206 protein-coding genes, 3 tRNA genes, 1 pseudogene and 1 riboswitch (2 of these 211 cut by a window edge) are annotated in these 225,376 nt (G+C 66.5%); of the genes and pseudogenes, 116 read left to right on the forward strand and 94 right to left on the reverse strand.

Annotation, left to right across the window (positions count from 1 at the left end; translation table 11 throughout):
* The 7 genes from ACA097_RS15015 to ACA097_RS15045 form a co-directional block, all read left to right on the forward strand.
* Positions 1–402: the 3' portion of a lipopolysaccharide kinase InaA family protein gene (locus ACA097_RS15015; RefSeq protein ID WP_043255863.1), read on the forward strand. Its footprint begins 354 nt before the window's first position; only the last 402 of its 756 coding nucleotides appear in the window; its start codon lies off the left edge, out of view; the stop codon is at positions 400–402.
* A complete protein-coding gene (locus tag ACA097_RS15020) occupies positions 399–1,889 on the forward strand; it encodes a lipopolysaccharide kinase InaA family protein (protein ID WP_371364218.1) in 1,491 nt (496 codons plus the stop codon). Before ACA097_RS15015 ends, ACA097_RS15020 begins: the two co-directional genes overlap by 4 nt.
* 78 nt (positions 1,890–1,967) lie before the next feature.
* Positions 1,968–3,725, forward strand: coding sequence for a carbamoyltransferase (locus tag ACA097_RS15025; RefSeq protein WP_371364220.1), 1,758 nt, complete (start codon positions 1,968–1,970; stop codon positions 3,723–3,725).
* Positions 3,709–4,842 carry a glycosyltransferase gene (locus ACA097_RS15030; RefSeq protein WP_371364222.1) on the forward strand — a complete coding sequence of 378 codons (1,134 nt, stop codon included), beginning with the start codon at positions 3,709–3,711 and terminating at the stop codon, positions 4,840–4,842. Before ACA097_RS15025 ends, ACA097_RS15030 begins: the two co-directional genes overlap by 17 nt.
* Positions 4,843–5,064: 222 nt before the next feature.
* Positions 5,065–6,021: a glycosyltransferase gene (locus ACA097_RS15035; protein WP_371364224.1), complete on the forward strand. Its 957-nt coding sequence runs from the start codon at positions 5,065–5,067 to the stop codon at positions 6,019–6,021.
* A gap of 36 nt (positions 6,022–6,057) precedes the next feature.
* Positions 6,058–6,924: a glycosyltransferase family 2 protein gene (locus ACA097_RS15040; RefSeq protein WP_371364226.1), complete on the forward strand. Its 867-nt coding sequence runs from the start codon at positions 6,058–6,060 to the stop codon at positions 6,922–6,924.
* A gap of 11 nt (positions 6,925–6,935) precedes the next feature.
* Positions 6,936–8,147, forward strand: a complete 1,212-nt coding sequence (locus ACA097_RS15045) for an O-antigen ligase family protein (RefSeq protein ID WP_371370522.1) — start codon at positions 6,936–6,938, stop codon at positions 8,145–8,147.
* Here the strand turns inward: ACA097_RS15045 and ACA097_RS15050 are convergent.
* Positions 8,134–8,781, reverse strand: coding sequence for a lipopolysaccharide kinase InaA family protein (locus tag ACA097_RS15050; RefSeq protein ID WP_371364228.1), 648 nt, complete (start codon positions 8,779–8,781; stop codon positions 8,134–8,136). The genes ACA097_RS15045 and ACA097_RS15050 overlap by 14 nt on opposite strands.
* A gap of 111 nt (positions 8,782–8,892) precedes the next feature.
* Between ACA097_RS15050 and msbA the strand changes: the two genes are divergently transcribed.
* The 6 genes from msbA to ACA097_RS15080 all read left to right on the forward strand — a co-directional run bounded on the left by msbA (position 8,893) and on the right by ACA097_RS15080 (position 17,305).
* Complete coding sequence (msbA, locus tag ACA097_RS15055) at positions 8,893–10,728, forward strand: lipid A export permease/ATP-binding protein MsbA (protein ID WP_371364230.1); 1,836 nt, start codon at positions 8,893–8,895, stop codon at positions 10,726–10,728.
* Positions 10,729–10,730: 2 nt separating this feature from the next.
* Positions 10,731–11,633: a GNAT family N-acetyltransferase gene (locus ACA097_RS15060; RefSeq protein ID WP_371364232.1), complete on the forward strand. Its 903-nt coding sequence runs from the start codon at positions 10,731–10,733 to the stop codon at positions 11,631–11,633.
* A gap of 59 nt (positions 11,634–11,692) precedes the next feature.
* Positions 11,693–13,108: a PIG-L deacetylase family protein gene (locus tag ACA097_RS15065; RefSeq protein WP_371364234.1), complete on the forward strand. Its 1,416-nt coding sequence runs from the start codon at positions 11,693–11,695 to the stop codon at positions 13,106–13,108.
* Between the two features lie 75 nt (positions 13,109–13,183).
* Complete coding sequence (gene hldE / locus ACA097_RS15070; RefSeq protein WP_371364236.1) at positions 13,184–14,608, forward strand: bifunctional D-glycero-beta-D-manno-heptose-7-phosphate kinase/D-glycero-beta-D-manno-heptose 1-phosphate adenylyltransferase HldE; 1,425 nt, start codon at positions 13,184–13,186, stop codon at positions 14,606–14,608.
* 194 nt (positions 14,609–14,802) lie between these two features.
* Positions 14,803–16,086 carry an acyl-CoA dehydrogenase family protein gene (locus tag ACA097_RS15075; protein ID WP_371364238.1) on the forward strand — a complete coding sequence of 428 codons (1,284 nt, stop codon included), beginning with the start codon at positions 14,803–14,805 and terminating at the stop codon, positions 16,084–16,086.
* A 10-nt stretch (positions 16,087–16,096) separates the two neighbouring features.
* Positions 16,097–17,305, forward strand: coding sequence for an acyl-CoA dehydrogenase family protein (locus ACA097_RS15080; RefSeq protein ID WP_371364240.1), 1,209 nt, complete (start codon positions 16,097–16,099; stop codon positions 17,303–17,305).
* Positions 17,306–17,375: 70 nt separating this feature from the next.
* Here the strand turns inward: ACA097_RS15080 and ACA097_RS15085 are convergent, their stop codons facing one another.
* From ACA097_RS15085 to ACA097_RS15100, 4 genes are all read right to left on the reverse strand, one after another.
* On the reverse strand, positions 17,376–18,281 hold the full coding sequence (locus ACA097_RS15085) for a metal ABC transporter ATPase (RefSeq protein WP_160288589.1): 906 nt from the start codon (positions 18,279–18,281) through the stop codon (positions 17,376–17,378).
* Positions 18,282–18,587: 306 nt separating this feature from the next.
* Complete coding sequence (locus ACA097_RS15090) at positions 18,588–19,346, reverse strand: aldo/keto reductase (RefSeq protein WP_371370523.1); 759 nt, start codon at positions 19,344–19,346, stop codon at positions 18,588–18,590.
* A gap of 41 nt (positions 19,347–19,387) precedes the next feature.
* A complete protein-coding gene (locus ACA097_RS15095) occupies positions 19,388–20,563 on the reverse strand; it encodes an NAD(P)/FAD-dependent oxidoreductase (RefSeq protein WP_371364242.1) in 1,176 nt (391 codons plus the stop codon).
* Positions 20,564–20,609: 46 nt separating this feature from the next.
* A complete protein-coding gene (locus ACA097_RS15100) occupies positions 20,610–20,942 on the reverse strand; it encodes a multidrug efflux SMR transporter (protein WP_043255821.1) in 333 nt (110 codons plus the stop codon).
* 109 nt (positions 20,943–21,051) lie between these two features.
* On the opposite strand from ACA097_RS15100, the gene ACA097_RS15105 reads away from it, so the two are divergent.
* Entirely contained in the window at positions 21,052–21,930 is an 879-nt protein-coding gene (locus ACA097_RS15105; RefSeq protein WP_371364244.1) for a LysR family transcriptional regulator, read from the forward strand.
* Positions 21,931–22,003: 73 nt separating this feature from the next.
* The gene (gene waaA, locus ACA097_RS15110; protein ID WP_371370524.1) at positions 22,004–23,272 is read left to right on the forward strand and encodes a lipid IV(A) 3-deoxy-D-manno-octulosonic acid transferase; all 1,269 of its coding nucleotides are present in this window, start codon (positions 22,004–22,006) and stop codon (positions 23,270–23,272) included.
* A gap of 113 nt (positions 23,273–23,385) precedes the next feature.
* Here waaA and ACA097_RS15115 read toward each other — a convergent pair whose 3' ends face one another.
* The 3 genes from ACA097_RS15115 to ACA097_RS15125 form a co-directional block, all read right to left on the reverse strand.
* Complete coding sequence (locus ACA097_RS15115) at positions 23,386–23,979, reverse strand: helix-turn-helix domain-containing protein (RefSeq protein ID WP_371364246.1); 594 nt, start codon at positions 23,977–23,979, stop codon at positions 23,386–23,388.
* Positions 23,980–24,124: 145 nt separating this feature from the next.
* Positions 24,125–26,074 carry an FAD-dependent oxidoreductase gene (locus ACA097_RS15120; protein ID WP_371364248.1) on the reverse strand — a complete coding sequence of 650 codons (1,950 nt, stop codon included), beginning with the start codon at positions 26,072–26,074 and terminating at the stop codon, positions 24,125–24,127.
* Between the two features lie 54 nt (positions 26,075–26,128).
* Positions 26,129–26,479 carry a cupin domain-containing protein gene (locus ACA097_RS15125; protein ID WP_371364250.1) on the reverse strand — a complete coding sequence of 117 codons (351 nt, stop codon included), beginning with the start codon at positions 26,477–26,479 and terminating at the stop codon, positions 26,129–26,131.
* Positions 26,480–26,823: 344 nt separating this feature from the next.
* Here ACA097_RS15125 and ACA097_RS15130 point away from each other — a divergent pair, with 344 nt between their 5' ends.
* Positions 26,824–27,867, forward strand: a complete 1,044-nt coding sequence (locus ACA097_RS15130; protein ID WP_371364252.1) for an ABC transporter substrate-binding protein — start codon at positions 26,824–26,826, stop codon at positions 27,865–27,867.
* A 77-nt stretch (positions 27,868–27,944) separates the two neighbouring features.
* Positions 27,945–28,742 (forward strand): class II aldolase/adducin family protein, encoded by a 798-nt coding sequence (locus tag ACA097_RS15135; protein WP_371364254.1) that lies wholly within the window; start codon positions 27,945–27,947, stop codon positions 28,740–28,742.
* 168 nt (positions 28,743–28,910) lie between these two features.
* Here the strand turns inward: ACA097_RS15135 and ACA097_RS15140 are convergent, their stop codons facing one another.
* Positions 28,911–30,377: a TolC family outer membrane protein gene (locus ACA097_RS15140; RefSeq protein ID WP_371364256.1), complete on the reverse strand. Its 1,467-nt coding sequence runs from the start codon at positions 30,375–30,377 to the stop codon at positions 28,911–28,913.
* Positions 30,378–30,559: 182 nt separating this feature from the next.
* Positions 30,560–30,667: riboswitch (TPP riboswitch) on the forward strand.
* 107 nt (positions 30,668–30,774) lie between these two features.
* On the opposite strand from ACA097_RS15140, the gene thiC reads away from it, so the two are divergent.
* On the forward strand, positions 30,775–32,655 hold the full coding sequence (thiC, locus tag ACA097_RS15145; protein WP_371364258.1) for a phosphomethylpyrimidine synthase ThiC: 1,881 nt from the start codon (positions 30,775–30,777) through the stop codon (positions 32,653–32,655).
* A 118-nt stretch (positions 32,656–32,773) separates the two neighbouring features.
* Entirely contained in the window at positions 32,774–34,051 is a 1,278-nt protein-coding gene (gene cytX, locus ACA097_RS15150; RefSeq protein ID WP_043257816.1) for a putative hydroxymethylpyrimidine transporter CytX, read from the forward strand.
* Positions 34,052–34,137: 86 nt separating this feature from the next.
* On the opposite strand, the gene ACA097_RS15155 is transcribed toward cytX, so the two are convergent.
* A complete protein-coding gene (locus ACA097_RS15155) occupies positions 34,138–34,893 on the reverse strand; it encodes an RsiV family protein (protein ID WP_371364261.1) in 756 nt (251 codons plus the stop codon).
* A 197-nt stretch (positions 34,894–35,090) separates the two neighbouring features.
* On the opposite strand from ACA097_RS15155, the gene ACA097_RS15160 reads away from it, so the two are divergent.
* The 11 genes from ACA097_RS15160 (at position 35,091) to ACA097_RS15210 (ending at position 47,431) form a co-directional block, all read left to right on the forward strand.
* Positions 35,091–35,708 (forward strand): NUDIX domain-containing protein, encoded by a 618-nt coding sequence (locus ACA097_RS15160; protein ID WP_043255800.1) that lies wholly within the window; start codon positions 35,091–35,093, stop codon positions 35,706–35,708.
* Entirely contained in the window at positions 35,699–36,157 is a 459-nt protein-coding gene (locus tag ACA097_RS15165) for a DUF1249 domain-containing protein (RefSeq protein WP_371364264.1), read from the forward strand. Before ACA097_RS15160 ends, ACA097_RS15165 begins: the two co-directional genes overlap by 10 nt.
* A gap of 167 nt (positions 36,158–36,324) precedes the next feature.
* Positions 36,325–37,137: a 3',5'-cyclic-AMP phosphodiesterase gene (gene cpdA, locus ACA097_RS15170; RefSeq protein ID WP_371364266.1), complete on the forward strand. Its 813-nt coding sequence runs from the start codon at positions 36,325–36,327 to the stop codon at positions 37,135–37,137.
* Positions 37,138–37,207: 70 nt separating this feature from the next.
* The gene (locus tag ACA097_RS15175; protein WP_371364268.1) at positions 37,208–37,816 is read left to right on the forward strand and encodes a YqiA/YcfP family alpha/beta fold hydrolase; all 609 of its coding nucleotides are present in this window, start codon (positions 37,208–37,210) and stop codon (positions 37,814–37,816) included.
* A gap of 24 nt (positions 37,817–37,840) precedes the next feature.
* Positions 37,841–39,739, forward strand: a complete 1,899-nt coding sequence (gene parE / locus ACA097_RS15180; protein ID WP_371364270.1) for a DNA topoisomerase IV subunit B — start codon at positions 37,841–37,843, stop codon at positions 39,737–39,739.
* Positions 39,739–40,740: an esterase-like activity of phytase family protein gene (locus ACA097_RS15185; protein WP_371364272.1), complete on the forward strand. Its 1,002-nt coding sequence runs from the start codon at positions 39,739–39,741 to the stop codon at positions 40,738–40,740. The genes parE and ACA097_RS15185 overlap by 1 nt, the downstream gene beginning before the upstream one ends.
* The gene (locus tag ACA097_RS15190; protein ID WP_371364274.1) at positions 40,737–41,261 is read left to right on the forward strand and encodes a TIGR02281 family clan AA aspartic protease; all 525 of its coding nucleotides are present in this window, start codon (positions 40,737–40,739) and stop codon (positions 41,259–41,261) included. The genes ACA097_RS15185 and ACA097_RS15190 overlap by 4 nt, the downstream gene beginning before the upstream one ends.
* 7 nt (positions 41,262–41,268) lie before the next feature.
* Complete coding sequence (gene parC, locus ACA097_RS15195; protein WP_043255788.1) at positions 41,269–43,533, forward strand: DNA topoisomerase IV subunit A; 2,265 nt, start codon at positions 41,269–41,271, stop codon at positions 43,531–43,533.
* Positions 43,534–43,683: 150 nt separating this feature from the next.
* Positions 43,684–44,400 (forward strand): membrane integrity-associated transporter subunit PqiC, encoded by a 717-nt coding sequence (locus ACA097_RS15200; protein WP_043255786.1) that lies wholly within the window; start codon positions 43,684–43,686, stop codon positions 44,398–44,400.
* Positions 44,401–44,550: 150 nt separating this feature from the next.
* A complete protein-coding gene (locus ACA097_RS15205; protein WP_371364277.1) occupies positions 44,551–46,209 on the forward strand; it encodes an ArnT family glycosyltransferase in 1,659 nt (552 codons plus the stop codon).
* 10 nt (positions 46,210–46,219) lie between these two features.
* Positions 46,220–47,431, forward strand: coding sequence for a calcineurin (locus tag ACA097_RS15210; protein WP_043255785.1), 1,212 nt, complete (start codon positions 46,220–46,222; stop codon positions 47,429–47,431).
* A 67-nt stretch (positions 47,432–47,498) separates the two neighbouring features.
* Here ACA097_RS15210 and ACA097_RS15215 read toward each other — a convergent pair whose 3' ends face one another.
* Positions 47,499–49,061, reverse strand: coding sequence for an AhpA/YtjB family protein (locus tag ACA097_RS15215; RefSeq protein WP_371364280.1), 1,563 nt, complete (start codon positions 49,059–49,061; stop codon positions 47,499–47,501).
* A 203-nt stretch (positions 49,062–49,264) separates the two neighbouring features.
* On the opposite strand from ACA097_RS15215, the gene serB reads away from it, so the two are divergent.
* A complete protein-coding gene (gene serB / locus ACA097_RS15220; RefSeq protein ID WP_043255780.1) occupies positions 49,265–50,476 on the forward strand; it encodes a phosphoserine phosphatase SerB in 1,212 nt (403 codons plus the stop codon).
* Positions 50,477–50,542: 66 nt separating this feature from the next.
* Here serB and ACA097_RS15225 read toward each other — a convergent pair whose 3' ends face one another.
* From ACA097_RS15225 to ACA097_RS15245, 5 genes are all read right to left on the reverse strand, one after another.
* Entirely contained in the window at positions 50,543–52,615 is a 2,073-nt protein-coding gene (locus ACA097_RS15225) for an EAL domain-containing protein (protein WP_371364283.1), read from the reverse strand.
* A 61-nt stretch (positions 52,616–52,676) separates the two neighbouring features.
* Positions 52,677–54,485 (reverse strand): hypothetical protein, encoded by a 1,809-nt coding sequence (locus ACA097_RS15230; RefSeq protein ID WP_043255776.1) that lies wholly within the window; start codon positions 54,483–54,485, stop codon positions 52,677–52,679.
* Positions 54,486–54,657: 172 nt separating this feature from the next.
* Complete coding sequence (gene asd / locus ACA097_RS15235; protein WP_371364286.1) at positions 54,658–55,527, reverse strand: archaetidylserine decarboxylase; 870 nt, start codon at positions 55,525–55,527, stop codon at positions 54,658–54,660.
* Positions 55,528–55,530: 3 nt separating this feature from the next.
* Positions 55,531–56,346: a thiosulfate sulfurtransferase gene (rhdA, locus tag ACA097_RS15240; RefSeq protein WP_160288567.1), complete on the reverse strand. Its 816-nt coding sequence runs from the start codon at positions 56,344–56,346 to the stop codon at positions 55,531–55,533.
* Between the two features lie 120 nt (positions 56,347–56,466).
* Positions 56,467–57,996: an HDOD domain-containing protein gene (locus ACA097_RS15245; protein ID WP_371364288.1), complete on the reverse strand. Its 1,530-nt coding sequence runs from the start codon at positions 57,994–57,996 to the stop codon at positions 56,467–56,469.
* 120 nt (positions 57,997–58,116) lie between these two features.
* Here ACA097_RS15245 and motA point away from each other — a divergent pair, with 120 nt between their 5' ends.
* Entirely contained in the window at positions 58,117–58,968 is an 852-nt protein-coding gene (gene motA, locus ACA097_RS15250) for a flagellar motor stator protein MotA (RefSeq protein WP_043255770.1), read from the forward strand.
* Positions 58,969–58,971: 3 nt separating this feature from the next.
* A complete protein-coding gene (gene motB, locus ACA097_RS15255; RefSeq protein WP_371364290.1) occupies positions 58,972–60,018 on the forward strand; it encodes a flagellar motor protein MotB in 1,047 nt (348 codons plus the stop codon).
* 12 nt (positions 60,019–60,030) lie between these two features.
* Here motB and rsgA read toward each other — a convergent pair whose 3' ends face one another.
* A complete protein-coding gene (rsgA, locus tag ACA097_RS15260; protein ID WP_160288564.1) occupies positions 60,031–61,062 on the reverse strand; it encodes a small ribosomal subunit biogenesis GTPase RsgA in 1,032 nt (343 codons plus the stop codon).
* Positions 61,063–61,152: 90 nt separating this feature from the next.
* Here rsgA and orn point away from each other — a divergent pair, with 90 nt between their 5' ends.
* Entirely contained in the window at positions 61,153–61,695 is a 543-nt protein-coding gene (orn, locus tag ACA097_RS15265; protein WP_371364292.1) for an oligoribonuclease, read from the forward strand.
* A 74-nt stretch (positions 61,696–61,769) separates the two neighbouring features.
* Here the strand turns inward: orn and queG are convergent, their stop codons facing one another.
* Positions 61,770–62,837, reverse strand: coding sequence for a tRNA epoxyqueuosine(34) reductase QueG (gene queG / locus ACA097_RS15270; protein ID WP_371364294.1), 1,068 nt, complete (start codon positions 62,835–62,837; stop codon positions 61,770–61,772).
* An 82-nt stretch (positions 62,838–62,919) separates the two neighbouring features.
* On the opposite strand from queG, the gene ACA097_RS15275 reads away from it, so the two are divergent.
* From ACA097_RS15275 to ACA097_RS15340, 14 genes and pseudogenes are all read left to right on the forward strand, one after another.
* On the forward strand, positions 62,920–64,422 hold the full coding sequence (locus ACA097_RS15275) for a bifunctional ADP-dependent NAD(P)H-hydrate dehydratase/NAD(P)H-hydrate epimerase (RefSeq protein WP_043255760.1): 1,503 nt from the start codon (positions 62,920–62,922) through the stop codon (positions 64,420–64,422).
* A gap of 26 nt (positions 64,423–64,448) precedes the next feature.
* The gene (gene tsaE / locus ACA097_RS15280; RefSeq protein WP_371370525.1) at positions 64,449–64,877 is read left to right on the forward strand and encodes a tRNA (adenosine(37)-N6)-threonylcarbamoyltransferase complex ATPase subunit type 1 TsaE; all 429 of its coding nucleotides are present in this window, start codon (positions 64,449–64,451) and stop codon (positions 64,875–64,877) included.
* A gap of 8 nt (positions 64,878–64,885) precedes the next feature.
* Positions 64,886–66,322, forward strand: coding sequence for an N-acetylmuramoyl-L-alanine amidase AmiB (gene amiB, locus ACA097_RS15285; protein ID WP_043255756.1), 1,437 nt, complete (start codon positions 64,886–64,888; stop codon positions 66,320–66,322).
* Positions 66,319–68,232, forward strand: coding sequence for a DNA mismatch repair endonuclease MutL (mutL, locus tag ACA097_RS15290; protein WP_160288562.1), 1,914 nt, complete (start codon positions 66,319–66,321; stop codon positions 68,230–68,232). Before amiB ends, mutL begins: the two co-directional genes overlap by 4 nt.
* Before the next feature lie 93 nt (positions 68,233–68,325).
* Positions 68,326–69,291, forward strand: a complete 966-nt coding sequence (gene miaA, locus ACA097_RS15295) for a tRNA (adenosine(37)-N6)-dimethylallyltransferase MiaA (RefSeq protein WP_160288561.1) — start codon at positions 68,326–68,328, stop codon at positions 69,289–69,291.
* Between the two features lie 100 nt (positions 69,292–69,391).
* Positions 69,392–69,640 carry an RNA chaperone Hfq gene (gene hfq / locus ACA097_RS15300; protein WP_017520393.1) on the forward strand — a complete coding sequence of 83 codons (249 nt, stop codon included), beginning with the start codon at positions 69,392–69,394 and terminating at the stop codon, positions 69,638–69,640.
* A 12-nt stretch (positions 69,641–69,652) separates the two neighbouring features.
* A complete protein-coding gene (hflX, locus tag ACA097_RS15305; RefSeq protein WP_043255747.1) occupies positions 69,653–70,954 on the forward strand; it encodes a ribosome rescue GTPase HflX in 1,302 nt (433 codons plus the stop codon).
* Between the two features lie 94 nt (positions 70,955–71,048).
* Complete coding sequence (gene hflK / locus ACA097_RS15310; RefSeq protein ID WP_371364298.1) at positions 71,049–72,218, forward strand: FtsH protease activity modulator HflK; 1,170 nt, start codon at positions 71,049–71,051, stop codon at positions 72,216–72,218.
* Positions 72,218–73,087, forward strand: coding sequence for a protease modulator HflC (gene hflC / locus ACA097_RS15315; protein WP_043255745.1), 870 nt, complete (start codon positions 72,218–72,220; stop codon positions 73,085–73,087). Before hflK ends, hflC begins: the two co-directional genes overlap by 1 nt.
* Positions 73,088–73,180: 93 nt before the next feature.
* Entirely contained in the window at positions 73,181–73,366 is a 186-nt protein-coding gene (locus ACA097_RS15320; RefSeq protein ID WP_043257812.1) for a DUF2065 domain-containing protein, read from the forward strand.
* A 34-nt stretch (positions 73,367–73,400) separates the two neighbouring features.
* Positions 73,401–74,579 carry an ATP phosphoribosyltransferase regulatory subunit gene (locus ACA097_RS15325; RefSeq protein ID WP_043255744.1) on the forward strand — a complete coding sequence of 393 codons (1,179 nt, stop codon included), beginning with the start codon at positions 73,401–73,403 and terminating at the stop codon, positions 74,577–74,579.
* 72 nt (positions 74,580–74,651) lie between these two features.
* A complete protein-coding gene (locus ACA097_RS15330) occupies positions 74,652–75,947 on the forward strand; it encodes an adenylosuccinate synthase (RefSeq protein ID WP_043255743.1) in 1,296 nt (431 codons plus the stop codon).
* Positions 75,948–76,903: 956 nt separating this feature from the next.
* Positions 76,904–77,164 (forward strand): annotated as a pseudogene (locus ACA097_RS15335) (HAMP domain-containing protein); the annotation flags it as partial.
* The gene (locus ACA097_RS15340) at positions 77,147–78,022 is read left to right on the forward strand and encodes a methyl-accepting chemotaxis protein (RefSeq protein ID WP_371370526.1); all 876 of its coding nucleotides are present in this window, start codon (positions 77,147–77,149) and stop codon (positions 78,020–78,022) included. The pseudogene ACA097_RS15335 and the gene ACA097_RS15340, both read left to right, overlap by 18 nt.
* 110 nt (positions 78,023–78,132) lie before the next feature.
* On the opposite strand, the gene ACA097_RS15345 is transcribed toward ACA097_RS15340, so the two are convergent.
* Positions 78,133–78,219: transfer RNA gene (locus ACA097_RS15345), tRNA-Leu, on the reverse strand.
* Positions 78,220–78,364: 145 nt separating this feature from the next.
* A tRNA-Leu gene (locus ACA097_RS15350) sits at positions 78,365–78,451 on the reverse strand.
* A 204-nt stretch (positions 78,452–78,655) separates the two neighbouring features.
* Here ACA097_RS15350 and rnr point away from each other — a divergent pair.
* The 8 genes from rnr to alr all read left to right on the forward strand — a co-directional run bounded on the left by rnr (position 78,656) and on the right by alr (position 87,136).
* Complete coding sequence (rnr, locus tag ACA097_RS15355) at positions 78,656–81,376, forward strand: ribonuclease R (protein ID WP_371364301.1); 2,721 nt, start codon at positions 78,656–78,658, stop codon at positions 81,374–81,376.
* Positions 81,373–82,125, forward strand: coding sequence for a 23S rRNA (guanosine(2251)-2'-O)-methyltransferase RlmB (gene rlmB / locus ACA097_RS15360; protein ID WP_160288558.1), 753 nt, complete (start codon positions 81,373–81,375; stop codon positions 82,123–82,125). Before rnr ends, rlmB begins: the two co-directional genes overlap by 4 nt.
* Positions 82,126–82,326: 201 nt before the next feature.
* On the forward strand, positions 82,327–82,743 hold the full coding sequence (rpsF, locus tag ACA097_RS15365) for a 30S ribosomal protein S6 (protein ID WP_043255735.1): 417 nt from the start codon (positions 82,327–82,329) through the stop codon (positions 82,741–82,743).
* 29 nt (positions 82,744–82,772) lie between these two features.
* Entirely contained in the window at positions 82,773–83,003 is a 231-nt protein-coding gene (rpsR, locus tag ACA097_RS15370; protein ID WP_003095634.1) for a 30S ribosomal protein S18, read from the forward strand.
* Positions 83,004–83,038: 35 nt separating this feature from the next.
* Positions 83,039–83,908 (forward strand): hypothetical protein, encoded by an 870-nt coding sequence (locus ACA097_RS15375; protein WP_371364303.1) that lies wholly within the window; start codon positions 83,039–83,041, stop codon positions 83,906–83,908.
* Positions 83,909–83,929: 21 nt separating this feature from the next.
* Complete coding sequence (gene rplI / locus ACA097_RS15380; protein WP_043255731.1) at positions 83,930–84,376, forward strand: 50S ribosomal protein L9; 447 nt, start codon at positions 83,930–83,932, stop codon at positions 84,374–84,376.
* Between the two features lie 130 nt (positions 84,377–84,506).
* Positions 84,507–85,901 (forward strand): replicative DNA helicase, encoded by a 1,395-nt coding sequence (gene dnaB / locus ACA097_RS15385; RefSeq protein ID WP_043255729.1) that lies wholly within the window; start codon positions 84,507–84,509, stop codon positions 85,899–85,901.
* A 158-nt stretch (positions 85,902–86,059) separates the two neighbouring features.
* Positions 86,060–87,136 (forward strand): alanine racemase, encoded by a 1,077-nt coding sequence (gene alr, locus ACA097_RS15390; RefSeq protein ID WP_371364306.1) that lies wholly within the window; start codon positions 86,060–86,062, stop codon positions 87,134–87,136.
* A 6-nt stretch (positions 87,137–87,142) separates the two neighbouring features.
* Here the strand turns inward: alr and ACA097_RS15395 are convergent, their stop codons facing one another.
* A complete protein-coding gene (locus ACA097_RS15395; protein ID WP_371364308.1) occupies positions 87,143–89,032 on the reverse strand; it encodes a diguanylate cyclase domain-containing protein in 1,890 nt (629 codons plus the stop codon).
* A gap of 231 nt (positions 89,033–89,263) precedes the next feature.
* On the opposite strand from ACA097_RS15395, the gene ACA097_RS15400 reads away from it, so the two are divergent.
* From ACA097_RS15400 to ACA097_RS15455, 12 genes are all read left to right on the forward strand, one after another.
* Positions 89,264–91,528 (forward strand): YgiQ family radical SAM protein, encoded by a 2,265-nt coding sequence (locus ACA097_RS15400; protein ID WP_371364310.1) that lies wholly within the window; start codon positions 89,264–89,266, stop codon positions 91,526–91,528.
* Between the two features lie 227 nt (positions 91,529–91,755).
* A complete protein-coding gene (locus ACA097_RS15405; protein ID WP_371364312.1) occupies positions 91,756–93,003 on the forward strand; it encodes a parallel beta-helix domain-containing protein in 1,248 nt (415 codons plus the stop codon).
* Positions 93,000–94,127, forward strand: a complete 1,128-nt coding sequence (locus tag ACA097_RS15410) for an SO2930 family diheme c-type cytochrome (protein WP_371364314.1) — start codon at positions 93,000–93,002, stop codon at positions 94,125–94,127. Before ACA097_RS15405 ends, ACA097_RS15410 begins: the two co-directional genes overlap by 4 nt.
* 308 nt (positions 94,128–94,435) lie before the next feature.
* Positions 94,436–97,720: a DUF2126 domain-containing protein gene (locus tag ACA097_RS15415; RefSeq protein ID WP_371364316.1), complete on the forward strand. Its 3,285-nt coding sequence runs from the start codon at positions 94,436–94,438 to the stop codon at positions 97,718–97,720.
* A 50-nt stretch (positions 97,721–97,770) separates the two neighbouring features.
* Positions 97,771–100,269, forward strand: coding sequence for a circularly permuted type 2 ATP-grasp protein (locus tag ACA097_RS15420; protein WP_371364318.1), 2,499 nt, complete (start codon positions 97,771–97,773; stop codon positions 100,267–100,269).
* Positions 100,269–101,204 (forward strand): transglutaminase N-terminal domain-containing protein, encoded by a 936-nt coding sequence (locus ACA097_RS15425; RefSeq protein WP_371364320.1) that lies wholly within the window; start codon positions 100,269–100,271, stop codon positions 101,202–101,204. The genes ACA097_RS15420 and ACA097_RS15425 overlap by 1 nt, the downstream gene beginning before the upstream one ends.
* A gap of 95 nt (positions 101,205–101,299) precedes the next feature.
* Positions 101,300–102,151, forward strand: a complete 852-nt coding sequence (locus tag ACA097_RS15430; RefSeq protein WP_371364322.1) for a mechanosensitive ion channel family protein — start codon at positions 101,300–101,302, stop codon at positions 102,149–102,151.
* Positions 102,152–102,406: 255 nt separating this feature from the next.
* Positions 102,407–102,904, forward strand: coding sequence for a type IV pilus modification protein PilV (gene pilV / locus ACA097_RS15435; protein WP_371364324.1), 498 nt, complete (start codon positions 102,407–102,409; stop codon positions 102,902–102,904).
* A gap of 1 nt (position 102,905) precedes the next feature.
* Positions 102,906–103,652, forward strand: coding sequence for a PilW family protein (locus ACA097_RS15440; protein ID WP_371364326.1), 747 nt, complete (start codon positions 102,906–102,908; stop codon positions 103,650–103,652).
* Positions 103,649–104,215 carry a PilX N-terminal domain-containing pilus assembly protein gene (locus ACA097_RS15445; protein ID WP_371364328.1) on the forward strand — a complete coding sequence of 189 codons (567 nt, stop codon included), beginning with the start codon at positions 103,649–103,651 and terminating at the stop codon, positions 104,213–104,215. The genes ACA097_RS15440 and ACA097_RS15445 overlap by 4 nt, the downstream gene beginning before the upstream one ends.
* 9 nt (positions 104,216–104,224) lie before the next feature.
* Positions 104,225–106,180, forward strand: a complete 1,956-nt coding sequence (locus ACA097_RS15450; RefSeq protein WP_371364330.1) for a pilus assembly protein — start codon at positions 104,225–104,227, stop codon at positions 106,178–106,180.
* A 5-nt stretch (positions 106,181–106,185) separates the two neighbouring features.
* Positions 106,186–106,569, forward strand: coding sequence for a type IV pilin protein (locus ACA097_RS15455; RefSeq protein WP_236658336.1), 384 nt, complete (start codon positions 106,186–106,188; stop codon positions 106,567–106,569).
* Here the strand turns inward: ACA097_RS15455 and ACA097_RS15460 are convergent.
* The gene (locus ACA097_RS15460) at positions 106,566–107,153 is read right to left on the reverse strand and encodes a TIGR00730 family Rossman fold protein (RefSeq protein ID WP_043255708.1); all 588 of its coding nucleotides are present in this window, start codon (positions 107,151–107,153) and stop codon (positions 106,566–106,568) included. The genes ACA097_RS15455 and ACA097_RS15460 overlap by 4 nt on opposite strands.
* 367 nt (positions 107,154–107,520) lie before the next feature.
* Here ACA097_RS15460 and azu point away from each other — a divergent pair, with 367 nt between their 5' ends.
* Positions 107,521–107,967: an azurin gene (azu, locus tag ACA097_RS15465; protein WP_043255707.1), complete on the forward strand. Its 447-nt coding sequence runs from the start codon at positions 107,521–107,523 to the stop codon at positions 107,965–107,967.
* 102 nt (positions 107,968–108,069) lie between these two features.
* The gene (locus tag ACA097_RS15470) at positions 108,070–108,702 is read left to right on the forward strand and encodes a hemolysin III family protein (protein ID WP_371364333.1); all 633 of its coding nucleotides are present in this window, start codon (positions 108,070–108,072) and stop codon (positions 108,700–108,702) included.
* A gap of 111 nt (positions 108,703–108,813) precedes the next feature.
* Here ACA097_RS15470 and nadE read toward each other — a convergent pair whose 3' ends face one another.
* The gene (gene nadE, locus ACA097_RS15475; RefSeq protein ID WP_043255703.1) at positions 108,814–109,641 is read right to left on the reverse strand and encodes an ammonia-dependent NAD(+) synthetase; all 828 of its coding nucleotides are present in this window, start codon (positions 109,639–109,641) and stop codon (positions 108,814–108,816) included.
* 94 nt (positions 109,642–109,735) lie between these two features.
* Entirely contained in the window at positions 109,736–110,635 is a 900-nt protein-coding gene (locus ACA097_RS15480; RefSeq protein WP_160288542.1) for a LysR family transcriptional regulator, read from the reverse strand.
* Positions 110,636–110,803: 168 nt separating this feature from the next.
* On the opposite strand from ACA097_RS15480, the gene ACA097_RS15485 reads away from it, so the two are divergent.
* From ACA097_RS15485 to ACA097_RS15525, 9 genes are all read left to right on the forward strand, one after another.
* A complete protein-coding gene (locus ACA097_RS15485) occupies positions 110,804–112,294 on the forward strand; it encodes an aldehyde dehydrogenase family protein (protein ID WP_371370527.1) in 1,491 nt (496 codons plus the stop codon).
* 141 nt (positions 112,295–112,435) lie between these two features.
* Positions 112,436–113,719: an NAD(P)/FAD-dependent oxidoreductase gene (locus tag ACA097_RS15490; RefSeq protein ID WP_371364335.1), complete on the forward strand. Its 1,284-nt coding sequence runs from the start codon at positions 112,436–112,438 to the stop codon at positions 113,717–113,719.
* Positions 113,720–114,112: 393 nt separating this feature from the next.
* The gene (locus ACA097_RS15495) at positions 114,113–115,249 is read left to right on the forward strand and encodes a branched-chain amino acid ABC transporter substrate-binding protein (RefSeq protein WP_160288539.1); all 1,137 of its coding nucleotides are present in this window, start codon (positions 114,113–114,115) and stop codon (positions 115,247–115,249) included.
* A gap of 143 nt (positions 115,250–115,392) precedes the next feature.
* Positions 115,393–116,307 (forward strand): branched-chain amino acid ABC transporter permease, encoded by a 915-nt coding sequence (locus ACA097_RS15500; RefSeq protein WP_043255695.1) that lies wholly within the window; start codon positions 115,393–115,395, stop codon positions 116,305–116,307.
* Positions 116,308–116,309: 2 nt separating this feature from the next.
* Complete coding sequence (livM, locus tag ACA097_RS15505; protein ID WP_160288538.1) at positions 116,310–117,599, forward strand: high-affinity branched-chain amino acid ABC transporter permease LivM; 1,290 nt, start codon at positions 116,310–116,312, stop codon at positions 117,597–117,599.
* On the forward strand, positions 117,596–118,468 hold the full coding sequence (locus tag ACA097_RS15510; RefSeq protein WP_043255691.1) for an ATP-binding cassette domain-containing protein: 873 nt from the start codon (positions 117,596–117,598) through the stop codon (positions 118,466–118,468). Before livM ends, ACA097_RS15510 begins: the two co-directional genes overlap by 4 nt.
* The gene (locus ACA097_RS15515) at positions 118,465–119,181 is read left to right on the forward strand and encodes an ABC transporter ATP-binding protein (RefSeq protein WP_371364338.1); all 717 of its coding nucleotides are present in this window, start codon (positions 118,465–118,467) and stop codon (positions 119,179–119,181) included. The genes ACA097_RS15510 and ACA097_RS15515 overlap by 4 nt, the downstream gene beginning before the upstream one ends.
* 119 nt (positions 119,182–119,300) lie before the next feature.
* Complete coding sequence (locus ACA097_RS15520) at positions 119,301–120,233, forward strand: ornithine cyclodeaminase family protein (RefSeq protein WP_371364340.1); 933 nt, start codon at positions 119,301–119,303, stop codon at positions 120,231–120,233.
* 675 nt (positions 120,234–120,908) lie between these two features.
* Positions 120,909–121,670, forward strand: coding sequence for an SDR family oxidoreductase (locus ACA097_RS15525; protein WP_371364342.1), 762 nt, complete (start codon positions 120,909–120,911; stop codon positions 121,668–121,670).
* Between the two features lie 129 nt (positions 121,671–121,799).
* Here ACA097_RS15525 and ACA097_RS15530 read toward each other — a convergent pair whose 3' ends face one another.
* The 5 genes from ACA097_RS15530 to ACA097_RS15550 all read right to left on the reverse strand — a co-directional run bounded on the left by ACA097_RS15530 (position 121,800) and on the right by ACA097_RS15550 (position 125,237).
* On the reverse strand, positions 121,800–122,372 hold the full coding sequence (locus ACA097_RS15530) for a HupE/UreJ family protein (protein ID WP_371364344.1): 573 nt from the start codon (positions 122,370–122,372) through the stop codon (positions 121,800–121,802).
* Between the two features lie 110 nt (positions 122,373–122,482).
* On the reverse strand, positions 122,483–123,097 hold the full coding sequence (gene ureG, locus ACA097_RS15535; protein ID WP_043255684.1) for an urease accessory protein UreG: 615 nt from the start codon (positions 123,095–123,097) through the stop codon (positions 122,483–122,485).
* Positions 123,098–123,108: 11 nt separating this feature from the next.
* Positions 123,109–123,780: an urease accessory protein UreF gene (locus tag ACA097_RS15540; RefSeq protein WP_371370528.1), complete on the reverse strand. Its 672-nt coding sequence runs from the start codon at positions 123,778–123,780 to the stop codon at positions 123,109–123,111.
* Complete coding sequence (gene ureE / locus ACA097_RS15545; RefSeq protein WP_371364346.1) at positions 123,780–124,280, reverse strand: urease accessory protein UreE; 501 nt, start codon at positions 124,278–124,280, stop codon at positions 123,780–123,782. The genes ACA097_RS15540 and ureE overlap by 1 nt, the downstream gene beginning before the upstream one ends.
* A gap of 321 nt (positions 124,281–124,601) precedes the next feature.
* Complete coding sequence (locus ACA097_RS15550) at positions 124,602–125,237, reverse strand: TetR family transcriptional regulator (RefSeq protein ID WP_371364348.1); 636 nt, start codon at positions 125,235–125,237, stop codon at positions 124,602–124,604.
* A gap of 147 nt (positions 125,238–125,384) precedes the next feature.
* On the opposite strand from ACA097_RS15550, the gene ACA097_RS15555 reads away from it, so the two are divergent.
* The 5 genes from ACA097_RS15555 to ACA097_RS15575 all read left to right on the forward strand — a co-directional run bounded on the left by ACA097_RS15555 (position 125,385) and on the right by ACA097_RS15575 (position 130,011).
* Positions 125,385–126,482: a ferredoxin reductase gene (locus ACA097_RS15555; RefSeq protein WP_371364350.1), complete on the forward strand. Its 1,098-nt coding sequence runs from the start codon at positions 125,385–125,387 to the stop codon at positions 126,480–126,482.
* A 20-nt stretch (positions 126,483–126,502) separates the two neighbouring features.
* Positions 126,503–127,582, forward strand: a complete 1,080-nt coding sequence (locus tag ACA097_RS15560; protein WP_371364352.1) for a fatty acid desaturase — start codon at positions 126,503–126,505, stop codon at positions 127,580–127,582.
* Positions 127,583–127,708: 126 nt separating this feature from the next.
* A complete protein-coding gene (locus ACA097_RS15565) occupies positions 127,709–129,400 on the forward strand; it encodes a ShlB/FhaC/HecB family hemolysin secretion/activation protein (protein WP_371364354.1) in 1,692 nt (563 codons plus the stop codon).
* A 94-nt stretch (positions 129,401–129,494) separates the two neighbouring features.
* A complete protein-coding gene (locus ACA097_RS15570) occupies positions 129,495–129,773 on the forward strand; it encodes a BrnT family toxin (protein WP_043255675.1) in 279 nt (92 codons plus the stop codon).
* Positions 129,751–130,011 (forward strand): BrnA antitoxin family protein, encoded by a 261-nt coding sequence (locus ACA097_RS15575; protein WP_160288529.1) that lies wholly within the window; start codon positions 129,751–129,753, stop codon positions 130,009–130,011. The genes ACA097_RS15570 and ACA097_RS15575 overlap by 23 nt, the downstream gene beginning before the upstream one ends.
* A 69-nt stretch (positions 130,012–130,080) precedes the next feature.
* Here the strand turns inward: ACA097_RS15575 and ACA097_RS15580 are convergent, their stop codons facing one another.
* The 3 genes from ACA097_RS15580 to ACA097_RS15590 all read right to left on the reverse strand — a co-directional run bounded on the left by ACA097_RS15580 (position 130,081) and on the right by ACA097_RS15590 (position 132,824).
* Positions 130,081–131,466: an APC family permease gene (locus tag ACA097_RS15580; protein WP_371364357.1), complete on the reverse strand. Its 1,386-nt coding sequence runs from the start codon at positions 131,464–131,466 to the stop codon at positions 130,081–130,083.
* Positions 131,467–131,733: 267 nt separating this feature from the next.
* Positions 131,734–132,186 (reverse strand): Bro-N domain-containing protein, encoded by a 453-nt coding sequence (locus ACA097_RS15585; RefSeq protein WP_371364359.1) that lies wholly within the window; start codon positions 132,184–132,186, stop codon positions 131,734–131,736.
* A 392-nt stretch (positions 132,187–132,578) separates the two neighbouring features.
* Positions 132,579–132,824, reverse strand: a complete 246-nt coding sequence (locus ACA097_RS15590) for a DUF6868 family protein (protein ID WP_043257801.1) — start codon at positions 132,822–132,824, stop codon at positions 132,579–132,581.
* A gap of 205 nt (positions 132,825–133,029) precedes the next feature.
* Here ACA097_RS15590 and ACA097_RS15595 point away from each other — a divergent pair, with 205 nt between their 5' ends.
* Positions 133,030–134,331, forward strand: a complete 1,302-nt coding sequence (locus ACA097_RS15595; RefSeq protein ID WP_371364361.1) for an MFS transporter — start codon at positions 133,030–133,032, stop codon at positions 134,329–134,331.
* Between the two features lie 72 nt (positions 134,332–134,403).
* Here the strand turns inward: ACA097_RS15595 and ACA097_RS15600 are convergent, their stop codons facing one another.
* The 3 genes from ACA097_RS15600 to ACA097_RS15610 form a co-directional block, all read right to left on the reverse strand.
* A complete protein-coding gene (locus ACA097_RS15600; protein ID WP_371364363.1) occupies positions 134,404–134,934 on the reverse strand; it encodes a hypothetical protein in 531 nt (176 codons plus the stop codon).
* Between the two features lie 312 nt (positions 134,935–135,246).
* Positions 135,247–135,804, reverse strand: coding sequence for a hypothetical protein (locus ACA097_RS15605; protein WP_043255667.1), 558 nt, complete (start codon positions 135,802–135,804; stop codon positions 135,247–135,249).
* 320 nt (positions 135,805–136,124) lie between these two features.
* Positions 136,125–136,787, reverse strand: coding sequence for a hypothetical protein (locus ACA097_RS15610; protein ID WP_371364365.1), 663 nt, complete (start codon positions 136,785–136,787; stop codon positions 136,125–136,127).
* A gap of 470 nt (positions 136,788–137,257) precedes the next feature.
* Between ACA097_RS15610 and ACA097_RS15615 the strand changes: the two genes are divergently transcribed.
* Positions 137,258–139,315, forward strand: coding sequence for an AsmA family protein (locus ACA097_RS15615; protein WP_043255665.1), 2,058 nt, complete (start codon positions 137,258–137,260; stop codon positions 139,313–139,315).
* 3 nt (positions 139,316–139,318) lie between these two features.
* Here ACA097_RS15615 and ACA097_RS15620 read toward each other — a convergent pair whose 3' ends face one another.
* The 3 genes from ACA097_RS15620 to ACA097_RS15630 form a co-directional block, all read right to left on the reverse strand.
* Positions 139,319–139,768, reverse strand: a complete 450-nt coding sequence (locus ACA097_RS15620) for a GyrI-like domain-containing protein (protein WP_043255664.1) — start codon at positions 139,766–139,768, stop codon at positions 139,319–139,321.
* A 31-nt stretch (positions 139,769–139,799) separates the two neighbouring features.
* Positions 139,800–140,006, reverse strand: coding sequence for a hypothetical protein (locus ACA097_RS15625; RefSeq protein WP_043255662.1), 207 nt, complete (start codon positions 140,004–140,006; stop codon positions 139,800–139,802).
* Between the two features lie 211 nt (positions 140,007–140,217).
* Entirely contained in the window at positions 140,218–141,483 is a 1,266-nt protein-coding gene (locus tag ACA097_RS15630) for an Hsp70 family protein (protein ID WP_371364367.1), read from the reverse strand.
* Between the two features lie 217 nt (positions 141,484–141,700).
* Here ACA097_RS15630 and ACA097_RS15635 point away from each other — a divergent pair, with 217 nt between their 5' ends.
* Positions 141,701–142,564 (forward strand): oxaloacetate decarboxylase, encoded by an 864-nt coding sequence (locus tag ACA097_RS15635; protein ID WP_043255658.1) that lies wholly within the window; start codon positions 141,701–141,703, stop codon positions 142,562–142,564.
* A gap of 4 nt (positions 142,565–142,568) precedes the next feature.
* Here the strand turns inward: ACA097_RS15635 and ACA097_RS15640 are convergent, their stop codons facing one another.
* Together ACA097_RS15640 and ACA097_RS15645 are read right to left on the reverse strand one after the other, a co-directional pair.
* The gene (locus ACA097_RS15640) at positions 142,569–143,231 is read right to left on the reverse strand and encodes a hypothetical protein (protein ID WP_371364370.1); all 663 of its coding nucleotides are present in this window, start codon (positions 143,229–143,231) and stop codon (positions 142,569–142,571) included.
* Positions 143,232–143,516: 285 nt separating this feature from the next.
* A complete protein-coding gene (locus ACA097_RS15645; protein ID WP_371364372.1) occupies positions 143,517–144,185 on the reverse strand; it encodes a type III effector HrpK domain-containing protein in 669 nt (222 codons plus the stop codon).
* A 177-nt stretch (positions 144,186–144,362) separates the two neighbouring features.
* On the opposite strand from ACA097_RS15645, the gene ACA097_RS15650 reads away from it, so the two are divergent.
* Entirely contained in the window at positions 144,363–144,629 is a 267-nt protein-coding gene (locus ACA097_RS15650) for a DksA/TraR family C4-type zinc finger protein (RefSeq protein ID WP_043255653.1), read from the forward strand.
* A gap of 174 nt (positions 144,630–144,803) precedes the next feature.
* On the opposite strand, the gene ureC is transcribed toward ACA097_RS15650, so the two are convergent.
* From ureC to ACA097_RS15765, 23 genes are all read right to left on the reverse strand, one after another.
* A complete protein-coding gene (gene ureC / locus ACA097_RS15655; RefSeq protein WP_371364374.1) occupies positions 144,804–146,504 on the reverse strand; it encodes an urease subunit alpha in 1,701 nt (566 codons plus the stop codon).
* 34 nt (positions 146,505–146,538) lie between these two features.
* The gene (locus ACA097_RS15660) at positions 146,539–146,844 is read right to left on the reverse strand and encodes an urease subunit beta (protein WP_371364376.1); all 306 of its coding nucleotides are present in this window, start codon (positions 146,842–146,844) and stop codon (positions 146,539–146,541) included.
* Positions 146,841–147,347, reverse strand: a complete 507-nt coding sequence (locus tag ACA097_RS15665; protein WP_371364378.1) for an N-acetyltransferase family protein — start codon at positions 147,345–147,347, stop codon at positions 146,841–146,843. Before ACA097_RS15665 ends, ACA097_RS15660 begins: the two co-directional genes overlap by 4 nt.
* A 55-nt stretch (positions 147,348–147,402) precedes the next feature.
* Complete coding sequence (locus ACA097_RS15670) at positions 147,403–147,705, reverse strand: urease subunit gamma (RefSeq protein WP_043255646.1); 303 nt, start codon at positions 147,703–147,705, stop codon at positions 147,403–147,405.
* A 214-nt stretch (positions 147,706–147,919) separates the two neighbouring features.
* Complete coding sequence (locus tag ACA097_RS15675; RefSeq protein WP_371364380.1) at positions 147,920–148,753, reverse strand: urease accessory protein UreD; 834 nt, start codon at positions 148,751–148,753, stop codon at positions 147,920–147,922.
* 282 nt (positions 148,754–149,035) lie between these two features.
* The gene (gene urtE, locus ACA097_RS15680) at positions 149,036–149,734 is read right to left on the reverse strand and encodes an urea ABC transporter ATP-binding subunit UrtE (RefSeq protein ID WP_371364382.1); all 699 of its coding nucleotides are present in this window, start codon (positions 149,732–149,734) and stop codon (positions 149,036–149,038) included.
* A gap of 76 nt (positions 149,735–149,810) precedes the next feature.
* Complete coding sequence (gene urtD, locus ACA097_RS15685; RefSeq protein ID WP_160288512.1) at positions 149,811–150,656, reverse strand: urea ABC transporter ATP-binding protein UrtD; 846 nt, start codon at positions 150,654–150,656, stop codon at positions 149,811–149,813.
* Positions 150,653–151,732 (reverse strand): urea ABC transporter permease subunit UrtC, encoded by a 1,080-nt coding sequence (urtC, locus tag ACA097_RS15690; protein WP_371364384.1) that lies wholly within the window; start codon positions 151,730–151,732, stop codon positions 150,653–150,655. Before urtC ends, urtD begins: the two co-directional genes overlap by 4 nt.
* Positions 151,729–153,315 carry an urea ABC transporter permease subunit UrtB gene (urtB, locus tag ACA097_RS15695; RefSeq protein ID WP_371364386.1) on the reverse strand — a complete coding sequence of 529 codons (1,587 nt, stop codon included), beginning with the start codon at positions 153,313–153,315 and terminating at the stop codon, positions 151,729–151,731. The genes urtC and urtB overlap by 4 nt, the downstream gene beginning before the upstream one ends.
* A 75-nt stretch (positions 153,316–153,390) precedes the next feature.
* Entirely contained in the window at positions 153,391–154,659 is a 1,269-nt protein-coding gene (gene urtA / locus ACA097_RS15700; RefSeq protein ID WP_371364388.1) for an urea ABC transporter substrate-binding protein, read from the reverse strand.
* 254 nt (positions 154,660–154,913) lie between these two features.
* The gene (locus ACA097_RS15705; protein ID WP_371364390.1) at positions 154,914–155,510 is read right to left on the reverse strand and encodes a MarC family protein; all 597 of its coding nucleotides are present in this window, start codon (positions 155,508–155,510) and stop codon (positions 154,914–154,916) included.
* A 171-nt stretch (positions 155,511–155,681) separates the two neighbouring features.
* Positions 155,682–158,489, reverse strand: coding sequence for a hybrid sensor histidine kinase/response regulator (locus ACA097_RS15710; protein ID WP_160288508.1), 2,808 nt, complete (start codon positions 158,487–158,489; stop codon positions 155,682–155,684).
* Between the two features lie 150 nt (positions 158,490–158,639).
* Entirely contained in the window at positions 158,640–159,929 is a 1,290-nt protein-coding gene (purD, locus tag ACA097_RS15715; RefSeq protein ID WP_160288507.1) for a phosphoribosylamine--glycine ligase, read from the reverse strand.
* 236 nt (positions 159,930–160,165) lie between these two features.
* On the reverse strand, positions 160,166–161,773 hold the full coding sequence (gene purH / locus ACA097_RS15720) for a bifunctional phosphoribosylaminoimidazolecarboxamide formyltransferase/IMP cyclohydrolase (RefSeq protein ID WP_371364393.1): 1,608 nt from the start codon (positions 161,771–161,773) through the stop codon (positions 160,166–160,168).
* 112 nt (positions 161,774–161,885) lie between these two features.
* Entirely contained in the window at positions 161,886–162,206 is a 321-nt protein-coding gene (gene fis / locus ACA097_RS15725) for a DNA-binding transcriptional regulator Fis (protein ID WP_026078947.1), read from the reverse strand.
* Positions 162,203–163,201 (reverse strand): tRNA dihydrouridine synthase DusB, encoded by a 999-nt coding sequence (gene dusB, locus ACA097_RS15730; RefSeq protein ID WP_043255628.1) that lies wholly within the window; start codon positions 163,199–163,201, stop codon positions 162,203–162,205. Before dusB ends, fis begins: the two co-directional genes overlap by 4 nt.
* A 229-nt stretch (positions 163,202–163,430) precedes the next feature.
* A complete protein-coding gene (locus ACA097_RS15735; protein WP_371364395.1) occupies positions 163,431–164,903 on the reverse strand; it encodes a DUF3426 domain-containing protein in 1,473 nt (490 codons plus the stop codon).
* A 76-nt stretch (positions 164,904–164,979) separates the two neighbouring features.
* Entirely contained in the window at positions 164,980–165,858 is an 879-nt protein-coding gene (gene prmA, locus ACA097_RS15740; protein ID WP_043255625.1) for a 50S ribosomal protein L11 methyltransferase, read from the reverse strand.
* Between the two features lie 90 nt (positions 165,859–165,948).
* Entirely contained in the window at positions 165,949–167,298 is a 1,350-nt protein-coding gene (gene accC / locus ACA097_RS15745) for an acetyl-CoA carboxylase biotin carboxylase subunit (RefSeq protein ID WP_043255623.1), read from the reverse strand.
* An 18-nt stretch (positions 167,299–167,316) separates the two neighbouring features.
* Positions 167,317–167,784 (reverse strand): acetyl-CoA carboxylase biotin carboxyl carrier protein, encoded by a 468-nt coding sequence (gene accB / locus ACA097_RS15750; protein WP_043255622.1) that lies wholly within the window; start codon positions 167,782–167,784, stop codon positions 167,317–167,319.
* A 25-nt stretch (positions 167,785–167,809) separates the two neighbouring features.
* Positions 167,810–168,253 (reverse strand): type II 3-dehydroquinate dehydratase, encoded by a 444-nt coding sequence (gene aroQ, locus ACA097_RS15755; RefSeq protein ID WP_043255620.1) that lies wholly within the window; start codon positions 168,251–168,253, stop codon positions 167,810–167,812.
* Between the two features lie 142 nt (positions 168,254–168,395).
* Positions 168,396–170,258, reverse strand: coding sequence for a protein-disulfide reductase DsbD (dsbD, locus tag ACA097_RS15760; protein WP_371364399.1), 1,863 nt, complete (start codon positions 170,256–170,258; stop codon positions 168,396–168,398).
* A 141-nt stretch (positions 170,259–170,399) separates the two neighbouring features.
* Positions 170,400–171,314: a LysR family transcriptional regulator gene (locus ACA097_RS15765; RefSeq protein ID WP_371364401.1), complete on the reverse strand. Its 915-nt coding sequence runs from the start codon at positions 171,312–171,314 to the stop codon at positions 170,400–170,402.
* Positions 171,315–171,457: 143 nt separating this feature from the next.
* On the opposite strand from ACA097_RS15765, the gene speB reads away from it, so the two are divergent.
* A complete protein-coding gene (gene speB / locus ACA097_RS15770) occupies positions 171,458–172,423 on the forward strand; it encodes an agmatinase (RefSeq protein ID WP_371364404.1) in 966 nt (321 codons plus the stop codon).
* A 100-nt stretch (positions 172,424–172,523) separates the two neighbouring features.
* Here speB and ACA097_RS15775 read toward each other — a convergent pair whose 3' ends face one another.
* Positions 172,524–174,143, reverse strand: coding sequence for a diguanylate cyclase (locus ACA097_RS15775; RefSeq protein ID WP_371364406.1), 1,620 nt, complete (start codon positions 174,141–174,143; stop codon positions 172,524–172,526).
* 251 nt (positions 174,144–174,394) lie between these two features.
* Between ACA097_RS15775 and ACA097_RS15780 the strand changes: the two genes are divergently transcribed.
* From ACA097_RS15780 to speA, 4 genes are all read left to right on the forward strand, one after another.
* Positions 174,395–175,462 (forward strand): DUF2333 family protein, encoded by a 1,068-nt coding sequence (locus ACA097_RS15780; RefSeq protein WP_160288500.1) that lies wholly within the window; start codon positions 174,395–174,397, stop codon positions 175,460–175,462.
* On the forward strand, positions 175,462–176,001 hold the full coding sequence (locus tag ACA097_RS15785) for an NUDIX hydrolase (protein WP_371364408.1): 540 nt from the start codon (positions 175,462–175,464) through the stop codon (positions 175,999–176,001). The genes ACA097_RS15780 and ACA097_RS15785 overlap by 1 nt, the downstream gene beginning before the upstream one ends.
* A 242-nt stretch (positions 176,002–176,243) precedes the next feature.
* Positions 176,244–176,615 (forward strand): translation initiation factor Sui1, encoded by a 372-nt coding sequence (locus ACA097_RS15790; RefSeq protein WP_043255611.1) that lies wholly within the window; start codon positions 176,244–176,246, stop codon positions 176,613–176,615.
* Between the two features lie 231 nt (positions 176,616–176,846).
* The gene (speA, locus tag ACA097_RS15795; protein WP_043255609.1) at positions 176,847–178,760 is read left to right on the forward strand and encodes an arginine decarboxylase; all 1,914 of its coding nucleotides are present in this window, start codon (positions 176,847–176,849) and stop codon (positions 178,758–178,760) included.
* Positions 178,761–178,829: 69 nt separating this feature from the next.
* On the opposite strand, the gene ACA097_RS15800 is transcribed toward speA, so the two are convergent.
* A complete protein-coding gene (locus tag ACA097_RS15800) occupies positions 178,830–180,248 on the reverse strand; it encodes a PLP-dependent aminotransferase family protein (protein ID WP_371364410.1) in 1,419 nt (472 codons plus the stop codon).
* 122 nt (positions 180,249–180,370) lie between these two features.
* Here ACA097_RS15800 and cbpA point away from each other — a divergent pair, with 122 nt between their 5' ends.
* Both cbpA and ACA097_RS15810 read left to right on the forward strand, forming a co-directional pair.
* Positions 180,371–181,324, forward strand: coding sequence for a curved DNA-binding protein (gene cbpA / locus ACA097_RS15805; protein ID WP_371364412.1), 954 nt, complete (start codon positions 180,371–180,373; stop codon positions 181,322–181,324).
* The gene (locus ACA097_RS15810) at positions 181,321–181,623 is read left to right on the forward strand and encodes a chaperone modulator CbpM (RefSeq protein WP_371364414.1); all 303 of its coding nucleotides are present in this window, start codon (positions 181,321–181,323) and stop codon (positions 181,621–181,623) included. Before cbpA ends, ACA097_RS15810 begins: the two co-directional genes overlap by 4 nt.
* 102 nt (positions 181,624–181,725) lie before the next feature.
* Here the strand turns inward: ACA097_RS15810 and ACA097_RS15815 are convergent, their stop codons facing one another.
* Positions 181,726–182,286 carry an NADPH-dependent FMN reductase gene (locus ACA097_RS15815; protein ID WP_371364416.1) on the reverse strand — a complete coding sequence of 187 codons (561 nt, stop codon included), beginning with the start codon at positions 182,284–182,286 and terminating at the stop codon, positions 181,726–181,728.
* Positions 182,287–182,471: 185 nt separating this feature from the next.
* Here ACA097_RS15815 and ACA097_RS15820 point away from each other — a divergent pair, with 185 nt between their 5' ends.
* Genes ACA097_RS15820 through ACA097_RS15830 form a run of 3 tightly spaced genes read left to right on the forward strand, consistent with a single transcriptional unit; the run spans position 182,472 to position 184,543 of the window.
* Entirely contained in the window at positions 182,472–183,206 is a 735-nt protein-coding gene (locus ACA097_RS15820; RefSeq protein ID WP_371364418.1) for an NAD-dependent epimerase/dehydratase family protein, read from the forward strand.
* A gap of 3 nt (positions 183,207–183,209) precedes the next feature.
* Positions 183,210–183,689, forward strand: a complete 480-nt coding sequence (locus tag ACA097_RS15825) for a cupin domain-containing protein (protein WP_371364420.1) — start codon at positions 183,210–183,212, stop codon at positions 183,687–183,689.
* Positions 183,690–183,703: 14 nt separating this feature from the next.
* Complete coding sequence (locus ACA097_RS15830; RefSeq protein WP_371364422.1) at positions 183,704–184,543, forward strand: arylamine N-acetyltransferase; 840 nt, start codon at positions 183,704–183,706, stop codon at positions 184,541–184,543.
* Here the strand turns inward: ACA097_RS15830 and ACA097_RS15835 are convergent.
* The 5 genes from ACA097_RS15835 to ACA097_RS15855 form a co-directional block, all read right to left on the reverse strand.
* A complete protein-coding gene (locus tag ACA097_RS15835) occupies positions 184,540–184,998 on the reverse strand; it encodes a DUF2214 family protein (protein WP_371364424.1) in 459 nt (152 codons plus the stop codon). The two genes, ACA097_RS15830 and ACA097_RS15835, sit on opposite strands and share 4 nt — an antisense overlap.
* 34 nt (positions 184,999–185,032) lie before the next feature.
* Entirely contained in the window at positions 185,033–186,067 is a 1,035-nt protein-coding gene (locus ACA097_RS15840; protein ID WP_371364426.1) for a diguanylate cyclase, read from the reverse strand.
* A gap of 12 nt (positions 186,068–186,079) precedes the next feature.
* Complete coding sequence (locus ACA097_RS15845; RefSeq protein ID WP_371364428.1) at positions 186,080–187,429, reverse strand: MATE family efflux transporter; 1,350 nt, start codon at positions 187,427–187,429, stop codon at positions 186,080–186,082.
* A 121-nt stretch (positions 187,430–187,550) separates the two neighbouring features.
* Positions 187,551–187,952 carry a YkgJ family cysteine cluster protein gene (locus tag ACA097_RS15850; RefSeq protein ID WP_043255593.1) on the reverse strand — a complete coding sequence of 134 codons (402 nt, stop codon included), beginning with the start codon at positions 187,950–187,952 and terminating at the stop codon, positions 187,551–187,553.
* A gap of 85 nt (positions 187,953–188,037) precedes the next feature.
* Positions 188,038–189,039, reverse strand: a complete 1,002-nt coding sequence (locus tag ACA097_RS15855) for an NAD(P)-dependent alcohol dehydrogenase (RefSeq protein ID WP_371364430.1) — start codon at positions 189,037–189,039, stop codon at positions 188,038–188,040.
* 96 nt (positions 189,040–189,135) lie between these two features.
* Here ACA097_RS15855 and ACA097_RS15860 point away from each other — a divergent pair, with 96 nt between their 5' ends.
* Positions 189,136–190,062, forward strand: coding sequence for a LysR substrate-binding domain-containing protein (locus tag ACA097_RS15860; protein ID WP_371364432.1), 927 nt, complete (start codon positions 189,136–189,138; stop codon positions 190,060–190,062).
* 5 nt (positions 190,063–190,067) lie between these two features.
* On the opposite strand, the gene ACA097_RS15865 is transcribed toward ACA097_RS15860, so the two are convergent.
* The 4 genes from ACA097_RS15865 to ACA097_RS15880 form a co-directional block, all read right to left on the reverse strand.
* Complete coding sequence (locus ACA097_RS15865; RefSeq protein WP_371364434.1) at positions 190,068–190,517, reverse strand: DMT family transporter; 450 nt, start codon at positions 190,515–190,517, stop codon at positions 190,068–190,070.
* A 212-nt stretch (positions 190,518–190,729) separates the two neighbouring features.
* Positions 190,730–191,017: a HigA family addiction module antitoxin gene (locus ACA097_RS15870; protein ID WP_371364436.1), complete on the reverse strand. Its 288-nt coding sequence runs from the start codon at positions 191,015–191,017 to the stop codon at positions 190,730–190,732.
* 15 nt (positions 191,018–191,032) lie between these two features.
* Positions 191,033–191,311, reverse strand: a complete 279-nt coding sequence (locus ACA097_RS15875; RefSeq protein WP_371364438.1) for a type II toxin-antitoxin system RelE/ParE family toxin — start codon at positions 191,309–191,311, stop codon at positions 191,033–191,035.
* 156 nt (positions 191,312–191,467) lie between these two features.
* A complete protein-coding gene (locus tag ACA097_RS15880) occupies positions 191,468–193,495 on the reverse strand; it encodes an FAD-dependent oxidoreductase (RefSeq protein ID WP_371364440.1) in 2,028 nt (675 codons plus the stop codon).
* Positions 193,496–193,695: 200 nt separating this feature from the next.
* Between ACA097_RS15880 and ACA097_RS15885 the strand changes: the two genes are divergently transcribed.
* The 9 genes from ACA097_RS15885 to ACA097_RS15925 all read left to right on the forward strand — a co-directional run bounded on the left by ACA097_RS15885 (position 193,696) and on the right by ACA097_RS15925 (position 204,360).
* On the forward strand, positions 193,696–193,890 hold the full coding sequence (locus tag ACA097_RS15885; protein WP_043255581.1) for a hypothetical protein: 195 nt from the start codon (positions 193,696–193,698) through the stop codon (positions 193,888–193,890).
* 163 nt (positions 193,891–194,053) lie between these two features.
* Positions 194,054–197,143 (forward strand): formate dehydrogenase-N subunit alpha, encoded by a 3,090-nt coding sequence (gene fdnG / locus ACA097_RS15890; RefSeq protein ID WP_371364443.1) that lies wholly within the window; start codon positions 194,054–194,056, stop codon positions 197,141–197,143.
* On the forward strand, positions 197,140–198,072 hold the full coding sequence (gene fdxH, locus ACA097_RS15895; protein ID WP_043255576.1) for a formate dehydrogenase subunit beta: 933 nt from the start codon (positions 197,140–197,142) through the stop codon (positions 198,070–198,072). The genes fdnG and fdxH overlap by 4 nt, the downstream gene beginning before the upstream one ends.
* A gap of 15 nt (positions 198,073–198,087) precedes the next feature.
* Complete coding sequence (locus ACA097_RS15900; protein ID WP_371364445.1) at positions 198,088–198,714, forward strand: formate dehydrogenase subunit gamma; 627 nt, start codon at positions 198,088–198,090, stop codon at positions 198,712–198,714.
* A 143-nt stretch (positions 198,715–198,857) separates the two neighbouring features.
* The gene (gene fdhE / locus ACA097_RS15905; RefSeq protein WP_160288485.1) at positions 198,858–199,787 is read left to right on the forward strand and encodes a formate dehydrogenase accessory protein FdhE; all 930 of its coding nucleotides are present in this window, start codon (positions 198,858–198,860) and stop codon (positions 199,785–199,787) included.
* Positions 199,788–199,880: 93 nt separating this feature from the next.
* Complete coding sequence (gene selA, locus ACA097_RS15910; RefSeq protein WP_371364447.1) at positions 199,881–201,287, forward strand: L-seryl-tRNA(Sec) selenium transferase; 1,407 nt, start codon at positions 199,881–199,883, stop codon at positions 201,285–201,287.
* Positions 201,284–203,197: a selenocysteine-specific translation elongation factor gene (gene selB, locus ACA097_RS15915; protein WP_371364449.1), complete on the forward strand. Its 1,914-nt coding sequence runs from the start codon at positions 201,284–201,286 to the stop codon at positions 203,195–203,197. Before selA ends, selB begins: the two co-directional genes overlap by 4 nt.
* A 177-nt stretch (positions 203,198–203,374) precedes the next feature.
* Positions 203,375–204,073 (forward strand): two pore domain potassium channel family protein, encoded by a 699-nt coding sequence (locus ACA097_RS15920; RefSeq protein ID WP_160288482.1) that lies wholly within the window; start codon positions 203,375–203,377, stop codon positions 204,071–204,073.
* Between the two features lie 191 nt (positions 204,074–204,264).
* Positions 204,265–204,360 (forward strand) — tRNA-Sec (locus ACA097_RS15925).
* A gap of 18 nt (positions 204,361–204,378) precedes the next feature.
* On the opposite strand, the gene ACA097_RS15930 is transcribed toward ACA097_RS15925, so the two are convergent.
* On the reverse strand, positions 204,379–204,768 hold the full coding sequence (locus tag ACA097_RS15930) for a hypothetical protein (RefSeq protein ID WP_371364451.1): 390 nt from the start codon (positions 204,766–204,768) through the stop codon (positions 204,379–204,381).
* Here ACA097_RS15930 and ACA097_RS15935 point away from each other — a divergent pair.
* On the forward strand, positions 204,767–205,048 hold the full coding sequence (locus ACA097_RS15935) for a DNA-binding protein (protein ID WP_371364453.1): 282 nt from the start codon (positions 204,767–204,769) through the stop codon (positions 205,046–205,048). The two genes, ACA097_RS15930 and ACA097_RS15935, sit on opposite strands and share 2 nt — an antisense overlap.
* A 79-nt stretch (positions 205,049–205,127) precedes the next feature.
* Here ACA097_RS15935 and ACA097_RS15940 read toward each other — a convergent pair whose 3' ends face one another.
* From ACA097_RS15940 to ACA097_RS15950, 3 genes are all read right to left on the reverse strand, one after another.
* Complete coding sequence (locus tag ACA097_RS15940) at positions 205,128–205,451, reverse strand: type II toxin-antitoxin system RelE/ParE family toxin (RefSeq protein WP_043255563.1); 324 nt, start codon at positions 205,449–205,451, stop codon at positions 205,128–205,130.
* Entirely contained in the window at positions 205,448–205,684 is a 237-nt protein-coding gene (locus tag ACA097_RS15945; protein WP_043255560.1) for a type II toxin-antitoxin system ParD family antitoxin, read from the reverse strand. Before ACA097_RS15945 ends, ACA097_RS15940 begins: the two co-directional genes overlap by 4 nt.
* A gap of 93 nt (positions 205,685–205,777) precedes the next feature.
* Entirely contained in the window at positions 205,778–206,224 is a 447-nt protein-coding gene (locus ACA097_RS15950; RefSeq protein WP_371364456.1) for an anti-virulence regulator CigR family protein, read from the reverse strand.
* 172 nt (positions 206,225–206,396) lie between these two features.
* Between ACA097_RS15950 and ACA097_RS15955 the strand changes: the two genes are divergently transcribed.
* Positions 206,397–207,020, forward strand: coding sequence for a hypothetical protein (locus tag ACA097_RS15955; RefSeq protein ID WP_371364458.1), 624 nt, complete (start codon positions 206,397–206,399; stop codon positions 207,018–207,020).
* A 142-nt stretch (positions 207,021–207,162) separates the two neighbouring features.
* Here ACA097_RS15955 and ACA097_RS15960 read toward each other — a convergent pair whose 3' ends face one another.
* The 10 genes from ACA097_RS15960 to ACA097_RS16005 all read right to left on the reverse strand — a co-directional run bounded on the left by ACA097_RS15960 (position 207,163) and on the right by ACA097_RS16005 (position 212,827).
* The gene (locus ACA097_RS15960; RefSeq protein WP_371364460.1) at positions 207,163–207,846 is read right to left on the reverse strand and encodes a M15 family metallopeptidase; all 684 of its coding nucleotides are present in this window, start codon (positions 207,844–207,846) and stop codon (positions 207,163–207,165) included.
* A gap of 70 nt (positions 207,847–207,916) precedes the next feature.
* The gene (locus ACA097_RS15965; RefSeq protein WP_371364462.1) at positions 207,917–208,144 is read right to left on the reverse strand and encodes a hypothetical protein; all 228 of its coding nucleotides are present in this window, start codon (positions 208,142–208,144) and stop codon (positions 207,917–207,919) included.
* Positions 208,145–208,219: 75 nt separating this feature from the next.
* On the reverse strand, positions 208,220–208,684 hold the full coding sequence (locus tag ACA097_RS15970) for a glycine cleavage system protein H (RefSeq protein ID WP_043255555.1): 465 nt from the start codon (positions 208,682–208,684) through the stop codon (positions 208,220–208,222).
* The gene (locus ACA097_RS15975; RefSeq protein ID WP_371364465.1) at positions 208,681–209,055 is read right to left on the reverse strand and encodes a DsrE family protein; all 375 of its coding nucleotides are present in this window, start codon (positions 209,053–209,055) and stop codon (positions 208,681–208,683) included. The genes ACA097_RS15970 and ACA097_RS15975 overlap by 4 nt, the downstream gene beginning before the upstream one ends.
* The gene (locus ACA097_RS15980; RefSeq protein ID WP_371364467.1) at positions 209,042–209,521 is read right to left on the reverse strand and encodes an N-acetyltransferase family protein; all 480 of its coding nucleotides are present in this window, start codon (positions 209,519–209,521) and stop codon (positions 209,042–209,044) included. Before ACA097_RS15980 ends, ACA097_RS15975 begins: the two co-directional genes overlap by 14 nt.
* Positions 209,522–209,535: 14 nt before the next feature.
* Positions 209,536–210,096: a DUF4136 domain-containing protein gene (locus ACA097_RS15985; protein WP_371364469.1), complete on the reverse strand. Its 561-nt coding sequence runs from the start codon at positions 210,094–210,096 to the stop codon at positions 209,536–209,538.
* 123 nt (positions 210,097–210,219) lie between these two features.
* Positions 210,220–210,807 (reverse strand): DUF4136 domain-containing protein, encoded by a 588-nt coding sequence (locus ACA097_RS15990; RefSeq protein ID WP_371364472.1) that lies wholly within the window; start codon positions 210,805–210,807, stop codon positions 210,220–210,222.
* 60 nt (positions 210,808–210,867) lie between these two features.
* Positions 210,868–211,620: a methyltransferase domain-containing protein gene (locus ACA097_RS15995; RefSeq protein ID WP_043255542.1), complete on the reverse strand. Its 753-nt coding sequence runs from the start codon at positions 211,618–211,620 to the stop codon at positions 210,868–210,870.
* Positions 211,613–211,921, reverse strand: coding sequence for a MazG-like family protein (locus ACA097_RS16000; protein WP_043255540.1), 309 nt, complete (start codon positions 211,919–211,921; stop codon positions 211,613–211,615). The genes ACA097_RS15995 and ACA097_RS16000 overlap by 8 nt, the downstream gene beginning before the upstream one ends.
* 48 nt (positions 211,922–211,969) lie before the next feature.
* Entirely contained in the window at positions 211,970–212,827 is an 858-nt protein-coding gene (locus ACA097_RS16005) for a MaoC family dehydratase (protein ID WP_371364475.1), read from the reverse strand.
* Between the two features lie 213 nt (positions 212,828–213,040).
* On the opposite strand from ACA097_RS16005, the gene ACA097_RS16010 reads away from it, so the two are divergent.
* Entirely contained in the window at positions 213,041–214,033 is a 993-nt protein-coding gene (locus ACA097_RS16010) for an AraC family transcriptional regulator (RefSeq protein WP_160288477.1), read from the forward strand.
* A 358-nt stretch (positions 214,034–214,391) separates the two neighbouring features.
* Positions 214,392–214,802, forward strand: coding sequence for an EF-hand domain-containing protein (locus ACA097_RS16015; protein ID WP_043255535.1), 411 nt, complete (start codon positions 214,392–214,394; stop codon positions 214,800–214,802).
* Positions 214,803–214,865: 63 nt separating this feature from the next.
* On the opposite strand, the gene ACA097_RS16020 is transcribed toward ACA097_RS16015, so the two are convergent.
* A complete protein-coding gene (locus ACA097_RS16020) occupies positions 214,866–216,221 on the reverse strand; it encodes a 3-oxoacyl-ACP reductase (RefSeq protein WP_371364478.1) in 1,356 nt (451 codons plus the stop codon).
* 167 nt (positions 216,222–216,388) lie between these two features.
* Between ACA097_RS16020 and ACA097_RS16025 the strand changes: the two genes are divergently transcribed.
* Positions 216,389–217,669: an acetyl-CoA C-acetyltransferase gene (locus ACA097_RS16025; RefSeq protein WP_371364480.1), complete on the forward strand. Its 1,281-nt coding sequence runs from the start codon at positions 216,389–216,391 to the stop codon at positions 217,667–217,669.
* A 565-nt stretch (positions 217,670–218,234) separates the two neighbouring features.
* Here the strand turns inward: ACA097_RS16025 and ACA097_RS16030 are convergent.
* The gene (locus tag ACA097_RS16030) at positions 218,235–218,681 is read right to left on the reverse strand and encodes an Lrp/AsnC family transcriptional regulator (protein WP_371364482.1); all 447 of its coding nucleotides are present in this window, start codon (positions 218,679–218,681) and stop codon (positions 218,235–218,237) included.
* A 159-nt stretch (positions 218,682–218,840) separates the two neighbouring features.
* Between ACA097_RS16030 and yedA the strand changes: the two genes are divergently transcribed.
* Entirely contained in the window at positions 218,841–219,734 is an 894-nt protein-coding gene (gene yedA, locus ACA097_RS16035) for a drug/metabolite exporter YedA (protein WP_371370529.1), read from the forward strand.
* A gap of 9 nt (positions 219,735–219,743) precedes the next feature.
* On the opposite strand, the gene ACA097_RS16040 is transcribed toward yedA, so the two are convergent.
* Positions 219,744–219,995 carry a hypothetical protein gene (locus ACA097_RS16040; protein WP_371364484.1) on the reverse strand — a complete coding sequence of 84 codons (252 nt, stop codon included), beginning with the start codon at positions 219,993–219,995 and terminating at the stop codon, positions 219,744–219,746.
* A 198-nt stretch (positions 219,996–220,193) separates the two neighbouring features.
* Between ACA097_RS16040 and ACA097_RS16045 the strand changes: the two genes are divergently transcribed.
* On the forward strand, positions 220,194–222,218 hold the full coding sequence (locus ACA097_RS16045; protein ID WP_371364486.1) for an OPT family oligopeptide transporter: 2,025 nt from the start codon (positions 220,194–220,196) through the stop codon (positions 222,216–222,218).
* Positions 222,219–222,702: 484 nt separating this feature from the next.
* Here ACA097_RS16045 and ACA097_RS16050 read toward each other — a convergent pair whose 3' ends face one another.
* The gene (locus ACA097_RS16050; RefSeq protein ID WP_371364488.1) at positions 222,703–223,620 is read right to left on the reverse strand and encodes a sigma 54-interacting transcriptional regulator; all 918 of its coding nucleotides are present in this window, start codon (positions 223,618–223,620) and stop codon (positions 222,703–222,705) included.
* A 151-nt stretch (positions 223,621–223,771) separates the two neighbouring features.
* Positions 223,772–224,551, reverse strand: a complete 780-nt coding sequence (locus ACA097_RS16055) for a MetQ/NlpA family ABC transporter substrate-binding protein (protein ID WP_371364490.1) — start codon at positions 224,549–224,551, stop codon at positions 223,772–223,774.
* A gap of 441 nt (positions 224,552–224,992) precedes the next feature.
* Here ACA097_RS16055 and ACA097_RS16060 point away from each other — a divergent pair, with 441 nt between their 5' ends.
* A protein-coding gene (locus ACA097_RS16060; RefSeq protein ID WP_371364492.1) for a cytochrome ubiquinol oxidase subunit I crosses the window boundary here: on the forward strand, positions 224,993–225,376 show its beginning. The gene runs 1,053 nt beyond the window's last position; only the first 384 of its 1,437 coding nucleotides appear in the window; it begins with the start codon at positions 224,993–224,995; the stop codon falls past the right edge of the window.

Below are 225,376 nucleotides of genomic sequence, written 5' to 3' on the forward strand. Positions count from 1 at the left end.
GACGGCTGGCGAGACCTCGACGCCTGGCTCAAGGAATGGTCGAACCTGCCCGTCGAGCGCCGCCAGGCGATCCTGCACGCCTGCGGGATGCTCGCCCGCCGTCTGCACGAGGCCGGGCAGATGCACGGCTGCTTCTATCCCAAGCACATCTTCCTGAAGGCGGTCGACGACGAGTTCCAGGCTTGCCTGATCGACCTGGAGAAGACCCGTCCGCTGTGGTTTGGCACCCGTGATCGGGTCAAGGACCTCGAGCCCTTGTTGCGCCGGGCGCCGGACTGGAGCGAGGTCGACGTGCGCCAGCTGCTCGCGGCCTACCTGGGCAACTCGGCCAGTGGCGCGGAAGTCGATCATTGGTACAAGCGCCTCGGCTCGCGGCGGCGCAAGAAGGAGAAGCGCGGGTGAAACTCAGCGATCTGCGCGGCGCTGGCCGCCAGCCGGCTTTGCCGCTGCGTCTCGAACTGGCCAATGGCGCCGGCCCTGCCGAACTTCGCCTGGACAGCCTGCTGCGCGTACTGCCGGGCAAACGCTACGTCGGCGAAGGCAATTGGCGAGGCCGCCAGGTGCTGGCCAAGCTGCTGGTCGGCGGCAGCGCCGCACGGCATTTCCAGCGTGAGCGGGACGGTGTGCGCCTGCTCGCCGAACAGGGCCTGACCACGCCTGCGTTGCTGGCCGACGGCCTGCGCGAAGGCGAGGGCGGCTGGCTGCTCTTCGAGTTCCTCGACGGCGCCCAGAGCCTGGGTGACGCCTGGCGCGCGGTGGAGGCCGAGCCCGCGCTTTCCGACGCCCAGCAGGCCGTGCTTGGGGAAGCCCTGGCTGCCATCGCCGCGCTGCATGCGAAAGGGCTCTGGCAGGAAGACCTGCACCTGGACAACCTGCTGCGCCACGACGGCCGCCTGTACCTGATCGACGGCGCCGGCATCCGCGCCGAAACGCCCGGCCAGCCGCTGTCGCGCAAGCACGTGCTGGAAAATCTCGGGGTGTTCTTCGCCCAGCTGCCCCATGACCTCGACCCTTTCATCGAGGAGCTGCTGGTGCATTACCTGCTGGCCAACGGCGAGCACGCCCTGCCGCTGGAAGCGTTGCAGAAGGAAATCGCCCGTGTGCGCCGCTGGCGCGTGGCCGACCTGCTGAAGAAGATCGGCCGCGACTGCAGCCTGTTCAGCGTGCGCCGCGGGGCATTCGGCCTGCGTGCGGTGCGTCGCGAGGAAGAGAGCGGTCTAGAGCCGCTGCTGGCCAATCCCGACGCTTTCATTGACCGGGGACATGTCTATAAGACCGGCGGTGCGGCTACCGTGGCCAAGGTCGAACTGAACGGCCGGCCGCTGGTCGTGAAGCGCTACAACATCAAGAACCTGCTGCACTGGCTCAAGCGCTTCTGGCGGCCCAGTCGGGCCTGGTCTTCGTGGCGCGAGGGCAACCGCCTGGAATACCTCGGCATCGCCACCGCCAAACCCCTGGCTATGCTGGAGCGGCGCTGGCTGTGGCTGCGCGGTCCGGCGTTCCTGATTACCGATTACCTGGAAGGGCAGGATATAATCGCCCGTTTCAAACCCCATCTGGACGATCCGGAGGGGGCCGGCATACCGCCGGAGGCCGAGCTCAAGGCCCTGGACAACCTGTTCGCGGCGCTGCTGCGCGAGCGCATCAGCCACGGCGACCTCAAGGGCCACAACCTGTTCTGGCAGGGCGGCGCCACCGGGGGACGCTGGGCACTGATCGACCTCGACGCCATGCACAAGCACCACGGCCAGGCCAGCTTCGAGCGCGCCTACGCCCGCGACCGCGCACGTTTCCTGCGCAACTGGCCGCAGGACAGCGCCCTCCACCGGCTGCTGGACGAACGCATACCCAAGGATTGCAGCGCGGCGCAGGCCGACAGCAATCACTAAAGGCTCCGACGAGCCACCGAAGATCATCGCCGAGCTCCCATGGTGGGGGGCTCAAGGCTCTACCAAGAGGCAACACCTGTGGCATTGACCATCCTCGGCCTGTCCGGCGCCGTAAGCCATGACCCTTCCGCCGCCCTGTACATCGACGGCAAGCTGGTCGCGGCGGTCGAAGAAGAGCGCTTCGTCCGCGACAAGCACGCGAAGAACCGCATGCCCTACGAGTCGGCCAAGTTCTGCCTGGAGCAGGCCGGCATCAAGCCGTCCGACGTCGATGTGGTGGCCATTCCCTTCGCCCCCATCAGCATCCTGGAGAAGGCCCGCTGGCACTACGCCAAGCGCTACGCCTACGCGCCGGACCGCGCGCTGGACGCCATCCTGCTCGGCAACCGCCGCTACAAGCGCTACTACAAGCGCATCGAGTGGTGCCTGCAGCAGCTCGGCTTCGACCTGAAGAAAACCAAGATCCAGCCGGTCGAGCACCACCTGGCCCACGCTTCCAGCGCCTACCACTGCTCCGGCTTCAAGGAGAAGACCGCGATCCTCGGTATCGACGGCAAGGGCGAGTACGCCACGACCTTCTTCGGCTACGGCGAAAACGGCAAGATCCACAAGATCAAGGAGTTCTACGACCCGGATTCGCTCGGCGGCCTCTACGGCGCGCTGACCGAGTACCTCGGCTTCGACATGCTCGACGGCGAGTTCAAGGTCATGGGCATGGCGCCTTACGGCGATGCCAGCAAGTACGATTTCTCGCGCCTGGCCAAGTTCGAGAACGGCGAGCTGATCATCAACACCGACTACGTCAACGTCATCGGCTTCCGTCGCTACAAGGAAAAGGGCAAGGGCTACTACTTCTCGCCCAAGCTGATCGAGTGGCTCGGTCCGAAGCGCGAAGGCGACATCGCCGATGATCCGTACATCCACTACGCCGCCAGCATCCAGGCGCTGTTCGAGAAGCTGGCGCTGGAGATGATGGACTACTACCTGGGCGACATTCTCCGCGAGACCGGCAAGATCGCCTTCGCCGGCGGCTGCGCGCTGAACGTCAAGCTGAACCAGAAGATCATCTCGCGTCCGGAAGTGAAGGAGCTGTTCGTCCAGCCCGCCTCCAGCGACGCCGGCACCGCCGTTGGCGCCGCCGCCTACGTCTCGCACCAGCGCGGCGTGCCGGTGGAGAAGATGGAACACGTCTACCTCGGCCCGGAATACAGCAACGAGGACGTCATCGCCGCCTGCGCTCGCCACGAGTCCAGGCCGCAGTGGCGCAAGATCGACAACGTGCCGGAACTGATCGGCAAGGTGCTCGCCGACGGCAACCCGGTGGCCTGGTTCCAGGGCCGCATGGAGTTCGGCCCGCGCGCCCTCGGTGGTCGCTCCATCCTCGGCTGCCCGAGCGTGCCGGGTGTGGCCGACCGCATCAACGCGCAGATCAAGTTCCGCGAGCGCTGGAGACCCTTCTGCCCGTCGATGCTGGATACCGTCGGCCCGCAGATGTTCAAGATCGACCATCCGGCGCCCTTCATGACCTTCACCTTCGAGGTCAACGAGGAGTGGAAGACCCGTGTGCCGGAAGTGGTACACGAGGACGGTACCTCCCGCGCCCAGGTGCTCAAGCGCGAGTACAACCCGCGCTACTACGACCTCATGAAGGAGCTGGAGAAGCTCACCGGCAACGGCGTGGCGCTGAACACCTCGCTGAACCGCCGCGGTGAGCCGATGATCTGCTCGCCGACCGACGCCCTGAACATGTTCTACGGCTCGGACCTGCAGTACCTGATCATGCAGGACATCCTGGTCGTGAAAGAGGGCGCCGCGCCTTATGACTCGCTCGGCTGAACCGCGCGTCCTGCAGTTCTGCCACGGCTATGACGGGCCGTTCCTCGACTGTGCCCGTCAATACGCCAGCCTGTTCGCCGGCACCGGCTACCGGGTGACCACGGTGTTTCTCACCGGGGCGCCCGATCCGGAAGTCGCCGCCGCCTGCGCGAGCGACGAAGTGCTGTTCCTCGAATACAGCTCCAAGGACGTGCGCGGCCTCAAGCTGCGCGCAATCCGCGACCTGCGCGACATCGCCCGCTCGCGTGATTTCCGCTTCTGCATCGCCCATCGCTTCAAGCCGACCTGGGTCGCGATGCTCGCCACCAAACTGCCGGTGATCGGCGTGCACCATGGTTTCGGCGATTACCGCCGCATGGGTCGCAAGCTGTTCGGCAAGTTCTTCGCCAAGCGCCTGCGTCTGCTCGCCGTATCCAATGCGGTGCGTGACGAACTGCGTGCTTGCCTGCCCGCCTGGCCGGCGGATCACATCGAGACGCTGTACAACCGCATCGACGTCGATGCCCTCCAGGCCAGCCAGCTGGAGCGCTATCCGGCGCGCCTGCAACTGCGCCTGCCGGAGAATGCCTGGATCGTCGGCAACGTCGGTCGCCTGCATCCGGACAAGGACCAGGCCACGCTGCTGCGCGGCTTCGCCAAGGCCTTGCCGCACCTGCCGCGCGAAAGCCTGCTGGCGATCATGGGCAAGGGCCGCCTGGAGGAAGACCTCAAGGAACTCGCGCGCGAACTGGGCATCGCCGAACAGGTGCTGTTCCTCGGTCAGGTGGCGGAAGCAAAGCGCTACTTCAAGGCGTTCGACGTCTTCGCCCTGAGCTCCGACCACGAGCCCTTCGGCATGGTGCTGCTGGAGGCGATGGCCGCCGGCGTGCCGCTGATCTCTACCGCCGGTGGCGGTGCGGGTGAGGTGGTCGAAGGCCTGGGCATCCTCTTCCCGCTGCGCGATGACGCCGCGCTGGCCGAGGGGCTGGTGCACATGGCGGCGCTGGATCGCCAGCAGCGCGAAGCCTGCGTTCGTCTGATGGACGAGCGCCTTCGTACGCGCTTCTCTGACGAGGCGGTGCGCCGCGAGTTCTGGAACCTGCCGCTGGTGCGCAGCCTGATCGGACGCGACACCTAGTACCCGTCGGCAAGTCTGTCATTGGTCAGGTCGAGGGGCGTGCCCGCCTTGGGCCGAAGTATGCCCCGGCCGCCTGCCTTGACCGTCTCGCCGGCCGTCCCCTACTCTTCGCGGCTGGCCTACGTGCCATGGCTGAATGCCGGCATGGCAGGCGACAACCCGCATTGACCTGAGTCGGAAGCACAGTAGACTGCCCGCTGGCCGGGATGCGAAAGGTGAGTCTTGAAAGTCCTGTTTCTGGTTCAAAAAGAACAACGCGCCATCCTCGACCGTCTCTACGATGGCATCGCCGCGCATTGCGATTGCGATCTGCGCTGGCTGAGCAGCGACGAGCAGGCCAACCTGCGTCGCTATTTCCGCGAGCACGTGGACGTCACGCGTTACGACCGCATCCTGTTCTTCCTGCGCTTCAAGAAGGAGATCCGCCAGGTTTCCTTCATCCGCAGCGTGCCGAACCTGGTGATCCTCGAGCACGATGCCTACCAGAACTACATCCCCTGCAAGTACACCGGCAAGTTCAGCGCTTACTACCGGCGCCTGCCCTGGGCTCGGGTTATCAGCTCCGGCTACATGGTCAGCGAGCGCCTGCGCCAGGAAGGCTTCGATGCGGTCTTCGTGCCAAAGGGCTACGACCAGGACCTGCTGCATGACCTGGGCCGCGAGCGCGACATCGAGCTGGCCTTCGTCGGCAGTACCGGCAGCGTTGCCTACAGCGGCCGCAAGGCGCTGCTCGACGAGCTGGCGCAGGTGGAAAACCTGCTGGTCACCAAGACCAAGTCCGGCGAGGACTACCTGAACACGCTCAACCGCATCCGCTTCTTCGTCAGCGCGGACGTCGGCATGGGCGAGTACATGATCAAGAATTTCGAGGCCATGGCCTGCGGCTGCGTGCTCTTCGCCTTCGACCAGGGCGAAGCAGAGAACCGCGCGCTGGGCCTGGTGGATATGCAGACCGTAGTGCTCTACCGCGACATTCCGGAGCTTCGCCGCAAGCTGCAAGTACTCCGCGACGACCCGGCGCTGGCCTCGCGCATCGCCGAGCAAGGCCGTGCGCTGGCGCAGGGTGGCTTCGGTTTCGGCCAGATCGGCGCACGCATCGTCGAGACCATGCGGCCGCCGCTGCGGGAGCGCCCCGAGCCGGGCAGGTTCGAGCGCCTGCGCCAGGTGCTGGGCCTATGAGTGCCATGGCAACTGTCCTTGGCGCCGGAGGTGAGCGTGGGTAACCCGCTGGTTTCCGTGCTGGTACCTTGCTACAACCGCGAGCGCTATATCGAGGAGGCCCTGCTGAGCATCCTCGAGCAGGATTACCCGAATTTCGAGCTGATCGTGGTCGACGACGGCTCCCGGGACGCCAGCGTCGAGAAGATCGAAGCGTTGCGCCAGCGCTTCGACTTCCAGCTGATCCGCCAGCAGAACCAGGGTGTGAGCGCTGCGCTGAACACGGCGCTGAGCCATGCCCGCGGCACCTACATAGCCACGCCCGACTCCGACGATGTAATGCTGCCGGGGCGCCTGTCCTTGCAGGCCAGCTACCTGGATGCGCATCCGGAGGTGGGGTGTGTGGGCGCAAAAGTGGTTTATGTCGACGAGCAAGGCAATCGCTTGAAGGCGGAAAAATCCAATGGCATCCGTCGCTACGGCTTCGATGAATTGCTCGCCAGCGCCCACGCCATTGGCGCGCCGGTGGCGATGTACCGGCGCGAGGCGCTGGATCGCGTGGGTGGCTACGACCCGGCGATCCGCATCCAGGATTTCCAGATGACCCTGAAGGTTGCGCATCTGGGCTATTGCATGGACGTCCTGCCGGACCATGTGACCCTCTACCGGAGGCACACCAGCAACATGTCCAAGACCGCATACAAGCGGCAGCTCGACTACGACCTGATGGCCATCGCGCCATACCGGGAGCATCCGAGCTACGCGCAGGCGCTGACCTGCGTAATCAACAAGGCCCTCAAGCAGTCAGTGGTCTACGACAAGGGATACGCGCTGTCGCTGCTGCTGCGTCTGCCGCCCTCTCGCTGGAACTCTGTGACCTGGCGTCGCGTGCGCCATCTGCTGTTCAAGTTCCACGAGCAATGAGCGTGTCGCGTATGAAGGAGTTGTTCCAGGGCGCCTGGGAGCTGTGGCGTCCGGCGAAGGAATCGAACGGACTGGCGGTATCTCGCGGCAGCCGGGTGGCCGAGGCGATGCTCGGCATCGGCGTGTTCTGGACCATTGCCGGCGTGCTGCTGACGCCGACCATGAAGTTCTACTACAACATGGTCGTGCTGTTCGTATACCTGCCGGGGCTCTGGCTGACGATCGCTCGATGGTCCGAACTGGGCCGCTTGATCCGCGAACGCAAGGAGTTCGGGCTGTTCCTCCTGCTGTTCGCCTGGGCGAACCTGTCGCTTTTCTGGTCTTCGGGCGAGTTCGAGCGGATGTCGCGCTTCAAGCAGTCGAGCCTGTTCCTGCTGCTGGTCTTCGGCTGGTTGCTCTGGGCGCGCGCGAACGAGGCTCGGCTGCGCGGCACCTTGCTGGCGCTGGGGCTGGTCAACAGCTTCTACGCCATGGCCGCGCTGCTCTGGGCGCCGGCCTATGATCCGACCCGGCTGAACGGTTTCGGCGGGTTCCTCGACAACCCCAATGCCGCCGGCTACGCCTGCGCCTTCATCATGGTCATGGCGCTGCCGCTGATGCCGCGTGGCCGCTGGCCGCGGCTGACCTGGTCGCTGCTGCAGATTCCGCCGCTGATCTATGTGGCGTTGTGCGGCAGCCGCGGTGCGCTGCTGGCGCTCATGGCCACGGCGCTCTTCTGCCTGGTGCTGCTGCCCGGCTGGCGCGCGCGCCTGGTGGCGCTGCTGTTGCTGGTTGGCGGTTTCGTCCTGGTCCGGCTGGATCCGAATCTGGTGGCGCGCGGCGACTCGGAGCGCCTGGAGCTGCTGCGCAGTGCCGTACCGCTACTGCGGGAGCATTTCTGGATCGGCGTTGGCCTGGGCACTGATTATGCGGTCGAGGGCTGGTCCGGTCAGTTCCACGGCAGCACGCACAACTTCCTTCTGCACACTGCCATTCAGTACGGCATTCCGGCGCTGCTGGTGTGGATGCTGCTGTGGTGCATGCTCGGCTGGCGCGCCTGGCAGTGCCGCGCCAGCCAGCTCGGGCTGGCGGTGATGCTGCTGTGGGTGTTTTCCAGCGTGGCGCTGCAGTTCGATGTGTTCAGCCTGTGGGAGCGAACCCGCGCCATGTGGCTGATGCCCTGGGTGGTGTTCCTGCTCGGGCTGTGCCTGGAGCGCGAGACGCCGGCACTCAGCCAGCGTTGAGGATCTGCGCCAGCGCCTGCGCCTTCCAGCGCACTAGGCTGGTGCGCAGATAGGCTGCGGCGAGCGCGGCGCCCTGGTCGGCCAGCAGCCATTGGCGGTCGTCCGCATAACGCAGCATGTGGGCGAAATTGCGCTTGCGCTGCAGGCGGTTGAGCGGACGGCGACGGGCCTTCATATCGGCGATGTCGATCAGCCCCAGGCGGCCCTCCGGAGTCCGCACCACGTTGCCCAGGTGCAGTGAGCGGAAGTACACGCCCTTGTCGTGCAGGGTGGCGATCAGCTCGCCCAACTGCGCGCGCAGCTCATTGCCGTTGTCACCGGCAGCGATCAGCTGGCGCAGGGTGTCGCCCGGCAGCGGTTCATAGTGCACGGCGTCGCGGGCGATACCCGGAATGCGATAGACAGCGATGGTCTGCGGGCAAGGTATGCCCAGGCGTTGCAGCGCCTGCGCGTTGTCGGCGAAACGCTGGGCGTAGGGATATAGGGCGGCGGAGGAGATCAACCGCTTGCGGCGGAACAGCTTGAGGAAATTGCCATCGGCCAGGTGCAGCACCTTGTCGCCATAGCGGTCGGCCTCCAGTACCTCGGCGCCATCGCGCAAGGATTCGTAGGCGGAGAGTGCTAGCTGTTGCATACCGGCGTCCTGATCGGTGGCGCTGAAACGGGGCGGGTATAGTAGCCCAGCCACCGGGCAAACGAGAGGCCTGTGATATAATCGCCGCCCTTTTCACCTTGCGATCTCTCCATGGCCGGCAAAGAAACCACAGCGCCCTCTAGCATGCGGATCTACTTCCGCCTGCTGTCCTACGTGCGTCCTTACATCGGCATCTTCGCCCTGAGCATCCTTGGCTTCCTGATCTTCGCCGCGACCCAGCCGATGCTCGCCGGCATGCTCAAGTTCTTCGTCGATGGCCTGCACAATCCGGACGCACCGCTGTTCCCCTGGGCGCCCTGGGGCTGGCTGCGCGACCTGAAGATGCTCTATGCGGTGCCGCTGCTGATGGTGCTGATCGCCGCCTGGCAGGGTGTCGGTTCCTTCCTCGGCAACTACTACATCGCCAAGGTTTCGCTGAGCCTCGTGCACGACCTGCGCGTCGCGCTGTTCAACAACCTGCTGACCCTGCCCAACCGCTACTTCGACAGCCACAACTCCGGCCACCTGATCTCGCGCATCACCTTCAACGTGACCATGGTCACCGGCGCCGCCACCGACGCCATCAAGGTAGTGATCCGCGAGGGCATGACCGTGGTGTTCCTGTTCATCGCCCTGCTGTGGATGAACTGGAAGCTGACCCTGGTGATGGTCGCCATCCTGCCGGTCATCGCCCTGATGGTGACCAGCGCCAGCCGCAAGTTCCGCAAGCAGAGCAAGAAGATTCAGGTGGCCATGGGCGACGTCACCCACGTCTCCTCGGAAACCATCCAGGGCTTCCGCGTGGTGCGCAGCTTCGGTGGCGAGGCCTACGAGCGTGATCGCTTCTACGAGGTGAGCTCTTCCAACACCAAGAAGAATCTGACCATGAACAAGACCTCGGCGGTCTACACGCCGACCTTGCAACTGGTGATCTTCAGCGCCATGGCGGTGCTGCTGTACCTGGTCCTGCTGCTGCGCGGCGACGCCTCGGTCGGCGACCTGGTGGCCTACATCTCCATGGCGGCCTCGCTGCCCAAGCCGATCCGCCAGCTTTCCGAAGTCAGTTCGACCATCCAGAAGGGCGTGGCCGGCGCCGAGAGCATCTTCGAGCAGCTCGACGAGAAGCCCGAGGTCGACCTCGGCACCGTGGAGCGCGAGCGGGTCCAGGGCCGCCTGGAAGTGCAGAACCTCAGCTTCACCTACCCGGGCAGCGACAAGCGCGTGCTCAACGACCTCAGCTTCAGCGTCGAGCCGGGGCAGATGGTCGCCCTGGTCGGCCGCTCCGGCAGCGGCAAGTCGACCCTGGCCAACCTGATCCCGCGCTTCTACGACCACAGCGAGGGCAAGATCCTGCTCGATGGCGTCGACGTGCAGGACTACCGCCTGATCAACCTGCGCAAGCACATCTCGCTGGTGACGCAGCAGGTCAACCTGTTCAACGACAGCGTGCTGAACAACATCGCCTACGGCGACCTCGCCAGCAAACCGCGCGCCGCGGTGGAGAAGGCCGCCGATGACGCCTTCGCCCGCGAATTCATCGACCGCCTGCCGCACGGCTTCGAGACCGAGGTTGGCGAGAACGGCGTGATGCTCTCCGGCGGCCAGCGCCAGCGCCTGGCGATCGCCCGCGCGCTGCTCAAGGACGCCCCGGTGCTGATCCTCGACGAGGCCACCTCGGCCCTCGATACCGAGTCCGAGCGCCATATCCAGGGCGCCCTGGAGAAGGTCATGGAAGGTCGCACCACCCTGGTGATCGCCCACCGCCTGAGTACCATCGAGGCGGCGGACCTGATCCTGGTGATGGACCAGGGCCACATCGTCGAGCGCGGCAGCCACGAAGAGCTGATCGCCCTCAATGGCTACTACGCGCGGCTGCACGCCAAGCAGTTCGCCGACGACGAGCCGGCCGACCAGCCCGTCGAGGACGGTGTCGGCGAGTCCGCCTGACGATGGCGCTGCTCGACCGTATCCGCGCCGTCCGTGAGCGCGGCTGGACCCCGATTGACGCCTCGGCCTATGCCGAGGCCTGGCAGCGTTTCGGCGGCAGCGTGGCGACCCACCCGCAGGTGGTCGAGCGCCTCGCCGGCCTGGCTTGTATCCCGGTGCGCTACCTCGGCTGGATTGTCGACGGCCAGCTCAAGGCCGCAATTCCCACCTGGGGCCGGCACCTGGCGCTGTCCAAGGACGTGCTCAAGCGCGAAGGCAAGAAGGCGCTGTTCGACCTGGGCAATGCCGAGATCATCCTGCCGATCGCCGAGGACGCGCGCGTTTCCCTGCGTCACCGCGTGCGCTATCTCTCCGAACTGAACCGCGAGCAGATCCTCGACATTCGTCCGCAGGAAGAAGAGCTGGCGCTCAACCGCGCGCCAGCCGATTTCTCGAAGAAATTCCGCTACAACCAGCGTCGCGAACTGCGCCTGCTGGAAGAGGCGGGCGGCGTGCTGCAGCCGATGAGCGAGCTGAGCCCGGCCGAGCAGGCGCGCATCTATGCCGAGCTGTTCCAGCGCCGCTGGGAGTTCGAGGTGCCCGGCAAGGCGCGCCTGGCCGAAGTCTTCGAGCTGATGCGCGAATTCATGCGCGGCTCGCTTGTGCTGCTCGACGGCGAGCCGGTGGCGATCCAGATCCTCTACCGCGTCGAGTCGCCGAAGTGGGTCAGCGTCGAGTACATCAACGGCGGCGTGGCCCCGGAGAACCGCGAGTTCAGCCCCGGCAGCGTGCTCAGCTTCGTAAACACCCAGCAGGCCTGGGAAGAGGCCGAGGCGCTGGGCAAGCCGCTACGCTATTCCTTCGGCCGCGCCGACCGCGAATACAAGGACCGCTGGTGCCATCGGGTGCCCGTGTTCCAGGTGTGATGGCAGCAGGCATTTCCCTGTAGGAGCGGACCTTGTCCGCGATTGGCCTAGGAGAGCTCATGAGCGCACGCAAGCAGCAACTGCTCAAGGAACATCGGCGCAAGAAGCGCCTGGTGCTGCTGGCCGCGCTCGTCGCGCTGGTCCTGCTCGGCGTGCTCGCGCCCTGGTGGAGCATGCCGCTGGCGGTGCTTCTGGGCTGGGTCGCCCATGAAGCCTGGTTCGCCGATCACCTCTTCTACTCGCCGCGCGACGACTACCGATACGACTTCCCGGCCAGCCAGTTGAGCCTGCCGGCCTCCCTCGGCCCGCATGGCCTGCATATCGCCGCGGATGCCCTGCCCGAAGACTATGAAAGCCTGTTCCTGCAGGTGCGCATCAAGGCCGGTCTGCTCGGCCGTTGGCTCGATCCGCAGGTGCTGATCGAAGGCGCCGATGGCGTGGATCGCCAGGACTTCGAGCGCGGCGTCAATGGCGTGCGCTACCTCAACCTGTCCGGCCAGGGCGCAGCCCTGCGTGGCGGCCACCTGCGCATCCACGGTCGTCATTGCCGTCTGGATCACCAGGCCACGCTGCACGCCTTCCGCAACCCGGATTATGCCGAGCGACCGCTGATGGTCATCGCGCCGCACGCCGATGACGCCGAACTGGCCGCCTTCGGCCTGTACAGCCGTGCGCAGGACGTGAGCATCGTCACCCTGACCCAGGGCGAGATCGAGGCCGAGCACTACCAGGGCCTTGGCCTGGACGAGGCCGCCGCCGCGCGCCTGAAAGGCCGCCTGCGCGCCTGGGACAGCCTGGCCGTGCCGCTCTGGGGCGGGGTACCCGCCAGCCGCTGCGTGCAGCTGGGCTACTACTGCCTGCAGCTGCCGGCGATGTGCGGCGAACCGGGCAAGGGTTTCGGCTCGCGCGAATCCGGCGAAAGCGACATCCGCGAGATGCGCCTGCACAACCCGTTGCGCCTGCCGGCCGATGCCGACGGCGTGCCGAGCTGGAACAACCTGGTCGCCGACCTGGCCGCGCTACTAGAACACTTCCGCCCCGAGGTGCTGGTCACGCCGCACCCGCAGCTCGATCCACATGCCGACCACGTGCACGCCACCCGCGCGTTGCAGGAGGCCATCGAGCGCAGCGCGTGGAAGCCGCAGACGCTGCTGTTCTACGCCAACCACCTGCACGACAACGACCGCTGGCCAATGGGCCCGGCCGACGGTGGTATCGCGCTGCCGCCGTGCATCGAACCGCTGCCGGCCGATGTGCTGTGGAGCCCGACGCTGGATGCCGCCAAGCGCATCGACAAGGCCCAGGCCCTGGCCATGCAGCACGACCTGCTGGTGCCGCTGCCGGCCAAGAAGCGCTTGCGCCGGCTGATCCAGCGTGCGCTTGCCGGGCGCCGCTGGCCGGCCTCCGGCGAGGACGAATTCTTCCGCAAGGCAGTACGCCGCCACGAGCTGTTCTGGGTCCGCTCGCTGCGCTGAGCGGACGCCTCCCGGCGCGAGGCCGGATCGGCGGCTATGGTATTATCCGCGCCGATTTCGACCTGCGGAGTTCCCATGAAACTGACCATGCCCCGATTCGATCAGGCCCCCGTGCTGGTGGTTGGCGACGTTATGCTCGACCGCTACTGGCATGGCGCGACCTCGCGCATCTCGCCCGAGGCGCCGGTGCCGGTGGTGCGGGTCGAACAGCATGAGGACCGCCCGGGCGGCGCCGCCAACGTCGCGTTGAACCTGGCCGCGCTCGGTGCACCGGCGTACCTGGTCGGCGTAACCGGCGAGGACGAAGCTGCCGGCAGCCTGACCGATAGCCTCAATGCAGTCGGCGTTGCAACCCGCTTCCAGCGCATCGCCGGGCAGCCGACCATCGTCAAGCTGCGCGTCATGAGCCGCCACCAGCAACTGCTGCGAGTGGACTTCGAAGAACCCTTCCGTACCGACGCCGCGGCGCTGGCCGCCGACGTCGAGGCGCTGCTGGAGCAGGTCCGCGTGCTGGTGCTCTCCGACTACGGCAAGGGTGCCCTGCAGAACCACCAGGCGCTGATCCAGGCCGCGCGTAAGCGCGGCATCCCCGTGCTGGCCGATCCCAAGGGCAAGGACTTCTCCATCTACCGCGGCGCCAGCCTGATCACCCCGAACCTCTCCGAGTTCGAGGCCATCGTCGGCCGCTGCCAGGACGACAACGAACTGGTCGCCAAAGGTCTGGCCCTGCTCGCCGAGCTTGACCTCGGTGCGCTGCTGGTCACCCGCGGCGAACACGGCATGACCCTGCTGCGCCCCGGCCATCCGGCGCTGCACCTGCCGGCCCGTGCCCGCGAGGTGTTCGACGTCACCGGCGCCGGCGACACCGTGATTTCCACCCTGGCCGGCGCAATTGCCGCCGGCGAGGACCTGCCGCAAGCCGTGGCCCTGGCCAACCTGGCCGCCGGCATCGTCGTCGGCAAGCTGGGTACCGCCGCCATCAGCGCCCCGGAACTGCGCCGCGCCGTGCAGCGCGAGCAGGGCTCCGAGCGCGGCGTGCTGAGCCTGGAGCAACTGCTGCTGGCCATCGAGGACGCCCGCGCCCACGGCGAGAAGATCGTCTTCACCAACGGCTGCTTCGACATCCTCCATGCCGGCCACGTCAGCTACCTGGAACAGGCCCGCGCACAGGGCGACCGCCTGATCGTGGCGATCAACGGCGACGCCTCGGTGACCCGCCTCAAGGGCCCCGGCCGGCCGATCAACAGCGTCGATCGGCGCATGGCCGTGCTCGCCGGCCTTGGCGCGGTGGACTGGGTGACCAGCTTCAACGAAGACACCCCCGAGCGTCTGCTGGAACAACTGCGTCCGGACGTGCTGGTGAAAGGCGGCGACTACTCCGTGGAAGGGGTGGTCGGCGGCGACTTCGTCCGCTCCTATGGCGGCGAAGTCCGGGTGCTCGGCCTGGTGCCGAACAGCTCGACCACCGCCATCGTCGAGAAGATCCGCGAGAAGCGCTGAGTCAATCTGCTCTTCGTAGGAGCGAGCTTGCTCGCGAACGGCTTCGCAGCGGGGCTTGTTCGCGAGCAAGCTCGCTCCTGCAGACAATCTCAGTGACCGCTTTGCCAGCGCTTCCCGGCAAAGCGGTCATGGTCCCCCCGCCGATTCCCGGTGCATGATCCCAGGCATCCCATCCCCGCGTGGAGCGAGATGCCATGACCACCGACGTGCAGGGCCGTGCCCTGGCCGTGCTCAACCGGGTGGCCCAGGCCGACTGGCCGGACCGCCTGAAGCTGCGCAAGCCCTTCGAGAAGCTGCTCTACACTGGCAGCCGCACCGGCTTCCGCCTGGCCAGCCAGCGTGCCGGCAAGCAGGCCAAGGAGCCGCGCAAGGCCGATCCGGACGGGCTGTTCGACCTGTCCCTCTCCGACGAGCAACAGATGCTGGTGGAGATGCTGGAAGGCTTCGCCGCCGAGGTGTTGCGCCCGGCCGCGCATGATGCTGACACCAGCGCCGGCCTACCCGCCGAACTGCTCAAGCAGGCGCTCGAACTTGGCCTGACGCACTACGGCGTTAGCGAAATGCATGGCGGCATGGCCGGCGAACGCACCGTGGTGACCAATGCGCTGATCGCCGAAGCCCTGGCGCGCGGCGATCTCAGCCTCGCTGCCGCGCTGCTGGTGCCGCTGTCGGCGGCCAACTGCATCCGCCGCTGGGCCAGTCCCGAACAGCAGGCGCAGTGGCTGCCGGCGTTCGTCGCCGAAGAGGGCCCGCCGTTGATCGGTATCGCCGTGGGCGAGCCGCAACTTCTGGCCGATCCGGGCGAGCTAAAGACAGTCGCGCGCAAACGTGGCCGGCAGTACCTGCTCTCCGGCGAGAAATGCCTGGTGATCCGCGGTCGCGAGGCGAGCCAGCTGCTGGTCGCCGCGCAGGCGTCCGATGGCCCGGCGCTGTTCCTCGTCGATGCGACTGCCAAGGGCGTGGAACGTCGCGCCGAACCAGCGATGGGCCTCAAGGCGGCCGGCACCGCACGCATTCGCCTGAAAGGTGTGAAGGTCGATGCCAGCCGTCGCCTGGCAGCGGAAAAGTTCGACTACCAGGCCTTCCTCGACCTCAACGGCCTGGCCTGGTGCGCGCTGGCACTGGGCACCGCGCAAGCGGCGCTGGACTATGTGATCGGTTACTGCAATGAGCGCGAGGCCTTCGGCGAACCGATCAGCCATCGCCAGGGCGTGGCTTTCATGGTCGCCGACATCGCCATCGAACTGGATGCCATGCGCCTCATGGTCTGGCGCGCCTGCGCCCTGGCTGAGCGCGGCCAGCCGTTCCATCGCGAGGCCTACCTGGCGCGCCTGCTTTGTGCGGACAAGGCCATGAAGATCGGCACCGACGCCGTGCAACTGCTCGGCGGCCACGGCTTCACCCAGGAACATCCGGCCGAGCGCTGGTATCGCGACCTGCGCGCGGTAGCCATCCTCGCCGGCGGCCTGCACCTCTGAGGAATCCTCCATGTACCTGGAAACCCCGAAGAAATTCCGTGGCCTGGCCAACCAGGCGCATCAGGTGGCGGAGAACTACCTGCGGCCGATCTCGCGCAAGTACGACAAGGCCGAGCACGCCTATCCCAAGGAGCTCGACCTGCTCGCCGCGCTGCTCGACGGCATGAACGCCGGCTCGCCCGACGCCGTGGGCGCCACCTCGGCGAGCAAGCGCAAGGGCGCGGCGGTGGAGGAGGGCGTGAAGAACGGCGGCAACCTTTCGGCCTGCCTGGGCGTGATGGAAATGTGCTGGGGCGACGTCGGCCTGCTGCTGGCCATGCCGCGCCAAGGGTTGGGCAACGCTGCCATCGCGGCAGTGGCTAACGACGAACAGCTCAAGCGTTTCGGCGGCACCTGGGCGGCCATGGCGATCACCGAGCCGGGCTGTGGCTCGGACTCGGCGGCGATCCGCACCACCGCGACCCGCGACGGCGACCATTACGTGCTCAACGGCGAGAAGATCTTCGTCACCTCAGGAGCGCGCGCTGACGCGGTGGTGGTCTGGGCGACGCTGGATCGCGGCCTGGGCCGCGCGGCGATCAAGTCCTTCGTGGTCGAGAAGGGCACGCCGGGCATGACCGTCACCCGCCTGGAGAAGAAGCTTGGGATCAAGGCTTCGGACACCGCTTCCATCAGCTTCAGCGATTGCCGGGTACCCGCGGCGAACCTGCTGGGCAATGCCGAAATCGACGTGCAGAAGGGTTTTGCCGGGGTCATGGAAACCTTCGACAACACCCGCCCGCTGGTGGCGGCCATGGCCATCGGCGTGGCCAAGGCGTCGCTGGACCGCGCAGATGAACTGCTGAAAAAGGCCGGTTGCCGCTTTGACTACCGCAAGCCGCTGCTGAGCGTGACCCATGCCGAGGCGACGCTGTATCGCCTGGAGGCCGAGTGGGAAGCGGCGCGTCTGCTGACCCTCAAGGCCGCGTGGATGGCCGATAACCGCCTGCCCAACTCCAAGGAGGCGTCGATAGCCAAGGCCAAGGCCGGGCGGGTCGCCAACGAAGTCACCCTGAAGTGCGTGGAGCTGGCTGGCGCCCTGGGCTACGGCGAGGATGAGCTGTTGGAGAAATGGGCGCGCGACTCGAAGATCCTCGACATCTTCGAAGGCACCCAGCAGATCCAGCTGCTGATCGTGGCGCGCAGGCTGCTGGGCAAGAGTTCGAGTCAGCTGAAATAACGGCGCGACCTGTAGGAGCGCGCCACGCGCGCGAATCGCGGGCATGGCCCGCTCCTACATGGTTGGGGTGTCAGGCGGTGCGACGGCCCTTGTTGCCATTAGCCGGCGGCAGCTGGGCGACCCACTCGCGGAAGCGGATGCGCTCCTCGCGCACCAGCCAACCGCTTTGCGGGGCGAAGCTTTCCGAGAGCCAGACGCCGCGGGTCGGCGCCTTGAACAGCTCGCCCTTGAGCAGGGTGAAGAGCTCGCCGGTGGGCTCGCCCTGGTGCAGCGGCAGCAGGTAGAGGTCCGGGCGGCGGCGGTCCAGGCGGGCCACCAGCGGGCCGCTTTCCAGGCGCTCGTCGACGTGGAACAGGCTGACGTCGCGAATATCGCGCGGCAGCTCCATGCGCATGTCGTAGACCAGCTGCAACGAGGCGGTGGGCAGGTGCACATAGGCCTGCGGCCGCTCCAGCAGGCGCAGGGCGCCGGCCTGTACCGGACGTGCGGCGCCGGACAGCGGGGTCAGGGAAAAGTGGCTGGCCTCGCGGTAACGCAGGGTGCCCTGGTAGGGCGTCGGCAGCCAGGTGTCGCCGAAGCGCCCGCCGAGCCAGCCGTCGGCGGTTTCCACCAGGCATTCCTCGGCGACTTCCTGGATCGCGGTGAGCAGCGGCAGGTTCAGCTCGTGGGACGGCACGTAGCCGGAAATCAGCTTGAGCACGGTGTCGCCGCGGTCGGCGCGGCGCTGCCGCACCAGCACCCAGTAGTCGCGGCCTTGCCAGTTCAGGGTCAGGCGCACGGACACCCCGAGGTTGGCCAGTTCGGCGGTGAAGCGCTGTTCGTCGGCGACCTCGATCGGCCGGCGTCGCTCCAGCACCTGGGAGAAGTTCAGCGGACGGCCGAAGGGCTGGTAGACCAGGCTGTCGGCGCTGGCCTCGACCAGCAGCGGCAGGGTCTTGAACGTGGTCGGGTCCTTGCGGGCGAGCGTACGGGGCATGTGCGGTCCTCATCGTACAGGGCGCGTCGGACCGCCCGAGGGGCTGGGCGGTCTGGCCGATCGTTCCGGGGTGCCAGGCGCTACGGCGTCGACGGGGAGCCTTGAAAACCCTCGATTATTTCGAGACTAACCCTGAAAAGGATTTGGTTTCCGAGATTTATTCCTGTCGTAGAGCGACTGACGGCAATTTTGCGTGCCGCGGCTTTTCCGCCGCGGAGAATGAGCATGGCACAGGAAGGCGCCCCTTGTGTCAACCTTGGGTGACTGCCGATCAACGGTCACGCCGCGTGACGCAGCGTCGAAGCCTTAGCCGCCGAGGACTTCGGCGGCCAGCGCGACGTTGTGTCGCAGGTGCTGCGGATTGATGGTGCCGACGATGGCGGCAGCAACGCCCGGATGGCCAAACACCAGCTCGAAGCTGGCGCGCACCGGGTCCTGGCCGTCGGCGAGGCAGGCGTGGCCGCTGGCCAGGGCTTTCTTCACCAGGATGCCCCGGCCCATGGCCAGGGCCTGGTCGAGCACCGGCTTCTCGGTTTGCTCGTTGAGGTTGTAGGTGACCATCGCGCAGTCGCCGCGCTCCAGCGCCAGCAGGCCGCCCTCGACGGTCTTGCCGGAGAAGCCGAAGCCGCGGATCAGGCCTTCCTGCTTGAGCCGCTCAAGGGTCGCGTAGACCTCGGTGTGCTGCAGGATCTGCAGGTCATTGCCGTCGGAGTGCACCAGCACCAGGTCGATGTAGTCGGTTTCCAGGCGGCGCAGGCTGCGTTCGACTGACAGGCGGGTGTGCGCGGCGCTGAAGTCGAAGCGCGACTGACCGTCTTCGAACTCTTCGCCGGTCTTGCTGACTATCACCCAGTCCTGGCGCTGGCCGCGCAGCAGAGGGCCGAGGCGCTCTTCGCTGCGGCCGTAGGCCGGCGCGGTGTCGATCAGGTTGATGCCGAGCTCGCGGGCCAGTGCCAGCAGGTCGGCGGCTTCGCGGTCATCGGGGATGCGGAAGCCATTGGGGTACTTCACGCCCTGGTCGCGGCCGAGTTTCACGGTGCCCAGGCCCAGCGGCGAGACGTTCATGCCGGTGCTGCCCAGCGGGCGGTGCAGGGAGTGCAGGGTGCTCACGGCAGCAGCTCCTCCCACACCGGGCGAGCCATGGCGGGGCGCGGAAGGGCCGGCAGCGGCTCGTGCGGAATCGGCTGGATGCCGTCCTTCTGCAAGCTTTCCACCACTCGATCGGCGAAGTTCGGCGCAAGTGCCAGCTTGGTCGGCCAGCCGACCAGCAGGCGGCCCTGCTCGGCGAGGAAGGCGCTGTCCGGGCGCAGCAGGCCCGATTGCGCGGGCTCGGCGCGGTCCACGCGCAGGGTGGCCCAGCGCGCGGCGGAGAGATCGATCCAGGGCAGCAGCTTGTGCAGTTCGCGCTGCGCTTCGGCGATCTGCTCGGATTCGCTGCGTGCCACGCCGTCGGCTTCGGCGATGTCGCCGCCCAGGTACCAGACCCACTGGCCGTCGGCGGCCGGATGGGTGGTGACGGTGACACGCGGTTTCGGCCCGCCACCGACGCAGTGGGCGTACAGCGGCTTCAGGGTCGGTGCCTTGACCAGCACCATGTGCAGCGGGCGGCGTTGCATGGCCGGTTGTTCCAGGCCCAGTTCGCGCAGCAGCGCCTCGTTGCCGGCGCCGGCGGCGAGCACCACGCGCTGGGCGCGGATCTCGCGGCCGTCGACGCACAGGCCGACCAGTTCATCGCCCTCGCGCAATGGCTCGATACGTTCGCCGGCAAGCAGGCCGTCGCCGGCCAGCTCGGCCAGGCGGGCGACCAGGCTGGGCACGTCCAGCACGATTTCGGCGAGGCGGTAGGCCTTGCCCTTGAAGGCTTTGTCTTGCAGCGCAGGTGGCAGCTCGTTGCCCTTGGCCTGGGCGACGCGGCTGCGCACTGCCTTGCTGGCGAAGAAACTGGTGAGGTTGCCGGCCAGGCCGCCCGGCGACCACAGATAGTGGGCGTCGGAGAGCACGCGCACGCCGCGCAGGTCCAGCTCACCGGTTCCGGCCACGCACTCGCGCCACAGCGAGGGCATGTCGGCGATGGCCTCGGATGCGCCGGTCAGCGCGCCGTGCAGCGCGTACTTGGTGCCGCCATGGATGATTCCCTGCGAGCGCATGCTCTGCACACCACCGAGTGCCTTGTTCTCCACCAGCACCGTGGAATAACCGGCGCGGCGCAGACGGGCATTCAGCCAGAGGCCGGCGATGCCGCCGCCGACGACGAGGATGTCGGTGCTCAGGGATTGGGTCATGGAAGGGCGCGCCTCGCGGAAAAACGAAGCGCGCAGTATACCCGCGTCAGTGTCCGGCGGATTGCGAGAACAGCTGGATCACCACCACGCCGCTGACGATCATGCCCATGCCCAGCAGGGCCGGGGTGTCGAGCTTCTGTTGGTAGAGCACCAGCGCGGCGACGCTGACCAGGACGATGCCGAGCCCCGCCCAGATGGCGTAGGCGATGCCCACCGGAATGCTGCGCACCACCAGGGTCAGCATCCAGAAGGAGATCGCGTAGCCGACGATCACCAGCAGCAGGGGGAGGGGCGTGGACAGGCCTTTGACCGACTTCAGCGACGCGGTGGCGATGACTTCGGCGACGATGGCGATGGCGAGATAGAGATAGCCGGGCATGTTCTGTCCTCCCCTGGGCGAGCCGTGGTGGCCCTGTTGAAACTGGAGGCCATTCTAGTCGCCTGGATGATGGGATAAAGTCATTACCTATCTGATATGGAGATAGGCTATGCAGTGGAACCTCGACCAGTTGCGCCTGTTCGTCAGCGTCGCCGAGCAGTCGTCCTTCTCCGCCGCGGCGCGTCAGCTCAAGCGCGTGCAGTCGGCAGTGAGCTCGTCCATCGCGATGCTGGAGAGCGACCTGGGTGTCAGCCTGTTCGAACGCAGCAGCGGCCGCCAGCCAGTGTTGACCCAGGAGGGCAGGGCGCTGCTCGACGAAGCGCGCGAAGTGCTGCGCCAATGCGAGCGTCTCGAGAGCCGGGCCATGGCTCTGGTACGCGGGCAGGAGGCACGCCTGCGCCTAGCCCAGGACGAGGCCATGCCCTACCAGCCGGTGCTTTCCAGCCTGCAGGCGCTGGCGCAGGCGTTTCCCACCCTCGAGGTACAACTGGCCAGCGGTGCCCAGGGCGACGTGGCGCGCAAACTCCTCGAACGGCGCGCCGATCTTGGCCTGCTGTTCCACCATGAAGGCATGCCGAAGGAACTGGAACGCCAGCGCCTGGGCACCATCGAGATGGTCACCGTATGCGGCGCCGGCCATGCCCTGGCCAGCCTGGACTACGCCGACCGCCGCGAGCTGGCGCGGCACCGCCAGTTGCTGATGGCGCCGCAGGACAGCCATTACCCCGGCGGCGAGCAGATCAGCCCGCTGGTCTGGCGCGCCGACAGCTTCTACGCCATGGCCGAACTGCTGATGCGCGACCTCGGCTGGGCCTGGCTGCCGCGCCACGTGGCGCAGTACCCGGCCTACCAGTCGCTGCTGGTGGAGCTGGACAGCGACTGGACGCCGCCACCGCTGGTGGTGGAGCTGGTCTGCCGTCGCGACGAGCCGATGGGGCCGGCGGCGGAGTGGCTGGGCGAATGCTTCGCCGAGCATTTGAAGGAATGACGCAGTTGTAGGAGCGAGCATGCGTGGCACGCGTCCGCGAACGTCCGGGCGTTATTTGCTACTCTCCGCCGCCATGAACCGGACCCTCTATACCCTGCTGTTCCACCTGGGCCTGCCGCTGGTCGCGGTGCGCCTGTTCCTGCGTTCGCGCAAGGCGCCGGCCTATGCCAAGCGCATCCGTGAGCGTTTCTCCTTCGGCCTGCCGAAGATGCAGCCCGGCGGCATCTGGGTGCACGCGGTGTCGGTGGGCGAGAGCATCGCTGCTGCGCCGATGATTCGCGAGCTGCAGCAGCGTTATCCACAGCTGCCGATCACCGTCACCTGCATGACGCCGACCGGCTCCGAGCGCATCCGCGCGATGTTCGGCGACAGCGTGCAGCACTGCTACCTGCCCTACGACCTGCCCTGGGCGGCCGCGCGCTTCCTGCGCAAGGTGCAGCCGCGCCTGGCGGTGATCATGGAAACCGAACTCTGGCCGAATCACATTCACCAGTGCGCCCGCCGTGGCATTCCGGTGGCGCTGGCCAATGCGCGCCTCTCCGAGCGTTCGGCGCGCGGCTATGCACGCTTCGAGCGGCTGACCCGGCCGATGCTCGGCGAACTGAGTTGGCTCGCTGTGCAGACCGAGGCCGAGGCCGAACGCTTCCGCCGCCTGGGCGCGCGTCCGGAATGCGTGAGCGTGACCGGCTCGATCAAGTTCGACCTGAGCATCGACCCTGAGCTGCCGGTCCGCGCTGCCGCCCTGCGCGAAGAGTGGCAGGCCACGCAGCGGCCGGTGTGGATCGCCGCGAGCACCCATGCGGGTGAGGACGAGATCATCCTCGCCGCCCATCGTAAACTGCTGGAGCAGCACCCGGCCGCGCTGCTGATCCTGGTGCCGCGCCACCCGGAGCGCTTCAACGGTGTGTTCGAACTCTGCCGCAGTGCCGGTCTCGCCACCGTGCGCCGTTCCGCCGGCGAGCCTGTGTCTGCGCAGACCCAAGTGCTGCTCGGCGACACCATGGGCGAGCTGCTGTTCCTCTACGCCCTGGCTGACGTTGCCTTCGTCGGCGGCAGCCTGGTGCCCAACGGCGGGCACAACCTGCTGGAGCCAGCGGCGTTGGGCAAGCCGGTGCTGTCCGGTCCGCAGTTGTTCAACTTCCTCGAGATCGCCGCGCAACTGCGTGAGGTCGGCGCGCTGCGTGAAGTGCTGGATGCGCCGACCCTGGCGGTTGCCGTCGGCCAGCTCTGGGAGCAGCCGGAGATCGCTCGGGACATGGTCGACGCCGGCCTGGGTGTACTGCGCGCCAACCAGGGCGCACTGCAGCGCCTGCTCGACGGATTGGCCAAACAGATCGGCTAATCGCCGTTCCTTGTAGAAGCGGGCCATGCCCGCGATCGCGCACAAGGTGCGCTCCTACAGGGTGAGCGCGCAATCCTGTAGGAGCGGATCTTATCCGCGAAAAATGCGCCTGCTCAGAACGTCGGCGGGGTGATCACCCAGAGCACCACGGTATCCACGTCCCCCGGGTTGCCGTAGCGGTGTGGCTCCTGGCTGGAGTAGCTGAAGCTGTCGCCTTCGTTGAGTACGAAATGCCTGTCGCCGACCCAGAGCTCGAAGGTGCCGCTGAGGATGTGGCCGGCTTCTTCGCCGTCGTGGCTGTAGCTCTGCTGGCTGTAGGCGCCCGGCGGGAAACGCGAGTGGATCATCTCCAGCTGGCGGCTGGGCTGCGGGCTGAGCAGCTCGTCGACGATCCCATCTTCGTAATGCACGCTGGTGCGCGCATTGCGCCGCACCACGTAGCCGGCGTCGGCAGGGTCGACCTGCACTTCGCTGGCGAAGAACCACTGGATGGTCACGCCCAGGCTGCGGGCGATGTTGAACAGCGCCGGGATCGACGGATAAGCGAGGTTGCGTTCCAGTTGGCTGATGTAGCCGGCAGTGAGCTGGCTCTGTTCGGCCAGCTCGGCCAGGGTCATGCCGCGACGCTTGCGCAGGCCGCGGATGCGCGTGCCGAGGAACTGCGCTTCGGGGCTGGCGGGTGCTTCCTGCGGGGCTTTGCGGCTCATGCGGCGAGGGTCCTGGCGATTCGGTCGTCGGGCATTCTAAACAATGCGCTGTGCCTTGGGACGCTCACGCACCGATCCCGTAGGAGCGGGCCATGCCCGCGATCTCGCGCAGGGCGCGCTCCTACAGGGGAATGCCTTCCGTTCTTCAGATCGCCCAGCCGGCCCTGAGCCCTTCGTAGATGGCTTCCTCCACGGTGCGCGGCGCCAGGCAGTCGCCGATGCGGCGGAACTCCACCAGGCCCTCCAGTTGCTCGGCCAGCTCGTCCACTGGCTCGTGGCCCTGGCACAGCACCAGGGTGTCGATGTCCTCGACGATCATCGGCTCGCCGCTGGCGGTGTGCTGCAGGTAGACGCTGCTGTCGTCGCAGCCGTACAGCCGCGCATAAGTGGTGATCGGAATGCCCAGGCGGTGCAGCTCGCCGGCCATGTGGTCGCGCACGTAGAGCGGCAGGCTCTCGCCGGCGTGGGTGCCGTTGACCGCCAGTTGCACTTGGTGGCCGGCGCGTACCAGCTGTTCGGCGATGCCCGGGGCGATCCAGTCGGCGCGCCAGTCGGTGATCAGCACCGAACGGCCGACTTTCACTTCGCCGCGCAGCACCTGCCAGGCGTCCACCACCTGCAATTCGCCGCCGCGCTCGAAGGGCGGCCAGTAGGGCTTGGCGCCGGTCGCGACTATCACCACGTCCGGTTTTTCCGCCTCGACCAGGGCGCGGTCGACGCGGGTGTTGCGGCGGACTTCAACACCGGCCAGCTGCATCTCGCGCTGCAGGTTGGTTGAGGCGCCGCCGAATTCGGCGCGACGTGGCAGCAGTTGCGCCAGGTTGACCTGGCCGCCAAGTTGCGCGGAGGCCTCGCACAGTGTCACCTCATGGCCGCGCTGTGCAGCGACTGCCGCGGCTTTCATGCCGGCAGGACCGCCGCCGACCACCAGTACGCGCTTGCGCCGGGCTGCCGGTTCGATATGGCCGTACTGCAGCTCGCGGCCGGTCTCCGGGCGCTGGATGCAGGAAATCGGCAAGCCACGGTGGAAGTGGCCGATGCACGCCTGGTTGCAGGCGATGCAGGCGCGCACGTTCTCGACGTGGCCGGTTTTGGTCTTGTTCGGCATCTCCGGGTCGCAGATCAGCGCGCGGGTCATGCCGCAGACGTCGGCCTGGCCGCGGGCGATGATCAGCTCCGCTTCCTGCGGCTGGTTGATGCGCCCGGTGACGAACAGCGGGATGTCCAGGCGCGACTTGAAGGTCGCCGCCTCGTTCGCCAGGTAGGCGGCCTCGATGGCCATCGGCGGGACGATGTGGATGGCGCCGCCGAGGGAGGCCGAGGTGCCGGCGACTATGTGCACGTAGTCCAGTTCGCCCTGCAGGCGCATCACCGCTTGCAGCGATTCGTCCTCGGTCAGGCCTTCCGGATCGCGCTCGTCGGCGGAAATGCGCAGGCCGATGATGAAGTCTTCGCCGGTGGCGGCGCGCACGGCGGCCAGCACCTCGCGAAGGAAGCGCAGGCGGGCGTCGAGGTCGCCGTTGTAGCCGTCGGTGCGGCGGTTCACCCGCGGGTTGAGGAACTGCGCCGGCAGGTAGCCATGGCTGGCCACGACTTCCACTCCGTCCAGCCCGGCAGTGTACAGGCGGCGCGCGGCGGCCGCGTAGCCGGCGACGATCTCGTCGATCAGCTTCTGGCTCAGCTCGCGCGGCATCACGCGGAAGCGCTCGTTGGGCGAGGCGGAGGCGGAGTAGGCCACGGCCAGCAGGCCGTCGGCGGACTCCATGATTTCGCGCCCGGGGTGGAAGATCTGCGACAGCACCACCGTGCCTTCGGCATGGCAGGCCTCGGCGACGCGGCGGTAGCCGGGGATGCACTCGTCGTCGGTGGCCATCAGCACATGCGAGGTGTAGCGCGCGCTGTCGTGGACCCCGGCGACCTGCATGACGATCAGCCCGGCGCCGCCCTTGGCGCGCGCCTGGTGGTAGGCCACCAGTGGGTCGTTGACCAGGTTGTCGGTGGGCATCGAGGTGTCGTGGCCGGTGGACATGATGCGGTTCTTCAGGCGCTTGCCACGGATCTCGAGCGGGCTGAACAGGTGCGGGAAGGCATTCATCGCGGACGTCGTCCTTTCTTGTCGTTCTGTTGGACTGCTTGTTCGGGGGAGCGGTCAGGCGTTGCGGGTCTGCCAGTCGACCGGATAGAGCGCGTAGAACACCCGGGCCTTCTCGCCTTCATAGGCCAGCGGCGTGCGCTCCGGCACCCAGATCACGTCGCCCGGCCCGGCCTCGACGACGCGGTCGCCCAGGCGCAGGCGGAAGTGGCCTTCCAGCACCACGATCAGCTCGTCGTAGAGCACCGTCCACTCGATCGAGCAGCCGTCGAAGCAGGCGATGCCGGCGCCCATGGTCTGGCTGTCGGCCGCGCCGATCAGGCGGCACAGGGCGGCGCGTTCGATGGGCTGGCCGCCGTAGGGCTGGAACTGCAGGGCGGAGCGCTGGAAGTGGATGACTTCGGACACGGGGGACTCCTGGGCACGCAATGGCGATCTAACGTGCCCTCATGAAAATTTACCACCAGTAAAAAATCAACTTGTTTTTTTAAAAGTGACTGAGTAGTTTCCATTCCACGCCGACGTCATCGACGGCGGCGCAACTCGCGACGTGCTCCACAACAACTACAAGAGGAGATGCGCATGAACCGCTTTTCGCGGTGCTGCCGTTCGCCAGCGATTCCGCTTCGCTGCGAGCGCCTGGCGCCGACTGCCCGCGGCCTTCCTCCGAGTGTTGTACCGGTACGCCCGAACCACTCCTGCCGTGGTGCCGCATCGCCGGTCACGGCTCGCACTCGAAGAGGGTCCGCCCGATGATTTCGCGCAAGTTCGCTATGCAACCTTTGCTGCTGCTTCTGGGACTCGGCCTGGCCAGCGCCCAGGCGCAGGACAGCATGGTCGTGGTCGGTTACGGCGGTGCCGGGCAGAAAGCCCAGGACGCCGCGTTCTTCCAGCCTTTCGCCAAGGCCAGCGGAGCCAAGCTGACCCAGGCCGAGTACAACGGCGAGATGGCGCGCATCAAGGTGATGGTCGACACCGGCCATACCGACTGGGACGTGGTGCAGATCGAGGGACCGGACCTGGCGCGCAACTGCGACCTGGGCATGTTCGAGCCGCTGGACTGGAAGGCCGTCGGCGGCGCCGAGCAGCTGATTCCCAACTCGGCCAAGGAGTGCGGTTCGGCGGCATTGGTGTGGGGCGTGGCCATCGCCTACGACGCCGACAAGCTTAAGACCGCGCCGACCGGCTGGAACGATTTCTGGGACCTGCAGAAATTCCCCGGCAAGCGTGGCCTGCGCAAACGCGCCGAGTACAACCTGGAGTTCGCCCTGATGGCCGACGGGGTCAAGGCCGCCGACGTCTACCAGGTGCTTTCGACCAAGGCCGGGGTCGACCGCGCCTTCGCCAAGCTCGACCAGATCAAGCCGTCGATCCAGTGGTGGGAAGCCGGCGCGCAACCGCCGCAGTGGCTGGCCGCCGGCGACGTGACCATGACCACCGCCTACACCGGGCGCATCGCCGACGCGCACAAGGCCGGGCGCAACCTCGACCTGGTCTGGCCGGGCAGCCTCTACGGCATGGACTACTGGGCGATCATCAAGGGCTCGCAGCACGCCGACCTGGCCAAGCGCTTCATCGCCTTCGCCAACCAGGCCGATGCGCAGGTCGACTACGTGCGCAACATCCCCTATGGTCCGACCAACAAACAGGCCGCCGAGCGCTTGCCTGCAGACGTCGCCCACTGGGTGCCGACCGCGCCGGCCAACCTGGCGGTAGGCCTGGCGATGAACGATGAGTTCTGGGCCGACCATGGCGAGGAGCTGGAAGAGCGCTTCAACGCCTGGGCCGCGCAGTAATCGAGATCCCCGGTACAGGCCGGCGGCGCGCAAACGCGCCGCCGGCCTCGGTCATGTAGAGGCGAAGGAGAACAACAATGACAGCCATCGCGGCCAGCGTGCCGTCCCGTGAAACCTGCAGCCCTGAAGAGTGGAAACTGCGCGAGGAGCTGGCGGCCTGCTACCGGCTGATCGCGCATTTCCGCATGAGCGACCTGATCTTCACGCACATATCCGTGCGCCTGCCCGGGCCCGAGCACCATTTCCTGATCAACCCGTACGGCCTGATGTTCGACGAGATCACCGCGTCGAGCCTGGTGAAGATCGACCTGGCCGGTAATCCGGTCGAGCCGACGCGCTACGAGGTCAACCCGGCCGGTTTCGTCATCCACAGCGCCATCCACGCGGCGCGCGAGGATGCCCAGTGCGTGCTGCATACCCACACCCGCGCCGGTTGCGCGGTGGCGGCGCAAGCCGAAGGGCTGCTGCCGCTGAACCAGATGTCGATGGAGTTCTACGGCCGCCTCGGCTACCACGACTACGAAGGCATCGCCCTGTCGTTCGACGAGCAGCAGCGCCTGGTGCGCGACCTCGGCGATCACCTGGGGATGATCCTGCGCAGCCACGGCCTGCTGACCATCGGTGAGAGCGTGAAGCAGGCATTCCTGCGCATGTACTACCTGGAGAAGGCCTGCGACATCCAGATCGCCGCCCAGGCCGGCGGTGGCAAGCTGGTGATCCCGCCGGACGAGGTCTGCCGGCGCACCGAGCGGCAGTTCAACGAGCCACAACGACCACTGGCCGAGGGCGAGCTGAGCGACCCGGACGGCATCGATCTGGCCTGGGAAGCGCTGCTGCGCATGCTCGATCGCACCCAGCCGGATTATCGGGATTGAGGCTGCCGCTTGTGGTTATCCGGTTCCCCGCGTTCGCGGGGATGACGCGGGAAAAAATGCATCCCAATCACGTCACTCCCGCGAACGCGGGAGCCCAAAAGACAGGTGTTCCTACAGGGAAATCCCGCGTCTGAAACGAAGAAGCCCGGCATCTGCCGGGCTTCTTGTTTATTGCTGGGTCCGCGTCTTGCTGTTGCTTTCCAACTGCTTCTCGGCGGCCTTGGCCAGGTCCGGCGGGAGGAAGTCCTTGTCCGGGTTGTAGTCGGCCTTGAGGTAGCGGCTCAGCGCTTGCAGGTCGGCCGGGCTGAGGGTGCCGGCGGTCTGCTTCAGGCGCAGGTTGTCGAGGATGTAGTCGTAGCGGCTGTTGTTGTAGTCGCGCACCGCGCTGTACAGCTGGCGCTGGGCGTCGAGCACGTCGACGATGTTGCGGGTGCCGACCTGGTAGCCGATCTCGGTGGCTTCCAGCGAGCTCTGGTTGGAGATGATCGCCTGGCGCCGCGCTTTCACGGTTTCGACGTCGGTGTTCACCGCGCGGTGCTGGTTGCGAGCGTCCTGCACCACCTGGCGGCGCTGGCTTTCGCGCAGCTGCTCGCTCTGGCTCAGGCGCTGGTACGACTCGCGCACTTGCGAGCTGGTCAGGCCGCCGCTGTAGATCGGCACGTTCAACTGTACGCCGATGCTGGTCTGGTCGACCCACTTGCCATAGGTCGGCTGGCCCGGAATACCGGAGTTGGTAAAGCCCAGCGCGTCGTTGTCGCCCTTCTGGTACTGCACCACGGCGTCGACGGTCGGCAGGTGGCCGGCCTTGCGTTGGCGCAGGGTCTCTTCGGCGGCGTTGACCGCGTAGTTGCTGGCCTGCAGGGCGATGTTCTGCTGGACCGAGGTGTCCACCCAGGCCTTGGCGTCGTTCGGCGTCGGCACCACCACCGGCAGCGAGTGGAGGATGCCTTCGATGGAGCTGTATTCGCGGTTGGTCAGGGTCACCAGGGCCTGGAAGGCATCTTCCACGGCTTGCTCGGCGACGATGCGGTTGGCCCGCGCGGTGTCGTAGCCGGCCTGGGACTCGAGCACGTCGGTCTTGTCCGACAGGCCGACGTCGAAGCGCTCGTTGGCCTGGTCGAGCTGGCGCTTGAAGGCGGCTTCTTCTGCCTTGCTGGCGGCCAGGTTGTCTTCGGCACGGAGCACGCCGAAGTAGGTTTCGGCGGTCTGCAGGATCAGCCGTTGCTGGGTCGCGGAGAAGTCCAATTGGGCCTGTTCGCTGATGTTTTCCGCGGCTTTGAGCTGGAACCAGCGGTCCGCGCGGAACAGCGGCTGGCTGAGGGTCGCCTGGACCAGCTCGCTGTTGCGGTTGAGCGTGGCGTCCGGCTCGTCCAGCGAGGTGCGGGTATTGCCGACGCTGCCACCGGCATTGATCTGCGGCAGCAGGCCGGAACGCGCCTGCGGCACGACTTCCTTGCGCGCCAGGTAATCGGCCTGGGCGGCGGCGAGGTCGGCGTTGTTGTCGACGGCATCCTTGTAAACGCTGATCAGGTCCGTCTTGGTGGGCAGCGGAGCGGTATTCGACGCGGGCTGGGCTGCCCAGACGAAACCGGTAGTGGCGGCCACGGCGACAGCCAGGGAAAGTCTGCGCAGCATTCGTTCGTCCTAGAAAGTGTGCGGGTGGGGCAAGGCTAAGGGGGCCTCGAAAGTCGGTCAAGGCAATCAGTTCGAGGTTTTGGTTGCTGGAGTGTAGCTGTCCGAACGTGACCGCGAAGTCGTATCGAAGACATTTGGTCCGCCGCCATTGGCCAAGCGCCCGACTCTTGATTAGACTGCGCGGGTTCTTGTCGGGGTGCCCCATTGCGAGGGGCTGAGATCGGATAGTTCCGGATCCCGTTGAACCTGATCGGGTTAAGACCCGCGTAGGGAACAAGAAGTCCGCGTCCCCAGTGGCTTTCCGGCCGGCCCCCCGCTAACCGGACGCGTCCTTTGCGCTGTAATGGCGCCTCCTTGCTCCAGGTTCTCCTCCGACAATCACCCCAGGAGAGCCAGGATGAGCAAGTCGAACACCACCGTCACCCGCCTCGAGCAGCTCGACCGCCAGTCGACGCAGCCGTTTCCCAATTCGCGCAAGGTCTACCTGAGCGGTTCGCGCCCGGACATCCGCGTGCCGGTGCGGGAAATCTCGCTAGCCGACACCCCGACCGCATTCGGCGGCGAGAAGAACGCCCCGGTGTACGTCTACGACACCTCCGGCCCCTACACCGACCCGGATGTACGCATCGACCTGCGCAAGGGCCTGCCCGACGTGCGCTCGCGCTGGATCGACGAGCGCGGTGACACCGAAATCCTTCCCGGCCTGACCTCCGAATTCGGCCAGGCACGCCTGGCCGACGCCAGCCTCGACGCGCTGCGCTTCAACCACGTGCGCACCCCGCGCCGGGCCAAGTCCGGGCGCAACGTCACGCAGATGCACTACGCCAAGCAGGGCATCATCACGCCGGAGATGGAGTACATCGCCATCCGCGAGAACCTGAAGCTGCAGGAAGCCCGCGCCGCCGGCCTGCTCAAGGACCAGCATCCCGGCCACAGCTTCGGCGCCAGCATTCCGCAGGAGATCACCGCCGAGTTCGTCCGCGACGAGATCGCCCGCGGCCGCGCGATCATCCCGGCGAACATCAACCACACCGAGCTCGAGCCGATGATCATCGGCCGCAACTTCCTGGTGAAGATCAACGGCAACATCGGCAACAGCGCGCTGGGTTCGTCCATCGAGGAAGAGGTGGAGAAGCTCACCTGGGGCATCCGCTGGGGCGCCGACACCGTGATGGACCTGTCCACCGGCAAGCACATCCACGAGACCCGCGAGTGGATCCTGCGCAATAGCCCGGTGCCGATCGGCACGGTGCCGATCTACCAGGCGCTGGAGAAGGTCGGCGGCATCGCCGAGGACCTGACCTGGGAAATCTTCCGCGACACCCTGATCGAACAGGCCGAGCAGGGCGTCGACTACTTCACCATCCACGCTGGCGTGCTGCTTCGCTACGTGCCGCTGACCGCCAAGCGCGTCACCGGCATCGTCTCGCGCGGCGGGTCGATCATGGCCAAGTGGTGCCTGGCGCATCACCAGGAGAATTTCCTCTACACCCATTTCGAGGAAATCTGCGAAATCATGAAGGCCTACGACGTCAGCTTCTCGCTGGGCGACGGCCTGCGCCCGGGCTCGGTGGCCGACGCCAACGACGCCGCCCAGTTCGGCGAACTGGAAACCCTCGGCGAGCTGACCAAGATCGCCTGGAAGCACGACGTGCAGGTGATGATCGAAGGCCCCGGCCACGTGCCCATGCAACTCATCAAGGAGAACATGGACAAGCAACTGGAGTGCTGCGACGAGGCGCCGTTCTACACCCTCGGCCCGCTGACCACCGACATCGCCCCGGGCTACGACCACATCACCTCGGGCATCGGTGCCGCGATGATCGGCTGGTACGGCTGCGCCATGCTTTGCTACGTCACGCCCAAGGAGCACCTGGGCCTGCCGAACAAGGATGACGTGAAGACCGGGATCATCACCTACAAGATCGCCGCGCACGCCGCCGACCTCGCCAAGGGTCACCCGGGCGCGCAGATTCGCGACAACGCGCTGTCGAAGGCGCGCTTCGAGTTCCGCTGGGAAGACCAGTTCAACCTCGGCCTCGACCCGGACACGGCGCGTGCCTATCACGACGAGACACTGCCGAAGGATTCGGCCAAGGTCGCGCACTTCTGCTCCATGTGCGGGCCGAAGTTCTGCTCGATGAAGATCACCCAGGAAGTCCGCGACTACGCTCGCGAGAATGGCCTGGGCGATGAACAGCAGGCCATCGAAGCCGGCTTCCAGGAACAGGCCGCGCGCTTCAAGGACGAGGGATCGGTGATCTACAAGCAGGTCTGACCTGCCGTTCATTGGGTCCCCACGTTCGTGGGGAGGACGCATAAAACGTCATTCCCGCGAACGCGGGGACCCAGAAACAAAGCCAACAACGACAACCCACATTCGAGCCTTGCGCATCGTGACCACCACCACCGCAACCAACTATTCACCCGCCATCGCCGTCGGCGCGGCCCAGCGCGTACTCGGCCTGCGCGATCTGTTCTCCCTGTGGTTCTCCCTCGGCATCGGCCTGATGGTGCTGCAGACCGGCGCGCTGCTGGCGCCCGGTCTCGGCCTGGCCGGCTCGTTGCTGGCGATCTTCCTCGGCACCCTGGTCGGCGTGCTGCTGCTGGCTGCCGCCGGCGTGATCGGCAGCGACACCGGGCTGGCCGCCATGGCCTCGCTGAAGCTGTCCCTGGGTAGCCACGGCGCGGCGTTGCCGGCGATTCTCAATCTGCTGCAACTGATCGGCTGGGGCGCCTTCGAGGTGATCGTCATGCGCGACGCCGCGAGCCTGCTGGCGGCGCGCGCCTTCGGCGAGGGCAGCCTGTGGACCAGCCCGGCGCTCTGGACCTTGGTCTTCGGCGCGCTGGCGACCCTGCTTGCGGTCAGCGGCCCGCTGGCCTTCGTCCGCCGCGTGCTGCGCAAGTGGGGCATCTGGTTGCTGCTGGCGGCCTGCGTCTGGCTGACCATCGACCTGTTCAAGCGCGCCGACCTCGCCGCCATCTGGGCGCGCGCTGGCGACGGTTCGATGCCGCTGGCGGTGGGCTTCGACATCGCCATCGCCATGCCATTGTCCTGGCTGCCGCTGATCTCCGACTACTCGCGCTTCGGCAAGCACGCAGGACAGGTGTTCGGCGGAGCGGCGACCGGCTTCTTCATCGGCTGCTTCTGGCTGATGGGCCTGGGCGTGGCCTACACCCTGGCGTTCGCCCAGGGCAGCGACGCCAATGCGCTGCTGCTGGCGCTGGCCGGTGCCGGCATGGGCATTCCGCTGCTGCTGATCCTGCTCGACGAGTCGGAGAAGGCCTTCGCCGACATCCACTCGGCGGCGGTTTCCAGCGGCATCCTGGTGCCGCTCAAAGTCGAGCACCTGGCGCTGGTCATCGGTGTCGTCTGCACCCTGATCGCCTGGTTCGCGCCGCTGGCGCAGTACCAGAACTTCCTGTTGCTGATCGGCTCGGTGTTCGCCCCGCTGTTCGGCGTGGTGCTGGTCGACCACTTCCTGCTGCGCCGCCGTGCCAGCGCGCAGATTCAGCCGGGCCTGCGCTGGGGCTCGCTGCTGGCCTGGGCAGGCGGCGTGGTGGTCTATCACCTGCTGGCGAACTACGCGCCGAACCTTGGCGCGACCCTGCCGGCGCTGCTGGTATCGGGTGTGCTGCAAATGGCGCTGGGGCGCGTCGGCAGCAAGGTCTGATCGGCCTGTTGGCCGAATCGCGGGCATGGCCCGCTCCTACAGTTCCAGGAAGCACTAACGTAGGAGCGGGCCATGCCCGCGATCTCTTACTGCGCGCCGCGCCCCGGGAAGTAAAACGGCTTCACGATGCCGTTCAAACGCGGGTAGGGGATCTTCAATTCCGGATGCCCGACCGAGTGCGGCGCGATGCGGTCGATGTCGTACTTGAGCGTCAGCGCCCCGAAGGTCAGGGCGAAGTGCGGGGTCGGCTGGAACGGCCAGTCCTTGACGAAGTTCGGGTCCTGCTCGAGGAGCTTGTTCTGCACGATCCAGGCCTGGTGCGCCAGGCGCGCGGTGTCCCAGAAGGCCTTTTCCTGGCCGGGCAGCAGGATGTCCTGCAGTTCCAGCACCTTGTGCAGGCGGCGGTCATAATTGATGAAGGCACGTCCCGGCTGGCCGTATTCGCCGCCGGTGAAGACGTAGCTGGACAGCTCGACGATCACCAGGCCGTCATGCTGCTCGCGTACCTTGGCTTGCAGATAACTGCTCCAGCCGGGCTTGGCATCGGCGAGGAAACGCTTCTCGTAGAGTTCCAGCGAGGCCGGGCGCGCTTCGTCCGGCGTGGCGCGGGTGAGGTCGAGCAGTTGCGCGTCGATGGCGGCGTTCAGCGCGGGCTCGTCGGCGAAGCTCAGGGTGTCGAGATTGAACAGCGGGCACTGCTCTCCGGTACAGCCCGGTTGCTGGTGTTCGAAGGCTTTGCGTTCGGGTTGCAGTGGCTCGCCCAGGCCAGGCCCGAAAAGGCTCTGGCAGGCGCCGAGCATCAGGCAGAGGGCGCCCAGGGCGGCGATTTTCAGAAGGTGCATGGGAATCCTTGTCTCGTGGCCGGTGCCGCGCGCTGGCGGCGCGGCTTCGACCCTGTCGCGAGGGAGGGGTTCGCCGCGCCGCGCAGTTTAGCAGCGTCGCCGGTCTGCCCGCCGGGCGGTGGGTGAAAGAGGCTGCGTGGTGCGGTGCGGCGCGCTAGGATTGCGCGAATGTACAAGCCATCAGCGAGTTGAGTGGGATGTCGGAAATCTTCAAGGCCGGTCCGGACGACGTCGAGATCTCGGAGCGCGAGGAATGCTTCAGCGGCTTCTATCGCATCGAGCGGTTGCAGCTGCGCCATCGCCAGTTCGCCGGCGGCATGGGGCCGCTGATCAGCCGCGAGCTGTTCGTCCGCCACGACGCCGTTTGCGTGCTGCCCTACGACCCGCAGCGCGATGAAGTGGTGCTGGTCGAACAATTCCGCGTCGGCGCGCTGGAGGCAGGGGTCAACCCCTGGCTGCTGGAGCTGGTCGCCGGTTTGATCGACAAGGATGAAGAGCCCGAAGAAGTCGCCCGTCGCGAAGCGGTGGAAGAAGCGGGCATCACCCTGGGCGCGCTCTGGCCGATCGCGCAGTACCTGCCCTCGCCGGGTGGTAGCAATGAGCTGGTGTACCTGTTCGTCGGTCGCTGCGACAGCAGCCAGGCCGTTGGCATCCATGGCCTGGCCGAGGAGGGCGAGGATATTCGCGTGCATGTGCTGCCCTTCGAGGACGCGCTGCAGGCAGTTCGCGACGGACGCATCAACAACGCGGCGAGCATGCTCGCCCTGCAATGGCTGGCGCTCAACCGCGCCGAGGTTCGAGGCTTATGGGTGTGAACCTGCTGCGCGAGCGTTATCGCGTAGACCTGGTCGGATTGCAGGCCACCTGCGAGGCCAACTACCTGCGCCTGATGCGCCTGCTCCCGGACATGCGAGAAAATTGCACGGCCCGGCGCGTGGCGCTCAGCGAGGGCGAACGCCTGCTCGGCGTGCTGGCCCTGGAAGTGATCGAAGCCTGTCCGTATACCACCACCCTGCAGGTGCGCCAGGAGCTCGGGCTGCCGTGGCTGCCGGCGCCGCGCCTGGAAGTGCGGGTCTACCACGACGCGCGCATGGCCGAAGTCATAGGTGCCGAGCAGGCGCGCCGGCTGCTGGCCATCTACCCCTATCCGAACCAGGACATGCACCAGCCGGACGAGAAGAACCAGCTGAACCAGTTCCTCGGCGAATGGCTCAGCCACTGCCTGGCCTGCGGCCACGAGTTGGAGCCGGTGCTGCAACGCTGAGATTGGGTGATGGCGCAGTGCCATGATATGCTCGCGTTCGTCCGGTAATTGCCCGCCGGACGACGTCCGCAAGTGTGAACTGTGACTCTTTCCCGGTTTGCCCCATCCACGGGCTGTCACCATACTTCTTTCCAACGACGACGCCTCGCCTGACAGGAGAAGGCGCATTGCCTGCGAAATCCACTTCCGCCCAAGAGTCGCTGCTGCTGGTGCAGCTTTCCGATAGCCATCTCTTTGCCGAGGCCGACGGTCGTCTGCTGGGCATGGATACGGCCGACAGCCTGCGCCAGGTGGTCAGCCAGGTGCTCGGCGAGCAGGCGGAAATCGATCTGGTGCTCGCGACTGGCGACCTTTCGCAGGATGGCTCAGTCGAGTCCTACAGGAAGTTCCGGGAAATCTCCGGCGCGATTGCGGCGCCGACGCGCTGGTTCCCCGGCAATCACGACGAACTCGCGCCGATGCGCGAAGTCTGCGGTGACGCTGACCTGCTCGATGCTGTGGTCGACCTGGGCGCCTGGCGCATCATCCTGCTCGATTCCACCATTCCCGGCGCCGTGCCCGGGCAGATGACCGCGGAACAGCTGGCCCTGCTCGACGAGGCGCTGCACGCGGCGCGCGACCGCCATGTGCTGGTCACTTTCCACCATCACCCGGTGGCCATCGGCAGCCAATGGATGGATCGCATCGGTATTCGCAATCCCAACGACCTGTTCGCTGTGCTCGATCGCCATCCGCAAGTGCGCTGCCTGCTCTGGGGTCACGTGCACCAGGAGTTCGACCGGATGCGCGGCGACGTGCGGCTGTTGGCCTCACCCTCGACCTGCGTGCAGTTTGCGCCCGGCAGCGAAGATTTCTGCGTCGACAGCCTGGCCCCCGGCTACCGCTGGCTGCGGCTGTACCCCGATGGGCGGCTGGAGACCGGCGTGTCGCGGGTCACCGGCATCGATTTCCAGGTCGACTACAGCGTCAAGGGCTACTGAGACTTCCCTCGCATTCCCTTGACCGCGGACGCTTGCAGCCAGCCGCTCGCAGCTTGTAGCCTCCCGCCCCATGACCGACATCCTCTATATCCACGGCTTCAATAGCTCGCCGGCGTCGCACAAGGCTCGCCAGCTGCAGGCCGTCATGACCCGCCTTGGCCTGCAGGCGCACCTGCGCGTCCCCGAGCTGCACCATCACCCGAAACAGGCCATGGCCCAGCTCGAAGCCGCCATCGGCGAACTCGACCGGCCGCTGCTGGTCGGTAGCTCCCTGGGCGGCTACTATGCGACCCACCTCGCCGAGCGGCATGGCCTCAAGGCCCTGCTGATCAACCCGGCGGTGTTGCCCCATGGCCGCTTCGACGGCTACCTCGGCCCACAGAAGAACCATTACAGCGGCGAGGAGTGGGAGCTGACCCAGGATCACGTCGACGCCCTGGCGGCACTCGAAGTACCGGCGCCGACCGACGCGATGCGCTACCAGGTGTGGCTGCAGACTGGCGACGAGACCCTCGATTACAAGGTGGCCGCGGTGTTCTACCGGGCCTGCGCACTGCGCATCGAAGCCGGCGGCGACCACAGTTTCCAGGGCTTTGCCCGCCAGTTGCCGGCGCTTCTGGCCTTCGCCGGCGTGCCGGCAGGCCTCTGGCGCGACCTCGATTTCTCCATCTTTGACTGAATTTCCTGACTGAAAAGGGACCCCATGGCCCAGCAGAACGCCTATACCGCAGAAGCCATCGAAGTCCTCTCCGGCCTCGATCCGGTGCGCAAGCGCCCGGGCATGTACACCGACACCACGCGGCCCAACCACCTGGCCCAGGAAGTCATCGACAACTCGGTCGACGAAGCCCTCGCCGGTCACGCCAAGAGCGTGCAGGTCATCCTCCACGAGGACAACTCGCTGGAAGTGATCGACGACGGCCGCGGCATGCCGGTGGACATCCACCCGGAAGAGGGGGTGCCGGGGGTCGAGCTGATCCTCACCAAGCTGCACGCCGGCGGTAAGTTCTCCAACAAGAACTACCAGTTCTCCGGCGGTCTGCACGGCGTCGGTATCTCGGTGGTGAACGCGCTGTCGACCACCGTCGAAGTGCGCGTCAAGCGCGACGGCAACGAATACCGCATGACCTTCGCCGATGGCTTCAAGTCCAGCGACCTGGAGGTCGTCGGCACCGTCGGCAAGCGCAACACCGGCACCACCGTGCGCTTCTGGCCGGACGCCAAGTACTTCGACTCCGCGAAATTCTCCGTCAGCCGCCTCAAGCACGTGCTCAAGGCCAAGGCCGTACTTTGTCCGGGGCTGCTGGTCACTTTCGAAGACAAGAGCAGCGGCGAGCGCGTCGAGTGGCACTACGAGGACGGCCTGCGCTCCTACCTGGTCGACTCCGTCGCCGATCTGCCGCGCCTGCCGGAAGAGCCCTTCTGCGGCAGCCTGGCCGGCAGCAAGGAAGCCGTGGACTGGGCGCTGCTGTGGCTGCCCGAGGGCGGCGAGTCGCTGCAGGAAAGCTACGTCAACCTGATCCCCACCGCGCAGGGCGGCACCCACGTCAACGGCCTGCGCCAGGGCCTGCTGGACGCCATGCGCGAGTTCTGCGAGTTCCGCAACCTGCTGCCGCGCGGCGTGAAGCTGGCGCCGGAAGACGTCTGGGAGCGCATCGCCTTCGTCCTCTCGATGAAGCTGCAGGAGCCGCAGTTCTCCGGGCAGACCAAGGAACGCCTGTCCTCCCGCGAGGCAGCGGCCTTCGTTTCCGGTGTCGTGAAAGATGCCTTCAGCCTCTGGCTGAACGCCAACCCCGAACTGGGCCTGCAACTGGCCGAACTGGCCATCAGCAACGCTGGCCGCCGCCTGAAGGCGGGCAAGAAAGTCGAGCGCAAGAAGATTACCCAGGGCCCGGCTCTGCCCGGCAAGCTGGCCGACTGCGCCGGCCAGGACCCGATGCGCGCCGAGCTGTTCCTGGTGGAAGGTGATTCCGCCGGCGGCTCGGCCAAGCAGGCGCGGGACAAGGAATTCCAGGCGATCATGCCGCTGCGCGGGAAGATCCTGAACACCTGGGAAGTGGATGGCGGCGAAGTCCTGGCCAGCCAGGAAGTGCACGACATCGCCGTGGCCATCGGCGTCGATCCGGGCGCAGCGGACATGAGCCAGCTGCGCTACGGCAAGATCTGCATCCTCGCCGACGCCGACTCCGACGGCCTGCACATCGCCACCCTGCTGTGTGCGCTGTTCGTCCGTCACTTCCGCCCGCTGGTAGAAGCCGGGCACGTCTACGTTGCCATGCCGCCGCTGTACCGCATCGACCTGGGCAAGGAAGTCTTCTACGCCCTCGACGAGGCCGAGCGTGACGGCATCCTCGAACGCCTGCTGGCCGAAAAGCGCCGCGGCAAGCCGCAGGTCACCCGATTCAAGGGCCTGGGCGAGATGAACCCGCCGCAGCTGCGCGAAACCACCATGGACCCGAACACCCGGCGCCTGGTGCAGCTGACCCTGGAAGACGCCGAAGGCACCGTGGAGATCATGGACATGCTGCTGGCGAAGAAGCGCTCCGGCGACCGCAAGTCCTGGCTGGAGACCAAGGGCAACCTGGCCGAGGTCCTGGCCTGATGCGCTTGTGGCTGGCCGCCCTGGCGGCCGTCCTGGGCTGCGCGACTGCACTCGCTGACACGCCTGCACCCGCTGAGCTGGCGTTCGTCAGCGAGCACGCCGTCGAAGGCATGCGCGGCGGCAACCTGTCGGGGCTGGCGCTGTGCGATGGCGAGCTGTGGACCGTGTCCGACCGTGACGACGACCGCGCCTACAGCCTGCGGCCGGACGAGACGCCCGGCAGTGTCTGGCAGGCCAAGACGGAGCTGTTCAGTGCGCCCGGGCTACCGGACAGCGGCTTGTCCTGGGGCGAACGAGTGCGTACCTGGGGCATGAGCCTGCTGCGCGGAGGTGCCCTGGATCTCGAAGGCATCAGCTGCGATCGCGCGGGTAACCGCTATCTGGTGAGCGAGGCCTACGCTGGCGTGCTGCGCCTGCCGCAGACCGGCGAACCGGAATGGCTGCCGCTGCCCAAGTCGCTGCTGCGCCAGGCCCGTGCCAGCGGCTTGCTGATGGTCAACAACGCCTACTACGAAGGGATCGCCATCGATCCCGACGGCAAGCGCCTCTGGCTCGCCGCCGAGCGCCAACGCCGTGGCCTGCTGCGCCTGCGCAACGACAACGGCACCTGGAAGTGCGACGGCGCCTGCGTGATGTTCAACGAGGGCGGCACCGCCATGCCGCCGGCGGCCTTGAACAGCGACAAGCCCTGGCCGTTGGACTTCGCCGACCTCTCGCTGTACCAGGGCAAGCTGTTCACCCTGGAGCGCCTGCTGCACCAGATCTGCCGGCGCGACGCCGAAAGTGGCGCTGTCGAGCGCTGCTGGTCGTTCGCCGCCGGCGCGCTGACGCCTGAGCGGCGTTATCCGCTGCCTTACGGGGTGGCCGAGGCGCTGGTGATCGACGACAAGGGCGCCTGGATCGGCCTGGACAACGGCGACACACCGCGCGCCAATGGTGATTTGCGTCCCTACGTACTGCGCTTCGCCGCACCGGCGGAGGGCTGGCTGGGTGGCCAATGAGCGAAGCACAACCCGGAAGCCGTCTCGGCAAGGCCATGATGATGGGCGCCTGGCTGGCCGGCATCGGCCTTGCCACGCACTTCTTCGGTCTCTGGGAGCAGCGCCAGCACAACCCGAATGTGCAACCGCAGTCGCTGCACGGCGACGGCTTCGTCGAGCTGCGCTTGCTGAGCAATCGCCAGGGTCACTACGTGTTCGATGGACTGATCGACGGCACGCCGGCGACCTTTCTGCTCGACACTGGTGCCAGCGCCGTGGCGGTGCCGGAAACCCTTGCCCAGCGGCTGCAGCTCAAGCGTGGCGCGCCGGTCGACCTGGATACCGCCAACGGTCGCACCCAGGGCTGGCGTACGCGCCTGCAGCGCCTGGAACTCGGCGACATTCTGCTCCACGACGTGCCGGCGCTGATTGCGCCGGGCATGGACGGCAACGAGGTGCTGCTCGGCATGAGCGCCCTCAAACAACTCGAATTCTCCCAGCGCGACGGCACCCTGGTGCTGCGCCAGAACATTTCCCCGTGAGGCACGCATGAGCGAAACCCTCGATCTCAGCCTGGAAGGTGTGGAGCGTCGCTCCCTCGCCGACTTCACCGAGCAGGCTTATCTGAACTACTCCATGTACGTGATCATGGATCGCGCCTTGCCGCATATCGGCGATGGCCTGAAACCGGTGCAGCGCCGCATCGTCTACGCCATGAGCGAGCTGGGCCTGGACGCGGACGCCAAGCACAAGAAGTCGGCGCGTACCGTCGGTGACGTGCTGGGTAAGTACCACCCGCACGGCGACTCGGCGTGCTACGAGGCCATGGTGCTGATGGCGCAGCCGTTCTCCTACCGCTACCCGCTGGTGGATGGCCAGGGCAACTGGGGTGCGCCGGACGATCCCAAGTCCTTCGCCGCCATGCGTTACACCGAGGCGCGCCTGTCGCGCTACGCCGAGACCCTGCTTTCCGAGCTGGGCCAGGGCACCGCGGACTGGGTGCCGAACTTCGACGGCACCCTGGAAGAGCCGGCCGTGCTGCCGGCGCGCCTGCCCAACCTGCTGCTCAATGGCACCACCGGTATCGCCGTAGGTATGGCCACCGACATTCCGCCGCATAACCTGCGCGAAGTGGCTGCAGCCTGTATTCGTCTGCTGGACCAGCCCGACGCCACGGTCGGTGAGCTGATCGAGCACGTGCCGGGCCCGGATTTCCCCACCGAGGCGGAAATCATCACCCCGCGCGCCGACCTGCAGAAAATCTACGAAACCGGCCGCGGCTCGGTGCGCATGCGCGCCGTGTATCGCGTGGAAGACGGCGACATCGTGGTCACCGCGCTACCGCACCAGGTGTCCGGCGCCAAGGTGCTGGAGCAGATCGCCAGCCAGATGCAGGCCAAGAAGCTGCCGATGGTTGCCGACCTGCGCGACGAGTCGGACCACGAGAACCCGACCCGCATCGTCATCATCCCGCGTTCCAACCGCGTGGATGCCGAAGAGCTGATGACCCACCTGTTCGCCACCACGGACCTGGAAAGCTCCTACCGGGTGAACATGAACGTCATCGGCCTGGACGGCAAACCGCAGGTCAAGGACCTGCGCCAGGTGCTGAGCGAGTGGCTGACCTACCGCACCGACACCGTGCGCCGTCGCCTGCAGTTCCGCCTGGACAAGGTCGAGAAGCGCCTGCACCTGTTGGAAGGCTTGCTGGTCGCCTTCCTCAACCTCGACGAAGTCATCCACATCATCCGCACCGAAGACCAGCCCAAGCCAGTGCTGATGCAACGCTTCGAGTTGTCCGAGCTGCAAGCCGACTACATCCTCGACACCCGCCTGCGTCAGCTGGCGCGCCTGGAAGAGATGAAGATCCGCGGCGAGCAGGACGAACTGGCCAAGGAACGCGCCAAGCTGCTGGCGATCCTCGGTTCCAACGCCAAGCTGCGCAAACTGGTACGTGACGAGCTGCTGGCCGATGCCGAGACCTACGGCGACGACCGTCGCTCGCCAATCGTCGAGCGCGCCGAGGCGAAGGCGCTGTCGGAAACCGAACTGATGCCGACCGAGCCGGTCACCGTGGTGCTGTCCGAGAAGGGCTGGGTGCGCTGCGCCAAGGGCCACGACATCGATGCGACCGGGCTTTCCTACAAGGCCGGCGACGGCTTCAAGGCTGCCGCTCCAGGCCGTTCAAATCAGTACGCTGTGTTCATCGACTCCACCGGCCGCAGTTATTCGCTGGCGGCGCATAGCCTGCCGTCTGCGCGTGGACAGGGCGAGCCGCTCACTGGCCGCCTGACCCCGCCGCCGGGGGCGAGCTTCGAGCGCGTGCTCCTGCCGGAGGACAGCGCGCTCTACGTACTGGCTTCGGATGCGGGCTATGGCTTCGTGGTCAAGGGCGAGGACATGCAGGCCAAGAACAAGGCCGGCAAGGCGCTGCTCAGCCTGCCCAACGGCGCGCAGGTGATGGCGCCGCGTCCGGTTGCGGACGTCGAGCAGGACTGGCTGGCGGCGGTGACCACCGAAGGTCGCCTGCTGCTGTTCAAGGTCGCCGACCTGCCGCAGCTGGCCAAGGGCAAGGGCAACAAGATCATCGGCGTGCCGGGCGAGCGTGTTGCCAGTCGCGAGGAGTACCTCACGGACCTGGCGGTGCTACCGAATGGCGCAACCCTGGTGCTGCAGGCGGGCAAGCGCACCCTGTCGCTTAAAGGCGATGACCTGGAACATTACAAGGGTGAGCGTGGTCGGCGTGGCAACAAGCTACCGCGCGGTTTCCAGCGGGTCGATGCGCTGCTGGTCGAGCCCCTGTCTCAGGATTGAAACGCCCCGCGATACACTCTGCCTCTGGAGCTATGGCGCCGGTTAGGGGATGATAGGTCCCTTTGACAGGGGCGCCTTGGCGCCTTTGTCGTTAAATTCTTCGATTTGTAGCAAGTATCGCCGAACTTCGGCGAAACACGGTGATGCCCGATGAGCGCTCTGCGCATCCTCGCATGTCTTTCCCTCGTCAGCCTGCTCGGGCTGGCGGGATGTTCGGTGAATCGACCGGCCCAGCTATATCAGCTGGATACCGGTTCGAGTTCGGTGCCGACCCGCGACAACGGCGTGGCCGTTCTTCTCGGGCCGGTGCAACTGGCCGACTACCTGCAGCGCGAAACCATGGTTCAGCGCCAGGCCGATGGCATCCTCAATCTGTCCAGCGATGCGCGCTGGGCCGGTAGCCTGCAAACCAACGTGAGCCAGCAACTGCTGCGTCAGCTCTCCAGTCAACTGGACAGTACGCGCCTGGCGCTGTTCCCGGAAAAGCCCGGATTCGCTCCGCAGGTGCAAGTGATGCTCGACATCAGCCGCCTCGACTCTGGTCCGAAAGAGCCCGCCGTACTCGATGCGCGCTGGCGCCTGCTCGACCAGAAGGGTGCGCTGCGCGACAGCCGTGTCTTCCATCAGGAGGAGAAGCATGACGGCAGCATCAAGGATCAGGTCCGCGCGCAAAGCGACCTGTTGCGCCGCCTGGCTGAGCAGCTGGCCGGCGACGTACGCCCTGTGGCAGTAGCGATCGAGCAGCCGCCGGCGCCGCGCAAGCAGCCGACCGCAGTTGCCGAACAGGCGGCCAAGCCCAAGGAAGAAGGGCCGAAAATGCCGCTGGTTGTGCCCATCCGCACCGATGTAGAAGTCTTCCGCTTCTAATCGCCGCTCCTCTCGTGCCGCGCCCGAACCGCTCTCTGTCGGGCGTCGGCACTTAACAACTTCTTAACTGCGTCGGTGCTAATAAGGCTGCGAATCTGCCAATCGCGGTGACCGGAATCCCTTCGGTCATGGTCTGGCGGAGGAGCACCCGTGCTGCCGTCCATCTCCCCGTCCTCCCTGCCTTTCGGGCTGGCGCGCCTGAGCCCTGTCGCTCGCGCCTGCCTATTGGGGACGTTCGCCCTGCTGCTTTTCTGCGTCCAGGCCAAGGGCCGCGAAGTGATCGGCTTCGATTCGCGCTTCGTGCTCTTCGCCCAGGAGATGCTGCGCCACGGCCCCAGCTTCTTCCCCATGACCTATGGCGAGGCCTACCCGGACTATCCGGGCACCTCGACGCTGTTCATCTACTTGCTGTCGCTGCCGTTCGGGCGGGTGGACAGCCTGGCCGCCTGGTTGCCTTCGGCGCTCGCCTCGGCGGCGGTCGTCGCGCTGGTCTACCGCCTGCTGGAGCCGATCTCGGTGCGCTGGGCGTTGCTCAGCGTTGCGCTCCTGCTGCTGACAGCAACTTTCGTCAGCGAAACCCGCGCGGTCTCGCTTGACCAGATGATCTCTGCCCTGGCCTTGGGCGCCTTCTATCTCGCCTACCGCGACCGCGAGCGGCCGTTGCCACGGCTGCTGGGCTGGCTGGGCGTGCTGATGCTGGTCGGCTTCCTGATTCGTGGCCCGCTGGGCCTGGTGATACCCGCCGGCGTGGTCTGTGCCTGCTGGGTTGCGGCAGGGGAGTGGCGGCGTCTGCTGGCCTTTGCCCCGCTCGCCGCAGGATTGCTGCTGGTCTGTTGCCTGGTATTGCTCGCAGTGGCCGATCTGAGCGATGGCGCTGCCTTCGCCCACTCGGTCCTGCAGATGGAGGTGGTCGGTCGCCTGGACGGGAGCGCCGGCGCCAACTCGCCGCTCTATTACTTCCTCAGCGCGCCCGGCAACTATGCCATTGCCTTCCCGCTGGCGCTGCCGGCTCTGGCTCTGCTGTTCGGCAAGGGCGGGCGCACCGAGGAGCAGGGCACGCGCGTGCTGCTGCGTGCCTGTGCGCTGGCGGCGCTGGTGGTGATGATCGGCTTGTCGCTGCCGCAGGCCAAGAAGGCCCGCTACATCCTGGCGATGGCACCCTATGCGGCGATCATCGCGGCCTATCCGTTCCACGTCGTTGGAAGCCGTCTGGCCTCCATTCTGCGCATCGTGCTTCAGAGCCTGTGGTTTGCCTTGCCTGGTCTACTCAGCCTGGCGCTGCTGTTCGCTTGGCGGCATTCACCTCAGCTTGCCGACTATCACCACGCCATGCATCGCGCTCTGGCGCTGCTACTGCTGTTCCAGGGGCTGGCGCTGTGGGCGCTGGCGAAGCCGCGCCAGCGTGCCCTGGCGTTGGCCGGGTGCGCGGTGCTGTCGCTGTGGGCCGCCTACATCGTCGCTTTCGAGCCCATCGAGCGTGGCCTCTACGGCACCCGCGAATTCACTCTCGCAGCGGACGCCGCCATCAGCGCCAAGCCGGCGCCGGTGGCTTTCGTCGGGCTCGGCAAGGACGCCAAGGCGATCAAGTATCTGGTCAACCTCGATCACGACCTGCAGCCGCGCTTCGTCGATCAGGACAGCCAGTTGGCAGGTTTGCAGGGACCGCTCTACCTGGTGATGGATGCCGCTCATGAGCGTGCGCTTGCGGCGACGCCATTGGCCGGGCTGCGCCCGGTGGTGGCTGCCGATTTCGATCATGATCCCTATGTGCTGCTGTATCTCCCTGCACCCGACGGGGCCCGCGAGTGACCTTCAGCGCATGACACGTCTCCTCATCCTCGCTGCTTGCCTGCTGTCGTTGTGCGGTTGTGGCGCCAGCCCTGGCGAGCGCCGGCACATCGCCCGTGACCAGGCGTTCTTCCGCGAACACCCGCTGCCGCCGCTGGCGCTGGAGCCGCGCCCGGGGCACTTCGTGCTGGCGGTGCTGCCCGACACCCAGTACTACTCGGAGAACAATCACCAGGCGCGCTCGCTTTTCCGCACGACCCGTCGCTACGACAACCTGTCTTACGACCCGGTGATGGCCTTTTTCGCCCAGACTCACTGGCTGGCGCAGAACGCCACCGCGCTGCAGATTCCGCTGGTGGTGCACCTGGGGGACGTGGTGCAGAACGCCAGCAGCCTGACCCAGTGGCGAGTCGCCTCCAGCGCCATGCGCCTGCTCGAGGAAGGTGGCGTGCCCTACAGCATCATGACCGGTGCGCGGGATATCCAGGGCGAGCTGCCCGGCGACGACCATCGCTCGGTACGCGATCACTTCGATGAGTTCTTCGGGCCGCAACGGGCGACCTGGCAATCCACCTATGCCGGCAGCGATCCGCTGGGCTTGAGCCAGTACCACCGTTTCCGCGTCGGTGACCAGGACTTCCTGCTGCTGGCGCTGGACTGCAATCCGAGCGACGCGACCCTGGCCTGGGCCCAGCGCGTACTCGACGAGCATCCGAATACGCCGGTGATCCTGGCTTCCCATGGCATAACCCTGCCGCCCAACGGGGAGGCGCGCCTGTGGGACAAGCTGATCCGGCGCAATGATCAGATCTTCCTGACCCTCAGCAGCCAGCTGAACGGGTCGAGCCATCGTCGCCTGAGCAACGACCACGGGCTGAGCGTCGACATGCTGCAGTTCGACTACCAGATGCAGTACCTGGGCGGGAACGGCCTGCTGCGTTTGCTGGAGTTCGATTTGGCAGGCAACCGCATCGAGGCGCTCACGATGTCGCCCTGGGTGCTCTGGAAGAGCCGCTATCTGCCAGCTGCGACGCGCGCCTGCAGCGACGCCTCGAGTCTTTCCGACTGCGATCAGCTCGCCCCGCGGCCGGCGGAGCAGAAGGGTTGGGACAACCGCTACAGCATCGAAGTGGACTTCCGCCAACGCTTCTCGGCGTTCGCCGGCTATCGCCAGGTGGCGCAGGACGTCCCTGCGGAAGATGGCTTGCTGAGCCAGCTGCGGCGCTCGCTGAATATCGAGTGATTGGGGCGCTGGGCTTACTGGGAAGCTGACGCCAGCCTTGCCGGGCGGCAAGGCTGGGTTCGACTCGTCAGGAAGTGCGCAGGGCGCGCATGCGGGTGAGCTGGCGCTCGAGCATCGACGGGTAGGGTTCTTTCAGCCATTCGACGCAACTGGCTTCCGCCGGGTTGGCGATGGGGCGCACGCGGGCGCGCTGGCGCACTTGCTCGTCCTCGGCGATGGAGCGCTCGATCAAAAGCAGGTTGCGACTGTGCTGGCTGAGGTTCAGTGCGCTCTGTACGGCAGCTTCCTGCAGCAGCTCGGCCTGAGCCAGTGCGGCCAGCTCCTCGCCGTGGGTCATGCCCAGCTGCAGTTGCAGGGTGATGCCGCTATCGACTACTTCGATCTGCAGTGCGTGGCCCAGGGCGCGCATCAGTTCGCCGCAGCACAGGGCGTGGGTCAGGTAGTCGTCGTCGTCGCGAGCATGGAAGAGGATCAGGCTGCCGCCATCGCTGAGGGTGAACAGCTGGCCCTTGTACAGGCGCGCGGCCTGCTCCAGGCAATCGCGATAGCGCTCCAGCAGGTCCACCAGGCGGCTACGCGGCAGGCGGCGCAGTTGTTCCTGGTTGCCCAGCTGCACGGCGAGTACGGCGCACGGGTTGGGCAGTACCGGCTCAAGCTCCGCTTCTTCAGGCTCTTCTTCGATCAGCGGCTCGTCGAGCTCTTCCACGTCGCTGGCCTCGACATGCGGCAGTTCGCCGTCGTCGAAGATGTTCTCGTCGAATTCGTGCTCGTCCGCCGACAGTTCCAGCTTGGGCTCGATGTCATCGTCGAGCTCGATGTGCGGGTCCTGCACCGGCTTCGGCGCAGCCTCTGCAGCCTTGGCCGGTGCAGCGGCGCCTGGCTTGGGTGCGGTTTTGCGCGGCGCGGGCGGTGGCGCGGGCTCGGGCGCGGGCGGTTTCTCCGGCACCAGGCGGGCCTGGAGTTGGCGGGCGAGGTCGCCGATTTCGTTGTGCAGGCCGGCACCGGGGGCGGGGTCATCCGGATCGCGCAGCCAGACGCGCAGCTGCAGCAGCGGCGTGGAGATGTGGCGGCCCAGGCGCAGGCTGAGGGTCAGGGTGAGCAGCAGCAGGATCAGGCTGATCAGTCCCATGCTCTGCAGGCTGACCATCATCGGCTGCTGGAACTGTTCCATGTCCAGGCTGATGCGCAGCTGCCCGGCCATGACGTCCTGGAAGGTGATCTGCGTCGAGTACACGCCCTCGGTGTTGCCCAGCAGGCCTTGTTTCGGCCGGTTGCCAGACTCGGCCAGGGTGCGGCCGTCCGCGCTGTAGATGGCCGCGTGGGCCACCAGCGGGTTCTTGGTCAGGTTACCCAGCAGCACGTTGAGGCTGAGGATGTCGTTCGACACCAGCAGCTCGGTGGCCGAGGCGGCGGTCTGCGTGGTCAGGCTCTGGCCCACGGCATCGGCCTGCTGGTGCATGGCCTGCTTGAACTGCATGCCCATGACCCAGGCGTAGATGACCAGCGCGGCGGCGACCAGCACCAGGCTATGCATGGCGATGCGCAGGGCGATGGGCACCCGGCGCTGGCGCAGGGCGTGGTAGAGCAGCAGGAAGAAATTGTCGGGCTTGACGGAGGTGGGCCGGGTCACAGCGGGCTCGGTCTCTGTAGGAACAGTTGCCGGGCAGTATAACGGCGCCCCGGAAGCGGGCAAAGCGCCGCACCTCCTGCATTTCGGCGGGTCGCTCGATGCGACGCGGCAATCCGATCGGCGGTTGGCCGCATGCCGGGCGAGGCGCGGGCCGGGAAAGTCGGTAGAATGTGCGCCTTTTCTTCCATGGCGGAGACTGCGCCTTGCGCGAAATCGTCCTGATCAATATCACCGGGGAAGACCGCCCCGGCCTCACCGCCGCCATCACCGGCGTGCTGGCCCAGGGTGGGGTGAACATCCTCGACATCGGCCAAGCGGTGATCCACGACACCCTGTCCTTCGGCATCCTGGTCGAAATCCCGGATACCGAGCAGGCGTCCGCGGTGCTCAAGGAAGTGCTGTTCACGGCCTACAAGCTGGACCAGCAGGTGCGCTTCACGCCGGTCTCCGAAGCCGACTACCAGCAATGGGTTGGCGGCCAGGGCAAGCCGCGCCAGATCGTGACCCTGCTGACCCGCCGGGTGACCGCCGAGCAGCTGCATCGCGTCAGCTCGATCACGGCGAAATACGGCCTGAACATCGATCACATCGATCGCCTGTCCGGGCGCATGCCGCTGGACATGCCGGAAGAGCACGGCAAGGGCTGCATCGAGTTCTCCGTGCGCGGCGAGCCGATCGATTCGGGCGCACTGCGCGCCGAGTTCCTCAGCGTGGCCCAGGAGCTGAACGTCGACATCGCCTTCCAGCAGGACTCGCTGTTCCGTCGCAACCGTCGCCTGGCGGTTTTCGACATGGACTCGACGCTGATCGAGGCCGAGGTCATCGACGAGCTGGCCAAGGCCGCCGGCGTTGGCGAGCAGGTGTCCGAGATCACCGAGCGCGCCATGCGCGGCGAGCTCGACTTCCGCGCCAGCTTCAAGGAGCGCCTGGCGCTGCTCAAGGGACTCTCCGAAGACGTGCTGGAAGAGATCGGCGCCTCGCTGCGCCTGACCGAAGGGGCGGAAACCCTGTTCGCCGAACTCAAGCGCCTGGGCTACAAGACCGCGATCCTCTCCGGCGGCTTCACCTACTTCGCGCGCCAGCTGCAGGCCAAGCTGGGCATCGACTATGTGTTCGCCAACGAACTGCAGATCGTCGACGGCAAGGTCACCGGTGTAGCCGTCGAGCCGATCGTCGATGCTCAGCGCAAAGCGGACCTGCTGCGTGAGCTGGCAGCAAAGGAAGGTCTGCAACTGGAGCAGACCATTGCCGTGGGCGACGGTGCCAACGACCTGCCGATGCTGGGTCTTGCCGGGCTGGGCGTGGCCTTCCGCGCCAAGCCGCTGGTCAAGCAGTCGGCCAAGCAGGCGATCTCCACCCTCGGGCTGGATGGCATCCTCTACCTGCTGGGCTTCCGCGATCGCGACGGACGCTGAGGTCTCAACGCCAACGAAAAAGCCGCCCTTGGGCGGCTTTTTCGTTCTGGCTTGCACCTTGCGGGATCACTCCTCCGAGGAGAAGTCGTAGTCCATCGCCTGGCTCGGGCCCTGCAGGTAGCGGCCCTGGATGTAGTTGGCGCCGGCCTGCCACAGGGTCGCCAGGGCGCTGGCGCTCTCGACCATGGGCACGATGGTCAGCTTGGCCTGGGCGTGCAGGCTGGCCATCAGGGTCTTCAGGCTTTCCTGGTTTTCCGCCCGGCTGAGGTCCTGCACGTAGGAGCCGTCGACCTTCACGAAGTCGACGTTCATGTGCTTGAGCGTGTTGAACGGGTTCAGCGCGCAACCGAACTGGCCGAGGGCGACCTGGCAGTGCAGCTCGGCCAGGCCTTCGCAGAGCGCCTTGGCCTGTTTCAGGTGGGCGACAGCGTCGGTTTCGCTGATCTGGATGATCAGCGAGTCTGCCGGCAGGCGCGCGGCTTTCAGCGCCACGTTTAGCCACGGCAGCAGCCCCGCGTCCTGCAGGCTGGGCGCGGAGAGGTGCACGAAGAGCTTGGTTTCGTGACCTTTGGAACGGTGTTCGGCGAGCAGCTTGATGGAGTTGAGCAGCACCCAGCGGTCAATGCGCTCGGCCAGCCCGCCGGCCTTGGCGGCGTTGAGGAAGTCCGCTGCCGGCACTTCCTCGCCTTGCGGGTTGATCAGGCGCAGCAGCACTTCGTAGTGCTCGTGCCTGTCGCCGCGCAGGCTGATGATCGGCTGGAACAGCAGGCGGAAGCTGTTCTTCTCCAGGGCCTGCTGGACGATTGCCAACAGGTCGCCGCGGTTTGCGGCGGCGGCCAGCTCGTCGGCCGGATCGTAGAGTTTGACGCCGTTACCGCCCTTCTGCGCGACTTCGTCGGCACAGCGGTGCGCGCGTTCGATGACGTCCTGGGTCTGGCTGGTCTTCTCGTCGAGCCCGGCGCAGCCGATCGACAGGGTGACCTGGGCAGTGCGGCCGTGGATGTCGAACAGGTGGCCCTCGATCTTCTTCAGCAGACCGTCGAACAGCGCTTTGCTCTGTTCCGGGTTCTGCCCGCTGACCAGCACGCTGAAGGCATCGTCGCTGAAGCGGCCCAGTTGCACACCGGCCGGGAAATGTTCGCGCAGCAGGCGGGCGAGGTCGGCCAGCAGCAGATCGATGTTGGCGATGCCCAGGGTCAGCTGCAGGTTCTGTGCACGATCGAGTTGCAGGTACGCCAGGGTCGCCGATTGCCCGGCTGTGATCACTCGTTCCACCGCGGCATCGGTCAGGTCGAGGAAGTGCGCACGGTTGTAGAGGCCGGTGACCAGGTCCTGACAGCTGACTTCGCGGAGCTTTTCTTCCAGCTCGCTGTTGTCGCTGTCGGCGCGGATCACCACCTGGATGCAAGGTTCGCCGTCGTAGGTTGCCGGCGAGAAGGTCATGCGCGCCTTGAAGCTCGCGCCGTCGACCTTGATGCCGCCGCAACGCAGTTCAGCGTTGCCTTCGTTGTTCTGGTAGCCCTTGAGGAAGTCCTTGAAGGTGGCCTGATCGGTGGGCGCGATCAGGTCGATCATCGGCAAGCCTTCCAGCTCCTCGGCGTCTTCGTAGCCGAACAGGTCGACGTAGGCGCGGTTGGCATAGATGTGCATGCCATCGTGCACGTAGGTGATGGCGTCGACCGAGCTGTCGAGCAGCAGCTGGCAGCGCTTCTCCGCTTCGCGCAGCGCGACCTCGGCGGCACGGCGGGCGCGACGTTCCTCGAGGTTGCTCAGCTCGCGATTGGCGACCAGCACCAGGCGTTCGTCTTCGCCGTGCGGCACGGCGTCCTGGGCGCCCAGGGCGAGGGCTTCGGTGATGTCGTCGGTGTCGTTGCCGGCGATCAGCTGCAGGAAGGGGATGTCCTTGGCCTGCCGACGGATGCTCGCCAACGCCTCGCCCGGTGCCATCGCGCTGCTTTCCGCAGCGGCAATCAGTAGGTCCCAGCTTTGCTGGAGGGCTTCGTTGAGGTCGTCACTGGAAGTGATGCGGTGGACGCGGGTGGCGCGTCCGGCATTGCGAAAGAGGCTGACCAGCCGCTCGGCTTCGTTCTGGGAGTCTTCGAGAATCAGCAGGCGGATGGTTTTCTTTTCATTGGCCATGGGGGCTGCTTATACCGCGCCGGACGGCAGCAAAGTGGCGACGAATGGAGTCCGGGCGAATCTACAGAGACTTCCAGAGCGAGTCAAAGTCTTCCTCCCCCGGCGCCACCTTGCTGCTCGAGGCTGTGACAGGCTTATCGCCAGCATCCTTGGCAAGCTCCTGGATGCGGTACTCGAACTGGCTGAAACTGGCGGTCGCGGTGAGCTTGCGGACCAGGGTCGCGCGACGCTCGTCGCCATGCTGGTTGATCTGCACGCGGCTGCCCTCCTGGAAGGGCAGGCGCGGCGTGATCACGGTGGCCGGCCGCGAGATCGCGGCGATTTCCGGCAACAGCAGGGCGCGCAGGTATTGGCTGCCCTGCTCGGTCTTGCGCAGCAGTTGCAGGCCGCAGGGCTGTGCGAGCGGAGCGATCAGCTCGATGCCCATCTGCGTGCCGCCGCCACGGACTTGGCGAATCCAGCGCACGACAGCAATGCTCCAGCCCTGCTCGGGAGCGTCCTGGATGCCGAGGAGCTCGCCGGCTTGCAGCTGGCTGGGGATTTCCTTCGGCCAGGTCAGGCAGTAGCCGCCGGGGCTGTGGTTGACGATGGGCAAGGTGAATACCGGGTACTCGTCGCACAGCGTTTCGTCGGGCGTAACCGTGCGGTCGCCCTCGCCTGGCTTGAGCGGCTTGTATTCGATTTCCTCGAGCGGTGCGCCGGGCTCCCAGTCCTTGATCTTCTGCGCGTCGAAGGCGCTGGCCCAGGCGTCCTTGATCTCGCGCTTGAAGGTCGGCGCTTCCTGTGCCGGCAGCTTGAGCAGCTCGGCAAAGGATTGGCGCCCGGCGAGGAAGTAATGCAGCGCGCTCATGCCGATGCAGAGGGTCAGCTGGCCCTGGCCCAGAGTGCGCTGGAAGGTGCGCTCGGCGATGTCGCCCCAGGCGCTCGCCAGGTGCTGGAGCATGTCGATGCTGACGCCGTCGATGACTTTTAGTGGCAGTTGAGGGCGTTGTTCGGGCGTGGCCTGCAGGTATTCCTTGAGCGATGCGACCAGCTGCTGCGGGTCCATGCCCAACGCACCGGCCAGGTCGCTTTCCTTGAACAGCGAGCGGTAGCGCGGCGGGCCGTCTACCTGCGGGGCAATCACGAACAGGCTGGCCGGCGTGCTGGCTGGCTGCAGCTTGACCTGTTCGCTCCAGGATTCGAGGGCTTCGGCCAGGCGCGCGATGCTGTTCTGGCGCATCTGGTTGCAGCGCGCGCAGCCCAGCAGCAGGGCGACCAGGTAGGCGCGCTCGATGCTCATGGACTTGCCGTTGCGGACCAGGTCGTCGCGTACCGCGAGGCCCTGGACGCTGTGTTGGCGGGCCAGCTGGTAAAGCTGGTGGAGTTCCAGCCAGAGGCTTTCCGGAACCGGGCAGTAGAGTTGCGAGGCACGCACCAGCGGGCCGCACAGGCTGCGGATCGCGCGTTGCAGGGCCAGCACCAGGATCTGTGCGCGCTCGCGGCTGAAGCGCGGGGCTTCGCGGACGACCGCCAGCTTGTAACCGATCGCCAGGTGGTTCTGCAGGGCCTGGCAGAGATTGGCGACCTTGCGCGGACGTTCGTCGAGGACGATGGACTGGTTGAGGAAGTGGCGCTCCAGGTGCTGACAGACCGAGTGCACTTCCGGGCGGAACAGCTCCAGCAGCTGCAGGCGTGCCTCCACCGGGAGCTTGAGCTGGTTCAGCTCGATCAGCCCCTGGTAGAGCTGGCGCGCGGTCTCCCCGAGGTTGGCCTTGGGCAGGTGGTCGAGCCAGTCCTTCAAGTCACGCGGATTGGCGTTGCAGAAACTCAGGCTCTCGTGCGTCGGGGTAGGGACGCGTAGCAATTGATAAGGACTCGGATTGTCCATGGTCAGATGAGTTGCTCCACGATCTGTGCCTTGTGGCTGACCGGTCGGCTGGGTTCGGTGCCGGGTTTTTCCGAAACTCTAGCAGTATCCATCTTTCGTGACAGCCTACCCAGGGAATGGTGCCGCGCGGTCGTCGGGGCGCCGGCAATTCGCCATGCGCCCCGCACTGCAATCAGACCTGGCGGGCCTTGCCCAGCAGTTGGCCCATGCGCACCGGGCTGCCGGCGGCCAGTTGTTCAGCCCAGCCTACCTGCTCCGGTCCGAACAGGACGATGGCGGTGGAGCCGAGCTTGAAGCGGCCCAGCTCGGCGCCTTTCTCCAGGTGGATGGGCGCGCGTGCCGCTTCGTCGTAGGCGAAGGTCTTCAGCTCGCGCTTCGGCGGCGTGACCAGGCCGGCCCAGACGGTTTCGATCGAGGCGACGATCATGGCACCGACCAGCACCACGGCCATTGGACCACGTTCGGTATCGAACAGGCAGACGACGCGCTCGTTTCGAGCAAAAAGCTCGGGTACCTGCTCGGCGGTCAGCTGGTTCACCGAGAACAGCCGGCCGGGCACGTAGACCATCTCGCGCAGGGTGCCGGCCAGCGGCATGTGCACGCGGTGGTAGTCCTTCGGCGACAGGTAGACGGTGGCGAACTCGCCGCCCATGAAGGGCGCGGCGCGCTCGGCGTCGCCGCCCAGCAGTTCGGTCAGGCTGAAGCTGTGGCCCTTGGCCTGGAAGACGCGGCCGTGTTCGATCGGGCCGAGCTGGCTGATCGCGCCGTCGGCCGGGCAGAGCACGCCGGCCGGGGTTTCATCCAGCGGCCGCGCGCCGTCTTTCAGGGCGCGGGTGAAGAACGCATTGAAGTGCTCGTAGGCACGCAGGTCTTCGACTTGCGCTTCGCGCATGTCGACCTGGTAACGGCGAGCGAACCAGGGAATCAGGCGGTCCTTGAACCAGGCCGCGCGGCACTCGGCGGCGCAGCCGATCAGGCGCGACAGCAGGTGATGCGGCAGCAGGTACTGGGCCAGGATGAACAAACGGTCTTTGAACGACATTCCTCAAACCTCTACAGGGGTGTCGGGGTGGTTGCCCCATTCCGACCAGGACCCGGCATAGCCCTTGACCCGCGGATAGCCGAGGGCCTTGGCCACCAGGTAGGTGAAGCCGGAACGGTGGTGGGTCTGGCAGTGAGTGATCACTTCCTTGTCCGGGGTGATGCCCAGGCTCGTCAGGATCTCTTGCATGTCAGTGCGGATGCGCAGGGCGCGGGCCGGGTCCATGCCGGCGGTCCACTCGAAGTTGACCGCGCCGGGGATATGCCCGCCCTTGGCCGCCAGGACTTTCTGGCCGCTGTATTCGCTGGGGTTGCGCGCGTCCCAGATGGCCAGGTCGGCGGCGCCGATGCGGCCCTGGATGTATTCGCGGGTGGCGGTGGGTTCGTCGCGCAGGGTCAGCGGCAGCGGGCCGCCGGCGGGCGCGGGGACGTCGCGGCTCAGTTCGCGGCCATCGGCCAGCCAGGCGTGCAGGCCGCCGTCGAGGTAGTGGTAGGCCGAGTGGCCGATGACGTCGAGCAGCCAGATGAAGCGCCCGGCCCAGCCGCCGCCTTCGTCGTCGTAGACCACGTAGACGGCATCGGGGTTGTGCCCCAGTTCGCCGAACAGCGCCTCGAGGTCAGCCTTTGCCGGCAGTAGGCCCGGCGCCGGCGGCTGGCCCCACTGGGTGCGCTTGGGATCGACGAAGCGCGCACCGGGCAGGTGGCCTTCGGCATAGCGCGCCGGGCTGGTCAGGTCGACCAGGATGAGCTCGGGGGCGTTCAGGCGGGCAGCCAGTTCGGCCGGCTCGATCACCAGGGGCAGGGCGGAAAAGGCGGACATCTCGGCGTCTCCGTAATGGGCTGGCCGGTCGCGGCGGGGGAGGGGCCCGCTGCGGCCGGCGGAACGCCGCAGTTTAACGGAAAGCGCGTGGCGCGGGCGGTTTTCCCGTGCTTGGGCGCATCAGCCGCGATTGCCTATGAACTGCTGGAGGCTGCGCTCGATGCACTGGCAGGTCTTGTCGAAGGTCTGGGCCTGGGTGTCGCCGATGGGCTGGCCCTGGCGATCGGCAATTACCAGCATCAGCACGCGCTGAGGGGTGCCGAGCGAGCGCAGCAGCAGGTGTTCGCTGGGCAGCGCTTCCTTCAGTTTGCCGGGCAGCACGGCCGAGTAGTCGGCCATGTTGGCCGGCGTCAGTTGCAGGCGCGCTGGGCGCTCCAGCAGCTTGCGCAGCAGCTGGCTGCTGGTTGTCTGCAGTTGCAGGTTCTCGACCGCTGGGGCCAGGCCGAAACTGCGCCGTGCCTGCAGCACGCTCTGTTGGCGGTCGGCGAGCAGCAGTGCGCCTCGGTCGAACCCACACAGGCGCAGCGCTTCCGAAGCGGTGTCGAGCAGTTGCAGCAGGTTGCCGAAGGGCGATGGCGCGCGCAGCAGTTCGGCGCACAGGCGTTTCCACTGCTCGGCATTGCCAGGGCGCGTCGCGATCTGCGCAGGTGCAGGTTTGTGAACCCTCCAGCGCTGGCTGTCCCAGGGCCATAGCAGGGCCTGGGCCGGATGCCAGAAGCGTGGGTCGGCGTCGCGTCGGGCGCTTTGGGCGGCGAGTGAGTGGACCTGCTGCTGCAGGTCTTCCAGAGGGATCTGCAGGTAGAGGGCGGTCAGGCGCTCCCAGCGTTGCATGTGCGCATCGCCCCAGGACTGGTGGGCGGCCATGGCCAGGCTGTTGGCGAGGAGAATGGTATTGGCTGGGCGGGTCAGCCAGCGCGACAGTTCCGGGTCGGCATCCAGGCGCTGTTGCTGGGCCAGCGGCGTGCTTTCGGCATGCGCCAGGTGCAGGGCGCGGGCCAGCAGCTCATGGTCCTCGCCGAGCAGACGCAGCCCCTGGACGATCCAGTCCGGCAGGCGCCAGCGTTCGGCCAGTGCGCGACACAGCGGCAGCAGGCGCATGCCCAGCAGTTCCTGCTCCACTTCGGCGCTCGGCCGTCCCTCGACAAGCACCTGCTGCTGCCATTGCTCGACCAGATCCGGGCGCGCGACGCCCAGCGCCCACAGCGGGGAGAGGATGAACAGGCTGCCCCAATGGATTTCCTGCCAGAGCCGAGCCAAGCGGGCGGCGAACAGGCCGGCGGCCTGCTGCATGGCGTGGCGGCTGATCACCAGCAGTTGTCCGAGGACCGGCGGTATCTGCGCCTGGGGTACTTGCGGCAGGCGCTCCAGCAGCGCCTGGGTGTGGGTCAGGCCAAGGCGGCTAAGGGCGACTTCCAGGCTCTCGGCCGGATTGTCCTGGGCCATGCGGGCGCGGTTGGCCTCGCGCAGGATGGCCAGCGCGAGGGTTGGGCAGTCCTGCAGCTGATCGGCGATATCGCGCAGCGAGCGGCGGTTGTCGCCCAGCGCCCGGCGAATGCGTTCGTGCTGCTCGGCGGGAACCGGGAGCGGCAACTCTTCCAGTTGCTTGAGCCAGGTATCGAGGACGGCTGGATCGGGAGTCTGCAAGGACATGCGGAGGCGCCAAACTGGTTTTTAGTGTTGTCAGCCTATAGTCTTGCGCGGATTTTCCGATAACAACAGCGAGGCGTGCGAGAGCGCCTTCGTCCCGTTCACTGTTCCAGTCGGTCACCCATGGCAAAAATCATCGGCATCTTCGTTCTTCTGGGCAGCGTCCTCGGCGGGTACCTGCTTTCCGGCGGCAAGATCATGGCCATCGTGCAGCCCTTCGAGTTGCTGATCATCGGGGGCGCGGCGCTGGGTGCATTCCTGCAGGCGAACCCGGGCAGCACCTTCATGACGGTGCTGAAGAAGGCGCCGAAGATGTTCAGCAACCGCTTCACCCACACCTTCTACCTGGAAGTGCTGGGGATGCTCTACGAGATCCTCAACAAGAGCCGCCGCGAGGGCATGATGGCCATCGAGGCCGACCTCGAAGAGCCCGCCGCCAGCCCGATCTTCAGCAAGTACCCGGCCGTCCTGAAGGACGACCGCATGACGGCCTATGTCTGCGACTACCTGCGCATCATGTCCTCCGGCAACATGGCGCCGCACGAGCTGGAAGGCCTGTTCGACATGGAACTGGGCAGCCTGAAGGAAGAACTAGAGCACCCCTCCCATGCGGTGACCCGCGTTGCCGACGGCCTGCCCGGCTTCGGTATCGTCGCCGCGGTGCTCGGCATCGTGATCACCATGGCCCTGCTCGGCCAGGGCAGCCAGGCGGAGATCGGCCACCACGTCGCCGCTGCGCTGGTGGGTACTTTCCTCGGTATTCTCGCCGCCTACGGCTTCGTCGGCCCTCTGGCCAACGCCCTCGAGCACGATGCCAAGGAAGAGCTGAACCTCTACGAATCGATCAAGGCCTGCCTGGTGGCTTCGGCTTCCGGCATGCCGCCGTCGCTGGCCGTGGAATTCGGCCGCAAGGTGCTGCTGCCGGCGCACCGTCCGAGCTTCTCTGAACTGGAACAGGCCGTGCGCGGGCGCTAAGCGATGGATAACAACCAGCCGATCATCGTCAAGCGCATCAAGCGCTACGCCGCCGGCCACCACGGCGGCGGCTGGAAGATCGCCTTCGCCGACTTCGCGACGGCGATGATGGCGTTCTTCCTGGTGCTATGGCTGTTGTCCTCGGCGACGCCCGAACAGAAGAAGGCGATTTCCGGCTACTTCCAGGACCCGATCGGCTTCACCGAGAGCGCCAGCCCATACGTGATCGACCTGGGCGGCACGCCGACGCCGGCGCCGGACAAGACCCTCAATCCGCAGATCCAGGCGCAGCCGGAAGCGGACGAGACGCGCATCAGCCCGCAGGCGGAAAAGGAGATCAACCCTGCCGACGCCGAGCGCCAGGCCGAGCAGATCGAGCAGGAGCGCCTGGAACTGTTGCTCAAGGAGCTGCAGGACAAGGTCGATGCGAATCCTGAACTGAAGCCGTTCAAGGACCAGATCCTGTTCCAGATCACCCGCGACGGCCTGCGCATCCAGATCGTCGACGCCGCCAACCGACCGATGTTCGATCTCGGCAGCGCGCGTCTGCAGCCGTATTTCGAAGACATCCTGCTGGCCATGGCCGAGACCATCAAGCAGGTGCCGAACAAGATCAGCGTCAGCGGCCACACCGACGCCAAGCCCTACGCCGGCGACGAGTTCGGCAACTGGGAGCTATCGGCCAACCGCGCCAACGCGGCGCGTCGCGCGCTGGTTGCCGGCGGTTATCCGGATGGACAGATCGCCCGGGTGGTCGGCTACGCGTCTTCGCAGCTGTACGATCGCAAGGACCCGCTCAACCCGGTCAACCGGCGCATCGACATCATCGTCCTGACCAAGCGCGCGCAACGCGCCATCGAGGGGCAGGGCGGCGGCGATCAGCAGGCGCCGGAAGGTTCGGCGCCGAATGCCGCGCCCTCAGCAACGCCAGCGGCGCCGGCTCAGCCCGGGGCTGCAGCGGAACCGCTGCCGGATCAGCAGCTGCAGGAAAAGCTCAACCTGTTCGACGGCGGCGGCAAGCTCAAGCTCGAAGAGCTGAAGACGCAGTAAGCCGGGCCGACCTCAGTATTCGTCGGTCGGCAGGCTGGCGAGGATGTGCCGGTAGCTGGCCATGCGCTGTTCGCTGATCCGACCTTCCTCCAGCGCCTTGAGCAGCGCACAACCCGGCTCGCGATCATGCTTGCAGTCGCGGAAGCGGCAATGCCCGAGCAGGTCGTGGAACTCGATGAAGCCCGCCTCGACGTCGTCCCGGCTCACGTGAACCAGGCCGAATTCGCGGATACCGGGCGAGTCGATCAGGTCGCCGCCCGCGGGGAAGTGGAACAGCCGCGCCGTGGTGGTGGTGTGGGTGCCCTTGCCGGTGACCTCCGAAAGGTCGCCGACCCGCGTGTCGACGCCCGGCAGCAGCGCGTTGACCAGCGACGACTTGCCCACCCCGGATTGCCCGACGAACACGCTGACGTGCTCGTTCAGCGCGGCGCGCAGGGCGTCCATCGCCAAGCCGTTGAACGCCGATACTTCCAGCAGCGGATAGCCCAGGTCGCGATAGATGCTAAGCAGCGAGTCGATCTGTTCGGCGTTCTGCTCGTCGATCAGGTCGGCCTTGTTCAGCAGCAGCAGCGGCTTGATGCCGGCATGCTCGGCCGCCACCAGGTAGCGGTCGATCAGGTTGGCGTGGGGCTCGGGGCGCGGGGCGAAGACAATGACGATGCGATCGACATTGGAAGCCACCGGCTTGAGCACGCCGCGCATGTCCGGGCGGCACAGCTCGGAAGTACGCGGCAGCTGCGCAACGATCACGCCGATGCCCTGGTTGCCCGGGCGCCAGACCACGCGGTCGCCGGTCACCAGTGTCGGCAGGTTGGCGCGCAGGTGGCAGCGCAGCACTTCGCCGGCGTGCTCGCCTTCCAGTGCCTCGACCTCCACCTGGACACCGAAGTGGGCGATCACCAGACCGTTCTGCTCCGGGCCGAGGTCGCCACCTTCGAGCTCCTCGATGGCGCGCGACTCGCGCTTGGCGGCACGTGCGGCGCGCTCTTCCTGGATCTTTTCGATGCGCCAGCTCTGCCGGCGGGTGAGATGACGCTTGGCCATATTGAGTCCACGGGAAAAATCGCCGGCGAGTTTAGCATGCGTCCGAGCGCTTCCCGCTAAACTAGGGGGCTTGAGCCAAGGAGCCGCACCATGCAGAACGCACAGAACCTGATCTGGATCGACCTGGAGATGACCGGCCTTGACCCGGACCGGGACGTGATCATCGAAATGGCCACCATCGTCACCGACAGCGACCTCAACATCCTCGAGGAAGGTCCGGTGATCGCCGTCCACCAGAGCGAGGAAGTCCTCGCCGGCATGGACGAGTGGAACACTCGCCAGCATGGCCAGTCGGGCCTGACCCAGCGCGTGCGCGAAAGCACCATCAGCACCGCAGAAGCCGAAGCGCAGACCCTGGCGTTCCTGGAGAAGTGGGTGCCCAAGCGCTCCTCGCCGATCTGCGGCAACAGCATCTGCCAGGATCGCCGCTTCCTCTATCGCCACATGCCGAAACTGGAAGCCTACTTCCACTACCGCAACCTCGACGTCTCCACGCTCAAGGAACTGGCCGCGCGCTGGGCACCGCAGCTGCGTGACGGCTTCAAGAAGGGCAACACCCACCTGGCGCTGGACGACATCCGCGAGTCCATCGCCGAGCTGCGCTACTACCGCGAGACCTTCATCAAGGTCTGAACCGCTGTCATTCGTAGGAGCGAGCTTGCTCGCGAACAGCCACATCGCGGTGCCGTTCGCGAGCAAGGTCGCATCTACAGATCCACTCCATGTCGGCGAAGCGCCCACTCGACATGCTCGCGCACCAGTTCGGACGGGTATTCGCGGCGCGCTTTCAATGCCTCGATCACCGGAATGCTCGACGGCGCGTTCCCCAGCCCAACCGCCAGGTTGCGCAGCCAGCGCTCGTAGCCCGCGCGGCGCAGCGGCGAACCTTCGGTGCGAGAGAGGAACTCTTCCTCGCTCCACAGGAACAACTCGGCCAGCTCGGCGTTGTCGAGCCCGTGGCGCGGCTGGAAGTCGCCCTGTTCGGTGGGGCGAGCGAAGCGGTTCCATGGGCAGACCATCTGGCAGTCGTCGCAGCCGAACACCCGGTTGCCCATGCCGGCGCGCAGGTCCTCGGGGATCGGCCCCTTGAGCTCGATGGTCAGGTAGGAAATGCAGCGTCGCGCGTCCAGCACGTACGGGCCGATGAAGGCGTTGGTCGGGCAGATGTCCAGGCAGGCTGTGCAGCGTCCGCAATGCTCTGTGCCGTGGGCTTCGTCCACCGGCAGGGGGAGATCGGTGAAGAGCTCGCCGAGGAAGAAATAGCTGCCGGCCTTGCGGTTTAGCAGAAGGGTGTTCTTGCCGATCCAGCCAAGGCCAGCCTGCTCGCCGACGGCTTTCTCGAGCACCGGGGCGCTGTCGACGAATGCGCGGTAGCCGAAGGTGCCAACTTCCTGCTGGATGCGCTCGGCCAGTTGCTGCAGGCGCTTGCGGATCAGCTTGTGGTAATCACGGCCAAGGGCATAACGGGAGACGTAGGCCTTCTGCGGTTCGCCGAGAACCTTCGCCATCTGCGTGTCGCCGGGCAGGTAATCCATGCGCAGGGAGATAACCCGTAGGGTGCCAGGCACCAGCTCGTCCGGCCGCCAGCGCTTGCTGCCGTGGGCGCCCATGTAGTCCATCTCGCCGTGGTAGCCGGCCGCCAGCCAGCGCTGCAGGTGCTCGCCGTGGCTTTCCAGGTCCAGGCCGCTGATGCCCACCTGCTGGAAGCCGAGCTCGCGGCCCCAGGCCTTGATGCGTTCGGCAATGGCGCTGTAGTCAGGATTGGAATCGTGCATGCGGGGGCGGGAAAGCGGGAACGGGGTGCGTATAATTCTGCCAGACCTCGCCGACCGGCGCCCGATCCTCCGCGGATACCCGATGAACTCGCACCCTCACGACAATCTGCCGACCGCGCTTTACAGCGCCCAGCAGGTGCGCGACCTGGACGCGCGCCTGATCGCAGCCGGCACGCCCGGCTTCGAACTCATGCAGCGTGCCGCCCACGCCGCCTGGCGTGCCCTGCGCCGACGCTGGCCGGATGCCGCGCGGGCGACCGTGCTCGCCGGGCATGGCAACAATGCCGGCGACGGTTACCTGATCGCCGCGCTGGCACAGCGTGCTGGCTGGAACGTGCGCGTACTTGCAGTTGGCGATCCGGCGCGCCTGGGCGGCGATGCTGCGTTGGCTCACGCGGAAGCGCTCGCCGCCGGCGTACCTATCCTGCCCTGGCACGAGCATGCCGAATTGCATGGCGTGCTGGTCGACGCGCTACTCGGCACCGGTCTCGGTGGCGAGGTGCGCGCGCCCTACGCCGAGGCGATCCGGCGCATCAATGACAGCGGCCTGCCGGTGCTGGCGGTGGACATCCCTTCCGGCCTAAGCGCCGACACCGGCCAGGTGCTGGGTGTGGCGGTGCGTGCGGACCTGACGGTGACATTCATCGGCCTCAAGCTCGGCCTGTTCACTGCTGATGGAGCGGACCACTGCGGTCAGTTGATTTTCGACGATCTTGATGCGGATCCGCAGCAGCTCCCCGCAAGTTCTCAAGCCACGCGGCTAGCGCCTGTTTCCCTGGCGAAGCTGGCGCCGCGCGCCAAGGCCGCACACAAGGGGCTGTTCGGCCACGTGCTGGTGCTCGGTGGTGAACACGGCATGGGCGGCGCAGCGCTGCTCGCTGGTGAGTCGGCCCTGCGCTGCGGTGCTGGCCTGGTTTCCCTCGTCACTCGACGGGAGCATGTGCCGGCTGCGCTGGCCCGGCGCCCGGAGTTGATGACGCATGGCGTGTCTTCCTCCGCCGAAGTGCTGCGCGCCGCCGAGCGTGCCAGCGTACTGGTGGTTGGCCCTGGTATCGGCCGCAACGCTTGGGGGCGCTGCCTGCTGAGCGCGGCGGCAAGTCTCGCATTGCCCCAGGTCTGGGACGCCGATGCGCTCAACCTGCTGGCCGAAGGGCAAGTAAGGCGGCCATCTGGAGCGCTGCTGATCACCCCGCATCCCGCCGAGGCGGCACGTTTGCTCGGCTGCTCCACTGCGCAGGTGCAGGCCGATCGACCTGCTGCTGCGCGTGAACTGTCCCGTCGCTACAACGCCGTCGCCGTGCTCAAGGGCGTTGGCAGTCTGGTGGCTGCGCCCGATGGGCGTTTGGCACTGTGCTCCCATGGCCATCCGGCAATGGCGGGCGCCGGGTTGGGCGATGTGCTTTCCGGCATCGTTGGGGCGCTGCTGGCGCAAGGGATGGACGCTTTCGACGCCGCCTGCCTGGCCGTCTGGTTGCACGCTCGTGCTGGGGAAACTTTGGGAGCCGAGGGGAGAGGCCTGGCGGCCAGTGATTTGTCGTCTGCCGTTCGTCAGTTGCTCGAGGAGATCAGTCCGTGCCTGAACTGAAGTTGTTCGCCGATGGCGAGGAAGCCATGTACGAACTGGGGGCTCGCATCGCCCAGGTGAGTGCGGGGGAGGGGGTCATATACCTGCATGGTGACCTGGGGGCGGGCAAGACCACGCTGTCGCGTGGCATCCTGCGCGGCCTTGGCCATTCCGGTGCGGTGAAAAGCCCTACCTTTACGCTGGTCGAGCCCTATGAAATAGGTGAGAAGCGCGCATACCATTTCGATCTTTACCGCCTGGCCGATCCCGAGGAACTGGAATATCTCGGCATTCGCGACTACTTCGAGGGCGGCGCGCTTTGCCTGATCGAGTGGGCCGAGCGCGGTACGGGCGTTTTGCCAAAGGCAGACCTGGACATTACCATTACACCGCAAGCGGGCGGCCGCGTGCTGCGCCTCGAACCGCACGGGGTGCGGGGCGAAGCATGGTGCGCTGTCCTGGCTAACGGAGCATGAGAAAAAACATGGGTTGGGGGTTGCGCCTGCGGGCGCTGTTGGCCGGGCTTTTCGTCCTGCTGGCGTTTAGTGCTGGCGAGGTTCTTGCCGCCGCGCAAATCACACAGGTCAAGAGCGTGCGCTTGTGGCGCGCCCCGGATAACACCCGCCTGGTGTTCGATCTGTCGGGCCCGGTACAGCACAGCCTGTTCACTCTCAGCGCGCCGAATCGCATCGTCATCGACCTCACAGGCGCCCACCTGAACGGTGCGCTCAATCCGCTCAAGCTGAAGAACACCCCGATTACTTCGGTGCGCACCGCGCAACGCTCGCCGAGCGACCTGCGCCTGGTGCTGGACCTGTCCGCTCAGGTAACGCCGAAAAGCTTCGTGCTGCCGCCGAACCAGCAGTACGGCAATCGCCTGGTCGTCGACCTCTACGACCAGGGCGCGGACATCACGCCGGATGTGCCGGCCACGCCAACCCCGGATCAGCCCGCTGCGCCCGTGACCCCGACCCAGCCGGTGGCCAAGGCGCCGGTGCCGTCCGGTGGCAAGCGCGACATCGTCGTTGCGATCGACGCCGGACACGGTGGCGAAGACCCGGGCGCCTCCGGCCCGAGCGGCTTGCACGAGAAGAACATCACCCTCTCCATCGCCCGTGAGCTGCAGCGCCAGATCAACCAGATGAAGGGCTTCCGCGCCGAACTGACGCGGACCGGCGACTACTTCATCCCGCTGCGTGGACGTACTGCGATTGCGCGCAAGAAAGGCGCTGACCTGTTCGTCTCCATTCACGCCGACGCCGCGCCCAGCAGCAGTGCCTTCGGTGCTTCGGTATTTGCTCTCTCGGATCGTGGCGCCACCTCGGAAACCGCGCGTTGGCTGGCCGACAGCGAAAACCGTTCCGACCTGATCGGTGGTGACGGAAGCGTCAGCCTGGACGACAAGGACCACATGCTCGCCGGCGTGCTGCTCGATCTGTCGATGACCGCGACCATGTCCTCCAGCCTGGACGTCGGGCATAAGGTCCTGACCAGCGTCGGTCGGGTCACCTCGCTGCACAAGAATCGCGTGGAGCAGGCCGGATTCATGGTGCTGAAGTCGCCGGATATCCCGTCGATCCTGGTCGAAACCGGCTTCATCTCCAACCCGGGCGAGTCGCAGAAGCTCAACAGCTCCGCACACCAGCAGGCCCTGGCGCGCTCCATCGCCGCCGGTGTCCGCCAATACTTCGTGCAGACCCCGCCGCCGGGCACTTACATCGCATCGCTGCGTGATGCGGGCGCCGTCAGTACGGGGCCGCGCCAGCACGTGGTGCGTTCTGGCGAAAGCCTGTCGATGATCGCTGCTCGCTATGACGTGAGCATGGCCACCCTGCGTAGCACCAACGGCCTGAAGACCGACAGCGTGCGCGTCGGCCAGGTGCTGAATATTCCGGCAACGGCCCTGGCGGCTCAGCAATGACCGAGCTGCGCCGTATCCAGCTGCTCAGTCCGCGGCTGGCCAACCAGATCGCTGCCGGTGAGGTGGTCGAGCGCCCCGCATCGGTCATCAAGGAGCTGCTGGAAAACAGCCTGGACGCCGGCGCCCGGCGCATCGATGTCGAGGTCGAGCAAGGCGGCATCAAGCTGCTGCGGGTGCGCGACGATGGCGGCGGAATTCCCTCTGACGACCTGCCTCTGGCCCTGGCGCGTCACGCCACCAGCAAGATCCGCGAGCTGGAAGACCTGGAAGCGGTGATGAGCCTGGGCTTCCGTGGCGAAGCGCTGGCCTCGATCAGCTCCGTGGCGCGCCTGACGATGACTTCGCGCACCGCCGAAGCCGAACAGGCCTGGCAGGTGGAGACCGAAGGCCGTGACATGTTGCCGCGCGTGCAGCCGGCGGCGCATCCGGTGGGCACCAGCGTCGAAGTCCGCGACCTGTTCTTCAACACGCCGGCGCGCCGCAAGTTCCTGCGCGCCGAGAAGACCGAATTCGATCACCTGCAGGAAGTCATCAAGCGCCTGGCGTTGGCGCGCTTCGATGTGGCCTTCCATCTGCGCCACAACGGCAAGACGATCTTCAACTTGCATGAAGCGAAGGATGAGCTGGCCCGCGCGCGCCGAGTCGGCGCTGTCTGCGGTCCGGCCTTCCTCGAACAGGCGCTGCCCATCGAGGTGGAGCGCAATGGCTTGCACCTTTGGGGATGGGTGGGGCTGCCGACCTTCTCGCGCAGCCAGCCGGACCTGCAGTACTTCTACGTAAACGGCCGCATGGTGCGCGACAAGCTGGTCGCCCACGCGGTGCGCCAGGCGTATCGCGACGTGCTGTACAACGGCCGGCACCCGACCTTCGTATTGTTCTTCGAGGTCGATCCGGCGACGGTGGACGTCAACGTGCACCCGACCAAGCACGAAGTGCGCTTCCGCGACAGCCGCATGGTCCATGACTTCCTTTACGGCACCCTGCATCGCGCCCTTGCTGAGGTGCGCCCGGACGATCAGCTCGCACCGCCAGGCGCCACCAGCCTGACCGTACAGCGCCCCACGGGGCAGGCCGCTGGCGAGTTCGGCCCGCAAGGCGAAATGAGCCTGTCGGACAAGGTGCTCGAAGCGCCGGCGGCGGCTCGAAACTGGAGCGGTGGTGGCTCGACAGGCTCGTCTGGTGGCGGTGGTGGTTACAGCTATCAGCCAACTCGCCAGGAGATTCCGCCCGTCGCCGAAGCTCAGGGCGCCTATCGCACTTTCTACGCCCCGCTCGCTGAAACGCAGGCAACTGCTCCTCAGGCGCTGCCGGAAAGTACCCAGGATGTTCCTCCGCTGGGCTACGCGCTGGCGCAGCTGAAGGGCATCTATATCCTGGCCGAGAACGCCCACGGCCTGGTGCTTGTGGACATGCACGCCGCCCACGAGCGCATCATGTACGAGCGCCTCAAGCTGGCCATGGACAGTGAAGGGTTGCGCGGCCAGCCGCTGCTGGTGCCGGAATCCATTGCCGTCAGCGAGCGCGAGGCCGATTGCGCCGAAGAGCATGGGGACTGGTTTGCCCGGCTCGGCTTCGAGCTGCAGCGGCTCGGGCCTGAGACCCTGGCAATTCGGCAGATTCCGGCGCTGCTCAAACAGGCCGAAGCCACGCAGCTGGTGCGCGACGTGCTGTCTGACCTGCTGGAATACGGCACCAGCGACCGTATCCAGGCCCATCTCAACGAACTGCTCGGGACCATGGCTTGCCATGGCGCGGTGCGAGCCAACCGGCGCCTGACGCTGCCGGAGATGAACGCCCTGCTGCGTGACATGGAGATCACTGAGCGCAGCGGTCAGTGCAACCACGGTCGTCCGACCTGGACGCAGTTGGGCATGGATGAGCTGGACAAGCTTTTCCTGCGCGGTCGCTGAAATAAAGCCAGCCTTAAGCTATCTGCAGTAAACTGCGCGCCAATCGATTCAGCGCGCGGTTTGCGCGCCTTTCCGAATCCCGACGAGTTGCCGATGTCTTCGCTGCCTCCCGCCATTTTCCTCATGGGTCCGACCGCCGCCGGCAAGACCGATCTGGCGCTCGAGTTGGCGCGGGTGCTGCCGTGCGAGCTGATTAGCGTCGACTCCGCGCTGGTCTATCGCGGCATGGATATAGGCACGGCCAAGCCGTCGAAGGAAGTGCTTGCCGAGTTTCCCCACCGCCTGATCGATATTCGCGATCCCGCGGAGAGCTATTCGGCTGCAGAATTCCGCGCAGATGCCCTGGCAGCGATGGCAGAAGTCACTGCGGCCGGACGTATTCCGCTTCTAGTGGGCGGCACCATGCTGTATTTCAAGGCGTTGCTGGAGGGCTTGGCGGACATGCCAAGTGCCGACGCGGCCGTGCGCGCCGAGCTCGAGGCGTGGGCGCAGGCCGAAGGTTGGGCGGTACTGCATGCGGAGCTCGCGCGAGTCGATCCGGAGTCGGCCGCACGCATCCATCCCAATGACCCGCAGCGCTTGATTCGCGCGCTGGAGGTGCATCGCGTCAGCGGCATGTCGATGAGCGACCATCGTCGGCGTCAGGCAAGTGAAAATGCGGGCTCTGGCGCGCCAGGTACAGGGCAATTGCCGTATACTGTCGCGCACCTGGCGATTGCCCCTCTGCAACGCCAGGTTCTGCACGCGCGAATCGCGCAACGTTTTCGTCAGATGCTGGAACAGGGCTTCGTTACCGAGGTCGAAGCACTTCGCGCAAGAAGTGACTTGCACGCCGGGCTACCGTCTATACGTGCCGTAGGTTACCGACAGGTATGGGAATACCTCGAGGGCAAACTGTCCTACGCTGAGATGGAGGAGCGCGGGGTGATAGCTACCCGGCAATTGGCTAAGCGCCAGTTCACATGGCTGCGAAGCTGGAGCCATCTACACTGGTTGGACAGCCTGGCAGGCGACAATCTGCCGCGTGCCTTGAAAATTCTTGAGGCGGTCTCCATATAGGTTCGAGACCTGAATTCAGCCGTCTATCCTTGGGGTTACCGACGGCAGTAAGCCATTCGACTATTACTAAATCTATTGATTCCCTAAAGGAGTGCGGCATATGTCAAAAGGGCATTCGCTACAAGACCCTTATCTCAATACCCTGCGTAAAGAACGTGTTCCGGTGTCCATCTACCTGGTCAACGGTATCAAACTGCAAGGTCAGATCGAATCCTTCGACCAGTTCGTCATCCTGCTGAAGAACACTGTCAGCCAGATGGTCTACAAACACGCCATTTCCACCGTCGTGCCGAGTCGTCCGGTACGCCTGCCCACCGGCGACCAACCGGCCGAGCCGGGCAACGTTTGACGGGAGTCTGTCTTGTTCTTTGAGCGCCCGGGTGGTGGGGAACGGGCCATTCTGGTCCATCTGGAAGGTCAGGACCCCGAGGCGCGCGAAGACCCGCAGGAGTTCCAGGAGCTGGCCCGTTCGGCGGGCGCGGAGTCCGTTGCATTCGTCAGCATTTCGCGCCACCAGCCTTCGGCCAAGTACCTGATTGGCAGTGGCAAGGTCGATGAGCTGCGCGATCTTGTGCACGCGCAGAAAGTCGAACTGGTTATCTTCAATCACACCCTGACGCCCAGCCAGGAACGTAACCTGGAGCGGGCGCTCGAGTGTCGGGTACTCGATCGCACCGGGCTGATTCTGGATATTTTTGCCCAGCGCGCGCGTACCCACGAAGGCAAACTGCAGGTCGAACTGGCTCAGCTCGAGCATATGAGCACGCGCCTGGTGCGCGGCTGGACCCACCTTGAGCGCCAGAAAGGTGGTATCGGTCTGCGTGGCCCCGGCGAAACCCAGCTCGAGACCGACCGGCGCCTGCTGCGCGGACGCATCCGCCAGATCAAGCAGCGCCTGGAAAAGGTACGCAGCCAGCGTGAGCAGGCTCGTCGTGGGCGTCGTCGGGCTGAGATTCCGTCGGTCTCTCTGGTTGGTTACACCAACGCCGGCAAGTCCACGCTGTTCAATGCGCTGACCACTTCCGAGGTCTACGCGGCCAACCAGCTGTTCGCTACCCTCGACCCGACCTTACGGCGGCTTGAGCTCGACGACGTGGGGCCCGTGGTGCTTGCTGATACCGTAGGTTTCATCCGCCATCTGCCGCACAAACTGGTCGAGGCCTTCCGCGCTACGCTGGAAGAGTCGAGCAACGCCGATCTGCTTCTTCACGTGATTGACGCGGCTGAGCCGGAGCGGACTGCGCAGGTCGAGCAGGTGCATGCGGTGCTGGCGGAAATCGGCGCCAACGAGTTGCCGATGCTCGAGGTGTACAACAAGATCGACCTGATGCCGGACTTCGAAGCGCAGATACAGCGCGACGAGGACGGCAAGCCGGTTAGGGTCTGGCTTTCGGCTCGCGAGGGTCGAGGCCTGGAGCTGCTGGAAAAGGCGGTGGCCGAGCTGCTTGGCGACGATATGTTCGTCGGTACGCTCTGTCTTCCGCAGCGTCTCGGTCGCCTGCGTGCCCAGCTCTTCCAGCTGGGGGCCGTGCAGTCCGAGGAGCATGACGAGCAAGGACGCGCCGTTTTGCAGGTTCGCCTGCCGCGTGTCGAGTTGAACCGCCTGGTAAGCCGCGAAGGATGGCAGCCGGCGGAGTTCATTGCGCAACACACTTTGCAATAAAGCCTGAAACGGTGCTTTTGGCAGCGTAGAAGGCATTCTGTAGCATTGGTGGGCGCGCCGTAGGCGCGTTTCGCGTTATCAGATGGAGAGCGCTATGGCTTGGAACGAGCCGGGTGACAACTCGAACAAGAATGATCAGGACCCCTGGGGTGGTCGCCGTGGTGGCGGACGCCAGGGTCCTCCGGATCTTGATGAGGCCTTCCGCAAATTGCAGGAAAGCCTGAACCGTATATTTGGCGGCAAGAAGCGTGGCAGCAGCCCGCTTGGCAATGGTGCGGGGGGCGGTTTCGGCCTTTTCGGCATTGGCCTCGCCGTGCTTGCCGTCCTTTGGCTGTACAACGCCGTCTATGTCGTGGATGAACAGGAGCAGGCGGTAATCCTGCGGCTGGGCAAGTACCAAGAAACGGTCGGCCCCGGCTTGAACTTCTATTTCCCTCCGATCGACAAGAAGTTCCAGGAGAACGTCACCCGCGAGCGCGCTTATAGCAAGCAAGGGCAGATGCTCACCGAGGACGAGAACATCGTCGAAGTACCGCTCACCGTGCAGTACAAGATCAGCAACCTGAAGGACTTCGTGCTGAACGTCGATCAGCCTGAAGTCAGCCTGCAGCAGGCTACTGAAAGCGCCCTGCGGCATGTTGCCGGTTCCACCACCATGGATCAGATCCTCACCGAAGGTCGCGAGCAGATGGCGACTGATGTGCGTGATCGCCTGCAGCGTTTCCTGGACAACTACAAGACCGGGGTCACTGTCACTCAGGTGAACATCCAGAGCGCCGCTGCGCCGCGCGAAGTGCAAGAAGCCTTCGACGACGTCATTCGTGCTCGCGAAGACGAGCAGCGCGAGAAGAACCAGGCCGAGGCCTATGCCAACGGCGTGGTGCCGGAAGCTCGTGGTCAGGCTCAGCGCATCATTGAAGAAGCCAACGGCTATCGCGATGAAGTGGTTTCGCGCGCTCAGGGTGAGGCGGATCGCTTCAACAAGTTGACCGCGGAATACCACAAGGCGCCGGACGTAACGCGCCAGCGCCTGTACCTGGACACCATGCAGGATGTGCTGTCGCAGACCAGCAAGGTGCTGGTGACCGGCCAGCAGGGGCAGAACAACCTCATCTACCTGCCGCTGGACAAGATGATGGACGGCCGCACCTCGGCAGCGCCGAGCACCAGTGCACCGAGCAGTACGAGCAGCACGCCGGATCTCGGTTCGCGGGTCGCCAATGACCTGCAGCAACGCGACCAGCGCACCAGGGAGAGCCGCTAATGAGTAACAAGTCGCTGATCGCCCTGATCGCTGGCGTCGTCGTTGCCGTTGCGCTGTGGAGCAGTGTCTACGTGGTACAGCAGACTGAGCGTGCGGTGCTGCTGCGCTTCGGTCGCGTGGTGGAGTCGGATGTGCAGCCTGGCATGCACTTCAAGGTTCCCTACGTTAACCAGGTGCGCAAGTTCGATGGCCGCTTGCTGACCCTGGATTCGCCGACCCAGCGCTTCCTCACCCTCGAGAAGAAGGCGGTGATGGTAGATGCATACGCCAAATGGCGTGTGGCTGATGCAGAGCGCTTCTATACCGCCACGTCTGGCCTCAAGCAGATCGCCGATGAGCGACTGTCGCGGCGTCTGGAGGCTGGTCTGCGTGACCAGTTCGGCAAGCGCACGCTGCACGAGGTTGTGTCCGGCGAGCGTGACGCTCTCATGGGTGACATCACTGCTTCGCTGAACCGCATGGCGCAGAAGGAGCTGGGAATCGAGGTCATCGATGTGCGCGTCAAGGCCATCGACCTGCCCAAGGAAGTCAACCGCAGCGTCTTCGAGCGGATGAGCACCGAGCGTGAGCGCGAGGCTCGCGAGCACCGTGCCAAAGGTCGCGAACTGGCCGAAGGTATTCGTGCCGATGCCGACCGCCAGCGTCGTGTGCTGTTGGCCGAGGCCTATCGCCAGGCTGAAGAAACTCGCGGTGATGGCGATGCGAAGGCGGCGTCCATCTACTCCAAGGCGTATAGCCAGGATCCGGAGTTCTACGCCTTCACCCGTAGCCTGAAAGCGTATCGTGACAGCTTCGGCGATCAGAAGGATGTGCTGGTGCTCGATCCGCACAGCGAATTCTTCCGCTACCTGGAAAAGTCAAAGCCCTGATGCGCTTCTCCGGCGGGCGGCAGCGCCTGCCGGAGAAAACGTGTTATCATGGGTCAGCCGGGAAATCCCGGCTTTTTTGCGTCTGCGAGAATCATGTGGCAGGAATTCGGCAAAGCGTTCTGTCTGTTGCTGGTGCTGGAGGGCATCCTCCCATTCCTGTATCCGCGTGGCTGGCGTGAGGCCGTCAGCGGGCTGGGTCGTCTAGACGATCGACGCCTGCGACTCATCGGACTGGGCAGCATGCTGCTCGGGACCGTCCTTCTTTACTGGATTCATTGATGAATTGCCGCCCGGCTGAAAGGGGAGAGGCGACATGGCAACGGTAGACCGCTGGCTGCTGCCAGATGGGATCGAAGAAGTGCTGCCCCCAGAGGCGGCGCGCGTCGAAGCAGCCCGCCGTCAGGTGCTGGATCTGTTCCAGCGCTGGGGTTACGAGTTCGTCGTCACCCCGCATATCGAATACCTGGAATCCCTGCTGACCGGCGCCGGTCAGGATCTGGACCTGCGTACCTTCAAGGTCACCGATCCGGCTTCCGGCCGTCTGATGGGGTTCCGCGCCGACATCACGCCGCAGGTGGCCCGTATGGATGCCCACAGCCTGCGTCGCGAGGGGCCCAACCGTCTGTGCTACGCCGGCAGCGTGCTGCATGCGCGTCCGCGTGCATTGGCTACTTCGCGTAGCCCGATCCAGCTGGGTGCGGAGCTCTATGGCGATACCGGTTCGGCCGGTGACGTCGAAGTCATCAGCCTGATGCTCGACATGCTGGCGCTGGCCGAAGTGCCCGCCGTGCATATGGACCTTGGCCATGTCGGAATCTACCGCGGCCTGGCCCGCGCGGCCGGTTTGTCCGGCGAGTCCGAGCAAGCGCTGTTCGACGCGCTGCAACGCAAGGCTGTAGACGAAGTCGCCGCGCTGACCGAAGACCTGCCTGCCGATCTCGCCGGCATGCTGCGTGCACTGGCTGAGCTTTGCGGCAGTCGCCAAGTGCTGACCCAGGCTGCCGAGGTCCTGGCTGCTGCTCCGGCCGTTGTGCAGGCAGCGCTGGCTGACCTGACCGCAATCGCCGATGCGCTGGCGCAGCGCTTCCCGACGCTTCCCCTGTATTTCGACCTGGGCGAGCTGCGCGGCTATCACTATCACACGGGGGTGGTGTTCGCCGCCTTCGTGCCCGGCGTGGGCGAGTCGATCGCCCAGGGTGGTCGCTACGATCACATCGGCGCCGATTTCGGTCGCGCACGACCGGCCACTGGCTTCTCCACCGATCTGAAGACGCTGGTGACCCTCGGGCAGGCGCAGTTGGATGTTCCGGTAACGGGCATCTGGTCGCCGGCCGAAGGTGCCGGTCTGTGGCAGGCGGTGCAACGACTGCGCCGCGATGGGCAGCGCGTGGTTCAGGCGCTGCCGGGGCAGGATGCGGCTTCGGCGCGCGAGGCGGGTTGCGATCGGCAACTGCAGCTGCGTGACGGCAATTGGCAGGTGGTGCCCTTCTGATCCCGATAAGGGCTGCCGCGAGTTTCCGCCGGCCGAGGCCGGCACCGAATATCCACGATGGGGACAAGTGTTATGGGTAAGAATGTCGTAGTCCTGGGCACCCAATGGGGTGATGAGGGCAAAGGCAAGATCGTCGACCTGCTCACCGACCAGGCAGCTGCCGTGGTGCGTTACCAGGGCGGCCACAATGCTGGTCACACTCTGGTGATCGACGGTGAGAAGACCGTGCTGCACCTGATTCCGTCGGGCATCCTGCGCGAAGGCGTGCAGTGCCTGATCGGTAACGGTGTGGTGCTGGCGCCCGACGCGCTGATGCGCGAGATCGCCAAGCTGGAAGAGAAGGGTGTGCCGGTGCGCGAGCGCCTGCGTATCAGCCCGTCCTGCCCGCTGATCCTGTCGTTCCACGTGGCTCTCGACCAGGCGCGCGAGAAGGCGCGTGGCGATGCCAAGATCGGTACCACTGGCCGCGGCATCGGTCCGGCGTACGAAGACAAGGTAGCTCGCCGCGGTCTGCGCGTAGGTGACCTGTTCCACCGCGAGCGCTTTGCCGCCAAGCTCGGTGAGCTGCTGGACTACCACAACTTCGTCCTGCAGAACTACTACAAGGAGCCGGCCGTAGACTTCCAGAAGACCCTGGAAGAGTGCATGGCTTATGCCGAGCAACTGAAGCCGATGCTGGCCGACGTGACCTCGACCCTGCACAACCTGCGTCGCGCCGACGAGAACATCATGTTCGAAGGTGCCCAGGGTTCGCTGCTGGACATCGATCACGGCACCTACCCGTTCGTTACCAGCTCCAACACCACCGCTGGTGGCACCGCTACCGGTTCGGGCTTCGGTCCGCTGTACCTGGACTACATCCTGGGTATCACCAAGGCCTACACCACTCGCGTGGGTTCCGGTCCGTTCCCCACCGAGCTGTTCGATGACGTTGGTGCACACCTGGCCAAGGTTGGTCACGAGTTCGGCGCCACCACTGGCCGAGCTCGTCGTTGCGGCTGGTTCGATGCCGTCATCCTGCGTCGCGCCATCGAGATCAACAGCCTGTCCGGCCTGTGCCTGACCAAGCTGGACGTCCTCGACGGCCTGGAGACCGTGCGCATCTGCACCGGCTACAAGAACGCCGCCGGCGAACTGCTGACCGATGCGCCGACCGACGCCGACAGCTATATCGGCCTGCAGCCGGTGTACGAGGATATGCCGGGCTGGACTGACTCCACCGTTGGCGCCAAGAGCCTGGACGCTCTGCCGGCCGCCGCTCGCGCATACATCAAGCGCATCGAGGAGCTGGTTGGTGCGCCCATCGACATCATCTCCACTGGCCCGGACCGCGTAGAGACCATCGTCCTGCGTCATCCGTTCGCCTGATTCGATGCTGTACTGCAACGGGCCGCTCATGCGGCCCGTTGTCGTTTTCGGCTAGACGAAAGTCGTAACGGCACGCCCCTTGCTGGCAATTCGGATCGGCGCATTTCGCGTCAGTATTCCGTTACCTCAGGAGGCATGCCGTGTCCGCCGTCCTTTCGCTTTTGCGCAGTCGTTTGCTGCGTCCCGTTTTCATCGCCCTGGGCGTTGCCCTGCTGGTGCAACTGGTCATTGCCCTGTGGCTGACGCGCAGCACCGTGGATCACCTGGTGGTCAATCTGGGCGATCGCCTGGGTGGTCAGTCGCAGCGCCTTTCCGGAGAGTTGGAGCAGGCGGGTGGTGAGCTCAGCTCCGGGCTCGCCGAGCTTTCCTCGCGTACTCGAGAGCGCCTGGGGGCGGCTCTTTCCGCGCGCCTTGAAGAAGAGCGTGGCGAGACTCGCCAGAGTCTCGAGCAGGGTCTGCGTCAATCGGCCGATCAGCTCGCCCAGTTGCTGGCGGCGGTAGCGCCCAAGGCCATGTGGGACAACGATGTGCCGACTCTGTCGGAGTATGCCCGGCGTGCGCAGGCCAACCCTGACGTGATGTTCGTGGTCTACGACGATCCCGAGGGCAAGCACCTGACTCGTTACCTGAATCGCGAGGATGCGCGAATCCAGGCATTGCTCGCGAAAGGGCAGGGCGAGCATGCGCTGGACAAGGTGCTGGAGGCGGCTGCGCATGACGATTCGGTGATCCTCGCCAGTGCACCTATCAGTCCCAATGGCGTGGTGATCGGAACCGTGCGAGTCGGTGTGTCGACTGCGGCTGTGGATAAGCAGGTCGCGGCGCTGGACAAGCGCTTCTCTGCACTTATCGCCAGTGGTGACCAATTGGTTGCGGACAGCCTGGCCGGTGCGGCCGCGGACAGCAACAAGGCGCTGAGTGCGCGGCTTCAGGCGGCCCGCCAGGCAGCCGGGGAGATGAGCGAGGGTGCGCGGGTGGCCGTCGAAGAGGCGGCTGGCAGTCTTCGCTGGCGTACAGGTCTGGGTCTGGTGCTGGTCGGTCTGGGCGTGCTGCTGGTTCTGGCGCTGGTGCTGGGGCGTCAGGTGGTTTCGCGTCTACGCCTGCTCATTGAGGCGCTCGGTGATCTAGCGGCTGGGGATGGCGATCTGACCCGCAGGGTCCGCCTGGATAGCCGTGACGAATTGGGCGAGATGGCTGCCATGGTCAACCGCTTCATCGACAAGCTGCAGCCGATCGTGCGCGAGGCTGGAGAGGTCGCCCAGCGTACCGGAAGTGAAATTGCTGCATTGGCATCGCGCAGCGCCAGTGCCGAAGCGGCCGCGGATCGGCAGCGCAATGAGGTCGCCGGCAGCCTTGAGGCTCTCGCCGGAATGGCTTCGGAGGCGCAGGTGGAAAGCCAGGCCATGCAGGATGCGCTGCTTCGCGTGGCGGCCATTCGCAAGGCAGCCGATGGCAATGCTGCTATTGCGCGTCGGGTCGGAGGGTTGATGGAGGATCTCGAGTCGCAAGTGCAGACCGGCGCTGGGGTGATCGAGCGCCTCGCTGCGCAGAGTCAGCAGATTGAAGTCGTGCTCTCGGTCATCCACGGGATTGCCGAGCAGACCAACCTGCTGGCATTGAACGCAGCCATCGAGGCGGCCCGTGCCGGCGAAAGTGGTCGCGGGTTCGCTGTGGTGGCCGACGAGGTGCGGGCGCTGGCGAGCAAGACGCAGCAGTCTACTGGCGATATCCAGACGCACATCGATGCACTGCAGCGTGGCGCGCGTGAGGCCGTCGAGGCGATTGGGCGTGCGCGCGAGCAGGCGGTCGAGGGTTTGGCTGCGTTGCATGACAGCGAGCGTCTGCAGTTGGAAGTGCAGCGCGCCGTAGAGGAGGTGCATGGGGCGGTGGAGTCTGCCGCTCATGCAGCTGAGCAGCAGGCGGCGGGTGCAGATGCGGTGCGTGGTCGGGTCGAGGTGATCCATGCCGAAGCCGGGCGTGCCGCGGAAGCGGTTGCTGCGACGGCCAATAGCGGGCGTGTGTTGGATGGTCTGGCCGCGCAACTGCGCGGTAGTCTCGGGCAGTTCAGGGCCTGATGCCGAATGGACTCGGCCCCGCTTGAGTGGGGTCGAGCCTGTGCAGGCTTTTATTTTTCGGAATGCAGAAAGCAAAAAGCCGAGCAGTGCTCGGCTTTTTGCTTTGAATATGGTGCCCAGGAGAAGACTCGAACTTCCACGGTGTTGCCACCGCTAGGACCTGAACCTAGTGCGTCTACCAATTCCGCCACCTGGGCATGCTTTTCAGCATGGGGTGCGATGATTTCTCATCGTCTTGCGGTGATGCAACTCGAGGTTGCATCTGGCGGTTTATCGTTCGGTTTCAGGGTTCCGAACCCGCCGGATAAAGCCTGTCATCGACCGGCTGTATCCTTGAATAAGTGGTGCCCAGGAGAAGACTCGAACTTCCACGGTGTTGCCACCGCTAGGACCTGAACCTAGTGCGTCTACCAATTCCGCCACCTGGGCACTGGATGCGATGATTGCTCATCGTTTCCGTGTTACAACGTCTCAGCGACGCTGTGGGCGCGAACTATACGGAGCCCACTTTGGGTTGTAAACCCCTGATGCGATAAAAAATTTATTCTCGGCCCAAGCTGACCGACGAGCGGATTTCGCGCTTCAATATGCAGATGGCGCCCACATTAATGACGACAAGGTGACTTCACCCTAATGGCCGATTGGCAAAACCTCGACCCCGAGGCCGCCCGCGAAGCGGAAAAATACGAAAACCCCATTCCCAGCCGCGAGCTCATTCTCGCGCACCTCGCCGAACGCGGCGCACCGGCGACCCGTGCGCAACTGCTCGAAGAGTTCGGTTTGTCCGACGAAGAATCGGAAGAGGCCCTGCGCCGGCGCCTGCGTGCCATGGAGCGCGATGGCCAACTTATCTATACGCGCCGTGGCGCCTATGCGCCGGTGGACAAGCTGGACCTGATCCGTGGCCGCGTAGCCGGTCACCGCGACGGTTTCGGCTTCCTGATTCCCGATGACGGCAGCGACGACCTGTTCCTCAGTCCGGCGCAGATGCGCCTGGTGTTCGATGGTGACCGCGCGCTGGCGCGAGTCGCCGGCTTCGATCGTCGTGGTCGCCGCGAAGGCGCCCTGGTCGAAGTGATCGAGCGCGCCCATGAAACCCTGGTTGGTCGTTACTTCGAGGAAAGCGGCATTGGCACTGTTGTCGCCGACAATCCGAAGATCCAGCAGGAAGTGCTGATCGCGCCGGGCAAGCAGGGCGCCGCCAAGCACAACCAGTTCGTCCAGGTTCGCATCGATCAGTGGCCGACCGTGCACCGCCAGGCCCAGGGCGAGGTGGTGGAAGTGCTGGGCGACTATATGGCGCCGGGCATGGAGATCGAGGTTGCCCTGCGTAGCTACGACATCCCGCACGTTTGGCCGCAGGGTGTAGAGAAAGAGGCGGCCAAGCTCAAGCCGGAAGTGGCGGAGAAGGACAAAGAGAAGCGCGTCGACCTGCGCGCCCTGCCGTTCGTGACCATCGACGGCGAGGACGCCCGCGACTTCGACGACGCCGTCTATGCCGAGAAGCGCAAGGGCGGCGGCTGGAAGCTGTATGTCGCCATCGCCGACGTATCGCACTATGTGAAGGTCGGCTCGGCCCTGGACGAAGAGGCGGCCAAGCGCGGCAACTCGGTCTACTTCCCCGAGCGGGTCATCCCGATGCTGCCGGAGATTCTCTCCAACGGCCTGTGCTCGCTGAACCCGCTGGTCGATCGCCTGGCGATGGTCTGCGAGATGACCATCTCCAAGTCCGGCCGCATGACTGGCTTCCAGTTCTTCGAGGCGGTGATTCACTCCCATGCGCGGCTCACCTACACCAAGGTAAGCCAGTACCTGGAAACCCCGGACAGCGTGGAAGCGAAACGCCTGGCGGAACAGCTTCCCGGCGTGGTGCCGCACCTCGACACTCTATATGCGCTGTACAAGGTGCTGCTTGGGGCGCGCTATGTGCGGGGCGCCATCGACTTCGAGACCCAGGAAACGCGCATCGTCTTCGGCGCCGACCGCAAGATCTCGGAAATCCGCCCGACCCAGCGCAATGACGCGCACAAGCTGATCGAGGAATGCATGTTGGCGGCCAACGTGGCTACCGCGAAGTTCCTCGAGAAGCTGGAAATCCCCGCGCTGTACCGTGTCCACGACGGTCCGCCGCAGGAGAAGCTGAACAATCTGCGGCAGTTCCTTGGCGAACTGGGCCTGACGCTGTATCGCGGCAAGGGCGAGCCGACCCCGGGTGACTACCAGGCGCTGCTCGAGACGATCCAGGGACGCCCGGACTTCCGGCTGATCCAGACAGTGATGCTGCGTTCGCTCAGCCAGGCGGTGTACAGCCCGGAGAACCATGGTCACTTCGGTCTGAACTACGAGGCCTACACCCACTTCACTTCGCCGATCCGCCGTTATCCGGACCTGCTGGTGCACCGCGCCATTCGCAGCGTGATTCGCTCCAAGCGCGAAACCGAGCTGGTGCAACGTGCCGGTGGGGCCGCCATGACCAAGGCGCGCATCTACCCGTATGACGAGCTGCGCCTGGATCAGCTTGGCGAGCAGTGCTCGATGACCGAGCGGCGCGCCGACGAGGCGACGCGTGATGTCACCAACTGGCTGAAGTGCGAATACATGCGCGACCGCGTCGGCGATACCTTCGACGGCGTTATCACCGCGGTTACCGGCTTCGGCATTTTCGTCGAGCTGACCGACATCTACGTGGAAGGCCTGGTGCACGTCACTGCGCTGCCGGGCGACTACTACCACTTCGATGCCGTGCATCATCGCCTGGCTGGCGAGCGCACCGGGCGCAGCTTCCGTCTTGGCGACACTACTTCGGTGGTGGTTGCGCGGGTCGACCTGGACGAGCGGAAGATCGACTTCGAACTGGCCGACAACGTGCTCAGCGCGCCTATCGGTCGCAAGAAGCGCGGCGAGAAGGCCGAGGTCGAGGCGGCCAAGCCAGCCAAGTCCGCGAAACCAGCCAAGGCACGCAAGGGTGCGCCCCGCGAGCTTCCGCTGGACATCCCGGAGCCACCGCTGCCCAGCGCACCTCCGCGCAAGCGTAAGGTCGGTGTAGTCCAGGCGCTGCCTTCGGTGGCGCCGGAGATGCTCGCGCAAGCCGAGGAAATGCTCGGCAATACCGATGTGAACAAGAGTCGTGCGCTGAAGCAGGCGCTGCTCGCCGAAGCCAAGGTCGGTGGCAACCGTCCGCCAGCACAGGGCAAGGCGGCCGCCGGCAAGGCGACCAAGACTGGCGCGGAGAAACCGCGCAAGCCGTCGAAACAGAAAGCCAAGGCTGCCAAACCGACCAAGCACCGCAAGGGGCCGGCCAAGCCCAAGGCGACTGCGGGCGGGCCGGGAGCAAAGCGTAAGGCGAAGCCATGAGTCAGTGGGAAAAGGTCTACGGCGTGCATGCCGTGGAGGCGCTACTGCGCCACCATCCGAAGCGGGTCAAGCAGCTGTGGCTGGCCGAGGGCCGGCATGATCCGCGGGTCCAGGCGCTGGTCGAGCTGGCCGGGCAGATGCGCGTGCCGGTGGGCACGCGTGATCGCAAGGAGCTCGACGAGTGGGCCGAGGGCGTGCACCAGGGCGTGGTCGCCGAGGTCAGCCCTAGCCAGGTGTGGGGCGAGAACATGCTCGAGGAGTTGCTCGAGCGTACGCCGGGGCCGGCCTTGCTGCTGGCGCTGGATGGTGTCACCGACCCGCACAACCTTGGTGCCTGCCTGCGCACGGCCGACGCCGCCGGCGCTCTGGCGGTGATAGTGCCGAAAGACAAGTCGGCCACCCTCAACGCCACCGTGCGCAAGGTTGCCTGCGGTGCTGCGGAGGTGATCCCGCTGGTCGCCGTGACCAACCTTGCACGCACCCTGGAAAAGCTCCAGCAGCGCGGCTTGTGGGTGGTCGGCACGGCGGGCGAAGCAACGCAGATGCTGTATGAGCTGGACCTCACTGGCCCGACCGTCCTGGTCATGGGGGCCGAGGGCAAGGGCATGCGCCGCCTGACCCGCGAGCACTGCGACTACCTGGCCAAGCTGCCCATGGGCGGCAGCGTCAGTAGCCTGAATGTCTCCGTGGCCACCGGCGTGTGTCTGTTCGAGGTCGTCCGTCAGCGCCAGATCAAGGCTGCTGTCTGAGGTAACACGGGGCGGCGCAATGCCGCCCCGTTGTTGTACAAATATTCGTCAATTCGCCTTGCGCCCCTGATCCCCTTTCCCTAGAATGTTGCGCCTTGCCGTCCGGGCAGGTGCTCGCGCGCCTACCTTCGGCAAGTCAAAAAGACATTCACTCCTTGCCTGACCGCTTTGTCGGCAGGCTGCAACCCGTAAGGAGCATTTATGCGTCATTACGAAATCGTGTTCCTGGTTCACCCGGACCAGAGCGAACAAGTCGGTGGCATGGTCGAGCGTTACACCAAGGCCATCGAAGAAGACGGTGGCAAGGTTCACCGCCTGGAAGACTGGGGCCGTCGTCAGCTGGCTTACGCCATCAACAACGTGCACAAGGCTCACTACGTTCTGATGAACGTCGAGTGCACCGCCAAGGCCCTGGCTGAGCTGGAAGACAACTTCCGCTACAACGACGCCGTGATCCGTAACATGGTCATCCGTCGCGACGAAGCCGTTACCGGCCAGTCCGAAATGCTGAAAGCCGAAGAGAGCCGCAACGAGCGCCGTGAGCGCCGTGAGCGTCCTGACGCCAACGATAACGAGTCCGCTGACGGCGAAGATAGCCGCGACAGCGCCGACGAGTAATCCCGGAACAGTATTGAGGAGCCAAATCCATGGCACGTTTCTTCCGTCGTCGTAAGTTCTGCCGTTTCACCGCTGAAGGCGTGAAAGAGATCGATTACAAAGATCTGAACACCCTGAAAGCCTACGTTTCCGAAACCGGCAAGATCGTTCCGAGCCGTATCACCGGCACCAAGGCCAAATACCAGCGTCAGCTGGCGACCGCCATCAAGCGCGCTCGCTACCTGGCCCTGCTTCCCTACACCGACAGCCACGGCCGTTGATCGGGCAGTCGACGAAGGTTTGATGGATAGATCGCATGCGCGCATTGGCTGACTTCGTCATGCGAGGCCGCATGCAGGCGACCCTGGTGGTCGTCCTAGCCGCGGTGCTGCAGCCGTTCTTCTGGCTCGGTGCCGCCGCCGGCAGCCTTGTGCTGTTGCGCCGCGGAGCCGGTGATGCCCTTGGCATCCTGGTCTGGGCGCTGCTCCCGGCCCTGGCCTGGTGGTATCTGGGCGACCCCTCGGTCACCCTGGTCCTGCTGGGTTCTGCGGTTCTGGCGCAGGTGTTGCGCACCAGCATGTCCTGGAATCGGGTCATGCTGGCCAGCGTGGTGTTAGGCGTGTTCTACGTGCTGCTGTTGAGCACGGTGTCCGCCGGCCTGGTTACCGGTCTGGCGGAAGCGTTTCGCAGTGTACTGCCGCAGGTGCTGTCGGAAGCGAAGCTTTCGGCGGACCAGCAGGCCGAACTGCAGGCGGGGCTGGTTCCGGCCGTTACCGGTCTGCTGGCAGCCTCGCTGCAGGTGATCAGCCTGCTGTGCCTGATGCTTGCGCGCTACTGGCAAGCGGCGTTGCACAACCCGCAAGGGTTTGGCCGCGAGTTCCGCGCGCTGCGCCTGTCGGCGCCGGTGGCTGTATCGCTGCTGCTGGGTGTGCTGGTGGTGCCGTTGCTGGGCCCGCAAGCTGCTGTACTGGCGCCGCTTTGCGCCGTGCCGCTGCTGTTCGCTGGGCTCGCGCTCGGCCACGGGCTGGTTGCACTGAAACGCCTGCCGGGGTTCTGGCTGGTGCTGATGTACGGCCTGGCACTGATGCTAGGGAACGTGATCTGTCTGGTTGCTGTCGTCGATAGTCTGTTCGATTTTCGTGGTCGCCTGGTTCGTCGCCAGGGCACCACGAACGGTGAAGGTTAAAAGTTAAGAGGTAAGACTCAAATGGAAGTCATCCTGCTGGAAAAGATCGCCAAACTGGGCAACCTGGGCGACAAACTGAACGTAAAGGGCGGCTACGCCCGTAACTACCTGCTGCCGCAGGGCAAAGCTACCGCTGCCACCCCGGCCAACGTTGCTGCTTTCGAAGAGCGCCGTGCCGAGCTGGAAAAAGCGGCTGCTGCGAAGAAGGCTGACGCCGAAGCTCGCGCTGCCCAGCTGTCCGAACTGATCGTTACCATCGGCGCCCACGCTGGCGACGAAGGCAAGCTGTTCGGCTCGATCGGCACCCGCGACATCGCCGAAGCGGTCTCCGCTGCCGGCTACCCGCTGGAGAAGAGCGAAGTTCGCCTGCCCGACGGCGCCCTGCGCGCTGTAGGCGAATACAACATCGAAGTGCAGCTGCACACCGACGTTGATGCGACCCTGCACGTGGTCGTAGTCGCCGAGTAAGCGCTCCGTCGCTGCGACTTCGCGTGCACCTTGCGTGCACGCGGCAGTCCGCTAACATCGGGCACGGTATCGCAAGGTACCGTGCCCGTTGTCTTTTCAGCTGTCCCTCAATTTTCTGTACATCGAGCCCATGAACGACATCACCGTCCCCGAGCAGTACGACCTGCAAACGGCCTCCCTCAAGGTGCCGCCGCACTCGATTGAAGCCGAGCAGTCGGTTCTCGGCGGCCTGATGCTCGACAACAACGCCTGGGAGCGTGTGTCGGACGCGGTTTCCGATGGCGACTTCTACCGCCACGATCACCGCCTGATCTACCGCGCGGTGTACAAGCTCGCCGAGAGCAACCAGCCGATCGACGTGGTCACCCTGTCCGAGCAGCTGGAGCGTGAAGGTCAGCTGTCGCAGGTCGGCGGCCTGGCCTACCTGGCCGAGCTTGCGAAGAACACGCCGTCGGTAGCCAACATCAAGGCGTACGCGCAGATCATCCGCGAACGTGCGACCTTGCGGCAGCTGATCGGCATCAGCAACGAGATTGCCGACAGCGCCTTCAACCCACAGGGGCGCGGCGCCAACGAGGTGCTCGACGAGGCCGAGCGGAAGATCTTCGAGATCGCCGAAGCGCGACCGAAGACCGGCGGCCCGGTGGGTATCAGCGACATCCTGGCCAAGACCATCGACCGCATCGACCACCTGTTCAACACCGACGAGGCGCTGACCGGCATCTCCACCGGTTTCACCGATCTCGATGAGAAGACCAGCGGGCTGCAGCCGGCCGACCTGGTCATCGTCGCCGGCCGTCCGTCCATGGGTAAGACCACCTTCGCCATGAACCTGGTGGAAAACGCCCTGATGCGCAGCGACAAGGTGATCCTGGTGTATTCCCTGGAGATGCCCTCCGACTCCATCGTGATGCGTATGCTCGCGTCGCTGGGGCGCATCGACCAGACCAAGGTGCGTGCGGGCAAGCTGGAAGACGACGATTGGCCGCGCCTGACCTCGGCGGTCAACCTGCTCAACGACCGCAAGCTGTTCATCGACGACACCGCCGGCATCTCGCCGTCGGAGATGCGTGCGCGTACCCGCCGCCTGGCGCGCGAGCACGGCGAAATTGGCCTGATCATGGTCGACTACCTGCAGCTGATGCAGATTCCCGGCTCCTCCGGCGACAACCGGACCAACGAGATTTCCGAGATCTCCCGCTCGCTCAAGGCGCTGGCCAAGGAATTCAACTGCCCGGTGGTGGCGCTCTCCCAGCTCAACCGCTCGCTGGAACAGCGTCCCAACAAGCGTCCGGTGAACTCCGACCTTCGTGAATCCGGAGCGATCGAGCAGGACGCCGACGTGATCATGTTCGTCTACCGCGACGAGGTGTATCACCCGGAAACCGAGTTCAAGGGCGTCGCCGAGATCATCATCGGCAAGCAGCGTAACGGCCCCATCGGTACCGTGCGCGTGGCCTTCCTCGGCAAGTACAGCCGCTTCGAGAACCTCGCGCCGGGCATGTACAACTTCGAAGACGAGTAACGCGGCCTTGTAAGGGCGGGCTCATCCGCGGATGCCGGGCCCGGGCTTGGCTCTTCGCGGACGAAGCCCACTTCGACGCTCTCGTTTTTCCTGCCGCCGTGGCGGCAGGGCGGTTATGCTCCACGCTCTTCGCTTGCAGTCCCTAGCCTGGAGCCCCCATGCGTCCCCTCGTCGCCCACATCGATCTCTCCGCCATCCGCCACAACTACGACCTGGCCAAGCGCTGCGCGCCGGGGCGCGAGGCCTTTGCCGTGGTCAAGGCCAATGCTTACGGGCATGGCGTGCGCGAGGTGGTCACCAGCCTGCATGACGCTGCCGACGGCTTCGCCGTGGCCAGCCTGGAGGAGGCGGCGGAAGTACGCGCCCTGCACGGCACCGCGCGCGTCCTGCTGCTGGAGGGCTGCTTCGAGCCGAGCGAGTACCGGGTGGCTGCGCAATTGCGCCTGGACGTGGCCGTGCAAGGCGAGGAGCAGGCCGCGGCCCTGCTCGCCAGCGAACTGCCTGGGCCGCTGAACGTCTGGCTCAAGCTGGATTCGGGCATGCATCGCCTGGGCTTCGACGCGGTCGCGCTGCGTGCCGTCTTCGGCCGTTTGCGCGCCGCTCCGCAAGTCGCCGAGCTGAACCTGATGAGCCACTTCGCCTGCGCCGACGAGCGCGGCCACTCGCTCAACGAGGATCAGCTGGAATGCTTCCTCGGTCTGCTCGATCTCGATTTCGACCAGCGCTCGCTAGCCAACTCCGCGGCGGTGTTGACCATTCCCGCCGCGCACATGGACTGGATTCGCCCCGGCATCATGCTTTACGGCGCGTCGCCCTTCGCCGACATCGGCGCTGCGGAGCTTGGCCTTCGCCCGGCCATGAGCCTGCGCGCGCAGGTCATCGCCGTGCGCGAGGTGGCGGTGGGAGAGAGCGTCGGTTATGGCGCCAGCTGGGTGGCCGAGCGGCCCTCGCGCATCGGTACGGTCAGCTGCGGCTACGCCGATGGCTACCCGCGCCATGCACCCAGCGGCACGCCGGTGCTGGTGAACGGGCAGCGCGTGCCGCTGGCCGGGCGGGTGTCGATGGACATGCTGGCGGTGGACCTCACCGACCTGCCGGACGCGGCTGTCGGCGCTGCGGTTGAGCTGTGGGGCGCGGAGCTGCCGATCGACGAAGTCGCGGCGCACGCCGGCACCATCGGCTACGAGTTGCTGACCAAGGTCACTGCGCGGGTGCCGCGCCGCTATAGCGCCTGAGGCACCTCAGGACAGACCGTCCGGGGCAGGAAGCGTGTCCATCCAGAAGTCGCTGGTGCCGCTTTCCGCTTCGCCGGCCAGCGCGTAGCTGGCGCGGCCGCTCCCCTTAACCTCGTACAGCGCCTGGTCGGCAGCCTTGTAGAGCTTGCTGAACTGCAGTGCATGGCTGGGATAGATGGCCACGCCAATGCTCGGCGTGATGCGCAGTTCCAGCTTGTCGAATTGCACCGGGCGCGACAGTTCGCTGAGCAGCCGTTCGGCGATCTCGCGGGCATGGCCCTCGGCGTCGGGGCCGGCGATCAGCGCGGCGAATTCGTCTCCGCCCAGGCGCGCGACGCAGTCGCTGGAACGCACGCACTGCCGCAGCCGATAGCCGACGTTCTGCAGCATGAAGTCGCCGGCGTCGTGGCCGTGGCGGTCGTTGATCGGCTTGAAGTGGTCCAGGTCGATGAGCATCAGTGCCAGGGTTTCGCCGCGCTGCTGGGCCTGCGCCAGCGCAAGCTCGGCGTGCTCCACCAGGTAGCGGCGGTTGGGCAGGCCGGTCAGCGGATCGTTGTGTGCGGCGTGCTTGAGCTGGGCTTCTCGCTCAAGCAGCAACTGGTTGGCCTGGGTCAGTTCGGCCGTGCGGGCCGCCACTGCTTGCGCCAGATCGGTTTGCGCGCTCTGCAGCAGGGTCAGGCGCGCGTTCTTTTCCCGATGCGCCTGGTCCATCGCTTGTGCCCGTTCGCGCTTGAGCTCCTGGATGCGCGAGGTCAGGGCGAAGGAGAAGAGGATCGATTCCATGCCCACCGATACCGGGAACAGGTACGCGGTGGTCGGCGACGGCTGCACTACGCCGAGCGCACGCATCACCGAGACGCTGATGCTGGTGAGCACCAGGCCGAAGCCGATCAGGTACAGCCGCCCCGGCAGCGAGCCCTGGCGGGTACGGGTGATGGCGGCGCCAAGCGCTGCGGGGACTCCGACCAGGGTGGTGCTGGCGATCACCCAACCGGCCTCGGCCCGGCCGACGAAGGCGTTCATCAGGACCGAGGTGACGTACAGCAGGCAGTTCAGGGTCAGCATGTGGTGCGCCCAGCGTACGTGGACGCGGGTTTGCAGCAGCGTCTGGGTGAAGCGCGTGACGCACAGCCCCCACAGCGAGGGCAGGGTGATGCGGTTGAGCCACCAGGGCACGCCGTGCTCCGGCCACAGGTACTCGAAGGCGTGGCCGGTCATGCCCATGCTGAAAAGCAGGGCGAAGGCGGTGGTCAGCACGTACCAGAGGTAGGCGCGGTCGCGCAGGGTGATGAGGATGAACAGGTTGTACAGCAGCAGCGCGCCGATCAGCCCGTAGACCAGGCCGAGGAACAGGTTGGTTTGTGCGCGGTGGTCCTGCAGGTCGTCCTGGCTCCAGAGGCGCAGCGGGAAGGAGTTGCCGGCAGGATCGTAGCTGCGCATGTAGACGCGCAGCGGGCCTTGGCCTTCGGGCAGGTGGAACACCGGGCGGCGATAGGTGCGGTCGCGGCCCTCGGCAAAGGGCACGGCTTCGCCGGAGCGCAGCTCGCGGTATCCGCCCTGGCCGTCCGGCAGGTAGACGCGCAGGTCGAGCAGATTGACCGCGTCGACCTCCAGCCACCAGCCGCCGGGCGGTGTCATGCGCTGGTCGAGGTCCAGGCGCAGCCACCAGGCGCTGCTGCTCTGGCCGACGCTGGTGCGGCCGGCGGCGGGCACGAACTCGGCGTCACGCGCCTCGACCTGCTCCAGGTCGAGCTGCTTGCTGTGGTCTTCGAGCAGCGTCAGGGCGTCGTTCAGCCACCGTCCGCTGGATTGCGAATCGAGCGAAACGGGCTCGGCGGCGAGCGTCGCGAAGGGCCACAGGCATACGGCAAGGATGCACAACAACAGATGGCGCACGACGGACACTCCCTGTACCCGGCAGGATGGGGCGAACCGGTAGGTTCGGTCGGGCGAGTATAGCCACTGGCCACGTCACCCTGCAGTGACCTTTGCGGCCTTGGCCGATCACCGACAGTGCCATCGGTCGGGGAGGAAGCCCGAGCACGGGAGTCGGAATTGCTCACTTTTTGTGCTATATTCCGCGCCCGCGTTTTTCCGCGTCCCTTTTCGAGTATCCCGGTGTCCCCGATGCAAGCCGCCAAGCCACTGTTCGACTATCCCAAGTACTGGGCCGAGTGTTTCGGTCCGGCGCCTTTCCTGCCGATGAGCCGGGCGGAGATGGATCAGCTGGGCTGGGACTCGTGCGACATCATCATCGTCACCGGCGATGCCTACGTCGACCATCCGTCCTTCGGCATGGCGATCATCGGTCGCCTGCTGGAAGCCCAGGGCTTCCGCGTCGGCATCATCGCCCAGCCGGACTGGCAGTCGAAGGACGACTTCATGAAGCTGGGCCAGCCGAACCTGTTCTTCGGCGTGGCCGCCGGCAACATGGACTCGATGATCAACCGCTACACCGCGGACAAGAAGATCCGCAGCGACGACGCCTACACCCCCGGCGGCCTGGCCGGCGCGCGCCCGGATCGCGCCAGCCTGGTCTATAGCCAGCGCTGCAAGGAGGCCTACAGCGAAACGCCGGTGATCCTCGGCGGCATCGAGGCCTCGCTGCGCCGCATCGCCCACTACGACTACTGGCAGGACAAGGTCCGTCGCTCGATCCTGATCGACGCCACCGCGGACATCCTGCTGTACGGCAACGCCGAGCGCGCCGTGGTCGAGATCGCCCAGCGCCTGGCCTTCGGCGAACGGATCGAGAACATCACCGACGTGCGCGGCACCGCCTTCATCCGCCGCGATACCCCGCAAGGCTGGTTCGAGATTGACTCCACGCGCATCGACCGCCCGGGCAAGATCGACAAGATCATCAACCCCTACGTCAACACCCAGGACACCGCCGCCTGCGCCATCGAGCAGGAGAAGGGCCCGGTCGAGGACGCCAACGAGGCCAAGGTCGTCGAGCTGCTGCCCAGCCCGAAGATGACCCGCGAGAAGACGGTGATCCGCCTGCCGTCGTTCGAGAAGGTGCGCAACGACCCGGTGCTCTACGCCCACGCCAACCGCGTGTTGCACCTTGAGACCAACCCGGGCAACGCCCGCGCGCTGGTGCAGAAACACGGTGAAGTGGACGTGTGGTTCACCCCGCCGCCCATTCCGATGACCACCGAGGAAATGGACTACGTGTTCGGCATGCCCTATGCGCGCGTGCCGCACCCGGCGTACGGCAAGGCGCGGATTCCGGCCTACGAGATGATCCGTTTCTCGGTCAACATCATGCGGGGCTGCTTCGGTGGCTGCACCTTCTGCTCGATCACCGAGCACGAAGGCCGGATCATCCAGAACCGCTCGCACGAGTCGATCCTCAACGAGATCGAGGAAATGCGCGACAAGGTGCCGGGCTTCACCGGCGTGGTCTCCGACCTCGGCGGGCCGACCGCCAACATGTACCGCATCGCCTGCAAGAGCACGGAGATCGAGAAGCATTGCCGCAAGCCGTCCTGCGTGTTCCCCGGCATCTGCGAGAACCTGAACACCGACCACAGCTCGCTGATCGAGCTGTACCGCAAGGCCCGTGCCTTGCCGGGTGTGAAGAAGATCCTGATTGCTTCTGGCCTGCGCTACGACCTCGCCGTGGAGTCGCCGGAGTACGTCAAGGAGCTGGTCACCCACCACGTCGGCGGCTACCTGAAGATCGCTCCGGAACACACCGAGCGCGGCCCGCTGGACAAGATGATGAAGCCGGGGATCGGCAGCTACGACCGCTTCAAGCAGATGTTCGAGAAGTACTCGAAGGAAGCGGGCAAGGAGCAGTACCTGATCCCGTACTTCATCGCCGCGCACCCGGGCACCACCGACGAGGACATGATGAACCTCGCCCTGTGGCTCAAGCGCAACGGCTTCCGCGCCGACCAGGTGCAGGCCTTCTATCCCTCGCCCATGGCCAGCGCCACGGCGATGTACCACTCGGGCAAGAACCCGCTGCGTAAGGTCACCTACAAGAGCGACGGCGTGACCATCGTCAAGAGCGACCAGCAGCGCCGCCTGCACAAGGCCTTCCTGCGTTACCACGACCCGAAGGGCTGGCCGATGCTGCGTGAGGCGCTGGAGCGCATGGGCCGTGCCGACCTGATCGGCAACGGCAAGCATCACCTGATCCCGACCTACCAGCCGCAGACCGACGAGTACCAGAGCGCACGCCGCAAGAACTCGACCCCGTCCGGCAGCAAGAAGGTCGCCGGCAACGGTGGCGGACGCGTCCTGACCCAGCACACCGGCCTGCCGCCGCGCGCCAGCGACGGCTCCAAGCCGTGGAACAAGGCGGAAGAGGGCAAGGCCAGCGGCTACGCCAAGGGCAAGAAGCGCACGACCAAGCGCCAGCCGAACCTACCGCGCTGAGTGACATCGACAACGGGGCCGCAAGGCCCCGTTGTCGTTTCTGCGGTGGATTTTTCCCCGTGTGTAGGAGCGGATCTCATCCGCGAATCGCGCCGGGGGCCCGGTTATCGCGGATGAGATCCGCTCCTACAGGCGATTCTGTCGGTCCCGTGCTGTCGGGGGTTGTTTACAAAATGTTTTTGGCACTATAGTTCCAAAATCATAAGAACAACGCCGGAGACCCCGCCATGCGCCGCGCCGCTCTATCCCTCCTCAGCATCGCCGTACTCCTTGCCGCCTGCGGCGAGCAGGACAAACCTACCGCTGCTGTCAGTGCGGACTTTCAGAAAGATCTGCAGACCCGCCTGATCAAGGCCAAGGCCGGCGAAGTCATCGAGATTCCGGCGGGCACCTACCACCTGGACCGCAGCCTCAGCCTCAAGGTCGACGGCGTGACCATCCGCGGCGCTGGCATGGACAAGACCATCCTCAACTTCAAGGGCCAGAAGGCCGGGGCGGAGGGGCTGTTCGTCGATGCCTCGGACTTCACCATCGAGAACCTGGCCATCGAAGACACCAGCGGCGACGCGCTCAAGGTGGTTGGCGGCAAGAACATCGTGATCCGCAACATCCGCACCGAGTGGACCAATGGCGCGTCCACCGAGAACGGCGGCTACGGCATCTACCCGGTGCAGACCGAGAACACCCTGCTCGAAGGCAACGTCGCCATCGGCGCGTCGGACTCGGGCATCTACGTCGGCCAGTCGCGCAACGTGGTGGTGCGCAACAACCGCGCCGAGCGCAACGTCGCCGGCATCGAGATCGAGAACACCATCGGCGCCGACGTCTACAACAACGTCGCCACCGACAACACCGGTGGCATCCTCGTCTTCAACATGCCCAACCTGCAGCAGCCGGGGCGTGGCTCGCGCGTCTTCAACAACGACGTGCAGGGCAACAACCACGAGAACTTCGGCCACAAGGGCACGCCGGTGGCCAGCGTGCCGGCCGGTTCCGGCGTGGTGGTGAACTCCAACGACGACGTGGAGATCTTCGACAACAAGATCGGCAACCACAAAACCGCCAACGTCATCATCAGCAGCTACTACAGCACCAACTATTCGGACAAGGCGACCCAGCCGAACTTCGACCCCTACCCCGAAGGCATCTACATCCACGGCAACACCTTCGGGCCCGGCGGCGACAGCCCCGACCACCTCGAGCTGAAGGCGCTGAAGATCGCCAAGTTCGGCCTGAACGGCCACCTGCCGGACATCCTTTGGGACGGCTACTTCAACCAGAAGAAAGTGGTCGACGGCAAACTGCCGGACAACCTGTCGATCTGCGTCGACAACGGTGACGCCACCCTGGTCAATGTCGACGGCCCGAACGGCTACAAGAACATCAGTACCGACATGGGCAGCCACCGCTGCAAGCTCAACCCGCTGCCGAAGATCGAGCAGGCGGGCCTGGGCGACAAGGGAGGCAAGGCATGACGCGAGCGCCCCACGCCTGGTTGTCGCTCGCCCTGGCCGTTGCGCTGGCCGGGTGCGGGCAGGAGGCGAAGCCGCGCTACCAGCCCGAAGGCGACGACTACCCGCAGACCTTGAGCGGCTGGGGCATGCTGCAGCTGGCCGACGGTCATCTGAAGCCTGCCTCGCAGGTGTTGCCGTACGACCTCAACACCCCGCTGTTCACCGACTACGCGCACAAGCTGCGCACCGTCTGGATGCCCGACGGCCAGTCGGCGAAGTATGCCGACGACCACTTCGACTACCCGCTGGGTACGGTGCTGACCAAGACCTTCTATTACCCCACCGACGGAGCGGGGCAGTTGCTGGAGAACGCCCAGGACGACCGCGACCCGCAGCAGGGCCTGGACCTGAGCAAGGTGCGCCTGGTCGAGACCCGCGTGCTGGTGAAGCAGAAGGACGGCTGGACCGCCTTGCCCTACGTCTGGGACGCCGCGCAGAAGCAGGCGACCCTCGAGCTGGCCGGCGATAGCCTGCCGCTCGAATTGCAGGACGCTGCCGGGAAGAAGGTCTCCTTCACCTACATGGTGCCGGACGCCAACCAGTGCTCCGAATGCCACGCCGAGCACAAGGGCGGCGGCATCGCCCCGCTGGGCCCCAAGGCGCGTCACCTGAACAAGGACTTCGTCTACGCCGACGGCAGCGACAACCAACTGAGCCACTGGCAGGCGCGCGGCTTCCTGAGCGGCCTGCCGGCGCTGGCGCAGGTGCCGCAGAACGCCCTCTGGGGCCATCCGCGCGCCGGCGAGACCCTGGACAAGCAGGCGCGCAGCTACCTCGACGCCAACTGCGGGCACTGCCACAACCCCAAAGGCGCGGGCCGCACTTCCGGCCTCTACCTCGACGCCCGCGCCGAGTTCGGCGTGAACTACGGCCTGTGCAAGCAGCCGGTGGCAGCCGGCGGCGGTACCGGTGGACGCCTGGAGGACATCCATCCGGGGCATCCGGAGCTCTCGGTGATGACCTACCGCGTGGGCAGCGACAAGCCCGGCGACATGATGCCGGAGCTGGGCCGCAGCCTGGTGCACAAGGAAGGCTTGGAAATGCTGCAGCGCTGGATTGCTTCGCTGCCGGGCGGCTGCACCTGATACGGCTCTACCCCCTGTAGGAGCGGGCCATGCCCGCGATTCGCGCGCATGGCGCGCTCCTACAGGAAGGCCTACGCGTTCCCTCAATCGGCCAAACGCGCCGTCTCCTCTCTGTCATACCCAACGGGCTAGGCTGGTCGTAGCCGGCGCCGTGCCACGCCCCGTTTTCGTGCGCGCTCGCGGCCGGCGTGCACGCTTGGCCCCGCTCTGGTGCCTGGCGCCCCTGCGCAGCCCGCGCCAGGGCCTTGGCTGGCTGGCACGGGACTTGCGCGCAAGCGGTTATCGCCCAGGCCCGCAGGAGGCCCGCCGTGTCGATTCATGTCGCCTTGCAGCATGTCACCCACTATCGCTACGACCGTGCGGTCAACCTCGGCCCGCAACTGGTGCGCCTGCGCCCGGCGCCGCACAGCCGCACGCGCATCCTCGGCTATTCGCTGAAGGTCGTCCCGGGCAAGCACTTCATCAACTGGCAGCAGGACCCGCAGGGCAACTACCTGGCGCGCCTGGTCTTCCCGGAGAAGACCGAGGAGCTGCGCGTGGAGGTCGACCTGGTCGCCGAGATGGCGGTGTTCAACCCCTTCGACTTCTTCCTCGAGCCCTACGCCGAGCAGTTCCCCTTCAGCTACGGTGCCGACGAGCAGCGCGAGCTGGCGCCCTACCTGTCGCGCCAGCCGGCCAGCCCGCTGTTCGCCGAGTACCTCGCCGGCATCCCGCGCGAACCGCGCGCCACCGTGGACTACCTGGTCGACCTGAACCAGCGCCTGGCCCGCGACGTGCGCTACCTGATCCGCATGGAACCGGGTGTGCAGACCCCCGAGGAAACCCTCAAGCTGGCCTCCGGCTCCTGCCGCGACTCGGCCTGGCTGCTGGTGCAGCTGGCGCGCCACCTGGGCCTGGCCGCGCGCTTCGTTTCCGGCTACCTGATTCAGCTCACGGCCGACCAGAAATCCCTCGACGGCCCCAGCGGCACCGAGGTGGACTTCACCGACCTGCATGCCTGGGCCGAAGTCTACCTGCCCGGCGCCGGCTGGATCGGCCTCGACCCCACCTCCGGGCTGTTCGCCGGTGAAGGCCACATTCCCCTGGCCTGCAGCCCCGAACCCTCCTCGGCGGCGCCGATCAGCGGCGGGCTCGACGAGTGCGAAGTCAGTTTCCGTCACGAGATGCGCGTCGAGCGTGTCTGGGAAGCGCCGCGGGTGACCAAGCCCTACGGCGACGAGCAGTGGCAGGCGATCCTCGACCTGGGCGAGCGCATCGATGCTGACCTCGCCGAGCAGGACGTGCGCCTGACCATGGGCGGCGAGCCGACCTTCGTCGCCTTCGACTACCCGGACGACCCCGAGTGGAACACCGCCGCGCTGGGCCCGAACAAGCGCCGCGTGGCCGCCGAGCTGTTCCATCGCCTGCGCCGCCACTACGCGCCCAAGGGCCTGGTGCACTTCGGCCAGGGCAAGTGGTACCCCGGCGAGCAACTGCCGCGCTGGTCGCTGAACTGCTTCTGGCGTCGCGACGGCGAGCCGCTGTGGAACAACCCCATGCTCTATGCCGAGGAAGACCGCAGCTACGGCGCCGACGCGGCCCTCGCGTCGCGCTTCCTGCGTCGCCTGGCCGGGCGCCTGGGGTTGTCCGGCGATACCCAGTTCGCCGCCTACGAGGACTGGCTCTACTACCTCTGGCGCGAACGCCGGCTGCCCAGCAACGTCACCCCGGAAGACGCGCGCCTGGCCGACCCGCTGGAGCGCGAGCGCCTGCGCAAGGTCTTCGAGCGGGGCCTGGGCGAGGTGGTCGGCCACGTGCTGCCGCTGGCGCGCAGTGCGGCGGGCGATCAGTGGGAAAGTGGCCGCTGGTTCCTCCGCGAGGACACCTGCCGGCTGATTCCCGGCGACTCCGCACTGGGCTACCGCCTGCCGCTGGATTCGCAGCCCTGGGTCAGCGAAGCCGACTATCCCTACGTCAACCCGGCCGACCCAAGCCAGCCACGCCCACCGCTGCAACGCCTCGCGCAGATGCAGCAGGCGCGCGGACGCATGCCCGGCGGGCCGGACGCCACGCGCCAGCCGCTGATGCACCAGTCCGCCGGCTGGATCACCCGCACCGCGCTTTGCGCCGAGCCGCGCGAAGGCCGGCTGTACTTGTTCATGCCGCCGCTGGCGGAGCTGGAGGCGTACCTGGAGCTGGTCGCGGCCATCGAGGCCACCGCCGGCGAGCTGGGCTGCCCGGTGCTGCTGGAAGGCTACGAGCCGCCAGCCGACCCGCGCCTGGTCAACTTCCGCGTCACCCCCGACCCGGGCGTGATCGAGGTGAACATCCATCCCTCGGCGAACTGGGGCGAGCTGGTCGAGCGCACCGAATTCCTCTACGAGGCGGCGCGCCAGTCGCGGCTGTCGAGCGAAAAGTTCATGGTCGACGGCCGCCACGTCGGCACCGGCGGCGGCAACCACTTCGTCCTCGGCGGCGCCGCGCCGGGCGACTCGCCCTTCCTACGTCGGCCGGACCTGCTGCGCAGCCTCATCAGCTACTGGCACAACCATCCATCGCTGTCCTACCTGTTCTCCGGGCTGTTCATCGGCCCGACTTCGCAGGCACCGCGGGTGGACGAGGCGCGCAACGATGCCCTCTACGAGCTGGAAATCGCCTTCGCGCAGATGCCCGAGCCGGGCGCCGACTGCCCGCCATGGCTGGTCGACCGACTGCTACGCAACCTGCTGGTGGACGTCAGCGGCAACACCCACCGATCCGAGTTCTGCATCGACAAGCTGTACTCGCCCGACAGCGCCTCCGGGCGCCTGGGGCTGCTGGAACTGCGCGCCTTCGAGATGCCGCCCCATGCGCGCATGAGCCTCGCCCAGCAGTTGCTGCTGCGCGCGCTGGTGTCGCGCTTCTGGACCGAGCCCTACACGCCGCCGAAGCTGGTGCGCTGGGGCACCGAGCTGCACGACCGTTTCCTGCTGCCGCACTTCGTCGAGCAGGACTTCGCCGACGTGGTCCACGAGCTCAACGCCTTCGGCTATCCGCTGCGCAGCGACTGGTTCGCACCGCACTTCGAGTTCCGCTTCCCGAAATACGGCGACTACGCGGTGAAAGGCATCGACCTGGAACTGCGCCAGGCGCTGGAGCCCTGGCACGTGCTGGGCGAGGAGGGCGCCACCGGCGGCACCGTGCGCTACGTGGACTCGTCGCTGGAGCGCGTGCAGCTGAAGGTTTCCGGCATGGCGCCGGACCGCTACGTGGTGACCTGCAATGGCCGCCCGGTACCGTTGCGGCCGACCGGGCAGGTCGGTGAGTTCGTCGCTGCAGTGCGTTACCGCGCCTGGCAGCCGGCCTCCTGCCTGCAGCCGACCATCGGCGTTCAGGCGCCGCTGGTGTTCGATATCGTCGATACCTGGATGCAGCGCTCGCTCGGCGGCTGCCAGTACCACATCAGCCATCCGGGCGGACGCAGCTACGAGAGCTTCCCGGTGAACGCCTACGAGGCCGAGAGCCGGCGCCTGGCGCGCTTCTTCCGCCATGGGCACACGCCCGGGCGGATGGAGGTGGCGTTGCCGCACAGCTCGGCCGAGTTGCCGATGACCCTGGACCTGCGGCGGACATGACCCTGTCCGCCCGCTAAAGTGAGAAGGCCATCCTGCGCGTCGAGTCCCCGATGTCCGAGCTGCTCGCCCACTATCCGCTGACCGCCACGGCGTACCACGAACTGCTGGACGTCGAGGGCGCGGTGCGCCCGCACTGGCAGCGCCTGCTGCATCGCCTGGAGCGCTCCAGCGTGGCCCAGTTGCGCCAGCGCCAGGCCCTGCTGGCGCGGCAGATTCAGGAAAACGGCGTGACCTACAACGTCTACGCCGACCCCAAGGGCGCCGACCGCCCCTGGGAGCTGGACCTGCTGCCCAACCTGCTGTCCGCCGAGGAGTGGGAAGGCATCGCCAGCGGCGTGGCGCAGCGTGCGCGGCTGCTCAATGCGGTGCTGGCCGATCTCTACGGCGAACAACGCCTGCTCGCCGAAGGGCTGCTGCCCAGCGAGCTGGTCTACGGCCATCCGAATTTCCTCTGGCCGTGCAGCGGCCTGACCCCGCCCGGCGGCATCTACCTGCACTGCTATGCGGCTGATCTTGCGCGCGACGCTGACGGCCGGTGGCACGTGCTCGCCGACCGCACCCAGGCACCCTCCGGCGCAGGCTATGCGCTGGAGAACCGGCAGATCGTCTCGCGTGCCCTGCCGGAGCTCTACCGCGACCTGCGCGTGCAATACCTGGCCGGTTACTTCCGCACCCTGCAGGAGACCCTCTCGCAGTGCGCACCAAGCGACGGCGAGACGCCGCTGGTGGTGCTGCTGACGCCGGGGCGTTTCAACGAGACCTATTTCGAGCACCTCTACCTGGCGCGCCAGCTGGGCTTCCCGCTGGTGGAGGGGCATGACCTGACGGTGCGCGATGCCACCCTGTACCTGAAGACTCTCGGCGGCCTGCAGCGCGTCCATGCGGTATTGCGCCGCCTCGACGACGACTTCTGCGATCCGCTGGAGCTGCGTACCGATTCCGCGCTCGGCGTGCCCGGCCTGCTCGATGCCGTGCGCTGCGGCCGTGTGCTGGTGGCCAACGCGCTGGGCAGCGGGGTGCTGGAGTCGCCCGGTCTGCTGGGCTTCCTCCCGGCGGTGGCGCGGCGCCTGCTCGACGAAGAACTGCTGCTGCCGGCCGTGCAGACGCGCTGGTGCGGTGAGTCGGGGGCGGTGAGTACCGCGCTGGCGGAGCTGGACCATCTGGTGATCAAGCCGGCCTTCCCCTCGCAGAGCTTCGAGCCGCTGTTCGGCCATGCGCTGGATGCGGCGGCGCGCGTCGAGCTGGAGGCGCGCCTGGCCGCGCAGCCGCACGCCTATGTCGCACAACGCCAGGCGCAACTCTCCCAGGCACCGGTCTGGCACAGTCACGGCGCGCGCGGCGAGCTGCAGTCGCGGGCCATCGGCATGCGCGTGTTCGTGGTCGCCGGCAGCGACGGCAGCTACTGGGTGATGCCCGGCGGGCTGACGCGGGTGGCCTCGGCGGCGGACGCCGAAGTGGTCTCCATGCAGCGCGGCGGCGCGAGCAAGGACACCTGGGTGCTGGCCGACCTCCCGGTCCACGGCGAGCCCCTGCGGCCGCGCAGCATCGGCGCGCGCGACCTGATCCGCGAAGACCCGTACCTGCCCTCGCGGGTGGTGGAGAACCTGTTCTGGTTCGGCCGCTACGCCGAGCGTTGCGATGACAATGCGCGGCTGCTGCGCGTGGTGCTGTCGCGCTATGTCGATGCCGATGGCGACGAACAAGCCCTACGCAGCGCGCTCGCCCTGGCCGGCGCCCTCGGCGTGTTGCCGCAGGGCGAAGAGCCGCTGGAGCAACGCCTGCTGGCGGCCCTGCTTGAAGGCGATTGGGGCAGCAGCCTGAGCGCCAACTTGCGCCGTCTGCATTGGGCGGCGGCACAGGTGCGCGGACGCTTGTCGCGGGAAAACTGGCTGGCGCTGCTCGAATTGCAGCGCGAGCTGCAGGGGCTGGATCCGCGGCGTACCGAGCTGGGCGACGCCCTGGACTTCCTCAACCGCCTGCTGATGTCGCTGGCGGCGCTGTCCGGCTTCGCCCTCGACGACATGACCCGCGACGATGGCTGGCGCTTCCTGATGATTGGCCGGCGCATCGAACGCATCCAGTTCTTCGCCGACGCCATCGCCGGCTTCCTCGAAGGCGGCGCGGCCTGGGACCCGGGCGCCCTGGAGTGGTTGCTGGAGCTGGGCAACAGCACCATCACCTATCGTTCGCGCTACTTGGCCGGGCCGCAGCTGATCCCGGTCCTCGACCTGCTCCTGCTGCACGAGCAGAACCCGCACGCGCTGTTCTTCCAATTGCAGGCCCTGGATCGCTCGCTGGATCGCCTGCACCAGGAGTTCGGCGCGCCGCGCGAAATGGACCTGAAGCACCTCACCGAGCGCCTGCGCAGCTTCGACTTCGCCACTCTGGAAGAGGCGCTGTTCGGCAATGCCGGGCTGGACGAAGTGCTCGCCGGCCTGGCGCGCCTGCTGCGCGAGCTGGCGCGCGGTGCCGGGCAGGTTTCCGATCGACTCGGCCTGCGCTACTTCGCTCACGTCGATGACGTCAGCCAACGCACGGTGTCCACCTGATGGCCTTGCCCCTGGTCTCCAGCCCGCCGGGCGAAGTCGCCCGCTACCAGGTGTTCCACGACACCCGCTACCGCTATGCCGCGCCCGTATCGCTGTCGCAGCAGCTGCTGCACCTGTGGCCGCGCGATTGCCCGTGGCAGCGCTGCCTGGCCCGCGAGCTGCTGATCGAGCCGCTACCGACCCGGCGCAGCGACGGCGTCGACGTTTTCGGCAATCCCCTGACGCGCCTGGCCTTCGAGCGCCCGCATGACGAGTTGCGGGTCGATGCGCGCCTTCAGGTGGAAGTGCTACCGCGCTTGCCGCTGAGCCTGCGGGCCTCGCCGGCCTGGGAGCAGGTGGCTGCTGCGTTGGCTTTCAGCGGACGGCCGCTGGGCCGTGAGGAGCTGGACGCCTGCCGCTACCGGGTGGAATCGCCCTACGTACGGATCAAGCGACAGTTCGCCGAGTTCGGCGCCGACTGCTTCACGCCCGGCCTGCCGCTGCTCGAGGGCGCCGCGCGGCTGATGGGCAAGATCCACGGCGAATTCGCCTTCGATGCCGAGGCGACCCAGGTCGCCACGCCGCTGACCGAAGTGCTGGAGCGCCGCCGCGGCGTTTGCCAGGACTTCGCCCACCTGATGCTCGCCTGCCTGCGTTCGCGCGGGTTGGCCGCGCGCTACGTCAGCGGCTACCTGCTGACCCAGCCGCCGCCCGGCCAGCCGCGACTGATTGGCGCAGACGCCTCGCATGCCTGGGTGTCGTTGTATTGCCCGCAGAACGGCTGGGTGGACTTCGACCCGACCAACGACGTGCTGCCCTCGCTGGAGCACATCACCCTGGCCTGGGGCCGTGATTTCGCTGACGTCTCGCCGCTGCGCGGAGTGATCCTCGGCGGCGGCAGCCACGATCCGGAAGTGCGCGTGACGGTGATGCCGCACTGGGAACTGGCGGTCTGAACGCGCGCAAGCGGGAAAATTGCCCGGCGAGCAAGCTGCGGAGCGCGTGCTAGCTTTTCCGTGGTCGTTTCTCGATCAACGGATGAGGCAAGACCATGGGTGACACCAACATCGTCAATGTGAGTACGGAGAAATTCAACGAGATCTGGGCGCTGGTACAGCAATACGCCCTGGCCTTCGGCATCAAGATCCTCGCCGCCATTGCCTTCTGGATGATCGGCCGCTGGCTGATCGGCATGGCGGTGAACATGGTCGAGAAGGCCCTTGGCCGGCAGAAGGTCGACCCCACGCTGCTGCGCTATGTCGGCTCCTTCATCACCGTGACCCTGAACATCGTCCTGGTGATCGGCATCCTCGGTTACTTCGGCGTGCAGACCACCAGCCTGGCGGCCTTGATCGCCGCCGCCGGCGTGGCCATCGGCATGGCCTGGTCGGGACTGTTGGCCAACCTCGCCGCCGGCGGCTTCATCATCGTGCTGCGGCCGTTCAAGGTCGGTGATTTCGTCAGCGCCGGCGGTGTCACCGGCACGGTCAAGGAGATCGGCCTGTTCGTCACCGCGATCAACACTCCGGACAACGTGCTGACCCTCGTTGGCAACAACAAGATCTTCGGCGACACCATCCAGAACTTCACTCAGAACGCGTTCCGCCGTGTAGACCTCAAGGCACAGCTGTCCGGCGCCGCCGACTATGCCGCCGCCGCCGCCCTGCTCAAGGAGCGCATCGCGCAGGTCCCCAACGTGCTCGCCGAACCGGCGGTGGACGTGGAAATCCTCGAGTTCAACCTGGTCGGCCCGGTACTGGCGGTGCGTCCGTACTGCCACAACGACAACTACTGGCAGGTCTACTTCGACACCAACCGTACCATCAAGGAAGCGCTGGGCACTGGCTTCCCGGCGCCGACCCCGACGCAGAACGTGATCGTTCATCAGGCGCCCGGCAACTAGCGCAGCTGGAGGGTTTCCGGAAAGCACGCTTCGGCGTGCTTTTCGCGTTTCTGAGGGACGCTTCCTACTCCGTCCACGATGAGCGGTCGGCTGGCGCGGACAACCGGACGCCACGTAGGAAGCGTCGGTGCGCCGTCAAAACCCTCCTAGCATCCTGGGGGAAAACCCTTCGCCTAGTGATGGACGAAGCCTGCATCGCCGCCTGCACTCGCGCGGCAGCCTGTGCGCTCCCAATGGCCATGCCGAGGATCGCCCATGCAGGACTCCCGTGGATTCACCCTGATCGAAGTGCTGGTCGCGCTGCTGGTGCTGGGCATCGGCGTGCTCGGGTCGCTGGCCTTTCAGGCCAGGGCCCAGCAGCACCTACTGGACGCGCAATGGCGCGATAGCGCGACCTTGCTGGCCAGCGATCTGCTGGAGCTGATGCGCAGTAACCCAGCAGGCATCGACGGCTATTTCAAAGCGCACGGCGAAGCTTTCCCCGGTGCAACGGGAAATTGTGCCGAGCGCGATCGCCGCGCCGGCGGTGTTGCCGTCGCGCGCGCCGACCTCGGGTGCTGGCGGCAGAGCATCGAGCGGCTGCTGCCGGTAGACGCGGAGCTGCTCGGGCGCGTCGAGATCTGTCGAAGCGCCGCGCCCGGGCAATGTTCGGCGACCGGCAGCGCGGTGCTCGTGCGTCTGTTCTGGTCCGACCGTCGCTCTGGCCTGTGCGAGCAGGAGGTATGCAGCCATGCCCTGCGCGCGGAACTATGAAATGAGGCGGCAGCGCGCCCTGGCGCTGGTCGAGCTGCTGGTGGCCTTGGCGCTGGGCGGCTTCCTGGTGCTGGGCATCACCCAGCTGTTCCTCGACGGCAAGCGGCATTACGGGGTTCAGCAGGGGCAACTGGCCAACCAGGAGAACGCCCGGCTCGCCATCCAGCTCATCAGCCGGCTGGTGGCGCAGGCGGGTTATCGCACCAGGCCCGAGCAGGATTCGCCTGAAGCGGCCTTTGGGGCTATGCCCGCGAGTGGCGGCTGTCCCGCCTTCGCCAGCGGTCAGAGCATTGCCCTCGCACATGCTGGCGACGGTCGCCGCGCCGAGCTGTGTGTGCGCTATCAGCGCGGCTTCGAAGCGCAGGAGGCGGACTGCACGGGCAACCCGCTGGCCTTCTCCGCGCAGCCGCTCAACGTGGTGGCGCGCCTGAGTTTCGACAGCCTCGCCGGCGAGCTGGGTTGTGCTTCCCGCGTCGAGAGCGCTGTGGGTTTCGCCAGTAGCAGCGTGCTGGTCGATGGGCTGCTGGATTTTCAGTTCCAGCCACTTCCCCGGCCGCGGGACCCGCTCCAGTCCATCGGCCTCGCCCTGCTGTTCGCCAGTGAGCAGCGGGCGGCCGACGGCATTGCCAGCGAGCGCCTGGAGCACTGGCGCGCGCTCAGCGGCAGGCGACTCGAACGGCCCGCCGGGGACCACCGCCTGCTGCACCTCAGCCAGCTCAGCCTGGCGCTGCGGAGCATTGGCCCATGAAGCGCAGACAGGCGGGCGCTGTGCTCCTGGTGGCGCTGCTCATGCTGCTGATGCTGAGCCTGCTGGCGCTGACAGGCATGCGCGCGGCCCAGCTGGAATTCCGCCTGGTGGGCAATGGCGCCGAGCAACGGAGAGTCTTCAATGCCGCCGAGTCCGCGTTACGCGAGGGCGAGCGGCGTCTGGCGCGGATGACCGGGCCCGAGGACGGGCGGGGGGAAGACTGCCGCGCGGCACAGGCACTTTGCGTGCTACAGGTCGAGCAAGTGCGCGAGGTCCGCGACCAGCGCTGGCGCTGGCTGTGGCAGGGCGTTCCGCAGCGCTGGTGGGCGGCCCCGGGCAATGCGCGCGACTACCGCGGCTCTGATGGCGGCACGCGCTTCGAGCCGGCGCCGCGCCTGCATGCGGCGTACTTCGCCAGCGATGGCGAGGGGCTGAACCTGGGCAATCTCGGCGAGGCGATTCCGCGTACCGACTTCTACTACGTCGACGCCTATGCCAGCGGCGACGCCGGACGTGCGCCGGTGATCCTGCAAGCGGTGTACGCGCGGCGCTATTCCAACTGAGGACAACCCATGAAGCACCCATTCGCGGGCGCGTCAGCGCTCGCCTTTTGCCTGGTCTTCCAGGTGCAGGCGGAGGTCAGTCAATTGCCCTTGTGCCTTGCCTCCATAGCAGCGCCTGCGGTTGAGGCCGGCTCCCATGGCTACGTCGCGAGCTTCGACAGCGAAGACTGGAGTGGCGAGCTCATGCGCTACCGGCTCCAACCGAACGCTCCGCGCGAGGCGCTGTGGAGCGCCAGGGCGCGACTCGAAGCGCAGGGCATGGCGCGCCGCGTGCTGATGAACCGCGACGGCAGGCTGGTCGAATTCCGTTGGGACAATCTCGACCCCGCGCAGCAGGCTGCGCTCGATCATCCGCCGGGTGGCGAGCCGGATGGGCTGGGGCGCGAACGCCTGGCGTTCCTGCGCGGCGAGCGCGGAGAGGAAGGCCGGCTCTTTCGGCAGCGCAGCTCGGTGCTGGGCGACATCGTCAATTCCACTCCCTTGCTGATCGGTCCGCCCTCGCGCAACGCACGGGCGCTCGACCAACTCGAAGACGACCCGCAAGCTCATCGCTACAGCGCCTACAAGGCAGCACAGGCACAGCGTCCGAGCGTGATCTACGTTGGCGCCAACGACGGCATGCTCCACGCCTTTGCGGCCGACAGTGGCGACGAGCTCTTCGCCTTCGTGCCCAGCGCTGTCATCGGCGAGCTCAACCAGTTGGCCGATCCGGGATACGTCGGCGACCGGCATCGCTACTTCGTCGACGGGCCGCTGGTGGCCGAGGATGTCTACATCGACGGTGACTGGCACACCGTGCTGGTCGGCAGCCTTGGCGGCGGGGGGCGAGGGTTCTTTGCGCTGGACGTGAGCGATCCGCGGAGCCCGCGGTTGCTCTGGGAGATCGACGCCAGCGAACGCTTCGCCGAGCTCGGTTTCGGCTTGCCGCGTCCGAGCCTGGTACGGCTGAGCGATGGGCGCTGGGTAGTGCTGGCAGCGAACGGCTATGGCAGCCGGAACGACAGGGCGCTGCTCTATCTGATCGACATCGGCAGCGGCCGCCTGCTTCAGGTGTTGTCGGCGAATGATCACAGCGGTGCGCCCAGCGGCCTGTCCAGCCCGCGCGCGGTGGACCGAAATGGCGACGGCATTGCCGACTACGCCTATGCCGGCGATCTGCTCGGCAATCTCTGGCGCTTCGACCTCGCTGCGGGCGCGGAGGGGGCGCGCACAGCATTCGCTGGGCGCCCGTTGTTCGCTGCCCGCGATGCTGCCTCGCGTCCGCAGCCAATCAGCGCCGCGCCCCGGGTGATCCGCCATCCCACCGGTGAGGGCCTGCTGGTGCTGTTTGGCACCGGCAAGTTCTTCGAGGAAGCCGACGCTCGACCTGCGGTTGGCAGGCCAATGAGCCTCTACGGCATCTGGGATCGGCATACGGCGGGCGAGGCCGCACTCGGCACGCCGCGCATCACCCGCACCGATCTGCAGCGACAGGTGCTCGGGGCCGAGGACGCAGCGGGGCGCCGAAGCCTCAGCCGTCATCCGGTGGTCTGGCGAGTGGAGAAGGACCCCGAGGCGCGGGTGAAGCAATGGGGCTGGTATGTCGATTTGCCGGAGGCGGGCGAGCGGTCGATCGCCGACCCGGTCAGCAGCGGCCAACTGGCGCTGTTCACCACCCTGGCGCCGAATGCCGATCCCTGTAGCGGAGTGGTCAGCCGCCTGCTGGCCGTCGATCCGCGCACCGGTGGGGCGCCGCAGGTCGATGCGCTCGATGCAAACCATGACGGGAGCATCGACGAGGCCGACCGTCGCGAGGGCGAAGTCGTGGCCAGCTTGCGACTCGTCGTCGGCGACAGTGGCTTGTCGTACGCATTCGATCTGGCCAGTGGCCTGGGCATTGCCCTGGGCCGCAGCGAGACAGTGCGCTTCTTTGACGGCGTGCGGCCCGGCCGGCAGAGCTGGCGCGTACTGGAGGGCGGCCTGTGAAGCGCGTGCGCGGTTTCGGTTTGCTGGAGTTGCTGCTGGCCCTGGCGATCCTCGGCATCCTCGCGAGCATTGCCATCCCCAATTACCAGGCGCACGTGCTGCGGGCGAACCGCGTGGAGGGGCGGGCGCTGCTCATGGACGCGGCGGCGCGCCAGGAGCGCTACTTCGCGCAGAACCACCGCTTCGTGCGAGTCAGCGGGCAGATCGACCTGCTGGGCCTGGATGCGCTTTCACGCAGTGGCCTCTACCGCCTGGAGGTGAGTGCCGGCGACGGGGCCGACGGCGGCTTCCGGCTGGTCGCCGTGGCCCTGCGCCGGGACCCGGAATGCCCGGCGCTGACGCTCAATGCGCTGGGCGACCGGGGCCCGGACGTACGCTGCTGGCGTTAGGTCGGCGTGCGGTCGACCCACTTGGGTGCGGCCAGCGGTTGCCAGGCTTCGAGGGCGTCCAGCAGTTCGGCTGGGGTGGCGCCGCGCTGCAGCATGCCGCGGTGTTGCGGGCGCACGAAGCGCTCGTCCACCAGGTGGTCGAGGAAGGTCAGCAGCGGTTCGTAGAAACCGTTCACTTCGAGCAGGCCCAGGGGCTTGGCGTGGTAGCCGAGCTGGCCCCAGGTCCAGACCTCGAAGAGTTCTTCCAGGGTGCCCAGGCCGCCGGGCAGGGCGACGAAGGCGTCGGCCAGCTCCGCCATGCGCGCCTTGCGGGCGTGCATGCCATCCACCACTTCCAGGCGGGTCAGGCTTTTGTGACCGATCTCGGCGTCCTGCAGGCTCTGCGGAATGATGCCGATCACTTCACCGCCGGCAGCCAGGGCAGCGTCGGCGACCATGCCCATCAGGCCCACTGCACCGCCGCCATAGACCAGGCGCAAGCCGCGCTCGGCGAGATGTCGACCGAGGTTTTCCGCGGCTTCGCGGTAGATGGGACTGGCACCGGGGCTGGCGCCGCAGAACACGCAGACGGAACGCAGGGTCATCGCTTGGAACTCCGTGACGGACAACGAACCGCCAAGGTTACCGGCTGACGCGGGACGGACCAAGCCTGCGGCCGATCAGCCGCCACAGGCACCGAGCGCGTAGCTGGCGAACAGCTGTTGAAATATTGTATACATGGTTGTATCCGATTTTCTCGGCATGGTTTTGCTCCTGGTCGTTGGCGTGGGGCTATGCTGGACGGGGCGCGCTGTTTTGCCTCGTTGATCCTTCGGATCGGTCTGATAGAAATCAGCCATGGCACAACACTGGCACTCGTTGCCGCCGTTTTGACCTGGATCAGCAGCCGGCCTTTGCGTTTCGGGCAGCCTGCTGCTCCGGTTTCCCGCCCAACCTGCCTAGGAGGCTCCCATGTTCCGCCAACTCGCCGCCGTTTCCCTGCTCGCCCTGTTCAGCGCTCCGCTGCTGGCCGCCGAATGCTCCGTCGACATCCAGGGCACCGACCAGATGCAGTTCAGCACCAACGCCATCAGCGTGGACAAGAGCTGCAAGACCTTCACCGTCAACCTGTCCCACCCCGGCGCCCTGGCCAAGAACGTCATGGGCCACAACTGGGTGCTGACCACCGCCGCCGACATGCAGGGCGTGGTAGGCGACGGCATGGCCGCCGGCCTGGACAAGAACTACCTGAAGGACGGCGATACCCGCGTGATCGCCCACACCAAGATCATCGGTGCCGGCGAGAAGGATTCGGTCACCTTCGACGTCTCCAAGCTCAAGGCAGACGAGCAGTACACGTTCTTCTGCAGCTTCCCCGGCCATTCCGCGATGATGAAGGGCACCCTGACCCTGAAGTGATTTCGTCGCCCAACTGAAAAGCCCGGCCTTGTGCCGGGCTTTTTCGTTCTACCTTTTCCCTTGAGCGCGTCCGCCCCGCCTGGGCGGGTGCCGGGGGGAATCATGTATCACGGTGAACGCTTCAACGCCTGGACCCACCTTGTCGGCGCCCTGCTGGCGCTGGCCGGCGGCACTTGGCTGGTGGTGAGCAGCAGTCTGCTGGGCGACGCCCTGAAGATCGTCGGGGTGTCGGTCTATAGCGGCACGTTGCTAATGCTCTACAGCATCTCCACCGCGTACCACAGCGTGCGCGGGCGGGCTAAAGCTGTGCTGCGCAAGCTCGACCACCTGTCGATCTACCTGCTGATCGCCGGCAGCTACACGCCGTTCTGCCTGGTCAGCCTGAAGGGTGCCTGGGGCTGGACGCTGTTCGGCATCGTCTGGGGATTGGCGATCTTCGGCATGCTGCAGGAAATCAAGCCGCGCTCCGAGGCGCGGGTGCTGTCCATCGTCATCTACGCGGTGATGGGCTGGATAGTGCTGATCGCCCTGGGGCCCTTGCACCGTGCCCTGGGTGATGCCGGAGTGGCTTGGCTGGTGGCCGGCGGGGCGAGCTACACCATCGGCATCCTGTTCTTCGCCTACGACGAGCGCTTCCGCCACTGGCATGGCATCTGGCACTTGTTCGTCATCGCCGGCAGCCTGCTGCACTTCGTGGCGGTGTGGCTGTACGTGCTGCCTGCGCGCGTTGCCTGACGGCAGAGCTTCAACCCTGTAGGAGCGGATCTCATCCGCGAATCGTGCCGCTGCTTTCGGCTATCGCGGACAAGGTCCGCTCCTACAAGGTCAGGAGCGGAGCGGTCGACCTTACGGCGCCTTCGGCAACTGGCGCTTGTGGTGGGTCTTCTCGTAGGTGCGCTTGATGATCTCGAACGCCTCCGGGCTGACCGGCTTGCCGTGCAGGAAGGCGTCGATCTCCTTGTAGGTCACGCCGTGGGCGTGCTCGTCCGGCTTGCCGGGAGCGAGGTCCTCGAGGTCGGCGGTCGGCACTTTCTCCACCAGGAATTCCGGCGCGCCCAGGGTGCGGGCGATGGTGCGCACCTGGTGCTTCACCAGGCCGGTCAGCGGGGCGATGTCGCAGGCGCCGTCGCCGAACTTGGTGAAGAAGCCCATCACCGCTTCGGCACCATGGTCGGTGCCGACCACCAGGCCCTGGCGGGCGTTGGCGATGGTGTACTGGGCGACCATGCGGATGCGCGCCTTGGTGTTGCCCAGGGCGAAGTCGGCGGTGGCCGGCGCCAGGCCGTCGAGGGCGCGGATCTCCGCGGCCAGGGCCTTCACCGACGGGCCGATGTTCACGGTATGGCGCTCGTCCGGGTTGATGCAGTCCACCGAGGCCTGGGCGTCGGCTTCGTCGCCCTGCACGTTGTACGGCAGGCGCACGGCGATGAAGCGGTAGCTTTCGTCGCCAGTCTCGGCACGCAGGCCCTCAACGGCGCGCTGGCAGAGCATGCCGGCGGTGAGCGAGTCGACGCCGCCGCTGATGCCCAGCACCAGGGTCTTGGTGCCCGATTCGCGCAGGCTGTCCTGGATGAAGCGGATGCGGCGCTGGATTTCCGCCTGCACGGCCTGTTCGCCCTCGAAGGGCGGCTGCACGTTGAGGTCTTTGGCGATGGCGTCTTGGATGGCTTTCATGGGATTCCTCGATCCGGCTGTGGACAGGTCGGCGCCTGTCGGATGCGGAAAAAATACCAGCCTCGGGCGCGCCGGGCGATGCCCGGGGCTGGTGTCATTCGGTTTTGCCGAGGCGTTCGCCGATCCATTCGACGAATGCGCGCACCTTGGGCACCGCGGCGGCATGCTCGGGGTAGGCCAGGTAGTAGGCGCTGCGGCTTTCCAGGGCATGCGGCCAGGCGATGGCCAGCTTGCCTTCCTGCAATTCTTCTTCCACCAGGAAGCGCGGCAGCAGGGCCACGCCACAGCCGGCCTGCGCTGCACGGATGCACATGTAGAAGGTATCGAAGCGCGGCCCGTGGAAGCTGTGTTCGCTGCGTCGGTCGAGGCTGGCGAACCACTCGTGCCAGGCCTCCGGACGGGTGGCGTTCTGCAGCAGCACCAGGCCGTCGAGTTGCAGCGGGTCGGTCAGCGGCTGCGGCGGCAGCAGCGAGGGGGCGCACACCGGCACCACTTCCTCGCCGAACAGGCGCACGCACTCGGCGCCGGGCAGGGTGCCGGGGCCGAAGAAGAACGCCAGGTCGCAGCGCGATTGCAGCAGATCGACCGGCTCCAGCTCCTGGCGCAGGTCCAGGTGGATGTTCGGATGGCGGTGGCGCCAGCCGTTGAGCTGCGGCACCAGCCAGCGCGCACCGAAAGTGGGCGGGGTGGAGACGCGCAGCACCTCGGTCTCGCCGCCGTAGGACAACAGGTACTGGGTGGACAGCTCGACCTGGCTGAGGATCTTGCGCACCTCCTGCAGGTACAGCTCGCCCGCCGGCGTCAGCTGCAGGCGCCGGCGCACGCGGCGGAACAGCAGGTGCTGGAGCATCTCTTCGAGCTGCGCCACCTGTTTGCTCACCGCGCTCTGCGTCAGCGCCAGCTCCTCCGAGGCGCGGGTGAAGCTCAGGTGCCGCGCCACGGCTTCGAAGCACTGCAGGGCGGTCATGGAGGGCAAGTGGCGTTTGTTCAGCATGGTGGCGAGTCGATCCGGACGGTGCTGTGCGAAGGGCCCGACCAATCCTCGGGCCGTGGCATGAATTTACGGAATGATGTGCAGAGGAAACGTCGTTTGTTGGCCGTTGGCAAGCCAGTTATTACTGCTTTCATTCCAATGGCTTATCCGCAAGGACCAGGAGAGATGATGATTTCCGCACTGCTCGCGAAACTGGGAGTCGATTCCCAGGCCTACACCAACGGCGACCACGTGATCCACAGCCCCATCGACGGCAGCCGTCTGGGCGCAGTGCGCCTGGAGAGCGCCGCCGAGGTCGAGCAGAAGATCGGCCGCGCTGCCCAGGCCTTCGTCGCCTGGCGTGCCGTGCCGGCGCCGCGTCGCGGCGAGCTGGTGCGTCTGTTCGGCGAAGAGCTGCGCGCGCACAAGGCCGAGCTCGGCGAACTGGTGTCCTGGGAAGCCGGCAAGATCACCCAGGAAGGCCTGGGCGAAGTGCAGGAAATGATCGACATCTGCGACTTCGCCGTCGGCCTGTCGCGCCAGCTCTACGGCCTGACCATCGCCTCCGAGCGCCCGGGCCACCACATGCGCGAAACCTGGCAGCCGCTGGGCGTGGTCGGCGTGATCAGCGCCTTCAACTTCCCGGTCGCCGTGTGGGCGTGGAACACCACGCTGGCGCTGGTCTGCGGCGACACCGTGGTGTGGAAACCCTCCGAGAAGACTCCGCTCACCGCGCTGGCCTGCCAGGCGCTTTTCGAAAAGGCCATCGCCCGCTTCGGCGATGCCCCGGCGCACCTGAGCCAGGTGGTGATCGGTGATCGCGCCGCCGGCGAAGCCCTGGTGGACGATCCTCGCGTCGCCCTGGTCAGCGCCACCGGCAGCACCCGCATGGGCCGCGAAGTGGGCCCGCGCGTCGCCGCGCGCTTCGCTCGCAGCATCCTCGAACTGGGCGGCAACAACGCCATGATCCTGGCCCCGAGCGCCGACCTCGACATGGCCGTGCGCGCCATCCTGTTCAGCGCCGTCGGCACCGCCGGCCAGCGTTGCACCACCCTGCGCCGGCTGATTGCCCACGAGTCGGTGAAGGACGAGATCGTCGCCCGCCTGAAGGCTGCCTACTCGAAAGTCCGCATCGGCCATCCTCTACAGGGCAACCTGGTCGGTCCGCTGATCGACGAGCACAGCTTCCTCGCCATGCAGGGTGCGCTTGAGCAGGCCCGCGGCGAAGGCGGCGTGGTCTTTGGTGGCGAGCGCCAGCTGCAGAACGAATTCCCCAACGCCTTCTACGTCTCCCCGGCCATCGTCGAGATGCCCGAGCAGAGCGACGTGGTGCGTCACGAGACCTTCGCGCCGATCCTCTACGTGATCCCCTACAAGGACTTCGACGAGGCGGTGGCGCTGAACAATGCCGTGCCCCAGGGCCTGTCTTCCTGTGTGTTCACCACTGACGTGCGCGAGGCGGAAGGCTTCATGTCGGCGATCGGCAGCGACTGCGGCATCGCCAACGTCAACATCGGCCCGAGCGGCGCGGAAATCGGCGGCGCTTTCGGCGGCGAGAAGGAAACCGGCGGTGGCCGCGAATCCGGCTCCGACGCCTGGAAGGCCTACATGCGCCGGCAGACCAACACCGTGAACTGGTCGCGGGAGTTGCCGCTGGCCCAGGGCATAGTGTTCGATTGAGGCTGTCTGCTGGGTTCCCGCGTTCGCGGGATTGGCGGTGGAGGGCTCCGGCCCTCCCGTGTCATCCCCGCGAACGCGGGGACCCAATGGCAACACCGCAGTACCGAGTCATTCACAAGATTCACGAATAAGGATCGCTGGATGTCGCTTCGCCAAGAGTGTCTGTGGGAATACCTGACCCCCGAGCGGCCGGATGCACCGGCGCTTCAAGGGGAACGCAAGGCCGATGTCTGTGTGATCGGTGCCGGCTTCACCGGCCTTTCGGCGGCGCTGCATCTGTTGGAAGAGGGCCAGCGCGTGTGCGTGCTGGAGGCTCATCGCACCGGCAATGGCGGCGCCGGGCGCAACGTCGGGCTGGTCAACGCCGGCCTGTGGATTCCGCCGGACGAGATCGAGGCCGGTCTGGGCGCGGACGTCGGCGGGCGCCTCAACCGCATGCTGGGCGCGGCTCCTTCGCTGGTCTTCTCGCTGATCGACAAGTACGGCATCCAGTGCCAGGCGCGCAACGAAGGCACCCTGCACATGGCGCACAACCAGCGCGGCCTGAACGACCTGCGCAGCCGCTGCGAACAGTGGCAGCGGCGCGGCGCCCCGGTCGAACTGCTGACCGGCGCGGCCTGTGCCGAAGCCTGTGGCACCGAGAAAATCGCCGGCGCATTGCTCGACCGCCGTGCCGGCACCGTCAACCCGATGGCCTACGTCAGCGGCCTGGCCCGCGCCGTGGTCGGCATGGGTGGCGAGCTCTATCACCATTCGGCGGTCACCGCCCTGCACAAGGAAGGCGACGCCTGGCGCGTGCGCACCGACGCCGGCAGCGTGCTGGCGCAGAAGGTGGTGATCGCCTCCAGCGCCTACACCGAAGGCGAGTGGACGCAGCTGCGCCGCACTTTCTTCCCCGGTTACTACTACCAGGTCGCCTCGCGTCCGCTGGAAGGCGCCGAGGCTGATCGAATCCTGCCCGGCGGCCAGGGTTCCTGGGACACCCGACAAGTGCTCAGCAGCATCCGTCGCGACGCCGATGGCCGCCTGCTGCTCGGCAGCCTGGGCAAGGGCACCGGCAAGCCGGCCTGGTTCCTCAAGAGCTGGGCCGACCGTGTCCAGCAGCATTACTTCCCCCGGCTGGGCAAGGTGGACTGGGAGTTCACCTGGACCGGCTGCATCGACTTCACCCCCGACCACCTGATGCGCCTGTTCGAGCCGGCGCCGGGGCTGCTCGCCATGAGCGGCTACAACGGTCGCGGCGTGACCACGGGCACCGTGGTAGGCAAGGCCTTCGCCGATTTCCTGTTGCGCGGCGACAGCAATGCCCTGCCCATGCCGCTGCGTCCCCTCGAGGAAATATCCGCGGTGGGCCTACGCAGTTGTCTGTACGAAGCGGGCTTCTCGCTTTATCACGCCGGCCAGTGCCTGCGCGTGGTGATCTGAGGAAGCGGCTCCAGGGACGGAGCTCGCCCGGCTCCGTCCGCCATCCATCTGACCCGTTCTGCACTATGGTCTAGCCTTTTTGGTGCGTTACCGTCCCAGGCGCGCACCGCGAATGTGCAGTTCGGTTACAGCGATGGTTACTTCTCGGGTTGCGCCTGTCGCTGCCGATTTTCGTCGGCGTGCAGGGTGGCTGGTTGCGCCTCGCAAATGGATGGGTTGCACCTTTCTATCTGTGGGGTTGCACGCGGTAGAGGCCGTTATCTATCAGCTCTGTTTGGTTTTGCTGTAGGACTTTGCCAATAACAAAAACGAATGGCACGCGGCTTGCTGTTGGCTAATCGCCAACATCTGGTGTTTCGCGCGTCATCACAAAAACCTCAGGAGCAAAACTCCATGTCGCAGAAGATTTTCAGAAAAGGCTTTCTGGCTCTGGCGGTAACCGCCGCAATGGGCATGACTTCTCTCGCCGAAGCCGACGTCGTGATCGGCGTTGCCGGCCCGCACACCGGGGCCAACGCTTCCTTCGGCGAGCAGTACTGGCGCGGGGCGTCCCAGGCCGCCGAGGACATCAACGCAGCCGGCGGCATCAACGGTGAGAAGATCAAGCTGGTCAAGGCCGACGACGCCTGCGAACCCAAGCAGGCCGTAGCCGTGGCCAACCGCCTGGTAGACGAGGACAAGGCAGTCGCCGTGGTCGGCCACTTCTGCTCCTCCTCGACCATTCCCGCCTCCGAGGTCTATGACGAGGCCGGCATCATCGCCATGACCCCCGGCTCGACCAACCCGGCCGTGACCGAGCGCGGACTGGCCAACATGTTCCGTATGTGCGGCCGTGACGACCAGCAGGGCATCGTCGCCGGCGACTACATCGTCGACGTGCTGAAGGCCAAGAAAGTCGCGGTCATCCACGACAAGGACACCTACGGCCAGGGCCTGGCCGACGCCACCAAGGCGCAGCTGAACAAGCGCGGCGTGAAGGAAGTCCTCTATGAAGGCCTGACCCGTGGCGAGAAGGACTTCAACGCCCTGGTCACCAAGATCCGCGCCTCGGGCGCCGAGGTCGTCTACTTCGGCGGCCTGCACCCGGAAGCAGGTCCCCTGGTTCGCCAAATGCGTGAGCAGGGCCTGACCGCCAAGTTCATGTCCGACGACGGCATCGTCACCGACGAACTGGTCACCACCGCCGGCGGCCCGCAATACGTCAAGGGCGTGCTGATGACCTTCGGCGCCGACCCGCGCCTGATCCCGGACGGCAAGAGCGTGGTGGAGAAATTCCGCGCCAACGGCTTCGAGCCCGAAGGCTACACCCTCTACGCCTATGCCACGCTGCAAGCCCTGGCCGCCGGCTTCAACGGCGCGGGCAAGACCGATCCGGCCGCCGCTTCCAAGTGGCTGAAATCGCATCCGGTGCAAACCGTGATGGGCAAGAAAGAGTGGGACATGAAGGGCGACCTGAAGGTCTCCGACTATGTCGTCTACGAGTGGGACGACAAGGGCAAGTACCACCAGCTGGACGCCTTCAAGAAGTGATCGCGGCCTGACGCACCGCCTGCCGGCGCCGCCACGAGCGGCGCCGGCATCTCCGCAGGTCGACCTCGCGAGGTGACGGTCACGAGCCGTGTCGCCGGCGTCCGGTCAGCCTTTTCCTGCCCCGCTTGCGTGAGTACCCAATAGTGGACGGTATCTTCCTTCAGCAAATGATCAACGGGCTGACCCTCGGGTCGGTCTACGGCCTGATCGCCATCGGCTACACCATGGTTTACGGGATCATCGGCATGATCAACTTCGCACACGGCGAGGTGTACATGGTCTCGGCCTACCTTTCCGCGATCGGCCTGGCCGTGCTGGCCTTCTTCGGCGTGCAGTCCTTCCCGCTGCTGATCCTCGGCACCCTGGCCTTCACCATCTTCGTCACCGGCGTGTATGGCTGGGCGATCGAACGCATCGCCTACAAGCCGCTGCGCAACTCCACCCGCCTGGCCCCGCTGATCTCGGCCATCGGCATGTCGCTGATCCTGCAGAACTACGTGCAGCTGTCCCAGGGCCCGCGCCAGCAGGGCGTGCCGACGCTGCTCGAGGGCGCAATCAAGTTCCATGTCGGTGAAGGCTGGGTCCAGCTGACCTACACCAAGCTGTTCATCCTGATCGCGTCCTTCGTCGGCATGGCCGTGCTGACCTACGTGATCCAGCACACCAAGCTCGGCCGCATGTGCCGCGCCACCCAGCAGGATCGCAAGATGGCCTCGATCCTCGGCATCAACACCGACCGGGTGATCTCCTACGTGTTCGTGATCGGTGCGTCCATGGCCGCCCTGGCCGGTGTGCTGATCACCATGAACTACGGCACCTTCGACTTCTATGCCGGCTTCGTCATCGGCATCAAGGCGTTCACCGCCGCGGTGCTCGGCGGCATCGGCTCGCTACCCGGCGCCATGCTCGGCGGCCTCATCCTCGGCGTCGCCGAAGCGCAGTTCTCCGGCATGGTGAACACCGACTACAAGGACGTGTTCGCCTTCGGCCTGCTGGTGACCATCCTGATCTTCCGACCGCAAGGACTCCTGGGCCGTCCCCAGGTGACGAAGGTGTGAGCATGACTTCCGCAACTGCCTCCGCTCCGCGCCTCGACCTGAAAAAGAGCCTGCTGGACGCCGTCCTCGCCGGCCTGGTCGCGCTCATCGTCTTCGGCCCCATCGTCGGCATCGTCCTCGACGGCTACAGCTTCAACCTGCAACCCCAGCGCCTGGCCCTGATGGTCGGCGCCGTGATGCTTGGCCGCCTGCTGCTCAGCCTGTACCTGCAGACCCCAGCCGGCCAACGCGGGCTGGAGCGCTTCGAGGGTTCGGACTCCGGCATCAGCGTGCTGCCGCCCGGCTACAAGACCCGCCTGCGCTGGATCGTCCCGCTGCTGGTGGTGGCCGCGGTGATCATGCCGTTCTTCGCCACCAAGTACCTGCTCACCGTGGTCATCCTCGGCCTGATCTACGTGCTGCTCGGCCTGGGCCTGAACATCGTGGTGGGCCTCGCCGGTCTGCTCGACCTCGGCTACGTGGCCTTCTACGCCATCGGCGCCTACGGCCTGGCGCTGGGCTACCAGTACCTGGGCCTGGGCTTCTGGACCATGTTGCCGCTGGCCGCCGTGATGGCTGCCGTCGCCGGCGCGCTGCTGGGCTTCCCGGTGCTGCGCATGCACGGTGACTACCTGGCCATCGTGACCCTCGGCTTCGGCGAGATCATCCGCCTGATCCTCAACAACTGGCTGTCCTTCACCGGCGGCCCGAACGGCATGCCGGTGCCCTCGCCGACCTTCTTCGGCCTGGAATTCGGTCGCCGGGCGAAGGAGGGCGGCACGCCGATCCACGAGTTCCTCGGCATCGATTACAACCAGAACCTCAAGTTCATCTTCATCTACGCCGTGCTCTTCCTGGTCGTGCTGCTGGTGCTCTACATCAAGCACCGCCTGGTGCGCATGCCGGTCGGCCGCGCCTGGGAAGCGCTGCGCGAGGACGAGATCGCCTGCCGCTCGCTGGGCTTGAACCACGTGCTGGTGAAGCTCTCGGCGTTCATGCTCGGCGCTTCCACCGCGGGCCTGGCCGGGGTGTTCTTCGCCAGCTACCAGGGCTTCGTCAACCCGTCCTCGTTCACCTTCTTCGAGTCGGCGCTGATCCTCGCCATCGTGGTGCTGGGCGGCATGGGTTCGACGGTCGGCGTGGTGCTCGCGGCCTTCGTGCTGACCGTGACGCCTGAGCTGCTGCGCAGCTTCGCCGACTACCGCGTGCTGCTGTTCGGCATCCTCATGGTGCTGATGATGATCTGGCGTCCGCGCGGGCTGATCCGCATCAACCGCCGCGGCTTCGCCGTACGCAAGGGGGTGGCGCCATGAGCGACAAGATCCTCAGTGTCGAGCACCTGATGATGCACTTCGGCGGCATCAAGGCGCTGAACGACGTCAACCTGGATGTGGAGCGCGGTTCGATCACCGCGCTGATCGGCCCCAACGGCGCCGGCAAGACCACCGTGTTCAACTGCCTGACCGGCTTCTACAAGGCCACCGGCGGCAAGATCCTGCTCAACACCCAGGGCTCGCCGACCGACGTGATCAAGGTGCTCGGCCAGCCGTTCGAGGGCGGCGACTTCGTAAATCCGGCGAAATTCGCCAACCGCCTGTACTACAAGATGTTCGGCGGCACCCACCTGGTGAACCGCGCAGGCCTGGCGCGGACCTTCCAGAACATCCGCCTGTTCCGTGACATGTCGGTGGTGGAGAACTTGCTGGTCGCGCAGCACATGTACGCCAACCGCAACCTCATCTCCGGCATCCTCAACACCCCCGGCTACCGCCGCGCGGAAAGCGAGGCGCTGGACCACGCCTTCTACTGGCTGGAAGTGGTCGACCTGGTGGACTGCGCCAACCGCCTGGCCGGCGAGATGTCCTACGGCCAGCAGCGCCGCCTGGAGATCGCCCGCGCCATGTGCACGCGCCCCGAGCTGATCTGCCTGGACGAACCGGCCGCCGGCCTCAACCCGGCCGAGACCCAGGCGCTGAGCCGCATCGTTCGTTACCTGCGCGATCACCACGGGATCACCGTGCTGCTCATCGAGCACGACATGGGCATGGTCATGAACATTTCCGACCACATCATCGTGCTCGACCACGGCGACGTAATCGCCCGTGGCCTGCCGGCAGAAATTCGCAGCAACGAGAAGGTTATCGCCGCCTACCTGGGCGCAGATGAAGAGGAGCTCGCATGACGGCGCCCATTCTGGAATTCCGTGATGTGGATGTGTTCTACGGGCCGATCCAGGCGCTGAAGAAGGTTTCCCTGACCGTCAACGAAGGCGAGACGGTGGCGCTGATCGGCGCCAACGGTGCCGGCAAGTCCACCCTGCTGATGTCGATCTTCGGCCAGCCGCGCGCGGCGGCCGGGCAGATCCTCTACCGCGGCGAGGACATCGCCAAGCGCTCTGCGCACTACGTGGCCTCCAACGGCATCGCGCAGTCGCCGGAAGGGCGCCGGGTGTTCCCCGACATGTCGGTGGAGGAAAACCTGCTGATGGGCACCATCCCCATCGGCATCGACCACGTGCAGGAAGACATGGATCGCATGTTCGACCTCTTCCCGCGCCTGAAGGAGCGGCGCAACCAGCGCGCCATGACCATGTCCGGCGGCGAGCAGCAGATGCTCGCCATCGCCCGCGCGCTGATGAGCCGGCCCAAGGTGCTGCTGCTCGACGAACCCTCGCTGGGCCTCGCGCCCATCGTGGTCAAGCAGATCTTCCAGATCCTCCGCGAACTGGCGCAGAGCGGCATGACCCTGTTCCTCGTCGAGCAGAACGCCAACCACGCGCTCAAGCTGTCCGACCGCGGCTACGTGATGGTCAACGGCGAGATTCGCCTGACTGGCACCGGCGCCGAACTGCTTGGCAACCAGGACGTGCGCAACGCCTACCTGGGCGGGCACTGACGCGATAGTCGCTGGGTTCCCGCGTTCGCGGGAATGACGGGTTGGGGGGGCTCGGCATCCCTGGACCGTCTTCCCCGCGCACGCGGGGACCCAGTGAACCAGCCTTCACCGGAGTCCCCATGCAAGACGTTCGTTTCCTCACCAACGCCGACGTCGCCCCACGCCTGGCTTATCCACAACTGATCGAAGCGCTGCGCGCGGGCCTCGCCGGCCCCTGCGAGGCGCCAGTGCGCGGCTGCCACAACCTGCCGGACAACGCCTCGCTGCTGACCATGCCGGTGTGGCGGCCGAGACAGGACATCGGCGTGAAGCTGGTCACCGTGTTCCCCGGCAACGGCGCGCGCAACTTGCCGGCGGTAGCCGCGCTGTTCTGCCTGTTCGACGGCGAGAACGGCCGTCCGCTGGCGCTGCTCGAAGCCTCCGAACTGACCGCGCGGCGCACCGCCAGCACCTCGGCGCTGGCCGCCGACTACCTGGCGCGGCGCGATGCCCAGCGCCTGCTGATCGTTGGTAGCGGCACCCTGGCGGCGCATATGGTCCGCGCCCACAGCGTGGTGCGCAGTTACACCGATATCGCCATCTGGGGCCGGCAAGCGGAGAAGGTCGCCGCGCTGGTCGAACGCCTGAACGCCGAAGGCTACCCGGTGCGTGCCTGCACCGACCTCGCCGGAGGCGTGGCCCAGGCCGACACCGTCAGCTGCGTGACCACCTCGCGCGAGCCGATAGTGCGCGGCGAATGGCTGCGCCCCGGCACGCACCTCGACCTGGTCGGCGCCTTCCTGCCGAGCATGCGCGAGACCGACAGCGAAGCGGTGCGCCGTGCGCGCATCGTCGTCGACACCCGCGAAGGTGCGCTGGAGGAGGCGGGTGACCTGCTGATTCCGCTGGCCGAAGGGGTGATCGCCGCGTCGGCTATCCACACCCAGCTCAGCGACCTGTTGCAGGGCCAGGGCGGGCGCCGCGACGGCGAGGAGATCACCCTGTTCAAATCGGTCGGCTACGCCCTGGAAGACCTGATCGCCGCACGCCTGCTGGTGGAGCAGAACGGCTGAGGCGGTTGTCCAGAGAAACGCTGGACAAGATTGTGGATAACGCTGGGGCAGCTCGCCGCAAGGCCCGCCCCAGCAGCCTCCCAGCACCCTGCCGGTTTTTTCGCCAACGCCATAAATCCCCTGGATATACAAACAGTTAGCTTGCACCGGTGGGGTTGCGGACAGGTCCCCGGCTTGTCCACGGAAGCTGTTGGAATAGCTGTGGACAAGCTCGGGACAGACTGCCCCGCGCCAGGCCCCACGCGACTTGTGGCGGGTTGAGCGGTTTCTGTCCGATACGTGCCCTTGCTTGGCTACGTATCGGTTTATCCCCGGTGGCTGTTGAGCAGCCTGTGGAAAACGTGGGGGAAGACCGCTCCGGCCCCCGCCCTGCGGGGCCTCGCCGGGACTGGCTGATTTCTGCTCAGGTGGGGCTGCAGGCCGCACAATGCCTGATCCGGCATCGTGGATGCCGAGCACCGATCAATTTGCAGCAAAGGGTGAAGAAGCTGTGGAAAACCCTGTGCAGAAACTGGGGGAGAACGCTGCCAGCTCCCGCCCTTGAGGGCAGCGGCAACTGTGCGGGTGGTGTATCGCTTTTCTGTAGCGCACCCCGCGCAAGGCGGGCTGTTATCCTCGGGGGCCGACAGACCACCCGCGAGCCAGGCCGCACCTGGCCCAGAAGAGGAATTGCCCATGACCTCCAGCGTATTCATCACCGGCGCCACGTCCGGTTTCGGCGAAGCCTGCGCCCGCCGCTTCGCCCGCGAAGGCTGGTCGCTGATCATCAGCGGCCGTCGCGAGGATCGCCTGCAGGCGCTGGCCAAGGAGCTTTCGAGCCAGACCGAGGTGCTGCCGATCGTCCTCGACGTGCGCGACCGCGCTGCCGTGACCCGCGCCGTCGACAACCTGCCCGCCAAATTCGACAAGCTGACCGCGCTGATCAACAACGCCGGCCTCGCCCTGGGCGCGGACCCGGCGCAGAACTGCGACCTGGACGACTGGGACACCATGGTCGACACCAATATCAAGGGCCTGATGTATTGCACCCGCCTGCTGCTGCCGCGCCTGATCGCCCAGGGCCGCGGGGCGAGCATCCTCAACCTCGGCTCGGTGGCCGGCCAGTGGCCCTATCCGGGTAGCCACGTCTATGGCGCGACCAAGGCCTTCGTCGAGCAGTTCTCGCTGAGCCTGCGCTGCGACCTGCAGGGATCCGGCGTGCGCGTCAGCAACATCGAGCCGGGCCTGTGCGAGAGCGAGTTCTCCCTGGTGCGCTTCGGCGGCGACCAGGCGCGCTACGACAAGACCTACGCCGGCGCGGAAGCGCTGCAGCCGGAAGACATCGCCGAAACCATCTGGTGGATGATCAACCAGCCCGCGCACATCAACATCAACAGCCTGGAGATCATGCCGGTGAGCCAGGCCTGGGCCGGGTTCTCGGTGCATCGGAAGGAGTGATGCGGGGAAGCGGCGGTGCATAACCCCCACGGGGTTATGCACCCTACATGGGAGTCGATGTGCTCCCGTGGAATGCCGTTTTTTCGTAGGGCGAATAACCGCGAAGCGGTTATCCGCCGTTGCCAATCATCAACCCGCCAGCAACCACACTCCGGCACCCGCCGAAGCCAGCCCGGCGATGCGCACCAGCGGCGCGGCCGCCTGGGGCAGTGCACGAACCAGCGCATAACCCGCCGCATGCAGCGCGGCAGTCGCGCCGACGAATCCAGCGGCATAGGTCCAGGGGCTCGACAGCTCCGGCAGCTCCAGGCCGTGGGCGATGCCGTGGGCCAGGGCGAACACTGCGGTCACGCCCATCGCCAGCGGCAGCGGTGGGCGCACCGCCAGCGCCACGCACAGGCCCAGGGCGAGGACCGAAGCAGCGATGCCGGTTTCGATGAAGGGCAGTTGCACGCCGTCGAAGCCGAGCAGCCCTCCCAGCAACATCGTGCCGACGAAAGTGCAGGGCAGCGCCAGGCGCGCCGCGCCTTTCTGCTGTGCAGCCCAGAGCCCGACGGCGAACATCGCCAGCAGGTGGTCGAGGCCGGTCAGCGGGTGCAGCACGCCGGCGGCCAGGCCGTTGTCGCCATGCCCGGGGTGGGCGAAGGCGATGGCCGGGGTGAGGAACAGCGCCAGGGCGTAGAGGCTTTTGCGCAGGGACATGTGGGACTCCTTGGTGATCTTGTTCGTTGGACCCCCCGCGTTCGCGGGGGAGACGCATGGGGCCCGCTCCTTTCGTCATCCCCGCGAACGCGGGGACCTAGCAAACAACCTCAGGCCGCCGTCAGCAGCCCCTGCCGTTCTATGAAGGCGATGATCTCGTCCAACCCCAGGCCGGTCTTCTGGTTGCTGAACACGAAGGGGCGCTCGCCGCGCATCTTCCTGGCGTCGTGCTCCATCACTTCGAGGGACGCGCCCACCAGCGGCGCCAGGTCGATCTTGTTGATCACCAGCAGGTCGGACTTGCAGATGCCCGGCCCGCCCTTGCGCGGGATCTTGTCGCCGGCGGAAACGTCGATCACGTACAGCGTCAGGTCCGACAGCTCCGGGCTGAAGGTGGCCGAAAGGTTGTCGCCGCCGGACTCCACCAGGATCAGCTCCAGGCCCGGGAAGCGGCGGTTGAGCTGGTCGACCGCTTCCAGGTTGATCGAGGCGTCTTCGCGGATCGCCGTGTGCGGGCAGCCGCCGGTTTCCACGCCGATGATCCGCTCCGGGTCGAGGGCCTCGTTGCGCACCAGGAACTGCGCGTCTTCCTGGGTGTAGATGTCGTTGGTCACCACCGCGAGGTTGTAGCGATTGCGCAGGGCGCGGCACAGGGCGAGGGTCAGGGCAGTCTTGCCGGAGCCCACCGGGCCGCCGATGCCGACGCGCAGGGGTTGGGAGTTCATGGGCATTTCTCCTAGGAACGGAACAGACGGCTGTATTGCGATTCATGGGCCATGCTCGCCAGCGCCAGGCCGAAGGGCGCACTGCCGGGCGCCTCCTCGGCCAGCGCGGACGAGCAGGCCCGGTCTAGTTCAGGGAGCAGGCACGAGGTGAGCTTCTGCGCCGCCAGTTGGCCCAGCGGCAGGGCCTTCATCAGCACCGCGAGCTGGTTTTCCAGCCAGCTCCACAGCCAGGCACCGAGGGCTTGCTCCACGCTCAGCCCCCATGCCCGAGCAGCTAGGGCCCAGGTGGCGGCCAGCGAAGGTTCGGATTGGGCGGCGAGCCAGGTGCGCGCGGCGTCATCCAACTCCGGCAGGGCGTCCAGCAGTTGCGCCAGGGAGAAGCCCATCTGCCGGCTCTCCTGGGCCAGCTCGCGGGTTTCGCGGCTTGCGCGATGGCGCTCGGCGGCGTCGGAAAGGGCGCTCCAGTCAGCCGCCAGCGCGGCGCGCAGCAGCTCCGCCAGCAGCGGGCCTTCGAAGCGGGCGAGGTTCAGTTGCAACTGGTCGGCGAGCCAGGCGAAGGCGCTGTCGGCGTCCTTCACCAGGCCATGCTCCAGCGCCGCTTCCAGGCCTTGCGAATAGCTGTAGCCGCCGATGGGCAGCTGCGGGCTGGCCAGGCGCAGCAGGCTCCAGAAGCCGGCTGCGATCACTTGCGTACTCCGAACTGGTGCAGCTTCGGCGCGTAGTTGAACTCCGCTTCGCCGTGGTGCGAATGGTGGTGGCCGCCGCCATAGGCGCCGTGCTCGGGCTGGAAGGGCGCCTCGATGCTTTCCACGCTGGCGCCGAGCTGGTCGAGCATGGCCTTGAGCACGTAGTCGTCGAGCAACCGCAACCAGCCTTCGCCGACCTGCAGGGCGACGTGGCGGTTGCCCAGGTGATAGGCCGCGCGGTTCAGCTCGCGCGGGCTGGCGCAGGTCACGTGCATCAGTTGTTCGGGCGCGGCGTACACGCGCACCACGCGGCCGTCGTTGGCCAGCAGGAAGTCGCCATCGGCCAGCGGTGGTTGGCCGCGTTCGAGGAACAGGCCGACGTCTTCGCCGTCGCGGCTGAAGCAGCGCAGTCGGCTTTTGCTGCGGGCTTCGTAGTTCAGGTGCAGTTCGGCGTCCCAGCGCTCGCGGGGTTCGGTGCGTTGGTGGATGACCAGCATGGCGGTGTCCGTAGGCAGGCAATGGCGGAGCTACAGCAAGGGCCTTGCCAGCCTGCTCGCAGCCAGCAACCACGGGCTGTCCGAACGATCAGGAATGGTGCGGGTGCGCGCTCGTGGTGCGCACGCAAATGGTGCGCACCGTTCGGGGGCGTGAAGGGGTTCGGATTCGATTTCTCCTGCGTCATCCCCGCGAACGCGGGGACCCAGAGCACTGGGTAGGAGCGGATCTCATCCGCGAAAATCCCTGCGCCGATATCCCGTGTAGGAGCGCGCCATGCGCGCGATTCGCGGACAAGGTCCGCTCCTACAGGGCAGCGCGGCTTACCCGCGCGGGTCGATGCCCAGCCAGTGCTTCGCGCCGATCATGATGAAGCGCAGCTGCTGGGTGACCTTGGCTTCCGGAGTCAGGTGTGCCGGCAGCGTGTCGTGCGGCGGGTCGATCAGCTCGGGGAGGGTGGCGAACACCGTCTTCACCACCAGGTCGGCGATCACGTCGAGGTCCGCCGTCTTCAGGTGCGGCAGCTTGTTGAGCAGCGCGAGGTCGGCGGCGAGGTCGTCGGTGATGCGCTGGCGCAGGGTGCCGATGGCCTGGCGGATCACCAGCGAGCCGCCGTACTGCTCGCGGGCGAGGAACAGGAACTGGGTGCGGTTGGCGGTGACTGCGTCGAGGAAGATGCGCACCGAGGCCTCGATCACCCCGCCCATCTCGAACTCGTTGTGGCGTACCACGCGCAGGGTCTGGCGGAAGGTCTCGTCGACGTCGGCGACCAGCGCCAGGCCCAGCGCGTCCATGTCGGCGAAGTGCCGGTAGAAGCCTGCCGGAACGATGCCGGCGGCGCGCGCCACCTCGCGCAGGCTGAGGGCGCTGAAACCGCGGCCGCTGTCCATCAGGCCGCGCGCGGCGTCCATCAGGGCCTGGCGGGTCTGCTGTTTCTGTTCGGCGCGGGGAGAGGACATGGAGGCTTCCGTGGCGAGGGCTGCGGCACTCTAGCAAATGACCAGGCAAAACGGTGAGCCGCCCCCGTCTTTTCAGTGAACGAGTGTTGACTGAAAGGTGGCGGCATGCCAGTTTAGTGAACAAGTGTTTACTCTTCTGGTATTTGCATGTCCCTGCTTCCCCTGACCTGGCTGCGGCCCTTGCGCCCGCTGCTCGCCCCCTTGCGCGTGCTGGCGCGTGACGGCTGGCTGCGCGAAGCCGACGTCGACGCCGTGCTCGCCGCGCTCAATCCCGCCTGGGCTCTGAACCGTGTCTTCGCCCGCGTCGAGGCGCGGCAATGGGTCGCTGACGACATGCTCGCCCTGCGCCTGCGACCCAACGCCAACTGGCGCGGCGCGCGGCCCGGGCAGCACCTGCAGCTTTTCATCGAGCACGACGGCGTGCGTCTCGGCCGCAGCTACAGCCTGATCGGTGAGAAGGACGGTTGCCTGGAGATCGCCGTGAAGCGGCAGCCGGACGGACGTGTCTCGCCATTGCTGGTCGGTCAATTGTGCGTGGGCGATGTGCTCGAACTGGGCGCGCCGGGCGGCGACCTGCACTGGCCGCAGGACGAGCGCGGCGTGCTGCTGCTCGCTGCCGGCAGCGGCGTGACGCCCTTGCTCGGCCTGCTGCGCCAGGCGCTTGCCGATGGCTATCGCGGACCGATCACGCTGCTGCATTACGTCCGCGAGCGCGGCCAGCGTGCCTTCCACGACCATCTGCAGGCGCTCGCCGAACAGTTCCCAAACTTCACCCCGCGCTGGGCCATCAGCGGCGCCGAAGCCGACGCCGGCGATCTGCACGGGCGCTTCCGCCACGAGCATCTGCAAGACCTGGCAGGTGAGCATGTGCTGGCCTGCGGCCCGGCCGGCTTCGTCGAGGCCGTGCGCGAATCGCTGGCCGAACGCGCGGCCAGTCTGCAATGGGAAGCCTTCAGCGCTCCCGCCTGGAGTGGCTATGAAACTCGGCACGAAGTGCGCCTGCACTTCGCCCGCAGCGGCCAGCAATCCCTCGGCGACAACCAACGCAGCCTGCTCGAACAGGCCGAAACCGCCGGCCTGCGCCCGGCCCACGGTTGCCGCCAGGGCATCTGCGCCAGCTGCACCTGCACCCTGCTTTCCGGCAGCGTGCGCGACCTGCGCAGCGGCGAGCTGCACAGCGAGCCGCAACAGCCGATCCGCCTGTGCGTCAGCGCCCCGCAGGGCGACGTCAGCCTCGACCTCTAATTTCTTTCGGAACCTCTGCAATGCGCGAAGACCGCGACCTTTCCCCGGCCGAACTGGCCGCCTTCGGCGCCGAACTTGATGCCCTGCGCCTGCGCACCCTGAACGACCTCGGCGAGACCGATGCACGCTACATCCGCCGCGTTCGCGCCGCGGTGCGCGCCTGCTGCTGGAGCGGCCGCGCGCTGCTGATGTTCGGCTGGTTCCCGCCGACCTGGCTGCTCGGCAGCCTGCTCCTGGGCCTGGGCAAGATCCTCGAGAACATGGAGCTCGGCCACAACGTCATGCACGGCCAGTACGACTGGATGAACGACCCGGAGCTCGCCGGCCGCCAGTACGAGTGGGATATCGTCGGCCCGGCCGATTTCTGGCGGCACACGCACAACCACATCCACCACACCTACACCAACGTGCTGGGCAAGGACGACGACGTTGGCTACGGCGTGGTGCGCCTCTTCCCCGAGCAGAAGTGGAAGCCCTTCTACCGCTGGCAGCCGCTGTGGGTAACGCTCCAGGCGGCGCTTTTCCAGTACGCCGTGGCGGTCCAGCACCTGCGCCTGGACAAGTACTTCAAGGGCCGCATGAGCAAGGACGAACTGCGCCCGCTGCTGCGCCAGTTCAACGCCAAGGTGGGGCGCCAGTGGGTCAAGGATTACCTGTTCTTCCCGCTGCTCGGCCTGTTCGGTGGCGGCTTCGGCGCAGTGCTAGCCGGCAACCTGCTGGCCAACCTGCTGCGCAACCTGTGGACCTTCACGGTGATCTTCTGCGGCCACTTCACCGAGAAGGCCGCGGTGTTCCCAGCGAGCGTGCTGGAGGGCGAAACCCGCGGGCATTGGTACCTGCGCCAGCTGCGTGGCTCCAGCAACCTGGAAGGCGGCAAGCTGCTGCACATCCTCACCGGCAACCTCAGCCACCAGATCGAGCATCACCTGTACCCCGACCTACCAGCCCGCCGCTACGCGGAACTTGCGCGCGAAGTACGCGAGATCGCCGCGCGCTACGGACAGACCTACAACAGCGGCAGCTTCGCGCGGCAGTTCAGCACCGTGCTCAAGCGCATCTGGATCTACCGCCTGCCGTCGGAGCCCGTAACCCTGCCCTGACGAAACCGGGCGAGGGCGCGCAGGCCGAATCCGAATTGCCGCCGCCTTCGCTGCCGCCCGGTCTGCCAGCGGCCACGCCTTGTTGTAATCCCGCGCCCAGTCTTCGCCATTCGAGGGTTCGCCGGGATGAAAGCATCGTCATGCCATTGGGCGCTGGCCGCCGCCTGCTTCGCCAATCTGGACACCCAGGCCGCGTCGCTCCCCGCGACACCGGGGGAGCGCGATTACCAGCACGAACGCCAGGAGCAACTGCTGCGCGAGCAGGAAAGGCGGCTGCTGGAGCTGCAGCAGCTACCCGGCGAGGCCGCGCCACAATCGCCGGAAGAAAGCGCAGGCGATAGCCGCTGTGTGGTTGTCCGCAGCATCAATCTGCAAGGCGCCGAGCATCTCGACCTGTCCACCCGTGAGCGATTGCTGGCCGCCCATCGCGGCCGGTGTTTGAGCGCCCATCAGCTCGACGGGCTGCTCAAGGCGATCACCGATCACTACCTGGCGCGCGGCCTGGTCACCACGCGCGTCTACCTGCCGCAGCAGGACCTCTCCACAGGCGCGCTGCAGATCCGAGTGGTCGAAGGTCACCTGGAGGGCTTCGATAACTCCAGCCTCGCCAGCGACCGCGAACTGGGCATGGCCTTTCCCGGCCGCCCCGGCGAACTGCTCGACCTGCGCGAGCTGGAGCAATTGGTCGAGCACCTCAACCGCCTGCCTTCGCGCCAGGCGCAGCTGGAGCTGGTGCCCGGCCAGGAAGTCGGCGGCAGCCGCGTGCGGGTGGCGGGCGAGCGCGACAAGCCTTGGCGTGTGTCCGCCTTCCGCGACAACAGCGGTGAACGCAGCAGCGGTGAGCAGCAGGCCGGCGTCGGTCTGGATTGGGACAGCCCGCTGGGCCTCGCCGACCAGCTTGCCCTGCGCGCCGGCCAGGATGTCGTGAGTGATCGCTGGAAAGCTTCCGATCACCAGGGGCTGTTCTACAGCTTGCCCTACGGCTGGTGGACCTTCAGCTACGGCTACCAGCGCAGCGCCTACCGCACCCGCAGCCAGGGCTATGGCTACGCCTTCACGCTGGATGGCGACAGCCAGGTGCAGCGCCTGGGCGGCGAGCGTGTGCTGCATCGCGATGCGGTGAGCAGGACATCGCTCAACCTTGGCCTGGCCCGGATGTCCTCGCGCACCTACATCGATGGCGAGGAGATAGGCATAGCCAGCAGCGAGATCACCGAGGCGCAGCTCGGGTTCGGCCACGGCCGGCGCATCGGTGGGGCTTTCATCAATCTCGATGCCGGCTGGCAGCAAGGCATTGGGGCGCTCGGCGCCCAGGGCGAGCACGATCCGCAGCCCGGCGAGCCGCACGCGCTCTACGACAAGTACACGCTGACCCTGAGCTACCTGCAGCCATTCCAGCTGTGGGGCGAGCGCTTCAACTTCGACGCGCTGGCCACCGCGCAGCGTAGCGAAGACGTCCTGAACGGCCCGCAACGCATCAGCCTCGGCGGGCTCAACTCGGTACGCGGCTTCAAGGAGCAGAGCCTTGCCGGCGACTCCGGCTACTACTGGCGCAACCAGCTGCGCTGGCGCCGCCCTCTGGCGTGGGGGCCATGGCTGCAGGAGTACGGCGTGGGCTACGGCTACGACTTCGGTGCCATCGCCCACGGCCGCTACAACCCCGACCTGCATGGCCGCCTGAGCGGCCACGCGCTGGAGTTTCGCGTTCGCGGTCGCCACCTGGCGGCTGCGCTGAGTTTCGCCCGCTCGTTGGAGCGACCCGCCGTCATCGAGCGGCGCGAGCGCCCGGTGTACTTCCGCGCCGAGCTGTTTTTCTGAGCCAGCAACCAGTTGTCGGTCGCCGGCGGCAAGGCGGCTGCACAATCCCCAAAAGTGGAGTAGTGTATGTACACATGTAATTACGGTGAGTCCCATGTTCTTTGAATGGGACGAAGCCAAGAACCGGGCGAACATCCGCAAGCACGGCATCGACTTCAGCGACGTGCCGGACATGTTCCAGCATCCGATGCTGGTGCTGCGCGATGACCGGATCGACTACGGCGAGGAGCGCTGGATCGGCCTGGGCAGGCTGATGGCGCTGTTCGCGGTGGTCGTGTACTGCGAACGAAGCGGCGAGACGATTCGCATCATCTCCGCCCGCAAAGCCACTCGAGAAGAGGCCAGACGCTATGCCAAACGCATCGAAAACTGATTGGGACCGCCTGGCCAGACAGGCCGACAAGGACATCGACACCAGCGAAATCCCCGAGCTGGGCGACGCCTTTTTCGAGCAGGCCGAGCTGCACGTGCCGGCGAAACAATCGGTGACCATCCGCCTGGACGCCGACGTGCTCGCCTGGTTCAAGGAGCAGGGCGCCGGCTACCAGACCCGCATCAACCAGCTGCTGCGCCAGTACATGCAGGCCCAGCTGAGCCGCAAGGGCCGCTGACGGCAAAAGGGGACGGAAGCATTCTTCCGTCCCCTTTCGTTTTGCCGGAGCAGCTGCCCCGGCGATTCATCACTCCGCCATCTGCAGTTCCGGCAGCGGTTCGCGGAACAGGCGGGTGGCGCTGAGCAGGCAGATGAGGCCTAGGGCCATCCAGCCGAAGCCGATCATGAAGGTCATGCCCGACAGGCTCGACCACAGCCAGATGGTGCTGAGGAAGCCCGCCGCCGGCAGCGCGCCGTAGCTCAGGTAATCACGCAGGCCGGTGCGCTTCTCGTCGATCAGGTAGTGCTTGATGACGGCCAGGTTCACCGCCGAGAACGCGAAGAGCGCGCCGAAGCTGATCATGTTGGCAACCGTATCCAGGGTGACGAACAGCGCGATCAGCGAGAGCAGGCTGATGAGCATGATCGCCGTGGCCGGTACGCGCTTCTTCGACACCAGCTTGCCGAACACCCGGGGAATCGCCCCATCACGCCCCATGGCGAACAGCACGCGCGACACGCTGGCCTGGGACACCATCGCCGAAGCGAAGCAGCCGGCCACATAGGTCGCGGTGAAGAATGTCACCAGGCCTTCGCCGCCGATGCGGCGCATCACGTCCAGCGCGGCGGAATCGGCGTCGGTGAGGGCGCTCCATTCCGGGAAGACCAGCTGGCCGAAATAGGCCGGGACGATGAACAGCAGGCCGCCGATCAGCGTCACCAGCATGATGGCTCGGGGAATCTGGCGCTTCGGGTTCGGCGTTTCCTCGGCCATGGTCGACACGGCATCGAAGCCGAGGAACGACAGGCAGAGCATGGCCGCGCCGGACATCACCAGCGAGAAGTCGAAGTGCTCGCCATAGATTGGCTTGAGCAGCGAAATCGGTTCGGCCTGGCCGTTCAAGTGGCTCACCGAAAGGGCGATGAACACCACGATGAATACGGCCTGGGCGACGATCAGAATCCAGTTCACGCGGGTGATGGACTCGATGCCGACGAGGTTGAGGAAAGTCACCAGCGCGATCGAACCCAGGATCCAGGTCGCGGCGGGCACCGCCGGGAAGTACTCGGCCATGTAGATGCCGATCAGCAGGTAGCTGAGCAGCGGCAGGAAGATGTAGTCGAGCAGCAGCGTCCAGCCGGCCATGAAGCCGAAATAGGCGCCGAAGGTCTTGCGCGTGTAGGTGTAGACCGAGCCGGAGAACGGATGCGCCTGGACCATGCGCCCGTAGCTGTAGGCGGTGAGCAGCATCGCCGCCAGGGTGATCACATAGGCGGTGGATAAATGACCCATGGTCAGCCGGGTAACCAGGCCGTAGGTCGTGAAGACCGCCAGCGGCACCATGTACGCCAGCCCGAAGAGAACGAGCGCGGTGATGCCTAGGGATTTGCGAAACGCTCGGGGCGCGCTCGCATCGGAATGCGGTTGATGGGCAGGGATGGAGGTATCGGAAGCGTTTGTTGTTTTTTTCATTGCTGACTCGTGGAAGCTGAACGCAAGACCTTTCGGGGCGGGCGATGGTGCTTCAGCTTCCGGCCGAGGAAAATTATTAAAAATATGCTCGGGGCCTATAAAAAAGATCGCCGCGGCGGTCAGGCAACGGGTTGATTTTCAAAGGCTAAACGGCCGGCACGGGCAGGAGTAGAGGGCGCAAAAGGGGCCGTATTCCGCTCTGCAATGGGGCTTCGCGATCGTCTTGCAGCATGGGTTTCGCAGGTCAACCCATCCTGCGAACTCCCTTCAGCGGGCCTGCATCAGCCTCGGCACTTTCTCCAGCGGCACCCACAATTCGCCCTGCCATTCGAGCAGCGTCATGCGTTGCTGCTGCAGGCTCATCACCACGCGGCGCGGCAGGTAGTCGTCGTCGCTGTGCAGGTCGCGCAGGGTGGGGATGACCTCGTGGCTGAGCCAGTGTTCGAGGCTGCTCACTTCCGGGTGGCCGAAGCGGACCAGGGCCTTGTAGAGCGCCGGTTCGCTGAGCATGTCGACCGGCTCTTCGCGGCCGCTTTCGTATTGCAGGTGGACGCGGCGGGTTTCGTGGGGCTGGAAGCGCTGGTGGAAGCTGTGCGGGTACCTCACCGCGAGCAGGCGGGCGAGGTCGACGGCGGCGAACCAGGGTTGGTTGTCGATCATGGTCGCGCGCAGGGTGCGCAGGTGACGGGGGAAGAAAGTGGGGAGGTAGACGTCTTGCACTTCGGGGCTCCTTTTCCGATCAGGAACCGCCCCCATCCGGGTGTGGATGGAGGCGGACCGTGCAAGGGTGGAATCGCCGGAGTACACCAATCCGGTCGGGCTCGCGCCCGCCTTGCACGGTCCGCCATAGACTGCCAGGGCTCGGTCTGCGTAAGGCCGGCCGCGCTCTGCTACAGCGAACTGCAAGGTGTACTACCCAGGATTCCACTCCTGGCCACGGCAAATTCGTGGCGGGCGGAACCCTACGCAGAGGGCTTGTAGGACGGCAATGCAGTCGCAGTGTAGGACGATTCCCAAATGCGCCGGCGGTTGTCGGGGCCGAGAAAATTTCTCCTGCAGGCATCCGCGCCCTGCGCGCCGATTGGCGCTCGCAGACGATCACTCAGCGCGGCTCATGCGCCGGTTATCCACAGCGCCAGCAGCGGCACCAGGACGAACAGCAGCACGCCGATCTTGTAGATCGCCATGCCGGCGTAGTGCAGGGCGTCGAAGGTCTCCGGCGAAAGTCGGAACCATTGGCTGTGCAGGCGATAGAGCCAGTCGTGGGCGAAGCAGAACACGGCGAACCAGAGCAGCAGCACGGCGTAGTTGAGCAGCAGGTACCAGAGCAGGATTTCGCGATGGTCATGGAAGGGCATGGTCGTCTCCTTCAGCATTTTCCTACCTGTTGATTGAAGCATCCCGCGGCGGCCGGGTGTCGCGGCCAATGGCGGCACGCGGAGCGGGAGTGGATAATGCGCGCCTCTCGGCCTGCGCCTTCCGGCCCCGTCCGTTCCGCGGTCATCGCGTTTTCTTCTTAGTCACTCTCGCTCGCCGCGCCTGCTCGCGCGGCCAGGAACCACCATGTTCAGCCCGCTCGTCACCTTCCCGGCGCTCTATACCGCCACCTTGCTCATGCTCGCCGGCTCCGGCCTGTTCACCACCTACATGGGCCTGCGCCTGACCGCCGAAGGCGCGGGCGACCTCTGGGTCGGCGGGCTGATGGCGGCCTACTACTTCGGCCTGGTCTGCGGCGGCAAGTTCGGCCACAAGCTGATCGCCAGCTTCGGCCACATCCGCTCCTACGTGGCCTGCGCCGGAATCGCCACCGTGGTGGTGCTGCTGCATGCGTTGGTCGACAGCCTGGCCATCTGGATCGTGCTGCGCTTCGTCCTGGGCGCGGTGATGATGAACCAGTACATGGTGATCGAGAGCTGGCTCAACGAGCAGGCCGAGAGCCACCAGCGCGGCAAGGTGTTCGCAGGCTACATGGTGGCGGTGGACCTGGGCCTGGTGGTCGGCCAGGGCCTGCTCGCCGCAAGCCCGGCGCTGGATTACAAGCCGTTGCTGCTGGTGGCGATCTGCTTCGCCTCCTGCCTGATCCCGCTGGCCATGACCCGCCGCGTGCACCCGGCCAAGCTGGTGGCGGCGCCGCTGGAGATCGGCTTCTTCTGGAAGCGCGTGCCGCAATCGCTGGGCACCATTTTCGTCGCCGGCCTGATGGTCGGCGCCTTCTACGGCCTGGCGCCGGTGTACGCCAACCGCAACGGCCTGGACACCGCGCAGTCGAGCCTGTTCGTCGGCATGTGCATCGTCGCTGGCTTCTGCGCGCAGTGGCCGCTGGGCTGGTTGTCGGACCGGGTCAACCGGGCCTGGCTGATTCGCGGCAACGCGCTGCTGCTGTGCGCCGCCGCCGTGCCGATGTGGGGGCTGATCCAGCTGCCGTACTGGGCGCTGCTAGCCAACGGTTTCGTCACCGGCATGCTGCTGTTCACCCTCTACCCGCTGGCGGTCGCGCTGGCCAACGACCACGTCGAGCAGCCGCGCCGCGTAGCGCTCTCGGCCATGCTGCTGACCACCTACGGCGTGGGCGCGTGCATCGGCCCGCTGTTCGCCGGTGCGCTGATGCATCGCTTCGGGCCGGGCATGTTCTACATGCTGGTGTCGGCCTACGCCGTGCTGCTGATCTTCTGGGTGCAGCCCAAGCGCGTGGCCGGCCTGCACCGGGTCGACGAGGCGCCGCTGCATCACGTTGCCATGCCCGATACGGTCAGCCCGATGTCGGCGACTCTCGACCCGCGCGTGGAAGAAGTGCCGGAAGAGCTTGTGGTGGAGGCGCCGCCGAACATCGGTCGCTCCGACGGTGCGCCGGACAAGACGAGCTGATCCACCCGCAGAAATGAGAAAGCCCGGCAGATGCCGGGCTTTTCTTTCACCTTGCGGTGTACTGCGTGAGGCTTACGCCTTGAGGTGGGCGTTGAAGACGATGTCGCCACCGGCTTCGGCTACGTTCATTTCGCCGTGCAGTTTGTCGATGGTTTGGCTGGAGCCGTTTTCAGCGACGCCCAGTTGGCTGTGCAGTTTGTCGACGGTCTGGCTGGAGCCGTTTTCAGCGACGCGCAGTTGGCTGTGCAGTTTGTCGACGGTCTGGCTGGAGCCGTTTTCGGCTACGCCCAGTTGGCTGTGCAGACGGTCGACGGTCTGGCTGGAGCCGTTTTCGGCAACGCCGAGTTGGCTGTGCAGTTTGTCGACGGTTTGGCTGGAACCGTTTTCGGCTACGCCCAGTTGGCTGTGCAGGCGGTCAACGGTTTGGTTGGAGCCGTTTTCAGCGACGCCCAGTTCGCGGTGCAGGCGGTCAACGGTCTGGCTGGAACCGTTTTCGGCTACACGGGCTGCGGCGGCATGGATGTGATCAGAGCCGTCCTGGGCGAAGGCGATGTTGGCGGCCAGGAGGGAGAGGGCAAGGCTGAGGGCGATTCGAGTTTTCATTTTGGTTAGCTCCGCAAGGGGGAAGAGGTTTTGATCCGGTACAGGTTCATTTTCCCTTCGGAGAAATCGATTTAAAAACGATGCTCCTCAATACAGAGGATCGACGAGCTCGATTATTTACCGGTCCGATTGCAACTATCGCTGTCGATGATTGCGGTCGTCGAAGGGCTCTGGATCGGGCGTTTGCGCGGGGTGTGGGGCGGGAAAGGTTGGTCGTGAGCATTCCCGGGTAAATCATTCGAGCGACGGAAATAAGAAAGCCCGGCAGATCAGCCGGGCTTTTCATTCACCTTGCGGTGTACTGCGTGGCGTTTAGGCCTTCAGGTGGGCGTTGAAGACGATGTCACCACCGGCTTCGGCAACGCTCATGTCGCTGTGCAGGCGGTCGATGGTTTTGCTGGAACCGTTCTCGGCAACGCTCATGTCGCTGTGCAGGCGGTCAATGGTTTTGCTGGAACCGTTTTCAGCAACACCCATTTGCTGGTGCAGTTTGTCGACGGTCTGGCTGGTGCCGTTTTCGGCAACGCCCATTTGTTGGTGCAGCTTGTCGACGGTCTGGCTGGTGCCGTTCTCGGCGACGCCCATTTGCTCGTGCAGTTTGTCGACGGTGCGGCTGGAACCGTTTTCGGCGACGCGGGCTTCGCTACCCATTTCTTTGTGCAGACGGTCGATGCTGTGTTTGCTGCCGTTCTCGGCAACGCGGGCGTCGGCGGCCTGGCGTTGATGCAGTTTGTCGATGGTGCGATCCGAACCGTCCTGGGCGATTTGCGGCTGGGCGATGGCGGAAGCGCTGGTCGGCGCGGGGGCGGCGAAGGCCATGTTGGCAGCCAGCAGGGAGAGGGCAAGGCTGAGGGCGATTCGGGTTTTCATTTTGAGTAGCTCCGCAAGGGGGAAGAGGTTTTGATCCGGTACAGGCTTATTTTCCCTTCGGATAAATCGATTTAAAAACGATGCCCATCAATGCTGTAGATCAACGATGTCGATTATTTAGCCGGCTAATTTCTACTATCGCTGCAAATGATGGAATACGCCGAGGCGCTCTGGAGCGGGCGTTTCAGAGGGGATTTGGGGCAGGATGGGGCGGGCCGGGGCGACCCTGGATTATTCGATGTGGAATGAAGCGGGGCGGAACTAAGAAAGCCCGGCACTAACCGGGCTTTTCTTTCACCTTGCGGTGTACTGCTTGGCGTTTAGGCCTTCAGGTGGGTGTTGAAGACGATGTCGCCACCGGCTTCGGCCACGTTCATGTCGCTATGCAGTTTGTCGATGGTTTGGCTGGAACCGTTTTCGGCTACGCCCAGTTGGCTGTGCAGACGGTCGACGGTCTGGCTCGAACCGTTTTCGGCTACGCCCAGTTGGCTGTGCAGGCGGTCAACAGTCTGGCTGGAGCCGTTTTCGGCTACGCCCAGTTGGCTGTGCAGGCGGTCAACAGTCTGGCTGGAGCCGTTTTCGGCTACGCCCAGCTGGCTGTGCAGGCGGTCAACAGTCTGGCTGGAGCCGTTTTCGGCTACGCCCAGCTGGCTGTGCAGGCGGTCAACAGTCTGGCTGGAACCGTTTTCAGCGACACCCAGTTGGCTGTGCAGGCGGTCAACAGTCTGGCTGGAGCCATTTTCCGCTACGCCCATTTGCTGATGCAGTTGCTCGATGGTCTTGCTCGAACCGTTTTCAGCGAAGCGGGCTTTGGCGGCTTCCAGTTGCTTGTGCTGTTGGTCGAGGGTGCGTTCGCCGCCGTCCTGGGCCAGAACCTGGATCTGGGTAGCGTTCAGGACCGAAGTCTCTTGCTGCGAGCCAGCGAAAGCGGCATTGGCTGCAAGTACGGAGAGGGCAAAGCCAAGTACGAGAGTGCGTTTCATGATGTGGCTCCAGAAGAGAGTGGGGAGTTCGTTGGACACGGGGCTAGTATCTGTTCTGGAATATCGATTGAAAAACGAACCCGCTGCATAGTCGATATCGACAGCGTTGATTATGAATTTGTGCTAATAAAAACAATAACTTGAGTTTAAAAAATGACTTCTATCAATGGCCTTGATGGGTGTTATTGGTCTAATTACTATTATCTAAATAGTTGATTTATTTTGAGCGAAACCGTGGGAATGGCTCTAGCCTGGGCTTTTCCGTCGATATCGATGTTTGCGAGGCGGTTGATCGATTGCTGCGCGAGCCGCGCGCCTTGGCCGATTGCCGGCGCAAGCGGGAGCATCCGCTCGCTCGGCGTGTCCAAGGCCACAATGGCCGGTGTCTGGCTTCGACCGGCGTGATTGCCCAAACTGTCGGGCGGATGTGCCGGGGGCTGCCTTCCCGGCGCGGCGACAAGGAGTTCCGCATGACCCGCGGTCACAAGATCTGTCTGTTCGGCCTTGCCGGCCTGCTCGCCCTGGGAGGGGCGGCGCTGGTGTTCATCGCTACCTTCGACTGGAACGGCGTGCGGCCTTTGATCAACGAGAAGGTTTCCGCCGCGCTCGGCCGCCCCTTCGCCATCAATGGTGACTTGCAGGTGCTCTGGCAGCGCGAGCCGGAGCAGGGCGGCTGGCGCGCGCTGGTGCCCTGGCCGCATTTCAGCGCCAGCGACCTCACGTTGGGCAACCCCGACTGGACGCAGGGCAAGACCCGCGCCGCGCAGTTCGCCAGCCTGGAGCGCGTGGAGTTCCGCCTCTCGCCGCTGCCGCTGCTGTGGCATGAAGTGGTGATCCCGCAGGTCCGCCTGAGCAAACCGAGCGCCGATCTCCTGCGCCTGGCCGATGGCCGCGCCAACTGGGTCTTCACCCTGCCGGCGAAGGACGGCAGCGAACAGCCTTCGCCCTGGACGCTGTCCATTGGCGAGATCGGCTTCGACCAGGGCCGGATCAACCTCGACGACCAGAGCCTGAAGACCCGCCTGGACCTGCAGGTGAACACCCTCGGCAAGCCGGTGCCCTTCGCCGAACTGGCCGGCAAGGGCGTGGGCGGCGAGCTGGCGCAGGCGACCCAGGACTATGTGTTCGGCTGGAAAGCTCAAGGCAGCTACAAGGGCCTGCCGCTGGAGGGCGCCGGCAAGGTCGGCGGCGTGCTGGCGCTGGAAGATGCCAGCCGGCCATTCCCGTTGCAGGCCGAGGTGAAGATCGGCGACACCCGCGCAAGCGTGGTCGGCACCCTCACCGATCCGTTGAACCTGGGCGCGCTCGACCTGCGCCTGAAGCTGGCCGGCAACAGCATGGCCAACCTCTATCCGCTGACCGGCGTGACCCTGCCGGATACTCCGGCCTACGCCACCGACGGTCGCCTGCAAGCGCAGCTGAAAGACCCGGCGGGCGCGCGTTTCGAGTACCAGAACTTCAACGGCAAGGTGGGCGAGAGCGACTTGCACGGCAGCCTGACCTTCATCAATGCCCAGCCGCGGCCCAAGCTCAGCGGCAAGCTCACTTCCGAGCAGCTGCGCATGGCCGACCTCGGCCCGCTGATCGGCGCCGACTCCAACTCGGCCAAGCAGGCGCGCGGGCAGACGACTCGCCAGCCGACGGACAAGCTGCTGCCGGTGGAGGCGTTCCGCACCGAGCGCTGGCGCGCGATGGACGCCGACGTGCAGTTCAGCGGCAAGCGCATCATCCACAGCGACAAGTTGCCGATCAGCGACCTGCAGACCCACCTGTTGCTCGAAGACGGCCTGTTGCGCCTGGACCCGCTACGCTTCGGCGTCGCCGGCGGCAGCCTGAGCGCGCAGGCACAGCTGGACGGCGGCAAGACGCCGATGCAGAGCAAGCTGCAGCTGCAGATGCGCGCCCTCAAACTCAAGCAGCTGTTCCCGAACGTCCAGCAGATGCAGACCAGCTACGGCGAGCTCAATGGCGACGCCAACCTGAACGGCACCGGCAACTCGGTGGCGACCATCCTGGGCGGCGCCAATGGGGACATGAGGCTGGTGATCAATGACGGGCGGATCAGCAAGGGGCTGATGGAGATCGCCGGGCTGAACGTCGGCAACTATGTCGTGGCCAAGCTGTTCGGCGACGACGACGTGAAGATCAATTGCGCGGTGGCCGACGTCGGCGTCACCAAGGGCCTGGCCGCGCCACGGCTGTTCGCCTTCGATACCGAGAACGCGATCATCAACGTCGAGGGCACCGCCAACTTCGCCAACGAGAAGCTGGACCTCGATGTGATTCCACACAGCAAGGGCGTGCGGCTGTTCTCGTTGCGCTCGCCTCTATACGTGCACGGCACCTTCAAGAACCCGCAGGCCGGCGTGCATACCGGGCCGCTGCTGGCGCGCGGCGCCGGCATGGTCGCGCTGGGCGTGGTGGCCGGGCCGGCGGCCGGGTTGCTGGCGCTGATCGCGCCGAGCAAGAGCGACGACAACGAGTGCGCGCCGCTGCTGGCGCAACTGAAGGCGCCAGCCAAGCACTGAGTCTCAGTAGACGGGGATGTACAGCTCGACCTCGGAGGCGGGGTCGTCCGGGCCTTTGAAGTGCTCGTCGTAGCGCTCGAAGGCCGGCGCCTGGCGCGGTTCGAGGCCGCGCAGGGCGAGCAGTTCGGAGTAGATGCGCTGGAAGCTGTCGGGCATCTCGTCGACGGTGCCGCGATGGACGAACACCGCGTACTTCTGCGCCGGCACGCGGATCTGCAACATGCCCGGCGGCACCTCGGCAGGCGACACCTGGGCGCCGGCGATATAGCGGAACTCGCCGCGTTCGTCGTGGGTGCACAGGCCATAGAGCACCTGGGCGTCGGTGCGGTTGGCGAGCTGCGGCGCCTGCGGCAGGAAGCGTTGCCACAGCGCGCGAATACTGCCGTCGCTGGCGGGCTTGAACTCCATGCCGACGAGATCGAAGGCGGGCAGCTCGAGGATCCGGTGTTTCATGGCGTCAGGCCTCCTTGGCCGATGGGTGGGCTTACTGCGCGGCTTTCTCGGCCTCGTCCCGGCGCTGCTGCTCCTGGGCGTTGGCCTGGTCGATCTGCTGTGTGACTTGCTGCATCTGCTGCTGCGCCTGGGCAGCCTGCTTGGCCTGCAGTTCGGCGGTGGCGGCGGTTTCGCCGAGGCCACAGCCGGCGAGCGGCAGGGCGAGGGTGAAGAGGAAGGCAATACGGAGTTGAGGCATCACGGGGCTCCTGGCGAGTGAGACAAGCCTAGCCAAGCCCGCGCTGGGTGCCTAGAACGTAGGGCGAATAACCGTTCGCGGTTATCCGCCGATTGGGGCTGCGGCGCATAACCCCCTTGGGGTTATGCACCCTACGTATAGGGTTGGGGTGAGTGGTGGCCTTGCTTTGTGTAGGGCGAATAACCGCGAAGCGGTTATCCGCCGCCGGGCATCAGCCGTAACGCTTGAACGCTTCGATGGCCAGGCCGTTGCCGATGCCGCCGAAGCGGTCGCCGTCGACGTGGCGGGCGTTGGGCAGCATGGCCGCCACGCTCTGGCGCAGTGCCGGCACGCCACTGGAGCCTCCGGTGAAGAACACGGTGTCGACCTTGGCCGGGTCCACATCGGCATCGCCCAGCAGACGCATCACGCCGCCGCGCACACGCTCCAGCAGGGGCTCGATGGCACCCTCGAACAGCTCACGGGTCAGCTCGGCGACCAGCGCCGGCTCGATGCGCGAGAGGTCGATGTCGCGGCGCTGGCTGTCGCTCAGCTCGATCTTGCTGGCCTCAACCTGCATCGCCAGCCAGTGCCCGGCGCGCTGTTCGATCAGGCGGAACAGGCGGTCGATGCCGGTGGCATCGACGATGTCGTAGCGCATGTTCTTCAGCGCCAGCTGCGACTTCTGCGCGTAGACCGCGTTGATGGTGTGCCAGGTCGCCAGGTTCAGGTGGTAGCTGGTCGGCATCAGCGCGTCGCTCTTCATCTTGCTGCCGTAGCCGAACAGCGGCATCACGCCCTGCAGGCTGAGCTGCTTGTCGAAGTCGGTGCCGCCGATGTGCACGCCGCCGGTGGCGAGGATGTCGGCCTGGCGGTCGGCCACTTCGCGGCGTTCCGGCGCCAGGCGCACCAGCGAGAAGTCCGAGGTACCGCCGCCGATGTCGACGATCAGCACCAGCTCTTCGCGCGTGATGCTGCGTTCGTAGTCGAAGGCTGCGGCGAGAGGCTCGTACTGGAAGGAGATGTCCTTGAAGCCGAGCTTCTGCGCCACCGCCACCAGGGTGTCCTGAGCTTCGCGGTCGGCCTTCTCGTCGTCGTCGACGAAGAACACCGGGCGGCCCAGCACCACCGACTCGAACTCGTGGCCGGAGACGGCTTCGGCGCGCTTCTTCAGCTCGCCAAGGAACAGCCCGAGCAGGTCCTTGAACGGCAGCGCGCTGCCCAGCACCGTGGTCTCGCTCTTGAGCAGGGCCGAACCCAGCAGGCTCTTGAGCGAGCGCATCAGGCGGCCTTCGTAGCCTTCGAGGTATTCGTGCAGGGCCAGGCGGCCATACACCGGGCGGCGTTCTTCGGCGTTGAAGAAGATCACCGAGGGCAGGGTGATCTTGCCGTCTTCCAGCTCGATCAGCGGTTCCACCCCGTCGCGCCACCAGCCGACGGTGGAGTTGGAGGTGCCGAAGTCGATGCCCAGGGCGCGGGCGGCTTGGGAGTGAGGCATGGCGCAGGTCCGGAGAAAAAACGGCCGGGCACTATACGCGAGTGCGCGACTGGACGCTCGGTTATCGGCTCGTGCGCCGCTGGACGGTGGACGCGTTAGAGTGCTTGGGAAGGTCTTGTAGTTTTGCTACATTTGGCGTCCCTGTAGTTTTGCTACATGAGTTTTCCGATTCCGTCGAAGTCCTTTTCCCACCCCCAGATCGCAGTTGGATCCCGCCATGCACAGAGCCTCCCACCACGAGCTACGCCAGAGTTTCCGGGCGTTGCTGAACTCCTCCTCCTGCTATCACACCGCCTCGGTGTTCGATCCGATGTCCGCGCGCATCGCCGGGGACCTGGGCTTTGAAGTCGGCATCCTGGGTGGTTCTGTAGCTTCGCTACAAGTTCTGGCTGCCCCCGACTTCGCACTCATCACCCTCAGCGAGTTCGTCGAGCAGGCCACCCGCATCGGTCGCGTTGCGCGCCTGCCGGTGATTGCCGACGCCGACCACGGCTACGGCAACGCGCTCAACGTGATGCGCACCATCGTCGAGCTGGAACGTGCCGGCGTCGCCGCGCTGACCATCGAGGACACGCTGTTGCCGGCGCAGTTCGGCCGCAAGTCCACCGACCTGATCAGCGTCGAAGAGGGCGTCGGCAAGATTCGTGCGGCGCTGGAGGCGCGGGTGGATCAGGAGATGGCGATCATCGCGCGGACCAACGCCGAGGTGCTGGAAGTGGATGACGTGATCCGCCGCACCCTGGCCTACCAGGCCGCCGGCGCCGACGGCATCTGCATGGTCGGCATTCGCGACTTCGAGCACCTGGAGCAGATCGCCCGCCACCTGAGCGTGCCGCTGATGCTGGTGTCCTACGGCAACCCGGCGCTGCGCGACGACCAGCGCCTGGCCAAGCTCGGCGTGCGCATCGTGGTGGACGGCCATGCCGCCTACTTCGCCGCGATCAAGGCCACCTACGACTGCCTGCGCGAGCAGCGCGGCGTAGACGCTTCCGACCTGACCGCTTCGGAGCTGGCGAAGAAGTACACCCTGCCGGAGGAGTACCAGATCTTCGCCAGGGAATACATGGAAGTGAAGGAGTAAGCGCTCAGTCGTTCAGGCGCGCGAGCAGGTATTCCAGCTGCGCGTTGAACGGGTAGAGCAGGGTCGCAGACTCGTGCTCGCTCAGCCGCAGGTAACGCCAGTGGCTGCGCAGGGCCTCGTTCTCGGGGCTCGCAGGGAGCGCGGTCAATTGTTCCTCGATGCGCCCTTGCAGGCCGGCAATCGCTTCGCGCCGCGCCTGCTCGTCGCCGCCCAGCAGCTTCTGGTTGGCGCCCTGGGCCTCCAGTAGCGCCAGTTGCCGCAAGTTCTCCGTCAGCGTTGGCGGTGTTTCGTCCTGCACCACCGGCAGGAATCTTGGCAACAGATCGACGGCCTTGCCGGCTTGGCGCACCGCGTCCAGCAGTTGCTGGCTGCCCGGCGCGTAATGCGCCCTGGCGTCTGCGACTGACTTCTGATGTAACAGCCAGACATTCCACAGCGACATGGCGGTGGCGCCCGGTTGGTCGGCGAGCTGCTTCTCGTAGCGTTCGGCCAGGCTCGGCAGCGAGCGGAGGAAGTGTTCGTCGCCGGTGGCGGCGAACAGCAGCAGGCAGCGCTGAGCATCCTGCAGGATGTAGGCGGTTTCATTGCCGGCGGCCAGGCTCAGGCCGGGTAGCGTCAGTGCAGCCAACAGCAAGTTGCGGAAGAGGGAGGACAGTCGGGTAGGCATGGTGGCAGGTCCGCTTGGGGGGGCTCGTCAGTCGTCTGCCGGGAGGCAGGCGAGTGGAGCGAGCCCGCACTGCGGTCCCGGCGTACTTTCAGTGCGCCCGAGGGAGCGGCCGGTCCGGATTCCGCAAGCGGAAAAAGACGGCTCGCCCAGTGGGCGAGCACCAAAAGGAGTACATGCGCGAACCGGTGCCGGAGGGGCGGTCCCGGCTCGCGGGGGGCTGTCATTCTGCTCTCCGTTGGCTGTCGGAGATATCGGAAAAGTCTGATTCTCTCCGTACGAATCGAGTCAGCGCGCGTCGAGCTTTCCGAGCATGGCGTCGATCTGCGCGTTGAACGGATAGGGCAGCAGCTGGCCGTTCTTCTGGCTGACCTGCAGGTAGTGCCAGCGGTTGCTCAGGTCGGTGTGCAGGGTCGGGTCGGCCTTCGCCAGCGCGTCGATTTGCTGCTGGATGCCGGCGTCCAGCGCCTTGATCTGCTCGGCCTCGGCATCGGCCTGCTTCGGATCGGCGCTGCGCAGGTTGGCCTCGCGGGCGGCGAACAGGGCGCGCAGGCGCAGGTTGTCGGCCAGGGTCGGCGTGGCCTGCGGATGCGCCTTGAGGTAGGCGGTGACGGGTTCTTCCAGCGCCAGGCTCTGGCTCATCTTCTGTTGGGCCGTGAGCTTCTGCGTGGCGAAGCTGCCGACCAGCTTGCGGCTGCCTTGCTGGAAGTTGCTCCACAGCTCGCGCAGCGCGGGGTCCTGGTTGGCGGCCAGGCTCGCGTCGAGGCGCTTGCCGGTGTTTTCCATGTAGGTCTGGAAGCGCTCGTCGCCGGTGGCGCTGAGCAGCAGCAGGTAGCGGTTGGCGTCGATCAGGCTGGCTTGGCTGCTGACGGGCGCGGCGGCCTGTGCCTGGGCGCCGAGCAGGGTGAGAAGAGCCAGCGGCAGCCAGCGGCGGAGATGGGTAGAGGGGATTCGCATCGAGAACGTCCAGAACGGCAAAGCGGGCTATTGTTCTCGTTGCGCGGCGCGCGGGGAAGCCCTATTCCAGAGCGCCGTGCGGCACTGCGCGAAAAAGCGCCGCAACTGTTACCCCTTGCAATGCCGGCGCGCGAGCGCCATATCTGCAGTCTGTACAAATTTTGATCGGAGGTTGCCATGGCCAGCGGTTGGGCGAATGACGGCGCCGTGCAGGAACAGATCGACAGCACCATCGAAGACGCCATCGCGCGCGCCCGCAGCCAGATGCCCACAGGCGAAAGCCTGACGCATTGCGAGGAGTGCGATGCAGTCATTCCCGAGGCACGGCGCAAGGCCGTGCCCGGCGTGCACCTGTGCGTGAACTGCCAGGCTGCGCACGACAAGGAGCAGGCGGCCTACGCCGGCTATAACCGGCGTGGAAGCAAGGACAGCCAGCTGCGTTAGCTCGCTCTTGTAGGGATTGGTTGGCGGATAACCCCTTCGGGGTTATTCGCCCTACGGCCTGTCGTAGGAGCGGATCTCATCCGCGAAATCCTCGCAGCAATGCCCCTTGTAGGAGCGCGCCATGCGCGCGATTCGCGGCCATGGGCCGCTCCTACAGGTGTCCCGCGCACTCCCTCAGAACAGGAAATACCGCTGCGCCATTGGCAGCGCGTCGGCCGGCTCGCACCAGAGCAACTGGCCGTCGGCGCGTACCTGGTAGTTCTGCGGATCGACCTCGATGTGCGGCAGGTAGGCGTTGTGGATCAGGTCGGTCTTCTGCACCGTGCGGCAGCCCTGGACCACGCCGATGCGCTTCTGCAGGCCGAGTTGCTGCGGCAGGCCGGCCTCGAACGCGGCCTGGCTTATGAAGGTCAGGCTGGTGGCGTGGCGGCTGCCGGCGTAGCTGGCGAACATCGGTCGGTAGTGCACCGGCTGTGGCGTCGGGATGGAGGCGTTGGCGTCGCCCATCAGGCTCGCGGCGATGGCGCCACCTTTCAGGATCAGGCTCGGCTTCACGCCGAAGAAGGCCGGGCGCCAGAGCACCAGGTCGGCCAGCTTGCCCACTTCGATGCTGCCCACTTCATGGCTCACGCCGTGGGTGATCGCCGGGTTGATCGTGTATTTGGCGATGTAGCGCTTGGCGCGGAAGTTGTCGTTGCGCGCGCCGTCGCCGTCCAGGGCGCCGCGCTGCTTCTTCATCTTGTCGGCGGTCTGCCAGGTGCGCGTGATGACTTCGCCGACGCGGCCCATGGCCTGGCTGTCGGAGCTGATCATGCTGAAGGCGCCGAGGTCGTGGAGGATGTCCTCGGCGGCGATGGTCTCGCGGCGGATGCGCGACTCGGCGAAGGCCACGTCCTCGGCGATGCTCGGGTCGAGGTGGTGGCAGACCATGAGCATGTCCAGGTGTTCGTCGATGGTGTTGCGGGTGAACGGCCGGGTCGGGTTGGTCGAGCTGGGCAGCACGTTGGCGAAGCCGCAGGCCTTGATGATGTCCGGCGCGTGGCCGCCGCCGGCGCCCTCGGTGTGGTAGGTGTGGATGGTGCGGCCCTTGAAGGCGGCGAGGGTGGTTTCGACGAAACCGGACTCGTTGAGGGTGTCGGTGTGGATCGCCACCTGCACGTCGAAGCGATCGGCCACGCCCAGGCAGTTGTCGATCGCCGCCGGTGTGGTGCCCCAGTCTTCGTGCAGCTTCAGGCCGATGGCACCGGCGCGCACCTGTTCCTCCAGTGGCAGCGGCAGGCTGGCGTTGCCCTTGCCGGTGAAGCCGAGGTTCATCGGGAAGGCGTCGGCGGCCTGGAGCATGCGCGCCATGTGCCAGGGCCCGGAAGTACAAGTGGTGGCGTTGGTGCCGGTGGCCGGGCCGGTGCCGCCGCCGATCATGGTGGTCACCCCGCTCATCAGCGCCTCTTCGATCTGCTGCGGGCAGATGAAGTGGATGTGCGTGTCGATGCCGCCGGCGGTAAGGATCATGCCTTCGCCGGCGATGACTTCGGTGCTGGCGCCCAGGGCGATGGTCACGCCGGGCTGGATGTCCGGGTTGCCGGCCTTGCCGATGGCGGCGATGCGGCCGTGCTTAAGGCCCACGTCGGCCTTCACGATGCCCCAGTGGTCGAGGATCAGCGCGTTGGTGATGACGGTGTCGACCACCTCGGCGGCCGGCAGCTGGCCTTGGCCCATGCCGTCGCGGATGACCTTGCCGCCGCCGAACTTCACCTCTTCGCCGTAGACGGTGAAGTCCTTCTCCACCTCGATCCACAGCTCGGTGTCGGCCAGGCGCACGCGGTCGCCGACGGTGGGGCCGAACATGTCGGCGTAGGCTTGTCTGCTGATCTTCATCCAGCGCTCCTTGATGATTGTCTGGGCGGGGCGTTCAGAGGTCGCCCATCACTCGTCCGGCAAATCCGTACACCCGCCGCGCGCCAGCCAGCTCCACCAGCTCGACCTCGCGGCTCTGCCCCGGCTCGAAGCGCACCGCGGTGCCGGCCGGGATGTTCAGGCGCATGCCGCGCGCCGCGGCGCGGTCGAATTGCAGGGCGTCGTTGGTTTCGAAGAAGTGGTAGTGCGAGCCGACCTGGATCGGCCGGTCGCCGCTGTTGGCCACCGTCAGCGCGAGGGTGCGGCGGCTGGCGTTGAGTTCGATCTCGCCGGGCTGGATGTCGTATTCGCCAGGGATCATGGGGCGCTCCTTGGGTCGAGGATCAGTTGCATGAAGGTCAGGTCGAGCCAGCGGCCGAACTTCTGGCCGACTTGCGGCATCTGCCCGGTGGTGACGAAACCGAGGCGCTCGTGCAGGCGGATCGAGGCGGCGTTGCCGCTCTCGATGGCGGCCACCATCACGTGCAGGCCCTGGGCGCGGGCGCGCTCGACCAGCGCTTGCAGGAGCACCACGCCGAGGCCTTTTCCGCGCTGGTCGGCGCGCACGTAGACCGAGTGCTCGACCGTCTCGCGGAAGCCGTCGAAGGCGCGCCAGGGGCCGTAGCTCGAATAGCCGACCACTTCGCCGGCGTCTTCCGCGACCAGCACCGGAAAGCCCTGCTGGGCGCGCAGTTCCAGCCAGGCGCGGCGGTTCTCCACGTCGATGGCGATCTCGTTCCAGACCGCGGTGGTGTTGAGCACGGCGTCGTTGTAGATGTCGCGCAGGGCTTCGAGGTCGGCGGGGGTGGCTTCGCGGATGAGCACTAGGATTCGTCCTTCAGGCAGGTTCAGTCGTGGATTCGCCGGTCTGCGCCGGCTGTCAGGCGATGGGCTGGTGCACGGTGACCAGCTTGGTGCCGTCGGGGAAGGTGGCTTCCACCTGGATCTCCGGGATCATCTCCGGCACGCCTTCCATCACCTGTTCGCGGGTCAGCAGGGTGGTGCCGTAGTGCATCAGCTCGGCGACGGTGCGGCCGTCGCGGGCGCCTTCGAGCAGCGCGGCGGAGATCAGCGCCATGGCTTCCGGGTAGTTCAGCTTCAGGCCGCGGGCCAGGCGCCGCTCGGCGACCAGGCCGGCGGTGAAGATCAGCAGCTTGTCTTTCTCGCGGGGCGTGAGATCCATGGCGAGTCCTTCAGTCGTTCAGGTCAGTGTGTTGTGGTCTGGCGGCTTGTCAGGCAAAGCGCGTGCCGACGGGAAGGGTTGTTCCCTTTCCTAGGCGCGCAACGCAGCATGGCGAGTCGCCAGGCCGCAACCCGAAGGGCCGGTATTCAAGATCGTTCATGCTGTTCTCCAAATGAATTACAGGCGCGCTGATCGGAACGGCTGATGGCCTCGCCTACGTGCTCCAGATTCTCGGGGGTACGGCCTCGCGGCCGAGCAGCGCCGGCCGCAGCAGGCGCCAGAGTTCGATCAGCCAGGCGCGGGCGTGCAGCGCCTCGGCTGCCAGGCAACGGGCGACGACCAGGCCGGGCAATTGGCTCAGGTTGCCGCGCCCCTGGCAAGGCAGGGCGCGGCCGGCTTCGAGCAGCTCGGCGTCGATCTGCCCACTGGCGATCAGGGTGGCCATGACCGGCTGCCCGGCGAGGCCGATGGGCGAGTCGAGCAAGCGGTCGCCGCCTTCGATGCGCTGGCGTTCGTGCCACAGGCGGCGGCCGTCGCGGCGGATGTCGAGGGATGCGGCGAAGCGGCCCTGGTCGAAGCGCTCGCCGCTGGCCGGGCGGCCGAGGGCGACCACCTCCCAGTAGAACAGGCGGGCGTCGCCGGTGAGGTCGATTTCGGTGTGCAGTTCGGTCTGGGCACCGGAGAAGACGATGGTTTCCTGCGGCAGCCATTCCAGGGTTGCGCCGGATTCGACGCGGATGCGCAGCGATTGCCGGGCCGGGCAGGCGGCGCGGTACCACTTGGCGGCGCCGGGGCTGGTGAGCTGCGCCCAGGCGTTCGCGCCGGCATGGATATCGAGGTCGAGGGTGTCGCCGCCAGCGATCCCGCCGGGCGGGTGCACGACTATGTGCTGGCAGACCTCCGGGCCTTCGGCGTAGAGGTGCTTCTGCACCCGCAGCGGGCCGAGGTGGCGCCGCTTCACCGGCCGCGTGCCGTCGCCGACGCGGGCATAGGCGAGCTCCAGCTCGGCGTGCCAGGCGGGGTGGAAGAGGGCGGCGGGTGCGTTCATGGGCATGGGCCGTGCGGGAGATAGCCATGGTCAGAGCAATTGGCGTGCCTTCTGCGCCAGGATAGTGCGCGATGCCCGGAAGGCCTGGTTCTGCGCGGGGCGGCTGTTGTCCGATCGGTCAGCTATGGGCGCGGTTGCGGTGCGTGGTGCAATTGCCATGCACTACTCTGGTGCGGATGTGTTTCTGGGTCCCCGCGTTCGCGGGGAAGACGGGGGCAAGATCGTATTTCCCCAACGTCATTCCCGCGAACGCGGGAACCCAGAAGACAGTGCTCTGCAGCATCAGATGGCCACGAGCCCGCGCACGCCCTCGTTTTCCATATCCGCCCCGCGCCCTTGCTGGACGATCTCGCCGCGCGCCATCACCAGGTACTGGTCGGCCAGTTCGGCGGCGAAGTCGTAGAACTGCTCCACCAGCAGGATGGCCATGTCGCCGCGCTGGGCGAGCTTCTTGATCACCGCGCCGATCTCCTTGATCACCGAGGGCTGGATGCCTTCGGTGGGTTCGTCGAGGATCAGCAGGCGCGGGCGGCTGGCCAAGGCGCGGCCGATGGCCAGTTGTTGCTGCTGGCCGCCGGAGAGGTCGCCGCCGCGGCGCTGCTTCATCTCGCGCAGCACCGGGAAGAGTTCGTAGATGAACTCCGGCACCGCCTTGGCTTCCTTGGCGCTGAAGCGTGAGAGGCCCATCAGCAGGTTTTCCTCCACCGACAGGCGCGGGAAGATCTCGCGGCCCTGGGGCACATAGGCGATGCCGGCGTGCACACGCTGGTGCGGCTTGAAGCCGGTGATGGCCTTGCCTTCCCAGCTGACGCTGCCCTCGCGCGCCGGCACCAGGCCCATCAGGCAGCGCAGCAGGGTGGTCTTGCCGACGCCGTTGCGGCCGAGCAGGCAGGTGACTTCGCCGATCTTGGCGTCGAACGACAGGCCACGGAGGATGTGGCTGCCGCCGTAGTACTGGTGGAGCTTGTCGACTTGCAGCATGGGTTCTTCCCTGCGTTTGGCGGCGGATAAGGCGTAGCCTCATTCGCCCTACGGTTCCGGTTCTCGGGTGGGCGCCTCAACGCCCGAGGTAAACCTCGATGACCTGCTCGTTGGCCTGCACCTCGTCCAGCGAACCCTCGGCCAGCACGTGGCCCTGGTGCAGCACGCTGACGTGGTCGGCGATGCTGCCGACGAAGCCCATGTCGTGCTCCACCACCATCAGCGAGTGCTTGCCGGCGAGGGACTTGAACAGCTCGGCGGTGAACTCGGTCTCGGCGTCGGTCATGCCCGCCACCGGCTCGTCGAGCAGCAGCAGTTGCGGCTCCTGCACCAGCAGCATGCCGATCTCGAGGAACTGCTTCTGGCCATGGGAGAGCAGCCCGGCCGGGCGGTTGCGCGACTCGCGCAGGCGGATGGTGGTGAGCACTTCTTCAATGCGGTCCTTCTGCTCGCCGGTGAGCTTCGCGCGCAGGCTGGCCCATACGGACTTGTCGGCCTTCTGCGCCAGCTCCAGGTTCTCGAACACGCTGAGCGCCTCGAACACCGTGGGTTTCTGGAACTTGCGGCCGATACCGGCCTGGGCGATCTCCACCTCGCTCATGCGGGTGAGGTCGAGGGTTTCGCCGAAGTAGGCCTTGCCGCTGTCGGGGCGGGTCTTGCCGGTGATCACGTCCATCAGCGTGGTCTTGCCGGCGCCGTTGGGGCCGATGATGCAGCGCAGCTCGCCGAGGCCGATGTACAACGTCAGGTCGCGCAGGGCCTTGAAGCCGTCGAAGCTGACGTTGATGTCTTCCAGGGTCAGTACGGTGCCGTGGCGTACGTCGAGGCTGCCGTCGGCACTGGAGCCAAGGCCGACAGCGTCGCGGCTGGCGGCGGAGGGGTCGAAGGCCGGTTCGAGCATCAGGTGGGGCACGGCTCTCATTGCGCTTTCTCCCGCTTGATCAGCCCGAGGATGCCCCGGGGCAGGTACAGGGTGACGACGATGAACAGGGCGCCGAGGAAGAACAGCCAGTATTCCGGGAAGGCCACGGTGAACCAGCTCTTCGCGCCGTTCACCACGCCGGCGCCGAGCAGCGGGCCGATCAGGCTGCCGCGCCCGCCGAGGGCGACCCAGACGGCGGCCTCGATGGAGTTGGTCGGCGACATCTCGCTGGGATTGATGATTCCTACTAGAGGCACGAATAGCGCGCCGGCCAGGCCGCAGATCACTGCGGACAGGGTCCAGACGAAGAGCTTGTAGCCGCGCGGGTCGTAGCCACAGAACATCAGGCGGTTCTCGGCATCGCGCAGGGCGGTGAGCACCCGGCCGAACTTGCTGCGCGCCAGGGCGAAGCCCAGCGCCAGATTCGCCGCCAGCAGCAGGACGATGGCCAGGAACAGCGCAGCGCGGGTGCCCGGCGCGGTGATCGGGAAACCGAGGATGCTGCGGAAGTCGGTGAAGCCGTTGTTGCCGCCGAAACCGGTCTCGTTGCGGAAGAACAGCAGCATGCCGGCGTAGGTCAGGGCCTGGGTCATGATCGAGAAGTACACGCCCTTGATCCGCGAGCGGAAGGCGAAGAAGCCGAACACCAGGGCCAGCAGGCCGGGCGCCAGGACCACCAGGCACAGCGCCCAGAGGAAGTGCTGGGTGCCTTGCCAGTACCAGGGCAGCTGCGTCCAGGAGAGGAAGGTCATGAACGCCGGCAGGCTGTCGCCGGACGCTTCGCGCATCAGGTACATGCCCATGGCGTAGCCGCCCAGGGCGAAGAACAGGCCGTGGCCGAGGGACAGCAGGCCGGCGTAGCCCCAGACCAGATCCAGGGCCAGCGCGACAATGGCGTAGCAGAGGATCTTGCCGGTCAGCGTCAGGCCGTAGGCGGACAGGTGCAGCGCGCTGTCTTCCGGCAGCAGGTGCAGCAGCGGCAGCGCCAGGAGCACGGCGAAGGCCAGCCCGGCGAGGCCGAGGGTCAGCTTCGGCCCGGCCTTCTGCGCGGCGCTGACGGTCAGTGGCTGGTTCATTCGACGAACCTCCCCTTGAGGGCGAAGAGGCCTTGTGGGCGCTTCTGGATGAACAGGATGATCAGCGCGAGGATCAGGATTTTCCCCAGCACGGCGCCGATCTGCGGTTCGAGGATCTTGTTCGCCACACCGAGGCCGAAGGCGGCGCAGACGCTGCCGGCGAGCTGGCCTACGCCGCCGAGCACCACTACGAGGAAGGAGTCGATGATGTAGCTCTGGCCGAGGTCCGGGCCGACGTTGCCGACCTGCGACAGCGCCACGCCGCCGAGCCCGGCGATGCCCGAGCCGAGGCCGAAGGCGAGCATGTCCACGCGCCCGGTGGGCACGCCGCAGCAGGCTGCCATGTTGCGGTTCTGCGTGACCGCGCGGACGTTCAGGCCGAGCCGTGTGCGGTTGAGCAGCAGCCAGGTGAGTGCCAGCACGAACAGGGCGAAGCCGATGATGACGATGCGGTTCCACGGCAGCACCAGGTTCGGCAGCACCTGGATGCCACCGGACAGCCAGGCCGGGTTGGCGACCTCGACGTTCTGCGCGCCGAACAGTGCGCGCACCAGTTGGATCAGCACCAGGCTGATGCCCCAGGTGGCGAGCAGGGTTTCCAGCGGGCGGCCGTAGAGGTGGCGGATGACCGTGCGTTCCAGGGCCATGCCGATGGCGGCGGTGACCAGGAAGGCCACCGGCAGCGCGAGCAGCGGGTAGAACTCCAGCAGGCCGGGGGCGAAGCGTTGCAGCAACGACTGCACCACGTAGGTGGAGTAGGCGCCGAGCATCAGCATCTCGCCGTGGGCCATGTTGATGACGCCGAGCAGGCCGTAGGTGATCGCCAGGCCGAGGGCGGCGAGCAGCAGGATCGAGCCCAGCGACAGGCCGCTGAAGGCCTGGCCGAGCAGGTCGCCGACCATCAGTCGGCGTTTTACCTGGGCCAGGCTGGTGGCGGCTGCGGTGCGGACTTGCTCGTCGGCTTCGACGCTCGGGTCGAGCAGGTTCTGCAGGCGGGTGAGGGCCAGCGGATCGCCTGATTCGCCGAGCAGGCGCACGGCGGAGAGGCGTACCTGCGGATCGGCGTCGGCCAGCTGCAGGTTGGCCAGGGCGAGCTGCAGGGCGGCCTTCACCTGGTCGTCCGGCTCCAGGCCGACACGGTAGGCGAGCAGATTGCGCTGCGCGGGCTTGGCGGTCTTCTGCAACTGGCGGGCGGCTTCCAGGCGTACGGCCGAGTCCTTCGCCACCAGCTGGTGGCTGGCCAGGGCGGTGTTGAGCAGGCCGCGCAGGCGGTTGTTCAGGCGCAGCTTGTCGGGCTCGCCGGCGGGCGCGGCATCGCCTTCGGCGGCGTGGTACTGCTTGTCGTCGCCGAGCAGGAAGGCGTGGCTCTGGCTGTCGACGGCGAACTTGCCGGCCAGCAGCGCTTCGAGCAGCGGCAGGCGGTCGGCTTCGGGGGCGGCGGCCCATTGTTCGAGCAGCTTGCCGCGTGCCTCGTTATCGGCAGTTGCGAAGTCCTGCGCAGGCCCTGCGAGGGCCGACAGGGGCAGCAGCGCGGCGAGGATCAGCGCGCAGCTGTGGATAAGGCGAGTGAGGGCAGTGGGCATGCGGTCATCCCGGTGCGGCGGAGGCGGAGGCCCAGGCCGCGCCTGCAGGGCAAGCGCGGCCTGGGGGCTGCGGCGTTACTTGCTGCGCACCGCGTAGTCCGGCTTCTTGTCGTTGCCCGGAATGAACGGGCTCCACGGCTGGGCGCGGATCGGCTCGGCGGTCTTCCAGACCACGTTGAACTGACCGTCGTCCTGGATCTCGCCGATCATCACCGGCTTGTGCAGGTGGTGGTTGGTCTTGTCCATGGTCAGGGTGAAGCCCGAAGGCGCCTTGAAGCTCTGCCCGGCCATGGCCTCGCGGACCTTGTCGACGTCGGTGCTGCCGGCCTTCTCGACGGCCTGCGCCCACATGTGGATGCCGACGTAGGTGGCTTCCATCGGGTCGTTGGTCACGGCGGTGCTGTAGTTCGGCAGGTTCTTCGCCTTGGCGTAGGCCTTCCAGGCGGCGACGAACTTCTCGTTCTCCGGGTTCTTCACCGACTCGAAGTAGTTCCAGGCCGCGAGGTTGCCCACCAGCGGCTTGGTGTCGATGCCGCGCAGTTCTTCCTCGCCGACCGAGAAGGCCACCACCGGCACTTCGGTGGCTTCCACGCCCTGGTTGGCCAGCTCCTTGTAGAAGGGCACGTTGGAGTCGCCGTTGACCGTGGAGATCACCGCGGTCTTGCCGCCGGCGGAGAACTTCTTGATGTCCGCGACGATGGTTTGGTAGTCGCTGTGGCCGAACGGCGTGTAGACCTCCTGGATGTCCTTGTCGGCCACGCCCTTGCTGTGCAGGAAGGCGCGCAGGATCTTGTTGGTGGTGCGCGGGTAGACGTAGTCGGTGCCGAGCAGGAAGAAGCGCTTGGCGCCGCCGCCGTCCTCGCTCATCAGGTATTCCACCGCCGGAATCGCCTGCTGGTTCGGCGCGGCGCCGGTGTAGAAGACGTTCGGCGAGAGCTCTTCACCCTCGTATTGCACCGGGTAGAAGAGCAGGCCGTTGAGTTCCTCGAACACCGGCAGCACGGATTTGCGCGACACGCTGGTCCAGCAGCCGAAGACCACCGCGACCTTGTCCTGGGTCAGCAGTTGGCGAGCCTTCTCGGCGAACAACGGCCAGTTGGAGGCCGGGTCGACCACCACCGGCTCCAGCTTCTTGCCGTTCACGCCGCCCTTGGCGTTGATCTCGTCGATGGTCATCAGCGCCATGTCTTTCAGCGAGGTCTCGGAGATCGCCATGGTGCCGGAGAGCGAATGCAGGATGCCGACCTTGATGGTGTCGGCGGCATGGGAGCTGAAGGGGAACAGACCGGTGAGCATGAGTGCGCTCACTGCCAGAGCGCTTTTCAACAGGGGACGACGTTTCATCGCGGCAGCCTCCTTGGCTTCCTGACACGAGGAGGACGCCGGGCGGCGTGTACGCCGCCATCCGAGCAGCCTCCCGAAGTGGGTAGGGGACCCCTGCGGGTCGGGAGGGCTATCGCAGCATCCGTGCCAAGCAGCGCAAAGTCTTGTCGTAGAAGGCCTCGGCGGGAATTTCTGCCGGAATGGTCAGGGTTTTTGGTGCGCCGCTTTGGTGCGAACGGCGGCCATCGTCGCCGTTCTCACCCCATTCGGGCGCATCAGGTGGGCGGCAGGAAGTAGCCCCGCACGCCGGTCATGATGATCTGCGCGGCCAGTGCGCAGACGAACAGGCCCATCAGCCGGCTGACGATCTGCAGGCCCTGTTCGCCGAGGATCTTCTCGATCTTGTCGGAGAGGTAGAGGGTGATGCCGAGGGTGAGGCAGGCCACGAGGATGGCCGCGATGGCCAGCAGCTTGTCCTCCCACGGCTGGCCGACGCCCATCACCAGCAGTGCACCGATGGTGCCGGGGCCGACGGTGATGGGGATGGTCAGCGGGACGATGGTGACGTCTTGCTGCACGTTGTCGCTCTGCACCGCCGAGCGCCCTTGCGCCATGCCCAGCGCGGAGATGAACAGCACCGAGCCCGCGCCGATGCGGAAGGCGTCGGCGGTGATGCCGAAGAGGGTGAAGATGTAGCGGCCGAACAGGTACAGCAGCACGCTGGCGATCAGCGCGGCCAGGGCCACGCGCCAGGCCATGCGCTTGCGGTCGCGCGGGGCGAAGCCGCGGCTGAGGCTGATGAAGCAGGAAAGCACGAAGAAGGGGCTGTAGAGCACCAGCATCTTCAGGTACACGCTGAACAGCACATGCATGGGGGGCAACTCGTCCAGATGAGATGTCTCACGCGCGGCGGCGTGGCTGGGGCGCAAGCATAGCGGGCTCGGCGGGCGGGGTCATGGCCTGGTGCTAAATAGACAGCCTGTAGGAGCGGCCCATGGCCGCGAATCGCGCGCATGGCGCGCTCCTACAAGGGAATGGCGGCGCTAGGACGGCAGCGCCTCGTCCTTCTGCTGGCGCTGGCGCTTGTCGCGCTCGCCGACCCAGTAGGTCACCAGGTCGCGCAGTTGGGAGAGCTCCACCGGCTTGGCCATGTGGCCGTCCATGCCGACCAGGCGGGCGCGTTCCTTGTGTTCGCTGAGGATGTGCGCGGTGAGGGCCACCACCGGGGTGTGCGGGCGGTGTTCGCTGGCTTCCCAGGCGCGCAGGCGTTCGGTGGCGGAGAAGCCGTCGAGCACCGGCATTTCGCAGTCCATCAGCACCAGGTCGTACTGCGTGGCCTTCATCGCGGCCAGGGCTTCCTCGCCGTTGCTGGCGGTGTCCGGCTGCAGGTTGAGCTTGCCGAGCATGCCGCGGATGACCTTGGTGGAGATGCTGTTGTCCTCGGCGACCAGCACGCGGAAGTCGCCGGGAGGGGGTAGCGGCGTCGGTTCCGGCTCGCTCGGCGGCAGGTAGTTGCTGACGCCGCTCGGGCCGCGCTGGGCGAGTTCGTCGGCGAGGGTCGCCTTGAGCGTGTAGCCGGCCACCGGCTTGGCCAGGATGCGCTTGATCCCGGCGTTGCGCGCGATGATCTTGCTCGGCGCGTTGCTGATGCCGGTGAGCATGATCAGCAGGATGTCGTGGTTGAGGTTGGGGTCTTCCTGGATCTTGGTCGCCAGCTGCATGCCGGTCATGCCCGGCATGTCCTGGTCGAGCAGGACCACGTCGAAGTACTCGCGCAGGTGCGCCTTGGTGCGCAGCTGCGCCAGCGCTTCCTTGCCGGAGGCGGCGGCGCTGACGTTCATGCCCCAGGCGCTGCACTGCTGCACCACGACCTTGCGGCAGGTCTGGTTGTCGTCCACCACCAGCAGGCGCGCGCCTTGCAGCGGGCTGTCGAGGTCGGCGGTGGGGTGGTCGAGCATCTGCCGGTCCAGCGGCAGGCTGAACCACAGGGTATTGCCGGCTTCGCTGCCGCTGTCGGTGCCGCTCTCGATACCGAGCTTGCCGGCCATCAGGCTGATCAGCTGGCGCGCGATGATCAGGCCGAGGCGCCCGCTCAGGCGGGTGGCCGAGAGGAAGTCGCGGCTGTGCAGTTCGGTGGTCAGCAGCGCCTGGCGCTCGTTGGCATCCAGCGGCCGGCCGCTGTCCTGCACGGCGATGCGCAGGCGCGGCTCTGCCGGTGCGCCTTCGAGGGCGACGACCAGCAGGATCTCGCCTTCCTCGGTCTGCTTGAAGGCGTTGTCGAGCAGGCTCAGCAGCACCTGGCGCAGGCGCGTGGGGTCGCCGCTGATGACGCGCGGCACCTGCGGCTGGGTGAAGCTGATGAGCTCGATCTGCTGCTGTTCGGCGCGGCTGCGGAAGGTCGCCAGGCAATCCTCGAGCAGCGCGCCGAGGTCGAACTGCACTTCGTCCAGCTCGATCTGCCCGGACTCCAGCTTGGAGATGTCGAGGATTTCGTTGATCAGCGCCAGCAATTCGTTGCCGGCGCTGTGGATGGTTTGCACGTAGTCACGCTGCTTGGCCGAAAGCGGCGTGCCGAGGAGCAGTTCAGTCATGCCCTGCACGCCGTTCATGGGTGTGCGGATCTCGTGGCTGATCTTCGCCAGGAATTCGCCCTTGGCCTTGAGCTCGGCCAGGGTCGCGGCGCGGCGGCGGCTGGCGTCGAAGCTTTCTTCCTGGCGCAGGCGCTGGCGTTCGGCGAGCGCCAGGCTGAGCAGGAAACCGACCGCGGCGGTCAGCCCAAGCAGGCCGGTGCCGAGCCAGTCGCTGCGGGTCGCCACGTAGCCGAGCAGGGCCGGCAGGCAGATCAGCCAGACCGCAAGGAACAGGCCGAAGGCCAAGGTCACCAGACGCGCCGGGCGGTAGCCCTGGCGCAGGTGGTAGGCGGCGACCAGGAACAGGCCGATGGCGATCACTGCGACCAGGCCGTAGAGCACGTCGCTGGGCGCGAGCTCGAAGGTCCAGCGCAGCAGCAGGCCGAACAGCAGCAAGCCGGCGCTACCGCCGAACAGCAGGCGCTTGAGCGGCAGGTGCGGTGGCTGGCCACGGAAGAAGGCCGCGGTGAAGCCGAGCGCGCAGGCCAGCACCAGCAGCAGGGCCAGCTGTGCGGTCAGCGGTTGCCAGAGCTGGTGGGTGCCGTACCAGGGGCTGAGCAGGCCGAACAGGGTCAGGCAGGCGACCAGCAGGCCGAGGTGCATGCCGGCCAGCCAGAGGCCGCTGCGCACGCGGGAGTAGGCGAAGCGCACCAGGTTGTAGAGCAGCAGCATGCCCAGGCAGCCGAGCAGCACGCCGAATTGCAGCTGGCGCTGTTGGCCGCCGGGATACTCGACGCTTTCCAGGGCGATGTTCGGTCGCAGGCTCTGCGAAGTGCTCAGGCGCACGTAAAGGTCCAGCGGCTGCGCGCTGTTGCGCAGGGGGAGCAGGATGTCGCTGTTGAGCAGCGGGCGCTGGCCGGGGAAGAGGTTGCCGGCCTGGCGCTCTTCGAGCAGTTGCGTGTCGTGCAGCAGGTAGAGCTGCAGGCTGTCCAGGCTCGGGGCGAAGAGGCGCAGCTGGCGCGGGGTGTCGCTGGGTTGCAGGCGATAGTGCAGCCAGGTGGCGCCGGGGCCGGCTGGGGCGTGCAGGTCTTCGATCGCGAGGGGACTGAACAGGGGGCGCAGGCGAGGGGAGATGACGTCCTGGAGTTGCAGCTGACCGTCGCGGTCCTGCAGTTGCGACCAGCCGCCAGCCTCCTGTGCCCAAGCCGGACTCGGGCCGGCGACCAGGGCGGTCAGCAGCAGGCAAACGAGGAGTCCTGTGGCAATCCAGAGCCGGCGCACGGCGAGGTCCCTTCGATGGTGAGTGGCCGGATTATAGCCAAGTGCTAGCTACGCCGTAATCCGTCCGTGCCCGCCGCCAATCGCGCTCCGACTGCAGGTCGGCGGGGAGTGGGGGAGGCGGCCTTGCAACCGCCTCCCCACGCTCGGCTATCAGCCTTCGCCGCGTTCGCGGGCGATGGCGCGGTAGCCGATGTCCTTGCGGTAGAAGCAGCCGTTCCAGCGGATCTGTTCCGCCAGGCGGTAGGCCTGCTGCTGGGCCGAAGAGACGGTCGGGCCGATGGCGGTGGCGCAGAGCACGCGGCCGCCGCTGGTGACGACCTGGCCGTCCTTCAGCGCGGTACCGGCGTGGAACACCTTGCCGTCGAGCTTGGCGGCTGCGTCCAGGCCTTCGATGACGTCACCCTTGGCGTAGTCGCCCGGGTAGCCGCCGGCAGCCAGCACGACGCCCACGGTCGGACGCGGGTCCCAGGTCGCCTCGACCTTGTCCAGCGCCTTGGCCAGGGCGGCCTCGACCAGCAGGACCAGGGAGCTTTCCAGGCGAACCATGATCGGCTGGGTTTCCGGGTCGCCGAAGCGGCAGTTGAACTCGATGACCTTGGGTGCGCCGCTCTTGTCGATCATCAGGCCGGCATAGAGGAAGCCGGTGTAGACGTTGCCTTCCTCGGCCATGCCGCGCACGGTCGGGTAGATGACTTCGTCCATCACGCGCTGGTGCACGTCCGGGGTCACGACCGGAGCGGGCGAGTAGGCACCCATGCCGCCGGTGTTCGGGCCGGTATCGGCGTCGCCGACGCGCTTGTGGTCCTGGCTGGTGGCCATGGGCAGCACGTTCTTGCCGTCGACCATGACGATGAAGCTGGCTTCCTCGCCGTCGAGGAACTCTTCGATCACCACGCGGGAACCGGCGTCACCGAAGGCGTTGCCGGCGAGCATGTCGCGCACGGCTTCCTCGGCTTCGGCCAGGGTCATGGCGACGATCACGCCCTTGCCCGCGGCCAGGCCGTCGGCCTTGATCACGATGGGCGCGCCCTTCTCGCGCAGGTAGGCCAGCGCCGGCTCGACTTCGGTGAAGTTCTGGTAGTCGGCGGTGGGGATCTTGTGGCGCGCGAGGAAGTCCTTGGTGAAGGCCTTGGAGCCTTCCAGCTGGGCGGCGCCGGCGGTCGGTCCGAAGATGTCCAGGCCACGGCTGCGGAACAGGTCGACCACGCCTTTCACCAGCGGCGCTTCGGGGCCGACAATGGTCAGCTGGACGTTCTGGGCGGCGAAGTCGGCCAGTTGCTCCAGGGCCAGCACGTCGATGGCGACGTTCTCGCACTTGGCTTCGGTGGCGGTGCCGGCATTGCCCGGGGCGACGAAGACCTTCTCGACGCGCGGGTCCTGGGCGACTTTCCAGGCCAGGGCGTGTTCACGGCCGCCGCTGCCGATGATGAGTACGTTCATTGGAATTCTCCTGAACAGTTCCGGACCAGCCGGATCGTTGGGTATCGCTTCGCTCCACCCAACCTACGAATTCTCACGATCAGTCCGCTCTTCACGAACCGATCTCAAGGGGCGCGATGAAGCTGGTAGATGCAAGGCGCCCGAGCGTTCACCAAGCGGAGTTGCCTTCTGGCAATGAGCATTGGGGAACGTTCGGGCAACGCCGCAGATGCCTGCTTCAGCGCGTCCGATCCACCTTAGTGGCGGAAGTGACGCATACCGGTGAACACCATCGCGATGCCGGCTTCGTCGGCTGCCGCGATCACCTCGTTGTCACGCATCGAACCGCCCGGCTGGATCACCGCGGTGATGCCGGCCTTGGCCGCATTGTCGATGCCGTCGCGGAACGGGAAGAAGGCGTCCGAGGCCATGACCGCGCCTTTGACTTCCAGGCCAGCGTGCTCGGCCTTGATGGCGGCGATGCGCGCGGAGTTGACGCGGCTCATCTGGCCGGCGCCGACACCGACGGTCTGGCGGTTCTTGGCGTAGACGATGGCGTTGGACTTGACGAACTTGGCCACTTTCCAGGCGAAGATCAGGTCGTGGATTTCCTGCTCGCTCGGCGCGCGCTGGGTGACGATCTTCAGGTCGGCCTCGGTGATCATGCCGATGTCGCGGCTCTGTACCAGCAGGCCGCCGTTGACGCGCTTGAAGTCCCAGCCAGCGGCGCGTTCGGCCGGCCATTCACCGCACTCGAGCAGGCGCACGTTGGCCTTCGCAGCGACCACTTCACGGGCAGCGGCGGAGACTTTCGGGGCGATGATGACTTCGACGAACTGGCGGTCGACGATGGCCTTGGCGGTCTCGCCGTCCAGCTCGCGGTTGAAGGCGATGATGCCGCCGAAGGCCGACTCGGTGTCGGTGGCGTAGGCCAGGTCGTAGGCCTTGCGGATGCCGCCTTCGTTCTCCGGAACCACGGCCACGCCGCACGGGTTGGCGTGCTTGACGATGACGCAGGCCGGCTTGACGAAGCTCTTCACGCACTCCAGCGCGGCGTCGGTGTCGGCCACGTTGTTAAACGACAGTTCCTTGCCCTGCAGCTGGATCGCGGTGGAGACGCTGGCTTCGCCCTTCTTCGCCTCGACGTAGAAGGCCGCGCTCTGGTGCGGGTTCTCGCCGTAGCGCATTTCCTGCGCCTTGATGAACTGGCTGTTGAAGGTGCGCGGGAAGGCGCCGCGGCCTTCGGTGGACAGGGTGTCGCGCGCCTGGTCGATGGTGCCCAGGTAGTTGGCGATCATGCCGTCGTAGGCCGAGGTGTGCTCGAAGGCCTTCAGGGCCAGGTCGAAGCGCTGGGCGTAGGTCAGGCCGCCGGCCTTCAGGGCCGCGACGACGCCGGCGTAGTCAGCGGCATTGACCACGATGGCAACGTCCTTGTGGTTCTTCGCCGCGCTGCGGACCATGGTCGGGCCGCCGATGTCGATGTTCTCGATGGCGGTCGGCAGGTCGCAATCCGGCTTGGCCACGGTGGCCTCGAACGGGTACAGGTTGACCGCCACCAGGTCGATCGGCTTGATGCCGTGCTCTTCCATCACCGCGCCGTCGATGTCGCGACGACCGAGGATGCCGCCGTGCACTTTCGGGTGCAGGGTCTTCACGCGGCCGTCCATCATTTCCGGGAAGCCGGTGTAGTCGGCCACTTCCACGGCGGCGATGGCGTTGTCCTTGAGCAGCTTGTAGGTGCCGCCGGTGGAGAGGATTTCCACGCCGAGGGCGGCCAGTTCGCGGGCGAAGTCGACGACGCCGGTCTTGTCGGAAACGCTGATCAGCGCGCGGCGGATGGGCAGGCGGGTGGTTTGGTCGGTCATCTGAGAGCCATCGTCCAGAGAGAAAGATCAGGGAGGAGTCGCGTGCCCGGGGCCAGAAGCTCGAAGCCGGGTTCGACCCCGGCTTCGGATGACCACGGGCGAGTGCGGCTCGTTAGAGCAGATCGTATTGCTTGAGTTTCTTGCGCAGCGTGCCGCGGTTCAGCCCGAGCAGCTCGGAGGCCTTGGTCTGGTTACCCTTCACGTAATTCATGACGGTTTCCAGCAGCGGTGCTTCCACTTCGCAGAGCACCATGTTGTATACGTCCGTGACCGGCTGCCCTTCGAGATGGGCAAAATAGTTGTGCAGTGCCTTTTCCACACTGTCGCGGAGGGTCTGGCCTTCCTGCGTCGGTGTAGTCAGGTGCTGTTTGAGGTTCGCGTTGTCGCTCACGGGTGTCATTCCACTCACTAATGTCTCGGTCATCGTTGTCATGCGGCCACCCCTTCTCCGTTATTGTGGCGCTCGGCGAAGAACTGCCTGACGCTGGCGCTCTGTGCATCCGTGTTCTGCAAACGATTGAACTGGGCGCGGAACTCCGCCGCCCCCGGTAACGTCGCCAGGTACCAGCCCACATGCTTGCGGGCAATACGAACACCCAGCTCTTCCCCATAGAACGCGTGCAATGCGGCGAGGTGCTCAAGCAAGATGCTTTCCACTTCGCCCAAGGATGGCGCCGGCAATCTCTCGCCGGTGCTCAGGTAATGATCGATCTCGCGGAAGATCCAAGGCCGTCCCTGGGCGGCGCGGCCGATCAGCAGGGCGTCGACCCCGGTCAGCGCGAGCACGCGTTCGGCCTTTTCCGGCGAGTCGATGTCGCCATTGGCGAAGACCGGAATGGAAACCGCCTGCTTGATCGCAGCGATGGTTTCGTATTCGGCTTCGCCGGTGTAGAGGTCGGCGCGGGTGCGGCCATGCACGGCCAGCGCCTGGATACCGGACTGCTCGGCAATGCGCGCGATGGTCACGCCATTGCGGTTGTCGCGGTCCCAGCCGGTGCGAATCTTCAGGGTCACCGGCACCTCGACGGCGGCCACCACGGCTTCGAGGATCTCGGCCACCAGGACCTCATCCTTGAGCAGGGCGGAACCCGCCGCTTTGTTGCACACCTTCTTCGCCGGGCAGCCCATGTTGATGTCGATGATCTGCGCGCCCAACTCGACGTTGGCGCGCGCGGCATCGGCGAGCATCTGCGGGTCGCCCCCGGCTATCTGCACCGAGCGCGGCTGATCCTCGCCGTCGTGCACCAGGCGCAGGCGCGACTTGCGGGTGTTCCACAGGCGCACGTCGCTGGTGACCATCTCCGATACCACCATGCCGGCGCCGAGACGACGGCACAGCTGGCGGAACGGGCGATCGGTCACGCCAGCCATGGGCGCCAGGATCAGTCTGTTGGGCAGTGTGTAAGAGCCGATGCGAACCACCGACATCGCTTCCCTGTTATGGGGCGCAATCGCCAGCCGCTCCCGCGGGTCAACTACTCGGGGAGGCGACGGTGAAGAGCCACCGGTGCATGCAAAAAAGGGAGGGCATGATACCCGCTCTCGATGACCGGATAAAGGCGAATTTGGATAAATTCTGAACAGCAGATTGCTTATTGCCGACGGTTGGAAGACGAGCGGAACTGGCGCCGCATCGCCTTCTGCGCTAGGTGCGCGCTTACTCCGGGGAGTGGAAGCTGAGGCTGTAATTGACCGCCTTGGGACCGGGGTCGAGGATGTCGAGCGAGATGTGAATCGGCGTCTGCGGCGGCATCTCGGTCTGACCGGCCAGTTCTCCGCCCAGGTACTCGCTGGGTTTGAAGCTGCGGCTGGCGAGCAGTTGGCCATTGATGTCGGCGAAACGCAGCTCCAGCAGCGGGAAAGGCTGCGAGAAGCTGGCACGGTTGTAGATGATCGCGTCCACCACCAGCGCGCCGCTGAAGTCCGGATGGCTGCGCACCACCAGGTTGCTGCTGCGGATCTGCTCGACGTCGACCTTCGACGGCAGGCTGCAGCCGATCTGCGGGCAGAATTCGGCGAACCAGGGACGATAGGCGTCCTCGCGGGCCAGTTCGTCGAAGTGATAGACCACGTACTGCGCGCCCAGGCCGCCGGCGGCCAGCAGGATCAGCAGCGTCCAGAGCAGGCGACGGCCCCAGCGACCCTTGGGCTTTTGCCAGTCCAGCTGCAGCGGCTCGTCGCTCAGCTCGCGCAGGCTCTCGTCGCGCAGGGCCGGTTCGTTGCGTATCGATTGCACAACGTGCGGCTTTTCGTCTTCGTCAGGCTCGTCGTTGGCCTCGATCGTCGGTTCGCGCCCTTCGTCGTCTTCGTCCAGCGGCTCGGCGATTTCGTCGTCGTCGCGTCGGGCGCTCAACGCAGGCAGGGGCTCGTCGTCCTCTTCGGGCTCGCTTTCGCTGGTGACGACAGGCTCGGGTTCGATCGGCTGTGGGGCTTCTGGCAGCTCCTCGGGTTCCGCTTCGGGGGTGCCCAGGCTCGGCTCCTGGCGCGCGCCGGGGGCGTGACGTTCGTCTTCCAGCAGGGCTTCGGCCCAGCGCTCGTCGTGCGGATCGCGCGGCTTGTGCTGCGCGCCGAGCAGGGCGTCGGCGGGCTTGGGCGCGGCCTTCAGCTCGCGGAATTCCTGGGAGAGCTCGAATTCGTCGAGCTTGGCCAGTTCCTCGTCGAGGTTGAGGCTGTCCAGGTCGAGGTCGTCGTGGATCCACAGCGTCTCGTCGACGAGCTTGGTCGGGATGCTGGTAGTTGCGTCAGGTGCAGGTGCAGGTGCAGGCTCGGCGGTATTGCTGTCGGCTGCCGGGCGCGCGCTGTGCGGTGCCAGCGGCCAACCCAGGGTGGCGCCGACGGGCGGGCTGACTGGCGTAGCCGGAGCAACGGGGCGCGGAGCTGGCGGCTGCGGTGCAGGCTGTGGCGGGGCGCTGACAGCCGGCTGCGCGACGCGTTCGGGGGCAGGTACGGGAACCGGCGCCGGAATGGGCGCGGGCGCCTGGCCGGCGGGGCGCTGCATGTGCTGCAGCGCGTTGAACACCTTGAGGCAGGAGCCGCAGCGCACAGCGCCATTGGCCGCACCCAACTGCGCCTGATTGACGCGGAAGCTGGTGTGGCAATGCGGGCACTGTGTGATGAAACTATCGCTCATGCGGCGGTCCGGCTCGAAATCAGTCGCTTAGTCTACCTCAAGGCCTGCAGGGCAGGCAGATGGCCAGTTCGCGAACTCAGCGGCGACGGCCGCTGATGCGAATCCAGCCATCGCGCTCGGCAGTCGGGTCGAGGTCGAAGGCGTCCGCGTAGGCAGCGCGCACTTCCTCGGCCTGCTCGGCGAGGATGCCGGACAGTGCCAGGCGGCCGCCGGGCTTGACCAGCGAGGTCAGCTGGCCTGCCAGTGAGACCAGCGGGCCGGCCAGAATGTTCGCCACCACCACGTCGGCCGGCTGCTGCGGCAGGTCGGCGGGCAGGTAGACGGGGAATTTTGCCGGGTCGATGCCGTTGCGCGTGGCGTTGTCGCGCGATGCTTCCAGGGCCTGCGGGTCGATATCGGTGCCCAGCGCCTGCTCGGCGCCGAGCAGCAGTGCGGCGATGGCGAGAATGCCGGAGCCGCAGCCGAAGTCGAGCACGGTATCGCCGGCCAGCTCCTGGCCGTCCAGCCATTCCAGGCACAGTGCGGTGGTCGGATGGGTGCCAGTGCCGAAGGCCAGGCCCGGGTCGAGCAGCAGGTTCACCGCGTCCGGCTCTGGCGCCTCATGCCAACTCGGCACGATCCACAGGCGGCGGCCGAAACGCATCGGCTGGAAGTTGTCCATCCAGCTGCGCTCCCAGTCCTGGTCCTCGACGCGCTCGATCTCGTGCTGTGGCAGGTCACCGCCGGTCAGCAGCTGCAGATGGGCGACCAGCGCGGCTTCGTCGGTGCCGTCTTCGAACAGCGCGAGCAGGTGGGTGTGGCTCCACAGCGGGGTGGTGCCCAGGTCGGGTTCGAAGATCGGCTGGTCCTCGGCATCCATGAAGGTCACCGATACGGCGCCGACTTCGAGCAGGGCGTCTTCGTAGGTTTCTGCCTGATCCGGGGTGATGGCGAGGCGGACTTGAACCCAGGGCATGTGTGGTCTCCGGAATTTTCAGGCGGTAGAAATGCGAAGGAGCGGCCAGGCCGCTCCTTCGGGGGTGCACATGATAGCGCCGTCCGGGCCTCAGTGCTTATCCATACCCAGCTTCTTCTCCAGGTAATGGATGTTCACGCCGCCCTTGCAGAACTCCTTGTCGCGGACCAGCTCCTTGTGCAGCTCGGTGTTGGTCTTGATGCCATCGACGATCAGCTCGTCCAGGGCATTGCGCATCCGCGCCAGGGCTTCGTCACGATCCTTGCCGTAGGCAATGATCTTGCCCACCAGCGAATCGTAGTTCGGCGGTACGGCATAGCCGCTGTACAGGTGCGAATCGACGCGAACGCCGTTGCCGCCCGGGGCGTGGAAGTGCTTGACCTTGCCGGGGCTGGGCAGGAAGGTCTTCGGGTCCTCGGCGTTGATCCGGCATTCCAGCGCATGGCCACGGATGACCACGTCTTCCTGCTTGAACGACAGCTTGTTGCCCGAGGCGATGCTGAGCATCTCCTTGACGATGTCGATACCGGTGACCATCTCCGACACCGGGTGCTCCACCTGTACGCGGGTGTTCATCTCGATGAAGTAGAAGCGGCCGTTCTCGTAGAGGAACTCGAAGGTGCCGGCGCCGCGATAGCCGATCTCGATGCACGCGCGGACGCAGCGCTCGAGGACTTCCTGGCGGGCCTTCTCGTCGATGCCCGGAGCAGGCGCTTCTTCGAGAACCTTCTGGTGACGACGCTGCAGCGAGCAGTCGCGGTCGCCCAGGTGGATGGCATTGCCTTGGCCGTCGGAGAGGACCTGAACTTCCACGTGACGCGGGTTGGTCAGGAACTTCTCCAGATAGACCATGGAGTTGCCGAAGGCAGCGCCCGCTTCGGTGCGGGTCAGCTTGGCCGACTTGATCAGGTCTTCCTCGCTGTGCACCACGCGCATGCCGCGACCACCACCGCCACCGGCGGCCTTGATGATCACCGGGTAGCCGACCTCGCGGGCGATCGCCAGGGCGGTCTCCTCGTCTTCGGGCAGCGGGCCGTCGGAGCCCGGTACGGTCGGGACGCCGGCTTTCTTCATTGCGTCCTTGGCCGAGACCTTGTCGCCCATCAGGCGGATCACGTCGGCGTTCGGGCCGATGAAGGTGAAGCCGGAACGTTCCACTTGCTCGGCGAAGTCGGCGTTCTCGGCGAGGAAGCCGTAGCCCGGGTGAATGCCGTTGGCGCCGGTGACTTCGGCGGCGGCGATGATTGCCGGGATGTGCAGGTACGACTGGCCGGCCGGGGCCGGGCCGATGCAGACGGCTTCGTCGGCCAGCGACAGGTGCATCAGCTCACGGTCGGCGGTGGAGTGCACCGCGACCGTCTTGATGCCCAGTTCCTTGCAGGCGCGTAGGATCCGCAGGGCGATTTCGCCGCGGTTGGCGATCAGTACTTTTTCCAACATCGCAGGGCTCCCCGCGGCTTAGACGATGGTGAACAGCGGCTGGTCGTACTCGACCGGCTGGCCGCTTTCGACCAGGACCTCGCCGATGGTGCCGCTGGTTTCCGCCTCGATGTGGTTCATCATCTTCATGGCTTCGACGATGCACAGGATGTCGCCTTTCTTCACGCTCTGGCCGACTTCCACGAAGGGAGCAGCGGTCGGCGACGGCGAGCGGTAGAAGGTGCCGACCATTGGCGAGCGAACCACGTTGCCGTTCAGCTTGGCGGCGGCCGGAGCGGCTTCAGCGGCCGGGGCAGCGGCAGCGGCTACCGGGGCCGGAGCAGCGGCCGGAGCGGCGTAGGCCGGGGCGGCGGCGTAGATCGGCTGAGCGGCGGTCTTGCTGTGGCGGCTGATGCGTACCGACTCTTCGCCTTCTTTGATTTCCAGCTCGTCGATACCGGATTCTTCGAGCAGTTCGATCAGTTTTTTGACTTTACGGATGTCCATTAGCGTTCGCACTCCCAGGTCATGGTCACGGGCGTTCAAGTTGTTCGAGGGCGGATTCCAGGGCCAGGCGGTAGCCTGTGGCTCCCAGGCCGCAGATCACCCCTACCGCTACGTCGGAGAAGTAGGAGTGATGCCGGAAAGGTTCGCGTTTGTGCACGTTGGACAGGTGCACTTCGATGAATGGGATGCTCACTGCGAGCAACGCGTCACGTAGCGCGACACTTGTATGCGTAAAAGCCGCCGGATTGATGATGATGAAGTCCACACCCTCGCTGCGCGCGGCATGGATGCGGTCGATCAGTTCGTACTCGGCATTGCTTTGCAGGTACATCAGGTGATGGCCGGCTTCGCGGGCGCGGCGCTCCAGGTCCAGGTTGATCTGCTCGAGGGTGACCGAGCCGTAGACCCCGGGTTCGCGGGTGCCCAGCAGGTTGAGATTGGGCCCGTGCAATACCAGTAAGGTGGCCATCTGGATCTTGTTCTCTCGTTCGGACGGGGTAGGAATAGGCCGGGACTATGCCGGAAAGCCGGCGTGACTGTCCAGTCATGCCGGTTTTGCTGTAGATGTCGGCATGTTGCCTGATGATTGCTGCAGAAATATGAGGCGCGGACTAGCGCGAAGCGGCCTCGCGCAGTCGCGCGGAGAGGGTGGCGGCATCGGTTTCGCCGATGATCCGCAGGTCGCTGTGCTCCCGTCCGTCGGCGGCGAACAACAGGATCGCCGGCGGGCCGAAGAGGTTGTAGCGGTCCAGCAGCGCACGCTGCTCCTCGGTGCTGGCGGTCATGTCGAAGCGCAGCAGCTGGTACTTGCCCAGCTGGCTCTGGACTTCCTCGGCGGGCAGCACCTGGCGCTCAATGATCTTGCAGCTGATGCACCAGTCGGCGTACCAGTCGAGCAGCACCGGCCGACCGGCGGCGCGCGCTTCGTCCAGCGCCGCGGCGAGTTGCGCGGGGGTGGTGAGGTTCTGCCACTGGCCGGGCACCGAGCTGGGCGGACCGGCATGTGCGGAGGGTTCGAAGCGGCCCAGCGGGTGCGTCGGATCCGACTCGCCGCGCAGGGCGCCGGCCCAGGCGGCCAGGGCGTAGACCAGGAACATCAGGCCGACGAGCTGTGCGGCGCGCTGCATCGGCGTTTTCTTGACCAGCTCCAGGGTGCCCATGGCCAGGGCGATGCCGCCGGCCAGCGCACCCCACAGGGCCAGGCTCACCGGGCCGGAGAGCACGCGTTCTAGCAGCCAGATGGCCACTGCCAGCAGCAGTACGCCGAAGAAGTTGCGCACGTGGGTCATCCAGGCGCCGCTTTTCGGCAGGACGGCGCCGCCGCCGGCGCCGAAGATCACCAGCGGCGTGCCCATGCCCAGGCCCAGGGCGAACAGCAGCAGGCCGCCGCCAAGGGCATCACCGGTGCTACCGATATAAAGGAGAAGACCCGCCAGCGGCGCCGAGACGCAAGGCGAGACCAGCAGGCTGGAAAGCACGCCCAGGGTTGCCGCACCGGCGATGGATCCGCCACGGGTGTCTGCCGCCATGCGGTCCAGGCGTTCGCGCAGGAAGCCTGGCAGGCGCAGTTCGAAGACCCCGAACATGGCCACGGCGAACAGCGCGAAGAAGGCCGCGAAGGGCACCAGCACCCAGGGCGACTGCAGCATCGCCTGCAGGTTGAGCTTGGCGCCGAACAGCCCCATCAGCGCGCCGAGCACGGCGTAGCAGACGGCCATCGGCAGCACGTAGGCCAGCGACAGGGTGAAACCGCGCATGCCGCCGGGGCGGCCGCGCAGGACCACGCCGGAAAGAATCGGCAGCATCGGCAGCACGCAGGGCGTGAAGGTCAGGGTGAGGCCGGCGAGGAAGGCGATCAGCAGGCCACGGCCGAGCTTGTGGACCTTGCCGTTGCCTTCGCCCTTGAGCATCGCCAGCAGGTCGTCGACCACGCCGGGCTCGCCCGAAGGCGCGGCCGCGCTGGCTTGCGGGGCGGGGGCGGTCTTGCCGGCGAGGCTCGCCTGGCCGTCGGCGGAGACATCCACGTGAGCGGTTTCCGGCGCGTAGCACAGTCCTTTGTCGGCGCAGCCCTGGTAGCTCACGGTCAGGCGGAACGGCAGTTTCTGCGGGTTGTTCACCGGCACCTTGACGTCGGTGATCGCGTAATAGACCTGGGAATCGCCGAAGTACTCGTCGTGGTGCGCCTTGCCCGCGGGCAGTTGCACGTCGCCTAGCGTCACCGAGGCCGGTTCGACCTGGAACTTCATGCGGTGGCGGTAGAGGTAGTAGCCCTCGGCGTTGATGAAGCGCAGTTGCACCTGCTGGCTGTCGCTGTCCTCGACGCTCAGGCGGAAGGCCTCTGCCACCGGCAGGAACTTGCCTTCGACCGGCGCCGACACGCTGAAGCCGCCGCTGCTCGGGGCGGGCTTGTCGAACAGGCCGGCGCTGGCGGGCAGGGCGAGGAGGAGCAGGAGAAGGGGCAACAGGCGGCGCATGGACGTCTCGCGGTCTTTCCGGGTGGCGGCATGATAGCCGAATGCGCCCGGGCCCTGGCCAGCCCGGCGAAGCGCGGGTGTGTCAGGGAGTGGGCGGCGGCAGTGCGACAGGCGTTGGCGCCTCGGGGTTCCCCAGCCGCGTCATTCCGCCGCGCCGGGCTCGACGTCGAAGGTTGCGCAGAGGTCTTCGACGAACGCGCGCTCGGCCGCATCGGCTTGTCGTCCGCGGTGCCGGGTGAGGCTGAAGGACACGCGGAAATCCAGCTCGCCCGGACGCAGCGCGCGCAACAGTCTGCGTTCGACCCAGGGCGCGGCGACGTGCACCGGTAGGTAGCCGATGTGCTGGCCCGAGAGGATGAAGGCCAGGCAGCCGTCCACCTGTTCGCTGCGCGCGCTGCTCAGGCGGGCCTGCAGCGGCTCGGCGGCGGCGACGAAGCGGTAGGGGTGGCGGACCATGTCGGCTTCGGCGATCAACTCGGGCGCCGGCTCATCCTGCTCGAACAGCGGATGGCCTTTGCCGCAGTACAGAGACTGCTGTTCGACGAATAGCGGCTGGTGCTGCAGCGCGCCCTGGTAGCCGGAGAAATAGCCGATGGCCAGGTGCAGGCGCCCCTGCAGCAGCAGGCGTTCGAGCTCGGCCGGCATGCCGCTAAGAAGCTCCAGGGTTACCGCCTGGTCGCGCTGGCGGAATACGCGGATGGCCTCGGAGACCTTCAGCAGCACGCTGGCGTCCAGCCCTTCGGAAATGCCGATGCGCACCTCGCCCAGGAGCTTCTCGGCGACGCCCTGGGCCTCGCTGCGGAAGCCTTCGATGGCGACGAACAGCCGTCGCGTGGCCTGCAGCAGGCTTTCGCCCTTGGTGGTCAGGCGGAAGCCGCCCTTGCCGCGCTCGCACAGGCGGTAGCCCAGGCGTGTCTCCAGCTTGGCCATCTGGATGCTGATGCTCGGCTGGCTCAGCCCAAGCTCGCCCTGGGCGGCGCTGAAGCCGCCGCATTCGACGACGGTGACGAAGAGGCGCAGCAGCTGCAGGTCGAGGTCGCGCACTTGGCTGAGCATGGCGGGGTTCCAATCATTGGCTTGGCGAAATGCCAAATTTATTAACTTTGTATTTTTGCAAAGTAAAGCGCCGGGCATCTTGTCCCCAAGGCCCGCTTCGACGGAAGCCCCTATTCGAAATGACTGCCTAGCTGAGGAATCCCATGGACCAGGCCCACGAAAACGACCAGGCGATCACCCGCGACAGCCTCTACGGCACCGCTGCGGAATCCACCTATGCCGGCATCACCAGCTTCATGCGCCGGCGCTACAGCCGCGACCTGCGCGGCGTCGACCTGGTGGTCAGCGGCGTGCCCTTCGACACCGCCACCACCAACCGTCCGGGCAGCCGTTTCGGACCGCGGGCGATTCGTGCGGCTTCGGTGCAGATGGCCTGGGCCCGGCACTATCCCTGGGAGTTCGATCCATTCGATCACCTTGCAGTGATCGACTACGGTGACTGCGCCTTCGACCACGGCACCCCGCAGGACACCCCGGCGACGATCCAGGCCCACGCAGCGCACATCCTCGACGCCGGCTGCGGCCTGCTGACCCTGGGTGGCGACCACTTCATCAGCTATCCGCTGCTCAAGGCGCATGCCGCCAAGCACGGCCCGCTGTCGCTGATCCACTTCGATGCGCACAGCGATACCTGGCCGGACGAGGAAGTGCAGCGCATCGACCACGGCACCATGTTCTATCACGCGGCCCGCGAGGGATTGGTCGACCCGTCCCGCTCGGTGCAGGTGGGGCTGCGCACCACCAACGATGACGTGATGGGCTTCCAGGTGCTGGATGCGCGCCAGGTGCATCGCCAGGGCCCCGAGCAGATCGCCGAGCTGATCCGCGCGCGGGTCGGTGACAACCCGGTGTACCTGACCTTCGACATCGACTGCCTGGACCCGGCCTTCGCCCCCGGCACCGGCACGCCGGTATGCGGCGGCCTGACTTCGAGCCAGGCGCTGGAGATCCTCCGCGGCCTGCGCGGCATCAACGTGGTGGGCATGGATGTGGTCGAAGTGGCGCCGCCTTACGACAACGCCGAGATCACCGCGCTGGCCGGTGCGACCCTGGCGATGGAGATGGTTTGCCTGTACGCGGCGCGGCACAAGCTGGGCGAGCGCACCTGATAGACGACGGTGTAAAGCCGCAAATGGCGGGCTCTTCGTAGGAGCGAGCTGGCTCGCGAACCGATTCCGCAGCGAGGCCCGTTCGCGAGCAAGCTCGCTCCTACGGGTGTTCGAACAGCTCCACCCGGTTGCGCCCGCCGTGCTTGGCGCGGTACAGCGCCTCGTCGGCGCGCTTGGCCAGGGTGGTGACGTCCATCGGGTCGATCAGTTGGGCGATGCCGCAGCTGAAGGTGCAGGTCAGGTCGTTGGGGTGTGCCGGGTAGCGGATCTCGGCGAAGCGCTGGCGGATTTCCTCCAGCACCCGTACCGCGGACTCTGCGTCCGTATCCGGCAGCACCACGGCGAATTCTTCGCCACCATAGCGGCCGATGTGATCGGTCTTGCGCAGCCGTTGCTTGAGGAACAGCGCCAGGCTCTTGATCACGCGGTCGCCCATGGGGTGGCCGTAGGTGTCGTTGACCTTCTTGAAGTGGTCGATATCGAGCATGGCGAAGGTCAGCGGCTGGCCTTCGCGGCGTGAGCGGTAGCAGGCGTCGTCGAGCAGCTGCAGGGTGTGGGTGTGGTTGAACAGCCCGGTGAGGCTGTCGCGCACCATCCTTGCCTTGAGGCTGCGCGCCCGCGCCGCGCGGTTGCGCACGGTGGCGATCAGGTGACGCGGCTTGATCGGCTTGGTGAGGAAGTCGTCGCCGCCTTCACTCATGGCGTCCAGCTGCTTGTCGAGGTCGTCCTCGGCCGACAGGTAGATGATCGGCACGCTGACGTAGCGCTCGTGCTGGCGGATCACCTTGGCCAGCTCGGTGCCCAGGCATTCGGGCATGTACATGTCGAGGATGATCAGGTCGGGCTGGAACTCGGCCAGCTCGGCCATCACCGACAATGGCGCGGTGAGCGCGCGGGTGACGATGCCGGCGCCGTTGAGGACCATTTCTGTGTGCGTGGCCTGCGCCCGCGAGTCGTCGACGATGAGCACGCGGAAGGGGTCGTAGTGGGCGACGCGGGTCAGGGTCTCGATCTTCTCCAGGACGCCGGAGGCATCCAGGGTGCCGCTGAAGAAGTCCTGGCCGCCGGCGCGCGCGGCTGCCAGGCGGGTCGGCGTGTCGGTCTCGGTGTGGCTGAAGAACAGCACCGGCAGTTTATGCGCCAGGCCTGCCTGGACTTCCTCGGCCAGGCCCAGGCCGTTGCCGGCGCCGGCGAAGTCGATGTCCATCACCAGCGCGGCAGGGTGCCGTTCGGCCATGGCCGAGCGGAAGGCGTTGGCGCTGTCGCAGGGCTGCGCGTGCAGGCCGAAGAACTCCAGCTGCTGGCTCAGGCGCTCAGCGCGTTCGACGTCCTGCAGCGCCAGGTAGACCGGCTTGCGCAGGGGCGGCAGCTGGGTCTGCTCGAGCTGGTCGCCATGCCGCAGCCCGGTGCGCGAGAGGCGCTGCATCAGGCGGTTGAATTCGCTGATCAGCTCGCTGGTCAGGCGGCCGCGGTTGTCCTGCACCGCATCCAGGCAAGCGCATACCGATGCGGCCAGCTGCGCGTGCTCGGCCTGCTCGAAGCGCTCGGCGTGGCGCTGCAGGCGCAGGGCGGCCTCGCGCAGGTCGGCCATGCCGGCGCTGTTCCATTCCGAGCGCGAGAGGTTCTGCCAGATCTCCAGCAGGTGTCGGGCCTGGTGAATCACGCGTTGGGCGAAATGGTGCTTCAAACGGTCGCGGCTGGGATCGTCGTGCTCGGTCATGGCGCGCTTCTTATAAAATGGCGCGGCCGTCGGGCAAACGGCCGCTATGATGGCATCATGCTACCAGTTGGCGCGGGCAATGCCAGTGATGTCGGTCAAGGATCGTCACACAGGCCATGCAGAGGGTAGGCTGCCCTTCGGGGGCCGAGTGCGGCATCCTAGTGGCCCCTGGATCGCCGGGCGTCGTGGGCAACCGCTGGCGCGATGCGTGGTCCAACCCTTTCCGTTATTCGATACGCAAGGACTTTGCCATGTGGAACTGGAAGAATCGCCGCAGCTCGGTGCGCGAACAGGTCGACGACAGGGTTGACGATGTGCGCGCCTATTTCGGCGGCCCCTGGCTGACCCGAGTGCTCGGCGGCCTGCTGGGCGCCTACCTGGTCGCCGCCGGCCTGGTCGGCTGGTACTGGAGCCGCGAGCCGGATCTCTTCCCCGTGCAGCAGCATGCGCAGCAGGCGGCCGAGCGTGCCGGCCGGCAGATGGTGGTGGGCTACACCACCGTGGAAACCCTCAAGGAAGTGGTCACGGTCCTGCTGAACAAGCCGGGCGGCTACCTCTCCAACGACATCTTCCCGCCGGGCCTGTGGCTGGACAACATGCCCAGCTGGGAATACGGCGTGCTGGTCCAGGTGCGCGACTTCTCCCGCGCCCTGCGCAAGGACTTCGCCCGCTCGCAGTCGCAGTCCACCGAGGACGCTGACCTCGCGCGCGCCGAACCGCGCTTCAACTTCGACAACAAGAGTTGGGCGCTGCCGTCGTCCGAGTCGGAGTACGGCGAGGGCATCAAGTCGCTCGACCGTTACCTGGCGCGCCTTTCCGCACCGGAACCCAAGGCGCAGTTCTATGCCCGCGCCGACAGCCTGAACAACTGGCTGGGTGACGTCTCCACCCGCCTGGGTTCGATGTCGCAGCGGCTCTCGGCCAGCGTCGGCCGGGTCAAGCTGAACACCAACATCAAGCCCACCACGCCGCTGGCTCCCGGCCAGGCGCCGCAGGTCGACGAAGAGCTGCAGGAAACCCCTTGGCTGCAGATCGACAACGTCTTCTACGAAGCGCGCGGCCAGGCCTGGGCGCTGTCGCACCTGCTGCGCGCCATCGAGGTCGACTTCGCCGACGTGCTGGCGAAGAAGAACGCCACCGTCAGCGTGCGCCAGATCATCCGCGAGCTGGAGGCGACCCAGGAGCCGCTGTGGAGCCCGATGGTGCTCAATGGCAGTGGCTTCGGCGTGCTGGCCAACCACTCGCTGGTGATGGCGAACTACATCTCCCGCGCCAACGCCGCGATCATCGATCTGCGGCAACTGCTGGCGCAGGGCTGATGGACCTCATCAGCGCTGCCGAGGCCGCCCACCGCGCGGCCTCGGATCGCGAGCAGATCGCCTGGGTCGACGAGCGTGACCAATTGCTCGGTTCGCTGCCGCGCGCCGAGCTGCGCCAACGCGGGCTGATCGGCCGCGGCACCTTCATCCTGCTGCTCAACGGTGCCGGCGAGCTCTGCGTGCACCGCCGCAGCCTGAGCAAGGCGGTGTACCCGGGCTACTGGGACGCCGCCGCCGGCGGAATGGTGCAGGCCGAGGAAAGCTACGCGCTGTCGGCCAGCCGTGAGCTGGAAGAGGAACTGGGCGTGGCCGGCGTCGAGCTGCGCGAACATGGCAGCTTCTTCTTCGACGAGCCGGGCAACCGCCTGTGGTGCGCGGTGTTCTCCGCGGTCTGGGACGGTCCGCTGCGGCTGCAGCCGGAAGAAGTGCTGGAGGCGAGGTTCATCGAACCGCGGCTGGCCCTCGCCGAAGCCGAGGCCGGTGCGCTCTACTGCCCGGACTCGCTGCAATCGCTGCGGCTTTATCTGTCTCAGGTCTGAATTCTCTAGAGCGCCTCTCCCGCTCGCGGGAGAGGGCGTTTTCGGACATGTCGCCAAATCACCGATCAATGACGCATTTCTGCCCTTAGCAATCGGCCGCAATGCTGGTACATTGCGCGACCTTTCCGCCCGGGTCCTCCGGCGGGAATAGCGCAGCCCCTGCCTGAGTGGGGCGTCGCGGTCGGCGCCAGCCGATCATTCGTTGACCTGGCCCTTAGAGGCCAATCCTGGGGAAACGCCCGGTGGTCAAGAAAGCTTCCTCCCTGTCCGCCCTTGGCGGGCTCGTCTACTCCACTGATTCCGGCCGGCATTGCCCGGACTGCAATCAGCCCATTGCTGCGTGCATCTGCAAGCAGGCCGTGATCCCGGCCGGCGACGGCATTGCCCGCGTGCGCCGTGAAACCAAGGGCCGCGGTGGCAAGACCGTGACCACGGTGAGCGGCGTGCCGCTGGCCGAAGACGCCCTGAAGGACCTGGCGACCGCGCTCAAGAAGCGCTGTGGCACCGGTGGCGCGTTGAAGGACGGCATCATCGAGATCCAGGGCGACCACGTCGAACTGCTCCTCGAAGAGCTGACCAAGCGCGGGCTCAAGGCGAAGAAATCCGGCGGCTGATCCGCCTCTCCCCTGCAGGGAACGGGTTTGGTGTCGTGGCCTTCGCCGCGCACACCCGACAGCCCGTTCCCTAGATGGGAGATGCGTCGCGCTCGCGAGTTCGTCGCGCTTTCCTAAACTACCGCCAGTGGTGGTGGTCAACACGGCAACGTCATACCCGACGTTTAGGCTTATCGGTGCCCGCGCACATCCCGCCGGGCGCCCGACCTTTTTTTGAGGAGACACGCGCGCATGGCCGCTAGACGGACCCGCAAAGACGACGGCAGCAACTGGACTGTGGCGGACAGCCGCAGCATGTATGGAATTCGCCATTGGGGCGCTGGCTACTTCGCGATCAACGAAGCCGGCAATGTCGAGGTGCGCCCGCAGGGCTCCGACTCCCAGCCGATCGATCTTCACGCGCTGGTCGGCCAGTTGCGTGAGGCGGGCCTGTCGCTGCCGCTGCTGGTGCGCTTCCCCGACATCCTGCAGGACCGCGTGCGCAAGCTGACCGGCGCCTTCGACGCCAACATCGCGCGCCTGGAGTACAGCAGCCGCTACACCGCGCTGTACCCGATCAAGGTCAACCAGCAGGAAGCGGTGGTGGAAAGCATCATCGCCACGCAGAACGTCTCCATCGGCCTGGAAGCCGGCTCCAAGCCGGAACTCATGGCGGTGCTGGCGCTGGCGCCCAAGGGCGGCACCATCGTTTGCAACGGCTACAAGGACCGCGAGTTCATCAAGCTGGCGCTGATGGGGCAGAAGCTCGGGCACAACGTATTCATCGTCATCGAGAAGGAGTCCGAGGTCCAGCTGGTGATCGAGGAAGCCGAGCACATCGGCGTGCTGCCGCAGGTTGGTCTGCGCGTGCGGCTGTCCTCGCTGGCGTCCTCGAAATGGGCCGACACCGGTGGCGAGAAGGCCAAGTTCGGTCTTTCCGCCGCGCAGCTGCTGTCGGTTGTCGAGCGCTTCCGCGCGGCCGGCCTGGACCAGGGCGTGCGCCTGCTGCACTTCCACATGGGGTCGCAGATCGCCAACCTGGCCGACTACCAGCACGGCTTCAAGGAAGCCATCCGCTACTACGGCGAACTGCGTGCCCTCGGCCTGCCGGTGGACCACGTGGACGTCGGCGGCGGCCTGGGCGTGGACTACGACGGTACCCACTCGCGCAATGCCAGCTCGATCAACTACGACATCGACGACTACGCCGGTGTGGTGGTCGGCATGCTCAAGGAGTTCTGCGACGCGCAGGGCCTGCCGCATCCGCACATCTTCTCCGAAAGCGGCCGCGCGCTGACCGCGCACCACGCGGTGCTGATCACCCAGGTCACCGACGTCGAGCGGCACAACGACGAGCAACCCAAGATCAGCGATCTCGCCGAACAGCCGGAAATCGTCCAGTGGCTGGCTGACCTGCTCGGCCCGACCGACGCCGAGATGGTCACCGAGACCTACTGGCGCGCCACCCACTATATGAGCGATGCCGCCGCGCAGTACGCCGAGGGCAAGATCAACCTGGCGCAGAAGGCCCTGGCCGAGCAGTGCTACTTCGCCATCTGCCGGCGCCTGCACAACCAGCTCAAGGCCCGCCAGCGCTCGCACCGCCAGGTGATCGACGAGCTCAACGACAAGCTCGCCGACAAGTACATCTGCAACTTCTCGGTGTTCCAGAGCCTGCCGGACACCTGGGCGATCGGGCAGGTGCTGCCGATCCTGCCGATCCATCGCCTGGACGAGGAGCCGCTGCGCCGCGCGGTGCTGCAGGACCTGACCTGTGACTCCGACGGCAAGATCACCCAGTACGTCGACGAGCAGAGCATCGAGACCAGCCTGCCGGTGCACGACGTGAAGGAAGGCGAGGACTACATGATCGGCGTGTTCCTGGTCGGCGCCTACCAGGAGATCCTCGGCGACATGCACAACCTGTTCGGCGACACCGACTCGGTGAACGTCTACCAGAACGCCGACGGCAGCTTCTCCCACGCCGGCATCGAGACCCACGACACCATCGAGGACATGCTGCGCTACGTGCACCTGTCGCCCGAGGAGCTGATGACCCACTACCGCGACAAGGTAGCCGGGGCCAAGCTCACCGCGCGCGAACGCACGCAGTTCCTCGACGCGCTGCGCCTGGGCCTGACCCGTTCGGCGTACCTGTCGTCCTGATGAAAAAGCCCCGTTTCGGCGGGGCTTCTTCTTTGCGGAGGGCGTAAAACCGTTCGCGGTTATACGCCGCTACGTTTCCATCACCTCCGCCACGCGCTTGGACAGTTCGGCCGCTTCCGGCGCGCTTTTCACGTTCGTGAAACTCATCACCAACGCCGGCTCGCGGCGGGCCTCCACGCACCAGCTGTTCAGCGCCTGCAGGCCGAGGCCGGCGGCGTGGGCGCGTTGGGCGATGGCGCGGTCGTCGCCTCCGATTCGGCCGATCAGGTGCAGGCCGCCTGGGAGATCGTCGAAGTGCATGGCTTCGCCCAGGCGCTGTTCCAGGGCGCTGCGCAGCATCTGCCGGCGTTCGGCGTAGAGTGTCCGGGTGCGTTTCAGATGGCGGGAGAAGTGGCCCTCGACGAAGAAGTCGCAGAGTGTCGCCTGCAGCAGCTCCGAGCAGCCCGAGGCGAACACCTGCTGGCTGCGCACGAAGTCTGGCAGCAGGTCCTTCGGCACCACCAGGTAGCCCAGGCGCAGGGCCGGGAACAGCACCTTGCTGAAGGTGCCGGTGTAGAGCACGCGGCCCTGGCGGTCGAGGCTCTTCAGGGCTGGCAGGGGGAAGCTGGCATAGCGGTACTCGCTGTCGTAGTCGTCCTCGACGATCCAGGCGCCGCTGCGCTCGGCCCAGTCCAGCAGTGCCAGGCGGCGTGGCAGGCTCAGAGCTACACCGGTGGGGCTCTGCTGTGACGGCGTGACCAGCGCGAAGCGCGCCTGCGGGGCGCGACGTTCGCCTTCCGATACGCACAGCCCATCGTTATCCACAGGCACTGGCACCAGCGTTGCGCCCGCCGCCGTCATCAATTGGCGGCCCCGTGGATAGCCGGGGTCTTCGTGCCAGACGGCGTCGCCCGGTTGCAGAAGGGTGCGAGTGATCAGGTCCAGCGCGCCCTGGTAGCCGGCGCAGATCAGCACCTGCGCCGGTTCGCAGGCGATCCCGCGGGAGACGCTGAGATAGCCGGCCAGCGCCTCGCGCAGCGGGCCGAAGCCGCAGGGGTCGGGATATGCCAGCTCGCCCGGCTGGGTGTGGCGCAAGCGCCGGCCGGCGAGGCGCGACCAGAGGGCGCGGGGGAAGGCATCCAGTGCCGGCAGGCCGAGCTGGAAGGGGCGGATGCCGGGGCCATGGGCGATCAGGCCGGGCAACGCCGGTGCGGTCGGCGGTGCCTTGTGCGGCGAGGGCGTGGTGTCGCGCCCGCTCAGTTGCGGGGAGACCACCGTGCCGGCCGGCCCGCGCGCCAGCAGGTAGCCCTCGCTGGTCAGCAGCTGGTAGGCCAGTTCCACGGTGCCGCGCGCCACGCCCAGCTCGCCGGCCAGGCCGCGCACCGGGGGCACGCGCTCGCCCGGACGCAGCGTGCCGCGGGCGATGGCTTCCTTGAAGCGCTCGTAGATCTGCCGGTAGATCGGTTGCGCCAGGCTCGGGTCGAGGCGCAGGGCGAGGGGCTCGGACATGGCCTTGCTCGAAGGTCGGTAAATGGGAAAACGACTATGCCATGACCCGCGTCAGTCGTCCTGTCCGCCGGCCTGTGCGCCGAGCGGCTAGGCTTGCAGTTCCAGACCCGGGAGCGATGGCGATGGAGTTCAAGGACTACTATGCGGCGCTGGGCGTGGCCGCGGATGCCGACGAGAAGACGATCAAGAGCGCGTACCGCAAGCTGGCGCGCAAATACCACCCGGACGTCAGCAAGGAAGCCAACGCGGAAGAGCGCTTCAAGGAAGTCGCCGAGGCCTATGAAGTCCTGAAGAGCCCGGAGAAGCGCGCCGAATACGACCAACTGCGCCAATACGGCAACCGCGAGAAGTTCGAGGCACCGCCAGGCTGGCAGCCGTCCGGCGGGTTCGAGGGCGCCGAGCATTTCCAGGAACGCGATTTCTCCGATTTCTTCGAGTCGATCTTCGGCGCGCGGGCCGGCGCCCAGGGGCAACAGCGCCCCCGCGAGCGGCGCGGCCGCGACATCGAGCTGGAGGTGCCACTGTTCCTCGAGGAACTGCAGTCCGGCGAGCCGCACCCGGTCAGCTTCGGCTTGCCGGCCTATGACGAATACGGCCGGCGCCAGCCGGACGTGGAGAAGCACCTGAAGGTGCGCATCCCGCCGGGTGCGGTGGATGGCGAGCGCATCCGCCTGAAGGGGCAGGGCGGCGCAGGCGCGAACGGCGGTCCGGCGGGCGACCTCTACCTGATCATTCGCCTGGCGCCACACCCGCTGTTCGACGTCGACGGCCGCGACCTGTTGGTCAGCGTGCCGCTGGCGCCCTGGGAAGCGGCGCTGGGGGCGAAGGTCGAAGTGCCGACCCTGGCCGGCCGCATCGCCCTCAGCGTGCCGCCGGGCAGCCAGGCCGGGCAGCGCTTGCGCATCCGCGGCAAGGGCTTGGCGGGCAAGGGCGGCGATGCCGCGGGCGATCTCTACGCGGTGCTGAAGATCGTCATGCCCAAGGGTGCCGCTGAAGGCGATACGCGCAAACTGTGGGAGGAACTGGCCGCCAAGGCGGCCTTCGACCCGCGTCGCGAATGGAGTAAACGGCCATGACCGAAGTCCTGTTCACCCTGGAGTTCGATGAGCTCTGCGAATGCGCCAGGCTGCCGCGCGAGACGCTGCTGGAAATCATCGAGGTCGGCATCGTCGAGCCGCAGGAAAGACGCGGCGAAACCTGGTTGTTCGCCGCCGAGTCGGTGCTCGTTTTGCGTCGTGCGGCACGCCTGCAGCGCGAACTCGAGCTGGACTGGCCGGCCATTGCCCTGGCCCTGCATCTGCTCGACGAGGTGGAGGCGCTGCGCGCGGAGAACGAACGGCTGCGCCGGCGGCTGTCGCGGTATGAGGAAGAGTGAGGGTCTTGTGTAGGAGCGAGCTTGCTCGCGAACAGGCGCTGCTGCGGGACTGTTCGCGAGCAATGACTGGGCGTCCCCCTCGCTCCTACGAAGAGCAACGCCTTACGCCCCGGCGATCTTCTCCACCCAGGCGGCATAGCTGTTGATGATGGTCTGCAGGAACGGCTTGACCTGGTCGTTCGGCTGCCCGGCGTCGTCGAAGAAGCTGCCGGCGCCGCCCAGGTAGGTTTCCGGCTGCTGCATGCAGGGCACGTCGAGGAACACCAGCGACTGGCGCAGGTGGTGGTTGGCGCCAAAGCCGCCGATGGCCCCCGGCGAGGCGCTGACCACCGCACCCGGCTTGCCGCCCCAGGCGCTCTTTCCGTAGGGCCGCGAGCCGACGTCGATGGCGTTCTTCATCGGTGCCGGCACCGAGCGGTTGTATTCCGGGGTGACGAAGAGCAGCGCGTCGGCGCGGCGGATGCGCTCGCGGAACGCGGTGTAGGCCGCCGGCGGGTTGCCGCCGTCGATATCTTCGCTGTACAGCGGCAGGTCGCCGATCTCGACGATCTCCAGCTTCAGGCTCGGCGGCGCGAGGGCGGCCAGGGCCAGCGCCACTTTGCGATTGAGGGATTGCTTGCGCAGGCTGCCGACCACTACGGCGACGTCGAAGACTTTGCTCATGGGGCGTTTCCTCGTTGCGGGACGAATCGGAACTCTTGGTTATAGACGACAAAGTTCGGCCTAGAGCGGCTGCATGTCGACGAGGGCCCTATGTCCTAGTCATCCGTACGATTCTTGGCTCTGTGGACTGAGTCATGGCTGACCTAGAGTGGCGACCATCCACCACTTTCCAGTCGAGGTCGAACATGTGCGCGAAAGTCTTCTTTGCCGGTGCCAGTGGCGCCGTTGGCCGGCGTCTGCTGCCGCTGTTGCTGGCGCGCGGCTATCGGGTACTGGCGATCAGTCGTGACGAGCAACGGGCCGCCGCGCTGCGCGCAGCCGGCGCCGAGGCGCAGGTGCTGGACGTCTTCGACGGTGAAGCGCTGACCCGCGCCATGCTCGATTTCCAGCCGCAGTGGGTGATGCACCAGCTCACCGACCTGCCGCCCGGCCTGGACCCGACAGAAATGGCCGAGGCCACGGTGCGCAATGCTCGGATACGCCGCGAAGGCACCGCCAATCTGGTCGCCGCTGCGCGCGCTGCGGGCGCGCAGCGCCTGGTGGCGCAGAGCATCGCCTGGGCCTACGCGCCGGGTGAGTTGCCGCACCGCGAAGAGCAGCCGCTCGACCTCTCTGCCGAGGGCGCCCGTGCCATCACCGTGGGGGGCGTCGCCGCGCTTGAGAACACCGTGCTCCGCGCCGACCCTGTGCAAGGCGTGGTGCTGCGTTATGGCCGGCTTTATGGCCCGGGCACAGGCTTCGATATCCCCGATCCGCGCCTGGCACTGCACGTCGATGATGCCGCGCGCGCGGCCCTGCTGGCCCTGGAATGGGGCACGCCGGGGGCCTACAACCTGGTCGAGCAGGACCTCGACGCCAGCGCCGCGCTGGCCCGCTACCGGCTCGGCTGGCAGCCGGGCTTCCGCCTGCAGGAGGCCTGAGCCATGAACACTGCCGCTTTGCAGCGCTCGGCGAGCCTCTGGCCGCTGGCGCTGCTTGCTGTGCTGGCGCTGGGCGCGGCCTGGCTGCCGCCGCTGCAGCAGGCCAAGAGTTCGGCGGAGGAAGCCGGAGCGCGGCCGCAGACTAAGGTGACCGTGCTGTCCTGCGAGCCGCTGGCAGAAGTGCCTGGCAAGGTGATGACCAGCGTGCTCGTCGACTTCCCGCCCGGCGCCTACACCCCAGCGCATCGTCATCCCGGCGCGCTGACTGCCTACGTGCTGCGCGGCCAGGTGCGCTCGCGCATGGAAGGCGAGCCGCCGCACACCTATGGCGTCGGCCAGACCTGGTTCGAGCCGAGCGGCGCGCTGCATCTGTTCGCCGAGAACGCGAGCCGCGAGGAGCCGGCGCAGCTATTGGCGACCTTCGTCACCGACGAAGGCTGCGGCCCGCTGACGATTCCCGAAGACCACCCCCATTCCCCATGAGCAGGGAGAGCCCCATGACCCCCGTCGATCCTTTTACGCCCGAGCAATTGCAGGCCTGCCTTCTGCGCCTCGGCTTGCCACTCCAGGCGTTTCCCGCAACGCGCGAAAGTCTCGACCGCCTGATAGACGCATCGCTGCACCAATTGCCGTTCGAGAACCTCAGCGTGCTGCTGGAGCGGCCGGTGCAGATCGACCCCGACGCGGTGTTCGCCAAGGTCATCGAGGGTTGGCGTGGCGGTTACTGCTTCGAGCTGAACAGCCTGTTCGCGCGCCTGCTGGTCAGCCTCGGCTTCGACGTGCGCCTGCTGGTCGCGCGGGTGCGCTGGGGGCTGCCGGCGGATGCCGAACGCACCCAGCAGAGCCACCTGTTGCTGCGTGTCGAACTGGAGGAGGGGCCTTGCCTGGTGGATGTCGGCTTTGGCGGGGCCAACCCGCCGCGGGCCCTGCCGCTGCGCATCGGCGAGGAGCAGCCCGGTGGCTGGCGCGTCGCCGTGCACGAGGGCGACGAGCTGGAGTTGGCCCTGCGCACGTCCATCGGCTGGGCGGGGCTCTACCGCTTCACCCTGCAGGAACAGCACTGGCTCGATTACCAGCCGCGCAACTGGTTCACCTCGACCCATCCGCAGAGCGTATTTCGCCGTTCGCTGAAGGTCGCGATCAGCGAGGAGGACCGCCGCCTGACGCTGCTCGACGGCGTATTCGGGGTGCGCAGCGCCGACGGTCGCACGACGCAGCGGGTGATTACCGATGTCGACGAACTGATCGAATTGTTGCGCTCGCGCTTCCGCCTCGGCCTGCCGCCGGCCGATGCCGAACTGCTGCGCGAGCGCCTGCTGCCGTTGCTGCGGGGCTAGTTGCCGATGACGCCGATGCCGTGGGCCATCAGGCTGGCCAGCAGGGCGAGGACCAGCATGGCCAGCAGTTCCACGCGGATCACCATGGTCACGCGCTTGCCCTGCGCGGCGCTGACTTCCGGCACCTGGCCGGCCTGCAGCGCGTGGCGCCAGTTGAGGAAGGTCAGGGTCGGGTAGATCGACAGCAGCGCCACCACCACGAAGAGCCCGACCAGGGCGTGGAAGGCGGCGTTGTGCAGGTAATAGTCCAGAGCCTTGGCGAACCACACCGCGCGGGCGATGCCGCTGAGCAACACGACGCCGGCGCTGGCGCCGTAGGCCAGGTCGATGATCACCAGGCTGCGCGCGCGCTGGGTATCCAGCGGCAGCTTGAACAGACGGTGCTCCAGCACCAGTAGGGCGAACATCACGAACAGCGAGAGAAAGTGCAGGTAGGCAACCAGGGCTGCGGCCATGTCGGGCGTTCCTTGTCGTGGGGGATGACGCAGGTTAGTCGATGGCGGTGAATTCCACGCGGTCGCGGCCGCCGTGCTTGGCCCGGTAGAGCGCGCCGTCGGCACGCTTGAGGCCGGCATCGAGCGTCTCCTGCGGTCGGGCCAGCGTACAACCCAGGCTGAGGGTCACCGGCAACGGGCCGCTGTCCAGTGCGAAAGGCTTGCCGCCGATGGCCACGCGCATGCGCTCGGCAATGCGCTGCAGCTCGGCGGCGTCCTGCACGCGCAGCAGGGCGACGAATTCCTCGCCGCCCTGGCGCACCAGCAGGTCGTCCGGGCGCAGCGCGGCACGCAGCCGGCGCGCGGATTCGCAGAGCACGGCATCGCCGGTGTCGTGGCCGAAACGGTCGTTGATGGACTTGAAGTGGTCGAGGTCGGCATAGATGACACCCAGCCGCTGCTGCCGTTCCTGCGCCATGGCGGCCTCGCGCGGGTGCAGCAGGGCCAGGGCGCTGCGGTTCCACAGCTGGGTCAGCGAGTCGAGCAGGGCGCGGCGCTGTTCGCGATCCACCGCCTGGCGCAGGGCCTGGTTGCGCTGCAGCAGGGCGCGCAGCTGCAGGTAGCCTTCGGCGAGAGTGGCGAGCTGCTGGAAGTGGGCCATCTCGCTCTCGCGCAACGTGCGCGGCTGTGGGTCGAGCATGCACAGGGTACCGATGGGCTGGCCGTTGGCGGCGTGCAGCGGCTGGCCGGCATAGAAGCGGATGAACGGCGGGCCGAGCACCAGCGGGTTGTCGGCGAAGCGCTCGTCCTGGCGGGCGTCGGGCACCACCAGCGGGTCCGTGCTGAGGATGGCGTGGCCGCAAAAGGAGATGTCGCGGCGCGTCTCGCTGGCGTCCAGGCCGACGCGAGCCTTGAACCACTGGCGGTCCTGGTCGATCAGGCTGATCAGCACGGTCTGTGCTCGGGACAGGTCCTGGGTCAGTTGCACCAGGGTATCCAGGTAGTGCTCGGCCGGCGTATCGAGCACGGCCATCTCTTCCAGCGCCTGCAGGCGGCAGCTTTCATCGGCGGGCATGGGGCAAGCGAGCATCGTTCCTCCGGGTCAGGTGGATGGCAGGCCGATCCAGGCATCCCGGCGCGTCAGGCGCCAGGCGTAGCCGGCGAGGATCAGGCCGCGCAGCAACATGAAGCATAGAAAAGCCAGCCAGAGACCGTGGTTGCCCAGCGGTTGCAGCACCCAGCCCAGCGGCAGGCTGACGACGCAGGCCAGGAGCATGGCATTGCGCATTTCGCGGGCGCGGGTCGCGCCGATGAACAGGCCGTCGAGCAGGTAGCTCCACATGCCGATCAGCGGCAGCACGGCGAGGTAGGGCAGGTACTGGTCGGCCACCGCGCGGACTTCCGGAATGTCGCTCTGCAGGGCGACGAACAGGTGCCCGGCGGCACCGAAGAAGGCCACGAAGCCGAGGCTCGCGAGTAGTGACCAGCCGCAGGCGACTATCAGCGAGCGGCGCAGGGACTGCCGATCGCCGCCGCCGATGGCGTGGCCGCACAGGGCCTCCACCGCATGGGCCAGGCCGTCGAGGGCGTAGGAGGTGATCATCAGGCCGTTGAGCAGCAGGGCGTTGGCCGCCACCGTGGCATCGCCCAGGCGCGCGCCCTGCACGGTTACCAGGAAGAACACGCCCTGCAGCGCCAGGCTACGGATGAAGATGTCGCGGTTGACCATCAGCAGCGGCGCCCAGCTCAGCCACTGGCGCAGGCGGCTCCATTGCGGCACGCCGGGGAAGCGCCGCAGCGCATCGCGGGCCAGCCACAGGCCGAGCAGCGCGCCGCTCCATTCGGCGATCACCGAAGCCTTGGCGGCACCCGCCACGCCCCAGCCGAGGCCGAGGACGAAGAGCAGCTCGAGGGCGACGTTCACCAGGTTGGTGGTCAGCAGGATGGCCAGCGGCCCGCGGGCGTTCTGCGTACCCAGCAGCCAGCCGATCAGCGCGTAGCTCGCCAGCGCCGCGGGCAGTCCGAACAGGCGGATGTGGAAGAACTGCCGGGCAAGGCTGTCGAGCTCCGGCGAGGTGTTCATCAGGTCCATCGCCAGTGGCGTCAGCGGAATCGCCAGCAGGCCCAGCAGCAACGCCAGGCCCATCGCCAGCAGCAGGCCCTGGCCGAGGATCAGGCGCAACGCGCCGCCGTCGTCGCGTCCGGCGGCCTGGGCGGCGAAGCCGGTGGTGCCCATGCGCAGGAAACCGAGGATGCCCACCAGCAGCGTGTAGAGGCTGCCGCCCACCGCCACCGCGCCCAGTTGATGCGCATGCGGCAGGTGGCCGATGACCGCGCTGTCGACCAGCGTGACCAGCGGGACCGAGACGTTGGAGAGGATCATCGGCGCGGCCAGGGCCCAGACCCGGCTGTGGGTCGGTCGGTCGCGCCAGGCGTCGCTCAGTGGGTTCATGCGGGGCTCCTGGACAGCGCCGCAGTATAGCGAGGCGGGATGTGCCGGTGCCGGAACAGTCGCACGGCAAATGCACCATGCAGAAACGCGAAGGCCCGCGTTGGCGGGCCGTCGGTGGGCGTCAGGGGCGCTTCTTGCGGTACGCGCAGTAGCCCGGACGCGGGCCGACCTGCGGGTGGTTGCGGCAGGTGTCCGGGCGCTTGGCGTAGACGGTGCACAGGCGCGTTTTCGGGTCCAGGTACACGCAGTCACCGCGGCTGGAGCGCGCCAGGGTGAAGATGCCGCTCTTCTGGTTGAAGCGGTCGATGAGGCCTTCCTTGGTCAGGCGCTTGGCGATGTTCTTGGCCGGCTCGTCGCGCTCGAATTCGTCCACCACGCCCAGGCGGATCAGGTCGCCGATGCGCACTTCCGCCGGCATGGTGCAGCAGGTGGCGTTGCAGTCGCTGCACAGGCCCGAGGTGTACTTGGCCCAGGTTTCCAGGCGGTCGAGCTCGGCATCGGCGACCAGCGGCGGTTTTCTCATGGTGGTTCGGCACGGTAGGTGGAAAGGCGCGCAATCATAGTGACCTTGCCGGCGGATTGCGCGCCCTTTCGACGAACTGAGCGCTTCAGGCGTGCTCGATCACCAGCTTGCCGAATGGCCGGCCCGTGGCCATGCGCTCGTAGGCCGCCGGCGCCTGGTCGAAGGTATAACGGCTGTCGATCAGCGGTTTCAGATGGTGCTGGACGATGGCCCGGTTCATCGCCAGGAAGCTTTCCCGGTGGCCCACCGAAAGCGCCTGCACCCGCGCGTGCTTGGCCAGCATCGGCAGTACCAGTTCGGTGCTGGCGCCGAAACCGCCGAGGAAGCCGATCACCGCCACGCCGCCCTGCGGACGGATGGCCTGCAGCGATTGCAGCAGGCTGCTCGAACCGCCCAGCTCAAGCACCATGTCGACACCGCCACCGCTGGCCTGGAACACCTGCGCGCCCCAATCGGCGCGGCCGTCGAACACGCGGCTGGCGCCCAGTTCGCGCAGGCGTTCGGTCTTCTCCGGCGAGCCGGTGGTCATCCACACCTCGGCGCCGCGCAGACGGGCGAACTGCAGGGCGAACAGGGCAACGCCGCCGCTGCCTTGCAGCAGGACGATTTCGCCGGGGCGCGGGGCGAAGGTCTCCAGCACGTTCCAGGCGGTCAGCGCGGCGATGGGCAGAGTCGCAGCCTCCGCGTCGCTAAGGTGCGCTGGGGTGGCTACGACGGCGTGCTGGTCGAACACCGCGTACTCGCGCAACAAGCCGTCGCGCGGGCCACCTGGGCGGCTGTCGACGTAATGGGCGAGGAAGCGTCCGGACTGCCAGGCGGGGGTGTAGTGGCTGGTGACGCGGTCGCCGACGTGCCACTGGTCGACCCCATCGCCGAGCGCCACCACTTCGCCGGCGGCGTCGGACAGCGGTACCAGCGGGCGCGGCAGTTGCGGCAGGTACTGGCGGCGGGCGATGGCCAGGTCGCGGTAGTTCAGGCTGCTGGCGCCCAGGCGCACGAGCACCTGGCCGGGGCCCGGTTCGGGCATCGCGAGTTCGACGGGTTGCAGGCTGGCGAGGTCGTCGCCGGTGAGCTGGAAGGCGCGCATGGCTGGCTCCTGGATCGTGGGAGCGGCCAGTATGGAAGTGCGCGGAATCGGGATAAATTACGCGCTAATCATTTTATTGCTGCGTTTAGGACATCAATGCGAAGCCATGACCGCTACAGCGAAATCCTCGCCTTCGTTGCCGTAGCCCGGCGCGGCAGCTTCATCCAGGCCGCCGAGGACCTCGGCATGACCGCCTCGGCGCTGTCGCGCAAGCTGCAGGCGCTGGAGCAGCGCGTCGGTGTGCGCCTGCTTCAGCGCACCACACGGCGGGTCAGCCTGACCGAGGCCGGCGCTCTCTACCTGGAGCGCGGCCGTCGCTGGCTGGAGGATCTCGAGGATGCAGACCAGGCCCTGGCCGATCTGGCCGGCAACGTGCGCGGCCGCCTGCGGGTCAGCCTGCCGATGCATTTCGGCCGCCTGCACGTGGTGCCGGCGCTGCCGGAACTGTTGGCGCGGCATCCGCAACTGGACCTCGACCTGGACCTGAGCGACCGCCAGCACGACCTGGTCGCCGACGGCTTCGACTGCGCCATGCGCATCGGCCAACTGGTCGATTCCAGCCTGGTGGCGCGGCGCCTGGCGGAGAACCGGCGGGTGCTGGTGGCTAGCCCTGAGTACCTGGCGCGGGCCGGGATGCCGCAGCGTCCCGAGGAGCTGGCGCAGCACAGTTGCCTGCATTTCTCGCTGTTCCGCGAGGGCGATTTCTGGCACTTGCAGCGCGGCGACGAGCGCTGCGAAGTGCCGGTGCACGGACGCATCCGCGCCAACTACGGCGGCGCTTTGGTGGAGGCGGCGCTTGCCGGCCTGGGCATCACCCTGACGGCGACCTTCATCGCCGGGCCGGCTTTGCGCCGGGGGGAACTGGTGCAGGTGCTGCCGGAGTGGCAACTGCCGCCGATGCACATCTGGATGCTCTATCCGAGCGGGCGCTTCCTCGCACCCAAGGTGCGCGCCTTCAGCGACTTCTTCTCCGAGCGCTTCGCCGGTGTGCCCTACTGGGAGCCGGAAGCGCTGGGCGACTGAAGGGCTCAGCCCTTGCGGATCATCCAGATGCCGAAGGCGATGGCGGCCAGGCCCGCAACCTTCATGGCGCTGACCGGGTTCTCCTTGAAACCGGCCCAGCCGAAGTGGTCGAGGGTCATCGCCATGCCCAACTGGCCAGCCAGCACCAGCACCATGAACATCAGGGCGCCGACGCGGGGCGCGGCGAAGGCGGCGATGAAGATGAAGAACGCGCCGAGGAAGCCACCGCACCAGTGCCACCATTGCAGCCCGCGCAGGGCTTGCAGGGTCGGCATCTCGCGGTTGGCCAGGGTCAGCGCGAGCAGGCCGAGCATGCCGACGCAGAAGGAAATCAGCGCGGCGGCCAGCACGCTGGTCACCTGCTTGGCCAACTGACCATTGATGCCCGCCTGCAGCGGCAGGCAGGCGCCGGCGATCAGCGGCAGAACGAACAGCCACCAGGGGGGCGTGGGCATGGGGAACTCCTTGGCAAGCGAAGCGGGAAAAAGCAGCCGGCAAGTATGCACCAAGTCGGAGCGTGCAGGCCGACACTGGGGTGCGGCTTACAACCGCTTGCCGTCGAACCGGGCTTGCCGGCAACGCCGAAGTCGAGCCCGTGCGCGGTTGTACGCCGTTCGACCGAGGCATCCGCCGACCGCGGATTCGAACCGAGGGCCTTCTGTATTCCCTACGCCACCGCCTGCAGCCGTGGGATCGGCGGGTGCGGTTGCTGGCTGACCTGCCAGAGGTCGTAGGCCGCCTGCATGGCCAGCCAATGGCGGGCACTGGACAGCCCGGCCTGTTCGAGGCGCCAGGCCAGGTCGGCGCTGATGGGCGCGCGGCCATTGAGCACCTTGGACAGGTGGGGGCGGCTGAAGCCCAGGTGATTGGCCAGGGCGGTCACCGACAGGCGCAGCTCCGGCAGCACGTCCTCGCGCAGGATGTCGCCCGGATGGGGAGGGTTATGCATGGCCATGGTGCGGCTCTCCGGTCAGTGGTAATCGAGGTAGTCCAGCAGCTCGGCGTCGATGCCTTCGAAGCGGAAGATCACCCGCCAGTTGCCCGAGACACTGACCGCCCAAAATCCCTGCAGCGAACCTTTCAGCGCATGCAGGCGGTAGCCGGGCAGGTCCATCTCCTTCGGGTTTCGGGCGGTCTCCAGGGCGGCGAGGATACGTTGCAACCTGGGCACGTGATCGGCTCGCACGCCGCGATGATCCCCATGTTGGTAGAGGGCTCGCAGGCCCTTGTGGCGGATGCTCTTGATCATCGCCGGACTGTAATCTAACAGATTACAGTGATGCGGCCGAGATGCGAGTAGGAAATGGCTGGGACGATGCTGCTTTTCGCAGGAGCGCGCTTGCTTGCGAACAGCCCTGGCGCAAGAGCTTTCGCGAGCAAGCTCGCTCCTACGGGAAATGCGGATTCACAGGCGCGCCGCCAACTCTGCGCCTTCGCGGATCGCACGCTTGGCATCCAGCTCGCGGGCCAGGCGGGCGCCGCCGATCACGTGGTGGCGCAGGTTCTCTGCCGCCTGCGTCGGTTGCAGTTCCAGCAGCGGCTCCTGGCCGGCGCAGATCACCACGTTGTCCACCGCCAGGCACAGTTCGTGGCCGTCCAGGCGGATGTGCAGGCCGGCGTCGTCGATGCGCAGGTATTCCACGCCGCCGTGCATGCGTACCTGGTGACGTTTCAGGTGCGCGCGGTGCACCCAGCCGCTGGTCTTGCCCAGGCCGGCGCCGGGCGTGCCGTTCTTGCGCTGCAGCAGCCAGAGCTGGCGTCGGGGAGTGACCGGTCGGGCTTCGCGCAGGCCGCCGGGCGTGGCGTTGTCGAGGTCGATGCCCCATTCGCCAAGCCAGTCGCCCAGCGCTTGCGCGCCATCGCGGTCGGCGAGCAGGAAGCTGGCGACGTCGAAGCCGATGCCGCCGGCGCCGATCAGTGCCACCCTCTCGCCCACCGGAGCACCGCGCAGCACGTCGAGATAGCTGAGCACCTTGGGATGCTCGATGCCCGGCAATTGCAGGCGGCGCGGGCGGATGCCGGTGGCGACTATCACCTCGTCGAACTGCCCCAGCAGCTCGCCGCGTTCGATGCGCCGGTCCAGCTGCAGGTCGACGCCCAGCTCGGCCAGGCGCACGGCGAAGTAGCGCAGCGTTTCATGGAATTCCTCCTTGCCCGGGACGCGCTTGGCCAGGTTGAACTGCCCGCCGATCTCGTCGCTGGCCTCGAATAGGCTGACCCGGTGGCCGCGCTCCGCTGCCACGCAAGCAGCCGAAAGCCCGGCCGGGCCCGCACCTATCACGGCGATGCGCTTGGGCTGGCGGGTCTTGCGGTAGCGCAGTTCGGTTTCGTAGGCGGCGCGCGGGTTGACCAGGCAGCTGGCGCGGCGGTTGGCGAAGGCGTGGTCGAGGCAGGCCTGGTTGCAGGCGATGCAGGTGTTGATGCGCTCGGGCTGGCCGGCAGCGGCCTTCTGCACGAACTGCGGATCGGCCAGCAGCGGGCGGGCCATGGACACCAGGTCGGCCTGGCCCTCGGCGAGCAGGCGTTCGGCGACTTCCGGCGTGTTGATGCGGTTGCTGGCGATCAGCGGGATGCGCAGCTCGCGGCGCAGGCGCGCGCAGACCTCGGCGAAGGCCGCACGCGGCACCGAGGTGACGATGGTCGGCACCCTCGACTCGTGCCAGCCGATGCCGCTGTCGAGCAGGTCGATGCCGGCGTCCTGCAGGGCCAGCGCCACCTGGCGTATCTCGTCCCAGGTGTTGCCACCTTCCACCAGGTCGAGCAGCGACAGGCGGTAGCTGATGACGAACTGCTCGCCCACCGTGCGCCGCACCCGGCGGACGATCTCCAGCGGCAGGCGCATGCGGTTTTCCAGATTGCCGCCCCAGCGGTCGTGGCGCTGGTTGGTGCGCGGGCTGAGGAACTGGTTCAGCAGGTAGCCCTCGCTGCCCATGATCTCCACGCCGTCGTAGCCGGCGGCCTTGGCCAGGCGCGCGCAGCGGCTGAAGGCGGCGATGGTGCGGGCGATGCCGCGCTCGGACAGCTCGCGCGGGGCGAACCAGCTGATCGGCGACTTCAGCGGCGAGGCCGAGACCACCAGCGGGTGATAGCCATAGCGCCCGGCGTGGAGGATCTGCAGCAGGATGCGCCCGCCCTCGCGCTGCACCACCTGGGTCAGGCGGCGGTGCGCCGGCACCTGCAGGGCGCTGGTCAGGTCGCTGCCCAGCGGCAGCAGCCAGCCCTCGCGGTTGGGTGCGAAGCCGCCGGTGATGATCAGGCCGACGCCGCCGCGCGCGCGTTCGCGGTAGTAGGCGGCGAGCTTGCCGAAGTCCCACAGGCGGTCTTCCAGGCCGGTGTGCATGGAGCCCATGACCACCCGGTTGCGCAGGCGGATCGGCCCCAGGTCGAGCGGGGCCAGCAGGTGAGGGTAGGGGGTGGTGTCTGGGCTGCGCATGGTCGCTTCATCGGTAGGGCGATGGCTGCACCATAGGCATTCGCAGGAAGCCGGTGAACGGCCCGGCTGACGCGCCCTGCGGGCATTTGGGCCAAGCCGCGCGGTGCTTGACAGCGGGTGTGGCGGGCACACACTAAAAAATAAGGGGCGGCTGCTTTCGCCGTCCCGGTGCCTTGACGCGCTTTCCGCTGGAGGGAGTCATGAACATCAGGCGAAGAAAGCATCTGCACCATTACCGCCACTATCTTCTGGCTCTGGTCATCGGGCTGTTGCTGCTCGGCCTGCACGAGACAATCACCCAGGACCTCTCGCCCACCTGCCTGGGCGACGATGGCGACCCCGCCTGCTTCTTCCCGGACACCGCCAACCTGAGTGTGCTGCCGACCTTCCGCTGATTTCCCGTGAGCTGACCGAGGTCAGGGAATCTTCTCCTGCATTCAGGGCACATTCCGTCCGATGAACGGGATGTGCCTGGCACGTGATGGCAAGTTGGCTATCTTTCATACAGAGACGTCCGGCCACGTCCCGGTCGTCCTTTGCCTGATCAGGAGACGCACGATGGACATGAACCGTCGGCAATTCTTCAAGGTCTGCGCCGTCGGCCTTGGAGGATCGAGCCTGGCGGCTCTCGGCATGGCGCCACCGGAAGCCTTCGCCGAGCAGATCCGCCACTTCAAGCTGGAACGCACGACCGAGACCCGCAACACCTGCCCGTATTGCTCGGTGGGTTGCGGCATCCTCATGTACAGCCAGGGCGACGGCGCGAAGAACGTCGCGCAGAACGTCATCCACATCGAAGGCGACCCGGACCACCCGGTGAACCGCGGCACGCTCTGCCCGAAAGGCGCCGGCCTGCTGGACTTCGTGCACAGCCCGAACCGCCTCAAGTACCCCGAGATCCGCGAGGCCGGTTCCAGCGAGTGGAAGCGCATCGGCTGGGATGACGCGCTCGACCGCATCGCCAAGCTGATGAAGGAAGACCGCGACGCCAACTTCATCGAGAAGAACGCCCAGGGGCAGACGGTGAACCGCTGGTTGACCACCGGTTTCCTCGCCGCCTCGGCATCCTCCAACGAAGCGGGCTACATCACCCACAAGGTGGTGCGCTCCCTCGGCATCCTGGGATTCGATAACCAAGCGCGTGTCTGACACGGCCCGACGGTGGCAAGTCTTGCCCCGACGTTTGGCCGTGGAGCCATGACCAACCACTGGACCGACATCAAGAATGCGGACCTGATCCTCATCATGGGCGGCAACGCCGCCGAAGCTCACCCGTGCGGCTTCAAGTGGGTGACCGAAGCCAAGGCACACAACAAGGCGCGGCTGCTGGTGGTCGACCCGCGCTTCACCCGTTCGGCTTCCGTGGCCGACTACTACGCGCCGATCCGCACCGGGACCGACATCGCCTTCCTGGGCGGGCTGATCAGCTATCTGATCGAGAACGGCAAGTACCAGAAGGAATACGTCGAGCACTACACCGACGCGGCCTTCATCGTGAAGGAAGGCTTCGGCTTCGAGGACGGCCTGTTCAATGGCTACGACGCCGAGAAGCGCACCTACCCGGACAAGTCCTCCTGGGGCTACGAACTGGGCGAGGACGGCTTCGCCAAGGTCGACCCGACGCTGCAGCACCCGCGCTGCGTGTTCAACCTGATGAAGCAGCACTACAGCCGCTACACGCCGGACGTGGTGAGCAACATCTGCGGCACGCCCAAGGACATGATGCTCAAGGTCTGGGCCGAGATCGCCGAGACTTCGGCGCCCGGCAAGGTCATGACGATCATGTACGCCCTGGGCTGGACCCAGCACTCGGTGGGCGCGCAGATGATCCGCACCGGCGCCATGGTGCAGCTGCTGCTGGGCAACATCGGCATGCCCGGCGGCGGCATGAACGCCCTGCGCGGCCACTCCAACATCCAGGGCCTGACCGACCTCGGGTTGCTGTCCAACTCGCTGCCCGGCTACCTGACCCTGGCCATGGACGCCGAGCAGGACTACCCCGCCTACATCGCCAAGCGCGCCAGCAAGCCGCTGCGCCCGGGGCAGCTGTCGTACTGGCAGAACTACGGCAAGTTCCACGTCAGCCTGATGAAGGCCTGGTTCGGCAAGGCGGCCACGGCGGAGAACAACTGGTGCTACGACTGGCTGCCCAAGCTCGACGTGCCCGGCTATGACGTACTGCGCTACTTCGACCTGATGTACCAGGGCAAGGTCAACGGCTACTTCTGCCAGGGCTTCAACCCCATCGCCTCCTTCCCCAACAAGGCCAAGGTCGGCGGCGCGCTGGCCAAGCTAAAGTGGCTGGTGGTGATGGATCCGCTGGCGACGGAAACCTCGGAGTTCTGGCGCAACGCCGGCGACTTCAACAACGTCGACACCAAGGCCATCCAGACCACGGTGTTCCGCCTGCCGGTGACCTGCTTCGCCGAGGAAGACGGCTCCATCGTCAACTCCGGGCGCTGGCTGCAATGGCACTGGAAGGGCGCGCAGCCGCCGGGCGAGGCGCGCACCGACATCGCCATCATGTCCGGGCTGTACCACCGCCTGCGGGCGATGTACGCGAAGGACGGCGGCAAGTTCCCCGACCCGATCCTCGGCCTGGACTGGAGCTACAAGGTGCCCGACGAGCCCAGCCCCGAGGAGCTGGCCATGGAGTACAACGGCAAGGCGCTGGCCGACCTGGTCGATCCGAAGACCAACCTGCTGCTGGCCAAGGCTGGCGAGCAACTACCTGGCTTCGCCCTGCTGCGCGACGACGGCAGCACCGCCAGCGGTTGCTGGATCTTCTCCGGCTCCTGGACCCAGCTCGGCAACCAGATGGCCCGTCGCGACAACAGCGACCCCTACGCCATGGGCCAGACCCTTGGCTGGGCCTGGGCCTGGCCGGCCAACCGGCGGATCCTCTACAACCGCGCTTCGGCCGATGTCAGCGGCAAGCCGTGGGACCCGGAGAAGAAACGCCTGGTGTGGTGGAACGGCAAGGCCTGGGGCGGCACCGACGTGCCCGACTACAAGCCCGACGTGCCGCCGGAAGCGGGGATGAACCCGTTCATCATGAACCCCGAGGGTGTGGCGCGTTTCTTCGCCGTCGACAAGATGGCCGAGGGCCCGTTCCCCGAGCACTACGAGCCGTTCGAGACGCCCATCGGCATCAACCCGCTGCACAAGGACAACCCCAAGGCCACCAGCAACCCGGCGGCGCGGGTGTTCAAGAACGACATGGAACTGTTCGGCACGGCCAAGGAGTTCCCCTACGCGGCAACCACCTACCGGCTCACCGAGCACTTCCACTTCTGGACCAAGCATTGCCGCCTCAACGCGATCACCCAGCCGGAACAGTTCGTCGAGATCGGCGAGGTCCTGGCCAAGGAACTGGGCATCGTTGCCGGCGACCGCGTGAAGGTCTCCTCCAACCGCGGCTACATCAAGGCGGTGGCGGTGGTGACCAAGCGCATCCGCCCGCTGCAGGTGAACGGCCAGACCGTGCACCACGTCGGCATCCCGCTGCACTGGGGCTTCTCCGGCGTCGCGCGCAACGGCTACCTGACCAACACGCTGACGCCCTTCGTCGGCGATGGAAATACGCAGACGCCGGAGTTCAAGTCGTTCCTGGTCAACGTCGAGAAAATCGCGGGAGGTGAGGCATGAGCAGCCAGGATATCCATGCCCGATCGGCCACCACCACGCCGATGCCTTCGGTGCGGCAGCAGGAGGAAGTGGCCAAGCTCATCGACGTCTCCAAGTGCATCGGCTGCAAGGCCTGCCAGGTGGCGTGCTCGGAATGGAACGAGCTGCGCGACGAGGTCGGCCACAACCACGGCGTGTACGACAACCCCATCGACCTGACGGCCGAATCCTGGACGGTGATGCGCTTCACCGAACACGAGAACGCCGCCGGCAACCTCGAATGGCTGATCCGCAAGGACGGCTGCATGCACTGCGACGAGCCGGGCTGCCTGAAGGCCTGCCCGAGCCCGGGGGCGATCGTGAAGTACGCCAACGGCATCGTCGACTTCAACCAGGACCACTGCATCGGCTGTGGCTACTGCATTACCGGCTGCCCGTTCAACATCCCGCGCATCTCGCAGAAGGACCACAAGGCCTACAAGTGCACGCTGTGCTCCGACCGCGTCAGCGCCGGGATGGAGCCCGCCTGCGTGAAGACCTGCCCGACCGGCGCCATCGTCTTCGGCACCAAGGAAGCGATGAAGGAACACGCCGCCGAACGCATCGAGGACCTTAAGTCGCGCGGTTTCGAGCACGCCGGGCTGTATGACCCCGAAGGCGTCGGCGGCACCCACGTGATGTACGTGCTGCACCACAACGACAAGCCCTCGCTGTACGCCGGCCTGCCCGATGCGCCGGCGATCAGCCCGCTGGTCAGCCTGTGGAAGGGCCTCACCAAACCGTTCGGCCTGCTGGCCATGGGCGCGGTGGTGCTGGCCGGGTTCTTCCACTACACGCGCACCGGGCCGAACCGCACCGAAGAGGACGAAGAGCCCGGACCGGGCCCGGAATCGCCGGTGCACAAGGTCGACCCGTCGGTCCACGGCTATGACCCGCGCGAGCGGAAATGACGCCGGGAGAGCGAGATGAAAAGAGACATCCAACGCTATACCGCCAACGAACGCAGCAACCACTGGATGGTGGCGCTGTTCTTCATCCTCGCCGGGCTGTCGGGGCTGGCGCTGTTCCACCCGGCGCTGTTCTGGCTCAGCTACCTGTTCGGCGGCGGCCCCTGGACGCGGATCCTGCACCCCTTCCTGGGGGTGGCGATGTTCGTGTTCTTCCTCGGTCTGGTCATCCGCTTCGCCAGCCACAACCTGCTCGAGAAAAGCGACGTGCAGTGGCTGAAGCAGTGGCGCGACGTGGTCGCCAACCGCGAGGAGAAGCTGCCCGAAGTCGGGCGCTACAACGCCGGGCAGAAGCTGCTGTTCTGGACCCTGCTGCTGTGCATGCTGGTGCTGCTGGTGACCGGCTTCGTGATCTGGCGGCAATACTTCAGCGCCTGGTTCGGCATCGGCGTGATCCGCCTTTCGGTGCTGCTGCACGCCTTCGCCGCCTTCGTGCTGATCTGCAGCATCCTCGTGCACATCTACGCTGGCATCTGGGTCAAGGGCTCGATGGGCGCGATGCTCTATGGTTGGGTAAGCCGCGCCTGGGCGCGCAAGCACCACGGCGCCTGGCTGAAGAGCGTGGACAAGGGGAAGGGCCACTGAAAGCGGAGCTGAACCTGTAGGAGCGAGCTTGCTCGCGAACCAACCCCGCGGCGGGGCCATTCGCGAGCAAGCTCGCTCCTACGAAAAGCCATTCTTCGCCGGGGCCATGCCCCGAATCGAATCCTCAACACAAGGAGTCCTGCGTGCCAGGCCAAATCCTCGAACCCGGCCAGATCGAAGCCGCCGCCAACATCCCGCCCTTCCTCAAGCTGCCGTCGCACGACCTCTTCACCCGTCGCGCCGCACGCTTGCGCCAGCTCGCCGAAGGCAACCCGTTGGGCGGCTACCTCAACCTTGTGGCCGAACTCTGCGATACCCAGCAACGCCTTCTCGACACCCAGCCCGCGCTGCCCATGCCCGACGAAGCCGCCCTGCGTCGCAGCATCGAGCACGGCATGCCGCCGCTGGCCTTCGAGACGCTGGTGCGCGAAGGCGCCTGGCTGGCGCTGCTCGACCCGTTGCTCGATGCCTTCGAAGTCGCCCCAAGCCCCATAGCCGATGCTCTGCAGCGGTTGCGCACAGCCGATGCCGGCCAGCGCAAGGCCTGGGCGCTGGGGCTGCTCAACGGCCAGTACGAGCTACTGCCGGCGGCGCTGGTGCCCTTCCTCGGCGCGACTCTGCAGGTCGCCTTCAGTCACTGGCTGCTGCGACTGCCCGAGGGCCTGCTGCAGGAGAGCGAGGAGCAGACGTTGTGCCCGGCCTGCGGCTCACCGCCGGTGGCAGGGGTCATCCACCATCGCGGCAAATACAGCACCCTGCGCTACCTAGCTTGCTCGCTGTGCTCCTGCGAATGGCACTACGTGCGGGTCAAGTGCAGCCACTGCCGCGAGAGCAAGGGGCTGACCTACCTGTCGCTGCACAGCGACGCCCACGAGGCCGCCCGCGCGCCCATCCGCGCCGAAGTCTGCCCCGGCTGCCAGGGCTATCTGAAACAGTTCTACATGGAGCGCGACGAAGCCGCCGAACCGCAGGCCGACGACCTCGCCAGCCTGGCCCTGGACATTCGCCTGGCCGAGGAAGGCTACCTGCGCCGCGCGCCGAACCTGCTGCTGGCGCCGGGCGAATCGGACTGACCTAAACTCCATCCGGACCCTCGAACCGCGCGTTCAACCGGCGCGCTGGTGCGCCCGTGGCACCCGTCTTCCGAACCCTGCAAAGGACCGCCGATGACCTCCGCCCGCCTGCCCTCCATCGACCGCCTGCTGCGCAGCCCGGCCTGCGCGCCGCTGCAGCAGCGCTACGGTCGTGAAGCTTTGCTCGCCACCCTGCGCGACCTGCTCGATGAACTGCGCGAACCGGCACGCCACGGCCAGCTCGGCGCCGTGGAGCTCAGCGAAGCCGTGCTCGCGGGCCGCGCCGGAGAACGCCTCGCCGCACATCACGCCAGCCGGGTGCGCCGGGTGTTCAACCTGACCGGCACGGTGCTGCACACCAACCTCGGCCGCGCGCTGCTGCCGGAAGAAGCCATCGAGGCGATCACCACGGCCGCGCGCTATCCGCTCAACCTCGAATTCGACCTGGCCAGCGGCAAGCGCGGCGACCGCGACGACCTCATCACCGGGCTGATCCGCGAGATGACCGGCGGCGAGGCGGTCACAGTGGTCAACAACAACGCCGCCGCCGTGCTGCTGGCGCTCAACAGCCTGGGCGCGCGCAAGGAAGGCATCATCTCGCGCGGCGAACTGATCGAGATCGGAGGCGCCTTCCGCATCCCCGACATCATGGCCCGCGCCGGCGTGAAGCTGGTCGAGGTCGGCACCACCAACCGTACCCATGCGAAGGACTACGAAGCCGCCATCGGCCCGCGCTCGGGCCTGCTGATGCGCGTGCACACCAGCAACTACAGCGTGCAGGGCTTCACCGCCAGCGTCGCCACCCGCGACCTTGCCGGCATCGCCCACGCCCACGGCCTGCCGCTGCTGGAGGACCTCGGCAGCGGCACCCTGGTCGACCTCACGCGCTGGGGCCTGCCCAAGGAGCCAACGGTGCAGGAAGCGCTGAAAGACGGCGCCGACATCGTCACCTTCAGCGGCGACAAACTCCTCGGCGGCCCCCAGGCCGGCCTGATCCTCGGCAGCAAGGAACTGATCGGGCGGATCAAGAAGAACCCGCTCAAGCGCGCCCTGCGCGTGGACAAGTTGACCCTCGCGGCGCTGGAAGCGGTGCTCAACCTCTACCGCGACCCAGATCGCCTCGCCGAACGCCTGACCACGCTGCGCCTGCTGAGCCGCCCGCAGGCCGATATCCAGTCCCAGGCCGAGCGCCTCGCGCCTCTGCTAGCCGCGCATTTAGGCGAAGGCTGGACCGTCAGCACCGAAGCGGCCCTCGGCATGATCGGCAGCGGCGCCCAGCCGGTAGCTCGATTGCCCAGCGCTGCGCTGTGCCTGCGACCACAAAGCAACAAGCGCCTTCGCGGTCGCGTCCTGCGTGAGCTGGAAGAGCGCTTGCGCAGCCTGCCGATTCCGGTGCTCGGCCGCATCGACGACGACGCCCTGTGGCTCGACCTGCGCCAGCTCGACGACGAGCCCGCCTTCCTCGCGCAACTGCCGCACCTCGCCGAGGGCGCCGCGTGATCGTCGGAACCGCCGGCCACATCGACCACGGCAAGACTGCCCTGCTGCGCGCCCTCACCGGCGTGGAAGGCGACCGCCGCCCTGCCGAGCGCGAACGCGGCATCACCATCGACCTCGGCTACGTGTACGCCGACCTGGGCGACGGCGAGCTCACCGGCTTCATCGACGTGCCGGGCCACGAGCGCTTCGTCCACAACATGCTGGCCGGCGCCAGCGGCATCGACCTGGTGCTGCTGGTAGTAGCCGCCGACGACGGCGTGATGCCGCAGACCCGCGAACACCTCGCCATCGTCCAACTGCTCGGCATCCCCCGTGCCCTGGTGGCGCTGACCAAGATCGATCGCGCCAGTCCGCAACGCGTCGCCGAAGCCCGCGCTGAAATCGAGTCGCTGCTGGCGTCCGGACCCTATGCAGGCGCGCCCATCTACGCCGTTTCCAGCGTGACAGGGGAGGGTGTGGATACGTTGCGCGGCGCACTCGCCGAGGCGGCACAAGACGTTCATGCTCGCTCGACGCAAGGCGGCTTTCGCCTTGCCGTGGACCGCGCATTCAGCGTCAGCGGCGCCGGCCTGGTGGTCACCGGCACGGCCTTCTCCGGCAGCGTGCAGGTGGGCGACGAACTGCTGCTCGGCAGCGCCGGCCGCAAGGTCCGCGTACGCGGCCTGCACGCGCAGAACCGAGCCGCCGAACAAGCCCACGCCGGCCAGCGCGTGGCACTGAACATCGTCGGTGAACGCCTCACCGCAGAGCAGGTGAAGCGCGGCGACTGGCTGCTCGCGCCGGAGCTGCACGCGCCGACCACGCGCATCGACATCGACCTGCAATTGTTGCCCAGCGAAACCCGCGCCCTCGCACACTGGACGCCGCTGCACATCCACCTCGGCGCCCAGGACGTCACCGGTCGTGTCGCCTTGCTCGAAGACGAACGCCTTGCACCCGGCGAACGCGCGTTCGCCCAGCTCGTACTGAACGCGCCGGTGCAAGCCGTGCACGGCGACCGCCTGGTGCTGCGCGACCAATCCGCCCAGCGCACGCTGGGCGGCGGCCGCGCCCTCGACCCCTTCGCCCCGGCCCGCAACCGCCGCGGCGAAGCCCGCCTCGCACAACTGCAAGCCCTGCGCGGCGACAGCCTGGAGCAGGCCCTGCCGGTGCTGCTGCAGCACGCCGACAACGGCCTCGACCCCACCCTGCTGGCGCGCCAGTTCAACCGCCCGCGCAGCAGCTGGAAGCTCGACGGAGAGGTGCTGGAAATCACAACAAGGGGAGGTCCGCGCCTGTTCACCGCAAAGCGCTGGGCCGACCTGGACGAGGCGCTGCGACAAGCCCTGGCCCGCTTCCACGAAGAGCAACCCGACGAGCTCGGTCCCGACCGCGACCGCCTGCGCCGCTACGCGCTGCCGCAGCTGGAACGCCCGATCTTCATCGCCCTGCTGGAACAGGCCCTAGCCAGCAAAGCCGTGGAAAGCAGCGGCCCCTGGCTGCATCTGCCAGACCACCGCGTGCAACTGGGCGAAGCAGACGAAGGCCTGCGCGAGCAAATCTGGCCCCTGCTGCTGGCCGGCGCCTTCGACCCACCCTGGACTCGCGACCTTGCCCGCGAACTGCAAGTCGACGAAGCCGCCATGCGCCTGCTTCTGCGCAAACTCGCCCGCCTCGGCCAACTCCACCAGGTGGTGAAAGACCTGTTCTACCCCGACGAAACCATCCGCCAGCTTGCGCAAATCACCCTGCAACTGCGCGAAGAACAAGGCCTGATCCGCGCCGCCGCCTTCCGCGACCGCATCGCCATCGGCCGCAAGCGCAGCATCCAATTGCTGGAGTACTTCGACCGCATAGGCTTCACCCGCCGCTTCGGCAACGAGCGGCGGATTCGCGAGGATTCGGCGTTGGCGTTACAGGCGCTGGCCTGATTGCCACCGGAAGAGGAGGGTACGAGCGGCAGAAAGCCTACCACTTTCGACACGATGGCTGTCGTGGGCGAAAGCTCACCCTGGTTGAATCCACCTGCGTGGGTTCGCGACTAGAGTTTCCAAGGGCCGACGCTGTTGAAACCCGGTCGGCGTCCTTCGGACATCAGGAAGACGGCAATGCCAGATCCGCACGCTAGAACCGATTCCGACGATGACTTGGCCCATCTGGTCATAGGTCATGGGCCCTGCACCTATCTGTTGCTGCTCCTGCTTGGCCTGATCCTTCTGTTTCCTTTCCTTGAAGAGGGGATACATGCGCGTACGCTGCTCGGCATCCTGTTTTCAAGCGTGCTGCTGGTGGGCGCCTTCGCCACCCGACAGTCCCGCCCGGGGTTCATCCTCAAGCTGGGCCTGGCATTGCTTGGGGTGGGCGTTCAATGGGTGGCATTGTGGGTGGAGAGCGTCGCGATGCTGGAGCTTGCCGGGAGCATCTTCACGTTGTCGCTTCTCGTCTCGATCAGCGGGGTCCTTCGCTATGTCCTCGAGCGAGGGCCCATCACTGCCGACAAGCTGCATGGTGCTCTTGCGGGCTACATCCTGCTGGCCTTCGCCTGGGCTTTCCTCTATGCGCTGATCGAGATATCCAGCGCAGGCTCATACGGCCCCGGTCGCCTTGACTTCGCACAGCCCGGCACCTTTTTCAAACTGATCTACTTCAGCTTCACGACGCTTACCACCACCGGTTTCGGCGATGTTCTGCCATTGACCAACCACGCCCGTTCACTGGTAATGATCGAAGAGTTCTCAGGGGTCTTTTACGTCGGTGTCCTGATTGCGCGTCTCGCCGGCGTCTATCCGCCGACTGCGGCCCGGTGACTCGTGAATAAACGCCTAGGCTTGTCTGCGTGTCCGGCCTCTCGCTTGCTGCGACATAGCTTCGCTAGTCTCGTGATGGCGGACGGTGGCAACATCCCGTCGCTGCAACTGACGTTCGAACAGTCGACACTCTTCGACATTCCGCCAGGGGCGGTGCTGAAAGCTGGCGAAAAAGCCCTGCAGGTCAATACGGAAGGCAATCACGCCCGGTGGCGTGGCCGGGCTTCAAACCCGGTGGGGGACGGCAGCCGTTCCTGGGTGAGTTCGACTCTCACTGCCTTCCGCCACTTCTCTTCCGTTCACTCCTATCCGTTACCGGCCGCATCCTCCAAGACGCTGAGCGATTGGATGTCATTCCAGAACAACTCGTCGGGGAATCGCTGCGGCTCGGCGGGATCGCGGGTCAGGAAGTACGGTTGCTCGTCCTCCAGCGTGAGTGCTACGCCGACGATGCGGACGCGGTAGATGAGGGGGCGAGGGTCTTCGGACCAATGCAGTTCTACCTGCACGTTTTTGCCGAGAAGGGATAGAGCGTTCGCTGTGTCAAATGAGGGCATGGTCATTCCATCCTTGATATCGGTGCCGTAGGCACCGGCCAGAAATCCGGGCGAGCAAAGGCAGCGCACTTCCAGTTGGATGCCCGTTCCGTCAGTATTCCTCGCACTGAGGTTGCGAGAGATATGGAATATTTCCATGTCTTCGCTTTTATGGCAATACTCCATAACGGATTTTTCAATGGCCCAAGGTATGGCCGCCAGAGCCCTCCGCCTGCTGGAGCAAACCAGCCTGAAGGACCTGGCCGAGGTAAACAGCAAGGATTACGTCCGCTGGCAGAGCATCAAGCGCGGACGCGCCCGCATGGGGGTAGAGGAGCTGGAGCGGCTTGCGGAGCTTTATCCCCAGTACCGTTGGTGGCTGCTGACGGGGGAAGGCTTGCCTTCTGCTGATCAGAAGAGCCTCGACGAAGAGACGTAGGATGGCGTTGAGCGAAGCGAAACCCATCTCGTTGGCAGCATGGGTTTCGCCTGGGCTCAACCCATCCTACGGGCTTGGTTTAGTCGCCTTCTGTCATCCAGGCCGGGATGTCCTGCATGGCGTGGAGCACCCGCCAGACGTCGATGTGGTCTGCGCGCACGACGTAGAAGATCAGGTACGGGTAGCGCTTCAGCGGCCAGCTGCGCAGGCCGGGCAGGTCGAGTTCGTGGGCGTAGCGGCTTGAGCCGCTCTCCGGGTGCCTGGCGAGTAGGCCGAAGACTTTTTCCAGTTCATCGATCAGGCCGAGCGCCGCTTTCTCGGCGTCCTCGTTCAGGTAGTGCTCGACCGCCGACTCGATGTCTTGCCGGGCAACGGCGCGGGGGATGACGGGGCGGCCCTTCACCGGCGGTTATCCGTTACCCGTTTGCGCAGTGATTCGAAGTAGCCCTCATCGGCAGGCTGTGTCGGCGCGGATTCGGCGCCGGCCAGCAACAGGTTGCGCAGGCGCTGGCGGTCCTGGTCCTTGCGGATCAACTCGCGGACGTACTCGCTGCTGGTGCCGAAACCCCGTTGGTTGACCTGTTCGTCGACAAAAACCTTCAAGGTCTCCGGCAGGGAAATGTTCATGGTGCTCATGGGCGGCGAACTCCAGAATGGCAAAATTTGCCATCGGATGGTACGCCGAAGCAGCAGCGATGTCGTTGGATTCCGACAGGTGCGAAGCTGGCGTCAGTGCATCACGCCCTGCAGCACCTGGTAGATGATCCCCGTCGCAATGGTCACCAGGACCAGGTCGGTGCCGACCTGCTGCCATTCGTAGCCGTCGTAGTGCGGCAGCTGGCCGACCAGGCGGCCGTCGAGTTTCTTGGCGATGCCGGGCGGGAGCGGTTTGCCGCGGGCGAGGTTCTTCTGGATGCCCGGCGGCAGGTTGCTGGCGGGGCTCCAGTAGTCGCGGTTGTCGTTGAGGATTACGCGCACGCCGCCGACGTCGATGCTCGGGCCGCTGCCGTTCCATGAGTTGCCGCTGTAGCCCTGTTCGTTCTGCTTGCCGTGTTCCTTGTGCGGGTTGCCCTTGCCATTGCCGTTTCCATTGCCATTTCCGGCGAACGCTGCGGCGGAGCCGGTCAGCAGGATGAGGCTGGTGAGCAGAGCAATTGCCTTGCGGGTGGTTTTCATCTTTATGGGCACTCCATGGCGGTTTTCCGATAGCCCCGAGCATAGCCCCGCTTTTTGCGGAAGCGGTCGCAATCGCACGGCGAACATACTGCAGCTCGTCGGCAGCTCGCGAACCACAGAGCCTGCAGGGGGTCATTATGGGCGAGTCAGTACATGCCTTTCAGGAGGCCCCATGTTCAAACAAAAGAAGACTTTCATCGCCGCCATAGCCACGTGCGCGTTCATGCTCGGCTCGGCGGTCCTGCTCCCCAGTGACCTGTCCCCCATGGGTTCTGCCTATGCCCGCGGCAATGGCGGCGGTGGCGGTGGCGGTGGTGGCGGCGGTAACGGGGGCGGTGGTGGTCACGGCGGCGGCAATGGCGGTGGTAACGGTGGCGGGCACGGTAGCAGCCACGGCGACAGCGGCGGTGGCCACTCGTCCAACGGCAAGGGTGCTGGCCTGAGCAGCGACCATGAGGGCAAGGCGACCCGCGACCGCGGCGAAAGCGGCAATCATTATGGCCGGGACTCCAGCAAATCGACCGACGGCCATGCGTCCAAAGGCAAGGCGACCCGCGACCACGGTATCAACGGCAAGCACTCCGGGCAGGCCAAGAACGACAGCCAGGGCCACGGCAGCACCACTTCCGCAGTGGCTCACTCCAAGGACACCACCGGGTTGGGCAAGGCCTCCGCCATCTCCGGCACCACGCCGGGCACCCACAATGACAAGGGCCTGGGCAACGCGGCCACTTCGTCGAGCAAGCACGACAGCGATAGCGACAGCAGTAGCGGCGACGACGGCGCCGACGACTGATACCCCCCTTTCCAGCAGCCGTGCTTGATGGCGCGGCTGCCGGAACCTCTCTTCGCAGCGGCATCGCAGGATGGCGTTGCATGCAACGAAACCCTCCCTCCTGCTCAGGTTCGCGAGCAAGCTTGCTCCTACGAAGAGCCTTTCACTTCACCGGAAAATCGAAGTACGTCTGCGGATACGGTTCCTGCTTCAACGTGTAGTGCCACCACTCGTTGGCGTAAGGCTCGAAGCCGTGGCGCTGCATGGCGCTGCGCAGGGTTTCGCGGTTGCGGGTCTGTTGCACGCTGATCAGGCTGCTGCCGTGGTGGGAGATGGGGCCGAAGAAGTCGAAGCGGCTGCCCATGTCCAGCTCCTTGCCGGTCTTGCTGTCGATCAGCGTCAAATCCACCGTGCTGCCGCGCGAGTGCCCCGAGTGCTGGGCGATGTAGCCGTCCTTGAACAGCTCGGTCTTCTTCATCTGCGGGTAGTAGCTGGCCTGGGTGCGGGTGTCGTTGAGGTCGGCCGCCCAGCGTTTGAAGTGTTCAACCGCGCGTTGCGGGCGGTAGCCGTCGAAGATCTTCAGTTCCTGGCCGCTCAGCGACAGGTCGCTTTCCACTTCGGCGAGGGCCTTGGCGGCGGGCTGGCTGAGGATGATCCGGGCGCTTTCATAGCCGTCGATGCGGGTGCCGACGAAGTTGTCGCCGCTGTAGTAGCGCGCGTCGTACTGCGCGTGCTTGAGCACCTGGTCGAGGTAGACGAAGCCGGGTTGCGCGGGTTGGTCCGCGCGCAGCGAAGCGGCCTGCAAGAACAGCAGGCCGCTCAGCAGCAGGGAAATCCAGTGGCGCATCGCGCCTCCGCATCGGTTGGGCCGGGGGTGTTCTAACCCTAGCAGCCCGCGCGTGCGGCGGCGCGCGGGGTCACGGTTGCATCAGCATCTGTTGTTGCTGGGCGGAGAAATCGCTCTGGCCCTGGAACTGCGAGCTATGGCTCGGCTGGCGCTCGAGGTTGTCGATGCCGAAGGATTCCTTCACCGGCGACTCGATGCCGTTGAAGCTGGAGCCGAGGTTGTAGCTCGATTGCGCGGCGCAACCACCGAGGGCGGACAGCGCAGCGACGGACAGGACGAACGCACAGGTCTTGAGCATGGGAGGAACTCCTTCTTCGTGGGGAGTTTGGCGATTGCAGCAGACTGGCAGCGGAACATTAGCGCTGCATTAAGCTCAGTCGCGGCGTAGCGCCTGGACCTGCTCGCCGTCGGGGTCGAAGGCGTCGAGGCGCATGCGCTCGGCGAAGGCGTCCAGCGCGGCCTGGCCACTGACGAAGCGACCGCGTGCGGCGGCCCAGTCGTCCGGGCGCAGGCGCACCATCCAGCCTGCGCCGTAGCAGTCGCGATTGATCAGGCCGGGTTGGCGCACGACCGCGTCGTTGCTCACCAGCAGGGTGCCGGCCAGCGGGCTGCGCGCCGAGGAGGCCGCCTTGGCGAACTCCACCACGCCGAAACTGCGTTCTTCCTCGATGTGCCAGCCGTCGCGCTTGGGGGTGAAGGCGAAGATCTCGCCGTAGAGCGCGCAGCCGTAGGCGGTCAGGCCCAGGGTCACGGCGCCGTCGGCTTCTTCGCGCAGCCAGAGGTTGTGCTCCGGCGCGTAGAGGCGGTCGTCGGGGAACTCCAGGCCGTGCAGCCTCACAGGGTCAGCACCCGGTCGTATTCGAGAATCATCCGTGCAAGCTCGCCGCCGCTGGCGATTTCGTCGATCTCGGCAATCAGCGCGCTCTCGTCGATCGGCACGCCCGGTGCGCGGCACATCAGCAGGCGCGCGCCGGCTTCCTTGGCCTGCTGGATGAAATGGCTGACCGGCTCGCCGCCCGGCGCGGCGTAGAGGCTGTCGACCACATCCTGGCGCGCCAGCTGTACGCCTTCGCCGCTGAGGAAGAGGGTCACCTCGGCGTCCATGCAGGCCAGCAGGGTTGCGGTGTAGAAGGGCGCCGCGCAGCGCGCCGGGGTGCTCGGGCCGCTGTGGACGATGATCAGCACGCGCTGGATGTCAGCTTGGCTCAAGGGCCTTCTCCATTTGCACCAGGGCCACACGCTGGCCGTCCGGGGCTTGCCGTTCGACGATGGCGGTCGGGCGATAGCCCAGGCCGCTGTAGAGCAGCAGGCCGCCGGCGTTGCCGTTGAAGCAGGAAATCTTCATGACCCGGGCAGCGTAGTCGTCGCGTGCCAGGGCTTCCATGACGCCGATCAGGTAGCGCGCCACGCCGCGGCCGCGCGCCCAGGGCGCGACCATCATGTTGCCCAGCGCGCAGTAGTGGCCCGGCTCGCACTGGTAGAAGTTGGCGAAGGCCGCGGGGCGCTCGTCGAGCAGCGCCAGGGTGCTGGCGCGGCGTTCGGCGAAGGCGGCGGCCAGCTGTTCGACGTCGAACGGCCAACGCGCCTTCGGGTAGGCGTAGAAGAGCTCGTCGCGGTCCTGCACGAAGCCGATCACGGCAGGCAGGTCGTCGAGGCGGGCGGGGCGGTGCTGCATGAGGCTTACCTGAGTCAGTGCGGCGGGTATTGCGCCATGAGCTTGCGCACCGCGTCGTTGATGGTCGCCGAGCGCTCGGCGGGGGACTGCATGCTGCTGTTCATGGTCTGTTCGCCACTGCCGCGCCAGACCAGCTTGCCGTCCTTGCCGTCGAGCAGGTCGACCTGGATGGTGGCGGTCTTGTAGTCGTAGGTGCGCGACTCGGCGACCATCGGCCCGCCCCAGCCATTGCCCCAGTAACCACCCCAGAATCCGCCGGTGTAGGTGGTGACCTGGTCCTGGTGGGCGTCGACGATCAGGTAGGCGCGCACCAGCAGGTCGCCGTGGCCGCCCGCAGGCGCCGGGCGCAGGCCGCGCTGGTCGAGCTGGTCGGCTACCGCTTCGAGGATGCGTTGCTGGGTGAGGTCGCTCTTGATCCGCGGATCGTCCGGGCGGTACTCGAACGACGGCTGCGCCCAGCTCCAGCTGGTGTAGCGGGAGAAGTCGCGGCTGGTGTCGTAGTCGCGGTTGAGCTTGACGGTTTCACAGGCGGCCAGGCTGAAAAGCAGGCCCAGCAAGAGCAGGCGGCGGACCATGATGCAGCGCTCCAGACAGAGTTCTCATCCAAGCGCAGAGTGCCGGTGAAGGCAAGCGCGCCGAGGGTCCGCGCAGGCCCTGGCGCGAGGTTCGCCGGCAGGAAAATCGGACAGTCGCTCGCCTCAGTGCGGCGGGTAGCCCGAGAGCGCCTGGCGCACCGCCGCGCGCAGGGACTTGGCCTGCTCGCTCTGGTTGCCGCTGGGCTCGTACTCGGCGGAGCCGGCCCAGACCGTCTGCTGGTCGCGGGCGTCGGCCAGTTCGACGCGCACCACGTTGACCTGCACCACGTAGGTCCGCACCACCGGGATGGAGGCGCCGTACCACGGATCGTTCCAGCCGCCGTAGTAGCCGCCGCCGTAGTAGTCGGTCACCTGGCGGGTGCGTTGTTCGCTGGAGAGGTGAGCGGTGACGCGCAGATCGGGCGCTACGCCGGGGCGCGCCGGGCGCAGGCCGACCTGGTCGAGCCCTTCGCTGACCGCCTCTTCCAGCGGGCTCGCGGCAGCAGCGCTGCCGGGCGTGCCGGTCCAGTTCCACGAGCGGTAGCGCCCGTAGTCCGGTGGTGCCGCCGGGTAGGCGCTGGGGTCGAACGCGGGATGCGTCGCCGCAGCCGGCACCGGGGGCGGCGGCAGCGACTGCGACTTGTAAGGGTTGGGCGACTGGCAGGCGGCCAGGGCGAGCAACGCGGGTATCAACAGCGAACGCGACGACATGCAAGGCTCCCGCGCGCCGGCTGGGCGCGCGCGATCGAAGGGAATTCGGGGATTCTGCACCTATTCCTGCGGGCGGCACAGCCAGTGCAGGTAGCGGCCGAGGCCGGCGAAGGCCGGGTGGCGGCGGTAGGCCAGTTCCATCTCGACCAGGTCGAGGGCTTCGGCCTTCTGCTGGAATTCCTGCGGCATGTAGTCGTGGAACACCCGCACGCCGCTGCGCGCCTCGATCCGCCAGTGCTCGGCCATGGCCGCTTCCAGCTCGCGCGGGTCGAGCGGCTGCTGCGGAGTCAGGCTCTGGCCTTCACCGGCGAAGCGTTGCTTGCGCAGCTTGCGGAAGTGGCCCTTGAGCAGGTTGCGGTAGATGAGCGCGTCGCGGTTGTAGAAGGCCAGCGACAGCCAGCCGTCCTGGCGGGTCAGCTGGTGCAGCACGGGGAGGATGCTGTGCGGCTCGGCCAGCCATTCGAGCACCGCGTGGCAGATCACCAGGTCGTAGGGCTCGTCGAGCTGGCCGAGCAGGTCCTGCCAGGGCGCTTCGATGAAGGTGGCTGCGCGACCGGCTTCGGCGAAGCGCTGGCGCGCGCTTTCGAGCATGGGCGCGGCCGGTTCGGCGAGGGTGACGTTGTGGCCGCGTTCTGCCAGCCAGAGCGACATGTGGCCCAGCCCCGCGCCTATGTCGAGCACGCGCAGCGGGCGGTCGGGCAGGGCTTCGGCGAGGTCCGCCTGCAGCACGGCGAGGCGGATGGCGCCCTTGGCGCCGCCATAGATTTTCTCGGCGAAGCGCGCGGCCAGTTCGTCGAAATGCCGGTCAGCCATTGGCGAAGCGCCTCTCGCTGTCGGCCAGCTTGGCGCGCACCACCTGGTCCATGTCCAGGCCCAGTTCGGCGCACAGCAGCAGGAGGTAGAGGACGATGTCGCCGACTTCCTGCCCGGCGTGGGCGAGCTTGTCGGCCGGCAGCTGGCGCGATTCGTCTTCCGTCAGCCACTGGAAGATTTCCACCAGCTCGGCCATTTCCACGCTGGCGGCCATGGCCAGGTTCTTCGGCGCGTGGAAGCGCTTCCAGTCGTTGCGGTCGCGGATCGCGTGCAGGCGCGCGGTCAGTTCTTCGAGGTTCATCAGGGGCTCCTTGGGAGCCCCATAGCTTCCGGCTTAGCGCCCGCCGCTTCAAGCGTCGAGCGGTTTCCAGGCGCCGGCCATGTGCGGCAGGTCGTCCTTGCCGCGCAGGCTGAACTGCCCGGCTGGCGCGGCCTCGCTGGCCAGTAGGGTGACTTCCGAGGGCAGCAGTACCGGCTTCTGGAAGCGCACCTCGACCTGATAGCCGGCATTGGGCAGGCGCTCGCCGAGGGCCGCCAGGCTGCGCGCCTTGTTCCACAGGCCGTGGGCGATGGCGCGGGGGAAGCCGAACAGCTTGGCGCTGGCGGCGGACAGGTGGATGGGGTTGTAGTCGCCGGCCACGCGGGCGTAGCGCCGGCCGATGTCCGCCGGGCATTGCCACTGGTCGATGCGTTGCAGCGGCAGCTCGGATTGCTCCTCGCGCACGGGCGGCGTGCCGTCCAGGCGCATGCCGCGGAACAGGATGCGGCTGTCGCCTTCCCAGAGCAGGCCGAGCTGGTCATGCAGCTGGGTGATGAGGCTGAAGGTCACCCCCTTGTCGTGCGGCTGCAGGTCGGCGACCCGCACGCTGGCCTGGAACGGGCCGAGGCCGCCGAGCGGGCGCAGCACGCTGATGCGGTTCTCCAGGTGCACCAGGCCGAGCAGCGGGAAGGGGAAGCTGGCCTCGGTGAGCAGTCCCATCTGCAGGCCGAAGGCGAGGATGTGCGGGTAGGTCGGCGGCAGCAGGTGGTCGTTGCGGAAGCCGCAGACCTGGCGATAGCGCTCCAGATGCTTGGCGTCGACCATCACCGGTGCGCGCAGGCCGCGGGTCGGCAGCGTGCGTCCACGCAGGCCACGGCGCACCGCGGCACGCATGAACAGGCCGGGCAGGGCGGGTGGGGCGGACAGGTCCAGCCAGTCTTTGGGCATCGCAAACCTCCTGAGCGGAAATGCGCTCCAGCTTAGCGGCCGGGGCAAGCCGGGCATTGGCCGCCCGGCCGTGGCGCGCGGCAGGGCGGTCAATCGGACGCTCTGCGGCGGGCTCTGTGGATAATTCCATGAAGCACGTAGGCTGTCTCTTGAGAGGCGGTAGGAAAGCTGCCTAAGATGGGCCCGCCCCATGGATAACTAGAAAAAAACACCATGCGTGATCTGACCGACGATGTGGCGCTGATGCGCCCGGTGATCGACGCCCTGCGCGCCAGCGGCAGCGATCCCGACCGGGTGCTCGCACGGGTTGGCCTGCCGCCGGGTGGCCTGCCGACCGGACGCTTCCCCCACAGTGCACAGAACCTGTTCTGGAAGGCGGCAGCCGAAGAGTGCGGCGAGGAGCACGTCGGCCTGTACCTGGCCGGGCACCTGCCGGCCTTCCACGGCCTGCTTCTGGAATACCTGTTCCTCTCCAGCGCCACCTTCGGCGAAGGGCTGCGCCACGCCCTGCGCTACGTGCGCCTGCTCTCCGACACCCTGAACGCCCGCCTCGAAGTCGATGGCTCGCGCGCCGTGCTGCTGCTCGGGCACAACGCCGGGACCAACCGGCACTTCCCGGAAATGCTCGCCGGCGCAGTGATCCGCCTGTTCCACGCGCTCACCGAGGGCGACTTCAAGCCCAGCGAAGTGCAGCTGATGCACGAGCAGGGCGCGCCGGCCGAGCGCTATCGGCAGGTCTACGGCTGCCCGGTGCGCTTGGGCGCCGAGCGCTACGCGCTGGAATTCGACGCCGCCGTACTGGAAAAACCCTCGCGCCACGCCGCGCCGGAACTGCTGCGCATGCACGAGTCCCTGGCGCGCCGGCAACTGGCCGAGGTCGAGCGGCTGGACCTGGTGCGCAAGGTCCGCGAACTGATCGGCGAACTGCTGGTGGATGGCGGCGCGACCCTGGAACAAGTCGCCGCGCGTCTCGATATGCCGGCCCGCCGGCTGCGTGAGCGCCTGGCCATGGCCGGGGTGCGTTTCAACGACCTGGTCACCGACTACCGCTGCCGACTGGCCAAGGAGCTGCTGCTCAAGACCGACGAGCGCATCGAGGTGATCGTCGAGCGCACCGGCTTCTCCGAACCGAGCACCTTCTATCGCGCCTTCAAGCGCTGGGTCGGCGAGACGCCGGTGGAGTTCCGCAAGCGCGGGAAGGCCTGATCCTGTGCACGGCGCATCCCTGCAGGAGCAACTGTCTTTTGGGCTATTCCCCTTCGGGCCAGCGCAAGCGCTGTTCGCAATAGAGCCGCGTCCCGCGTCCCGCGTTCGCGGGAGTGACGGGATTGAAATTCGTACTCTCCTGCGTCATCCCCGCGAACGCGGGGACCCAGAAAATACGTAGGAGCGGCCCATGGCCGCGATTCGCGCGCATGGCGCGCTCCTACTGGAGGGCGCCATGCCGGCGCTTTCGCGGATGAATCCGCTCCTACAAGGGGGCAGACCCGACCTGGGATCGTACGAATTCGAGTGGCGCCGCGGTTAGCCTGCGCGGGTTCGACCACAGAGAGAGTGCCCCACCATGTCTTGCCGACTCCGCGTCCTGGCGCTCAGCGCCATCCTGCTCGCCGCCGCCGCGCCGAGCTTCGCCGAGAACTATGGCGATCGCGCCTTCGCCCACCTGGACCGCGACCGCGATGGCTTCATCGACAGCCAGGACATGACGCCGATGCGCGAGCGCATGTTCAAGCGCCTGGACCGTGACGGCGATGGCTACCTGAGTGGCGAGGAGACGGCTGCGCCCCAGCAGGGGACGCAGCGTTCGCCGAACGCCTTGCCCTGGCGCGACCTGGATGGCGACGGGCGCATCAGTCGTGCCGAGCTGATGGAAGAGGAACCGGCGCTGATCGTCCGCGGCGACAGCGACGGCGACAAGCGCCTGAGTCGTGCGGAGTTCGACCAACTGATCAACCGCCGCGTCAGCAAGTCCTGAGAAACTCCGTATCGGGCAGTGGGGTAGGGCGAATAACCGCGTAGCGGTTATCCGCCGATGGCCTCAGGCGCCCAGCAGACTCTGCCCGCAGACCCGCAGCACCTGGCCGCTCACCGCGCCGGAACCGGGCTGGGCGAACCAGGCCACGGCTTCGGCGACGTCCTGCGGCAAGCCGCCCTGGCCCATGGAGTTCATGCGTCGGCCGGCTTCGCGGATGGTCAGCGGGATGGCGGCGGTCATCTGGGTTTCGATGAAGCCCGGCGCCACCGCGTTGATGCTGATGCCTTTCTTGCCCAGCGCCGGCGCCCATGCTTGCGCCAGGCCGATCAGGCCGGCCTTGCTCACCGCGTAGTTGGTCTGCCCGAGGTTGCCGGCGATGCCGCTGATCGAGGCAAGCAGCACCACGCGGCCGTGGTCGTGCAGTTTGCCGGCGTCTAGCAGGGCCTGGGTCAGCACCTGCGGGGCCTTGAGGTTGACGTCGATCACCGAGCTCCAGAACGCCTCGCTCATCTTCGCCACGGTCTTGTCGCGGGTGATGCCAGCGTTGTGCACCACGATGTCGATGCCTTCGGGCAGGGCTTCCACCAGCTGCGCCCCGGCGTCCGGCGCGCAGATGTCCAGGGCCAGGCCGCGTCCGCCCAGGCGCGCGGCGAGGGCATCGAGGGCGTCCTTGGCCGGCGGTACGTCGAGCAGCACCACTTCGGCGCCGTCACGCGCGAGGGTTTCCGCGATGGCCGCGCCGATGCCGCGCGCGGCGCCAGTCACGAGGGCGCGCTTGCCCACCAGCGGGCGGCTCCAGTCCTGCACCTGCCCGGCGTAGGCGGAGAGGCGAATCACCTGGCCGGAGACGTAGGCGCTTTTCGGCGAGAGGAAGAAGCGCAGCGCGCCTTCGAGCTGGTCTTCCGCACCCTTGCCGACGTAGAGCAGCTGTACGTTGCCGCCACGGCGGATTTCCTTGCCGAGGGAGCGGCTGAAACCCTCCAGGCTGCGCTGCACGCTGGCGGCGATGGGGTCCTTCACGGACTCGGGGGCGCGTCCGAGGATGACCACGTGGGGGCACAGGCCCAGGCCCTTGATGGTCGCCTGGAAGAAGGTGCGCAGTTCGATCAGTTGCTCGAAGCCGGTCAGGCCGCTGGCATCGAAGACGATCGCCTTGAGTTTCGGCCCGTGCTCGGCGGTCCAGCGCGGCAGGCCGTACTGGTGGTCCACGGCGGCGAAGACGCTGTCGGTCAGGCGCTTGGAAAAGCCCAGCACGATCTCGCCAAGCCCACCCGTACCGCCCAGCAGCAGGGCGCCATCCACCGGCCGGGTGCGCCCGGCGCTCCAGCGCTCCAGGCGTACCGGCGCGGGTAGGCCGAGGGCGCCGACCAGGCGGCGGCCGACATTGGAGTTGGCGAAGGCGATGTAGCGATCGGACATGGAAGCGGGCTCCTGCACGGATTCTCGAAGTGCTGACCACTGTACGCAGGCACGGCCGCCACGCAATTGACCGCGCTGACCTGCGCGGTGGCGAGGCGGCCAATGCGACGCCAGCGGCTAAGGTTAGCCTGTGCGACAACCCCCGCTCAGCCCGCAAGGAGCCTTGCATGACCCAACTGCGTCGGGTCGCCATCGTCGGCGGCAACCGAATCCCCTTCGCCCGCTCCAACACCGTCTACTCGACGGCGAGCAACCAGGAGATGCTGACCAGCGCCCTCGACGGCCTGGTCGAGCGCTACAAGCTGCACGGCGAGCGCCTTGGCGAAGTGGTCGCCGGCGCGGTGCTCAAGCATTCGCGCGACTTCAACCTGACCCGCGAATGCGTGCTGAGCACTCGCCTGGCGCCGGAAACCCCGGCTTACGACGTCCAGCAGGCCTGCGGCACGGGCCTGGAGGCGGCGATCCTGGTGGCCAACAAGATCGCCCTCGGGCAGATCGAATGCGGCATCGCCGGTGGCGTTGACACCACATCCGACGCTCCCATTGGTGTCAACGAAGGGCTGCGCAAGATCCTGCTGGAGGCCAACCGCGGCAAGTCCAACGGCGACAAGCTCAAGAGCCTGCTGAAGATCCGTCCGCGCCACCTGATGCCACACATCCCGAAGAACGGCGAGCCGCGCACCGGGCTGTCGATGGGCGAACACTGCGAGCTGATGGCGCAGACCTGGCAGATCCCTCGCGATGAGCAGGACAAGCTCGCCTACGAGAGCCACATCAAGCTGGCCAAGGCCTACGACGAAGGCTGGCAGAACGACCTGATGACCCCGTTCCGCGGCCTGGTGCGCGACCAGAACCTGCGTGGGGACATCAACCTGGAGAAGCTCGGCACCCTCAAACCGGTGTTCGAGCGCGGCCCGCGCGGCACCCTGACGGCGGCCAACTCCACACCGCTGACCGACGGCGCCTCGGTAGTGCTGCTGGCCAGCGAAGAGTGGGCGAAGGCGCGTGGCCTGCCAATCCTGGCGTACTTCAAGGATGGCGAGGCGGCTGCGGTGAACTTCGTCGGCGAAGGCGCCGAGGGGTTGCTGATGGCGCCGGTCTATGCGGTGCCGCGACTGCTGGCGCGCAATGGCCTGACGCTGCAGGACTTCGATTTCTACGAAATCCATGAGGCCTTCGCCGCCCAGGTGCTGTGCACGCTCAAGGCCTGGGAAGACGCCGAGTACTGCAAGACCCGCCTCGGCCTGGACGCGCCGCTGGGCTCTATCGACCGCAGCAAGCTCAACATCAAGGGCAGCTCCCTGGCCGCCGGCCACCCCTTCGCGGCGACCGGCGGGCGTATAGTCGCGAACCTGGCCAAGCTGCTCGACGCTGCCGGAAAGGGGCGCGGGCTGATCTCGATTTGCGCGGCGGGCGGCCAAGGTGTGACCGCGATCGTCGAAAGGTAATCCAATACATCGGGACGGCACCCCTTGCCGGCCCACGATGTAACAGCAACTCCGTGACTTCAGGCGGTGCCGCGCAAGCGGCGCCGCCTTTTTTTCGCCTGCGCTTTCCCGCTCATCCGCGAAATCCCGTGCACCGATGCCTCCTGTAGGAGCGAGCTTGCTCGCGAATCGAGGCAATCGGCTGGCTGCAGGGCTCTTCGTTCTGCAGAACAGTCCCTCTCCCGCTTGCGGGGGGGACTAGGGAGGGGGCGGAGCCAGGCTTGGCGACGGCGTCCGGGGCGAGGTCCGCAACCCTCTCCCCAGCCCTCTCCCTGAAGGGAGAGGGGGCCGTCCGCCGCGAACGGGGATGTCGGCGTCATCCTGTAGGAGCGGATCTTATCCGCGAAAATCCCCGCGTCGATTCCAATCGTAGGGCGCATAACCGTTCGCGGTTATGCGCCGCCGCCCCGCGAAGAACACCTTGCCGTGAAGTTCGCGAGCAAGCTCGCTCCTACAGGGAGGCACCGTGCGCAGCCTTTCGCGGATGAAATCCGCTCCTACAAGAGCGGAAGAGCGGTGCTCGCGCTCAGCCGCTCTGCAGCATCGCCGGATGAACCCGCCCATCGAGCGTGGTCGAGAGCATCAGCGAGGTCTTGCTGGCGCCGTACTGCGCCAACTGGTCGATCAGCTCTTCCAGTTCGGCGGTGCAGGTCACCGCGACCTTGAGCATCACGCAGGATTCGCCGGTGATGCGGTGGCAATCGATGATCTGTGGGATCTCCGCCAGGCGCCCAAGCAGGCTGGCACCGCGGTGGTCGTTCAGGCGCAGTTCGATCAGGCACTGGATGGGGCGGCCGAGCTTCGCCAGGTCGACGCTGGCGTGGTAGCCGGTGATCACCCCGTCGGCCTCCAGGCGTGCCACGCGGTCGGCGACTGCCGGGGGCGAGAGGTTGATGCGGCGGGCCAGTTCGGCGAACGGCAGGCGGCCGTTTTCCAGAAGGGCGGCAAGCAGGGCGCGATCGTATTTGTCCATGGAAATGCCTCGCAGTGGATTCGATGGCGGTGGCGACGAATTTCCATCGAAAGAAAAGTGTTACGCCCGATAAAGCGTTCTCTGTGCCTTATCTCGGAAATTTCCGCTTCATAAAATGAGTCGCTCCCTCCCACTTGTCGAGCCCCCGCCATGTCCGTCATGCCCCTGCCCAAGCCGCGCGTCTCGCTGACGCTGGTGGCCGCGTTCTTCGCCCTCTATTTCATCTGGGGCTCGACCTACCTGGTGATCCGCATTGGCGTCGAATCCTGGCCGCCGATGCTGATGGCCGGCTGCCGCTTCGTCATCGCCGGCGGGCTGCTGTTCGCCTGGTCGCTGTGGCGCGGCGCGCCGCTGCCCAGCGCCAAGCAATGGCTGAGCGCGGGGGCCATCGGCATCCTCCTGCTCAGCGGCGGCAACGGCGGGGTGACGGTGGCCGAGCACTGGGGCGTGGCTTCGGGCGTGGCCGCGCTGGCGGTGGCCACGGTGCCGCTGTTCACGTTGGTCTTCGGCCGCATGTTCGGCCATCGCAACAGCCTGCTGGAATGGTCCGGGATCGGCCTGGGGCTGTGCGGCATCGTCCTGCTCAACCTTGGTTCGAACCTGCAGGGCAGCCCGGCTGGCGCTGCGCTTATCGTCTTCGCGGCGGCTTCCTGGGCCTTCGGTTCGGTTTGGAGCAAGCGCCTGCCGCTGCCCGCCGGGCCCATGGCCAGCGCCGTGGAAATGCTGGTGGGGGGCGTCGCCCTGCTACTCGGCAGCCAAGTCTCCGGCGAGCACCTACAGCAGATGCCGGACCTGCGCGGCTGGGTGGCGCTGGGGTACTTGGTGGTGTTCGGTTCGATCATCGCCTTCAGCGCCTACATCTACCTGCTGAACAATGTGCGCCCGGCGGCGGCGACCAGCTATGCCTTCGTCAATCCGGCGGTGGCGGTGCTGCTCGGGGTGCTGTTCGCCGGCGAAAGCATCGGCTGGCCGGAGGCCCTGGCGATGGCGGTGATCATTGGCGCGGTGGTGCTGATCGGTCTGCCGCAGTGGCGCGGCAGAGCCGAGGGCTGAGCGCGGCGCTCAGTCGATTGGCACGATACGCACGCGGCTGACGCCGGCGCGGTCGGCGCTGCTCTTCAGGCTGGGAATCAGGTTGGGTTCCCAGGAGCCGTCGGTCAGGCCGGTGGGGTCCTCGCCTGTTTCCTGGGCGAGGTGCAGCAGAACCTGCAGCAGCGCGAGGAACTCGTTGGGTGCTTCCTGCGACTCATGGATCAGCCGGCGCGGCTGTTCGCGAAGTCGATAGTGGATGGCGTAGCGATGCGTGGCGTTCATGGTCGTACCTCCGCCTAGCCCTGCTATGACAACGTAAAAGAGCAAAGGTCCCCAGGAATCGTCAAGAAAGCGACGTATGGTCATTTTCTCGCCAGCCGTCCGTCGCGAACGGTCCGCGCGGCTGCGACATTTCCCCGTCGTGTGCGCCCCAACCGCTCTGGCCTAAGCTTGCCAGGTCATTTGCGCGAGACTGCTTCCATGCTCGAACGGATTCCGGATGAATCGAACCTGGCCGAACTGACCCTGCGCGGGCTCATCCTCGGCGCCCTGATCACCGTGGTGTTCACCGCCTCCAACGTCTACCTGGGGTTGAAGGTCGGGCTGACGTTCGCCTCTTCGATCCCCGCCGCGGTGATCTCCATGGCGGTGCTGCGTTACTTCCCCGGCTCTAACATCCTCGAGAACAACATGGTGCAGACCCAGGCTTCGGCCGCCGGCACCCTGTCCTCGATCATCTTCATCCTCCCGGGGCTGCTGATGATCGGCTACTGGGCCGGCTTCCCGTTCTGGCAAACCGCGGCGATCTGCGCCATCGGCGGCATCCTCGGGGTGCTCTACACCATCCCGCTGCGCCGGGTGATGGTGGTGCAGAGCAGCCTGCCGTATCCGGAAGGCGTGGCGGCGGCGGAGATTCTCCGCGTCGGCAGCCAGGAAGAGGAGCATCCGACGGCGGATGACGCCGGCAAGCCGGGCCTGCGCGACATCCTCGCCGGCGGCCTAGTCGCGGCGCTGTTCAGCCTGTTCAGCAGCGGCTTCAAGCTGCTCGCCGAGGGTTTCAGTTTCTGGCTGACGGCCGGGCAGGCGGCTTTCCGCCTGTCCACCGGCTTCTCGCTCGCGTTGGTCGGCGCCGGCTACCTGATGGGGATCACGGCCGGTATCGCCATCCTTATAGGCGTGCTGATTTCCTGGGGCGTGGCGGTGCCGCTGCTGACAGTGAACGCCACCCTGGCCGCGGGGCAGAGCTTGCCGGAGCTGGCCAGCAAGCTGTGGAGCAGCCAGGTGCGCTTCCTTGGCGCCGGCACCATCGGGGTGGCCGCGCTCTGGACCCTGGCAACCCTGTTCAAGCCCATGGTGCAGGGCGTCTGGGCGTCCCTCGGCGCGGTGACCGGGCGCGCCGAAAGCAGCGACCTGCGCACCGAGCGCGACATGCCGGCGGGCTGGATCCTGGCCATTGCCTTTTTCCTGCTGGTAGCGCTGTTCGTGGTCTTCGCCTACTTCCTCGGCCAGGCTGCGCCGGACCTGCACGGTGCCGGCTTCTGGGGCCTCGTGGGCGTCTGCGTGGTGTTCGCCTTCTTCTTCGGCTTCCTGATCGCCGCGGCCTGCGGCTACATGGCCGGCCTGGTCGGTTCCTCCAGCAGCCCGATCTCCGGCATCGGCATCATCGCGGTGATCCTGGTGTCGCTGCTGATCCTTGGCGCCGGCTCGCTGGATGGCGATTTCCTCGCGCGTGACGGCGGGAAGCTGGCGATCGCCCTGGCGCTGTTCACCACTTCGGTGGTGCTGGCCATCGCCGCGATCTCCAACGACAACCTGCAGGACCTCAAGACCGGCTACCTGGTCGGCGCCACGCCCTGGCGGCAGCAGGTGGCACTGATCGTCGGCTGCCTGGTCGGCGCGCTGGTAATCCCGCCGGTGCTGGAGTTGTTGTTCAAGGCTTATGGCTTCACCGGCGCCTTGCCGCGTGAAGGCATGGACCCGGCGCAGGCCCTGGCGGCTCCGCAGGCGACCCTGATGACGGCGATCGCCAGCGGGATTTTCCACAACGCGCTGAACTGGAACATGATCCTGATCGGCGTGGCCCTGGGCATCGCGTTGATCCTCGTCGACGTGCTGCTGCGCCGGACTGGCAAGGCCAGCCTGCCAGTGCTCGCGGTGGGGCTGGGCATTTACTTGCCGCCCACTATCGGCATGACCCTTGTGGTCGGCGCGGTGCTCGCCTGGCTGCTGGAAAGCGCGCTCAAGCGTCGCGCACAGGCGGCCGGAGTAGACGAGGAGAAGTTCGCCGATGTGTCGCGCCGGCGTGGCGTGCTGCTGGCGTCAGGGTTGATCGTCGGCGAGAGCCTGATGGGCATCCTGCTGGCTGCGCTGATCGGCACCAGTGGCAAGGACGCGCCTTTGGCGCTGGTCGGTGGGGGATTCGAGGAGACGGCGCAGTGGCTGGGACTGCTGGTGTTTCTGGTGATCTGTGCGCTGTTCTACCGAAAGGTGCTCGGCAAGCGCTAAGAGGGGAGCCTGCTCGGCCAGCCGCAGGTGCGGCTGGCCGGCGACGGCTTACTTGCGGCGGGCTTTCTTGACGCGGCGGTCTGCATGACGATCCGGATCGGCCTGTTGCGGCACGTTCAGGAAGGCAGTAGCGGCGAAGAAGCTGGCAAGGGCGGCGAAGCTAGACACGATGATCTCCAAATGGCGTCGGGGAAATGGGTCCCGACTGCCTGGAAGCCATTTTCCCTGATGTTTATGACAAAAAGAAGCTAATGCTCTTGATGGTTAGTATTGAAGTGGTCGATGGGGCTGAATACTTCTGACTTTTCCAGATAAAACCCTGAAATAGTTAGTTTGCTCAGGAATCTATGTCGTCGTAATTGGGGCCCGCGAAGGCTTTCACTGCTACCGTTTGTCGCACTTTTTCGCGATGTGCGCTTTGTGTGTGGCGTGAGGTAACACTTTGAGATTGCGTAGGGTGGGTTTAGCGGAGGCTCAACCCATCCTACGAGCGTGCTTCCTTCTCTACCTCTGCGAGCAGTGCGCGCACTTGCGCGACGGCGCCCGGTAGCTGCAACAGGCGGCGAAGGTCGTCGAGCGACGCCAGCGGTGCGCCGGCGGAAAAGTTCAGGTGCTGCACTCCGATGCTCGTGCCGGGGCTGACCAGCAGGGCGAAGTGGATGACGTTCTCCAGTTCGCGGATGTTGCCTGGCCAGGGGTAGCTCTCCAGCGCCTGCTGGGCGGAGACGTCGATCTCCGGTACGTCCAGGTCCAGGCGCTGGGCGTGCACGCCGAGGAAGTACTGGGCCAACGGCAGGATGTCACCGGGGCGTTCGCGCAGCGGCGGCAGTTCGAGGTTGCCCCCTTCCAGGTACTGCTGCAGGCCTTCGAGGAACTTGCCGGCGGCCACCGACTGGCCCAGGTCGATGCTGGTGGCGGCCACCAGGCGAACGTCCACCGGGATCGGCTCGCGGGCGCCGAAGCGCAGCACTTCGTGTTCCTGCAGCACGCGCAGCAGTTTTTCCTGCAGGGCCAGCGGCAGGTCGGCGATCTCGTCCAGATAAAGAGTGCCGCCCTGGGCCGAACCGAACCAGCCGGCGCGGCTGCCTACCGGGCCGTTGTGCGCGCCGGGGGCGTAACCGAACAGTTCGGCCTCGGCGAAGTTGCGGCTGAGCGCGCTGCAGCTGACCGCGACGAACAGCCCGGAGCGCTCGCTGGCGCGGTGGATGTGGCGCGCCAGCAGCTCCTTGCCGGTGCCGGTCTCGCCGCGGATCAGGACCGGCTGCACACCTGGCGCCAGCTGCTCGACGGCATCGCGCACGGCGTGCGAGCGCGGGTCGAAGAACACCAGCGCCTTGGCGCGTATGCTCAGCGGACTCTTGTCGGCGTCGGGGAAGGTGAGCAGCGGCTGGGGAGCCTTCATGGCGAATACCTCGTCGTCCGTCTCCGCCAGGCGGAGGTCGAAAAAGAAACGCCGGTGAACTGTTCTCACCGGCGTAAAAGGCGACCTTATGGCCGCGCCCTGCGTGGGAGTCGTTTGGCGCGGCCAGGGCGGGCGACGCGCCAGGGTCAGGTCAGAAGGCCGGGACTACCGCGCCGTCGTATTTCTTCTCGATGAAGGTTTTCACTTCCGGGCTGTTCAGGGCGGCGGCGAGCTTCTTCAGCGCGTCGCTGTCCTTGTTGTCCGGGCGCGCCACGAGGTAGTTCACGTAGGGCGAGTTGCGGTCCTCCAGGACCAGGGCGTCCTTCACCGGGTTGAGCTTGGCTTCCAGCGCGTAGTTGGTGTTGATCAGGTCTAGGTCGACTTGGTCCAACACGCGCGGCAGCAGGGCCGATTCGAGCTCCTTGAACTTCAGGTGCTTGGGGTTCTCGGCGATGTCTTTCGGTGTGGCCAGGGCGTTGCTCGGGTCCTTCAGCTTGATCAGTCCTGCCTTCTGCAGAAGGATCAGCGCGCGACCGCTGTTGCTGCCCTCGTTGGGCAGGGCGACGGTGGCGCCGTCAGGCAGTTCTGCGAGCGACTTGTACTTCTTCGAGTAGCCGCCGAAGGGCTCGACGTGCACGCCGGTCACGGTGACCAGGTGGGTGCCCTTGCCCTTGTTGAAGTTGTCCAGGTACGGCTTGGTCTGGAAGTAGTTGGCGTCCAGGTGCTTCTCGGCAACCTGTACGTTGGGCTGCACGTAGTCGGTGAAGACCTTCACTTCGAGGTCCACACCCTCCTTGGCCAGGGTCGGCTTGATTAGCTCGAGGATCTCGGCGTGCGGGATCGGGGTGGCGGCGACCACCAGCTTTTCGTTGGCGAAGGCAGAAGCGCTGAAGGCAGCGGCGATGGCAGTCAGGAGCAGCAGCTTTTTCATTTTCGAGGTCCTTGTGGGGCGGCATTCCGGGGAGCCTGGTGCGACTCGTGGTCGTCAACCGCTCCCGGCGGCAGTGTTGGGTTACGGCTCTCATCGGGGCCGTTGGTACACAAGCTAGCCGGACTTAATATTCCATAAAAATATTATTTATTCATTCAAATATTCTTTTTGGATATATGTTGGCTGAGACAACCAGCCGCGCGACAAGCTGCCGCGCGGCAACCGGCCACGGCGGCAGCACCCGGCGTGCGGCGTACCATTCCAGGCACTACATTGCCTTGTATCAATGCAATCGACGGGCATTGGTGCTTAGCGCAGAGCGGCCTCGAGGCCGCCTTCCCACAACAACAACCTTTCCGTGAAGAACCCGAGGGCCGGCACCGTTGCCGGCAAGCTGCCCGCTGCGTGCGACGACGGGCGTCAACCCGATGAGGTAACGTCATGTTGGGTCTAGAGGCGTTGGAACTGGCGCGTATCCAGTTCGCCTTTACCGTCTCCTTCCACATCATCTTCCCCGCCATCACCATCGGCCTGGCCAGTTATCTGGCCGTGCTCGAAGGCCTGTGGCTGAAGACCGGCGAAGAGGTCTACCGCGACCTCTATCACTTCTGGTCGAAGATATTCGCCGTCAACTTCGGCATGGGCGTGGTCTCCGGCCTGGTCATGGCCTACCAGTTCGGCACCAACTGGAGCCATTTCTCCGCGTACGCGGGGAGCGTCACCGGCCCGCTGCTGACCTACGAGGTGCTGACCGCCTTCTTCCTCGAGGCCGGCTTCCTCGGTGTCATGCTCTTCGGCTGGCACCGCGTGGGGCGCGGGCTGCAC

Origin of the sequence: Pseudomonas sp. QL9 (assembly GCF_041409665.1) — a bacterium.
Lineage (GTDB): Bacteria > Pseudomonadota > Gammaproteobacteria > Pseudomonadales > Pseudomonadaceae > Pseudomonas > Pseudomonas knackmussii.

Coding starts and splice junctions, on each gene's coding strand:
- ACA097_RS15620 (WP_043255664.1), bottom strand. CDS start 139,768: ATGAAACACCGGATCCTCGAGCTGCCCGCCTTCGATCTCGTCGGCATG.
- ACA097_RS15140 (WP_371364256.1), bottom strand. CDS start 30,377: ATGCTGCGCAGACTTTCCCTGGCTGTCGCCGTGGCCGCCACTACCGGT.
- ACA097_RS15155 (WP_371364261.1), bottom strand. CDS start 34,893: ATGCACCTTCTGAAAATCGCCGCCCTGGGCGCCCTCTGCCTGATGCTC.
- ACA097_RS15920 (WP_160288482.1), top strand. CDS start 203,375: ATGCCAGATCCGCACGCTAGAACCGATTCCGACGATGACTTGGCCCAT.
- ACA097_RS15830 (WP_371364422.1), top strand. CDS start 183,704: ATGACCCCCGTCGATCCTTTTACGCCCGAGCAATTGCAGGCCTGCCTT.
- ACA097_RS15550 (WP_371364348.1), bottom strand. CDS start 125,237: ATGTCCTCTCCCCGCGCCGAACAGAAACAGCAGACCCGCCAGGCCCTG.
- msbA (WP_371364230.1), top strand. CDS start 8,893: ATGGCCGGCAAAGAAACCACAGCGCCCTCTAGCATGCGGATCTACTTC.
- ACA097_RS15510 (WP_043255691.1), top strand. CDS start 117,596: ATGAGCGACAAGATCCTCAGTGTCGAGCACCTGATGATGCACTTCGGC.
- ACA097_RS15410 (WP_371364314.1), top strand. CDS start 93,000: ATGACGCGAGCGCCCCACGCCTGGTTGTCGCTCGCCCTGGCCGTTGCG.
- urtB (WP_371364386.1), bottom strand. CDS start 153,315: ATGCCCACTGCCCTCACTCGCCTTATCCACAGCTGCGCGCTGATCCTC.
- parE (WP_371364270.1), top strand. CDS start 37,841: ATGGCCCAGCAGAACGCCTATACCGCAGAAGCCATCGAAGTCCTCTCC.
- ACA097_RS15785 (WP_371364408.1), top strand. CDS start 175,462: ATGGACCTCATCAGCGCTGCCGAGGCCGCCCACCGCGCGGCCTCGGAT.
- ACA097_RS15630 (WP_371364367.1), bottom strand. CDS start 141,483: ATGCCTCACTCCCAAGCCGCCCGCGCCCTGGGCATCGACTTCGGCACC.
- ACA097_RS15095 (WP_371364242.1), bottom strand. CDS start 20,563: ATGACCCAATCCCTGAGCACCGACATCCTCGTCGTCGGCGGCGGCATC.
- ACA097_RS15160 (WP_043255800.1), top strand. CDS start 35,091: ATGTCGGAAATCTTCAAGGCCGGTCCGGACGACGTCGAGATCTCGGAG.
- ACA097_RS15495 (WP_160288539.1), top strand. CDS start 114,113: ATGTCGCAGAAGATTTTCAGAAAAGGCTTTCTGGCTCTGGCGGTAACC.
- ACA097_RS15960 (WP_371364460.1), bottom strand. CDS start 207,846: ATGCGCCACTGGATTTCCCTGCTGCTGAGCGGCCTGCTGTTCTTGCAG.
- yedA (WP_371370529.1), top strand. CDS start 218,841: ATGCCCCTGCCCAAGCCGCGCGTCTCGCTGACGCTGGTGGCCGCGTTC.
- speB (WP_371364404.1), top strand. CDS start 171,458: ATGGACCAGGCCCACGAAAACGACCAGGCGATCACCCGCGACAGCCTC.
- ACA097_RS15775 (WP_371364406.1), bottom strand. CDS start 174,143: ATGACCGAGCACGACGATCCCAGCCGCGACCGTTTGAAGCACCATTTC.
- ACA097_RS15765 (WP_371364401.1), bottom strand. CDS start 171,314: ATGCTCAGCCAAGTGCGCGACCTCGACCTGCAGCTGCTGCGCCTCTTC.
- ACA097_RS15445 (WP_371364328.1), top strand. CDS start 103,649: ATGAAGCGCAGACAGGCGGGCGCTGTGCTCCTGGTGGCGCTGCTCATG.
- asd (WP_371364286.1), bottom strand. CDS start 55,527: ATGTCGTTCAAAGACCGTTTGTTCATCCTGGCCCAGTACCTGCTGCCG.
- ACA097_RS15075 (WP_371364238.1), top strand. CDS start 14,803: ATGACCACCGACGTGCAGGGCCGTGCCCTGGCCGTGCTCAACCGGGTG.
- ACA097_RS15515 (WP_371364338.1), top strand. CDS start 118,465: ATGACGGCGCCCATTCTGGAATTCCGTGATGTGGATGTGTTCTACGGG.
- ACA097_RS15420 (WP_371364318.1), top strand. CDS start 97,771: ATGTCCGAGCTGCTCGCCCACTATCCGCTGACCGCCACGGCGTACCAC.
- ACA097_RS15440 (WP_371364326.1), top strand. CDS start 102,906: ATGAGGCGGCAGCGCGCCCTGGCGCTGGTCGAGCTGCTGGTGGCCTTG.
- ACA097_RS15735 (WP_371364395.1), bottom strand. CDS start 164,903: ATGAGCGATAGTTTCATCACACAGTGCCCGCATTGCCACACCAGCTTC.
- ACA097_RS15990 (WP_371364472.1), bottom strand. CDS start 210,807: ATGTCGTCGCGTTCGCTGTTGATACCCGCGTTGCTCGCCCTGGCCGCC.
- ACA097_RS15615 (WP_043255665.1), top strand. CDS start 137,258: ATGACCCGCGGTCACAAGATCTGTCTGTTCGGCCTTGCCGGCCTGCTC.
- nadE (WP_043255703.1), bottom strand. CDS start 109,641: ATGAAAGCCATCCAAGACGCCATCGCCAAAGACCTCAACGTGCAGCCG.
- ACA097_RS15815 (WP_371364416.1), bottom strand. CDS start 182,286: ATGAGCAAAGTCTTCGACGTCGCCGTAGTGGTCGGCAGCCTGCGCAAG.
- ACA097_RS15645 (WP_371364372.1), bottom strand. CDS start 144,185: ATGCGAATCCCCTCTACCCATCTCCGCCGCTGGCTGCCGCTGGCTCTT.
- ACA097_RS15100 (WP_043255821.1), bottom strand. CDS start 20,942: ATGCCCGGCTATCTCTATCTCGCCATCGCCATCGTCGCCGAAGTCATC.
- ACA097_RS15460 (WP_043255708.1), bottom strand. CDS start 107,153: ATGACCCTGCGTTCCGTCTGCGTGTTCTGCGGCGCCAGCCCCGGTGCC.
- prmA (WP_043255625.1), bottom strand. CDS start 165,858: ATGCCCTGGGTTCAAGTCCGCCTCGCCATCACCCCGGATCAGGCAGAA.
- ACA097_RS15325 (WP_043255744.1), top strand. CDS start 73,401: ATGGCAACGGTAGACCGCTGGCTGCTGCCAGATGGGATCGAAGAAGTG.
- ACA097_RS15520 (WP_371364340.1), top strand. CDS start 119,301: ATGCAAGACGTTCGTTTCCTCACCAACGCCGACGTCGCCCCACGCCTG.
- selA (WP_371364447.1), top strand. CDS start 199,881: ATGACCTCCGCCCGCCTGCCCTCCATCGACCGCCTGCTGCGCAGCCCG.
- ACA097_RS15120 (WP_371364248.1), bottom strand. CDS start 26,074: ATGAATGCCTTCCCGCACCTGTTCAGCCCGCTCGAGATCCGTGGCAAG.
- queG (WP_371364294.1), bottom strand. CDS start 62,837: ATGCACGATTCCAATCCTGACTACAGCGCCATTGCCGAACGCATCAAG.
- ACA097_RS15340 (WP_371370526.1), top strand. CDS start 77,147: ATGGTCAACCGCTTCATCGACAAGCTGCAGCCGATCGTGCGCGAGGCT.
- fdxH (WP_043255576.1), top strand. CDS start 197,140: ATGAGCAGCCAGGATATCCATGCCCGATCGGCCACCACCACGCCGATG.
- ACA097_RS15610 (WP_371364365.1), bottom strand. CDS start 136,787: ATGAAACGCACTCTCGTACTTGGCTTTGCCCTCTCCGTACTTGCAGCC.
- amiB (WP_043255756.1), top strand. CDS start 64,886: ATGGGTTGGGGGTTGCGCCTGCGGGCGCTGTTGGCCGGGCTTTTCGTC.
- ACA097_RS15560 (WP_371364352.1), top strand. CDS start 126,503: ATGCGCGAAGACCGCGACCTTTCCCCGGCCGAACTGGCCGCCTTCGGC.
- parC (WP_043255788.1), top strand. CDS start 41,269: ATGAGCGAAACCCTCGATCTCAGCCTGGAAGGTGTGGAGCGTCGCTCC.
- ACA097_RS15845 (WP_371364428.1), bottom strand. CDS start 187,429: ATGAACCCACTGAGCGACGCCTGGCGCGACCGACCGACCCACAGCCGG.
- ACA097_RS15780 (WP_160288500.1), top strand. CDS start 174,395: ATGTGGAACTGGAAGAATCGCCGCAGCTCGGTGCGCGAACAGGTCGAC.
- mutL (WP_160288562.1), top strand. CDS start 66,319: ATGACCGAGCTGCGCCGTATCCAGCTGCTCAGTCCGCGGCTGGCCAAC.
- ACA097_RS15065 (WP_371364234.1), top strand. CDS start 11,693: ATGAGCGCACGCAAGCAGCAACTGCTCAAGGAACATCGGCGCAAGAAG.
- ACA097_RS15470 (WP_371364333.1), top strand. CDS start 108,070: ATGTATCACGGTGAACGCTTCAACGCCTGGACCCACCTTGTCGGCGCC.
- ACA097_RS15045 (WP_371370522.1), top strand. CDS start 6,936: ATGAAGGAGTTGTTCCAGGGCGCCTGGGAGCTGTGGCGTCCGGCGAAG.
- ACA097_RS15320 (WP_043257812.1), top strand. CDS start 73,181: ATGTGGCAGGAATTCGGCAAAGCGTTCTGTCTGTTGCTGGTGCTGGAG.
- ACA097_RS15800 (WP_371364410.1), bottom strand. CDS start 180,248: ATGTCCGAGCCCCTCGCCCTGCGCCTCGACCCGAGCCTGGCGCAACCG.
- hldE (WP_371364236.1), top strand. CDS start 13,184: ATGAAACTGACCATGCCCCGATTCGATCAGGCCCCCGTGCTGGTGGTT.
- ACA097_RS15930 (WP_371364451.1), bottom strand. CDS start 204,768: ATGGAAATATTCCATATCTCTCGCAACCTCAGTGCGAGGAATACTGAC.
- ACA097_RS16050 (WP_371364488.1), bottom strand. CDS start 223,620: ATGAAGGCTCCCCAGCCGCTGCTCACCTTCCCCGACGCCGACAAGAGT.
- ACA097_RS15030 (WP_371364222.1), top strand. CDS start 3,709: ATGACTCGCTCGGCTGAACCGCGCGTCCTGCAGTTCTGCCACGGCTAT.
- ACA097_RS15850 (WP_043255593.1), bottom strand. CDS start 187,952: ATGAGAAAACCGCCGCTGGTCGCCGATGCCGAGCTCGACCGCCTGGAA.
- ACA097_RS15860 (WP_371364432.1), top strand. CDS start 189,136: ATGCGAAGCCATGACCGCTACAGCGAAATCCTCGCCTTCGTTGCCGTA.
- ACA097_RS15835 (WP_371364424.1), bottom strand. CDS start 184,998: ATGGCCGCAGCCCTGGTTGCCTACCTGCACTTTCTCTCGCTGTTCGTG.
- rnr (WP_371364301.1), top strand. CDS start 78,656: ATGGCCGATTGGCAAAACCTCGACCCCGAGGCCGCCCGCGAAGCGGAA.
- ACA097_RS16040 (WP_371364484.1), bottom strand. CDS start 219,995: ATGAACGCCACGCATCGCTACGCCATCCACTATCGACTTCGCGAACAG.
- ACA097_RS15210 (WP_043255785.1), top strand. CDS start 46,220: ATGACACGTCTCCTCATCCTCGCTGCTTGCCTGCTGTCGTTGTGCGGT.
- ACA097_RS15825 (WP_371364420.1), top strand. CDS start 183,210: ATGAACACTGCCGCTTTGCAGCGCTCGGCGAGCCTCTGGCCGCTGGCG.
- pilV (WP_371364324.1), top strand. CDS start 102,407: ATGCAGGACTCCCGTGGATTCACCCTGATCGAAGTGCTGGTCGCGCTG.
- ACA097_RS16045 (WP_371364486.1), top strand. CDS start 220,194: ATGCTCGAACGGATTCCGGATGAATCGAACCTGGCCGAACTGACCCTG.
- ACA097_RS16030 (WP_371364482.1), bottom strand. CDS start 218,681: ATGGACAAATACGATCGCGCCCTGCTTGCCGCCCTTCTGGAAAACGGC.
- azu (WP_043255707.1), top strand. CDS start 107,521: ATGTTCCGCCAACTCGCCGCCGTTTCCCTGCTCGCCCTGTTCAGCGCT.
- hflC (WP_043255745.1), top strand. CDS start 72,218: ATGAGTAACAAGTCGCTGATCGCCCTGATCGCTGGCGTCGTCGTTGCC.
- ACA097_RS15605 (WP_043255667.1), bottom strand. CDS start 135,804: ATGAAAACCCGAATCGCCCTCAGCCTTGCCCTCTCCCTGCTGGCTGCC.
- ACA097_RS15425 (WP_371364320.1), top strand. CDS start 100,269: ATGGCCTTGCCCCTGGTCTCCAGCCCGCCGGGCGAAGTCGCCCGCTAC.
- ACA097_RS15130 (WP_371364252.1), top strand. CDS start 26,824: ATGATTTCGCGCAAGTTCGCTATGCAACCTTTGCTGCTGCTTCTGGGA.
- ACA097_RS15885 (WP_043255581.1), top strand. CDS start 193,696: ATGAACATCAGGCGAAGAAAGCATCTGCACCATTACCGCCACTATCTT.
- fis (WP_026078947.1), bottom strand. CDS start 162,206: ATGACAACGATGACCGAGACATTAGTGAGTGGAATGACACCCGTGAGC.
- ACA097_RS15245 (WP_371364288.1), bottom strand. CDS start 57,996: ATGTCCTTGCAGACTCCCGATCCAGCCGTCCTCGATACCTGGCTCAAG.
- dusB (WP_043255628.1), bottom strand. CDS start 163,201: ATGTCGGTGGTTCGCATCGGCTCTTACACACTGCCCAACAGACTGATC.
- ACA097_RS15880 (WP_371364440.1), bottom strand. CDS start 193,495: ATGCGCAGCCCAGACACCACCCCCTACCCTCACCTGCTGGCCCCGCTC.
- urtE (WP_371364382.1), bottom strand. CDS start 149,734: ATGCTGCAAGTCGACAAGCTCCACCAGTACTACGGCGGCAGCCACATC.
- livM (WP_160288538.1), top strand. CDS start 116,310: ATGACTTCCGCAACTGCCTCCGCTCCGCGCCTCGACCTGAAAAAGAGC.
- ACA097_RS15105 (WP_371364244.1), top strand. CDS start 21,052: ATGCAGTGGAACCTCGACCAGTTGCGCCTGTTCGTCAGCGTCGCCGAG.
- cbpA (WP_371364412.1), top strand. CDS start 180,371: ATGGAGTTCAAGGACTACTATGCGGCGCTGGGCGTGGCCGCGGATGCC.
- ACA097_RS15580 (WP_371364357.1), bottom strand. CDS start 131,466: ATGAAAAAAACAACAAACGCTTCCGATACCTCCATCCCTGCCCATCAA.
- ACA097_RS15490 (WP_371364335.1), top strand. CDS start 112,436: ATGTCGCTTCGCCAAGAGTGTCTGTGGGAATACCTGACCCCCGAGCGG.
- ACA097_RS15820 (WP_371364418.1), top strand. CDS start 182,472: ATGTGCGCGAAAGTCTTCTTTGCCGGTGCCAGTGGCGCCGTTGGCCGG.
- ACA097_RS15375 (WP_371364303.1), top strand. CDS start 83,039: ATGCGCGCATTGGCTGACTTCGTCATGCGAGGCCGCATGCAGGCGACC.
- ACA097_RS15400 (WP_371364310.1), top strand. CDS start 89,264: ATGCAAGCCGCCAAGCCACTGTTCGACTATCCCAAGTACTGGGCCGAG.
- dnaB (WP_043255729.1), top strand. CDS start 84,507: ATGAACGACATCACCGTCCCCGAGCAGTACGACCTGCAAACGGCCTCC.
- rhdA (WP_160288567.1), bottom strand. CDS start 56,346: ATGTCCGCCTTTTCCGCCCTGCCCCTGGTGATCGAGCCGGCCGAACTG.
- alr (WP_371364306.1), top strand. CDS start 86,060: ATGCGTCCCCTCGTCGCCCACATCGATCTCTCCGCCATCCGCCACAAC.
- ACA097_RS15945 (WP_043255560.1), bottom strand. CDS start 205,684: ATGAGCACCATGAACATTTCCCTGCCGGAGACCTTGAAGGTTTTTGTC.
- ACA097_RS15900 (WP_371364445.1), top strand. CDS start 198,088: ATGAAAAGAGACATCCAACGCTATACCGCCAACGAACGCAGCAACCAC.
- ACA097_RS15405 (WP_371364312.1), top strand. CDS start 91,756: ATGCGCCGCGCCGCTCTATCCCTCCTCAGCATCGCCGTACTCCTTGCC.
- ACA097_RS15640 (WP_371364370.1), bottom strand. CDS start 143,231: ATGCCTACCCGACTGTCCTCCCTCTTCCGCAACTTGCTGTTGGCTGCA.
- ACA097_RS15555 (WP_371364350.1), top strand. CDS start 125,385: ATGTCCCTGCTTCCCCTGACCTGGCTGCGGCCCTTGCGCCCGCTGCTC.
- ACA097_RS15810 (WP_371364414.1), top strand. CDS start 181,321: ATGACCGAAGTCCTGTTCACCCTGGAGTTCGATGAGCTCTGCGAATGC.
- aroQ (WP_043255620.1), bottom strand. CDS start 168,253: ATGGCCACCTTACTGGTATTGCACGGGCCCAATCTCAACCTGCTGGGC.
- ACA097_RS15450 (WP_371364330.1), top strand. CDS start 104,225: ATGAAGCACCCATTCGCGGGCGCGTCAGCGCTCGCCTTTTGCCTGGTC.
- ACA097_RS16015 (WP_043255535.1), top strand. CDS start 214,392: ATGTCTTGCCGACTCCGCGTCCTGGCGCTCAGCGCCATCCTGCTCGCC.
- ureG (WP_043255684.1), bottom strand. CDS start 123,097: ATGAACTCCCAACCCCTGCGCGTCGGCATCGGCGGCCCGGTGGGCTCC.
- urtC (WP_371364384.1), bottom strand. CDS start 151,732: ATGAACCAGCCACTGACCGTCAGCGCCGCGCAGAAGGCCGGGCCGAAG.
- motB (WP_371364290.1), top strand. CDS start 58,972: ATGGATAACAACCAGCCGATCATCGTCAAGCGCATCAAGCGCTACGCC.
- ACA097_RS15090 (WP_371370523.1), bottom strand. CDS start 19,346: ATGAACGTCTCGCCGCTGGGCCTGGGCACCGTGAAACTCGGCCGCGAC.
- ACA097_RS15870 (WP_371364436.1), bottom strand. CDS start 191,017: ATGGCCATGCATAACCCTCCCCATCCGGGCGACATCCTGCGCGAGGAC.
- urtD (WP_160288512.1), bottom strand. CDS start 150,656: ATGAGAGCCGTGCCCCACCTGATGCTCGAACCGGCCTTCGACCCCTCC.
- ACA097_RS15480 (WP_160288542.1), bottom strand. CDS start 110,635: ATGCTGAACAAACGCCACTTGCCCTCCATGACCGCCCTGCAGTGCTTC.
- ACA097_RS15115 (WP_371364246.1), bottom strand. CDS start 23,979: ATGAGCCGCAAAGCCCCGCAGGAAGCACCCGCCAGCCCCGAAGCGCAG.
- ACA097_RS15625 (WP_043255662.1), bottom strand. CDS start 140,006: ATGCCTCAACTCCGTATTGCCTTCCTCTTCACCCTCGCCCTGCCGCTC.
- ACA097_RS15060 (WP_371364232.1), top strand. CDS start 10,731: ATGGCGCTGCTCGACCGTATCCGCGCCGTCCGTGAGCGCGGCTGGACC.
- ACA097_RS16020 (WP_371364478.1), bottom strand. CDS start 216,221: ATGTCCGATCGCTACATCGCCTTCGCCAACTCCAATGTCGGCCGCCGC.
- rlmB (WP_160288558.1), top strand. CDS start 81,373: ATGAGTCAGTGGGAAAAGGTCTACGGCGTGCATGCCGTGGAGGCGCTA.
- rplI (WP_043255731.1), top strand. CDS start 83,930: ATGGAAGTCATCCTGCTGGAAAAGATCGCCAAACTGGGCAACCTGGGC.
- ACA097_RS15175 (WP_371364268.1), top strand. CDS start 37,208: ATGACCGACATCCTCTATATCCACGGCTTCAATAGCTCGCCGGCGTCG.
- thiC (WP_371364258.1), top strand. CDS start 30,775: ATGAGCAAGTCGAACACCACCGTCACCCGCCTCGAGCAGCTCGACCGC.
- ACA097_RS16000 (WP_043255540.1), bottom strand. CDS start 211,921: ATGAACCTCGAAGAACTGACCGCGCGCCTGCACGCGATCCGCGACCGC.
- ACA097_RS15275 (WP_043255760.1), top strand. CDS start 62,920: ATGAACTCGCACCCTCACGACAATCTGCCGACCGCGCTTTACAGCGCC.
- purH (WP_371364393.1), bottom strand. CDS start 161,773: ATGACCGACCAAACCACCCGCCTGCCCATCCGCCGCGCGCTGATCAGC.
- orn (WP_371364292.1), top strand. CDS start 61,153: ATGCAGAACGCACAGAACCTGATCTGGATCGACCTGGAGATGACCGGC.
- ACA097_RS15635 (WP_043255658.1), top strand. CDS start 141,701: ATGCACAGAGCCTCCCACCACGAGCTACGCCAGAGTTTCCGGGCGTTG.
- speA (WP_043255609.1), top strand. CDS start 176,847: ATGGCCGCTAGACGGACCCGCAAAGACGACGGCAGCAACTGGACTGTG.
- waaA (WP_371370524.1), top strand. CDS start 22,004: ATGAACCGGACCCTCTATACCCTGCTGTTCCACCTGGGCCTGCCGCTG.
- ACA097_RS15650 (WP_043255653.1), top strand. CDS start 144,363: ATGGCCAGCGGTTGGGCGAATGACGGCGCCGTGCAGGAACAGATCGAC.
- hfq (WP_017520393.1), top strand. CDS start 69,392: ATGTCAAAAGGGCATTCGCTACAAGACCCTTATCTCAATACCCTGCGT.
- ACA097_RS15660 (WP_371364376.1), bottom strand. CDS start 146,844: ATGATCCCTGGCGAATACGACATCCAGCCCGGCGAGATCGAACTCAAC.
- ACA097_RS15875 (WP_371364438.1), bottom strand. CDS start 191,311: ATGATCAAGAGCATCCGCCACAAGGGCCTGCGAGCCCTCTACCAACAT.
- accB (WP_043255622.1), bottom strand. CDS start 167,784: ATGGACATCCGTAAAGTCAAAAAACTGATCGAACTGCTCGAAGAATCC.
- ACA097_RS15200 (WP_043255786.1), top strand. CDS start 43,684: ATGAGCGCTCTGCGCATCCTCGCATGTCTTTCCCTCGTCAGCCTGCTC.
- ACA097_RS15190 (WP_371364274.1), top strand. CDS start 40,737: ATGAGCGAAGCACAACCCGGAAGCCGTCTCGGCAAGGCCATGATGATG.
- ACA097_RS15590 (WP_043257801.1), bottom strand. CDS start 132,824: ATGCCCTTCCATGACCATCGCGAAATCCTGCTCTGGTACCTGCTGCTC.
- ACA097_RS15330 (WP_043255743.1), top strand. CDS start 74,652: ATGGGTAAGAATGTCGTAGTCCTGGGCACCCAATGGGGTGATGAGGGC.
- ACA097_RS15485 (WP_371370527.1), top strand. CDS start 110,804: ATGATTTCCGCACTGCTCGCGAAACTGGGAGTCGATTCCCAGGCCTAC.
- rpsF (WP_043255735.1), top strand. CDS start 82,327: ATGCGTCATTACGAAATCGTGTTCCTGGTTCACCCGGACCAGAGCGAA.
- ACA097_RS15565 (WP_371364354.1), top strand. CDS start 127,709: ATGAAAGCATCGTCATGCCATTGGGCGCTGGCCGCCGCCTGCTTCGCC.
- ACA097_RS15185 (WP_371364272.1), top strand. CDS start 39,739: ATGCGCTTGTGGCTGGCCGCCCTGGCGGCCGTCCTGGGCTGCGCGACT.
- ACA097_RS15595 (WP_371364361.1), top strand. CDS start 133,030: ATGTTCAGCCCGCTCGTCACCTTCCCGGCGCTCTATACCGCCACCTTG.
- dsbD (WP_371364399.1), bottom strand. CDS start 170,258: ATGCGCCGCCTGTTGCCCCTTCTCCTGCTCCTCCTCGCCCTGCCCGCC.
- ACA097_RS15430 (WP_371364322.1), top strand. CDS start 101,300: ATGGGTGACACCAACATCGTCAATGTGAGTACGGAGAAATTCAACGAG.
- ACA097_RS15530 (WP_371364344.1), bottom strand. CDS start 122,372: ATGTCCCTGCGCAAAAGCCTCTACGCCCTGGCGCTGTTCCTCACCCCG.
- tsaE (WP_371370525.1), top strand. CDS start 64,449: ATGTACGAACTGGGGGCTCGCATCGCCCAGGTGAGTGCGGGGGAGGGG.
- ACA097_RS16005 (WP_371364475.1), bottom strand. CDS start 212,827: ATGCCCAAAGACTGGCTGGACCTGTCCGCCCCACCCGCCCTGCCCGGC.
- hflK (WP_371364298.1), top strand. CDS start 71,049: ATGGCTTGGAACGAGCCGGGTGACAACTCGAACAAGAATGATCAGGAC.
- ureC (WP_371364374.1), bottom strand. CDS start 146,504: ATGAAGATCAGCAGACAAGCCTACGCCGACATGTTCGGCCCCACCGTC.
- ACA097_RS15600 (WP_371364363.1), bottom strand. CDS start 134,934: ATGAAAACTCGAATCGCCCTCAGCCTTGCCCTCTCCCTCCTGGCCGCC.
- ACA097_RS15570 (WP_043255675.1), top strand. CDS start 129,495: ATGTTCTTTGAATGGGACGAAGCCAAGAACCGGGCGAACATCCGCAAG.
- ACA097_RS15985 (WP_371364469.1), bottom strand. CDS start 210,096: ATGGTCCGCCGCCTGCTCTTGCTGGGCCTGCTTTTCAGCCTGGCCGCC.
- ACA097_RS15575 (WP_160288529.1), top strand. CDS start 129,751: ATGCCAAACGCATCGAAAACTGATTGGGACCGCCTGGCCAGACAGGCC.
- ACA097_RS15865 (WP_371364434.1), bottom strand. CDS start 190,517: ATGCCCACGCCCCCCTGGTGGCTGTTCGTTCTGCCGCTGATCGCCGGC.
- ACA097_RS15050 (WP_371364228.1), bottom strand. CDS start 8,781: ATGCAACAGCTAGCACTCTCCGCCTACGAATCCTTGCGCGATGGCGCC.
- ACA097_RS15965 (WP_371364462.1), bottom strand. CDS start 208,144: ATGCTCAAGACCTGTGCGTTCGTCCTGTCCGTCGCTGCGCTGTCCGCC.
- ACA097_RS15165 (WP_371364264.1), top strand. CDS start 35,699: ATGGGTGTGAACCTGCTGCGCGAGCGTTATCGCGTAGACCTGGTCGGA.
- ACA097_RS15230 (WP_043255776.1), bottom strand. CDS start 54,485: ATGGACAATCCGAGTCCTTATCAATTGCTACGCGTCCCTACCCCGACG.
- ACA097_RS15980 (WP_371364467.1), bottom strand. CDS start 209,521: ATGCAGCACCGCCCCGCCCGCCTCGACGACCTGCCTGCCGTGATCGGC.
- ureE (WP_371364346.1), bottom strand. CDS start 124,280: ATGCTGGTCATCCACCAACGCACCGAACCCCGCGAGCGCTGGGACGCC.
- ACA097_RS15675 (WP_371364380.1), bottom strand. CDS start 148,753: ATGAACGCACCCGCCGCCCTCTTCCACCCCGCCTGGCACGCCGAGCTG.
- rpsR (WP_003095634.1), top strand. CDS start 82,773: ATGGCACGTTTCTTCCGTCGTCGTAAGTTCTGCCGTTTCACCGCTGAA.
- rsgA (WP_160288564.1), bottom strand. CDS start 61,062: ATGGCCAAGCGTCATCTCACCCGCCGGCAGAGCTGGCGCATCGAAAAG.
- miaA (WP_160288561.1), top strand. CDS start 68,326: ATGTCTTCGCTGCCTCCCGCCATTTTCCTCATGGGTCCGACCGCCGCC.
- ACA097_RS16010 (WP_160288477.1), top strand. CDS start 213,041: ATGCGTGATCTGACCGACGATGTGGCGCTGATGCGCCCGGTGATCGAC.
- ACA097_RS15840 (WP_371364426.1), bottom strand. CDS start 186,067: ATGCTCGCTTGCCCCATGCCCGCCGATGAAAGCTGCCGCCTGCAGGCG.
- ACA097_RS15670 (WP_043255646.1), bottom strand. CDS start 147,705: ATGGATCTCACGCCCCGCGAGAAAGACAAGCTGCTGATCTTCACCGCC.
- ACA097_RS15135 (WP_371364254.1), top strand. CDS start 27,945: ATGACAGCCATCGCGGCCAGCGTGCCGTCCCGTGAAACCTGCAGCCCT.
- ACA097_RS15935 (WP_371364453.1), top strand. CDS start 204,767: ATGTCTTCGCTTTTATGGCAATACTCCATAACGGATTTTTCAATGGCC.
- motA (WP_043255770.1), top strand. CDS start 58,117: ATGGCAAAAATCATCGGCATCTTCGTTCTTCTGGGCAGCGTCCTCGGC.
- ACA097_RS15225 (WP_371364283.1), bottom strand. CDS start 52,615: ATGGCCAATGAAAAGAAAACCATCCGCCTGCTGATTCTCGAAGACTCC.
- ACA097_RS15085 (WP_160288589.1), bottom strand. CDS start 18,281: ATGCCCCGTACGCTCGCCCGCAAGGACCCGACCACGTTCAAGACCCTG.
- ACA097_RS15855 (WP_371364430.1), bottom strand. CDS start 189,039: ATGCGCGCCTTCCAGCTCACCGGCGACGACCTCGCCAGCCTGCAACCC.
- ACA097_RS15525 (WP_371364342.1), top strand. CDS start 120,909: ATGACCTCCAGCGTATTCATCACCGGCGCCACGTCCGGTTTCGGCGAA.
- ACA097_RS16025 (WP_371364480.1), top strand. CDS start 216,389: ATGACCCAACTGCGTCGGGTCGCCATCGTCGGCGGCAACCGAATCCCC.
- urtA (WP_371364388.1), bottom strand. CDS start 154,659: ATGAAACGTCGTCCCCTGTTGAAAAGCGCTCTGGCAGTGAGCGCACTC.
- ACA097_RS15950 (WP_371364456.1), bottom strand. CDS start 206,224: ATGAAAACCACCCGCAAGGCAATTGCTCTGCTCACCAGCCTCATCCTG.
- ACA097_RS15080 (WP_371364240.1), top strand. CDS start 16,097: ATGTACCTGGAAACCCCGAAGAAATTCCGTGGCCTGGCCAACCAGGCG.
- purD (WP_160288507.1), bottom strand. CDS start 159,929: ATGAACGTACTCATCATCGGCAGCGGCGGCCGTGAACACGCCCTGGCC.
- ACA097_RS15955 (WP_371364458.1), top strand. CDS start 206,397: ATGTTCAAACAAAAGAAGACTTTCATCGCCGCCATAGCCACGTGCGCG.
- ACA097_RS15705 (WP_371364390.1), bottom strand. CDS start 155,510: ATGCATGTGCTGTTCAGCGTGTACCTGAAGATGCTGGTGCTCTACAGC.
- ACA097_RS16055 (WP_371364490.1), bottom strand. CDS start 224,551: ATGAAAAAGCTGCTGCTCCTGACTGCCATCGCCGCTGCCTTCAGCGCT.
- accC (WP_043255623.1), bottom strand. CDS start 167,298: ATGTTGGAAAAAGTACTGATCGCCAACCGCGGCGAAATCGCCCTGCGG.
- ACA097_RS15995 (WP_043255542.1), bottom strand. CDS start 211,620: ATGGCTGACCGGCATTTCGACGAACTGGCCGCGCGCTTCGCCGAGAAA.